Source organism: Exiguobacterium sp. KRL4 (assembly GCF_001870785.1).
Classification (GTDB): domain Bacteria; phylum Bacillota; class Bacilli; order Exiguobacteriales; family Exiguobacteriaceae; genus Exiguobacterium_A.
The window spans coordinates 56,503-287,188 of the sequence record NZ_MOLV01000004.1 but is presented as its reverse complement, the minus strand read 5'-3'; the positions used below and the strand labels follow the sequence as shown (position 1 = coordinate 287,188).

Below are 230,686 nucleotides of genomic sequence, written 5' to 3'. Positions count from 1 at the left end.
CAAACGGCATATCAACGACCATAAACGTGTTCGGTGCCCCCCGACGGACGGCACGGGCATGATGGACCATGTCATCAACGGTCACGGCAATCGTTGAATCATATCCAAGAATCACGTTCCCCAATGAATCGCCGACTAGCAGTAAATCAACTTGCCCAGCTTCCGCTAGTTTCGCCGAAGGATAATCATAGGCTGTCAGCATGACGAGCTTCTCTCCGGCTTGTTGTTTTTTTAATAAAGGTGTCATCGTATGCATGTGTGTTCTCTCCTTCGTAGTTTAGAGAGGACAAAAGGAAACGCCTTTCCTTCCTAAAATAAATCATAGGAAAGAAGGCGTGGATAAGTGCAATATCGTCCTTCTGTCCCTGTCCGAGTAGGATCAAGGCAGTAAAATAAAAAACTATCAATCAAAGCCTTTAACCGGTATGACTCCAAATGGCTATCATCCTTGCCCTCAGTATACATGATTCAAAAAGCAGACTGCAAACGTCCGAACTTACATTTCTGTCCAGTAAATCAATTCAGCAGAATGAAACGTTTTGATTCCTTCTTCCGTTTCGATTTGGAGTGTCCCGTCCGATTGGATGCCGCGTAGATAACCTGTTACCGTCAGCTGCCGCGTACGTAGTGTCACCACTTCATTTAGTCGATCGGCATATGCTTCCCACTCTGACACAAATGGCGCGAAGCCCTCTACTAACCAGTGTTGGTACATCAGTTCAAATTCATTTAAAAACAACGCGACGATTTTTGCGCGGGAAAATGATTTTCCCGTCGCGAGTTTTAATGACGTCGCCCGATTCGTCAACACGTCCGGAAAGTTTTCATGCCGAACGTTTATCCCAATCCCAATGATCACGGAATTGATACGATCTGCTTCCGTCTGCATTTCCGTTAAGATTCCGGCCACTTTTCGATCGGCAATCAATAAATCATTTGGCCATTTGATCGTGACCGGTACATCAAGCGTCCGTAATACTTTTGTTAACGCGATTCCCGCAAGCAATGTCAATTGACCCGCTTGATGCAGTGGTGCCTCCGGACGCAAAATCAAGCTCATCGCAATACCGGCACCGCGCGTCTCATGCCAGACTCGCCCGAGTTGACCACGGCCACTCGTTTGAAAATCGCAGACGATGACCGTTCCTTCGGCCGCTTCTTGTTGTGCTTGTTCATGAGCAATCTTCTGTGTCGTTTCCGTCTCTTCTAAATGAACAATTTGTTGTCCTAACTGTTTTGTTTGGAGATGCTGTTCAATGGCGAGTGCTGTCAGCCGGTCTCCTTGATCAATGAGATGATAACCTGTTTTTTTGTTTGATTCGATTGGATACCCTGCTTCTTTTAAAGAGACAATTTGTTTCCAAATAGCGGTACGTGAAATATTTAGCTGATCAGCCAACTCCTGACCGGATACCCAGTCGGTCTGCATCAAGGTTTGGAGGATCCGGTCCCGTGTTGTTTTTTCCAAGTCATCACTTCCCTTAATAAACTGTCACGTTGATTCTCAAGATGACGGTAGACCACTTGTTTTTCCAAGTGACGAAGCGCCTCTTTAATCTCTTTTTTGTGTAAGCCGAGTTCGATCATGTCGCGTCCATTGACGGTCAAGTCTTTTAACTCGCGAATCGGTAATGTTGTTCGTTTGTCATGATGACGACCCGTCATTTCATTTAAGTGTAACAATTCTTCATCTGACAAACGATAACGTTGCCAGTCCGATAACGTGTCCGCGTTAACGAGGACAGCTAATGTCTTAGCGCGCCCTTCTTGTTTCTTCGACCGTTTCCAGGCCCGCAACGCTTCCGGACGCAGACCTGCCACCAAAACGAGTGTCCAGACGTCATCTGTCGACACACCGTTGAATGGAAGTCTGATCAAATGTTCGATGATCGACCGGTCGAGATGAGGCAAATGGGCGTAGACTCCTGTCCGAAGCATCGCTTCTAGCGCTGCCGTCCGACCCGGTCCTAACAATAATTTTTCAAACTCATTGGCAATTCGCTCGACCGCAACCGCTTGAAGATGTTCTTTTTTGTCCTCGATCGCTTGTTCCGTCTGAGGATCAAGTGAAAACTCCAGCTGACTCATGAATCGAAACGCTCGAATCATGCGGAGCGCATCTTCATCAAACCGTTCTTCTGCTCGTCCGACCGTGCGAACGATTTTTGCTGCCAAGTCGTCTTGACCTCCAAACAAGTCCACAAGCCCTGTTGGTTTGAGTGCCATCGCATTGATTGTAAAATCGCGTCGGGTCAAATCTTCCTCTAAGCTGACCCCGAGTGTCACTTCGTCCGGTCGACGACGGTCACTGTACGTGCTTTCTGAACGAAATGTCGTCACTTCAAAAGGATCATGGTCTAAGACAACCGTGACGGTCCCATGATCGAGCCCTGTCGGAATGACGACAGGAAACAAAGGGATCACTTCGTGGGGGAATAAGGATGTCGCCAAATCATAGTCACCTGGTTGCCGTTTCAGTAACATATCGCGGACGGCTCCACCGACGATATACGCTTCCCCGCCCGCCTGTTCAATCGTCTGAATGATTTGATTCGCACGCTCAAGCATTTTCATATCGTGCACACACCCGTTCATAAAGGAGTTCATACGCCCGAACGACTTGATTGGAGTCAAACCGTCGCCGCGTATCCCGGATCCCTTCCTCTGCCAACTCTTCTCGTAGTAACGGGTCGTCTGCCAAACGACCAATCCGTTCGGCTGCCGCCTTGACATCATAGGTCGGAACAATAAATCCGGTTTTTCCGTCTTGAATCACTTCCGGTAATCCACCGGCACTCGAGACGACGCTTGGAACCCCCACCGCCATCGCCTCCAGAACAACAAGACCAAACGCTTCCTTTTCCGATAACAATAAATGGATGTCGCTGATCGCTAATAATTGGGCGACATGTTCCTGTTTCCCAGCAAAAATAATCTTGTCGTAGATCCCAAGTTCTTTTGCTCGTCGTCTCGTCTGCCCCATCTCTGGACCGTCGCCAACAAGCAGCAGGCGCATCGCCCGATCATTTGAGGCAATCGCAAAAGCGGCTAACGTGTCATCAATCCGCTTGACCGGACGGAAGTTCGAGATATGGATGACAACGGTTTCATCCGGTTCGATGCCATAATGCCGTTTCAAACGCTCATCTCGCATCGGATAATAGACACTTTCATCAATCGAGTTCGGAATCACATCGATTAAATAGTGCCCGTTTAACGTCATATTCGTCTCCAGGGCAAGACTTTCCGAGACAGCTGTGACAGCGTCTGAACTTTCAATCCCATAACGGATGGCTGGCTGCATCTCTAAGTCTTGACCGATGACCGTAATGTCTGTACCGTGTAAAGTCGTTACGACACCAACCCCTTTTTTCTTCGCCATGTTTCGGCCCAGTTCGGCACACACCGCATGGGGGACTGCGTAATGGGCATGAATGATGTCGAGATCAAACAGGTCGATCACTTCCGCCACTTTCGAAGCCAAAGTAATATCGTACGGTGGATACTTAAAGACCGAATATTGATTCACTTCGACGAGATGGACAGTGATGTTCGGTCGATACTCCGTCAGGCGGAAGGGAATGCTTGATGTAATGAAATGAACATCATGTCCCCGATCCGCTAATTTCATTCCGAGTTCCGTCGCGACGACGCCACTGCCGCCGACTGATGGGTAACAAAGAATCCCAATCGCTTTTTTCATATTCACTCACTCACTCTCCACTGATAATGTCCTCTACCCTGCTCATTGTAATCAAATTAGCGACTAAAAACTACATCGACCACTTTTCGAGTGATTTTCGTGAGAAAGACTAGTCTTTTTTGAATTCTGCCGTTACCCTAGAGAAAGAGTCATGTCAGAGAGGAGCAAACAGATGGCACCCCCATTCCAGTTTCCGATTCGAATTCAAAATATCATTTGGATTTTAATCGGATCATTTATTTTTGCCTTTGGTATTTATCATTTTAACGTTCAAAACGAGTTGGCTGAAGGAGGCTTTACCGGAATTACCTTGATTTTAAAAGGGTTGTTCGGATTTTCTCCTTCCATCACCAACCTGGTCTTGAACATTCCGCTTTTCTTCGTCAGCTATAAGCTGCTTGGTCGGACGACGTTCATCTATACGTTGATCGGCACCTTCAGCTTTTCGATTTGGTATGGCTTGATCGCGAAGTATTCACCGCTTGAGATTTTATTGAAGGATGACATGGTACTTGCTGCCTTATTCGCCGGCGTCTTCATCGGTGTTGGTCTCGGTATCATCTTCAACAACGGTGGCACGACCGGTGGCGTCGATATCATCGCCCGCCTGACGAAACGCTATTTTGGTTGGTCGATCGGAAGAACGTTTATGGTCTTCGACTTTTTTGTCATCATTGCCTCTTTAACGTATCTCGACTACAAACAGGCGATGTACACGTTACTCGCCGTTTACGTCGGGGCGCGTGTCATCGATTGGATGCAAGAAGGTACGTATGCCGGAAAAGCGGCGATGATCATCAGCGATCACCGGACAGAGATTGCAGACGGTATTCACGCAACGATGAACCGGGGAACGACCCGCCTAATCGCAAAAGGTGGTTACTCGGGACGGGACTTGGAAGTGCTCTACGTCGTCGTTGCCCGTAATGAAATCACGCGACTAAAAACACTCGTCAAGTCCGTCGATCAACACGCCTTCATCACCTTACATGACGTTTATGAGGTCACGGGAGAAGGATTTACGTTTGACGAAAATCGAATCCCAATCAAAGAAACGTGACACGTTGTTGTGTCCACAACAAAAAAACGAGGAATCCGAAAGGACTCCTCGTTTTTTTCTATTTAGTCATCACTAGACGGTGCAAAGACGAGCAATGCGAGTCGGACGAATTCAGCTACGGCAACGAGTGTCGCTGCAACATACGTCCAAGCAGCTGCGTTCAATACGCGACGTGAACCACGTTCTTCCTCTGCATCAATGATCCCGTGTTCCGTCAACTGGGCCATCGCCCGGTTTGAGGCATCAAACTCGACGGGTAACGTCACGAGTTGGAAGATGACCGCTCCAAGCATCAAGATGACACCGAGCATCGCAAAACCGGTGATACCGGCAAACAAACCAATCAGCAATAACGGAAACGATAGGTTCGATGTGATCGAAGCGACTGGTGCAATCCGGTGACGGACACGCATCATCCCGTAATCCGTTGCATCTTGAATGACATGACCGATTTCGTGTGCAGCAATCGAAACAGCTGACACCGTTGAACCGTAATAGACATCTTCCGAAAGACGAACGACTTTATTCGTCGGATCGTAATGATCGGACATCGTTCCGCCAATCGGCTCGAGCCGGACATCCGTAATTCCATTTTGTTTCATGATGAAATCAGCGACTTGCGCCCCTGTCACCCCACTATGAATCGGCACTTGTTGATATTTTTTGTACGTTTTTCTGACACGCATCTGAGCCCAAATCGGCACGATGATGATGATGGCCAAATAAATCAGATAGTTCGCCATATGGCATCTGCTCCTTCACAAAAAAGATTATATTCTTATTTTATGTTCAAGCGAACTTATTGTCAATCGAATCGCGTGCGACAAACCAATATCCCATCAAAAGACATAATCCAGTCAGCCAAAACGATCCGTACCCGATCCACTGGATGTGTTCAGCAAGTGCCGGATAACGCGGCCATTGTCCTAGTACATAATCGACGACATCGTTATGAAGGACCCAAATAGCGACTAGTACAAGCTCTTTTGTCCGAAACGCCATCACAGGGGCATATAAAACAGCTTGGAATGCCATTGCCCCGTGTGAAACCATCAGCATCAATGCCATTGCCGTTAAATAGGAATCACTCGTTCCCAGTTCGCGTAACATCAACGCGTTCATGATGACCGCCCAGACGCCATACTTGATGAGCGTCACGAAAGCGAGGGCTTCAAATAACCGCGAACGCCGATTGAAAATCCAAAGGAAAACGATGATTGTAAAAAAGAGCGAAGCTGTCGGGCTGTCGGGAATAAACGGATAGTAGTACCATTTCGACAGCGCCAGTTGCGGTTGATACCAATAATAACCATACAGGGTACCCGCGAGATTGATTAACGCGAGTGGCCACAAAACAGCTTTATGCTTCAAAATGTGTAAAAAGGGCATCTGACTTCACCTCGTGATAGACAAAAACCGGAGGAAAATTCCCCCGGCTGTCATTTTATTTATTGTTTTCTCCGCCTTCACCGTAAGAAGCGATGAATTTGGCGAGTTCTTTACGGTCTGCATCTGAACCTTTGTACTGTCCAGCAGGCATCGCTCCGACCCCTTTGTCTGCAATCTCATAAATTTCTTCTTCTGTCTTTTTCGTACCGACGAGGGCAGGAGCAGCTGCTCCACCTTCGAGGTTTTTCCCGTGACAGTTGACACATGATTGGTTCGAATAAATCTCAAACCCTTTTGCTGCTGTATCGATTTTAGGACCTTCGTTCATCGTCAACTCACCTTGTTTATGGATTGTATCCCAGTGCGTTGTTTGAACAGATTCCCAAGTCAAGAAAATAATTGAGACAATTCCAAGTAACATCATGCTGACTGCAACTGGACGTTTCGCTGGGCGACGCTCAATGCCTTGGTCTAACCATGGTGCTACGAGTAAGGCCGTAAAGGCAAGACCCGGAAGAATGACCGTTCCCATCAAGATGTATGGACCGGCAGCAAATTGGTATTTCAAGAGCTGATAGAGGAATAGGAAGTACCAGTCCGGAAGTGGAATGTACGACGTATTCGTCGGGTCAGCAATATTTTGAAGTGGTGCCGCTTCAACGATTGTCAGAGTCATGAAGCCAATCAAGAAGACCGCTCCAACCATCCATTCGCGAAGTAAGAAGTTTGGCCAGAACGCTTCCGTCCGACCTGGATACTCTGAATAGTCTTTTGACTTATTCGGCATCCGGTTGTTGATCGACACCCGTGAATCGGTGACGAATTTCATTCCTTTACCACGATGCATCGTGTTCTCCCCCTTTTAGTTGTCTAAAGTAATTGTCGGTTTAAAGTGGTCCAGAGATCCCTTGTTTGCGGATCATCATGAAGTGGGCCCCGAGCAAGACGAACAATGCTGCAGGAAGGAAGAAGACGTGAATCGCAAAGAATCGAGCAATTGTACTCGCTCCGACGATTTCTCCACCCGCAAGGAGTGTTTTCGCGATACCACCGATGACCGGAATACTCTCAGCAATCTGAATGGTAACTTTCGTCGCGAATAAGGCTTTCATGTCCCATGGCAACAGATATCCTGTCAGGCCAAGCGCTAAGACAACGAAGAACAACAGAACGCCGACGACCCAGTTCAATTCACGTGGTTTTTTGTAAGAACCTGTGAAGAAGACGCGTAATGTATGTAGGAACAACATTACGATAACGACAGATGCGCCCCAGTGGTGCATACCACGAACGATTTGACCATGGGCGACTTCATTTTGAAGATAATAAACAGACGCGTGTGCGTTGATGATATCTGGTACATAATACATCGTCAAAAACATTCCCGAAAGAATCTGAATGACAATCGTAAAGAATGTCAGCCCGCCAAAACAATAAACGAATGCTGAAAAGTTATGAGCCGGGTTAACGTGTTCTGGTACTTCATGATCGGCGATATCTCGCCACAGCGGAGTAATATCTACCCGCTCATCGATCCAATCATAGATTTTTTGCATCATCGCTTACGCACCTCTTTCGACTGGTTTACCTAGGTAGAGGAAACCATCTTTCTCTTGCATTTCATATCCGTCAAGCGGTTTCGTCGGAGGCGTTCCTGGAACGTTAACGCCATCTTTCGTATACCGGCCGAAATGACATGGGCAATAGAATTGTTCGGGGTGCGTTGGATCAGATCCAAAACTTACTTGGCAACCTAAGTGTTTACAAATCGGTGATAATGCTAAAATCTCACCTTTATCGTTTTTAAACACCCAAGCAGACAACGTTTCTTCAAACTCATACCACGCATCCTGTGTTTGTTTCTTAAAGTCGACCCGTTTTGGTTCTGTCGTGATGTCCGACAACTTCATTACTTTTACTTTATCGCCTGCTCCTGATTTTTTCAGGACTGGATCAACTGCGAAGTTGACCATCGGCATAACCATCGTCGCCGCCATAAAGCCGCCGACTCCAGTCAATGTATACGTCAAGAACTGACGACGTGTTACGTTAGACCCGTTTTGAGCCATCTCGATCCCCCCTCGTGATGTACGCTGTGCCCCAAGACCACAGTACTTCACACAAATTTCTCACATGGTAATAGTATCTTAATAAAATCATTGCGTCAACCGCTTCATAGCGCGGTCCAACGGTTTCCTAACTGCTCGAGGACTTGCCCGACAAAATTCCCGACCATCTGACCTTGTTGATCGCGACTCATCGTCTCAAGCGATAAACGCGGGACATAAATGATGTCCTCGACCGATGTCTCTTTCCACCGTAAATCGGCGGTAATGAACGTCACAAATCGAAATTGTTCAGAAGACGCTGCTTGCTCCCAACTGCTGAGCTGTTCAATGGATGGGTCACCGATATAGGTCATCGGTGGTACGAGCATCGCCCGACCGGACAATTGTCGTTCGACTTCCGTCGCCACCGTCATCGTCATATCTGCACATTCTGCAAAAGCATGCATCGCTTCGTCAAATCCGACAGGTATCAATGGGACAATCAACGTATCGATATACGCTTGTTCGTTTCTCGTCCTTTGAACATCGGATGGTTTGAAACGCAAGTCATTTCCCCCCTTTCCTGTTCACTTACAATTCGTCACATTTAATGTATCATATCCGCATTTATAACTGCCCGCCTAATGTGAACGTTTTATGAAATTACCTACGATTTTTCTTCATATTTTGTCCTTACTTTCACTTTCCGAAAAAAGCCCCCCTTCTGTTGAACAGGAGGGGGCACGACCATCATATTTCTACTTCTTGACTTACAACTGGCTGCGAATCAGACGCAACTCGTCCGAAAGAGATTGAAACCGATTTTTATCTCGCGCATCAAGTGCCTCATCAATCAATCGGACAAGACGTTCTTCTTCTTGGCGATTGACGGTCGCAGCAATAAAATTCATCGCCGCGTCTGCCAATTTGGGTTCAACGGCCACTTCTGGTCGGAATGGATTTTCTTCCAACAAGGACAGGTACTCATCATCCATCATCATGCCTTGGAAGTTTAATTCGATATAGACGTCTTCATCCGTCAACCGGATGTCGTGATACGCTTTTTCGGGATCCGTTGTTTTGACTTCACCTTTTTTAAACAGAAAAGGGTCGGCGTCAAATCCATATGTCGTGATGATCATCGCTTTTGGCGCAAACATGGCATTTTGAACGAAATGAACACGATCCAGCTTCGACTCATTGCGAAGCCAATAATCAATGATCCATTTCGATTCCCGACGTTTCAACGTATAATAGGTCAAGATGCGGCGCAAGAAACGCTGCTTTCTCTCTGTCATCTCAATCCTACTCCCTTCTCCAGTGAAGTCATCCATCCATTCGTTCGACATAATCGACTAAATCTGCGTCTTCCGGCGTCAGACTTGCCGCGCGTCGTAATAAGGAGTGCCCTTCTTCACGACGGCCTTCCTCGACTAATGCGTAGCCATATTCCTTTAAGAATAAAGCGTCATCCGCAAAAGCAGACTCGACTTGAGCATATTTTTCCATCGCTTGTGTATACTCTTCTAACGCATACAGGGAACGGGCACGATACCATGTCAGAATTGGTGCTGTGACATGTTCTTCGATCGCCGAAATCGTCTCGAGCGTCGCTTCGTGATCTTCATCCTCGGCCAGTAACGCCAGTAACCGTTCAGCGGCGAGCAAGGATTCTGGATTCAGGGCAAGTGCCTCGCGTAACGCTTTGACACTCCCTTCCCGGTCACCGAGTTTCAGCAGGAATAGTGCTTCCATCGTCCGTAATTCATCATTGTAGTCATCCCGTTCGATGCCTTGTTTGATGACATTCAAGGCTTCTTTCGTCAAACCAAGTTCCGACTGGCTTTCTGCATAGGGAACATACGCCGAGGTGTAATCTGGATCTTGGGCGATCAGCTGTTGGAACGTCTCGACTGCTTTTTGATGTTGACCGACTCGGTGGGCCGTCATCGCCAGACCAAATAACGTATGCAAGTCCGAGCGTTCCGCGACGGCACGTTCATAAAGCGGAATCGCCTCTTCGAATTCTCCAATCATCGCCAATGACTCTGCGTAGAGCGCATCAAGCGGCAATTCTTCACGTAGGACGGGATCTGCCGCAATCTCAGCGAATAAGGGAACGGCCTGATCAAACGCACCGAGTGTCATATATAATTCGGCTAACCCGTAGGCGAGCAATGGTTCGTCCGGCGCAAGCGTCCGGGCTTCCTTCAGTTTAGCAAGTGCCACTTCGTCTAACCCTTGCGATTGGTACAAATCAGCTAACAAGACCAATGTCCGTGGTCCGTTTTCGATGTCACTCGTATCCACTTGCTCTAACACGGTGATGGCTTCTTCCTCACGGTCGAGATCGATGTAACATTCAGCGAGCAACAAGGCAACGCCGGCATTTCCTGAATAGTCGACATACAGGGGCGCGAGTATGTCAACCGCACGATCGGATAGACCAAGCTCGATATAGAGATCGGCTACTGCCAGTCGGTCTTCATCCGTACCTGTTTTCTCGAGTTGTTCGAGCGCTGCTAGCGCTTCTGACGTGTGACCATGTTCTAGGCTTTCGACTATCTGTTTTAATAGGTCTTCGTTCAAGGCAAACACCTCACTTTCTTCTATTTCACTGTGCCTGTCGAACTTACAGGTTCGCCTGCTGTAGTGTCTTTAAATCATCATAGAACGTTGGGTAACTGACTTCAACTACTTCATTCCCGAGCACTTGAATTTCCGGCTGTAATGTCGAAGCAATCGTCAACATCATGGCCAAACGATGATCGCCGGCGCTGTCGACCGTCGCACCGATTAGAGGGGTCGGTCCATCAATGATCATCCCGTCTGCCGTCGCTTCGATTCGGGCTCCGAGTTTTTTTAAGGCCGACACGACGGTCTCGATCCGGTCCGTTTCCTTGACTCGTAATTCCGCGGCATCCCGGATGATCGTTTTCCCATCCGCTTGTGTCGCAAGTAAGGCAAGCAACGGAATTTCGTCGATCAATGACGGAATCTGTTCCCCTTCAATCGAAATGGCTTGTAGGGACGTTGTCCTCAGTGTCACGTCTGCCGTTTCTTCTCCCGTTGACTCTTGACGATTCGTGATCTCAACACTTGCCCCCATCTGGCGTAATACTTGTAAAAAACCGATCCGGGTCGGATTCATTAACACGTGTTCAGTCGTGATCGCACTGTCCTGTCCAAGGACAGCCGCTGTCCACCAGAACGCTGCCGATGACGGATCACCCGGAATGTCAAGCGTCGTCGCCTGCAGACGAATCGGTCCTTGCAAGCGAATCTGCCGACCTCGTTCCTGCTCTTGAATCGTCACCTCAGCACCAAACTTCGGCAACATCCGCTCCGTATGATCACGTGAGAGAACCGGTTCAATGACCGTCGTCTCACCCGTCGCAAACAAACCGGCGAGAAGTACCGCACTTTTCACTTGTGCACTAGCGACCGGTAAAGTGTACGTCGTACCAACCAGACGTCGACCCGCTATCATTAACGGGGCATATGTTCCGTCAATCTTTGCTCCAAGTGTCGTGAGCGGGACGGTGACGCGGTCCATCGGTCGTTTTTTCAGGGAGTCATCCCCCGTCAAGGTATAACTCTCCTGTCCACCAGCTAAGATACCGCTTAACAAACGAATCGTCGTTCCTGAATTTCCGCAATCAATCGTCGCGGCATTTAAATGATTCGTTCCAGTGATGTGAATCCCATCACTCGATCGCTCGACTTGAGCACCAAGCGCTTCGACCGCAGCAAGTGATGCTAGACAATCTGCTCCAAGCAGTGCATTGGAAATCACTGTCGTACCGTCAGCAATTCCTCCCATCAAAAAAGCGCGATGGGTCATCGATTTATCTCCGGGTACTCGTACTGTTCCTCTTAATCCCACTGTAAACACCTCACCGTTTGATCATATGCCTTACACAGACGTTCTTCATCAATCTCTTCTAATTTAAATTCACCTTGTCGTTGTACTACAAAACGAATCGACGCATTATTTTTTTTATCCCGTTTCATCAAATCCAAGTAGACCTGAAAAGCGTGCCGTTCTGGCAATGTCACATCTAGTCGTTTAATCAAGCTAACAATCCGCTTCGCTTGGTCCAGGTTTCCTTCTAAAAAAGAAACGAACACCAAGCCGATTCCGACTGCCTCACCATGTGATAAACCAGGACTGGCATATTCGACGGCGTGTCCAAACGTATGTCCATAATTTAAAAAAGCCCGGACACCACTTTCCTGTTCGTCCTGTTCGACGATCCGTTGTTTAACCGCAATCCCCGCTGCAATCGAGTCAGCTAACGGCAATTGTTTTATACCTGTCAAATCGAGTTCCAATAAATCGTGAGCAAACGTCGGACGTGCGAGTAGACCGTGTTTGAGCAATTCAAAAAAACCGCTTCTCCATTCGCGGTCAGATAAGGTGCGTAAAAAAGTTATATCATATAAAACGGCAGATGGTTGATAAAACGCTCCTACTAGGTTCTTACCCCAACGTAAGTTTAATCCAACCTTTCCGCCGACACTTGAATCATGGGCAAGCAACGTCGTCGGGATTTGAATGAACGGTACACCTCGCAAAAACGTCGCGGCGACAAAACCGGCTAAATCACCAATCATCCCTCCTCCGACAGCAAGCACCACCGTTTTCCGCGTCGCCCCTTGCTCAATGCCGTCTTCTAATACACTTTGATAGACGGCGAGTGACTTACTCGCTTCTCCCGGTTCTACTCGACTGATCAACCGGTTCTTGTTGAAACAGTGATCGAGTTGTGCACATACCGTCGCCAAATGGAACGCGGCGACCGTCTGGTCAGTGATGATCCAAAACTGATCCGCTTGTTGTGCTTCAGGTACTTCCATCAGCCGTTTCACCGCGTCCGGTTCAATGTAGACGGTATAAGGACGACTTGCCTGAATATGGAGTTGCGTCAAAAGAGACGCACCTCCTCCTTGTACGCAGCAACACTATCTTTCAGACGATCCAGTGTCGAGCTCCCGAACATCTCAAGAATCGACGCCGCCACTTCAAAGGCGACGACCGCCTCGATGACTACGGAAGCGGCTGGAACCGCACAGGCATCGCTTCGTTCAATCTGTGCGACGAATGGTTCTTTTGTTTCAATATCAACGGACTGTAACGGACGATACAAGGTCGGGATCGGTTTCATCGCCACTTGAACACGGATCGGCATTCCGGTCGACATGCCTCCTTCGATCCCACCAAGATGATTCGTTTTACGGTAGTAACCGGTCTCATCATGTAAGATTTCGTCTTGTACCGTACTTCCTTTTCGGCGAGCAAGATCAAATCCATCTCCAAACCCAACTGCCTTCATCGCATTGACACTGATGACCGCACGCGCAATCCGGCTATCTAACTTCGTTTCATTTTGTGTAAAGGAACCAATTCCGGGAACAAGACCCGTCACGACGGCTTCGATTTCCCCGCCTAGCGTATCCCCATCTTGTTTCGCTTGATCGATGGCCCGCATCATCTTTTCTGACGCCACTTCATCCGCACAACGCACAAGAGAGGCTTCGATCGTTTCGCGGTGTTCCATCGGATTCACACGAGCGGCATCTACACCACCGATTGAGCGGACGTGTGAGAAGACATCCACGCCGAGTTGAGCGAGCAATTGTTTCGCGATCGCACCCACGGCAACGCGGGCCGCTGTCTCTCGAGCAGACGACCGTTCCAGGACGTCACGCAAGTCCCGATGACCATACTTCAACCCCCCAACTAAATCGGCATGCCCCGGTCGTGGACGGGTCAGTGTACGAGGGCGTTCTAGTTCTTCTTCCAACGGTTCAGCCTGCATGACTTGCGTCCAGTGCGTATGATCCTTGTTTTCGATGAACAGGCTGATCGGTGCGCCTGTCGTATAGCCATGACGAATTCCACCGCGGACATCGACCGCATCTTGTTCGATCTGCATCCGTCGTCCGCGACCGTATCCACCTTGACGCCGTTTCATCTCCCGTTGTATTTGTTCGAAATCGATTGTTAAACCAGAAGGGACACCTTCAATGATGACAGATAAGCCTTTACCATGTGATTCTCCTGCAGTCATATAACGCATATGTTCCATCCCTTCGTCCTATTAAATTTTTTCGTAGAAGAAGCTTTGTTTCATTTTAAGACCAAATCGTTCCGGTTGAAAGATTTGTTCTGTTCCACCAACAAACAAAATCCCACCTGGCTTCAATGCTTGGACAAAGGAACGGTATACATGGGCTTTCGCTTCTTCCGTAAAATAAATCAAGACATTCCGGCAAATGATCAAATCAAAGCCATTGTCATAACGATCACCTAACAAGTTATGTTTACTAAAACGAACAAGTCGTTTGATCTCAGGAACAACTTCGAATTGTTGCTCTTGTTCGATGAAGTAGCGTTTTTTTCTGGCCTCTTCGACTTCGTTTAAGGCAGATGCCCCGTAACGTCCTTGTTTCGCTTTTTCTAGTACAAGATCGTCCAAGTCCGTCGCCTGGATCGTAAACTGTGCCGGATCCATCTTTTCATTTAAAATCATCGCTAGTGAATATGGTTCTTCACCTGTCGAACAGGCGGCACTCCACGTTCGAATCCGGCCGTGTGCGCGTGCTTGCAGGACAGGTAAGATATCTTGTTCTAACTGTTGCCAACGAATCGGATTCCGGAAAAATTCACTGACGTTGATGGTCATCCGATCCAAAAACTCTTCGTACAAGTTCGTATCTTTCTCCATCGCTTGCATGTAAGAAGCAAATGTACTATGTCCTTTTTTATCGCGTAATGCTGTTAATCGTCGTTTCATCTGTGCTTCTTTATATTGTCCTAAATCAATTCCCGATTTTTTTAAGAAACGTTGGATAAAAAGCTCATAGTCCTGCATAATCCACCTCACAAATCCTCTCTCTGTTTAGGACGACTTCACAGTAGACCCAATCTTATTTTCTATTTTAGCATAAAGCCATTTCCTTTCCAAAAAACAAAAAAAACGATTGAGCAACTGCTCAATCGTCTTGCCGGTATCATACGTTTAAAGGTTGTCCTTGAAACCAGAGGCTCAGTTCGCGCTCCGCACTTTCAACGCTATCTGAACCGTGAATGACGTTTTCACTCATCGTGTTTGCGAAATCACCCCGAATGGTTCCAGGTAACGCTTCCGTTGGTTTCGTTTTACCGATCATCATCCGTGAAACTGTCACAACATCCGCTCCTTCGACACGAAGGGCGACGACTGGACCAGATATCAAGAAAGTGACCAACTCTCCGAAAAATGGTTTTTCTGCATGTTCCGCATAATGCGCTTGTGCTAATTCTTCTGTTGCCTGCATCATTTTCATTTCACGAATCACAAATCCTTTACGTTCGATCCGAGCGATGATTTCCCCAATCAATCCCCGTTCGACGCCATCTGGTTTTACCATTAAAAACGTTTGCTCCATTACTAGTTCCCCCTATGAAATACGAATAAAAAAGCGCTTACATAGTAAGTTTACTGCGTAATTGGAATGGCGGCAAGAAATTTTTTACAATTTTCAGCCTTTTCGTTTCCCGACATAACGGGCAACCTCTTCAAGCGACCGTTTGGCTGAAGATTTCGGAAGGTGATTCAAACGTTGAATCGCGCGTCGAATATACAAGTCAACGGTTTGTTGCGTCCGTTCCAGCGCATCTGAATGTTGCAGCCTCTCCAGTAATGGAGCAACTTCTTGATGGGTTGGCATCGATCGGATTTTTTGTAGTTCTTGAAAAAACGCCGGATCTTCTGATGCATAAAAAACGGGTAACGTTTTGTGACCGTGCCGTAAATCTTCTGCAACCGGCTTTCCTAGTTCGGTCCGCTTGGCTGTAAAATCCAGTAAGTCATCTGCAATTTGAAAAGCTAGACCGATGTCTCGCCCGAATTGCCGCAACGCCTTTGTATCTTCCGCAGAACAGTTGGCTACAATCGCTCCAAGATGACAGCTTGCTTCGATCAGAATCGCCGTTTTCCGCTCAATTCGTTTGATGTATCGTTTGATTGATTGTTCCCAATCATACTGATCATAAATCTGTTCGATTTCGCCTTCACAGATTTCACGCATCGCATGGACCATTACTTGAACGAGTTCCGGTTTCCCGACTTCTCCAATCAATTTGACAGCCTCACCAAACAAAAAGTTTCCAGAATAAAGGGCTACTTCTTCATCAAAGTGTTGCATGACGGTTGGTTTGCCACGTCTAAGTTCTGCATCATCGATCACATCATCATGAACGAGCGATGCCATATGAATCAACTCTAGGCTTGCTGCGACTCGAACGAGTTCATCTCGATCCGCCTGCCCGAACTTCGAAGCCAATAAGACGAATGCTGGTCGAATCCGTTTCCCACCGGCTTGAAGTAATTGCTGGCCTGCCGCATCGATCGTCGGATCATCCGACGCAATATGACTGACTAAAAATTGATCGACTAGATTCACTTCTTTTGTTACATCTCGGTAAATTGAGTGCAGTGACATGTCACCACTTCTTTCCGAGGTGCATCGCAGCCGCCCCACCTGCAAATGCTTTGACTTCAACCTGCATGAAACCGGCCTGTTCAAACAATTGTTTTAGTTCAACGCGGTCCAAGAACACTTCTGTTGATTCCTGCAACCAGTTGTATTGATCATACGACTTCGCGAACAAACGACCGACTTGCGGCATGATTTTACCGAAATAAAGCGAATAGGCTTCTTTGAACAACGGTGCCGTTGGCTGACTTGTCTCCAGGCAAACAACGGTTCCACCTGGTTTTAACACCCGGTGCATCTCTTGAATGACTTGAAGATAATCAGGCACGTTCCGTAAACCAAACCCGATTGTCACGTAATCAAAGGAATGATCTCCAAAAGGAAGCTCCATCGCATTCCCATGTAACAATTCGACATTTTTCATACCTAACGCTTCTACTTTTTCGACGCCTACTTTTAACATATTCTCGGAGAAATCAAGTCCTTTGATGACGCCAGTCGGTCCTGCTGCTTTAGCGAGTTGGATTGTCCAATCCGCAGTTCCGCAACATAGATCAAGACACTTCGCACCTGGGAACACATTCATCCGACGCATCGTCTCTTTTCTCCATACTTTATGCAGGCGAAAACTGATGATCGAGTTCATTTGATCATAATTCGTTGAAATCGACTGAAATACTTCGTATACTTTTTTCTCTTTTTCTTGTGTCTGCACGCAGTTCACCCTTTCAAAGATATTACGCTACTGCCATCTGTTCTAAATGTGATAATAGTAGTTGTTGGGCACTAGGATTCAATACCTGTGCCCGCTGGCGAATCAATCGTTGTCCGTGTTCCGTTAACCAGTCTCTCCCGCTGATCGTCGCCAAACCTTGAACCAGTCCAAATTCTGCCGTCAACCAAAGCAAGACGTATTCTTCGGTCGAGACATAGTTTTCCTCATGAAGGGCACATTTCGCTTCATTAACACGCTGAACCGTCCGTCCGAGTGAAACCAGTGCAGTTTGAGGAAGGGATGCTAACTCCTCAAAAAAGTAGCTTGAGAACAGATCACCTGCTAAAACAAGCAATTGCCGTTCTTTGGAGCCTCTTTTTGTTTCCCCTACACGTTCATGTAACAACAAGGCGACTTGCGCATGGTGAACGCCTTTAACAAGCGCTTGCCAGACCAACGTCTCATTCTGGGCGACATCGATCAACCAACTGATCTGTTCACGATCGATGGAAGGGAAATCCACATGTTGAGCCAGTTGTGTTGTTTGTTTTGTAGTGAGTGCAGTGATCATTTCTTCCACGAGCAGCTCTTGATGATTCATGCTTTTACCCCCCGATCTCCAGTGCCATCTCGTTGATGGATGTTCTTCTTTTTTAATATACCATAATCAACCCGTTTTCTCGTCTCTCAATGTCCACAAAAAAAGCCGTTCGGGGAATTCCCCGAACGACTATGTAGCCGAATTACTTCACCGCATCTTTCAATGCTTTACCTGGTTTGAAAGCAGGTACTTTGCTTGCTGGAATTTCGATATCTTCTTTTGTACGTGGGTTGCGACCTTTACGAGCTGCGCGTTCACGGACTTCGAAGTTACCAAAGCCAATCAATTGGACTTTTTCTCCAGACTGAAGTGTCTCAGTAATCGATTCGAATGTTGATTCGACAACTTTCGTCACGTCTTTTTTAGTTAGACCTGATTTTTCGACGACTGCTTGAATGAGTTCAGTTTTGTTCATTACGTTCACCCCCTCCCAATCACTTCTTCGAGGCTAATCATACCTTATAAACGTTGATATTACAACATTTTCATAAGAATCCCCATCAATTTTCTGATTCTTCGATCGATTCTTCAGAAAACACAGGTTCGCCTTTTTCGTTAATGGTATAACTTTGAGAGTATGCAGGAACAAAAGGTTGCTCATCATAGAGTAAATGACGAATATCTTGGCCTACTTCCGGCTTTTTCTTCGCTGTTTCAAGCGCTTTTTCTAATTCAGGCAAATAGTTGATGAACAGTTGACCTTGCCCATCGACGTAAATCGATAGTTGCTCATCAGAATACGGGCTCGGCACTTTCGGTTCTTCTTTAATAAACAATTTTTTATAATCAAGTGTAAACTGATTTTTCCCAATTGATCCTTTAAATGGATATTTTTCGTTTTTCTTGCGGTACGTGTCAATCCGGACCTGCAGTTTTTGAAGTTCTTCGGCAACAAGCAAATCCATCAGTTTGACAGTCGGTTTTGTATCGACATCCACTAATAGATAAATGAACGTTCCGCCTCCTTCAAAACTGTTTGGTGGCGGATCACTCATATAGCGTGGAATGAGTCGACCGAGTTCGATCTGATATCGTTCCATCAAAGGGGTATTTGCCTCTCGTGTTTTGATCGGCAACACACCTGTATCTTTTTGGTACGCTTCCACCGCTTCTTGGACCATCCGGATTTGTTCCGGATACGGGACACGATTGGACGGTTTTTGGCTATCTGGAAACAAACAACCAGACAGTAACATCACCGGGATGAGCATCAAGACAATCGTTATTTTTTTCATGCGCTTGGTCCTGCCATAACGATAAAGACCATGATGATTGATGCGATGATAAAACATAGGACCGCGACCGTCGACATCAGAAACTGCCAAAAACCAGTCAACTTCGTCCGGCTGATCGTAACCAGTAAGACACTGATCGCAAATAGACCGATACCGGCAAATGAAATCCACATTTTTAATAAACCTGGACTCAAGGTTTCCACCCCACTCCGTTAATCTTTCATCGTAAACAGATGTTCAATCTCATTTTTTTGTGGACGACGCATCAATTTCTGTACTTCTTCTGCCGGAGTATGTCCGTCAAACAAGACATGATAAAGTGCCGTCGTAATCGGTAGCTCACACTGTTTCGTTTCTGCTAAGTCATAGGCTGCCTGTGTCGCACGGACACCTTCAACGACCATCCCCATGTTTTCAAGGACGGTTTCGAGTTTCTCCCCACGACCAATCGCATTTCCCGCCCGCCAGTTTCGACTATGGACGGAAGTACACGTGACAATCAAGTCACCCATTCCAGTCAGACCGGTGAACGTCATCGGATTGGCACCAAATAAGGTACCCAGTCGGGCGATTTCCACCATACCACGTGTAATCAACGCGGCTTTTGCATTATCACCGTATCCAAGACCGTCTGCCATTCCTGCTGCTAAGGCAATGATGTTTTTAAAGGCACCACCGAGTTCTGCTCCGATGATATCTGCATTCAAATACACACGGAAATTTTCATTCATGAACAATTCCTGCACACGCCCGGCTTCTTCCATATCTGTTGAAGCAACAGTTACAGTCGTCGGTTTTCGTAATGCCACTTCCTCCGCATGCGAAGGACCGGTCAACACACAGATTGCCGAACGTTTTGATGGATCAATTTCTTGTTCCATCAACTCGGACAACCGTAAATGGGTTTTCGGTTCAATTCCTTTTGAGGCATGGATCAGAACGACGGGATCCGTCAATAATTCGTTTAACTGACGCGATACAGAACGGATTGCAGAAGACGGTGTCACAACTAAAATATGTGAGACACCTGTCACTGCTTCTTGTAAAACCGTTGTGGCCCGAAGTGATTTTGGCAATGTCACACCCGGTAAGAACTGCGTATTTTCATGATTTTGATTAATGGCATCAACATTTTTTTGATCCCGGCCATACAGGACGACCTCATGACCGTTATCTGCTAAAACGAGCGAAAGAGCAGTTCCCCAACTCCCGGCTCCAATGACTGCGATTTTTTTCATCATGATTCACCTTGTCCTTATTGTTTTTGACGTGCCAGAATCCGAATCGGTGTTCCTGTAAAATCAAAGGCTTCGCGAATTCGGTTATCTAGATACCGTTTATACGAGAAGTGTAACAATTCAGGATCATTGACGAACAAGACGAACGTCGGCGGACGTGAAGCTACTTGCGTCACATAATTGATGCGAAGACGGACCCCTTTATCGGTTGGTGCTGGGTTCATCGCGACAGCATCGACGATGACATCGTTTAAGACGCTTGTCTGAATGCGCTGCGCATGACTTTTCGCTGCTTGTTTGATGACGGGAAGTAATGTTTGCAAACGACGTTTTGTTTTCGCTGAAACAAAAACGATCGGTGCATAATCAAGGAAACGAAACTCTTCGCGAATTTCCTCTTCCATTTTTTTCATTGTCTTGTCATCTTTTTCGACAGCATCCCATTTATTAACGACGATAACGATGGCACGACCCGCTTCATGGGCATAACCGGCCACTTTTTTATCCTGCTCGATGATGCCTTCTTCTCCATCTAAGACGACACAAACGACGTCTGCCCGCTCGATGGCTTTTTGCGCACGCATCACGCTAAATCGTTCTGTTGATTCATAGACTTTTCCGCGTTTACGCATACCTGCCGTATCAATGATGACGTATTCTTGCTCATCACGTGAGAACGGTGTATCAATCGCATCACGTGTCGTACCTGCGACACTTGAGACGATGACGCGCTCTTCACCGAGGATGGAATTCGTCATACTCGATTTCCCGACGTTCGGGCGTCCGACTAACGCGAACTTGATCGTATTTTCATCGTATTCGATTTCTTCTTTATCCGGTGCAAGCTCAAGTACACGATCGAGCATATCGCCGAGTCCTAGACCATGTGTTCCAGAAATCGGATATAAATCGCCGAATCCTAATGAGTAGAACTCATACATTAAATCCCGCATCTCAAAGTTATCGACTTTGTTGACCGCGATGACGACTGGTTTATTCGAACGGAATAACATGTTAGCGACTTCTTCATCAGCTGATGTAATCCCTTCGCGTCCATTCACCATAAAAATAATCACATCTGCTTCATCAATGGCGAGTTCCGCCTGATGACGCATCATTTGAAGTAGGGGCTCATCCCCGACTTCGATTCCACCTGTATCAATCAAATGAAAATGACGATTCAGCCATTCTCCAGTGCCGTATATACGGTCGCGGGTAACGCCTGGCTTGTCTTCTACGATCGAAACCCGATCTCCAATCACCCGGTTAAAAATCGTCGACTTTCCGATATTTGGGCGACCTACGATCGCCACTACTGGAATTGCCATCCCAACACCTTCTTTCTCTTCTCTCGCTTCATAGCCGTTCTATTGTATCAAATCAAGCGGTTTTATACCATATCAATCCGTAACATAAAAAAAGTGGACACAATTTGTGTCCACTTCCATTCACTTATTCTTTTGAATCCGACTCTTTGTCCGAAAGATCCGCTACCGAAAATCCTTCATTTTGATCCGTGTACTGCGAATAATCATCTTCTGATGACTCTTCTTGCTCCAAAACACGTGTCGAAAGAGAAATCTTATGTTCTGCTAAGTGCACTTCGAGAACCTTCGCCTCAATTTCTTGACCTTCTTCGAGTACTTCTGACGGCGAGCCGATATGCCGATTCGCGATTTGAGAAATGTGCAATAACCCTTCAACTTGTGGTGCTAATTCGACAAAAGCTCCGAATTGAACGATTCGCCGGACGCGTCCTTTGACGATATCACCAGCTTCGATCTTCCCTTCCATTTGTTGCCACGGACCGGGTTGTGTTTCTTTGATCGATAACTTGACTTTTTCTGTATCTCGATCGACACCTAATACTTTCACGTCGATCTTTTGCCCTTCTGTCACGATATCGGACGGACGTTCGACCCGGTGATGCGCCATTTCCGAAATATGGACCAGTCCATCGACACCGCCGATGTCAACGAAAGCACCAAAATCAGTTAAACGTTGGACTGTCCCTTCTAAGACTTGACCCACTTCGAGCTGTTCAAGTGTTTCTTTTTTCTTCGCATTCAGTTCACCTTCAACTACGGCTTTATGCGAAAGGATCACACGGTTTTTTTCTTGGTCCAACTCGACGACTTTCACCTCAATCGAACGACCGATATAATCAGAGAAATCTTCGACGTAATGCCGTTCAACAAGTGATGCAGGAATGAATCCACGAACGCCGATATCGACGACGAGTCCACCTTTGACGATGTCTTTGACGACAACTTCAAAGATTTCACCCGATTCGTACTTCGCTTCGACTTTCCCCCATGCCTGTAAGGCATCGACTTCACGTTTTGAGACTACGACTTCCTCATCTGTAATTTTCTTCACTTTTACTTGTAGTTCATCACCGACTTTTAAAACCCCTCGAATGTCATCCAAATGGAGACTCGAAACTTCGCTGATCGGCAGGATTGCTTCTGTCTTATATCCGATATCAATGAGTGCTTGCTTGTCTTCAATCTTCACGACCATTCCGGTTACTACCTGGTCCCGATGAATTTCAAAATCAGGCATATCTTTCATTTCTTCGACCATTCCAACACAACCTCCTCACGATGAGTACAAGAAACGTATGAATATACGTTTATCCTTCTTCTAACTTCTTACAATTCTGACTATTTGTCAAGGCATTACGCATGATTGAAGTAGACGGTTTTGATTTCGTCCAAAATCCGCTCCGAAATCGCCTTTGCCGCACCACGCTGATCTCTTAAATCCGAAATATCAACCGGTTTTCCGACAACGACTCGCATCTGCCGAAACGGGCGATAATCTCCGATGATCGCGATCGGTAAAATCTGTGCCGGTGAACGTAAAGCAAAAAAACCAACACCTGGTTGAGCAGACGTAAATTCACCAGGCGCAGAACGTGTTCCTTCCGGGAAGATTCCGACCGTCTCATCCGTATTCAACAATTCAATCGTCCGTTTTAACGCTTGTCGGTCGCCTTGTCCCCGTCCGACTGGATACGTCCCCGCGGAAATCATGATTTGTTTAAGGACGGGCACACGAAATAATTCCTCTTTCGCCATGTAACGAACCGACCGACTTGTCGGAATCGCACTGACTAAAAAAACCGGGTCCCAGTTCGAACTGTGATTGGCACAGACAAGTAACGATCCTTTTGTCGGAATGTTTTCTTTTCCCGTTACTTTTAAACGAAAAACAGTTTTGGCGATGATCAAGACGATAAACCGTGCTAAACGATAAACAAACTCGTTCCGTTTCATTTGAGGACACCTTCTGCGAGTTCCGTCAGACGCGCTACGACTTGATCGATGTTCAATTCTGTCGTATCAAGATATATCGCGTCATCTGCTTGCTTGAGGGGAGAAACCGTCCGTTCACTATCCCGTTTATCGCGTAAGGCGATTTCTGCCTGAAGCGAACTCAAATCGCTGTCGATCCCGCGAGACTTGTTTTCTCGATGTCGTCGACTCGCCCGTTCTTCAACCGATGCTGTCAAAAAGACTTTTAATTCTGCATCTGGCAAGACAACTGTTCCGATGTCACGACCGTCCATGACGATACCACCATGTTCTGCGAGTTTACGTTGCGCAATGACGAGTGCAGAACGCACTTCTGCTTGACGCGCAACAAACGACACATTATTCGTCACTTCGTTTGTTCGAATCGCTTCTGTGACTTCACGGTCGCCGATGAATACACGTTGTCCCTGATCGCCCGGCGTCAGACGGATATCAAGTGATTGCATCAATTCTCCAAGCACCTGTCCATCTTCTAAATTAAGACCTTGCTCTAACGCAGCGAGTGTCACTGCACGATACATCGCCCCTGTATCGATATAGACATAATCAAGATGTGCCGCCAATTGTTTTGCGATCGTACTTTTCCCGGCACCCGCAGGTCCGTCTAAGGCAATTTGAATGTTATTCATGAATGATTCGTTCCTTCCGTGTTCACCATCTCATATGGTGTATAGTATCGACCGTTATCATAGCAAAAATTTGTACTCACGTGAATGGATTCGTTCCCCGTCGAGAATTTTTCATCTGGGTTTGATAACAATGTCGTAAGACAAGTTCACGACTCCGATCATTGATCCGTGTGAATTGAAACGCGAGTTCATAACGCGTTTCTCTAGGGTCGACTCGCACTAACTCGGCTAAGACATCCACCGTATGTGTCGTTCCATCACCCGTCGGTAATAAAAATGTTAGTTCCAGTTCCTCTTTAACCTGAATCGGGATCTGACTCGCGAGTACTAAGATTCCCCCTGCTGATAAGTCGAGTGTCACGGATGTAAACGGTTCGAACCCCGTTTTATGTGGATGAACCGCCACATCCAACAATTGTGGTACGCGGACGAACTGCCGCCGCTGAACACGTTGGACCAGTTCTTCTTTTGGTCGTCTTAAGGCATACCTTTGGCCACGCAGAGGATCATTTTGACGCTCGACGACTTCGGTCTCAAATCCATACAGCTTTCCTTTTTCTTTAAAAAAGTAAAAGCCGACTTGTTCGTGATCTGATAAGATGAACGTTTTTAACGTCGCCACTTCACTTGGTGCTTCGATCCAGATCAGCCGATTCGTCACTGCAGTCACTTTCGTCCGTCCTTGACGATTCTCTTGATTGGTTAACATTACTAAATCCCCAGTTTGTATCATGTCACTCTCTCCCAGTCCGTTCTATTCAATTACTTTTTCTGTTATAACGTTGATTCAAACGATTGGCACTTCGAATTTGATACAGGCCGACAATCCACAAGATGATCATAAACAAAATCGGCACGAAAGAAATACCACCATTTTCCAATATTAACAAATTAAAGGTTGTGTGCGCAATCATCGGGACGATGATCGATAAACCTAACCAGCGATAGGGATGCGTTGAAAATTTAGCCTTCCCCATAAAAAATCCCATGATGACAGCAAATAAAGCGTGCCCAGAGACCGGCAACAACGCACGGAAAATCATATGTTCCACCGTTCCATTGACCATCAAATATAAAATATTTTCGAGTGTCGCAAATCCTAACGAACAGGCTACCGCATAAATGATCCCATCATAATAATCATTAAAGCGTTGATGGATATAAACCGTATAAAAAACAACAAACCATTTCGCGAACTCTTCGGTCACGGCCGAACGAATCAATTGGATAGACTCCGGTCCTCCGAATTCACTTTGAATGATGTAATCGATGAACATTAAAGGAAATACAAGTAGTATCCCGAAAATAAAACTACGTAGGATGTAACCAACGGGTTCTGATTCGTGTTCATGTCGTAAGTAAAAGTATGTCAATAACGCAATTCCTGGGGCAATTCCTGAGAAAACGATTGGTAACACGTCTCCTCCCCCCTTCCTATTCTTTTAGAATAAAGGTTTCTGCAGAAAAAGAAAACCGCACCCGTTGTATCTCTGCAAAAAAAGGATACAATGTTAATGAAAAGGACAGGAAAGAAGGTGAAAGTTGTCTGTTACTCAACGACAACACTGATATGAAAAAACTACTTTTGATTCATACCGGAGGAACCATCGCGATGGCTCAAAATCATTCCGGACATGTTTTACCAAACGATATTAATCCACTTGATGCCTCATTACCACGGGCGACGGATATCGCCGACATCACGACACGCCACTTTGCCAATCTACCGTCTCCGCACATCACACCGGATATCATGTTACGGCTTGCTCACTTCATCAAGGAAGAACTCCAGTCCGGGTATGACGGTGTCGTCATTACACACGGAACGGATACTTTGGAGGAAACGGCGTATTTTCTTCAGCTGACGATTGGTGCACCGATCCCGATTGTTCTGACCGGAGCGATGCGGTCGTCGAACGAAGTCGGCTCAGATGGTGAATTCAACTTGATTACGGCTTTGCGCGTTGCTGTCAGCGATGCCGCCAAGGGCAAAGGTGTACTCGTCGTCTTCAACGGAGAAATCCACTCTGCTTTCAACGTCACGAAAACCCATACGTCTTCTGTCGACACCTTTAAATCCGTCCACTTCGGAAACTTAGGCATGGTCACAAAAGACCACGTTTACTTATTTAATACACCGCTTCTAAAACCAACGCATATGATCAGACGATTAAGCAAACGAGTCGCTGTCTTAAAGGTATATGCGGGAATGGAGCCTGATTTACTGCTCGCTGTTGGTGAACTCGGATACGATGGTCTTGTCTTAGAAGTACTGGGTCAGGGAAATGTCCCACCTGGGTTAGTCGAAGCGATTCGGACACTGACCGAACAAATGCCAATTGTCATTGTCAGCCGTTGCTTTAACGGGATTGTCCAAGATGTCTATGGTTATGTAGGGGGCGGCCAACAACTAAAAGAACTCGGATTGATTTTCTCAAACGGATTAAACTCACAAAAAGCACGTCTCAAGCTCATGATCGAGTTAGAAATCGAAGCCAACCATCAAGATCTCGAACACTCTTTTCAAGTTGAATAAATCTCGTCACCATATCCACATGAAAAAGGAGCAACATCCGGATCGACTGGATGTTGCTCCTTTTTCGTAGTTACGGACGTGCCGTCATCCGTTCAAGGCGACCGACTAAACTAGTCGCGATCAGTTCTCCGTGGAACCGGCCATTTTCGATAAAAATTTTGTTGGCATCGTATCCTGCTGCGACGACTCCCGCAATATAGATACCTGTAACATTCGATTCCATCGTCTCTTCGTCATAGGTCGGAACCCCGGTCTCCGGATCAATGGCGACCCCCGCATCAGCAAACAATCCGATATCTGGTGTATAGCCTGTCATCGCAAATACGAAATCCGCTGGTACAGCTACAGGTTCTCCATCGACCGAATAGACGACATCTGCCGGTGTAATCTCTTCGATCGTCGCATCAAAAATCATCTTTACTTTTTCTGCCCGCACGAGTGATTCGAAGTTCGGAAGCACCCATGGTTTAATCGAAGGACTATAATTTTCGCCTCGATAAAGCATCGTCACACGGGCACCGGCTTTTTCTAGCTCGATCGCTGCATCGACGCTGGAATTTTTCCCACCGATCACAACGACGTCCTGTCCATAAAACGGATGGCCTTCTTTGAAGTAATGGAAGACATGTGACAAGTCTTCCCCTGGGACATCCATCTTATTCGGTAGCCCGTAGTAGCCGGTCGCAAGAACAACTGCCTGTGCCGTCCGCTTCATCGTCTGTACGCCACGTAACGAAATCACTTCGAACCCCTCTTCGATTCGGCGAATCTGTTGAACCGTCTCAAATGGTCGAATGGTAATCCCTTTACGCCGGACGACTTCACGGTAATAGACGAGCGCATCTTGACGTCTTGGCTTTAATTCTTTATTGATAAAAGGAACTCCACCGATTTCTAGTTTTTCACTACTCGAAAAAAAGGTTTGATGGGTCGGGTATTGATAGATGGCCTCCACGATGTTTCCTTTTTCGATCACTTCAACGGATAGACCACGATCTTGCATTTCGATCGCAGCCGATAACCCACAAGGGCCTGCACCGATAATGATACAATCCAACATATGTCTTTCGCCTCTTCCACTTGCTTTTTTACCATCTTAGCAAATCTTTCTAGTCGAAGAAAGAAATAACCCATAAAAAAAGCCCACTCCTAAACGAAGTGAGCTGCGATAACGTTAGACCCAACCACGGAAACGTGACGCTTCCGCCATTTTGCGAACACCTACCATGTAAGCAGCTAGTCGCATATCTACATTGCGGGTCTGGGCGGTTTGATAGACTTGATTAAAGGAATTCACGAGTACTTTTTCTAGCTTTTCATGGACTTCTTCCTCTGTCCAATAGTACCCTTGATTATTTTGTACCCATTCGAAGTATGAAACGGTCACGCCACCACTCGATGCGAGCACGTCTGGGACAATCAAGATGTCCCGTTCCGCTAGAATCTTCGTCGCTTCGTTAGTCGTAGGTCCGTTCGCCGCTTCGACGACGATACTTGCTTTAATGTCATGGGCATTGTCTTCTGTAATTTGATTTTCGATGGCTGCCGGAACAAGAATATCACATTCGAGTTCTAACAGTTCTTTATTCGAAATCGTATTCTTAAAGAGCGTCGTAACCGTCCCAAATGAGTCCCGGCGATCGAGTAGATATGGAATGTCTAAACCATTTGGATCATGTAACGCTCCATACGCATCACTGATGCCGATGACTTTTGCTCCTAGATCATGCATGAACTTCGATAAAAAGCTACCCGCATTCCCGAATCCTTGCACGACGACGCGTGCCCCTTCTAACGTGATTCCTTTTTTCGCGGCTGCTTCTCGGATCATGATTGCGACACCTTTTGCTGTCGCTGTCTCTCGACCATGTGAACCCCCAAGGACAAGTGGTTTCCCTGTTATGAAGCCTGGCGAATTGAATTCATCAATGCGGCTATATTCATCCATCATCCAAGCCATGATTTGTGAGTTCGTAAAGACGTCTGGTGCCGGAATATCTTTTGTTGGACCAACGATTTGACTGATTGCGCGGACGTATCCACGACTCAATCGTTCAATCTCACGGAAACTCATCTCACGTGGATCACAAATGATACCACCCTTACCACCACCATACGGTAAATCGACGATTCCTGCTTTTAAACTCATCCAGACAGACAATGCTTTGACTTCGACTTCCGTTACGTTTGGATGAAAACGGATTCCACCTTTTGTCGGACCGACGGCATCATTGTGTTGCGCCCGGTAACCCGTAAAGATTTTAGTCGATCCATCATCCATCCGAACCGGAATCCGAACCGTCAACATCCGAAGTGGTTCTTTTAACAGTTCGTACATCTCGTCTGGATAACCAAGTTTTTCAAGTGCTTCCTTGACGATTTCCTGTGTTGCCTCGAGTACATTCTTGCGATGATTTGCGTGTTGTTGGTCAGTGATCATTCCAACGTTCCTCCCCATAAGTGGCATCCCCTATGCCGTTTCCTTGTTCGGATAAAGTATACCTTTTTCCGAGCCGTAATGAAAGGGGTTCCCACTATATTTGTAAGCGCTTTCTACCATCTACTTCATTTCTATTATTTTTTGTTCTCAGTCCCGCTCCGGTGTCGAGAAATTGCCAGCTCCATAAACGTCTCCACGAGTTCTGGATAGTCGATCCCAACAGCACGTGCACCATCCGGGAATAGACTTGTTGCCGTCATACCAGGCAACGTATTCGTTTCTAAAATCACAGGTTGTCCTGATTCTGGCACAAGGAAGTCCGTCCGCGAATAGCCTGCACAACCGAGTACTTGATGCGCAAGAACCGCCCAGTCTTGTAACGTCTGCGTCGTCGCTTCGTCAAATTGTGCCGGACAGATATGTTCCGATCCACCGATTGCATATTTCGATTCATAATCATAAAATTCATTTTTCGGAATGATTTCGATGACCGGCAAGGCTTTTTCTTCACCCTTAGTACCGAGCACAGGGACGGTCACTTCACGACCCTTGATGAATTGTTCAATCAAAACTGCTTCATCCGCCGTAAATGCAAGGTCAATTCCTTGACGAAGCATCTGTTCATCCATGGCGATCGTCAAGCCATTTGATGATCCTTCTTGTGCTGGTTTGACGACACACGGGAACTGACCGTTCCACAAAGCGATTTTCTGCTCAATATCGTCCCCACGCTCAATCAATACATCACGTGCGATCCGGATGCCCGCTTTTTCGAAATGAACTTTCGAACGCGCTTTGTCCATCGCTAGTGCTGAAGCCAACACACCAGATCCTGTATACGGAATTCCCGCCATCTCAAGTAACGCTTGAACACGACCGTCCTCACCAAACTTACCATGAAGTGCGATAACAGCCACTTCTACTTTTAGATTCAAGATGTCTTCCGCACGCTCTGGATGAAAATCAACGGCTATGACATCGTGCCCTTTGCTTTCTAGTGCATCAATTACGGACTTCCCGCTATTTAATGAAACTTCACGTTCACCAGAGATCCCGCCAAACAATACTGCCACTTTCATTATGTTCACTCCCTCATCTTACGTTCAATGCTTATCATACCACCACTTTTTATTCGAAAAAACACAAAATGGTCGCAATGGTCATCAAGGCACATAAAAAATCACTTCCCGAATCCATTCGGTGAAGTGACTTTTTATATACACAATGACGGTATCACGATCAAAATCAGTGCCAGACGTCAAGGTGTAAATGTTGTTGTTATAGTCGTGATTGCGTCTTCTGACATAATCACCTTCCCGTATTCTGCCATGACAAGGGGACTTTTCGGACTTGGTGTTCCATATTCCGATAAAATCGTCGTCATGGTTTGCTCGACCTGTTGTTTCATTTGTTCCTGGAAATACAAATAATAACGTCCTTCAAAGAAATAGAGTGCTCCACCCGTTTCTGTTTGCTTGATATGACGAACCAGACCATGGCTAGCCTGGATGACGTCTTCGAACTTGTCGAGTTGATACAAGACATGGTGAACGATATCAACCGTCATCCGAATCTCCACTTGATCAAACTCTTCAAATGTTTCTTCCGGCATGACACCATCACGCCGGACATCCACCAACATTCCATCGTTCGGGAAAAACGTCACAAAAAAGTCAAGTGTCCCGACAGCATGAAAGCCGTAATTAGACTCTGCTTCTTCTAATAAGTTTCGTAGTAAGGCTTGTCCTTTTCCGACAGCTAACGTTTCTGGTCGCACGTCATGCACCGATAATTCTTGTTTTGACACGAAGACCCGCAAATGCCCTTGTTTAAATTGTTCAAACCTCATCTTAGACTCCTCCAGTCACTCGGCAGAGTACAGAAGCTCTCCGTTCGATATGTCACACACTATACACCAGTTGTCGGGGTGAGTCGACTTAACCAACTTTTCCAGGCACGATCATCCGATCCAAGTAACAGATCCCCGTATTTTTCTGGATGCTGATCGACAGCGTAGCCACCTAAACCAATCTCCGTTTGTGGGACGTTGCTTTGAATTTCAGCGATTGCTTCATCCAAATCGTCTAAATGGTCCGAAACCGTACAGGAAAGGACAACTGCCCGAGGCGTCAATTGTTTGGTCACTGTCACAAGATCCGGTACCGGAATTCCTGCGCCAAGAAAAATGACGTCAAATCCGGACTGCCGTAAAAAGAGTGTAAAAAAAAGTAACCCGAGTTCATGTTCCTCCTCCGGTGCACACACACATAAGATTCGTGGCAAAAAAGGATTGATTGGCATTTGAAGAGATAAGGTAGAGAGACGAGCCCGTAAGAAAGCTGTCGCAAAATGTTCATGGGCGATCGTAATCGCCCCTTGTTCCCACTTCGTCCCGATTTCATGTAACAAAGGACCCACGATGTCTTGAATCACTTTATCAAAGCTAAACATGGAAAAGGCTTTGTTCATGATATCATGGGCATGCCGTTCTTCGAAATTCGTCAGCGCCTCAAACAGTTGATCACGCAGTTCGATTCCGTAATCCATTGGGACTTCCGTTCGGTTTACTGGCATTTCATATAATTGAATGGCTTTTGAAACGGATAACCCCTCTTTTTGTTTATCGACGATCCAGCGTAGCTTGGCGACATCATTATCACTATAAATACGATGACCCGATTCACTACGATCTGGATCCAGAACTTGATACCGCCGTTCCCAAGCACGAATGGTCGTCGGATTGAGTCCCACCAATGCAGCAACTGCTTTGATATTGTATTTCCCACGATCCATGCACCGTGCCTCCTTTCTTCTTCCTTTTAGTATACCCGTAAAGGAAAAAAATCTCCGTTCACAATGTGCACTTACATCATGAAACCGATAGAGACAAAGGCGATGATGATCGTAATCATCAAAACCGTCAGTGTGATCGCAAGTGGATTTTTAGCAAATGGTTGTTTGAAGCGTTCGTTACGCACGTGCTCGATTCTTGATGAACGTGGAGGTAAGGTCATCCGTTGTTCTTCTTGCCGATTTTTTCGTTGATCGTGTTTACTCAATTTCATCACCTTTTCTAAAAAATAAGGAATACTATTAGTTTACACTGAATGGTGGGATGAAAAAAAGACTTCTTCTAATCGGCGCCTCCAGTTCAGTTGGTCTTGCTCGACATGACTGATGGGTCCGGCTACCGTAAGCGTACCGCAGTTGTCACAACACCGGTCCTGAATAATGGGGTCTTCACCAAAATGGTTTAAGATGAAGGTTCGGCGACAAAACGTATTTTGAATATAATTTATCATTTGCATAAGTTCACGTAAACGTATTTTTTTTCGATTTTCTTGCCAGTCGATGATCTCGGCACGCGTTTTCCCGTCCATCAGTTGCGTTTTTAGCAAACGATACGCCGGATCATCCGCATTCAAACCAAAACGTCGTTCGATTATTTCAAACGAATCATTCTGGACACGTCCCCGTGCCACTTGATCAATCCATAAAGACGGTGCATACTGTTTTTCTACTAAAAACTGTTGCAGACGCTGGTCACCCGGTGCGTACAACAAGATGGCTGTCGATGGTTGACCATCTCGACCAGCTCGTCCGATTTCTTGCATGTAAGCTTCAATCGTCGCCGGCATCGTATAATGAATGACCGTCCGGACATTCGCTTTATTGACCCCCATTCCGAAGGCACTTGTACAAACGAGGCAGTCAATTTCATCATGTAGAAATTGTTGTTGAATCAATTGGCGATCTTCCGCTTCAAGACCTGCATGATAATAAACTGCATTCGTAACGAGTTTTGCGATGCGTTCTGCCTCTTTACGTGTCGTCGTATAGATGACGCAAGGTCGCTCGACCATTTTTAACTGTTCTTCTAATACAAGATCTTTATCCGCTTGTTCAGTCTGTTTGACAATCAACTGAATTTCCGGGCGATTGACCGAATGACGGATTCGTGTCGGCTGACGTAACGCCAGTCCTTCTATGATGTCTTGTTCCACTTGATCTGTTGCTGTTGCCGTCAAGGCCAAACACGGCGGATTCCCCAGTTGCTGCCGGACATGGCCTAATTTCGCATAGTCCGTCCTGAACTCATGTCCCCACTGCGAGATGCAATGTGCTTCATCGACGACGAATAGATTGATCTTAACTTCCGCCAAACGCCGTTTGATTTGTGGAACCGCTAACTGTTCAGGTGACAAGTATAAATAACGTAACCGGTCGAGATGGTGCAGGATGTGTTCTTTTTGTTCCCGAGTCTCAAGCGACGTCAACTTGGCGACAGCTCGTTCGCCACGACTTTTGATTTGCATGACTTGATCCTCGATCAATGAAAGAAGGGGCGACAAAATCAATGTCAAACCATCCGGCTGCAGATATGACGGCAACTGATAACACACTGACTTCCCCCCGCCAGTCGGCAAAATCGCAACCGTGTCTTGACCTGCAAGAACGGACTCAATGATGGGTTGTTGACCAGCACGAAAATGATCGTATCGAAAAACTTGTTTTAATACTTCTTCCATCATCGATTGACCACCTTCCTTGCTAATGCGACGCGGATTTGAAAATAATCAATTTCCTGTGTCAATTCTTGTTTGATGCGCTTCAAAGAGAATGTTCCCAAATGATCGGATACTATCACTACTTCTTCGTATGCCTCAGCGGATAAAAACTGATCGATCGGGAAAACCGGGGCATACATTGCCATTTCTACTAAATGATCTTCCATCGTACTTTTTTTCAACCGACGTCGTTCCGCAATTTGTTGAACCGAATAGCCTTGTTTGAGCATCTCCCATGTTTTTTTTGCCGACTGGGTCATCCTTGTCTGATCGATATCCGTACCTAAGGATAAAATCAGACCGGCCTCTGGTAATACACGTAAACATTTTCGCCATGCCATCACGAATTCCAGTTGGAGTGAAAGCAGATCCGTCCCTAACCTTTCACTGAGTTGCGGAAACGATAATCCTGTTTTTTGTCCGGACAGACGATAACTGATCAGGGTTGCTTCCCGTTCCGTCAGCTGACTGAAGGCGATTTCTAGTTCCTGATGGATTTCCCTCATCCAGATTGCTCGTTTTGGTAGTTGCTTCACTTGTTTTCGAACCCATTCCTTCACACCACTATCCTGTTGGACGGGAACAAAAAAAGTTTGTTGCTCTAGACAGATGATGGTTTGGATCAACAAACTGACTCGTTTCCATAATAAAATCGGATATCCGCGCAGTTCTCCCCCCAACTCGTCTACTAAAAACGGGCTACTGACTTGACGTTGTCCAGATTCAGTTACGATTAACGTCTGTTCCTGCCTAATCCAGCCAGCCTGTTCTAGTTCTCGTAATACTTGTTCAAACCGCTCTTTTTTTAGAGGGAGCATTCCAAAAACGGACTCTAATCCATAAAAATGAGCATCCTGCAAAGACGTCGCTGATCGTTTCCCTTGAAAAATATGAAATAAACTCCGATCCGTCCGTTCGTTTCGTAACCGAATGATCGCTTCCATCACAACTTGTCGTAACACTGTCCGCTCCATATGAATCCTCCCTTCGTAGAGTCAGCAACAGCTCTCCCGACCTTGTTTCCATTTGATCGAGATGCATTTCGTTCGTTCGCTCTTATTTTACAGTTCTACTTACAAATTCGCCATTTTGAATAAAATGAACAAGAACTGGTCGACACTTTCCCTTAAACAAAACAGTTCTCTACATACTTCTACCTCTTCCTCATTGAAAAGCGTGCATGAGTCCGATACAATGACTTATAGAGGAGAACAGTACTTAGTTTCCAATGTTTTCGAATAGAGAGGAGAATGACCGATGGCTAAATTTACAATTGTTGACAAAGACACATGTATCGCATGTGGTGCTTGCGGCGCAGCTGCCCCTGATATTTATGATTACGACGATGAGGGATTGGCATACGTTATTTTAGATGATAACAAGGGAACTGCTGAAATTCCAGAAGCATTGTTTGACGATATGATTGATGCTTTTGAAGGATGCCCAACGGATTCGATTAAAGTAGCCGATGAATCATTTGAAGGCGATGCCCTCAAATACGAATAAACATCTATTCTGACGATACGACCTTTACAGGTTGTATCGTTTTTTCGTTTAAATAAAAAAAGAGCATCAAACCACAGAAAAACTATGGCTTGATGCTCTTATAAAACTAGCTTTAACGTTTCCCTTTGATGTAGGGTACACCGACAGCTTTTGGTGCATCGGCTCGTCCCACAACACCAGCAAGTGCAAGGATCGTCAGCAAGTACGGTGCAATCAACAAGTAGACTTGTGGAATTTGGTCGAGTAGCGGCAACTGTTGTCCGATAATCGAAATCGCCTGCGCGAAACCGAAGAATAGGGCAGCACCCATCGCTCCAAGTGGATTCCATTTTCCGAAAATCATTGCCGCAATGGCTAAGAATCCTTGTCCGAGAATCGTCGTCACACTAAAGTTCAATGAAATCGACGTCGCATAAACTGCACCGGCGAGTCCGCCGAATCCACCGGAAATCATGACACCGATGAAACGCATTTTCGTAACATTGATTCCCATCGTATCCGCCGCCATCGGATGTTCACCGACTGAACGGAGACGAAGACCAAACGGTGTCTTAAAGATGACATACCAAGCGACGAACGCTAACGCAATCGCAATGTACGATGTGTAATAAACGTTTGCAAAAAACATTTTGAGGACCGGAATATCCGATAAGAATGGCACATTTTCTTTCGAAATCCGATTCGGAATCGAATCCGTTTGTCCTTTACCATAAAAGGCACGGACAAGGAAAATCGCCAGACCTACCGCCAACATGTTGATGGCTACTCCAAGAACTGTCTGATCCGCACGGAAAAGAATCGCTGGAATCGCAAGGAACAAGGAGAAGACTGCTCCGATGACGATGGCAATTAACATCGCAAGCCAAGGACTTGCTGCGCCTAATCCCATTTTTGACAACGTCAAAGCGGAAACGATTCCTGAGAACGCACCCATGACCATCAATCCTTCAAGGGCAATGTTGACGACACCTGAACGTTCACTGAAGATTCCACCAAGTGCTGCAATAATTAATGGAGCCGAATAGGCAAGCGCAATTGGTACGACAATATAAAGTACTTCTAGAAAGCCCATTATTTATCGGCTCCTTTCACTTTTTTGGCTTCTGTTTTTTTGACCGTAAACTTCTCAATTAAGAGACGGATCGCGTAACCAGAAGCGACAAAGATGATGATAAACGCAATGATGATTTTAATTAATTCAGGTGGGATGCCAATCTGTTGCATGGACAGACCACCGATATTGAGACCCGCAAACAGTAAGGCGGCAAGAACAACACCGATTGGATTGTTCGCACCCAGTAAGGCAACGGCAATCCCGTCAAATCCGACGCCCGTGAACGAGGCATTCAACGTCATGTTTTGGAACGTCCCTAACCCTTCCATCGCACCAGCAAGACCTGCGAACACGCCTGAGATGACGAATGAGAGAACAATGTTCTTGTTAACACCCATACCGGCATATTCTGCTGCACTCTTATTGAAACCAACTGCCCGTAGTTCATAACCGAGCGTCGTTTTCCAAAGGATGAACCAAAAGACGAGTGCTGCCAAGACAGCAATGAAAATTCCGTTATGAAGACGTGAGAAATCCGTCAATTCTTGTAGGAATGGTGAAGCAAGTGAAGCTGATTCTTTCACCGACTCCGTCCGTTCGTTTTCAATCCCGATGACATGACGTAAAATATCATTCGTCACATATAGGGCGATATAGTTCATCATGATTGATGTGATAACTTCGTGCACGTGGAATTTTGCTTTTAAGATACCCGGAATCGAGGCCCATAATGCACCCGCAAGACCCGCTCCAATCAGTGCGAGCGGCAAGTGAATCGCTGTCGGGAGATCAAACTCAATCCCGATCCAGACGGCAACCATCCAGCCGACCAACACTTGTCCTTCAACCCCGATGTTAAATAGTCCTGTCCGGAAAGCAAACGCAACGGCAAGTCCGGCAAAGATCAAAGGAGCAGCAGCTCGTAAGGTTTCACCGATGCTGTACGGTTCACCAAAAATCCCGTAAAATAATTGATCGAATCCGTCAATCGGATTGTACCCACCAGCCAGCATGACGATCGCACCTACGACCATCCCTAAAATGATGGAAAGAATCGGAATCAAGATTCCGTAAAAACGTTCGAGTTTCATGAACGACCGACCTCCTCTTTCTTACCGCCAGCCATCAAGAATCCTAGTTCGATCTCGTTTGTCTCTTTTGGATCGAGGAAGGCAACCGTTCGACCTTCATAAAGAACCGCAATTCGATCTGAAACTTGAAGAATTTCTTCTAGTTCAAACGAAATCAACAGAACAGCTCGGCCTTTTTCCCGTTCAAGAACCAACTGTTCATGAATGAATTCAATCGCTCCGACATCCAGTCCACGTGTTGGCTGTGCTGCAATCAGTAAGTCAGGTGAACGGTCAACTTCTCGGGCAATGATTGCCTTTTGCTGATTTCCACCCGATAAGGCACGGGCAAATGTTTCCGGACTTGGAGTTCGGACGTCGAACTTCTCGATTAAGGTTTTTGCTTTTTCCATGACCTGACCGTAGTTCATGATACCTGCTTTCGAATACGGTTGTTTGTAGTACGTTTGTAACACCATGTTATGCCCGATTGAATAATCCAATACAAGACCATGTTTATGTCGATCCTGTGGAATGTGACCCACACCGGATTCTGTTACTTTCCGTGGTTTCAAGTTTTTGATCGATTTGTTATTCAGGAAAATCTCGCCGCTGTCTGCTTTACGAAGACCTGTAATGGCTTCAATCAACTCTGTTTGTCCATTTCCATCAATCCCTGCGATTCCGACGATTTCACCAGCACGAATATCTAGATTCAATCCATCGACTGTCTTGATGCCTCGGCTGTCTTTTACGACCAGATCTTTGATATCCAGCACAAGTTCTTGTGGATTTGCCTTGGAATACTCCGCATTAAAGTTTACTTCACGCCCTACCATCATCTCAGCTAATCTGGATTGGGTCATCGTTTCATCGATGTCCACTGTTCCGATATACTTTCCGCGACGAATCGTCGTACAACGGTCGGCCACTTCCATGATTTCCTTTAACTTATGGGTAATCAATATAATCGATTTCCCTTCCGCAATCAATCGATTCATGATTTGAATCAATTCTTTGATCTCCTGTGGTGTTAAAACAGCAGATGGCTCATCAAAGATCAAGATGTCCGCACCACGATACAACGTCTTTAAAATTTCGACACGTTGTTGCATACCAACGGAAATGTCTTCAATTTTTGCATCCGGATCGACGGCAAGACCGTATTGTTCTGAAATTTGACGGACTTTTTCACGTGCCGCTGCCCGGTCGATTTTCAGACCTGCTTTCGGTTCTGCACCCAAGATGATGTTTTCTGTTACCGTGAAATTTTGAACGAGCATGAAATGTTGGTGTACCATGCCGATTCCAAGATCATTCGCGACGTTTGGACTCGTAATATTCACTTTTTCACCACGTACACGAATCTCTCCAGCCTCAGGCTGATACAAACCAAATAAGACGTTCATCAGCGTCGATTTTCCGGCACCGTTTTCACCAAGTAAAGCGTGAATCTCACCTTTCCGAAGCTGGAGCGTGATGTTATCATTTGCGACGAAAGTGCCAAACTCTTTTCGTATGTTTAGCATCTCAATGACGTATTCCAAGAAAATCCACTCCCATGTTTAGTTTAAAAGGGGAGGCCGCAGTACTAGCGACCCCCGCTTCCAGTTTATTTCAGTGATGCTTCGTATTCTTTAAACTCATCGTCAGTTCCTGGAACTGTGATCTTGCCATCGATGATTTGTTTTTTGTAGTCTTCCACTTTTGTCAAGACGTCTTCTTTGATGTTGTCTTGTGAAGGCGCAATATCGACACCGCCGTCTTTCAGACCAAACTCTACGACTTTACCAGCTGGGAAGTTGCCGTCTTTTGTATCTTTTGAAACTTGCTCAACAGCTGTATCAACACGTTTGACCATCGACGTCAACGTGACGTTTTCCGGCATACCTTCTTCGACTTGGTCACGGTCAACACCGATTACCCAAACATCTTCCCCGTTTTTCTTACGGTTTTTCGCTTCTGTGAAGACACCTTGTCCTGTTCCGCCAGCAGCGTGGTAGATGACGTCAACTTTTTTACCGTACATGCCTGACGCGATCGCTTGTCCTTTTTCAGCAGCGTTGAAATCTTCTGCATATTGAATTTCGATGTCCGCATCCGGGTTAACGGCCTTGACGCCGGCTTTAAATCCGTTTTCGAACTTTTTGATCAAGTCAGAGTTTACGCCACCAACAAATCCGACTTTATCTGATTTCGTTGTCAGACCAGCGACAACACCCACGAGGAACGATCCTTCGTTTTCTTTGAAGACGATTGAAGCGACGTTCGGTTTATCAACGACCATATCGACAAGCGCAAAGTTGTTATCTTTGAACTGATCTGCTACTTTACCGATATCTTCCGCCATCAAGAATCCGATACCGAGGATCAAGTCATATTTCGCACGTGCCAATTGTTGAAGGTTTGGTTGATAATCCGATTGTTTTGCCGACTGGAGGTACTTGTAGCCCGTACCTTCTTTTAAGTCGTTGTCTTTACCGAATTTTTGAATCCCTTCCCACGCTGATTGGTTAAACGATTTATCATCAACACCGCCTGTATCTGTAACCATACCTACTTTGAAGCCCTCTTTTTCGTTACCGCCGCCTGAATCTTTTGAATCGTCGTTACCACCACATGCTGCGAGTACCGAACTCATTGCTAAACCTGTTGCTGCTAATGCGAGAAGTGACTTCTTTTTCATCTGAAATAATCCCCTTTCGAATATGGTCATACAAAGTTCCTGACTACGTCAAGCACCTGAGGCTGGTGATGAGGAGCGTTACGTAGGTAGGTGGAAAGCGCTTTCAGTAAAACTCCTAAAACGAGTGGTTAGACACGTTTACGGATGACATGGAAATCAAACTTGTCCGCACGGAAATAGTTCGCTGAATAAAGAACGGATCGATCGAGTTCATCATAATGCGTTTGCCGCAATACGAGTAGCGGTTGGTCCGTATGTAATTGTTCAGCGATTTTCGGATCAATCCGCGGCTCGATATGCGTAACCGCATGAGTGACACGACGTCCTAGTTCTTTTTCTAATGCGTCAAACAGTGACGTCGAGGACGTGAACTGTTCTTCATTTTTAATATAATGGCTTGGAATCTTATCGACGCAATAGACAACAGGAACATCTCCCGCAAGTCGGATTCGTTCGATTCGATATACCAGTTCATCCGGACCCAGTTGAAAACGTTCCCGGTCCCGTTCGGTTGGTGGCACCATTTCTGATGACAATACTTCGGACGTTGGAATCATACCAGCGCGTGCAATCATCTCCGTGACACTGTAGAGTTCTTCGATTCCGGAAGTAAATGGTGGTCTTGCATTGATAAACGTACCGACACCGTGTTTACGGATGACGATGTTCTCATCTTCAAGAATTCGTAAAGCCTCTCGAAGAGTCGCTCGACTAACGCCAAGTTGCTTTGAAAGTTCAAACTCTGAAGGTAGTTTCTCGCCTTCCTTGTAAACGCCGTCATCGATGTCGGACTTGATTTTTTCAATCACACGTAAATAAAGCAAACGATGATCTAATTTAATCGACATGACGCATCTCCATCCTCTATCTAGTTGTAACCAGTGCTCAGACTTCTGACGTATGAGAACTCCAGCCAAGATAAGTATATGATGCCGGACACAATCCTGCAATCATTTTGTAACAGGTTAGAAGTCTGACTTCTGGCGCTTTTGTAACCCTTTTCATAACGCACTTTTGTTTGGAAGAAAATAGGGCATTCTACCTAAGAATGCCCCACTCTGTTCCATCGCTTATTGTTCAGGGACGACTGTTTTCCCTTCAATGACCGTTTTTTTTGCTTGTTCGACCTTTTCTACTGTTTGTTTCGACAATTTATCTGACTCGACCAAGTCAACCCCTTGCTCTTTTAAACCGTAACGAATCGTTTCGCCGCCTTTTAATTTGCCGTCTTTCGCCGCATTCGCTGTATCTTGAACAGCACGATCGACACGTTTGATGACGGAAGTCAATGTCACGTCTTCCGGCATGCCTTCTTCCTTTTGATCGCGGTCGACTCCGATGACTGAAACATCTTCACCGTTTTTCTTACGGTTCTTCGCTTCTGTAAAGACACCGTTCCCGGTACCCCCTGCTGCCGGGAAAATGATGTCAGCACCTTTTCCAAACATTCCGGCTGCGATCGCCTGTCCTTTTTCAGGTGCTGCAAAGTCTTCTGCATACTGAACATCGACTTTGATTTTCGGATTCACGGATTTTGCACCGGATTCAAACCCGGCACGGAACCGTTCAATAACATCCATCTTCATGCCGCCGACAAATCCGATATGGTCCGTTTTTGTTTCCATCGCTGCAACGATACCTGCCAAATAGGCACCTTCATTTTCTTTAAATGTGATGGAAGTGACATTTTTACCTGGGACGACATTATCGATGATAGCGAACTGGGTGTCTTTGAATTGTTCTGCTACTATTTTGATATCCTCATTAAACGTATTACCGATTCCGAATACAAGATTTTCTCCCCCACGTGCGAGACGTGACAGATTGGGTTGATAATCTTGCTGTGATTTAGACTGGAGATACGAGTATCCGTCATTTTGTGTCAGCTTATTTTCTTTTCCGTACGCTTGAAGACCTTCCCATGCCGATTGGTTAAACGACTTATCATCGATTCCCCCTTTATCCGCAACCATTGCGACGGAAAACTGTTCTTTTTTCGTTGAAGTATTCTCTTCAGAACCTCCACATGCTGCTAAACTGACGGTTGCGACTGTCATCGCGGATACAAAGGCATACTGCTTTTTCATCATAGCCATCTCCTCTTCCTTTTTATGTGAGCGCTTTCATTATCTATTTGTGAAAAAGTCGCTCACGTACCTTCATGGGGTACGCCAACTCATATGACTGAGTATGACAAAGATTTTTCATAAAATCAACAGACGTCTGACAACTATTTTTGTGAAAACGGTTTAAGTTTGAGTTTTTTTCTTTAGACACCATAAAAAACGACAAAGCGAAGCATCGCTTTGTCATTTCTCAACTTAATGTCCAATGACCCGTCGCGGTTTTGAACCTTCCGACGGACCAATCAAACCATTTCCTTCCAGCGCATCAATCAATCGTGCCGCGCGGTTGTAGCCGATTCGATATTTCCGTTGAATCATCGATGTCGAGGCCGTCTCTTGTGTCAAGATGAACTGGACCACTTCGTCATATAACGGATCATCGACTTCCGTCTCACCTTCCGGCACGTCTTTTGGAATCATTGCTTCGACATACTGGGCTTTTTGTTGCGAAATGACATGATTGACGATTGTCTCCACCTCTTCGTCCGACAAGAAAGCGCCTTGGACGCGGACGGGTTTATTCATCCCATTTCCAAGTAACAACATATCTCCCCGTCCAAGTAGTTTATCGGCTCCACTCGTATCAAGGATCGTTCGCGAGTCGGTTCCGCTCGACACGCTAAACGCAATCCTGGAAGGAATGTTGGCTTTGATGACACCTGTGATGATATCAACACTTGGACGTTGTGTCGCGATGACCATATGAATCCCTGCCGCTCGTGCCATTTGGGCGAGGCGCATGATGGCATCTTCCACCTCGTTCGAAGCGACCATCATCAAGTCCGCCAGCTCATCCACGATGACGACGATGTAAGGGAGGCGTTGATGGACTTTTTCTTCTGCATTCATCTTGTCAATCAAGGCGTTGTATCCTTCGATATTCCGCGCCCCGTTTTGACTGAAGATTTCATAGCGACGTTCCATTTCCGAAACGACTTGTTTCAACGCTTGGGCTGCCTTTTTCGGATCGGTCACGACGGGCGCCAACAAGTGGGGAATGCCGTTGTAGACATTTAATTCCACCATCTTCGGATCAATCATCATCAAGCGTACTTCATCGGGGCGGGCCCGCATTAAAATCGAGACGATCATGCCATTGATACAAACGGATTTCCCGGAGCCGGTTGATCCAGCCACTAAGACGTGAGGCATCTTGTTGAGTTTGGCTGTGACCGTTTCCCCTGAAATACTTCGACCTAAGGCGACAAGCAGACGGTCAGGGTCTGCCTGAACACTTTCAGCCCCTAACACTTCACGGAGTGAGACCATGGCGACTTCCCGGTTCGGTACTTCGATTCCGACAGCCGCCTTCCCAGGGATCGGAGCTTCGATCCGGATATCCTTGGCCGCAAGCGCCAACGCCAAATCGTCTGCAAGTCCCGTAATCCGACTGAGCTTGATACCTTGATCCGGTTCAATCTCGTATTTGGTGACACTTGGACCTAAATGGATTTTCAGGACTTTTGCTCCGATTCCAAATGATTTTAATGTCGCAATCAGTTTCGTCGCATTGTCTTTTAAGCGTTTATTCTCACCCGACAAATCTTTTGTGACCGGTTCTGCTAATAAATCCAATGAGGGCAATTGATACCCATCCGGTGTTTCCGTCATCGTCAACGGTCCTTGTGTTTCCTTTGCCTGCGGTTCGACATGATCTGCAAACCCGATGATCGGAACATCTTGGATATTGACTGGTACTTCTTCCGCAGGGGGTTCGATTTCTTTCAACCGCTTCTTTTGATCAAGCGGTCGTGTCATTTTTGGCTCGGGTGTTGTTTCTTCCTGCTTTATTTGCGCACGACGCTCTCGTTGAGTAGGAGTCGCCCGTTCTCGCTGACGGAATTCTTGAATCCGCTCTTGGATGCCAGATGCAAGCTCACTAAAAAAGGAAGGGTGCAGCAAATGTATGCCACTCATGATTAATAATAAACCAATCATAAAGGCCCCGAAACTTGAGATATAGTAAGACGACCCTTGGTAAAGCCAGGCATTGATCGTCCCACGCGGTTGTCCAAGCATAAGATCAATCCAGATCAAACTCCCAAGCATCAAAAACGACCATGCCCACTTTGCGAAACGTGGTTGATTAGACAGCACCAATAAGACTGTCCCACCAATCAATCCATATAGGAGTGAACCGAACTGTCCCACTTGATCCGTTGCGAATTGAGCAAGTACTTCACCGACACGCCCAAATCGTCCAAGCGCCAATACATACGCGAGCAACGAAAAGACCGCAATGATTGCTGCATATGTACGATATTGAACCGGTTGACGTTGTTTTTTTGTCGCTGGTCGCTTTTTCGCTGGCGGTCGTTTTTTAGCCGGCGTATTTCGCGTATTTCGGACAGGTCCCTTTTTGGTTGTTGCCATCTGTCGATTCCCTCCTGATAAAAAAACGACTCAGCTGACCAGTGATCGGCCTTCTTGAGTCGCTCTTTTTGTTAAATTTCCATGATGATCGGTAAGATCATTGGACGACGTTTCGTCTGCTCGTATAGATAAGAACTCAGCTTATCACGAATCAATGACTTCATTTCTGTCCAATCTAGCTCTCCTGTCAATTTCCCTTGCAATTGTTTCGCAACAATCCGGTTTGCTTCATTGATCATATCTTCTGACTCACGCATATAAACAAATCCACGTGAGATGATTTCGGGTCCTGAGACAATCGTTTTGTTCTTACGGCTGATTGTGATGACACAAAGTACGACCCCATCTTGCGATAAGAGACGACGATCACGCAAGACGATATTTCCAACATCGCCGACACCGATTCCGTCAATCAAGACGTTTCCGGCATTTACTTTACGCGACATCCGTGCTTTGCGCTTTTCAAACTCAACGACATCCCCATTTTCGATGATAAAAATGTTATTCGCATTGACACCAACCGTTTGTGCTAAACGGCTATGTGCTTTTTGCATCCGGAATTCACCGTGAATCGGAATGAAGAACTTCGGTTTGATCAAGTTCAGCATCAATTTCAAATCTTCGGCGTGACCATGACCTGAGACGTGAACCTTCCGTTGGTTGTAGATGACGTTCGCTCCCGCACGGAATAACAAATCGATTGTTTTCGAGACCGACTTCTCATTTCCGGGAATCGGCGACGCCGCGACGACAACTGTATCATTTAGACGAATGTTGACTTGTTTATGCGCATTACGTGCCATCCGTGTGAGGGCTGCCATCGGTTCACCTTGCGAACCGGTCGTCAGAATCACGACTTGGTTGTCGTCCAGGCGATTGATTTCTGACAATTCGACTAATGTTTTTTGCTTAAACCGTAAGTAGTTTAACCGTTGGGCAACTTCTACGATGTTGACCATACTTCGGCCGACAACAGCGACTTTACGATTGTTGACTTCAGCCGCAGCAAACACTTGTTGCAAGCGATGGACGTTTGACGCAAACGATGCAACGATGACACGACCTGGTGCTTCGTAAATGACATCATTTAACTCAGAACCGACTGTCGATTCTGATCCGGACATCCCCGGACGCTCGGCATTCGTTGAGTCGGATAAGAGACATAACACCCCACGTTGACCGATGGCTGCGATTTTCCCGAAGTCGGCTTGTTTCCCATCGACAGGTGTGTAATCAAACTTAAAGTCACCTGTATGCACGATTGCGCCTTGTGATGTCTGGATACATACCCCGACTGCATCCGGAATCGAATGGTTCACACGGAAGAAGGTAATGAAATGACCCGCTACGGTTAATTTCGTCTTGGCATCAATTGGACGAAGATCTGCCTTCTTCAATAAACCGGCTTCTTTTAATTTGATTTCAATCAACCCAAGTGTCAAACGTGTCCCGTAGACCGGTACTTTTAAGTCACGTAAGACGTAACTGAGCGCACCGATATGGTCTTCATGACCGTGGGTAATGAAAATCCCTTGAATGCGTTCTTTGTTTTCTTTTAAATAACTGATGTCTGGAATGACTTTGTCGATTCCAAGCATCTCGTCTCCTGGGAACATTAATCCGGCATCGATTACGAAGATGTCCTCGTCGAGTTCGACGACGTACATGTTCTTACCGATTTCACCGGCTCCACCAAGAGCAAAGACGCTTACTTTTTCCGTCTTTTTCTTTGACACGATATGACCTCCTATTTGTATTCACTTTTCGTGAGCCGTCCACTTATCACTATCACTATTCTAGCCGAACTTTGCCATTCTGCCAACAACAGTCACCATTAAAACGAAAAAAAACATCGTGTGACCAATCAACAGGTCCACACGATGTCTGTTTATGGGTTTAAAAGTGTCTCGATTTCTTCCGTCCGATTGGCTTTTTCTTGTCTACTCGGTCGTTCATCGTCTTGAAGTTCGTCAAGAGAGTATCCGAATGTCATTTCAAAATGTGGATAATCGACGAATCGTTTCCAATCGCCACCCCACTCAAAACCAAGCGCTTTCCCGACCGCTGCTACTTCACGCCAGTCACTTTTTCCGGACTGGTTCCCGTCATACTCCAGATCATAAGAGATGTCTCCATCAACCATCTGGACAAAATCAATCGCAAGACCATAATTGTGCATCGATTCTCCACCACGCGCGTTTGTGACAACGTCCCCTGCACGGGATCTTCCTTGTTCATACAGCACATCCTGCTGTTTGTTTGTCCGATATCCTTGGGTAATCCGGATGTCGATGTTGTAACAAGAATGACTTACCCGAATCAAGTCCTCTGCTCCTGCCCGAACGGCTGGATGCAGCCCCTTTAAGTTTTTAGCACTCGCGTTAATGAGGCGATCTTCCCCTGCCCGATCTCGTGGACAACTTTCAATCCCGAGTTCCGGCTGATCGATCAGAATACTTGGCATTCGATTGGTCGAAGCAGCAAGAAATAACCCAATCGCAAACGTAGCGAGCAGGAACAAGATCCAGACGAATAATGTTCCCCGCTTCATTAACGGCGTAACTTCTTCCGAATTTTTTGAAGGATCGGCAATCCTGTTTCAAGTAACACGTATAACGGTTTGTTTAAGACGTAATCAAACTCACCGACCTTTTCAATCATTTCGCTCCCCCACCCTGATTTAAAGGCGTACAACCCTGCATAATGATCATCTGGATCTGTCGAGCCACTCACACCACCAAAGTCGTACGATAGAGCTCCATGTGCTTTCGCATGACGCATCATCGTCCACTGCATCAGATGATTCGGCATGAATTCCCGATATTCGTTTGACGAAGCCCCGTAAAGGTAATATGACCGGCGACCCGCAAGTGTCAATAATCCACCAGACAAAATCACGCCATCAGGATGTTTTGCCGCAATCGTCAATAATTCCGTCTTGGACTTCTCTGCTTTTTCAATCTGAGCCGTCGTCTGTTCTAACCGGTTGTTTAGACTCGTGATTTTTTTCTCAACCGTCTCTTTTTCCAGTTGTCGATGAATCTTTGTTAATTCTTTATCGGCTTGAAGTAATGCCGCTTCCGTATTTTCGAGGGCCCGGACGACGTCCAGTTTCGTCAAAAATAGTGCCGCATCGCCCGTCGGATGCAGATGGTCATATAAGTTTTCAAAATAATCGAGACCACGGATGGAGAAACCATCACGTTCCCCCGTTTCGATCATCAGTTTCGCAAAGGTTTTTAATTCATCGCGCGAAGCTTCATAACAGATGATTCCTTTTCGCTCCGCTAAACGAACGTTATAACGGAACTTCGAATGGAATCGATCAAAAATCTCTTTTTCTGTTCCTTCGAGACTCGTTTCCATCGTAAAGCGGGGTTGCGCATAATCAAACCCGCCTCCAAATCCATTGTGTTTAAAACCAAGTGAATGCATCTCTTGTACTAATGTCGGATCCTCTGTCCGATCGACGTTTGGATCCAGTTTGATCGCAATCGCCTTCCGTTGCTTGGCGACCCGGATCGCAACATCCCGTAATGCCGTGAGCGCTTCCTGATCGCTATAATCGACGACAAAGCCGCGTGGTGCGTAACATAACGTAAACGGCAACTTCGGAACTTTTTTAAATAATAACAGTGCGACGCCCACAAGTTGTCCGTCTGCCGTTCCGACAGCGATCCGCTCATGTGTCCAACCGGTTGCCGCTTTAACGGATCCCCAGGCGGGTAATTGCAACAAATCTCCTTTAGGGTGTGTTTTTACAAAGTCTTCAAACTGCTTCTGTTCGATGTCTAGTTGTTGGTAAGTCACTTCTTTTCCTCCAATTGGCGTATCATCTCTTTGACGAGTTGTTCTTCGTCGAGGGGTGTTTTTTCCTCCCCAATGATTTGATATTTTTCATGCCCTTTTCCTGCCAGGATGACGATGTTGTCCGGTCGAGCGAGACTCGCTGCGTAGCGGACGGCTTCTTCCCGGTCTCCGATTTCAACGAATTGATCGTGGAGCATACCGGATGCGATACCGGATGTAATCGACTCATACGATTCAAAACGAGGATCATCCGTCGTAATGACGACCGTTCCTGCGTAAGTCGAAGCCAGTTGTCCCATCATCGGTCGTTTCGTCACATCTCGATTGCCACCCGTACCAATCAAAAAGATGATGTTTTCTTTCGGAACGTCCACTAACGCCTTGAGGCATTGTTCGATTCCATCAGGGGTATGCGCATAATCGACATAGATGTTGTAACCGTCAATCGGTAACCGTTGCATCCGTCCTTTAGCCGGCTGGATCTGAGTGATCGCATTCGAAATCTCAGGGAGACCGTAGCCGATCGAAAGGAGAATTCCTGTTGCGAGTAATAAGTTATAGACGTTGAATCGACCGATGAATTGCACTGTCAATTCGACGGCTTGTTCCTGATAGACCATCGTGAACGTCGTTTCCTGTAGCGTTTGTGTAATGTTTTTCGCTTGCAAGTCCGCTGGCTGCTCAATCCCATATGTCATGACACGAGCCCCCGTCATCATTTCAAACAAATGACTGATTTCATCATCTGCATTTAAGACGGCTACTTTTTTATCCGATAACCGTTGACCGAGTTGGGCAAACAGTAATCCTTTTGCTCGCGCATAATTTTCAAACGTCTTATGGAAATCCAGATGATCGTGTGTCAGATTCGTGAAACCGGCCACATCGAAGTCCGTTCCCGTCACACGTCCGAGTTCTAACCCGTGTGAGGAAACTTCCATGATGACGTCTTCAACACCCTCTTGCTGCATCTGATGGAAAAAAGCCTGCAATTCTGAACTTTGTGGTGTCGTATTTCGACTCGGGACGACCCGATCGCCGATTTTGACTTCGACGGTACCGATGATACCCGTTTTCCGTCCCAACTGAGCCAAGACATCACGAACGATGGTCGTCGTCGTCGTTTTTCCGTTTGTTCCGGTGATGCCAATCATCCGCATTTTTTCCGAAGGATAATCATAAAATTTACCGGCAAGTTCTGCCATCGCTCGTGTCGTACTTCGGACAAGAATAACAGGAATCGTCACATCGAGCAGACGTTCTGAGACGATTGCGACGGCCCCCTGCGCTTCGGCTTGTTGTGCATAATCGTGTCCATCCACTGTATATCCTTTGATTGCGACAAACAACGTACCTGGCTTCACATCTCGTGAATCGGTTGTTAACGCGGTCACGTCCGCCTCTACCATCCGCTCGGTTTTTTGAGTCTGAATGACTTCGATTAATTCAGCTAAGTTCAAGGGTATTCCTTCTTTCTCAACAACTTGTTTTTCAGTTACATGCTATTTCAGTGTAGGGGAAGCCCCGCTCGGTTTCAAGGTCTCACTCCTCAATTTCCGGTAGGATGTAAGCTTTTGCCGGTGGTTCACTAAAGATATGGGCAATCATTTCCTGCACGTTTTCCGGTGTAATCCGTTCTACTTCTTCTAACACTTCTTCTAAAGTCGGATGTGTTCCTAAATGAAGTTCATTCCGAGCATTACGGTTCATATGACTCGATGTACTCTCATTTCCTAAAATCAATGAGCCTTTTAACTGTTCAATCCCATCCTCAAGTTCTTTTACGGTCAAACCATGTTCGAGCAAGTGATGGATTTCAGACGCGAGGACTGTTTCCACTTCTTCAAGCGTCTCTTTTGATGTTCCGACATAAATCGTAAAGGTCCCATGGTCATCAAACGTCGTATAGTACGAAAAGACAGAATACGCTAATCCACGATCTTCACGAATCGATTGGAACAGGCGGCTCGACATCGTTGCCCCAAACGCATTATTCAACAATGCTAAAGTCGGTAACCGATCGTCGGCGGAATGAATCGCACGGAAATTATAACAAACATGGACCTGTTCCGTATCTTTTTCCTTACGTAAGGACTCACTTTGTAATGCCGGCTCTTGGATTTGTCGTGTCGTCTCACTTGGTTCGATGCGACTAAAACGTGTTTTGACCTGTGCGATCAGTTCGTCCGTTACATGACCGGCGATGGAAATGACGATTTGGTCAGGCGCATAGGCCTCCTTGACATAATCCAAAATCATTTGACGGCTGAGGCTTTTAACACTTTCTTCTGTTCCAAGAATCGGTCGTGCCATGACGTCTTCCCCATAAGCAGCGATCGCTAACAATTCATGCACCAGATCATCCGGGGTATCTTCATACATTTTTATTTCTTCAATCACGACCCGTTTTTCTTTTTCGAGTTCTTCTTCGTCGAATGTCGACTCTAAAAACATGTCTGCTAAGACATCAAAAGCCGTGATTGCATGTTCATCTAACGTTTTCACGTAATAACACGTCTGATCCTTACTCGTGAATGCATTTATATTACCACCCAAGCGATCAAAATAAACGGCAATCTCTTTTGCCGATAGCTGGTTTGTGCCTTTAAACATCATATGTTCGATTAAATGGCTGATACCGTGTTCTTCTTTTGTTTCCGTCCGTGAGCCGGCTTTAATGAAGATACCGGTTGCGACACTCCGTGTATTCGGGATCTGTTCACTGACGATACGAACGCCATTTGCTAATGTAAGTTGTTCGACCATGGTCTATTCCTCCTTCAAATATGAAACAAGGTGGCTCTCGATGCACGTTCCGCACCGTTGAGCCACCTTGTTTTCATTAGTTACGACGTGGTGGACGTTGTCCGTCACGTGGTGGGCGCGATCCAGTATCCCGACGCGGCGGGCGATTGTCACGCTCTGTTTTTTTCTTTTCATCATAGGCAGCACGATCTTCAGCACTCATGCCTTCTACAAGGAGTACTTTATGAGAAGCATTGACACGTCCTTTATCATCTACTTCCGTGACGCGAACTTTTAACTTGTCACCTAATTTGACGACATCCTCTGTTTGACCAACACGTTCAAGGGCAAGTTCAGAGATATGGACGAGTGCATCTTTTCCTTTAAACAATTCGACGAACGCTCCGAATTTTTCGACGCGGCGAACCGTTCCGTCAAATTCTTCACCGATGACGACTTCACGAACGATGTCTTCAATCAACTGACGCGCACGATTGATGCCGTCTTGATCCGTTGATGCGATGAAGACTGTTCCGTCTTGATCGATATCGATCTTAACTCCTGTCTCATCGATGATGCCGTTGATGACTTTACCGCCGGGTCCAATCACATCGCGGATTTTATCCGGATTGATTTTGAGTGTGACGATTTTTGGTGCATATTTAGACAACTCGACACGTGGTTCAGCAATCACTGAATTCATGTGTTCCAAGATGTGTAAACGACCGAGGCGTGCTTGCTCTAGTGCCTCTTCAAGAATTTGACGTGTGATACCACCAATCTTCATATCCATTTGAAGAGCGGTCACACCATCTTTTGTACCGGCCACTTTAAAGTCCATATCACCGAGATGGTCTTCCATTCCTTGGATATCTGTTAAGATGGAGTAGTTTTCGCCTTCTTTGATCAAGCCCATCGCGATACCTGCAACTGGTGCTTTCAGAGGGACACCGGCATCCATCATCGCAAGAATCGATCCACAGATTGATGCCTGTGAAGACGATCCGTTTGATTCCAGAACTTCTGAAACAAGACGAATCGTGTACGGGAAATCTGTTTCAGACGGTAAAACAGGTAACAAGGCGCGCTCTCCAAGAGCTCCGTGTCCGATTTCTCGGCGGCCCGGCGCACGCATCGGACGTGCTTCTCCGACTGAGAACGGTGGGAAGTTGTAGTGATGCATGAATCGTTTTTCAGCTTTCAACCCGAGACCATCGATGATTTGAGCATCGCCTGCGACACCTAGTGTTGCAACAGACAAGACTTGTGTTTGACCACGTGTGAACAGACCTGAACCGTGTGCGCGTGGCAACAATCCGATTTCTGAATCAAGTGGACGAATCTCAGCAAGTCCTCGTCCATCTGGACGGACTTTATCTTCTGTGATCAATCGACGGACTTCTGTTTTGACGAATTTATTCAAGACTCCTGAAACTTCCGCTAATTGTGCTTCCGTGATGGAATCATCTGCTGCATACTGATCGATGTATTTCGAAATGACTTCGTTGATGGCGAGATCACGTGCTTGTTTTTCTTCGACTTGAACCGCTGCCGTCACTTCAGCAAGTGCTTCTGTTTTCAGGCGAGAGACAAGCGTCTCGTCAAATGAAGACACCGTATAGGCGAACTTTTCTTTACCGACTGCTGCTACGATTTCTTCTTGGAACGCAATCAATGTCTTGATGACATCATGTCCGAGGAGGATCGCTTCGAGCATCGCTTCTTCCGACACTTCTTTTGCACCCGCTTCAACCATGTTGACCGCGTGTTTTGTTCCGGCTACTTGAAGGTCGATATCACTTGCAGCCGCTTGACTTAATGTCGGATTGATGATGAATGCACCATCGACACGACCAATCGTGACACCTGCAATCGGACCATCAAATGGAATGTCTGAAATCGACAAGGCAATCGATGCCCCGATCATTGCGGCTACTTCCGGTGAGTTATCTTCGTCTGACGATAAGACCGTCGTCGCAACTTGAATGTCATGACGGAAACCGTCCGGGAACAATGGGCGAATCGGACGGTCAATCAAACGTGACGTTAAAATCGCATTTTCACCTGGACGTCCTTCACGTTTTAAGAAACCACCCGGAATCTTACCTGCTGCATATAATTTTTCTTCATAGTTCACTGTTAATGGGAAGAAATCCAAGTCTTTTGGTTGTTTTGACGCAACGACCGTCGCAAGAACTGCTGTCTCACCGTAACGAATCAAAGCTGCTCCGTTCGCTTGTTTGGCCAGTTGACCGATTTCAATTGTTAAAGGACGTCCACCGAGTTCGGTCGAAAACGTCTGTTTTGTTTGTGACATGCACAAATCCCCTCTCACTTCTATCCGTTTTTTCATTCAAATCTAATTATGGATGTTCTTGCGTCAAATGTCCATGAATCGGCAAAAAAAAGAAGCAGGAGACGATGCTCCTACTTCTTGTTGATCTGTTCAGATTAGCGACGAAGACCAAGACGCTCGATCAATGAACGGTAACGTGAAACATCCTTGTTACGAAGGTATGTGAGCAAGTTACGGCGACGACCAACCATTTTCAAGAGACCACGACGTGAGTGGTGATCCTTTTTGTGTGTACGTAAGTGATCGTTTAAAGTTGTGATCTGTTCAGTTAAAACAGCAACTTGTACTTCCGGCGAACCAGTATCGCCTTGTTTCGTAGCATAAGCTTCGATAATTTCATTTTTACGTTCTTTAGTGAGTGCCATTGTCACTCCACCTCCATCTTTTGAATGACCGTATTGCCGAGCATCGGATGGTGAGACCTGATGCCAAGCCAACCGGCTGTACGTATTCGTACTGACTCATCATAACGAACCACTGCCGGTCTGTCAAACGGTTAATGCCTGTAATGCATTGATTTTATCCTGTGCCAGCTGTGTCTTCAAACTATCGATACCGTCAAATGAACGTTCGTCTCGTAAGTACGCCATCCACTCTAGCTTTAACTCTTGTCCGTATAAATCTTCATCGAACTGTAAGAGGTGGGTTTCGATGCTGACGTCCCCTGTTTCATAAAATGTCGGACGCCGTCCGATATTCGTCATCGCCGGATATTTCCGCCCATCTTCTAAATAGACAAACGTCGCATATACCCCTAATTTCGGGATGACGTATGCGAATTCAGGTCGGATGTTTGCTGTCGGAAAACCAATCTGCCTGCCGCGGGCATCACCATGGATGACAATCCCTTTCGTTTGATACGGTTCACCTAATAACGTAGCTGCCTCCGAGACCGCCCCATTCGCTAACAAGTGCCGAATCCGGGTCGAACTCACCTTTTCCTTGTCCGCTTGATGTTCAGAGACTGTCGTATGCTCAAATCGCCCACGACTATGAAAATCGAGCGTCTCCATCTTTCCTGCACCAAATCGACCGTACGAATAATCAAAACCTGCTACGATATGGCAGGCTCCTGCCGCAATCAAATAATGATCGACAAAATCTTGTGGGGATAATTCAGAAAACGTCACGGTAAATTCGATGACATAGACCCGATCAATTCCAAGCTGCGCCATCTTCTCCAGTTTCCGGTCAAGCGGTGTAATATAGCGAACCTGTTCCGTTCCCTGTCCGAGCACCTGTTTCGGATGAGGATCAAACGTCATGACAGCCACTGGTACGTCCAATTGACGCCCTTTTTCCAGAGCAACTTGTAAAACACGTTGATGTCCTAAATGTACGCCATCAAAAAAACCAAGGGCGATGACGGCTGGATCTTCTACCGGTCGTTCTGGATATGTTAAGTGAATGATGTCCATTCCTGATCTCTCCGATCTTAATCGATTTGTAACATGACTTCAACACGTCCCATATTGATTTCACGATCAAGCCGATAGATCGCTAAAGGGATGCCTTCTTCATTATAGACAGTAAATCGTTCAAATTCGACCGGAATGCTTGCAAGCTTTGCTCCGTTTAATACACGGGCCGCCGTTTCGGCGTCGACAGTCAGACGTGGCCATTTTTGGATTACCTGTTCAATCGGTAGGACATACTGCATCCGCTCTTCGATCGTCTCACATGCTTCTAACGTCGCTAGCGTGACTGCATCTACTTCAGACATCGCGCCTGAGCTCGTTCGGCGCAGATCACTCATATGTGCAGCGTATCCTAAGCGTTCACCGATTTCTACTGCCAACGTTCGAATGTAGGTACCTTTTCCACACGCAATCTCGATCCGAAAACGACAGAGACCGTCCTCAAATGTCACTTCAGACGTCCGCTCCAACGCATCGATTTGGACAATCCGTGTCGGTCGTTCCACTTCAATTCCTTTTCGCGCATATTCGTATAGTTTTTTTCCGTTCACTTTGACGGCAGAATAATAAGGGGGTGTCTGCTGAATCTGCCCTGTCAATTGTTCCAACACTTCATCAATCATTTGAACAGAAATCGAATCCGGTATGACAGGTGTCTCGTGTACTGTCTCCCCGTGTGCATCTTCTGTCGTCGTCGCGTAACCAATCGTCACTTCTGCTGCATATGTTTTTCCTTCATCCGTAATGAAACGCGCAAGCTTCGTCGCTCGGCCTAAACAAATGGGTAAGACTCCCGTCACTTCTGGATCAAGTGTACCCGTATGTCCCACTTTTTTAGTTTGAAAAAGGCGACGCAGTCGAAAGACACAGTCGTGGCTTGTCATGCCTGCCGGTTTATCTAACGGTAATACTCCGATGGGTTCCATTAAAATTCCTCCTCAAAAAGGGCAACCACACCTGTGGCTGCCCTTGTCTTGTTAATCCTTGTTCAAGTTCCGGAGCAACTCGTCAATCCGTGATCCGTACTCGACTGATGTGTCAATCTCAAATAACAGTTCAGGTGTCTTACGTAAACGAATCCGTGATCCGATTTCTTTGCGCATGAACCCTTTTGATTTTTCAAGTCCGACACGTGCTTCTTCCCGCACCGTTTCATCTCCGAGCACTGAATAAAAGATCGTTGCTTGTTGCAAGTCCCCTGTCACCTCGACACCTGTAACAGTGATCGGCTTGACACGTGGATCGTTGACATCTTTAATCAACATTTGCGTAATTTCTTTCCGTACTTGTTCTGCTACACGATTCGAGCGTACACTCATCTGTAATCCCTCCAGTTCGGATTCTGATCCGTTCTGTTACTTCCGTTTTACTTCTTCCATGACGAATGCTTCGATGACGTCATCAACCTTGATATCATCGTAACGTTCAATCTTGATTCCACATTCGTAACCTGTTGCGACTTCTTTCACATCGTCTTTGAAACGGCGTAACGTATCGAGCTTTCCTTCGAAAATAACGATGCTGTCACGAACTACACGAACGCCTGCTGCACGTGTCAACTTACCTTCCGTGACATAACCACCAGCAATCGTTCCGACTTTCGAAACTTTGATGACGTCGCGCACTTCTGCTTGACCGATGATTTTCTCGATGAATTCTGGATCAAGTAATCCTTTCATCGCTTGTTCAATTTCTTCAATGGCATTGTAGATGATCCGGTGAAGACGAATCTCCACTTTTTCTTGATCGGCCATTGATTTTGCATTACCATCCGGACGAACGTTAAAGCCGATGATGATGGCATTTGCTGCTGAAGCCAAGATGACGTCTCCTTCGGTAATCGCACCAACACCGGAGTGAACGATGTTGATTTTAACGCCTTCGACATCGATTTTCTTGAGTGAACCAGCAAGAGCCTCGACTGAACCTTGAACATCCCCTTTGATGATGATGTTGAGGTCCTTGACTTCACCCTCTTTGATGCGATCAAAAAGATCTTCGAGACTGACTTTCGCCGAGTCACGACGTTGCGCCTCGATTTCACGTTGGTAACGTGCTTCACCGATTTGACGCGCTTTTTTCTCATCTTCAAAGGCGATAAATTGATCACCCGCTTTTGGCACATCGTTTAACCCTGTGATTTCGATTGGCGTCGATGGTCCCACTTCTTTGACACGACGACCGATATCGCTCACCATTGCCCGGATCCGACCGAACGTATGACCGACGACAATCGGGTCTCCGACACGAAGTGTTCCGTGTTGCACGAGTAACGTCGCAACCGGTCCACGACCTTTATCGAGTTTAGCCTCGATGACTGTCCCACGACCGTGCATCTCTGGTGTTGACTGATATTCTTGGACTTCTGACACAAGAAGAATCATCTCAAGCAACTCATCGATTCCGTCACCTTTTAAAGCTGAAACCGGTACGAAAATCGTATCGCCGCCCCAGTCCTCTGCGACAAGGCCAAACTCTGTCAACTCTTGTTTGACACGATCAGGATTTGCGCCTTCTTTGTCCATCTTGTTGACGGCAACGATGATTGGAACACCAGCTGCTTTCGCATGACTGATGGCTTCTTCTGTTTGCGGCATGACACCGTCATCTGCTGCGACGACGATGATCGCGATATCCGTGACATCTGCACCACGCGCACGCATTGTCGTAAAGGCGGCGTGACCTGGTGTATCGAGGAATGTGATTTTCTTTCCATCGATTTCAACTTGGTAAGCACCGATATGCTGCGTGATTCCGCCGGCTTCACCTGCAGTGACTTTTGTGTTCCGAATCGAGTCAAGCAATGTTGTTTTACCGTGGTCGACGTGTCCCATGATCGTAACGACCGGTGGACGCTCTGACAACGTATAATCTTCTAAATTCAACTCATATGCATCAAATTCCGTCTCATCGACTTGGACTGTCTTCTCGACTTCAAAACCGAAGTCAGATGCTAACAATTCAACCGTCTCATCATCGAGATCCTGGTTGATTGTCGCCATGACACCCATTCCCATCAATTTCATGATGAGTTCGTTTGGTTTTTTGTCCATTTTTTCAGCCAATTCGCCGACTGTTAAGTTGTCAGCGTATTGAACGACATTTGCCATTGCTTCTTCTTGCGCACGACGTGCCGCTTTTCGTTGACTTGATTTTGAATTCGGGTCTGCTACTTCTAATTTACGTGGTTCTGCCTTTTTCTGTGGACGGCGTTTGCCACCACGGTTGTTGCGGTTGCCGAATTCTGGACGTCCGCCTTTTGTATTACGTGATTGGTTCCCTGCTGGTTTGTTAGTTGTTCCTGGTCTGTTCGGTTTATTGTCTGATTTCACTTGTTTTGGAGCCTCCGTTTTTTGGACCCGATGTTTCTCGGGATTAAATACTTTGTCGAGTTGCTGTACTGTCTGTTCATCTAAGACCGCCATATGGTTCTTGACTGGTTTTTCCAGCTTTTCGAGCTGGGCGATGACCTGCTTACTCGTTACGTTCTGTTCTTTCGCGAATTCGTATACACGTTTACCCAAAAGATCCACCTCCAGTTAATCGTTCGAGAGGAGTTCAGTTAGCTTTTTCGCAAATCCGGCTTCGTTGACTGACACGACGACACGCGCATCTTTTCCAAGTGCATGCCCAAGGATATTTCGGTCCGCAACTTCGATATACGGGACACGATAACTTGTACACTTATCCGTTACTTTCTTACGCGTGGCAGCCCCCGCATCTGCTGCTAAGAGGACAAGTTTAGCTTGTCCTCCTCGTACTTCTTTTAGTACGAGTTCTTCTCCAGTCGTCACTTTCCGCGCTCGGTTCGCGAGACCAAGGAGCGATTCCCATTTACTCATCTGTACCTCCCGCGATCGCAAGCAATTGATCATATAACGCATCTGTCGTCTTGACTTTCAGATGATGATCGAGTGTGCGTTTCTTTTTTGCTGTCGCAATGACAGTGACGTCCTTTGTCAAATAGGCTCCTCGCCCATTCATTTTACCATTAAGATCGACGACAACCTCACTATCAGGTGTTCGAACGACCCGAATTAGTTCTTTTTTAGGACGCATTTCTTGTGTGATGACACATTTACGTAATGGTACCTTTTTTTGCACGAATTATTCCTCGCCTTCGACTTGGACCGTTTCCATGTCAACTGCTTCTGTTACAGGCTCTGCTTTCAAGAAGACATCTTTCAGCCCCATTGACTCTGCTTCGGATTCGCTCTTGATATCAATCTTCCACCCTGTCAATTTCGCTGCGAGACGGGCATTTTGACCACGTTTCCCGATGGCGAGTGACAATTGGAAGTCAGGAACGACAACAATCGTTGCTTTTGCTGGTTCATTGACATAAACCGCTACGACTTGCGCTGGGCTTAAGGCGTTCGCCACATATTCTTTTGGATCATCGGAATAACGGACGATATCAATTTTCTCGCCGTTCAACTCGTTGACGATACGCTGAACACGTGCTCCTTTTTGACCCACACATGCACCAACTGGATCGATCTCATCGGAAGCAACGGCAATCTTCGAACGATCGCCTGCTTCACGTGCAACTGACTTCACTTCGACTTCACCGCTCGCGATTTCGGGTACTTCAATTTCAAAGAGACGTTTCAGCAACCCTGGATGTGTCCGCGAAACAAGGATTGAAGCACCCGATCCTTTGACCATCGGATCGACTTTCGTGACATAGACTTTGATGTATTCACGGATTCCAAATCGTTCATTTGGCATCTGTTCATGTGTTGTCAAGACCGCTTCGATTCCCTCGAGGTTGACGTAGAGATTACGGGCGTCCTGACGTTCGACCATCCCTGTCATGATCTCGTCTTCACGGTCAGCAAAGTGATTATAAATCCGTTCCCGTTCTGCTTCACGCATCTTTTGTGTCACGATTTGTTTTGCCGTCTGAGCCGCAACACGACCAAAATCACCAGGCGTGACCTCGACTTTATGGAAATCCCCGAGTTCATAGGTTGGATCAATTTCGTGTGCTTCCTCGAGTGACAGCTGTTCTTCCGGTTGTGTTAACCGTTCGACCACTTCTTTGAGGGCAAAAACACGAATATCTCCTGTTTTTTGATCAAACTCAACCTTAACTGCCTCCGACTCTTTTCCAAAGTTGCGACGGTAAGCGGAAATCAATGCTTGTTCTAACGCATCGATGATGATATTTTTGTCAATCTCTTTTTCTTTTGCAATTTGTTCGATTGCTTCAAGTAACTGTGGTCCCATCGTTCTCTTCCTTTCCTTAGAACACTACCGCAAGCCGCGCCATCGCGATCTTGTTCACCGGTATTTCAATTTTCAATTTGCGTGTCTTCACACGAACTTCGATTTCAAGTAGCTCATCCGAATACGTCAGTAAAGTCCCTTCGAATTCTGTGGCATCCTTGACCGGGTCATGGGTCTTGATATAGACATGTTTTCCAATCGCCTTTTCGAAATCCTCAGTTTTTTTAAGTGGTCGTTCAGCACCCGGACTGGCAACATCTAAATAGTAGGGTTCATCAATCGGATCGTCTTGGTTCAACGCTTCCGACAATTTTTCATTGATGTTGACACAATCTTCCAGGTCAACGCCACCTTCCTTATCGATGGAGACACGTAGGAACCAATCCGCCCCCTCTTTGACGAATTCGACGTCGACAAGCTCCATCCCCTCTCGTTCTACGATCGGTTTTGCGAGCAGTTCGACCTTCTCAGTTACGTTCGTCATCTTCATCCTCCTTCAAAAAACAAACAAGAAAGGAGCAGGTCCCCCTACTCCTTCCAAGTCGTAGTATAAAAAACATTTCCTCACTCAATATAGCATAATGCACCGTCTTAAGCAAGCATCCGCAAGGCTTTAGAGGTCAAATAACGAGAGTTGGTTCTCATCCGGAAGACCTTCTAGACAACCGAGATTATCCAGCGTTTCAATAATCGTCTTCGATAATTTCGCTCGTTTTTGCAGATCTTCTTTAGATAGGAACTCTCCGCCTTTTCGGGCTTCGACGATTTGTTTCGCCGCATTCGTCCCAAGACCGGTCACGGCGTCGAACGGTGGCAACAACGTATCCCCATCGATTAAGAACTCTGTCGCACTGGATTTGTATAAGTCGACTTTATTGAATGTAAAACCACGTTCAATCATTTCGAGGGCAATCTCAAGCACCGTATAGAGCCCTTTATCCTTCGCCGTTGCTTCAAAGCCTTTATCTTTAATGTCTTGTAATACCTTTCGAATAGCAGCCGATCCTTTATTCATCGCTCCGATATCAAAATCACCCGCACGGACCGTGAAATAAGATGCATAGTAATACATCGGATGATGCACTTTATAATAAGCGATCCGCACTGCCATTAGGACATAGGCCGCGGCGTGCGCTTTCGGGAACATGTATTTGATTTTTTTACATGAGTCGATGTACCACAATGGAACGTTGTTCTCAATCATCGCTTCTTCCATCTCAATCGAAAGACCTTTCCCTTTTCGGACGGACTCCATGATTTTGAAGGCGAGCGACGGTTCGAGACCCGCATAAATCAGGTAGACCATGATATCATCTCGACAACCGATGACGTCCTTCAGCTCACACGTTCCATTATAAATCAATTCACTGGCGTTCCCGAGCCAGACATCGGTCCCGTGCGACAGACCAGAAATCTGAACAAGTTCCGAGAATGTCGTCGGTTTGGTTTCTTCGAGCATCTGTCGGACGAACTTCGTCCCAAACTCCGGAATCCCAAGCGTACCGGTCTTCGAGTCGATCTGTTCCGGCGTCACACCAATCGATTCTGTCGAACTAAAGATTTTCATGACTTCTGCATCATCGACAGGAATCGTTTTGGGATCGCGTCCGGACAAGTCTTGTAACATCCGAATCATCGTCGGATCATCATGACCGAGGATATCGAGTTTTAGTAAGTTGTCATGAATCGAGTGGAAATCAAAGTGGGTCGTTTTCCACTCCGACCCCATATCATCAGCCGGAAATTGAATCGGACTGATATCATAAATGTCCATATAGTCCGGCACGACGATGATCCCCCCCGGGTGTTGTCCTGTCGTCCGTTTGACACCGGTCACACCACTGACGAGTCGATCGACTTCCGCGTTCCGGTAATTCAAGTCATTTTCTGATTGATACCCTTTGACATAACCATAGGCGGTTTTCTCAGCAATCGTCCCGATTGTGCCTGCTCGGTAGACGTAGTCATCCCCGAACAAGACTTTTGTGTACGCGTGAGCTTTCGGTTGGTATTCACCGCTAAAGTTTAAATCAATATCGGGTACTTTATCCCCTTTAAATCCAAGGAACGTCTCAAACGGAATATCATGTCCGTCTTTTGTTAACGGAATGTCACACGTCTTACACGATTTATCCGGTAAATCAAATCCTGAACCGACGGACCCGTCATCAAAGAATTCTGATTCCTTACAGTTCGGACAGACATAATGCGGCGGTAGTGGATTGACTTCCGTAATCTCCGTCATCGTCGCGACAAGACTTGACCCAACCGATCCACGGGACCCGACGAGATACCCATCATCGAGTGATTTTTTAACCAGTTTATGTGAAATCAGGTAGATGACGGCAAACCCGTGACCGATGATCGACTTCAATTCTTTTTCGAGTCGTGCTTCGACGATTTCCGGTAACACTTCTCCATAAATCTGATGTGCCATGTTATAAGAGAGTGTCCGGACTTCCTCATCTGCGCCCTCGATTTTCGGTGTAAATAAATCTTTCGGAATGATATCGATGTTTTCAAACCAGTCCGCGATCTGTTGACTGTTCGTAATGACAAGTCGTTCCGAAAGTTCCGGTCCTAAAAATTTAAAGTCTTGCATCATTTCTTGTGTCGTCCGGAAATGGGCCGGTGGCAATTGTTTACGCATATTTAGCATATTCGCGCCGCCCTGCGTCCGAATCAACACTTCCCGGTACGTCGCATCATGTTGATCGAGGTAATGAACGTTCCCTGTCGCGACCGGTAAGATGTCATTTTTTTCTGCCACGCGAATGACTTTTTTGATCAATTCACGTAATTCCAACTCATTTTGAACGATTTCCCGTTCAATCAGATGTCCGTACATGGATGGAGGCTGTATTTCGATAAAATCATAAAAACGCATCACCTTCGCTAAATCGTCATCTGATTTGTTGAGTGCCGCATCAAATACTTCACCATTGTCACAAGCAGAACCGATGATCAATCCGTCGCGGTGCGCGACAAGTTGTGAACGAGGAGTGCGAACGACCCGGTGGACGTGTTTCGTATGCGCCAGTGAAATCAGACGATAGAGGTTTTTAAGCCCGGTTCGGTTTTTGGCATAGACCGTTGCATGGTACGGACGTGCCCGTGAAATATCCTTCCCCATTTCCCGGTTCAGCGAGAGGTGGGTTTTCATGTTAAACATCTCATCCGCCATCTGAAGCAACTTCAGCATCAAATACCCGGTCGCTTCCGCATCATAAATCGCCCGGTGATGTTGCGTCAATTCAATGTCAAAGCGTTTGGCTAACGTATTTAAACGGTGATTTTTCAGGCTTGGCATCAAGACACGTGCCAATTCGAGCGTATCGATGACAGGTAAGACGGACTCTTCATGACTACCAGCACGTAATGTTGCATTTAAGAAGCCAATATCAAATGAGGCATTGTGGGCAACGAGGATGGAATCCCCCGCCCAGTCCATGAACTCTTTGACGACTTGTTCCGGATCCGATTTCCCCCGGACCATCTCATCCGTGATACCAGTCAAATCGATTGTCGTCGCCGACAACAAATGTTTCGGGTCCGCAAAGGCCTCGAACTTATCAATGATATCCCCGTCGTAAATTTTGACCGCCGCGAGCTCGATGATTTTATTGTACATCGCAGAAAGACCAGTCGTCTCGACGTCAAATACGACGAACGTCGCTTTCTCTAGCTCCTGATCGACCGGATGATAGGCGACTTGCACCCCATCATTGACGACGTTCGCTTCAATTCCGTATAAAATCTTAATATCGTTTTTCTTTCCGGCATAATACGCATCCGGAAAACTCTGCGCACCGGCATGATCCGTGATGGCGACTGCTGGGTGTCCCCACGCAGCCGCACGTTCGACGTATTTCGTGACATTCATGACGGCATCCATTTGACTCATTTGGGAATGGGCATGCAATTCCACACGCTTCTCTCCCGCCCATGGATCAGCAGGCAACTCCATTTTAACTTCGGACAGTTGAGCAATCATCATACACAAATCACGCAAGAACGTATCAAATTCAACACGACCTGCGACTTGAATCCACATGCCTTTTTTAATGGCCGACAAGATCTTGACGTCCGTTTCGTCCCGTGCAAACATTTTGACGACTAATGAATCCGTGTAGTCGGTCAGCTTAAAGGTGAAGATGGTTTTTCCACTTCGGAGTTCACGGCTTTCGGCCGCAAAGACGAGACCACGAATCGCAATCCGTCGTTCCTCATCTTGAATCGTCTTGATCGGAACAACTTCGTCTTGAATCGGTTTTCCGATACGAATATCGACCGGACCCTCGTCATCATCCCGTGACTGTTCACGTTTGAATTGTAATTCAAGCATCCGCTTGGCTTCTTCGATATCTTCTTGCTTCACTTGGTTGCGCAACTGTTCTTGTTGCGTCTGATCCATTTGGACGACGGGCTCACAAAGGAACTTCGGAAACCCGTACGCACCGTACAACAGTTGCATCTCACCACATAAATCATTTTTTAAGAACCCGGCTTCTGGTTCACTCCGAACCGGGATGAATAGTTTATTGTCGCGGTACTCAGGCAACACCCGACTGAGATGGCTCCGCATCGCCGACGAGGCATCGGCCAAATCTTCAACGATATACGGCCAATAATCAATAAATAGTTTGTTGTCAGGCCGCTCTTTTGACTCTAAAAATAACTTCACTTCCGCAAACTGTTGGTAACGACTTTTCAAACGGCTATAAAACATCTGATAGACGTTTTGGGGCAAGACACGTGCAATTCGGATATGGAAGGTCCATGTCGAAGTTGCCTTCTGAACCCGTAATTTTTCAAGAGAGGCCTCGGTAAAAAATTCTTCCACGATGCCGGTTGGTAATTCTAAATCGCTCATCAAGAGCGACATGCGTTGTTGTGTATCCACTCGCATTTGTGCTGTCGTTATAGCTCCACACCATGACAGCCACTCCTCCTCCTCTTGCAGATTGCCCAAGGGGCGAATGGGTGTGAGACAAGAAAACAGTCACTTTACGAAAAGTGACCGTTCCCATTGTTTATTGTAAACCTTCATAAAGCGAACGAACAGCCTCAAGAAGATTTGTTTGCTGAATTTCTTCTGCTTCACCGCCACGACGTGCTTTCAGTTCGACGATACCTTCCGGTGCTTTTTTACCGACGTTGATCCGGACCGGTAAACCAATCAAGTCTGCATCGGCAAACTTCACGCCAGCCCGTTCCTTACGATCGTCGAAGAGAACGGAGAACCCAGCAGCCGTCAACTCTTGATACACGGTTTCCGCAACCTGCATTTGATCCGCATTTTTACCATTGACCGCAATCAAATGAACATCAAACGGTGCGATCGCTTTAGGCCAAACGATTCCCCGCTCGTCATAATGTTGTTCGACGACAGCAGACATCGTCCGGGAAACGCCAATCCCGTAACAACCCATGATCAACGATTGGGCTTTCCCGCCTTCATCGAGGAACGTTGCGTTCATCCCTTCTGAATAACGTGTACCCAACTTAAAGACTTGTCCGACTTCAATTCCTCGAGCAAACTTGACGTGTCCGGCTCCATCTGGCGACACGTCTCCTTCTTCGACAAATCGTAAGTCCGTATACTCTGCCTCGAAATCGCGACTTGGATCCACGTGAATATAGTGTGTTTCTGCTTGATTCGCACCACAGACCACATTCGTCAGAGCACGGATTGCGTAATCCGCAACGATTTTCATCTCGGCGCCAATCGGTCCCAGTGTTCCTGGTGTCGAGTGAAGGGCCTGTTCGATTTCATCATCCGTTGCCATCATGATATCGAGGGCACCAAGATAATTTTTCAGTTTGATATCGTTGACTTCATGGTCGCCGCGAACGAGCGCCATGACGAGACCTTGTTCCGTTTTGAAGACAACGGTTTTGATTGACTCCTGTTCCGGTAATCCAAGCACTGCACTGACGGCTTCAATCGTTTTTGCGTCACCTGTGTGTACTTCTTCGAGCGCTGCCGGTGATTTATCTTGTTTCGCGTACTGATCCACCGATGCTGCCATCTCTAAGTTGGCAGCATAGTCTGATTGATCGGAATACACAATCGTATCTTCCCCGATTGCGGCTAACGCATGGAATTCGTGTGTGCCGCTACCGCCGATTGCGCCAGAGTCTGCGACGACCGGACGGAATTCGAGCCCAACACGTGTGAAGATCTTTTTATAGGCTTCAAACATGTTTTGATATTCTTCTTCTAAACTCTCTTGTGTTGCATGGAAAGAGTACGCATCTTTCATGATGAATTCGCGCCCGCGGAGTAATCCGAAGCGTGGTCGACGCTCATCGCGGTATTTCATTTGAATCTGGAACAGGTTGACTGGTAATTTTTTATACGAGTTCAACTCATCTCGAACGATTGAGGTAATCAATTCCTCGTGTGTGGCACCAAGCGCAAACCGGCGATCATGACGATCTGTCAGACGCATCAGTTCTGGACCATAAATATCCCATCGTCCTGTTTCTTCCCAAAGTTCTGCCGGTTGAATGGCCGGCATCAATAGTTCTTGCGCACCAGCTGCTTCCATCTCTTGACGGACAATCGTCTCAATTTTAGAGAGGACACGTTTAGCAAGCGGTAGATAGGAATAGATTCCAGCCGCATTTTGGCGTATGAAACCTGCACGTAACAGCAGTTGGTGACTGATGGCTTCTGCATCGGATGGTACTTCACGCAAAGTTGGCATAAATAGTTTCGATTGTTTCATTTGAGTCGTGAACCCCTTTGACTAATAATTTAAAAGAATTTCTGGATATCGTTCCATGTGACGACTAACATCAGCAGCATCAACAAGGCAAATCCAACAAAATGAACCAATCCTTCTTTTTGTGGATCAACAGGCTTTCCGCGCAAAGCCTCTAAGAACAGGAACAATAATCGTCCACCATCTAAAGCTGGTAACGGCAACAAGTTGAACACGGCTAAGTTAACAGACAGTAATGCTGTCCATGTCAATAACATCGAAAACCCGCTATCAGCAACTTGATCGGTCATTTTAACGATTCCGACAGGTCCTGACAATTGATCAACACCCACGGCACCCGTCACAAGATCTCCGACCGCTCCGACGATCAATGTCGACATCCGCCATGTTTCAGATACACCGGTTTGCAACGCCGTTCCAAACGATTTTTCCGTTTCATTTGTCACACCGATGATTCCAACTTTTTGATCCCCTTGTTGTTGGATCTTTGGTGTAATCGTCGTTGTTTGTTCCTGTCCATCTCGTTCGTACACAACCGTCGTTTCTTTTCCAGCCTGATCTTGGAATCCTGCCCGTAAATCCGTCCATTTGTCCGTTTCTGTTCCATTGACGGAAACGATCCGGTCTCCTTCGACAAGGCCTGCTTTGTCGGCAGGAGATTCTTTTTGGACCGTTCCGATGACACTTTCGCCTGTCGGTGAACCATTATACAATGCTAAACCGAACAAGATAACAAACGCGAGGACAAAGTTCATCGCTGGACCTGCTGCAATCGCTAAAACCCGTTTAAACACCGATTTTGATCCAAACGTCCGATCGTAAGGTGCAATTTGCGTATTCGTTTGTCCCTCGACGAGAAATGCCGTCTTTGAGACAGGATAACGTGTCGACACTTCATCTTGTAAGGCGACGATTTCTAGCTTGTGCAACAAATCGATTTTTTCCACCGTCACGACTTGATCCGTTTCTGGACGAGCAGGATCGAGATAAATCGTTTCGACGATCCCCTCACGAAGTGCTAAACCAATCGTTTGACCTGGCTTAACTTCGACGAATTCCGGCTCTTCACCCGCCATCTTGACATAACCGCCAATCGGTAATAGGCGAACCGTATACAATGTCTCATTTTTGAAAAAAGAAAAGATTTTTGGTCCAAATCCGATGGCGAATTCCCGACAGAGAATGCCGGCGCGTTTCGCCATTACGAGATGACCCCATTCATGTACGGCAACAAGTACACCGAACATCAATACGATTGATATAAAGGTCGTCATTGCTATCCCATCCTTAGTTAGCGAGTGAGAGTGACGCGACAAACGCACGTGCCCAACGGTCCGCCTCAAGGATTTGTTCTAAGGACGGATCTTCGACTTTTTCGTGTGCTTGAAGAGCCGCCTCGACGCTCGCTTCGATTTCTAAAAAGCTGATTTCCCCTTTTAAAAAGCGGTCCACGGCTTGTTCGTTCGCAGCATTGAGTACTGAAGGCATCGATCCACCAGCACGTCCTGCTTCAAAGGCAAGGCGAAGCAAGGGATACCGATCAAACGAAGCCTCAGCAAAATTCAGGCGTCCGATTTGTTTTAAGTTTAACCGTTCTCCCCCTTGAATTTCAAGGCGAGACGGATATGTAAGGGCATATTGAATCGGTTCACGCATATCCGGCATCCCGAGTTGTGCCATGACCGCACCATCATTAAATTCAACCATTGAATGGATGATCGACTCCCGGTGGATGACAACATCGATTTCCTCATACGATACATCAAATAACCAATGGGCCTCAATCACTTCAAACCCTTTGTTCATCATTGTCGCGGAATCAATCGTAATCTTCGCGCCCATCGACCAGTTTGGGTGATCGAGTGCTTGTTCGACGGTTACGTTTGCCAACTCTTCCCGTGTCTGATCTCGGAAACTTCCGCCAGATGCGGTCAAGATGATTTGACGGACATCTTCACGTCGTTCCCCGTTCAAACACTGGAAAATGGCTGCATGTTCACTGTCAACCGGCAGAATCATGACTCCTTTTTCTCGCGCTTTTTTCATCACTAAGTGCCCTGCTGTGACAAGTGTTTCTTTGTTGGCAAGACCAATCGATTTTCCTGCTTCGATCGCGGCAAGGGTCGGACGGAGACCGACTGCTCCGACAACGGCCGTAATGACGATATCGGCTTCTTCCGCTGTCGCAACGGCAATCAATCCATCTTCTCCGACAACGATTGTTGGTGTATACGTTAACATCGTCTCGAGTTCCATTTTAACTGATTCATCCAACACTGCGACTAACGCCGGGCGCAATCGATTCAACCATGGTGACGCGACTTCGACGTTTTTACCGAATGCAAAACTGACCAATTGAAAACGATCAGGGTTTGCTGCAATGACATCCAATGTTTGTGTCCCAATTGAACCTGTCCCACCAATAATACTGATGTTTTTCATCGTTCTTCCCCCTTAATCGAATATACCAAGTACGATCAATACACTAAACACGATGATCATGCTATCAAATCGATCAAGAATCCCACCATGTCCAGGTAACAATGCACCAGAATCTTTTACCCCATAATGACGTTTGTACGCCGACTGGACTAAATCTCCGAGTTGACCGACGACTGCGACGATCAGTGCCAACAATAAGACTTTTCCGAATCCGACCGTCGGATGGATCCACTCAAAAAGCATCCCTAACATAAGCGCCAAAACGATACCACCAACTGCGCCTTCAACCGTTTTATTCGGACTGATGGCTGGCCATAATTTCGTTTTACCCAGACTCTTCCCGACGAAGTAGGCACCAGAATCGGTGAACCAAATCAGCAGGATGATCAATAACGATACGATCAGTCCATTCTCAAGGAGACGGATATACGTAAACGATGCAAAACCGACTCCGACATAGACCGCCGTCAATAAAAGAAAGGCTACATCATCAAACGTAAATACGTTTTTTGAAAATACTGTCCAAAACAAACTGATTAACACAATCAACATGCCCCATGCTAACGGAGACAATCCAAGCGAAAGCGAATGGTTGTTCGCTTGCTCGTACAGACCGATAAACGGGAGTAATGTTCCTGCGCCAAATAATAAAACAGGGAACGATTTAAACGAAAGCTGTCGCATCTTGATTAGTTCGGTATAACCAATCACTGTCAAAGCTGCCATAAATGTAAGGAATGGGAGTCCTCCTAGATAAAGTAATCCTAAAAAGATGGCACCTGCCCATATTCCCGTAATGATTCGTGTTTTCATAAGCTGTATCCTCGTTTAGTCAGACTCCGCCAAAACGGCGTGTCCGTTGATTATAGTCTTCAATCGCCGCGAGGAACTGGTCACGCCGGAACTCGGGCCACAAGACATCTGTAAAATAAAATTCTGCATAGGCGGCCTGCCACAATAAGAAGTTCGAGAGACGTTGTTCACCGCTCGTTCGAATGACTAGATCGACATCTGTCATCGATCCCGTCATCAATTCTTGTTCAATGACGTCGTTCGTGATCATTTCAGGAAGCAACAAACCAGCCTGTACTTTTTCAGCGATTTTTTGCATGACTTGTACGATTTCATCCCGACCACCGTAATTCAACGCAAAAATCAACCGCAGACCTGTATTATCAACGGTATCTGCTTTAGCTTGTTGCACCGCTTCTCGTGTATAAATCGGAAGCCGTGAAATTTCACCTGCTACTTCGACCTTGACGTTACGTTCCTTGAGGTCTTTTAAATCTGACTCTAAAAATTGTGCCGGTAGCTTCATCAAGAAACTGACTTCTTCTTCAGGACGTGTCCAATTCTCAGTCGAGAAGGCATATAACGTCAAACTTTTAACACCTAATTCATTTGCGGTACGAACGACTTCTCGCACGGACTTCATGCCTTCGCGATGACCCATGATGCGGGGAAGGCCTCGTTTTTTTGCCCAACGCCCGTTTCCATCCATAATAATCGCAATGTGTTCAGGAACTTGTTGTTCAATCACTTCTTTGGTCTGATTTAACCATTGAAACATTTATCTCTTCCTCCCCTCGTTCAGTTTAAGAAGAAAGGGACTCTTCGTGTGACAAAGAGTCCCCAACATGACGACGTATCGCGTCATACTTCCATGATTTCTTGTTCTTTATCCGTCGCTGTTTGATCAAGCAACTTAACGAATTTATCTGTTAACGTCTGAACGTCTTCTGTGTATCCGCGAAGATCATCTTCAGTCAACGCTCCGTCTTTTTCTTGCTTTTTCAATTGTTCGTTTGTATCACGACGAATGTTTCGAAGGGCCACTTTTCCTTCTTCCGTGTACTTTTTGACAAGTTTCACGAGTTCTTTCCGACGATCTTCTGTCAGTGGTGGAATGGCTAACCGAATGACTGTTCCATCCGAAGAAGGAGCTAATCCCAAGTCGGCCCGCTGAATTGCTTTTTCAATTTCAGTAACCATCGATTTGTCCCATGGTGTAATCAAAATCAAGCGTGCTTCTGGCGTGTTGACGTTTGCCACTTGGTTCAATGGTGTCGGTGAGCCGTAATACTCCACTTGGACAGGATCAAGAATCGCTACGTTTGCTCGCCCTGCTCGTAACGTCGCGAGTTCTTTTTTTAGTGACAGATGGGCTTTTTCCATCCGTTCTTCTGCTTGTTTCATGATTGCTTGTGACATATTATTTCCCCCTTACGAGTGTCCCGATTTCATCACCGATGACAACGCGTTTGATGTTTCCTTCTTCCATTAACGAGAAGACGATGAGCGGGATATCATTATCCATGCAAAGCGACGTCGCCGTTGAATCCATGACTTGAAGACCGTCTTTTAAGACGTCCAAGTAGGATAACGTTTCGAACTTCTTCGCTTCCGGATCGATGTTCGGATCAGCCGAGTAGACGCCGTCGACGTTGTTTTTCGCCATCAAGATGACATCTGCCTCAATTTCAGCCGCCCGAAGCGCTGCCGTCGTATCTGTTGAGAAATAGGGATTCCCTGTTCCGGCTGCAAAGATGACAACACGTCCTTTTTCAAGATGACGCATCGCCCGACGACGGATGTACGGTTCAGCAACTTGTCGCATTTCAATCGACGTTTGGACACGTGTTTCAACGCCAACCGACTCCAAACTATCTTGTAAAGCGAGCGAGTTCATGACGGTCGCAAGCATTCCCATATAATCCGCGTTTGCCCGGTCCATTCCAAGCTCTGCTCCTGTTTTGCCGCGCCAGATATTCCCTGCGCCGACGACAACAGCGACTTCGACGTTCAATTCAACCAATTCCTTGATCTGATTGGAAATTGAATTGACAATACCAGGATGGATTCCGAACCCTTGATCTCCTGCGAGCGCTTCTCCGCTCAATTTTAACACAATCCGGTTATATTTCGGTTGCATGACTATGTCCCCCTTGCTAAATTCCGTAAAAAAGGAACACGACCCACTTCCACACGAAAGTGGATTGAAGCATACGTGTTCCTTCTCTTGTCCTCAGGAAATCCTGATTCTTATTTTTTAAGTTGATTCATAACTTCTTCAGCGAAGTTTTCTTCACGTTTCTCCATACCTTCTCCAACTTCGAAGCGTACGAATGAGACGACTTTTCCGCCTTTTGATTCTACATATTTACCGACTTTGAAGTCTGGATCTTTGACGAATGTTTGGTCAACGAGGCAAATTTCTTCGAAGAATTTGTTCATGCGTCCTACAATCATTTTTTCAACGATGTTAGCAGGCTTGCCTTCGTTGAGTGCTTGCTCCGTCAAGACTTTTTCTTCACGCGCTTTTTCTTCTTCTGTGACTGAAGAACGGTCAACGTAAAGTGGACGCGCTGCAGCGATGTGCATAGCGATGTCTTTTGCGACAGCTTCATCCGTTGTGCCTTCGACGATGACGACAGAACCGATTCGTCCACCCATGTGGAGGTAAGAACCAAATGCTGCGTTGTCTTCTTTAGCGAAGAGAGCTACACGACGGAGTGAGATTTTCTCTCCGATTGTCGATGCTTCTTCAGAGATGTATGTGTCGATTGTTTTACCCGCCTCGTATTCAGAAGCAAGTGCCGCTTCAGCCGTTTCAGATCCGTTACGGAGTACTGCGTCCGCAATATTTTGAACGAGTGATTGGAAACGTTCGTTTTTCGCAACGAAGTCTGTTTCTGAGTTGATTTCAACGAGTGCTGCTTTGTTGCCGTTGACTGCGACAGCTGTCAAACCTTCTGCTGCAATCCGGTCGCCTTTAGCTGCTGCTTTCGCGATTCCTTTTTCACGCAAGAAATCGATTGCTGCGTTCATATCCCCGTCTGCTTCGACGAGTGCTTTTTTGCAGTCAAGCATCCCTGCACCAGTTTTTTCACGAAGTTCTTTTACCATAGCTGCTGTAATAGCCATTCGATATTCCTCCTTATAACGTCCTTATTTTCAAAAAAAAGGTGATAAAAGGTCAATTCCCTTTATCACCTGGCATCACGAATTACTCAGCGTCTGCTACTACTTCTTCAGTAGTTTCAGGTGCTACGTTATCTTCGCCTTGTTTAACTTCGAGGATTGCGTCAGCCATTTTACCAGTAAGCAATTTGACTGCACGGATCGCATCGTCGTTTGCTGGGATGACGTAGTCGATTTCGTCTGGATCACAGTTTGTATCAACGATCGCAACGATTGGGATGTTGAGTTTGTGTGCTTCTGCAATCGCGATACGCTCTTTGCGTGGGTCAACGATGAAGAGTGCATCTGGAACGCCTGGCATATCTTTGATACCGCCGAGGAATTTCTCAAGACGTGTCATTTCTTTTTTAAGAATGATGACTTCTTTTTTAGGAAGAACTTCGAACGTACCGTTCTCTTCCATTTTTTCGAGTTGTTTTAAACGGTTAATCCGTTTTTTGATTGTTGAGAAGTTCGTGAGTGTTCCACCCAACCAACGTTCGTTGATGAAGTATTGACCCGCACGGATCGCTTCTTCTTTCACAGTGTCTTGAGCTTGTTTTTTCGTACCAACGAAAAGAACATTTCCGCCTTCAGACGCTACTTCACGGATGAAGTTGTACGCTTCGTCTACTTTTTTAACCGTTTTTTGTAGGTCAATGATGTAGATTCCGTTACGTTCTGTGAAGATGTATTTTGCCATTTTTGGGTTCCAACGGCGTGTTTGGTGACCGAAGTGTACACCAGCTTCTAACAATTGTTTCATCGAGATTACTGCCATGATGAATTCCTCCTTTTGGGTTTTGGATGTCCTCCGCGATGATCGTTGTCCCAGCTAACCTATTAAAGGCACCGCAGCTGGCGATACATGCGTGCGTAATTAACACCGTAGACTAATATAGCATAAAGTTTAACGTCGGGCAACCTTCGTTTTCTTGGAAAGTTTGGCGATCAAGGCGATCTCTCCCGCACCCCGATTTAAAGAACGGGCTAACTGATCTAAGTCCGCACCGTTTTCGAGTTGTTGTTTCACATCGAAAACGGGTTCTTCTTGTACACGAACGACTGGTTCTGGTTGCAATTCTTCTTGCAACGGGAATACCAGGCGTTCGGATGTCTCCAGCGGAACCGTTCGTCCCGTTTGCTCAGGTGTTGAAGAAGCTGACGTATCGTCAGTTCCTGTCAGCTCATTGACCTGTTGCATGAACTGCAACAAGATTTCTTCTGTCTCTTGCTTTTGGCGCTCGAGATTCGTAATCCGGTCTTTAAGTAGCGCCTGTTGCTTAAATAACAGTAGCAAACCATAACAGATGAGTGCAGCAAGTAAAATATAAAAGAGTGTCATCATAAATCCTTTCACATTGCGACACGATCAGAAAGATACGCACTTCCTAACGCTTGTTTCAGTTTTTTGAGTGCTTTTGAATGAATTTGCGAAATGCGTGATGTCGAGAGATTCAGAACTTCGCCGATTTCCGTCAACGTCAGTTCCTCAAAGTAAAACAGCGACACGACATACTGTTCCTTTTCTGATAACTGTTCCACTTCTTCTGCAAGCTTCGAAATCAACTCACGCATCAGTACCGTATCTTCCGGTGTTGCAGCATCCGGATCAAGATAAGAAACGGCCATCGCTTTTCCTTCGTCTTGAAGCGTAACCGCTTCGTCGATTGATAGAATGTTGGCAAAGTAACTTTCTGCTAGCGCCGTCTTTACTTCTTCTGGACTCATTTCGACAATCGATGACACTTCATCAATCGTCGGTGTCCGTTGAAGGCTTTGTTCTAAAATCTCGACCGCCGCTTCGACACGTTTTGATTTTTCCCGTAAAGAACGGGGCAACCAGTCAATTTTTCGAAGTCCGTCAAGAATGGCTCCACGAATCCGGAACGCGGCATACGTGTCGAATTTATTATTATGATTTTGATCAAATTTTTGTAAGGCATCGTAAAGTCCCATCATACCCAGACTTTTTAATTCATCGCGATCGACACTTTTCGGAAGTGTCGCACTGAGACGTTGAACGTGGTATTGAACAAGAGGTTCATAATTCAGCAGTAACCGGTCAGCTACCGCTACATCACGCGTCGATAGCCATTGATCCCAAAGTTGTTGTAATTCCTCACGCATGACCATTCCTCCTCTAGATTTCCAGCGTTCCGACGTTAACTGTCCGAATGACTAATCGGCCAGAATGCGAATGGAATTCGATCGTTCGACCGTTTGTTCCACCGACGTCTTCCGCAACGAGTGGGACGTTCGCTTTTCGTAAAGCTAGTCTTACAGCTGCAATATTTCGTTCACCAATCCGCATTGATTCGTGTTCGTATTTAAACTGGAACATCTGTGCGCCACCCGCAATTTTCGCTCGTAGACGGATGGCGCCTTTATACCGAAGAGAACGTGCCAGTTCCACAACCGCTGTATCCGCAAATTTTCCAATCTCAAGCGCAATGTTTCGGCTGATCGCCGAGTCAGGTAACATGACATGCGCCATGCTGGAAAGTCCACGTTCTTGATCGTAAATGATCACACCGACACAAGACCCTAAACCGGCTGTCCGAAGAATGATCGGTTTTTGGCTAACTGCATATTCTGCAATTCCAATCCGAACGACTTCATCCATCGATATCCACACCCAATCGTTGAAAAACAGAGGTAAAGGCACCTTCTTCAGGTAACAACAATAAATGACCGTTCAAATCGTTTCCTGAACTGGATAACCGTGTATCGATGTATACTGCCATGTTACCAAATTTTGTCGACTCTAGTAAGGCAACTTCCAAAATCGCTCCGACCATATCAAAAGCAGATGCCGGGACCGTCACATGGACGGATAGATCGAGCCAATCGGAAATCGAACGGGCGTAGGCGCCAATCAAGATGTTCCCGATCTCTTCCCAGGCCGACACTCCCATCGCATGTTGATCGGAAAAAAAACGGAATGGCTGTTGTAGTAACTGCGACACTAGCTTTTCAGCATCTTCGAGTGGCATTAAAAATAGAAGACACGCCTTGATGTCACCAGAAAAACGAAGGAGTGCTCCCGCCGTATAGGCTTCAGCGCCACCTACCCGCTCAACGATTGTTGAGAACGACTCTAAGTCTGCTGACGGTACTTCGATTTCAACTGGTTGTCCAAGAAGTGTCGATAATGCCGTCGCCGCATGGGCTGCTCCGATATTCCCGATTTCTCGAAAGACATCTTGTTCCATCCGATTAAGCATGGATGATCTCTTCAAACAATCGATTTGGCTCTAACAAGGAGAACAACTGCTCTTCGCCTTTTGCAATCGCAGTCAAATACGTCGTCTCATCTTGTTTTTGATCCGTTAATGGTTCAATCCGGACATCTGTTGCTTCCACGACTTCATTTGCACGATCGACGATAAAACCAGCATCTCCATGTTCGAGTGTCGCAATGATGATTCGTGTTTCTTCTGTTTCCTCAATCGAATCAAATCCTAAACGTGTCCGTAAATCAATCACGGGTGTCACGACACCTCGTAAATTAATCACACCTTTGACATAAGAGGCGGCATTTGGAATCCGCGTAATCGGGATGACACGTTCGATTGAACGAACAGATTGAACATCAATTCCGTATGCATTTTCTTCTAATTGAAAGACAACCCATTTTTGTTCCATTTTTCATTCCCTCACTTTCGTAACAATGCATTGCTATCGATGATTAATGCCACTTGACCGTCACCTAGAATCGTCGCACCGGAAATCGCACGGATCCCTTCGAGATAGCTGCCTAGTGGTTTCATGACGATTTCTTGTTGACCGATCAATTCAGAAACGATCAATCCGGCGAGCTTCTCGCCACTTCTTACGACGACTACGGAATAGGCATCCGCTTCTACTTGCGGCAAACCATACACCTGATTCAATGAAATCAATGGAACAAGTTGTCCCCGGAAATCAAAGACCTTTTCACGGTGCGCTTGTAAGATCGCTTCTTGTTTGAGTGACGTTGTTTCGATGATCGCCGTCAGTGGGATGGCGTACGTTTCTTGACCAAGTTTGACGAGCATGGCCGAAATAATTGATAGCGTCAGCGGTAAGCTGATTCTAAAGATTGTTCCTTCTCCACGTTTCGTCTCGACGAATACTTCCCCACCAAGTGATTCGATTTTTGATTTAACGACATCGAGTCCGACACCACGTCCCGATAGATCGGTTACCGTCTCCGCTGTTGAGAATCCTGGGGCAAATAACAACATCGCTGCTTCTTCCGGTGTCAGTAAAGCTGCTTCTTCTTCCGTCAGCAAACCTTTCTCAAGCGCAATTTTCGTCACGCGTTCATGGTTGATTCCGGCACCATCATCTTCAATCTCGATGAACACGCGGTTTCCCGAATGATAGGCACGCAGTGACAGATTTCCTTCGATGGGCTTTCCAGCTAGGATCCGGTCTGCCTTACTTTCAATCCCGTGATCCACGGCGTTCCGGATCAAGTGGACGAGCGGGTCACCAATCTCATCGATGACCGTCCGGTCGAGTTCTGTCTCAGCTCCGGTGATGTGTAATTTGATATTTTTTCCGACATCCTTCGAAACCGAACGAACCATTCGCGGAAATCGGTTAAAGACTTGTTCAATCGGCATCATCCGTAATGTCAGGACCAATGACTGTAATTCATTCGTCCCCCGTTTAATCCGTTCCACCGTCTCTGTCAAATCAGAGGAACCGACTTCTGCCGCGATCCGCTCTAGACGACCACGATCGATGATGAATTCTTCGAATAAGTTCATCAGTCGATCAATCCGTTCTAGATTGACACGGATTGTTTTTGCCGCAATCGGGGTTTGGGCTTCTCCTGAAGCATCAACCGTTTCACCCGGCTTTTTATTCAGCGGATTATCGGTTGGTTCAAGCAACGTCGCTGCTGCAGCAACCGGCTCGACGGGTACTTCGAATGGTTGAATCAAAACCTGTGCGACTTCCGACACGGCTTTGATCCCGTCCTGGATTTCTTGTTCCGACTTCATCGTCACGAACAAGACATCAAAACTTGTCTCGAACTGTTCTTGCTCGAGTTCATCAGAAGTTGGGTTTGACAAAATGACATCACCAAGATTTTGTAAACGATCAAAGACCATGTAGACACGTGCGGCCTTTAAAATCACATCGGCTGACAGTTCCACCGTAATGACATACGCTTGATAACCGGAAGCCATCGATTGACGGACAACTGATTCCGAGTAAACGTCGCATTCAAAGTTTTTGATGACCGACACAACAGGATGCGCTGCTACTTTGTCCGTTTCACCATCCTTCTGAATGAACTGTTTTAAGCGGACGACCGTCGTCGCCACATCGAGCTTCCCGGTTCCCCCTTGACTGATATCTTCGACCATCGTTTCGAGTTGTTCAGCGGCCACAAACAAGACGTCAATCAAATCGGGTGTCGCCGGCTGTGTTTTCGAACGTACAAGATCAAGCGCACTTTCCATCTCATGTGTTAAATCGGCAATCGCATCGTATCCCATCGTACCGGACATTCCCTTTAATGTATGGGCGGAACGGAAAATCTGATCGATGACGGCTTCATCATCCAGACGCTGTTCAAAAATCAAAAGACTCGAGTTGATGGCTTGCAGATGTTCGATTGACTCGTCCAGAAACAATCCTAAATATTCATTTAAATCCATGGAACATGTCCTCCTTCATGATTAGCGGACGCGATTACGCCGTTTTGTCAAACGATTCAGTAACCGGTCTAAAAATTTCTGTTCGTGTACCTGAAGTCCCGTCAGTGCTGTCGTAATATGATCGAGTCGCCAACTGACATCACTCGTCCGGTCAAACAGATAAAATGGACGCTGTGCCTTGACCGCCTTCATGACGGTTGGATCGTCTGGCAAGAAACCAACGAAGCGTAACGACTTCTCTAAAAAATTCTGACTGACCTGTTGTAAACGATCGAATGTCTCAAGTGCTTCTTGACCATTCGTCGCCCGATTGACGACAACGGCAATCGGAAGTTCATTTGCATGATGATGGGCGAGCTTTACGAACGCATAGCCATCCATGATCGACGTCGGCTCTGGCGTCACGACTAACCAAGCTTCATCTGCACTGCTGATGAAATCGAATGTTTGATGTGTCGCACCGGCACCTAAATCGAGTAACACGAAATCATAGTCGTAAAAAAATCGGAATTCGCTCATCATGAATTGCACATCATGATCGGTCAGATCCATCAATTCCGTGAATCCGCTCCCACCATGAATGAAATGTAACTCAGGCGTCGCTTCTACGACGGCTTGCGCCAAGGATTCACGCTGTTTGACACAATCCATCAAGGATGTTTTAGAAGACTTCCCTAACAACACTCCGACGTTCGCCATTCCGATATCTAAATCAATGATCAATACTTTTTTAGCTTGTAACGATAGTGCTACTCCTAAATTGACAGCCACGTTCGTTTTTCCAACGCCACCTTTTCCACTGACGATGGCAATCGTTTTAGTCTCTCGAACTGCTACCTTTGAACGTAACGCCCGTGCCTGATCTTCTCGCATCATCGTAACCCTCTTTCTACAATCATTTGGGAAATTTCTGGACTTGTCGGCCAGATGATGTCTTCAGGTACTTCTTGACCTGTCGTCAGACAAAACACAGGGATTCGTGTTTCCCTCGTCAGTCCATAAATCGACCATAATTCAGTTGTCTCATCGGCTTTCGTAAAGATAAAACCGCTCAGTGGTACTTGACCAAATCGTTTCCGGATTTGTTCCAAGTCACGATACTTCGACGTTAAGCTGAGGACGAGGAAGACATCCGTATCGGAAAAATCATGTCGTGCTTTTAATTGTTCAACATATCCGGCATCGAGGAAGTTGCGTCCCGCCGTATCGATCAAAATGATGTCACAGTCAGCGAGTTCGGTTTTAGCTTGTTCGAATTCTTCTAAATCATATGCAACGCGTAATGGAATATCGATGATATCCGCGTAAGTACGTAATTGTTCGATTGCCGAAATCCGGTATGTATCCGTCGTGATCAATCCGACCGTTTGTTGTTTCGTTAACCGGTAATAGGCAGCGAGTTTTGCGATCGTCGTCGTCTTTCCGACGCCGGTTGGTCCTGTCAGCATGACAAAACGGGATGTGGCTGTCGTAATTTGAATTTCCTTTTCCACTGCTTCAACGAGTGCTTGTTCGACCTGCGTCACATCATTCGTTTTATAATACGTCGACAACATCAAGTCATGTAACTCTTCCGCACATCGTTGTAAAGCAGGTTCAGCTAACAAGACGTCATATCGTTCTAGTGCTTCTGGTAAGCGCCGTGACGCAAAGGAAACGACGGTCGGAGTGACCTGTTCCGTCATTCCCGAATTGACTACGCCATGGAGACGAGCAGTTGGCGGGACCGACACGGGTTCAGGATTCGCAAGCGGTTGTTTTTTTGGTCGAGCGACCGGATGTTCTTCTACTGACGCGACAAGTTCCACTTTTTTTTGTGTAAATAAACCAAACACCCCACCGACTTTGATTTGCCGGGTATTTAAGATGATTGCTTCTTCCCCTAAATCTTGTTTCACTAGTTCCATCGCTTCGCTGACAGAATTCGCAATAATTCGTTTTACCATCATGTGTTAGATCACCCCAATACTCTTGACTTCGATTGTCGGAATTAACTCGTTATAGGACAGAACAGGTACATCCGGGAAATAACGTTCCGTCAATTGACGAACGAACATCCGAATACTCGGTGAGGCTAAAATGATTGGTTGAGCACCATAACGCTCGAATTCTGTCGTCAACTCGTTTAAGGACTCAATGAATCGTGTTGCTTTATCGGGATCAAGCGCCAAGTAGTTACCAAACTCGGTTTTTTGGATTGCCGATTGAATATCGAGTTCCATCTCGCTTGATACGGTCACGACATGAAGCACTTCACCTTGTAACACTTGTTCTGTGATTTGTCGTGCCAATGCCTGACGTACGTATTCTGCTAACAGATCGCTGTCTTTCGTGACCGTTGCATAATCGGCCAACGTTTCAAAAATCAACGGCAAGTTTCGGATTGAAATTTTTTCTTTTAACAACTGAACGAACACTTTTTGTAGTTCACCGATCGATAAGAGCTGTGGTGTCACTTCGTCGACTAAAATCGGATGGGTTTCTTTCAGATGATCGACTAACTGCTTGGTTTCTTCTCGTCCCAATAAATCAGCTGCATGTTTCTTGAGCAGTTCCGTCAAGTGTGTCGCGACGACGGATGGGGGATCAACGACCGTATACCCGGACATTTCCGCCCGACTTCTCGTCCGTTCATCAATCCAGAGTGCCGGCATGCCAAAGGCGGGTTCTACCGTCTCAATCCCTTGGATCTCGGGATCATCGACACCAGGGCTCATCGCTAAGTAATGGTCAAGTAACAATTCACCGGTCGCCATCTCACTGCCACGAATTTTAATCCGGTAATGGTTCGGCGGGAGTTGCAGATGATCTCGTATTCGCACGGTTGGCAAGACGAATCCAAGTTCAAGTGCCAACTGCCGGCGGATCATGACGACACGGTCGAGCAAGTCGCCGCCCTGTGCTTCGTCAGCAAGTGGAATCAATCCGTAACCGAATTCAAATTCAATCGTATCGACGTTTAACAACGAAATGACCGACTCGCTCGACCGGAGATTTTCTGTCGGCGCCTCTTCGACTGCCACTTCTTCTTTTGTTGTTTTGGACGTCCGGGTCAACTGCCAGGCGAAAAACGCCGCACCTCCTGCGACTGGAATCGTTACGTAATCTGGAATTGCTGTAAATAAACCAAGTAAGAAAATCGCACCTGCTCCAATCATAACGAGCAATGGTGTCCGGGAAAGCTGACCGATGATGTCTTCTCCTAAGTTACCGTCCGAAGTCGAACGCGTGACGATGATTCCGGTCGCAACTGAAATCAAGAGCGCTGGAATTTGACTGACAAGCCCGTCTCCGACGGTCAATAACGTATACAGTTGGACCGACTCCATCATCGGCAACCCTTGTTGAACGACTCCGATGATCATTCCGAAAATCAAGTTGATGATGACGATGATGATGCCGGCAATGGCGTCTCCTTTGACGAATTTAGAAGCTCCATCCATCGCTCCGTAAAAATCCGCTTCTGATTGGATTTTTTGACGGCGTGTCCGTGCCTGCAACTCGTCGATCATGCCGGAATTCAAATCGGCGTCAATTGCCATCTGTTTCCCCGGCATTGCGTCGAGCGTAAAACGTGCCGACACTTCCGATACCCGCTCCGAACCCTTTGTGATGACGAGGAACTGAATCAAGACGAGAATCAGGAAGACGACGAATCCAACGAGCGCGTTTCCTCCGACAACAAAACTACCGAACGCTTCGATGACTTCCCCCCCGTTCCCGTTCGAAAGAATCGCACGGGTCGTCGAGACGTTCAGTGCCAATCGAAACAAGGTGACGATCAGTAACAGCGTCGGAAATACAGAAAATTCAAGGGCTTCCTTGGCATTCATCGCGACAAGTAAGACCATCAGCGAAATTAAGATATTAATGATGATTAAGAAATCGAGTAAAAATCCTGGCAGTGGAATGACGAGCATGAAGACGATCATAATGACGCCTAGCAGGACGGTTAAATCTCTTGTTGAAATGGTCATGATGCTTCATCCTTTCATTTCGCTTGTTTCATTTGATAGACAAAGGCAAGTGTTTCAGCGAGTGCCTGATAAAATGATTCATCCACTGCCATCCCTATTTCTGATTTTGCGAATAATGCTCGTGCGAGCGGTCTGTTTTCGATAATCGGAATCTCGGCTGCTGTCGCCTTCTCCCGAATCCGGAATGCGACAGCATCCACTCCCTTTGCGACGACAATCGGCGCTGCATGTTTGCCGTCATCATATTGAATCGCCACCGCGTAATGGGTTGGATTCGTAATGACGACATCGGCATTCGGTATTTCTTGCATCATCCGTCGCATCGCCATTTCGCGTTGTTGCTGTTTGATTTTCCCTTTGATTTGCGGATCGCCTTCTGTATTCTTATGCTCATCCTTTAAATCTTGTTTACTCATCCGAATCGATTTTTCGAAGTCAAATTTTTGATAAGCAAAATCAAGGACGGCTAACACAATCAACGTGATGCTGACTGAGATACCTAACAAGAAGGTCAAGTGACCAATGATGGCTAAAGCGTCGCCGATTGGCTCCGACGTCAAGCGTGAAATCTCTACCTTGTTGTTCCATAATACGGTTCCACTTGTCACACCAATAACAAGTAATTTGAACACCGATTTTAAAAATTCGATCAGTGCTTTCATACTAACAATACGTTTTACACCTTGTAAGGGGTTGATCCGATCAAGTTTTGGTTGAATCGATTCTGAACTGAGTAACGCTCCGATTTGCACGAAATTTCCTAAAATTCCGATTACAACAGCTGTCACAAAAAAAGGCGAAACAAGAATGCCCATCTGAATCAACATCTCGATCATAATTTCTTGAACGCGTCCTTCTTCAACAGCGACCAGTACAGTTTGCGCACTTAAGCCATCTTCTAGCACCATGACGAATCGTTTTCCTAAGAACGGACCAAAGAAAAATAACACTAAAAACATTCCGAATAACATGAGACTGCTCGTCAAATCGGCTGACTTTGCGACCTGTCCCTTTTTTCTGGAATCATCTCGTTTTTTAGGAGATGCTTTTTCTGTCTTTTCGCCTGCAAAATACTGGAGGTCGAGGGTTAACTTGTACGTCTTCATCTCAACCTCCTAGTAATTGAATCGCGTCCGACAATACTTCTTGTAATAATGGAACAAATCGAGAAATCCCTGTAATCATCGCACCGGCAAGTAAAAATAAAATGGCGTATCCCATCAATAGCTTGACCGAAAAACCGATTGCAAAAATATTGAACTGCGGAGCCGTTTTCGCTAAAAATCCAAGCGCCAAATCGACTAAAAATAGTGAGACGACTAAGGGCATCGCCATCTGTAATGCAGTCAACATCGCCATTCCGATGACACGGACGACTAAACTCATCCCCGCCTCTCCCGTTACACCAATTGGACTTCCTGGAGGAAAAATCTCAAAACTGGTGTAGATGCCGTCAAGCAAAATCAGATGCATGTCGGAAGCCAGTAAAACAAGTAGCGTCAACATATAATAAAAGCGACCAATGATGGGCGATTGACCACCAAACATCGGATCATACGCTGATGCCATCGCAAGACCCATCTGTAAATCGATGATCGATCCTGCAATCTGTGGTGCATACAGTAAAAAACTAGCGAGTAGACCAAGGGCGAGTCCGATGATGACTTCTGTCCCCATCCGAAAAAAGAAATCAATATCATCGACTTGAACGGTTGTCTTGACGGCATAACTTGCAAAATAGGCAAGACCGGCAGCAATCGCTAATTTGTGTTGCGCCGGTAATTGCTTGGATGAAAACAAGGGAGCTGCAACAAGAAATCCGACAATTCGACCAAACACAAGTAAAAAGACACTGACAAAGGACAGTAACGTCATTTCCGTGAAACCTCTGCAATCTGTTTAAAAATTTCAATCGTAAACGTCTTCAGTTCTTCCATGATCCATGGTCCAAAAAAGACGAGGGCTAAAAATACCGCAACAATCTTCGGAACAAACGATAACGTCTGCTCTTGGATTTGTGTCGTCGCTTGTAAAATGCTGACGAGAAGGCCGACGACGAGTGAGACAAGCAAGAGCGGAGCTGAGACCTTGAGCAAGGTCCAAACAGCCGAACTGGCTAATTGAATAATCATTTCCTGCGTCATGTCGTCCCCCCTATCGCATGCTGACGAGTAGTGACTCGACAATCAAATGCCAACCATCTACCAAAATGAATAGTAATAATTTAAACGGTAACGCAATCATGACCGGTGGTAACATCATCATCCCCATCGACATCAAGACACTCGAGACGACCATATCGATGACGAGAAAAGGAATGAAGATCATGAAGCCAATTTGAAAGGCGGTCTTCAACTCGCTAATCGCGTAGGCTGGTACTAATGCGACGAGTGGAATATCTTCCACCTTTTCTGGTTTTTCATAATTGCCGTATTTCAAAAACAACTCTAAGTCATTTGTTCGTGTGTACTGCGACATGAATCGTTTCATCGTACCGCCGGCCTTATCAAATGCCTCGTCTTGACTGATCTTCTCATCCATATACGGTTGTAATGCTGTCGTATTGAGCTCCGTCAAGATAGGGGCCATGACAAATAACGTGATGAACAAAGCCAGTCCAACAAGCAGTTGGTTCGGCGGTGTCTGCTGTGTACCCAGTGCCGAACGGACAAAGGACAAGACGACGATGACACGGGTGAAACACGTCATTAAAATCAAAAGCGATGGTGCGAGTGATAAAAGTGTCAGTAGTACAAGTAACTTAATCGAGGTCGCCGTCCCAGACGGCGTATCCAGTGAAATCAAATTTTCAATCGTCGTCATGAACGTCCTCGATTCTTCTGGAACTGATCCAGCTGTTGCTTAAACGATTCCAGAAACGGAGACGCCGTTGATGTATGTAACTCGTCTTCCGGTAGATCGGTCGTCGATGCCCATTCGGAATCTTCCTCGATCGTATCGATCAACTCAACGTTCTGACCGACACCGACGACGTAAACCTTACCGTGAACCTTCACGAGCTGAACAGATCGATCTTTGCCAAGCGATACACCACCTAGATGGGAGAGCCTGTTCGACTGACGGACACCTTTCGTCCGTTCATTGATGAAACGGACGGCAACGATAAATCCGCCGATTAAGACTACGAGCGTCACGACGATTTTCACAATCGTGACGACCGTCGATGACCCGTCGACCTGTTGTGTTGTAGGTTCATTCTTCTTAGATGGATTCAGATTCTCTTCCACTGTTTCAGCACCGACGTGATTTATCAGCAATAACAGGAGCAAACAGGTCAAACAGGTCAGTCTTTTCATGATGAAATGGTTTTCGAAACGGCTTCGAGTACACGATCCGCTTGGAATGGTTTGACGATGAAATCCTTCGCCCCTGCTTGAATGGCATCAATAACCATCGATTGTTGTCCCATCGCGGAACACATGATGACTTTAGCAGCCGGATTAAACGCTTTGATTTCTTTTAAAGCCGAAATACCATCCATTTCCGGCATCGTGATATCCAGTGTGACAAGGTCCGGTGATAGCTCTTTATATTTCGAAACGGCTTCACGACCGTTTTCCGCTTCTCCTACAACGTCATATCCATTCTTCGATAAAATTTCCTTAATCATCATTCGCATGAAAGCTGCATCATCTACGATCAAAACTTTTGCACTCATCCTATTTCCTCCTTAGAACATCCGTAGACGTTCTTTTGTATTAACGATCTCTGTAATCCGTACACCGAAGTTTTCTTCAATGACGACGACTTCTCCTGTTGCAATCAACGTATTGTTGACGAATACGTCTACCGGTTCACCGGCTAATTTATCGAGTTCAATGATCGATCCTTGGGTTAGTTCAAGAATATCGCGGACTGAACGACGCGTCCGACCAAGCTCAACGGTTACATTTAATGGAACATCATAAAGCATGCCGATATTTCCAGGTGGACCTTCTGGTTGTACTTCGGAAAACTGACCGAATTGAACAGGGCTGACTCCGACCGGTTCTTTTTTCGGTTCCGGCGGTGCTTCATAACGTGGTTCTGGTTGCTTGCTAGGCACAGGCTGTTCACGCATTGGTTCCGGTTGGCTGACCGGTGGTGCTTGAGTAGTTGTCGTACTAGCATTAAATAATTTCTGAATCAACTGTTTTGAAAATTCAAGGGGTGCCAACTGGACGATTTTTGAATCAATCAGTGTGCCGATTTTTAAATCAAATTCAATAATGACCATGCTTTCCCATAACGAAAAGCTGTCGACGATACTTTTTTCTTGTGAAAAATCAAAAATTTCAACCGCTGGCGGTGAAATATCGATCCGCATCGAGAAGACGGTCGACATCGATGTCGCAGCAGCGCCCATCATCTGGTTCATTGCTTCTTGGACAGCAGATAACGCAATCGGCTCCATCTCTAGACTTTCGTCCACGACACCGTCGCCACCCATCATCAGATTGGCAATGACCGAGGCATCCCGTTGTGTCAAAATCAAGACGTTTTCTCCTTTAAATCCTTCTGTATAACCAACACGAAGGGCAACGTGTGGTATCGGATACCGACTCCGTAACTCTTCCATCGTAATCATCCGGACGTGCGGCGTCGTGATCTCGACTTTTTGATTCAATAAGGCGGACAGGGCCGTCGCGGAGTTTCCAAGCGAGATATTCCCGACTTCTCCTAGCGCGTCAATCTCCATGTCGTCCAATTGACTTAACTCATCGGTTGAACTTGTATCGGTTGGTTCTTCAGCCGATGGGGTCCCGCGTAATAACGCATCGATTTCATCTTGCGAAAGCATATCGCTCATGTTATTCCTCCTCAATTCGTTGTAAGACTTGTAAAGCGAGATGCTTCCCATTCAGACCAGGTCGCGCTTTGAACATTTTCCGATCATCGACAAACAATTCAACCGGATCAGATGTACGTGTCTGCAGGGACAGGCAGTCGCCTACTTCGAGGTGTAACAATTCTCCAAACGAAAGTTCCGTCTGGCCGAGCACTGCTTTCAAATCGACGATTGATCCCATCAACTGTGTTTGCATATGTTCAGACTCTTGATTATCGGCTGACTTTCGTTTTTCTTGTTGCATCCAAAAGTGGCTCGATAGTTTCGGAATAATCGGTTCGAGTGTCACGAACGGTAGACAGACGTTGAGCGTCCCGCTCACTTCACCAACCGTCACATAAATCGAGACGAGAATGACCGTCTCATTTGGTGACACGAGTTGAAGAAACTGTGGGTTGATCTCTAAGTCGTCATACTCCGCCTCAATCTCCGCAATCGATTCCCATGCTGCCCCGTATTGGACAAAGGCCCGCTTGAACAATTGTGTCAAGATGCGGGTTTCGATTTCCGTCAGGTTCTCGATTTTATTCATCCCTTCGCCGGGTCCACCAAGCAGACGGTCGAGCATCGCATAGGCGATGTTCGGGTTGACTTCAAAGATGACACGACCGTCCAGTGGATGAAGATTAACGAGATTGATTAGCGTCATGTTCGGAATCGAATGGATGAATTCATCATAGGGTAACTGTTCAACCGTGTTGACCGTAAACTGGACGTATGTTCTGAGTTGTGCTGAGAAATGAGTCGTCAAGACCCGAGCGAATTGTTCATGAATTCGCGTCAGGTTACGCATCTGATCTTTCGAGAATCGTAACGCCCGTTTAAAGTCATAGACTTTGACCCGTCGCTCTTCTTCTTGGCTACGTATTTCCTCGACTTCCATATCTCCGCTTGAAATGGCTGATAGCAGGGCGTCAATTTCATGTTGTGATAATACTTCGCTCATGCGGCCACCTCACTGGATGATTTTTTTCGTCGTATAGACACGTTGAACATCGCCTTCTTGCAGGAGTTTTTTGAATTGTCCCCGTAATTTTTCCTCAAGTTTCGCCATGTCTTGTTTTGAATCCAAATCTTGTTTTTTCATCGAAGCGAGATCTCCCAAGATGATGTTGTTGATTTGGAATTTACGTAACTCTAGTTCTTCTCGTGTCGCCGCGTCGTCCGTAACGATCGTGAATTGAACGTTTAAGAATCGTTCATCCGCGATATTCGTCGTCAAGTCGTCGGTTTGAAAACTGCGTTCCTCGAGTTCAACGCCGGTCGGCTGTTCGACCTTTGCTTCCGTCGGATCACTCGTCAATAAATATTTCGAAAGCATGTAACCGGCACCGATCATCATGAGTGCGACGACGATCATGATGAGTGGTAATTTTAATTTACTCTTCTTCTTTTCTTCTGCCATCTTCGAGCCTCCTAGCACTGTTCAAGCCCATCAATCCGACTTGTCGGTAAAAGTCGATTGTCGCTGCTTTTACCTCTTCTAACGTTTCTTTTACGACATAGGTCTGTCCCCCGACCAGTTGGATCGTTGTATCGGGTGTTGACCGGACCGCTTCGATTAAGATTGCATTTAAGACAAGCGGTGCTTCACGTAATGTCGTCAGTGTGATCATCGTTTCAAGTTAACGAGTTCTTCTAAAATTTGGTCAGACGTCGTGATGATTCGTGTGTTCGCCTGAAAACCACGTTGTGCAATGATCATTTCTGTGAATTCTTCCGACAAATCAACGTTTGACATTTCGAGTGTACCGGACGTCAGTTGTCCAAGACCATTTGTGCTTGGTGTGCCAGTCGCTGCGATGCCCGAGTTTTGAGAAGCGGCAAACAAGTTTACCCCTGATTTTTCAAGACCACCTGGGTTTGCAAAATTCGCCATCGATACGTAACCTACACGTTGCAGATTACCTGTCCCGTCAACAAACGTGACTAGTCCGTCTTTACCGATCGCTAAGTTTTGTGCTCCCGTCGGAATTTGTAATTTCATATAGCCATTGTTTACTTTGTTTGTGATTTGACCTTGTTCATCATATTCATTTGCTGGTAAATCATCTTGATTTGCAGGTGGCTGTCCTGGATTAGCAGGCGGTGGATCAGACAATCCTACGAGATAGTTTCCATCTCCCGTTACAATGTTTCCTTGAAGATCTGTATAAAAGTTACCGGAACGAGAATAACGTACACCGTCTGCCGTTAAGACTTGATAAAATCCTTCACCTGAAATCCCGACATCAAGCGTTCGCCCAGTATTTTGTAATGCCCCTTGATTATAGACATTATCGACTGTTGACATCGATGCACCAAGTCCTACTTGCTTCGGGTTTGTTCCCCCGACGCCACCGCCTGCGCCTGACGCGGAACCAACTGATTGGTTGACAAGATCCTTAAACGTGACACGGCCTTTTTTATAACCAAACGTATTGACGTTGGCGATGTTATTCCCGACGACATCTAATTTTGTCTGGAAGTTCTTTAACCCACTGATTCCTGAATACATTGAACGTAACATTATTTTTCCTCCTTTGTTTTAATCTCAGTCAATTCGTAGACACTGACACTTTTCCCATTTGATAACTCGGCGACGACGTCTACTCCGTCCCGTTTTACGCTCAGGACGTTTGCCGTTTCTTTAACGGCTGACGATACTTCAGCACCTGTTGCATCTGTTGTCGTGGTTTCACCTTCGTAACTGACCGCTTTTCCGATCAAGTTACTGTAAGTCAACAATGCTCCTGCATGCTGATTGAGCATCATCGTATCCATCCCTTTCCCAATCGCTTGCATCTGTTCGAGCGAAGAAAATTGGGCCATCTGTGAGATGAATTCCTTGTCCTCCATCGGGGCAGTCGGGTCTTGGTTCGATAGCTGGGCGATCAAGATTTTCATGAACATGTCTTTGTCCATCGTATTACTGGATGGTACTTTCGTTTTATCCGGTAATTGGTAAGAAGACGCATCATTTTTGATTGACTCAGTCATCTTCATCCTCCTCTAGTTCTTCCTCGTATGGCACAGGTTCTTCCTGTTGTCGTTCGCGTCGTTCTTGTGGCAATCCTTGTTCAAACTCCTTGACGCTCGATGCGAGCAATCCCGTCTCGACTTTGACGAGTGGTGCTTGTGGTTGAAGCGACGTATGTAACTTTCCAAGTTGTTGGTCCATCAGTTGTTTCGCTTGTTCGGTTGCTGCGAATAGCTTGACCGTAAGCAGTCCTTCTTTTCGATCCAACTGAACGACAACCTCGCCTAACTGTTCCGGATACAACCGAATCGACATCCGCGTCGAACCGTCCGCTCCTTTTAAAAAGGGCGCTTGTTTTAAAGCCGCCTCGATTCGTGTTGCCAATTGTTCATCGACGGTAGGCGTAGTAGGTGACGTCCGTGAAAGGACTGGTGCTGCGACCGTCAAGCGGTCGAGTTTCAATCCATTTAATGATACCGGTTGTTCGTTACCTTTTGGATCAGCGACTACCGGAAGCGACTCGAGTCCTTTTTTAACCGTATTCCATGACTTAGCGGTCACTCCATCTGTTTCAGTTGGAGTAAGAGGTTTGACGATTGGAGTACTGACTACTGGTTTACTCGTATTTGTTAACATGGTTTCAACTGTCGACGGTATTGTTTTCGTAACAAACGATTTTTTTGTATCAGATGGTACATTTGTCACTGTATTAACCGGTACCGCTTGACCGTCCTTTGGCAACCCATTTTCTTTTACTACCCCAAGAACAGAGGATAAGGCAGCTACGATGGTCTGCTGAACAGCCGTCGGGAGCTGTTGAAACAAGTCCATCGCCTGTTCTCCCTGACCTTCTTGCATCGTTTTGATGAACTGGAGCAATTCCGTCGTTTTTTTCGGATCCTGTGTTACGCCTTCTAACTCCGGCTGATCGAGGAGTTGTAATACTTTTTCCGGTTGCGCCGACAACTGAACAATCAAAGCTTTCACTTCGGAATTGTTTGTTGCATCCACCGGTAACACCTGTTGTTCCGGTAATGTGTTTTGAGCTGCCTCAGCCATCGGTTGTACTAAATACTGGAGCAATGAAGCAAAATTCCCTACCCCGTTCACCGGAATGTCTTTCCCGTTTAACTTCGTGACGGGTTTCGCCGTCTGTGCTTGTTGTACATCCATCAAGTTCATCTTATTTACTCACCCCTCATTCGACTGCCAACAGTTGTGTCAACGCGGCTGCTTTTTTAGGATCCATTTTTGCCATGATTGCTGCTTGTTGTTCTGCATCAATCTTTTGGATGATGGGAACGACCTCTGTCGGACTCAATTCGTTTAAAATGTTTGCCGCGTCTTTTGGTGGCATCTCCGCATAGACATCGGTCACATTCGCCGTCTTTTTCTTTGTTGTGGTTTCATCAGCTGCGACAGCCGGAGTAGCCGGTGTTTTTTTCAAACGGTCCCGTTCCGCAATCAATCGAACGACTTCCTGTTCCTTCGCCTGAATGATATCAGCTTGATCGGTCGTTTTAGTCCGTAATTTTTTAATTTCGGCGTTCGCAAGCTTCAACCGTTGCTCGACGTCCGCATTTTTTGTTGAGGTAACCTGTTGATCTGCTACTTCTTCTGAAGAGAACGGTAAGGAAAAGATCGGTCTCCCATTCGCATAATTTAAAACAAGATAAGCTGTAAATAAGAGCAGCAATAAAGGAATAATCAATAACGGTAAAATCCATTGTTTCGATGATTTTTGATCACTCATGTCGTTTGCCTTCTTCCAAACTGTAATAAGGCCAGTTCATCCATTTGATTTTGTTCCGTCAATGCAATCGTACGACGGTTTTCCTCCAATTGATTGGACTGAAGTCGCGTGAATTTCTTTTCTTCAATCAACGCTTCTTTTAAGTCGACTTGGGCTCGTTCGTACTGATTTTTGGCTTGTGTCACATACAGTTGTTGCCGTTCGATTTGTTGTTTAACGACATCACGTGCCCGTTCACGGTATTGGGATGCGAGTAGTTCAACGGCACCAGTTTCGTTTTGTGCTTTTAAAAAGGCTTCATAGCGAATGAGGAGATGGTACAGTTTTTCAACTTCGATTTCATATTGTTTCTTTTTTTCAGCAGTATGTTTTGAAACACGATCCTTTTCCGCCTCCGCTAAAGGGATGATGCGTTCATATATCGTCTTCATACTTGCACCTCCTTAACGGATTGTCGTGATCAAACGACTCATACCTTCTTCAAAGTGACTTTTTTCTTCGACACGTTGTTTTAAAAAACCGATTAACTCTGGGTATTTTTCAACAGCCCGATCAATGTCTGGGTTGGTCCCACTTTTATAAGCCCCGATGTTGATTAAATCTTCCGCATCGAGATATGTGGACAATAACTGTCGAAACGTAATCGCACTGTCCTTATGTTCTGTCGAGGTAATCTGATTCATGACCCGACTGATTGAACGCAGGACGTGGATGGCAGGATATTGCCCTTTATTGGCGAGATTACGGTCGAGTACAAAGTGACCATCTAAAATTCCGCGGACGGCATCGGCAATCGGCTCATTCATATCATCTCCGTCGACTAAGACGGTATAAAAAGCGGTAATCGAACCTTCTGTCGTTTTCCCACTTCGTTCTAGTAACTGCGGAAGTAAGGCAAACACACTAGGCGTATATCCTTTTGATGCTGGTGGCTCACCAGTCGCTAAACCGATTTCTCGTTGCGCCATCGCAAAACGTGTCACGGAATCCATCATCAGTACGACGTTTTTCCCTTGATCTCGGAAGTACTCGGCAATTGCCGTTGCCGTATAGGCTCCTTTTAATCGAACGAGTGGGGGTTGGTCGCTGGTCGCTACGACAATGATCGAACGACTCATGCCTTCTTCCCCGAGTTCTGCCTCGATAAATTCCTTCACTTCGCGTCCCCGCTCGCCAATCAAGGCGATGACATTGATATCAGCAGTCGACCGTTTCGCAATCATTCCGAGGAGCGTCGATTTCCCTACGCCGGAACCTGCGAACAGCCCTACACGTTGACCTTGTCCGACCGTCAGCAAACCATCAATGGCTCGAATCCCCGTCGATAAGACTTGATCGATCCGCGGACGATCCAACGGACTTGGTGGCTTCCGGACAATCGAGGTCGTCCGTAAATGCGTCAATGATTCTCCATTTAACGATCGCCCGAGTCCATCCAAGACTTTGCCAATCAAATCATCTCCGACCGGCACATGGAGCGGCTTACCTGTTGCGATGACGATCGAACCTGGTGCGATTGCCGTCGTTTCACCGTATGGCATCAATAAGACATGCCCTTCTCGAAAACCAACGACTTCCGCCTCGATTTCCTGTCCCCGGTGAATCCGGATTAAACACCGTTCCCCGATTGCGACCGCCGTAGGACCACGTGATTCAATCATCAAACCAATGACCTGAACAACTTTTCCAGAATGCTGAACCAAGTCTTCCGGGCGAATATCACGGATGGCTGCTTGCAGTTGTTTTAGCTTATACATCGTGTAACACCTCGGTAAGTTGTTCCAACAAGGTTTGATACCCTGCGGTCAGCCCACCTGTAATTGCTCCGTTTTCTGAATCGACACGGAAGTCACGTGCTGCGAGTTCCGGGTCAATCCGCAAACTAATGGTCGCGGTACCACCTAAAATCGTATGGAGACGTTCATCTAATACGACCACACGTTCAAAGTCTTCGGCAGAAGTATAGACAATCAGTTTTTCACGATCGCGAAATTGAAGAATCAACTGATGAATCGTTTGGTAAAGGGCTTCCTCGTCCGTGTCGTGCAGCTGTTCTAAAAACTGATGGGTCAGTTGAAGGGCCAGCGCACATAATTCATCTTCCATCATGATTAAACGATCTGAAAACATCTGTTCGAGACGATTCGCAAACTGATTGGTCTCATCAATCCGTTGTTGGTAGTGATCAAGTCCTGCCTGCTGACCAGATTGAAACCCTTCTTCATATCCGCGTTGCCTTGCTTCTTCAAGCGCAGCGATTCGTTCCTGTTCCAAGGCAATACGACGTTTTTGTTCTTGTTGTTCAATCAAGTCCTGTTGTTGTTTCAATCGATTCTGTCCTTCGTTCATCATTTCCTCGTAGGAAACGACCGGTTCTTGATCCACCTCGTGTGTTGACGCCGTCTGATGAAAGATGGTCCGTTGATCACGTTCAAAGACGATTTGGCGTTTAATGACGTTAGACAACGATATCATCTCCTCCACCACGGGCTACGACGATTTCACCCATATCTTCTAGGCGACGAATGATACCGACAATCCGACTTTGAGCTTCTTCAACGTCGCGTAACCGGACAGGTCCCATGAACTCCATGTCTTCTTTAAACGATTCGACCATTCGTTGTGACATGTTGCGGTAAACCATCTCTTTGACGTCGTCCGAGGATACTTTGAGTGATAATAATAAATCTTCATTTGATACTTCACGGATGATCCGCTGAATGGCGCGCGCATCAAGAGTAACGATATCTTCAAAGACAAACATCCGTTTTTTGATTTCTTCTGCCAGTTCCGGATCCTGAATTTCGAGTGTATCGAGAATCGTCCGTTCCGTCGTCCGGTCGACTCCGTTCAAGACTTGAACGACAGCTTCGATTCCACCAGACTGTGCATAATCTTGCATACCTGCCTGTGAAAGATTGCGTTCAAGAATTTGTTCGACTTCACTAATGATCTCCGGATTCATCCGATCCATCGTCGCAATCCGACGTGCAACATCCGATTGTGCTTCTGCTGGTAGTTCCGACAGAATTTGTCCCGACTTAGCAGGGTCCAAGTGAGCTAATACAAGGGCAATTGTTTGTGGGTGTTCGTTTTGAATAAAGTTCAATAACTGTTTTGGATCTGCCTTACGAGCAAATTCAAACGGTCGTACTTGGAGCGTCGATGTTAATCGGTAAATCAGCTCCATCGCTTTCTCTTCGCCGAGCGCTTTTTCAAGGACCGATTTTGCAAATCCGATTCCGCCTTGCGTAATGTAGTTTTGCGCCGTCGCCAATTCATGGAATTCTTCTAACACTTCTAGTTTTTCGTCCGGATCAATCCGTTTCATACTTGAAATTTGTAAGGTCAACCATTCCATTTCTTCTTCCGACAAATGTTTATAGACAGTCGCCGCTACTTCCGGACCCAGTGAGATCATTAAAATCGCAGCCTTTTCCCGACTGCTCATCTCTAACTTCTTCATTTCATCAATCCTCCGCTAACCATGTGCGTAACAACTTCGCAAATTCATCTGGATTGGATGCGGCAAGCTTTTCAAGCTGTTTCCGTTTAACCGCCCCGTCACTCGTATCTTCCGTTGACAGTTCAGGAATATCTGTTTCGATTGGTGTCCATTCTTCCAGTTCTTCGATTTCTGTCGTACGACGTCTGCGCATCATCACGAAGATGGCGCCTACTACGACTAATGCTGCAGCACCTAACGCAAACCAGACCCACATCGGTGTCGTTTCTGTCGTCACCGTTTGTTTTGGTGTTTCCGCGAACGGACGTGACATGACGACGACTTTATTCGCCAGTTCTGCATCCGTCAACGTCGTTTTTGCATCTTCTTTTGTTAATGAAGTCCGAATGATGGAATACATCATCGTCTGAAGATCAGTTTGAAGCTGTGGATCAATCTGATTTTGCCCTTTCGGCGGTTCGACGATGACTTGAATTCCTAAGTCACGGATTTCATAAGGAGCTCCGGTAATTTGTTTGGTGATCCGATTGACTTCATAGTTGATGATGTCATGTGTTTTTTCGCTTGTATCCCCCGTCGTTCCTGTACCTTCCGGGAAGTTGATCGTCTCGTTTTCACCCGTTCCAGCTGTTCCTTCGTTCGCTGCTCCTGTATAGGCTTCCGCGACCTTCTCAGCTGATGTGACAATCCCTTCGATCTTATCCGGGTCGACAGGCTCGACTAACTTTTGTTCTTCTTGACGTTGCGTGACATCGACATCCGCTGTCACGGATACCAATGCTTTTTGTGGTCCAAGAACAACCGATAACATTTGTTGAATTTGTTTACGTAAATCGTTTTCCGTTGTCTTCTTTAATTGCATTGGATCCGTTCCACCAGCAGTCTGTGCACCTTTACCAGGTTCATAGTATGTGAAGTACTGATCCATGATCGTGATGTTTTCTTCTTTTAGATTCGGAATACTTTTAGCGATTAAGTGGTAAAGTCCTTGGACGGTCTGTTGATTGAGATCGCTTCCGGCACTTGACGTCAAGACAACCGAGACGGTAGACGTCTCTTCTTGATCTGACAAGAAGACACTTTTTTCAGGCAGTGTGATCATGACTTTCGCTGCATCGATTCCATTGACTTGTGTAATGAGGTTTTCTAATTCTGTCTGCATCGTGTCTCGTTCTAAAATGTTCATTTCCTTATCCGTCGTTCCAAAACCTGCATTCTCACTGAAAAATGAATAATCGATTTGACCTGATTTTGGAATTCCAGCTGTTGCGAGTTCGACTTTTAAGTTTTCTGCGCTTTCTTCCGGTACAAGAATCGTTACACCGTCTGTTCCACTGACGACTTCCGACTTCACACCGTCTTCGTTTAATTTCTCCGTCACCTGGCCTGCCTCTTGCGGAGACAACTTCGAGTACAACGGTGTCATCGTTGGTTTACTGAACCAGATCGCTGCGACGATGATCGCTGCGATTAAAAATAAGACAAGTCCGATGATTGTTGCCTTTTTAGTGAGCGACCATTCCTGCCATGTCGTTTTTAATGCGCTAAAACGCGTTTTTAGTCCTTCATTCATCAAACATCTCCCACGCTTTCCTCAACAATCACAGTTGCATACGCATCATTTCTTGGTATGCCTCGATGCCCTTGTTCCGGACTTCGATAGCGAGTTGCATAGAAAGCGATGCTTCTTCTGTTTTGATCATGATGTTATGTAAGTCGGTTGTTTTGCCGGTCGCAAGATCCACTCGTGCTTGTGAGGAAGCTTGTTGCGCATCGTTCAAGCCGTTCATGGCTTGGCTTAATACTTCGCTAAAGTCACTGGGTGTCGTTTTCGCCACCGACTGTGAAGGTAATACCATCTGCATACTTTGAATTGGTTGAATCGCCATCGTGTCATCTCCTCATTACTTCCCAATTTCCATCGCTTTCACTAACATTGCTTTTGTTGCGTTTAATGCTGTGATGTTGGCTTCATATGAACGGGTCGCCCCCATCATATCCACCATTTCCTTTAATAGATCGACATTCGGCATTTTGACGTACCCTAAGTCATCGGCATCCGGATGATTTGGGTTGTATTCTAATTTGAAAGGTTCTTGGTCTTTTCGAATCTCACTGACCGTTACACCATTTCCCGTTTCTTTTAAAACCGCTAACTTTCGTGCGTATGGTTGCCATTCACCGTCGACGAGTTCACCACGTGTCGTCTGCGCATTGGCAATATTTGCTGAAACAGTATCTAATCGGAGACGTTGCGCGGTCAATCCCGTTGCCGATGTATGAAAACCAGAGAACATACTCATGATTTATCGCCCTCCTCGGATGACAGATTGAATGCCAGAGAATTTTCGGTTCAATTGTTCTACTAGTGCCTCATATTCAATTTGATTGCGTGATAATTCAGACATCTCAAGGTCAATATCGACACCATTTCCATCGTTACGCATCGCAGATGATTGTTCGACGATGCTACCGGAAGAACCAATCGTAGCATGTCGTTTTAAACTCATCTTCATTTCCGAATCCAGTACATCTCCAAACACAACACGTTTTGATTTATATCCTGGTGTATCGACATTCGCAATATTTGCTGAAATCACTTTTTGAGCTGCGACCGTCCGATCGACGGCCTGTGTCATCGTTGCATAATCTGAACCAAGCCAGTTCATCACTCAACCTCCACTCTGATTTATATAGTAAAACGAAGTATTATACCGTAAGCGATTAGTAACATATCTGAAATAATTGAAACAAATAGGTCAATGTTTGAAAAGAAGTTTTTTGTAAAAGAGGGGAATGAGATGTTAAATTTACACTTTTTAAACCCTTTTTTTATAAAAATGATAAATAATACCTATAAAAATAAGAAGACCCAGTACTTTACTAGGTCTTCTTCATAATTCTAACAATTTCTATTTTAGTTTGATTTAATTCGCTCTAACTCATAGAGGAAATTGTCATTTAAGATTTTGATGTACGTTCCCTTCATACCAAGCGAACGTGATTCGATGACGCCTGCACTTTCCAGTTTACGCAGTGCATTAACGATGACGGAACGCGTGATTCCGACACGATCCGCAATTTTTGAAGCGACAAGCAATCCTTCGTTTCCATCTAATTCTTCGAAGATATGCTCGATGGCTTCGAGTTCCGAATACGATAACGAGTTGATTGCCATTTGAACGACGGCTTTTTTTCGCGCCTTGTCTTCTGCTTCATGAGCTTTCTCACGTAAGATTTCCATCCCGACGACAGTTGCGCCGTATTCTGCGAGAACCAAGTCTTCTTCGTTGAAATCTTCAAGCATTCGTCCAAGAACAAGTGTCCCCAAACGCTCCCCGCCACCAATAATTGGGACAATTGTCGTTTTTGACGTTTCGAACATATCTCGGTTATCGATTGGGAATGCTGTGTGTTCACTATCAATCGCAATGTTTGCTGTTGTTTCTGTGACGTTGAATAATTTTTTTGTGTAGTCTTCCGGGAACTGACGTTCTTCGAGGAATCCACGAATCCGTGCATTCTCGATTTGTTGTTTAATTGCAATCCCTAGTAACTTTCCACGACGGCTGACGATAAAGGTGTTTGACTCCATGACTTCACTTAACCGGTCCGCCATGACCTTAAAGTCTACATGTGTGCTTGCTTCTTGTTGTAACATCGTGTTGAGCTTTCGTGTTTTTGCCAGTAAATTCATGATTTTCTTCCTCCACTTATAAGATGAACTGACTTAAGTCACGATCATCTGCTACTTTTCCGACGCGGTCCATGACATATTGTGGTGTAATGGTCACGTCTGTTTCTGGCATCTCTGCCGCTTCAAACGATAATTCTTCTAAAACCCGTTCCATGATGGTATATAAACGGCGCGCACCAATATTGTCCGTTTCATCATTTACTTGCGCTGCAATCCGCGCAATTTGACGGATTGCGTCTTCGGTAAACGTGACGTGGACTTGCTCTGCGCCAAGTAACGCTTTGTATTGCTTCAGTAACGCCTGATTGGGCTCCGTCAAAATTTTGACGAAGTCGTCTTCCGTCAAGCTGTCGAGTTCAACACGAATCGGAAAACGACCTTGCAGTTCCGGAATCAAATCGGATGGTTTCGCCATATGAAATGCACCGGCTGCAATAAACAACATATGATCCGTTTTGACAGGACCATATTTCGTGACGACCGTCGAACCTTCGACGATTGGTAAGATATCGCGTTGCACCCCTTCACGGGACACACCGGCACTGTCCTGTCCTTTTGTCGCGATTTTATCGATTTCGTCAACAAAGATGATTCCCATCTGTTCGGCGCGACGAACCGCTTCATCATGCACTTCATTTAAATCGAGTAACCGTTCTGCTTCTTCTGCCGTCAAAATCGGACGTGCTTCTTTGACCGTCAACTGACGTTTTTTTGTTTTTTTTGGCATGACTTGCCCGAGCATATCTTGTAGGTTTGAAAGACCTTCCATTCCTTGTTGTCCGGAAAACAAGTCCATTTGGCGTTCTTCGATGTCGACATCAATCATGCGGTCTTCTAGTTGACCTTGGAATAATTGTTGACGAATCACCGACCGATCCGCTGTATCATTTGCCGTTTCTTGTTCCGGTGGCTTTTGATTCCCACCAAACAACATTTCGAACGGATTTCCTCCCCCAAGCCCTGTCGATGACTTCTTCCCGACTAATGCATCAACGATTCGTTCATTGGCAACGGCTTCAGCACGCTCTTTAAGAGCTTCCTTTTTTTCATCCTTTACAAGACGAAGGGACGCTTCCACCAAGTCACGGACCATCGATTCGACATCACGTCCGACATAACCGACTTCCGTAAATTTAGTCGCTTCAATCTTGACGAAAGGGGCTCGAACCAGTTTTGCGAGTCGACGTGCGATTTCGGTTTTCCCTACGCCAGTCGGTCCGATCATCAAGATATTTTTGGGTGTCACTTCATCACGTAAACTTGGTTCTAGTAACTGTCGACGATAACGGTTCCGAAGGGCAATCGCAACGGCTCGTTTCGCATCAGTTTGACCAATGACATGTTCATTTAGTTTCTCCACGATTTGTCTCGGTGTCAATTCATGCATCTGCACTTCCTCCGATCGTCTCTAAAATGATTTGGTCATTCGTGAACACACATAACTCTCCTGCTGTCTCAAGCGCCGCACGAGCGATTTCCTCAGCTGTCATGTGTCCTGCATGCCGTGCTAACGCACGACCCGCAGCAAGGGCATAGTTGCCACCTGAGCCAATGGCTAAGATTCCGTCATCCGGTTCAATCACTTCCCCATTTCCTGAAACGAGCAGTAGATGCGTGCCATCCATGACAAGCAATAACGCTTCGAGTTGACGTAACATTTTATCGCCACGCCATTCTTTAGCCAGTTCAACGGCGGCTCGTTGCAAATTCCCATTATACATTTCGAGTTTGGCTTCAAATTTTTCAAACAGTGTAAACGCATCGGCCACACTTCCGGCAAATCCGGCAATCACTTTCCCACCATAGAGACGTCGTACTTTTTTCGCACTTTTCTTCATGATGACTTGATTTCCGAAGGTCACCTGTCCATCACCGCTCATCGCAGATTGACCGTTATGTTGAATGGCAAAAATCGTCGTTGCATGAAACATTCTGTTTCCTCCCTTAGGCACGCGGGTGCGCTTGCTGATAAACATGACGAAGGCGTTCCGTCGTGACGTGTGTGTACTGTCCTGTTGTGGATAATGAAGCATGACCCAACAATTCCTGTACTGCTCGTAAGTCTGCTCCACGCTCAAGAAGATCTGTCGCGAAGCTATGTCGTAAAGCATGCGGTGTGACATGTTTCGATAGAAGCGGGTCACCCTTTTTTAAAATCTTTCGAATCCCATCCGTCGTCAAGCGGCGACCTGACCGTGAAAGAAATATCGCTTGTTCTTCGACTTCAAATGGTTTCCGCTCCTCTAAATAACGACGTAGCGCTTTTCTCGCAAACGATCCGATGGGTGTAATCCGTTCTTTCCTGCCTTTTCCGTACACGTGAACATACTCTAAATCTGGATCCAAATCCTTTACATTCAGCCCGGCTAATTCACTTACACGCATGCCTGTCGCATACAGCAACTCAATCAAGGCGACATTACGGGTACCAAATGCATCCGTCGTCCGAAATGCTTCCAAAAAACGTTCGTATTCAGAAGGTACTAGAAATGTCGGTAACGTCTGCGCACGTTTTGGCGCCTTTAATCCTTCAAATGGATTGATCTCATCCGTATCACGCGTCACAAATCGTCCGAACTGTTTGAGACAGGAGACTTTTTGAGCAATCGTTGATTTAGATGCTTTTTGATCATAAAGGGCAAACAAATAACGCCGTGCAGTTGCCAATTCAATCGATCTTAACTGATGATCGAGGCAAAAAGCGGCGTATTGTCGAAGTGTTTGATCATAAGAACGGCCCGTATTTGGAGATAATTGACGTTCGATGTGTACATACCGTAAAAAAGATTTTCGCAGTACGTCAAACTCTGAGTCTACTCCCATCTGTGAGCCCCCTTCTAACCATTTCATACTCGAATCGCCCTTAGCATAGCACACCGGAAGTAGTCTGACAATAGACCAAAAATCGGAAAAATAACAAAATTATCACGCTTTTATGACAAATTAAGAAATGGGAGAAAAGAACGCTAAATCGCGCCTTCTCTCCCATCTTGCCTTACATATCGGTAAAGTCTTTGATTGCTTCTAACGCACGTTCTGCAAAAAGCGCATATTTGTCTGGTTTTCTCATCCGTCCGGTCTGTCCGACAAGTGCCGGAACGAGTCCGAAGTTCGCATTCATCGGTTGGAAGTTCTTTCCTTCCGTCGTCGTGATGTAGTGAGCCATCGCTCCCATCATCGTCTCTTTCGGGAAAGCAACCGGTTCGGCTTCATTCACGAGACGAGCCGCGTTGATTCCTGCCGTCAAGCCGGATGCCGCCGACTCAACGTATCCTTCGACGCCTGTCATCTGACCGGCAAAGAACAGATCGTGGCGTGTCCGTGTCTGGTAGGTCGGTTGCAATAAGTTTGGCGAATTGACAAACGTATTTCGATGCATGACACCGTAACGGACGATTTCTGCATTTTCAAGCCCCGGAATCAAACGAATGATTCGTTTTTGTTCGCCCCACTTCAAGTGGGTTTGGAAACCAACTAAGTTGAACAGCGTACCCGCTGAGTTATCTTGACGAAGTTGAACGACCGCATACGGACGCTCTCCGGTCTTAGGATCTTCAAGTCCAACCGGTTTCATCGGACCAAACAATAATGTTTTCGGTCCCCGTGTCGCGAGTACTTCAAAAGGCATACATCCTTCGAAGTAGATTTCTTTTTCAAATTCTTTTAACGGTACGACTTCCGCTTGAATCAACTCATTGTGGAAATGCGTAAACTCTTCTTCCGTCATCGGACAATTCAAGTACGCGGCTTCTCCTTTATCATAACGTGACTTTAAATACACTTTATCGCGGTCAATCGTATCACCGTCAAGAATCGGTGCTGCTGCGTCGAAGAAATAGAGATAATCTTCACCTGTAAACTGTTTTAATGATTCCGATAACGCAACACTCGTCAAAGGTCCTGTCGCGACGATCGTTGGTCCATCTGGAATCGCTTCAAGCTCCTCATGATGAACGGTGACATTCGGATGATTTTTTAATGTATCTGTCACATACCCTGCAAAATCATGTCGGTCGACGGCAAGTGCACCACCTGCCGGCACACTCGCAAGGTCCGCTGCCTTCATGATGAGCGAGTCGAGTTGACGCATCTCTTCTTTTAATACCCCGACTGCATTCGTCAGTTGATTCGCCCGGAGGGAATTCGAACAGACGAGTTCTGCAAATTGGTCCGTATGGTGAGCAGGTGTCTGCTTTACTGGTCGCATTTCATATAAATCTACTTGAACGCCACGCTTCGCAAGTTGCCATGCTGCTTCAGAACCTGCGAGTCCGGCTCCGATCACGGTTACTCGTTTCACCGGTCATTCCTCCTCTTGCTCCTGATCGATGCGTGTTTCATGATGTCCGCAAGACGTACATTCTACTTTCACACCGTTCTTGATTTTCTTTTGTACCATCATACTGCTACAGACCGGACAAGGTTCTTCGACCGGTTTATCCCATGAGACGAACTCACATTCCGGATAATTGGAACACCCGTAGAAGAGGCGTCCTTTTTTACTCCGTCGTTCCACGATTTCACCTGTCCCACATGTCGGACACTTGACACCAATCTCGACTTGAATCGGTTTTGTATTCCGACATTCCGGGAAGTTTGAGCACGCCATGAACTTACCGTAACGCCCCATCTTGATGACCATCGCATGGCCACAGACTTCACAATCTTCTCCTGCTGGCTCATCTTTGATTTCAATCTTCTCGATTTCAGCTTCTGCTCGAGTCAATCGTTTTGCAAACGATTTATAAATCGGATCGACAACTTCTGTCCACTGCATGTCACCTTTTTCAATGGCATCAAGCAATGCTTCCATATCCGCCGTAAACTGGACGGTGATGAACTCTTGGAAATAATCACTGATCATATCAATGACAAGTTCACCAAGTTCTGTCGGCAGGAATTTTTTCTCTTCCAGCGTGACGTACCCGCGTTTTTGAATCGTATCAAGTGTCGGGGCATACGTCGACGGTCGACCGATACCAAGTTCTTCCATCGACCGGACAAGACGCGCCTCCGTGTAACGCGGTGGTGGTTGTGTGAAGTGTTGTTTTGGTTCGATGGTTTCTTGTTGCAACACTTCTCCGTCGTCAAGCGGTGGCAATAATCCGTCTTTGACATCCGTTACTGCTTCGTCATCCGTATCCTCGATGTATACTTTCATGAATCCCGCGAACTTGACCGTCGAACCGTTCGCGCGGAACATCACATCATTTGAGAGAAGATCGACTTTGACGGTATCTAAAATCGCCGGTGCCATTTGGCTTGCGACGAACCGTTCCCAAATCAATTTGTATAATCGGAATTGATCACGCGAGAGATACGATTTGACGAGTTGCGGATCGCGCATCGTCGAAGTCGGACGAACCGCTTCGTGGGCATCCTGCGAATTCGCTGCTTTTTTCTCTTTTCGTTTTTCAACCGCGATGTATTCTTTTCCGTACGCATTTTCAATGAATCCATGTGCTTCGACGTTCGCTGTTTCAGATGTCCGTGTCGAGTCTGTCCGCATATACGTAATCAGACCGACCGTACCTTCTTTTCCAAGCTCGATTCCTTCATATAATTGCTGAGCAATCATCATCGTCTTCTTCGCCCGGAAATTTAACTTACGTGCTGCTTCTTGCTGAAGTGAACTCGTCGTGAACGGCAATGCTGGATTACGGCGACGTTCTTTTTTCGTTACGGAATCAACCGTAAACGATTGCGACAGTTTAGCCAACACTTCGTTGACCTCTTCTTCCGAGTGCAATTCACGTTTTTTTCCATCAACGCCATAAAAGTTTGCTTCTAACTTTTCACCGTTCGCATCTAACTCTAATTTGATCGTCCAATACTCTTCTGGTAAAAAGGCATTGATTTCCTGCTCGCGATCGATGATCATCTTCACGGCAACGGATTGAACGCGTCCTGCAGACAATCCTTTTTTGATTTTTTTCCAAAGTAACGGACTCATGCTATAACCAACTAGACGGTCCAAGATACGCCGTGCCTGTTGTGCATCGACAAGATCATAGTTGATCTTGCGGGGTTTCTTGAACGAATCTTTGATGGCATCTTTTGTGATTTCATTAAAGACGACCCGACATTCCGTCGACTCATCGACGCCGAGGGCTTTCGCTAAGTGCCATGCGATTGCTTCCCCTTCACGGTCGGGGTCGGCCGCGAGATAAATTTTTTGCGCTTTTTTAGCGGCCGTTTTTAATTCTTTTAAAACCGGTCCTTTACCACGAATCGTAATATACTTTGGTTCATAGTCATGTTCTACGTCAACACCCATTTGGCTTTTTGGCAAATCGATGACATGCCCCATCGAAGCTTTCACGGTATAGTTCGAACCGAGATAACGTTTGATGGTTTTTGCCTTTGCAGGTGATTCGACAATTACTAGATATTTTGCCATTACAATCGCTCCCTATTAGAGGCGTACTCGTATTTTAATCTCACTTATCATAGTAGTCTCGATTCCCATTTGTCAACGTTCATCAAGATACTTTTTGAAACTTCTTCTGGATTCAAGAGTGGAATCGCACCTTCAGCAATCAATTGATTTGTTCCTTGAAAGTGTTTTTCCGTCGGACAACCGGGTATACAGTACACGTCCTTACCTTGTTCTAGAGCATGGCCTGCCGTATTCATCGTCCCGCTTTTACGCGCCGCTTCGACAATGATTAATCCTGAAGATAATCCAGAAATGATTCGATTCCGTTCTAGAAATTGATGTTTGTGAACAGTCTTCCCAGCAGGATATTCAGATAATAGAAGTCCCGTTTGTTGAATACGCTGAAATAACGTCGTGTGTTGCTTCGGATAAAAGCAATCAAATCCGTTTGCCAAAACAGCAATCGTCGCTTGATGGTGTTTGAGGGAGAGACGATGGACGAGGGAATCGATTCCGATCGCACCACCAGATACAGTGACAAAAGGTGATTGAAAAAACGGTCGTAAAAAGGACAGGCGTTTTTGGTGGGAGGTGGAGGGATCACGACTACCGATGATACTGATCATCGGTTGCTCGAGTAACGAAGGATTACCTAGAAAGAACAATCCATAGACGGGTTGAGGAATCTGAAGTAGGTGCATTGGAAAATATGGATCTCCTGGGACCAGGAGGTTCGTTGGGACTTGATCCAATTGTAAGGCTTGCTGATATCGGTTTTTGATTGCTCGGGAAACAGGTAAATCCTCTACCGGTAAAAGACCATACCGTTCGATCAAGACAACGATTGAATACGGAACCCGGCAAGTCGCAAAACGTGCATACAGTTCTCTGTTCATCCATTACGCTCCTTTTATATAGAAGAAAGCCGTCCTGAATAAATCAGGACAGCTGACATCTTGTTTAGTTTACAGTCGAGCCTGTGACACACGCATCGTAGATACCAGCTTCTTTGATGACACGAATCAAGGTCTCACCAATGATGGCTGGTGTTTCTGCCACTTCAATTCCATTTGCACGAAGTGTTTTAATCTTTTCAGCAGCTGTTCCTTTGCCACCCGAGATGATCGCGCCGGCATGACCCATCCGTTTTCCTTCAGGTGCCGTTTGTCCGCCGATGAATCCGATGACCGGCTTCGTCATGTTGGCTTTGACCCACTCAGCCGCTTCTTCTTCCGCCGTTCCACCGATTTCACCGAGCATGATGACTGCTTTTGTTTCCGGATCTTCATTAAACGCTTTGAGCGTATCGATGAAGTCCGTTCCGTTGACAGGATCGCCACCGATTCCGACTGCTGTTGATTGACCAATTCCTGCCGTCGTCAATTGGTGAACAGCTTCATACGTCAACGTTCCAGAACGCGATACGATTCCGACATGACCTGGCGTATGAATGTATCCTGGCATGATACCGAGCTTCGCAACGCCTGGCGTGATGACGCCAGGACAGTTTGGTCCGATCAAACGAACCGGTTTGCCGTCTAGGTAACGTTTCACTTTGACCATATCAAGGACTGGAATACCTTCCGTGATACAGATGATCAATGCGATGTTGGCATCGGCTGCCTCCATGATTGCATCGGCTGCGAATGCAGGTGGTACATAGATGATTGATGCATTGGCACCCGTTTTTTCGACAGCTTGTGCGACTGTATCGAATACCGGTACGCCTAATACTTCCGTTCCACCCTTACCAGGTGTCACACCACCTACGAGGTTTGTTCCGTATTCAATCATTTGTTCACCATGGAACATCCCTTGATTTCCTGTGATTCCTTGAATGATGACTTTTGTCGATTCATTTACCCAAATACTCATCCTTAGCTCCCCCTTACTTCACGAGCGCAGCAATTTTTTCTGCGCCGTCTGCCATTGATGTAGCTGCTGTAATCGCTAGACCTGAATCTTTGAGAATTTGTTTCCCTGCGTCGACGTTTGTCCCTTCTAGACGAACGACGAGCGGCAGTTCTAAGCCAACCTCTTTTGTTGCTGCAACGATACCTTCTGCAATGACGTCACACTTCATGATCCCACCGAAGATGTTGACGAAGATTCCTTTGACATTTTCGTCAGATAGAATCAATTTGAATGCTTCTGTTACTTTTTCTTTAGTCGCTCCGCCGCCGACATCAAGGAAGTTTGCTGGATCACCACTAAAGTGTTTAATGATATCCATTGTCGCCATTGCGAGACCGGCACCGTTGACGAGACATCCGATGTTCCCATCAAGTGCGATATAGTTTAAGTCATTTTTAGAGGCTTCGACTTCACGTGGATCTTCTTCTGATTCATCACGAAGTGCGACGACATCCGGATGACGGTAAAGTGCGTTTGAATCAAAGTTGAGTTTTGCATCAAGCGCCAAGACATCACCATCTTTGGTTGTGACAAGTGGATTGATTTCAGCGATTGAACAATCCTTATCGACGAAGAACGTGTACAATTTCGTCACCATACCGACGAACTTGTTGACCAGCTTAACCGGAACACCCATCGCAAAGGCGAGTTTACGCGCTTGGAATGCTTGGAGACCTACTGCCGGATCAACGACTTCTTTGATGATTTTTTCTGGCGTTGCTTCTGCCACTTCTTCAATATCCATTCCGCCTTCACTTGAACCCATGATGACGACACGACCTGTTACACGGTCGAGGACGATCCCGAGATAATACTCTTTGTCAATCGCACAACCTTCTTCAACAAGAAGACGTTGGATGACTTTACCTTCTGGACCTGTTTGATGCGTGACGAGTGTTTTGCCGAGTAACTCTGTCGCGAATTCTTTCACTTCTTCTTGCGATTTAGCCAATTTAACACCACCGGCTTTACCGCGACCCCCTGCGTGAATCTGTGCTTTTACGACTTTGATCGGACCTGACAATTGTTCTGCTGCATCGACTGCCTCTTCGACCGTAAATGCTGCAATTCCGTTCGGAACGGGTACACCGTATGAACGAAGTAACTCTTTTGCCTGATATTCATGTACATTCATGAAAAAATCCCCCTTAACCCCTTTAGTTTCGGCTCTTTCATTGTAGTTAAAATTGGAAGCGCTGTCTATCGTTATCGACCGAAAGCATTTATTTCTTTGAAATTCCTGTTTGATCAAGCTGATATAAAAAGGCGAATAATTCGGCGATGACACCGTACAACTCGTTTGGAATTTGTTCTGATACTTGCACCGCATCAAGTAATGTGACGAGCGTCGCATCTTCACGAATCGGTATCCCGTGTTGTAAAGCCTCTTCGAGTATTCGTTCCGCGACCCGTTCAGATCCTTTAGCGACGACCTTCGGCGCTTGCATCTGTTCTTCATAGGACAAGGCGATGGCTTTTTTCATATCTGATAGTCCACCCTCCCATTTCGATCGGTTGGTTGAAAAGAGATCCGTTCTTTTTCGGCTTCGATTTGTTCAAACCGGATCAATGAATACCCTTGATCGTGCAACCGTTGCTCAATGACCGGTTGGTAGCTCGACATGAACGTCGCAATGCGTTCATCCGGATGAAAAACGGAAATTGCAATTTTCCGGTCCGTGATCAAGAGATCCAATGCGATTTCTCCGATTTGGGGAAGTTTTAAGTAAAACGCAATACGTGCGTGATCTGGGTTAAATTCTTTTTGATCAAAGGGAGCCTCCATCGTTACATCCACTTCTTCAAACGGACCGAATTGCGGTAATTGAAACAAAAAAACACCGCGTCCCGTTTCGTTTGTTGCCTGGATGACTTGTTGACTCAACACATGGTCACTTGTTTTACGATCGAGTTGGCCTTCCGTCGTGCCATCCGCCGCTCGAGCAAGTTGAACCAACTCGATGATGGTCTGCTTGAGTACAGGACCTGAACCATCCATGACTTTTTGACCGAGTTGTTGCAACAATTCCCGTGTCGCTTGCGGGATGGATTCGCTCGAAAAATGAGCCAAGCGGTCAAAGACCGGCAACGTCACAGCTTTACTTGGCACCGTCTCTTGGGACACGATTTTTAAGACAGGTTGTCCCTCTGTACTCGTGACTGTGAACCGATAGGTCGCTCCTTCTTTTAACTCAGCCGTCGTTCCCGCCGTCAAGACACGCTGACCGACCTGTAACTCCATCAATCCGTCCGGAAGTAACTTTAATACTTTCCCGATGACATTTGCCCCTTCGCGTAACGGCTGATTGGTTGGATCAATGATTTTAAAGGGTAATAAGCCACGGTGCTCAATCTGCATGGCAACATCATCTCCTAGCGTTTAGAGTCGGTCTAGGACCGGTTTAAAGGTTTTTCGATGAATCGGTGTCACACCGATCGTGTCGAGCGCCTGAAGGTGTTGTGCCGTTCCATAACCGGCATGTTGTGCAAAACCGTACTCCGGATAGAGTTGCGCGTACTCCGCCATCATCGCATCTCGTGTTTCTTTTGCGATGACGCTAGCTGCCGCTATCGAAATGCTGCGGGCATCTCCCTTGATCAAAGACTCTTGCGGAAGGTCCATGTCAAGTTTCATCGCGTCTACTAACAAAGCGTCCGGCTTCAGCGCAGCGACAGCTTGTTGCATCGCTTGTTTCGATGCTTGATAGATATTGATCCGGTCAATCTCTTCCGGTTCGATGATTCCGATGGCGATTTCTGCGACGTCTTGAATATGTTGGTACGCAACCATTCGTTGTTGTTTCGAGAGCTGTTTCGAATCGGTCAAACCGGGATGATAAAAGCCCTCTGGCAGTATGACGGCCGCCGCGACGACGGGACCCGCTAACGGTCCCCGACCGACTTCATCCACACCGGCGATCCGTTTATACCCCTCTGCTTGATAGCGTGCTTCGAAGATGGAACGTTCCTGGAACTGGATCCGTTGTTGTTCTTCGGTTAACAGGCGTCGTTCCGCCTGGTTCAAGGCGTTGATGACACCTTTTCGTGTATCTTCAGCAAACTCCACTTTTAGTTTTTCGAATTCCGTTCGAGAAATCCCTGCCAATTGTGTTTTGATTTCATTGATGTTCATGACGACACTCCTTTTGAAAAAAGCTTGGAATTCTCATCTTGAGAAGTCCAAGCATGTCTTATTCGGTTACCGTCGCCCACTCTTCGACGGTTTCAAGCGTGACACGACCAATTTTCTCCGTCCGTAGCTCATGGAGCAACATTTCGCTCGTCCGTTCAAAGTCGACGTATCCGCTTGTCACGAAACCACGTTTCTTCCCGACGGCTTCTAGTACATCGACGGCTTCGCCTGTCACTTCATCTAAACGATAACGTGCTTTTAATTGCTCCGGATAACGTGTTTTGAGCTCACGCATCGCAAACAGGGCGATATCATCGATGTTCAAGATATCATCCTTGATGGCACCCGTCGCTGCCAGACGGTATCCAACCATCTGATCGTCGAACTTCGGCCAGAGGATCCCTGGTGTATCGAGCAATTCCATCTCACCCGTTTTCATCTTGATCCATTGTTGACGTTTCGTCACACCGGGACGGTCACCTGTAATCGCAATATTCCGTCCTGCTAGTCGATTGATCAAGGTCGATTTTCCGACGTTCGGAATCCCAATGATCAAGGCACGAATCGCACTTGGATTTCGACCTTTGTCACGCATCCGATCATGTTTGTCTTTCATCAGACGTAATGCTCCTTCATGGATCTGACCAAGTCCTTTGTTGTGTTTTGCATCCACAGCAACGACATCAACGCCGTCTTTCCGTAACGCCTTCATCCACTGTTCCGTCAAACGAGCATCTGCCATGTCCGATTTATTTAAGACGATCAGACGCGGTTTTCCTGCCGTAATCTGTTCGACCATCGGGTTACGACTCGACATCGGTAATCGGGCATCCACCAATTCGATGACGACATCGATTAATTTTAACTTTTCCATGACTTCACGGCGTGCTTTCGCCATGTGTCCTGGGAACCATTGTATTGTCATATCTTCCACCTCAAGTTTTCATATTGCTTGGACTGCTAATAATGAACTTCTTCTATATCGTATATCAATGACGTTTGATATACGTCCTGTTCGAGAGAAACGATCCATTCTCTAGTATACGCAACTTGACGAAAGAAAAGAAGCCTGTCTGAAAACGAACAAAAAACGAAGTCCACCGAAGTGAACTCCGTCAATCTGGTTTTTGATTCGCTGATTCAATCAACAGACCGGACATCGTTAAACGGATAAAAGACAAAGTTCGTTGTCCCGACGATCTGTTCTTCCTCCACAAAACCGATGTCCCGGCTGTCTTTCGAGTTTTGACGGTTATCTCCCATCACAAACACTTTTCCTTTTGGGACGGTCGTCTCTGCTGTTTTTTCTTCCAGCGTAAAGTCCTCCGTTAACGGAACACCATTCATTTGTGCCTTGAATTCATTTAGATAAGGTTCTTCGACTTTTTTATCGTTGACATATAACGTATCATCTTTGTAATACATCGTATCCCCTGGAACCGCGATCACACGTTTGATATAATCCCGTGTTTCCGTCGCATGGAACACGACGATATCTCCACGTTCCGGTTCATTAAAGTAATAGGGAACCTTATTGACGATCATTCGATCCGAATTGTGTAACGTCGGCATCATCGATTCACCATCAACGATGACCGGCACGAATAAAAACGTTCGGATGATGAACGCAATTACAAGCGCCACGACAAGCGCCTTGACCCAGCTAAATAACTCCTTCACGCGTTCCACTCCTTCAACTCAATCTCTTGCCTAAACCCAGTATACGCATAAACGATAAAAAAAAGAAGCTTGTCCGGAGACAAGCCACTTTTTCACATGATTAACGACGAATTTCTTTAATACGAGCCGCTTTACCACGAAGGTTACGGAGGTAGTAAAGTTTCGCACGACGGACTTTACCGTAACGAACGACTTCGATTTGCGCTACACGTGGTGAGTGAAGCGGGAAAGCACGCTCTACGCCAACTCCGTAAGAAATCTTACGAACTGTAAACGTTTCGCTGATGCCGCCACCGTGACGTTTGATGACTACGCCTTCGAAAAGCTGGATCCGCTCACGCGTTCCCTCGACGACTTTAACGTGGACGCGGACTGTATCACCAGGACGGAATGCAGGGACGTCTGACTTGATTTGTTCTTGTGTAATTTCACGGAACAATTGTTGTGTGTTCATGAATGATTTCTCCTTTTTTCACCAATGTTCGTATCTTCATTTGCCCTTGGCATCCAACAGCGGAACATCGTTAATAGGTGGCTTTTGCCACATGTTTTAACTTATCACAGTTTCAGTCGTTTGACAATCCTGAAATTAATTGCAAGTAACGTCGGTCGGTCTCGGACAAATCGGCCTGCTCAAGTAAATCCGGTCGCCGCTCAAGCGTCCGCTTCAATGCCTGTTCGCGGCGCCATGTCTCGATCCGGGCATGGTTACCGGATAATAAGACATCCGGAACCGTTAAACCACGAAAGTCGGCCGGACGCGTGTAATGCGGATATTCGAGTAGTCCGGTCGAAAACGAGTCGTCTTCATGACTGGCGGCTTTTCCGAGAACATCCGGCAACAAACGGACGGTTGCGTCAATCATCGTCATGGCCGCAAGCTCTCCGCCGGTCAGCACAAAATCTCCAAGCGAGACTTCATCTGTTACCAGTTCATCATGAATCCGTTGATCGAATCCTTCATAATGACCACATAAAAAGACAAGCTCCGTTTCTTTTGACCACTCTTCCGCGAGACGTTGGTCAAACCGGCGTCCCGTCGGTGTCAAGGCAATGATTCGCCGGTTCGCTTCAGGTAACGCCGCAATGGCGTCAAAAATCGGTTGGGGTGTCAATAACATTCCGGCCCCTCCCCCATAGGGCGAATCATCGACACGACCATGGCGGTTCGTCGAATAGTCTCGGAAATTGACATAGTTCAGCTCAATCCGTTTTTCGTCCTGGGCACGGGCGACAATCGAGTGATTGAGCGCCGTGAACATCTCCGGAAACAATGTCATGACCGTGATGTTCATCCTTCGATCAAACCTGGTAACGGTGTGATTTGAATCCGTTTTGCTTCGACGTCAATCGAGGCAACGACCTGTTCGATATATGGAATTAAGACATCTTTTTTGCCGGGGCGTTTGATCGTCCAGACGTCATTTGCTCCCGTCTCGAGAATCTCGGACACGACACCAATCTCGTCCTCGCCGTCAAATACCGTACAGCCGATGATTTCATGGTAATAGTATTCATGTTCACCCAGTTCTTGTAACGCTTCCGGCTGGACATACAGTTTCAATCCTTTATATTTCTCGACATCATTGATATGTTGCATCCCTTTGAACGTCACCATGATGAACTGTTTATGTTTCCGGTAACTGCTGATCGTAAACGGCGTGTATGTTCCGTTCGATTCTAAAAATACGTCGTTGCCGACTTTAAAGCGTTGTTCCGGAAAATCTGTGCTTGCCAGGAGTTTCAGTTCGCCTTTCAAGCCGTGCGTGTTGGCGATTTTTGCGACTTCCAACCATTCCATCTGTTTCACTTCCTCATCCACAAGTCTTTTTTCACGTTATTATTTTGCCATACAAAAAGGAGGTAAGCTTTCGCTCACCTCCAATCGTCTTACTTCGCGAGTTTCGCGTTGTGGAATTTCTCCATGATACCAGCTTTTGAGAAGAGGTTACGAACTGTGTCTGAAGGTTTAGCACCTTCAGCGAGCCATTTAAGAGCAAGCTCTTCGTTGAGTTTTACTTCTGCTTCTGGTTTAGCAACCGGGTTGTAGTATCCGATTTGCTCGATGAAACGACCATCACGTGGTGCACGTGAGTCTGCTACTACCACACGGTAGAAAGGTGATTTGTTTGCGCCCATGCGCTTAAGACGAATTTTAACTGCCATTCGTAAGTCCCTCCAAGTAATAAATAATTTTTTCGTTTAGTCAAATTGACAACTTCATTAGTATACAACGTTACAGCAAAAGAGAAAAGACTTTTAGAAGAATGGGAGGCCAAAGCCGCCTTTCTTTTTTCCTTTGCCCATTTGGCCGGAGAATTGTTTCATCATCTTCCGCATGTCTTCAAATTGCTTGATCAATCGGTTCACTTCTTGAATGCTACGACCACTGCCGCGCGCAATCCGCTTCCGACGACTTGCATTGAGGATTTCCGGTTCAGTTCGCTCTCGTTTTGTCATCGATTGAATAATCGCTTCGACATACACAAGTTGCTTTTCATCGATTTGGGCATTTTTCAAACCCTTCATCTTTCCTTTACCGGCACCCGGAATCATTCCTAACAACTCATCCAAAGGACCCATCTGTTTCACTTGCTGCAACTGCTCGATAAAATCGTCAAACGTAAACGATGCATCGCGCATCTTGCCTTCGAGTTCCTTGGCGCGGGTAGCGTCCATTTGAAACTCTGCTTTTTCAATCAGCGTCAGCATATCTCCCATACCGAGAATTCGTGACGCCATCCGCTCGGGGTAAAATGGCTCGATTGCGTCCAGCTTCTCTCCAAGACCGACGAATTTAATCGGTGCTCCGGTGACTGCCTTGATGGAGAGCGCTGCTCCGCCTCGAGTATCTCCGTCGAGTTTCGTCAAGATAACGCCTGTTACGCCCAGCTTTTCATTAAAGCTTTCTGCCACATTGACTGCATCCTGACCCGTCATCGAATCCACAACAAGGAATATTTCATTTGGTTTGGCGATTTCTTTCACATCAACAAGTTCCTGCATGAGGTCCTCATCGATATGTAAGCGTCCCGCCGTATCGATCAACACGATATCGTGGTGATGCTCTTTTGCATAGTCGAGTGCGCCAGTCACAATCTCTTGTGGACTCACCTGGTCTCCCATTGAGAAAACAGGTAGTTCGAGTTGTTTCCCTAACGTCTCAAGCTGTTTAATCGCAGCCGGCCGGTAAATATCCGCTGCAACAAGCAGTGGACTGCGATTTTGTTTCTTCCGTAAATGATTCGCCAGTTTCCCAGTCGTCGTCGTCTTACCTGCCCCTTGTAACCCTGTCATCATGATGACGGTTGGAGGACGGTTCGATAACGTTAAGGGTGAAACTTCGGAGCCCATCAGTTTTGTCAATTCGTCATGGACGATTTTGACAACTTGCTGACCGGGTGTGAGGGACGTCATGACATCTTGTCCGACGGCACGTTCCTTCACATCATTTACGAATTGTTTGACGACCTTGAAGTTGACGTCAGCTTCTAATAACGCAAGGCGAACCTCACGCATCATTTCCTTTACGTCCGCTTCAGAAATCTTACCTTTGCCTCGCATTTTAGCAAGACTGGCTTGAAGCCGTTCCGATAATCCTTCGAATGCCATGAAAATGCCCCCTACTCTAATTGCTCCAGTGCCGTAATGGTCACGAGAGCTTCGCTCGGAAGGTCAAGTTGCTTCAACTGATCGAGGAGTAACTTTCTTTGTTCATATTTTTTGAACAAAGCGAGCCGTTCTTCGTATTGTTCGAGCATCGCTTCCGTACGTTTTATGTTGTCGTAGACTGCTTGTCGGCTGACTTCAAACTCATCGGCGATCTCACCTAACGAAAAGTCATCTAAATAATAAAGTGACATGTAATTTCGTTGTTTCGGCGTCAACAGCTCCTGATAAAAGTCAATCAGATAATTCATCCGGTTCGTTTTATCAAGTGTCATCCGAGCACCTCCACGGTTGTTAAGTGAAATTCCTTTACAGATAGTATAGTACAGCCCTCGCAGTGTGTTGTCAAGTTTTTTTCTTTACAAGGAAATCGAGGTCAGTCCTCTTCTCGGACTTCGTCAACTGTTTCTTTTTCCTCAAAGACGTCCCCGAATAATCCATAGACAAATTGTTCCGCATCGAACGGTTGTAAGTCATCGATTTTTTCACCGAGACCCACGAATTTCACGGGTAGATCCAATTCATTTTTGATGGCCAGCACGATTCCACCTTTAGCAGTCCCATCCAGCTTCGTCAAAACGATTCCACTGACGTCAGTTGCTTGTTTAAATGCCTTCGCCTGAACCATGGCATTTTGTCCTGTCGTCGCGTCTAATGCCAGTAAGACTTCGTGTGGTGCGCCCGGGATTTCACGTTCAATGACCCGTTTGACTTTTTCCAGTTCATTCATCAAGTTGACTTTGTTTTGGAGGCGACCTGCCGTATCACAAATCAAGACATCGATTTTTCGTGCCTTGGCTGCTTGGACAGCATCATAGATGACAGCCGCCGGATCTGAACCCTCACCTTGCCGGATGACCGGAACACCGGAACGTTCGCCCCAGACCTGAAGTTGATCAATTGCTCCCGCACGGAACGTATCCCCTGCTGCGAGCATGACTGTTTTCCCTTCCTGTTTAAGACGGTTCGCCAGTTTGCCGATCGTTGTCGTTTTTCCGACACCGTTGACACCAACAAATAAAATGACATTTAGCTCATGACTGAGATCAAGTTCCGTCTCTTCCTCTTCGATCAACATGTTAGCGACGACTTCAACGAGCACATCACGGACTTCTTTTGAATCTTTGACGTTTCTTCGTTTGACTTCGATCTTTAATTTTTCCACCAGATCCATCGTCGTCGTGACACCAACATCCGCCTGAATCAAGACTTCTTCCAACTCTTCAAAAAAATCTTCATCCACTTCCCGGAAACGGTACACTAAATCGTTGACCGCACTTGCTAATCCGTCCCGTGTTTTCGTCAGACCTTCGGTGAACTTCGATGTCACATCTTGGGTCGACGTCGTCAGACGGTCTTTTAATTTTTTAAAGAAACTCATTATTTTATCCCCTTTGATTCTACTTCTTCACTTAACGTCCGTCTTGCTTCCTCCAGCTTAACGGATAACACTTCTGAAATGCCGTTTTGTTGCATCGTGACGCCATACAGGACGTCGGCTGATTCCATCGTTCCTTTTCGGTGCGTGATGATGATGAATTGTGTGTCTCGGGCTAACTGGTGCACAAACTCTCCGAACCGGGCGACGTTCGCTTCGTCGAGTGCCGCTTCGACCTCATCGAGGACACAGAATGGGACCGGTCTTGTTTTTAAGATCGCAAATAATAAGGCAATCGCCGTCAACGCCCGTTCGCCTCCTGATAACAGAGACAAGTTCTGCAACTTCTTCCCGGGTGGTTTCGCCACGATGTCAATCCCACTCGTCAGTAAATCTGTTGGGTCGACTAAGATCAAATCTGCTTCTCCACCACCAAACAGTTCCCGGAACGTTTCGCGGAAATGTTCGCGTACGCCCGTGTAGGTCTGTTTGAACAGACGAATCACTTCCCGGTCCATCTCGTCGATGACGGCATAGAGATCCGTTTTTGCACTGACAAGATCGTCACGTTGCGTCGACAAGAACGTAAAGCGTTGGTCGACTTCCGCAAACTCTTCAATCGCCCCTAGATTGACGATCCCGATTTCTTCGAGTTGCCGTTTGAGCAAATGTAGTTCTTCCTTTGCTTCTTCAAACGGAATCGTCAACGGTTCCATCAAGTCGACGACTAAGCCCATCTCCTCGAGCAGCTCGTGACGGGTCTCAAGACGCGTACTGAGTCGTCCTTGGGCCAGGCGGGCCTGATCGAGGCGTTGTGTCGTCACCTGTTGATCTTCCTTGAGCTTGGCTTCTTGTATCCGAAGTAATCGTAACGCTTCCGTCGCCTGTTGAATTTGTTTCGTCACGGTCGTCAGTTTTTCTTCGACCGTCACCTGTTCGTGTTGCATCTGTACCTGTTCCGCATGTAAGGCATCGATTTTCGCTTCGTCGAATCCTTCTGAGACATGTTTCAAGTCACGTCGTTTATGACTACGCTCTAATTTGGCATGATTTAACGTCTCTTGCATCCGTTCAACTTCACGGCTCGCTTGTTCTTTCGTCATGCTGACCGTACGTTCCTCTAACAAAGCTTCAGCCTGTTGTTGTTTTAATTCTTCCACCGCCACCGCGCCACGCGATTGGGCTTCTTTTAGTTGATCGATCGTTTGCCGGAGCTCTGCTTGACGTTTCGTCAAACGTTCGATGTCCGATTCGGACACCTTGATGATCTTTTTCGCTTCCGTCGCTTGCTCGACGAGACGATGGAGCTGACCATCGTGCACCGACAATTCTGAATCGGTGACCGCTAAACTCCGTTTAGCATCTGTGAAAGCCTCGCGGACGATGTCTAATTCCGTTTGGACGGCTTGGATCTCACGCACGGTATCAGCAAGCGTCTGGACCGACTCTTTCAGTGTGGATGTCAGATCGTCCCGGCGGCGTTCTTGTTCTTTAATGACGGCCTGTCCCTGTTTTAATCCAGTTTGCAGTTCTTCTAATTCACGTGATTGGCTAAACAACGGAGTCCCTTTTTTCCGACTCCCACCCGTCATCGATCCACCGACGTTTACGACGTCGCCGTCTAATGTCACGATTCGGTAACGATGACCCGTCGCACGCGCAATCCCGTTCGCTTGTTCCAGTGTCTCGACGACTACCGTCGTTCCTAACAAGTTCTGTTTCAAGTGGATAAATTCTTCCCGTGTCGTCACAAGGTCACTTGCGATGCCTAAATACCCTGACATCGAGGATAAATTCGTCTGAACGGATGGACTCAGTTCACGACGTTGAATCGACCCAAGTGGCATGAACGTTGCCCGTCCGGCGTTGAGACGACGTAATTCTTGAATCAATTTCCGTCCCGTTGCATCCGTATCGACCACGACATTTTGCATCGCGCCACCTAATGCCGTCTCAATCGCCGCTTCATATCGTGCTGGTACGGTAATTAGCTCTGCGACGGCCCCGTGAATACCCGGTATTCGATCCCGTTGTTTCAATACCATTTTAACGGCCCCGAAATAGCCGCTGTAATCGGCTTTGACCGACTCTAAAAATTCAATGCGGTCTTCTGTTTTATCTCGGCGTCGATATAAGTCGATGATCGACTGTTCCATTTGACCAATCGTTTCTTGTTGCTGACGGTGTGTCGTCTGCAGGACCTGTTCTTCTTGACGCAGTGTATCTAGACGATGTCGTAATTGTTCGACTTGGTCTGCTAACCGTAACGTTTCAGCTTCATAGGTCGAGCGTGCTGTTTGTTTCGTCCCTACATTCGCCGAAAAACTTGTTTGTTGTTCTTCCGCCTGAAGAAGGTCTTGTTTCGCTCGTTGATACGCATTTGTGGTCGCAGCCAACTGGCTTGCCACTTCAAACGCTTCTGAGCGTAACGACTCAGCTTCTTTTTCGAAATCACGATCAGAGTACAATAAAGCTGCATCTGCTGCTTCTCGTCTTTTGACAGCCGCGAGATACGATTGATCCGTCTCCTGCTGCTGACGAATCGCGACTTGCACTTCCTGTTCAATCCGTTCGACACGTTGGTCAGCTTGTGCCACTTCTTGTTCGAGACGTCGTTTCATCTCGGTCCCGTGTTTTTCTCGTTCCTTCGCAAGATTCAACGCCCCTTGAATTTCGACGAGTTGCGTTGACACGTGGCGTAACCGTTCTTGCATCTCCGTCTCGAGTCGACGAACTGCTTCAAGATTCGTTTCCTGTGTTTCCCGCGTTGCAACGGTCGCCTGGTAGCGTTCCTGCTCTGTCATCAATTGTTGCTGACACGATTCGATTTCTCGTGTCACATCCGTGATTTGTGTCGTATACTGTTCAATCTCGGTTGCGAGAATTCCGCGCTCAAGAACATCAAAACGTTCACGTGCGTTCAAAAACTCTTTTGCTAAGGCGGCTTGTTCCCGTAATGGTTCGATTCGACCACCTAGTTCAAACAAGATATCGTCGACACGCGACAGATTGGTTTCTGTATCCGTCAGTTTCCGTTCCGCTTGTTTTTTTCGATGGCGGTACTTGAGAACACCCGCCGCCTCTTCGATGACCGAACGACGTTCTTCCGGTTTTCCGGAAATCACTTGTTCGACCCGCCCTTGTCCGATGATCGCAAAGGCATCACGCGACAGACCGGTATCCATGAATAAGTCGAGAACATCTTTGAGGCGACACGGTTTTTTATTTAGGAAATAGTCACTATCCCCATTTCGACTGACACGCCGCGTTACATTGATCTCCTGATAAGGCAATGCGACCGTCCCTGACTCGTTGTCGAGAACGAGCGTCACTTCGGCAAATTGTTTCCGATGTTCCGATACACTTCCGGCAAAGATGATATCTTCCATCTTCGCTCCACGTAATGATTTAGCTGATTGCTCACCGAGCACCCAGCGCACTGCATCCGATATATTCGACTTTCCGCTACCATTTGGTCCGACGACAGCCGTGACTCCTGGAAGGAAGTCGAGCTCCGTCCGACTTGCAAATGACTTGAAGCCGTTGATTTCAATTCGTTTTAAGTACATCTTGACCACCCATATGTTTAAATTTCTTTTAATTTTCTTTTAGTTTACCATAGCCGAAAGGTCTACAAAATGGTAGCTTTTATGGTAACGTTAAGTATAAAGAGATGAAGAGGAGATTTTAACGACATGACGATTGAACAAATGATTGAGGCAATTTTGGATAAATTGAATATTATCAACAAAGGGGTCATCAAGGCTGAACAGTTTGACGGTACGAAAAATGACGACTTAAAAGAGATTTATGACTTCGTCATGATGCGGGAATCGTTGTCACTTGCAGAAGTCGATGCGATTGTCGACGAATTAAAATCTTTGAAAACCGTCTGAAGGCGACACAAGAAAAGGCATTCCATGTCAAAATGGATGCCTTTTTTTGTTTACAGACTATTTTTTAACACAAGCAACGCCTGTTTGGCAGCTTGTTGTTCTGCTTCTTTTTTTGAACGACCTGTCCCGATTCCTTCTAACTTGTCGGACACATGGACCCGTGAAATAAATTCGCGACTATGAGCCGGACCACGTTCTTCGATGATTTCATATTCAATCTGTCCAAGGCCGACCCGTTGGATGGCTTCTTGGAGCTGGCTTTTAAAATCAGTTTGTTCTTCAAAAAAACCAGATGCCACTTTCGGAAAAACCGCTTCGGCGAGGAATCGTTCTGCTGCATCGATTCCTTGGTCCAGATACAAGGCACCGATGAAGGCTTCGAACACATCCGCAAGTAATGCCGGACGATTTCTACCACCTGTCAGTTCCTCTCCTTTACCAAGTAGAATCATTTCAGAAAATTGATAATGATTCGCGAACTGGACGAGTGACGGCTCACAGACGATTGCCGCACGCAGCTTTGTTAATTCCCCCTCGGAACGTTCCGGATAGTGTTGAAACAGATATCTCGAGACTGTCAGTTCTAACACCGCATCCCCTAAAAATTCGAGACGCTCATTGTCACCGTCTGATTCTCGTTGCTCATTGACAAACGACGAGTGGGTGAAAGCCTGTTTTAACAGATCGACATTTGAAAAATGAATGTCCAACCGTGTTTGTAAGTCGTCAAACTTTTGCTCGATTTGAGCTAATGCCCGTGAGTCTTTTCGCCGTTTTACATAAGGTCCTTTACGGACACGACGTCCTTTTGGATTCGTCATAATGCCTCCTAAACAGCTAAATCCCACCGCAAATACCACGGTGGGTCTAGCCTGATGATTTAGACTTGTGTTTCGATGTAGCTTACGACATCGCCAACCGTCTTCAAGTTTTCTGCTTGGTCATCTTCGATTGTGATTTCGAACTTGTCTTCGAGATCCATGACGAGTTCCATCACTTCAAGTGAATCGGCACCAAGATCGTCTTTAAACGATTTGTCGAGTGTGATTTCACTTTGTTCTTTCCCTAATTTTTCTGCAATTGCTTCTTGTACGTCTACTAAAATTTGTTCTTTTGTCATTTGAAAATCCCTCCATGAGTTGAGTATATAAGATGATTGCCGATTTGGCAAAGTACTACCACAGTTATAAATTACATCGTCATGCCGCCATCAACCGCCAAGGTTTGGCCAGTGATGTAACGGGCGTTGTCTGAAGCAATGAAGCTGACTAAGGAAGCGATATCTTCCGTCTGCCCAAATCGTTTTAACGGGATTTGAACAAGCGTTTGATTCCGTTGTTCCTCGGTCAATTCGTCCGTCATATCCGTTTCGATGAAACCCGGGCAAATCGCGTTTGCCGTGACCCCTTTACTTGCCAGCTCACGTGCCACTGACTTCGTAAAACCGATCAGTCCCGCTTTGGCCGCGACATAATTGGCTTGACCAGGATTACCCGTGATGCCCACAACCGATGCGATGTTGATGATCCGGCCACTCGATTTTAGAAGTGGACGTGTCGCCGCTTGTGTGACAAGAAACGCACCTTTTAAGTTCGTGTTCAAGACGGCATCAAAGTCCGCTTCTTTCATCCGCATCAATAAACCGTCTCGTGTGATGCCGGCATTATTGACGACACAGTCGAGCTGTCCATACGTATCGAGCGTCGTCTTCAGCAATCCTTTGACTTGCTCTGCATCGGCGACGTCCGCCTGGATCGCGATGGCCTCACCGCCTGAAGTGACGATTGCCGATACGACTTCTTCTGCTTTTTGCGTATTTCCGGCATAGTTGATTACGACTCGGAAACCATCCGCCGCCAGACGTTTTGCAATCGCAGCGCCGATTCCGCGTGATGCACCTGTTACGAGGGCTACCTTATTCAACGAATCGCCTCCGCTTCTAGTTGCTCAAGCGTCGTGATGCTGACAATCTTGACATCTTTTTTGATTCGTTTGACGAGTCCACTAAGTGGTGAAGACGGACCAAATTCGATGAATGTATCCGCACCTTCTGCAATCAGCTTTTCAACGCATGCCTCAAAACGAACTGGCGAATACAATTGTTGGACGAGTAGACGAATGAGTTCCTCCGGCTGATCGTGGAAATCGTTATCGACATTCGAGATAAACTTCGTTTTTGCTGCTTGGAAAGGCGAAGATACCAGGATGTCTTCAAAACGAGATGCGAACGGTGTCATCAATGAAGAATGGAACGCACCGGATACATCAAGTGGCAAGACACGTTTCGCACCGAGTTCTTTTAATTTCGCTGTCGCTGTCTCAACGGCTGCGACTTGTCCTGAAATCACGAATTGTCCCGGACAGTTGTAATTGGCGATTTGTACGATTTCTCCTGTCGCTGCAATTGATTCAATTGCATGATGGGCTGCTTCAACATCATCCAAGCCGATGACAGCTGCCATCGTTCCGCCTTTGACTTGATTCATCAAGTTCCCGCGTTCCCGAACAAGGTAAACCGCTTCACTCGCTGTCAAAACGGACGCCGCAACAAGTGCACTGTACTCTCCGACACTATGTCCGAGTACGAAGTCTGGCCGATGACCAAGTGCCGCATAACGGTTCGCAAGTAATGTGCTATGTGCGACGATCGCAGGTTGTGCGATTTCCGTCGATTTCAAGTCGTCTTTTGTCCCCGTCGTCAGTAAATCCGTCAAATCAAGACCGATACGTGTACCAAGATCCATTAATGCTTGACGTGTCTCGTCCTGTTGAACGAGTGTTTGTCCCATTCCTGGCATTTGTGAGCCTTGACCAGGGAACATCCAAACCGTTTTACCCATCCGTCTCACCCCTTTAGATTTCTTTTGTCGTCTTTGCCTCGATGATTTTTGAGACCACTTGTTGCTCGACCATCTGTTCTGCTTGTGCCAACGCACGACTGAATGCATAGGCGTTACTTGATCCGTGTGCTTTAATCACAGGCGCAGCAATTCCGAACAATCCGGCTCCGCCGTATTCTTCGTAGGCGAGGAGTTGTTTCATCTTCTTTAACTTTGGCTTTAAAATGAACGCGGCAATTTTTGAACTGAGTGAACTCATGAACTGTTCCTTCATCATACCCATGATCATGCTAGCAGCCCCTTCTGTACTTTTCAAAAGGGTGTTTCCAGCAAAACCCTCTGTCACGATGACATCCACATCCCCACTCATCGCGTCTCGTGCTTCGACGTTTCCTACAAAATGAATCGGTGCTGTCTCAAGTAATGGATAGGCCTCTTTCGTCAACGCATTCCCTTTTCCGGCTTCTGAGCCGATATTCAGCAATCCGACTTTCGGTCGATCGATTCCTCTTACTTGTTCTGCGTAGACAGAACCCATGATTGCGTAATCGAGCAAATGTTCTGCTTTCGCATCCGGATTGGCACCGACATCTAAGATGACGACACCTTTTCCGTTTCGTGTCGGGAACGTCGGCGCAAGTGCCGGACGGTCAATCCCTTCGATCCGACCAATCACAAACAATCCGGCTGTCATGAGTGCTCCCGTATTGCCTGCTGAAATCAAGGCATCTGCCTCTTTTGATTTCACCAGGTTTGCAGCCACTACGAGGGAGCTGTCTTTTTTTCGCCGGATGGCACGGACCGGTTCGTCTTCTCCGGTAATGACGGAGGGGGCATGAACAATCGTCACCCGTGGATCTTTAATGTCATATGAACGCAATTTCAACTCATCTCCGACTAACCGGATCTCGAGTTGTTGTTTGGGGCGTTCTGCTAAAAATTGAACGACTCCTTCTACGATGGCGCGGGGAGCATGGTCGCCCCCCATCGCGTCTACTGCTAAAATCATCTGGACTCCTCCTTACTGCTCCGATACACGGTGAATTCACCGATGAACACACACTCATCGCCAACAAAACTTTCGACGCTGATGTCGGACCGCCCATCTTGACGATGAGAACTGACGAAGGCTTTCGCCACGACACGTTCTCCCACGTGAACGGACCGGGTGAACTGGACATTGGCTTTTGTCGTCAATGCCAGTTCATCGTCAATCAACGCGATCGCAAGTGAATTGGCTTGCGCAAATAAAATATGTCCTCGCGCAATGGCATTTCGGCTAAACGCATGTTCCGGTAGAATTTCTAAGATCGAAATCGCCGATGTATCGAGTTTCAGGTCAATCATATCACCAATGACTTCATTTTCAGTTAACGTACGCACATCATCCAGTCGTTCTGTCGCAACATGTTTAATCCGTTCGCGTAATTCTGGAATCTTCATCTCCATCCGATCCAATCGGATCGTTTGGATGCTGACGTTGAAACGTGTTGCTAACGCTTCATCGGTGATGAACGGATTTTGTTCAATTGTATGCTGTAGTTCAGTTTGTCGTTCTTTTTTAGGTACCCGCATGTACGTTCCTCCCACAAGAAGGATGACTACCATTATTACCTGGTACTAATAGTAGTATATATCCCTTGTTGTTCACTTTCAAGTATTATTCCATTCTTTCTCCGTCAAGCAAACCTTGTTGCTCGATGTACCGTCTTAAGACGGCATACTCGGGATGTTGCCAAAAGGCATCCGATCGGAGCAAACGGACGGCATCATTTCGAGCCGTTTCCATGACTTGAATATCAAGTGCTGGATCGGTCAAAATAAACCGTGGCAATCCACTTTGTTCTGTTCCAAAAAAATTACCGGCACCCCGTAACTCTAAATCTTTTTCCGCTAACTTAAAGCCGTCATTCGTTTCCGTCATCGTTTTGATCCGTTCTTTCCCCGTTTCCGAGGAAGGATCCGCAATCAAGATACAAAAAGATTGAGCGTCACCGCGACCGACACGGCCACGCAACTGATGCAGTTGAGCTAAACCAAACCGTTCCGCATCATAAATGACGATGATTGAGGCATTCGGAACATTGACCCCCACTTCGACAACCGTCGTCGAGACGAGAAGTTGAACGTGATTGTCTTTAAACGCCTGCATGACGTCGTCTTTTTCCGACGAACTGAGGCGTCCATGCATCAGACCGACCCGATGCGTCGAAAAACGTTCGGTTAACAGATGATGCAGTTCAATCGCATTTTGTACATCAAGCGACTCAGATTCCTCAATCAATGGCGTGATGATGTAAGCTTGATGACCGAGCAGCAATTCTTTTTCGACAAACCCAAACACACGATCGATTTGTTCCGGTTTAGCCCAATACGTCTCGATTTCTTTTCTTCCTGCTGGCATCTCGTCAATGATTGAAACATCCATATCGCCGAACACGGAAATCGCTAGCGTCCGTGGAATCGGTGTTGCCGTCATGTAAAGAACATCCGCTTGATCGGCTTTCGCCCGAAGTCGCTTCCGTTGTTCGACTCCAAAACGATGTTGTTCATCCGTGATGACAAGATGGAGATCTTGAAAGACGACGGTATCTTGAATCAAGGCATGTGTCCCGACCAGGACATCGATTTCTCCTTGTCGCAAAGCTTCTAGCAACAACAGACGATTTTTCCCTTTGACCGAACTTGTCAACAATCCAACCTTGATTCCGAGCGGTTCCAGTAAGGGCGCTAAAGATGAGGCATGTTGCTCCGCTAGAATTTCTGTCGGTACCATCAAGGCTCCTTGTTTATTCGCACGGACCGTCGCAAATAAGGCGATCGCGGCGACAACCGTCTTCCCACTCCCGACGTCCCCTTGGAGCAGACGATTCATTCGTTCTGACCGGTGCATATCCGCTAGTATTTCCTCCGTGACACGTTGTTGGGCACCGGTTAACGGAAACGGCAGCCGTTTGACGAACTGGTCAATCTCTTGTTGAAAAAGCGGTAAGGCGATGCCTTGTCCTTTTCGTTTCCCTAGGCGAAGTGTCTGTAACTTCAGTTGAAAATAAAGACATTCTTCATAGACATAACTCCGCCGGGCCGTCGTGAGATCCTGACGGGTCACCGGAAAATGCAGTCGTCTCAGCATCGTCATCCGGTCCAGTAACCGGTATGTAGTCCGAATCGGATCCGGAACCCGTTCTTCCAGGGATACACTTTCCGCAAAGACCAATTCGACGACGCGGCGAAACGTCTTCATCCGCATGTCGCCTTTCAACGAATAGACAGGCGTCAATTCGCCTTCAATTGCCCCGAATTGGAGTTCCGTCGCGGAAATCGTCATCCGGTGTAAATCCCATTTCCCGCTGACCGTCACTTCTTCTCCCAGTTTCAATTGTTCCTTGTAAAAGGCACGATTAAACATCGTCACCGTGACGCTGTACCGTTCTTCAACTAGCAACCGGAACGTCAAGCGGTTTTTCCCTTTTCCATAGTAACGAACGAGCGCTTCTGATTGTACTTGTCCGGTAAATTTGACTTTGTCTTCATGAATCGCTTCCGTCAAACTGCCGGTCACAAAATCATCATAACGAAAGGGGACGTGCTCGAGCACGTCCGCAATCGTCAGGATATCCATTTCTTCTAGTTTCCGGGCTAAGTCACGCCCGACCCCTTTTAATTCCGTTACCTTACTTAATGGATTCATTCGATAACTCTCCAAAAATCTTCGATTCGAGCCAACGTCCGGTCGGTGTATTCGCGAGTCCACCTTTTGCCGTCTCACGTAACGCTGACGGCATCATTTGTCCAATCTCATACATCGCTCCGATTACTTCGTCACAAGGAATCCGTGACGTAATTCCGGCTAACGCCATGTCAGCAGCAACAAGGGCGTTTGCGCCTCCCATCGCATTCCGTTTCACACACGGTACTTCAACAAGTCCTGCCACTGGGTCGCAGACGAGTCCGAGCATGTTTTTTAGAGCGATTGCAAAGGCGTGAGCCGATTGATCCGGTGTCCCGCCTGCCATTTCAACGATCGCAGCAGCAGCCATCGCCGTTGCCGAACCGACCTCCGCCTGACATCCTCCGGCAGCACCGGAAATCGAGGCATTGTTGGCAACCACGAATCCAAACGCTCCGGATGTGAATAAAAAGCGTAACATCTGTTCTCGACTTGGATTCAAACGTTCTCTCACCGCAAACAACGTCCCGGGGACAACACCGGCGCTACCGGCTGTTGGGGTCGCACAAATTTTCCCCATCGCCGCGTTGACTTCATTTGTTCCGATCGCTTTACTGACCGCATCCAGCAATAAATCACCGGACAATCCTTTGCCACTCGCCCGATACCGTTGTAGCAACACGGCGTCGCCACCCGTCAGACCGGTAACGGATTCGACACCGTCCCCTGTCAGCGAACGTTCGACTGCCGCTTCCATCACTTCAAGATTCCGTTCCATCATGCCGAGGACTTCATCTCGCTCGAGGTGCCGAACAGTCATTTCCTGTTCAATCATGATTTCTGAAATCGGTACATTTTTTTCAGTCGCCAGTGCGACGAGTTCTTTTACGGATTTAAACATCTCTTCACTCTCCCATCATGACAGAACGCTCGACTTGTGGTAACCGGTTGATTTCTTCGAGTACAGCAGTTGGCATCCGGTCATCGATTTCGATTGCCATTAATGCCTGTTTCCCTTTTTCATGACGCGATACTTCCATGTGTCCGATATTGATTTCATAATCGGCCAAAATGCTAGTCACGGCTGCGATTGCTCCAAAACGGTCATGATGCAACACAATCAAGGCAGGTCCACCACCGGATAGGCGTAACGGTACTCCGTTCAGTTCGGTAATCTCAATCGTTCCCCCGCCGATTGAAATACCAACCAGTTCAAACTCTGCCTGTCCATCCGTCAGATGAACACGTGCCGTATTCGGGTGATCCGTCAACGCTTCACTCGTCTCAAAATGAATCCGGATCCCTTTTTGTTCCGCAATCTTGATCGATTCCGGAATCCGGTCGTCAAACGTATCGTATCCTAATACCCCTCCGATAATCGCGACGTCCGTTCCGTGTCCCCGATACGTATCCGCAAATGATCCATAAAATGTAATCGTAATATCTGTTGGTAACTCCCCAAATAATTTCCCAGCCATCAGGCCAATTCGTGCTGCCCCTGCCGTATGCGAACTGGATGGTCCGACCATGATTGGACCGATGATATCAAATACACTCCGGTACTTCATCTTATTTCCCCCTCTCTTTTAAAAACAAAAATCCCACCTCTATTATCGCAGATGGTGGGATGTGTGAAAAGGTACGTTCACGTTTTATATTATTCGACGCTTAAAATATAAGAATAAAGTGGTTGTTTCCCGTCATGGACTTCTACTTCCGCTTCTGGATTAACCGATTCGATATACGCAACGAGTTCGTCGACTTCCGTTTGCGTTACCCCTTCGCCAAACAACACGGTAATGATCTCATCGTCTTCTGTGACGAGGGTATCAACCAATTTTTTGACGGCTCCAAGGCTCGAATGATCCGTTGCGATGATTTGTTTTTCCGCAATCGCCATATGATCATCTTTTTTAATCTCAATGCCGTCGATGCTCGTGTCGCGAACTGCATACGTCACTTGACCTGACTTGACTGCGGCGATCGCATCCATCATATGACGTTCGTTTTCTTCGACCGTCGCTTCCGGATTGTAGACGATCGTTGCCGCCAATCCTTGAGGAACCGTCTTCGATTTGACGACCGTCACACCACAAGACGCAACCGATGCTGCTTGTTCTGCCGCCATGATGATGTTTGAGTTGTTGGGATAGACATAGACGTGCTCCGCATGTGCATCTTCAATCGCTTTGACGATATCTTCCGTTGACGGATTCATCGTCTGTCCACCTTCGATGACGACACTGACACCAAGTGATTTAAAGAGTTCGCTGATGCCTTCGCCCATCGCTACCGTGACGAGTGCCGACTGGGCTTTTGCTTTCGTAGCGACTGGTGCTGCCACTTGATTGACACCCTCTTCTTCGAGGATCGTCGAATGCTGTTGACGCATGTTTTCGATCTTGACGGCAACCAGTTCACCAAACCGTTGTCCTTTTGTGATGACTTCGCCTGGCGTTTCGACGTGGACATGGACTTTCAACAATTCTTCGTCTGCAACGACCAACAAGGAATCGCCGAATTCTGCTAACTCATTTCGGAACGCTTCTTCGCTGAACGGTGTGTTTGCCAATTTATCGTCTTGGAATCGCACCATGATTTCTGTGCAGTAACCGTAATGGATTTCTTCCGTCGACATGAAGCTTTGAGCCGATTTATGATGCTCTGCTTCGACGAGGGCTTCCATGACCGGTGCATGGGGTTTCTCTAACTCTTTGCCTTCGAGTGTCGCGAGGAACCCTTCATAGATACAGACCAGTCCTTGACCACCTGAATCGACGACGCCGACTTCTTTAAGTACAGGTAATAAATCTGGTGTGCCTTCGAGTGATACTTTTGATGATTCGACGATACCACGCATCAATTCAAGGAGATCCGTTGTCGTCTCGGACTGAGCGATTGCCGCAACAGCTGTCTCACGGGCAACAGTCAAGATTGTTCCTTCGACCGGCTTCATGACCGCTTTATACGCTGTATCGACACCTTTTTGTAACGCGTCTGCAAATTCCTTTGTGTTGATCGCATCTTTTCCTTCGATCGACTTCGAGAAACCACGGAACAATTGACTTAAGATGACACCGGAGTTCCCACGTGCTCCCATTAAAAGACCACGTGCAAAAACCGTGGCGACTTCAGAGACAGAGTCTGTTGTTGTTTTTGATGCTTCTTTTGAACCGGATGTCATCGTCAAGTTCATGTTTGTTCCCGTGTCACCATCTGGGACCGGGAAAACGTTCAGCGAATCGACGAAATCCGCATTTTGATAGAGATTCGCTGCGCCATTCTGGATCATCTTGACCAGTTGCGCTCCTGTTAAACGATCTACGCTCACTAAAGTTTCCTCCTCTATTCCCGCTTTAGACATTCGTCAAGCGGACTCCTTGAACAAAAATATTGACAGATGTTACTTCTAAACCAAGTGCCTGGCTGAGTGAATACTTCACACGGCTTTGGACATTGTTTGCGACTTCTGAAATTTTTGTCCCATAACTCACGATGATATGCATATCGATATGAACTTGCTCAGAAGCTTGTCGTACGATGACGCCACGTGCAAAGTTTTCTCGTTTGAGCAATTCAGCAAGTCCGTCCTTAATTTGAGATTGGGATGCCATACCAACGACACCAAAACATTCCATTGCTGCTCCGCCCGCAAGTTGCGCGACGACATCATTGTCTACATCAATTTTTCCATAGGTCGTTTTCATCTCGATCGCCACCTGTGTAGCCCCCTTTATTAATCTGTTCTTCTAATAATTCTACTATAAGGACCTACTATTGAAAAGTCGCCGTACTGACTATACAATGAATATGTGAAAAATAGTAGCGGTCAAATGAACTTTTACCATCATCCTCATTCATTATTTTAAATTTTGAGGTTGTCTGTCAAGTTTTTTTCTTGTCAGCTACTTTTTTTATGTTGCAACCGTCTTAACAGCATGCTAAGATAGCAAAGTGTCTATTAGGACGAACGCAAAACAACATAAAAGGAGGCGGAACACATGGCACGTAAATGCTACGTTACTGGGAAATCGCCGAAGTCGGGAAACAACCGTTCACACGCATTGAACAAAACGAAACGCACTTGGGGAATCAACGTACAAAAAGTACGTATCCTCGTTGACGGTAAACCTAAAAAGGTTTGGGTTTCAGCTCGAGCGCTCAAATCAGGTAAAGTCGAACGCGTATAAGGCGCAGTAACCGGATGGGAATCTTCCCTTCCGGTTCTTTTTTTGGTCTTTTTTTATTTTTCTCATAAACTAATTGTCGGAACATTTGAAAACGCTTACAATAAATGAGCAGTTATTTTTTTCAAGGGGGAAGGGTCAACATGCAGTTAAAAAGAGAAATGACAAGCCGGCATCTCTTCATGATTTCGCTCGGAGGAATCATCGGAACAGGATTGTTCCTCGGTTCTGGATTGACAATTTCGCAAGCTGGACCGCTCGGGGCGGTTCTCAGTTACATCGTGGGTGGGACCATCATGTATCTGACGATGTTATGTTTAGGGGAAATGGCCGTCCATATGCCGGTCTCGGGCTCGTTCCAGACGTATACGACCCGGTTCATCGGTCCGGGGATTGGTTTTGCCGTCGGTTGGATCTACTGGCTCGGTTGGGCCGTGACGGTGGCGCTTGAAATTACAGCCGCCGGTAGTTTGATGGGACGTTGGTTCCCGGACACACCAATCGTTATCTGGTGCGCCCTTTTCACTATTATCTTATTTGGTCTCAATGCGGTCTCGGCAAAAGCGTTCGGGGAAGCAGAATTTTGGTTCTCGAGCCTGAAAGTCCTCGCCATTCTCTTTTTCATCGCGCTTGGGGGAGCCGCTTGGTTTGGTTGGATCGATATGACCGCAGCACGTCCAGAAACCTTATTTGCGAACTTTACGGCAAACGGTTGGTTCCCGAACGGCGTGCTTGGCGTGTTGACGACGATGATTGCCGTCAATTTTGCCTTTCAAGGGACTGAATTGATTGGTGTCGCTGCCGGTGAATCGAGTGATCCCGAAAAATCGATTCCAAAAGCCATTCGCAATACGGTCTGGCGAACGTTCATCTTTTTTGTCCTCTCGATTACGATCATCGGTGCCTTGATTCCGTATGAAACCGCAAGTGGGATCAGCAGTCCTTTCATCATGGTCTTTGATGCCATCGGAATCCCGTATGCAGCAGATTTGATGAATATCGTCGTCTTGACTGCCTTACTATCCGTCGGAAACTCTGGTCTGTATGCAGCGACCCGGATGTTATGGTCGATGTCACAAGAAGGGATGATTTCGAAAAAACTTGCAATCGTCAATTCACGTGGCGTTCCGATGCGGGCGTTATGTTTTACGATGCTATTTGCCATGTTATCGCTCCTGACCGCCTTTTTCGCCGAAGATACCGTCTTCATCTGGTTACTTTCACTCGCAGGGCTCGGGGCACAGGTCGGTTGGATTTCGATTTCTGCCTCACAAATCGCTTTCCGCCGTCAGTTCATTAAAAACGGACATTCTGTCAGTGAATTGAAATTCAAGACCCCGTTCTTCCCGGTCTTACCGATTATCTCGTTTTCTTTGAACATGCTTGTTTTGATCAGCTTGGCATTCCAAGCCGATCAACGGATTGCGCTTTATATAGGTGTTCCCTTTTTCCTTTTGACATGGGGTTCTTACCATCTATTCGTCAAAGGAAAACACATTGCGGCTCAAACAGAACGTCAAGCAGCCAGTTCGACTTTAGAGCCTTAAAAAAACGTGATCGGCTTCAGGATAATCCTGAGCCGATCACGTTTTTTAGTGGTCCGACAAACTACGTAAAACAATCACTTCACCTGCATGAACCGTCACTTCTGCCGGTCCATGATTTGTCCATTCATTGCTGACGGTCAGCGATCCTCCGACCGGCACGTCATGGTTCATCAACGGATACTTGACCCCCTGAAGTGTCAAACGTGTCGGAACAAGCGGAATAAAGGACAGATAGTGATACTGGTCCGACTGGATGGCGTATTGCCCCTGTTGTAAGAAACGGACCTCTTCCCGCTTCGTCACCAGCCGGGCCGATGGAAATTGTTTTAGCAAATAAACGTTTTGGAGCGTCATGTCGAGCCGGCCCCCGGTTGCACCGAAAATTAGCACTTCTGTGACGTCCTCCTGTTCATAAACATACCGTAATGCCAATTCCAAATCCGTCTCATCTTTTTCAGCAGGATGCAAAATAGCTCCTGTCGGTATATGACCAAGTGAATCAAAATCACCGATGGCAAGATCAAAGTCGATGCCTTGATCCACCAAGGTCGCAATACCCCCGTCGACGCCGATGACACGTGTGTTTTCGAATAAGAACGGTTTTAGTAGCGGCACCTCTTCCGACGGACCGGCTGCGACGATGATGATCCGCATCAGACACCTCGGGCAGAGTAGCGGAGAAGTCGTGGTGCTGTCGTAAACAAGAGACCTGCGACGATGCCACACAAGAGATATGAAGGCACCATGTACGTCGCATTATAAATCAGTGAATACGGCACGACAGGACCTTCTGCGTATTCTGCAAAGAATACGATTCCGCTGATGACGTGACACACATACCGTAAGCCCGCACCAAGCAAGGTCGCAATGAGAACAATCGCCATCAAACGTCCATTTTTCCCAGCCGCCGCTGCTTGTTTGACTTGTCGGGCAAACAAGCCGCTCAATCCGACGACACCAAAGGCAATCGTATAATCGAGTAACGGTTGGACGACCGTCAGGATTTGTGGAGCAAACATCAATTGAATGGTCCCGACAAGAGCTCCCGTCACGACACCACCTACAACACCGTGGCGAAACGCCATCACGAAAATCGGTAACATCGCCAAACTGATGGAACCACCTTGAGGCATTTTAAACGGGATCAATAAATCAAAGACAACCCCTAGACTTGCGAAAATTGCAATTTCCATTAACATTTGTAGCCGTTTCATTCTTTTTCCTCCTAAAAATAAAATCGCAGGACGGCAAAAAGGCAGTACGACGGACGCCGTACTGCCTGCGTGCGCCACATCCCTACGTCCGTCTGAACGGAACAGGTTCGAAGGGTTAAAGTCCAATCACTTCTCTCAGCCGCTTGACGCGACACCCCTTGCGGTCATCATTTAATTTTGATTCTGCTCTTATTATACGTGAGCGGCATTCCGAATACCAGTGATTGCTTCTGCATAATCTGGTGCATTGTAGATGGCGGATCCCGCAACAAGGACGTTTGCACCGTTCTCGATACACAGCTTAGCTGTCTCGGCGTTGACTCCACCATCGATTTCAATCTCAAATGATAGATTGTGTTCTGCTTTTAATGCGGCCAGTTGATTTAATTTTTTCATGACACCCGGAATAAATGCTTGACCACCGAAACCTGGATTGACCGTCATCAATAGGACCATATCAACGTCTTCTAACACATGCTCAATCGCTGAAAGGGGCGTGTGTGGATTGAGTACTACCCCCGCCTTGGCACCGGCTGCTTTGATTTGTTGAAGGACACGATGGACATGATTCGTTGCCTCAACATGGAACGTCACGATATCGGCCCCTGCCGCAACAAATGCTTCGACGAAGTTTTCCGGACGATCGATCATTAAATGGACGTCAAGAACCATATCTGTTTTTTGACGAAGACTACTTAAGACCGGTAGACCAAACGAGATATTCGGAACGAACTGTCCGTCCATGACATCGAAGTGGATATAATCCGCTCCGGCCATTTCAACGGCTTTGACGTCCCGCTCTAAGTTTGCAAAATCTGCTGATAAGATTGATGGTGCAATTTTAATCATCTTAATACCTCCGCGTCCGATTCTTGATTTCCTCTACAAACATACCATAATTCGTATACCGGGAGGGCATGATTTCGCCCGCTTCCATGGCGGCCTTGACCGCACACCCTGGTTCATTCAGATGAAGGCAACCTCGATATTTACAGTCATCTTGTAAAGCAACGAACTCCGGGAAACACCAACGTAATTCTTCAAGTTCCATTTCGTGCGGGAAATCAAGATTCGAAAAACCAGGTGTATCGGCGATCAATCCTTCACCAAGTGGAATCAACGTCACGTGGCGCGTCGTATGCCGACCTCGCCCAAGTGATTTTGAGATATGGCTCGTCTCCAGTGCTAATGCCGGTTCTAAGGCATTCAACAATGAACTTTTACCTACGCCGGACTGTCCGGCCAAGACACTGGTCTTATCCTTGAGTAGTGGACGAACGAGTTCGACACCAAGCAATGTCTCGCTTGAAGTCTCGACCACGTGGTACCCAATTTTTCGATACGCAGCAATCGCTTCGTTTACTTCCTGTTCTGTTTTCCCTTGCAATAAATCCATCTTCGTCAAGATGATGATTGGCTGAATGTCCTTCGCCTCAATCAAAACAAGAAAGCGGTCAAGGAGATGTGCAGAAAAATCGGGTTCTGCTGCTGAGACGACCAAAAGTGCTTGATCGATGTTCGCAACCGGTGGTCGGACTAAGAAATTTTGCCGTTCTTTTACTTCCAGAATGTATCCTGTTTCACTTTCGATGTGTAACACGACTTCATCCCCTACAACCGGACTGATGCCCCGTTTTCTGAAATTACCACGTGCCCGTGATCGAATTTCACCTTGAGGTGTCATGACATCATAAAATCCACCTTGTAAACGAATAATCGTCCCATCCCGATTTTCTTCGATTCGACTTTCTGCCATCCTGTGCCCTCCTGTTGGCAGGATTATTTTCCTGCCCATTATTCTTGTGATTTTGCCTGATTGTACGTAATCGTTTTGGAACGATATACTTCGTCGTCTTTATAAATCGTAATCTTTCCTTCGTCACCTGGATCAATCGTCAACGGAACATCAAATGTTTCATCTTGATCAATCGATTCTTCAATGACTGTCCGTTTACCCTTCGCGTCCTCCGTTTCAATCCGGACGACTTGACGAGGAGCAGGCTCCTCTTCTTCACTGATGCCATCATACACCACTTTTTCAGGGAATGTAGCCGTCACCGTTTTTTCTTCTTCGCCACGTGAGATGAAGACGGTCACCGAATCATTGGGCTCCACTTGCGCACCCGCTTGTGGGTACTGTCGAATCACTTGATCCAGCGCGACGTCACTTGAGAATTCTTGTTCAAACGTTCCGTCTAGTCCCGTCTCGTCAAGATAGGCTTTCGCTTCGGCGCTCGACAAGTCTGTCAGATCCTTTAAAACAAACGTCGACGATCCGTTTGAAACCGTGATCGTGATCATCTGTTCTTTGGCAATGACTTCTGTTCCAGCTGAAATCGACTGTCGGATGACGTTCCCACGTTTGATGTCTTCTGACTCTTCTCGTTCGATATCGACTTTCTCAAATCCACTATCCTTAAGTATGGCAATGGCTTTTTTCTCCGTCTCATCTGTCACATCCGGAACTTCAACCGGATCACTTCCTGTCGAAACAACAAGATTGACGGTCGAACCTTTTTTGACGGTTGCTTTCTCGCGTGGAGATTGACTGATGACGAAACCTTCTTCCACCGTATCACTTGAGCGTTCGGTCGACTCGACGAGAAAACCTAGTTTCTCAAGTGTCGTTTCTGCTTCATCCGCATCTTCCCCTGCCACATCCGGAACAACGACTGTCGGATCAGGCCACATCGCAAACGTAGTCGCCGCTCCCCCTACTAATAAAAGAATCAGTAAGACCCACCACCAGCCGCGTTTTTTCTTCTTTTCTGGTTTCGGAGTGACGGTTGCGACTTTCGGGATTGGTGCTGCCTGTGCAGTATCTTCTGTCGGTAAGGAAACCGGGCTGAGTACCATCGTTTGTTCCATTTGATCGTCTCCGCGAATCCCTTCATTTGCTCGTTCGGCAGACATCGCGGTTATCATGTCTTCCTTGAACGCTGCGACTGACTGTTGTCGATCATGCGGGGCCTTCGCCAAGGCTTGCATGATACAGTTCTCGAGTGCTTGTGGGACGGCAGGATTTAGTGCCGTCGGTCGCCGTGCTGTATCTTGAAGGTGCTTCAAGGCGACAGCGACCGGCGAATCGCCTTCGAACGGAACTTGTCCGGTCACGAGTTCATACAGGACAGCTCCTAGCGAATAAATATCTGATTTTTCATCGGCAAATTTTCCTTTTGCCTGTTCTGGTGAAAAGTAATGAACCGATCCTAAGACGGACATCGTATGCGTCAAGGTCGCATTTGACATGGCGACGGCGATTCCGAAATCCGTAACTTTTACGGTCCCATCCGCACGGACAAGCATGTTCTGTGGTTTAATGTCGCGATGGATGATCCGATGCGCATGCGCGTGGTCAATCGCATCACAAATCTGACGAATGATGTCAATCGCTTTTGACACTGGTAAGGCCTGACCTTCACAATAGGTTTTCAGTGTCATCCCGTCGATGTATTCCATCACGATATAATAAATGGCTTCTTCTTCCCCTACATCATACACCGCAACGATATTTGGATGATTTAAACTTGTCGCAGCATGTGCTTCTCGTTCAAATCGCCGAATGAATTGTTCATCGTGTGAAAACTCAGTACGTAAAATTTTGATTGCGACAGTTCGATTCAAGATTTCATCATATGCCTGATAAACGTTTGCCATTCCGCCATTTCCAACTAACCGTTCTATGCGGTAGCGGTCGTTCAATCGATCTCCGTAACGCATATTCAGATCCTCTCTCTTTCTTTAAAACGGATTGCAGCAATCGTAATGTTGTCTGCGCCCCCCCGCTCATTTGCCTCTGATGCTAAACGTTCGACAATTGTCTCGAGCGACTCATCTGCTTTTAGGAGTCGCTGCATCACGTCGTGGGGGACTTCATCCGATAATCCGTCACTACAGACTAAGACGATGTCATAATCTGGTGCGTCTCGGACTTGGATGTCGACATCAACGGATTCATTCGAACCAACCGATCGTGTGATGACATTACGGCGGGGATGATTCTCAAGTTCCGCTTCCGATAATTCGCCTAGCTGTTTCAACATGTTGACATACGAGTGGTCGTCGGTCAGTTGTTTGAGCTGCCCCTCTTCGAGCGCATACACTCGACTGTCTCCGACATGACCAATGACAAGCAGATTATCTGACCAACAGACACAGGCCATCGTCGTCCCGACAATTGATAAGTTCTCGATTTTAGAAAAACGTAGGATTTGCGTATTCGCTTCTTTCACCAATTGTTCAATCCAAGAAGACAGTTCCATCGGTCGGTTCGGCATCTCGGTATAGGCCTCTGCAAAAATCTGTCGGACGATGGCACTCGCCGTCTCACCAGCTGCGTGCCCGCCCATACCATCTGCAACAACTGCCAATCCTTGTTTCGCATCCCCCACCAACAAGACGGTATCTTCATTTTTTGAACGGACCTTTCCGGTCGTCGTCAAATAAGCTAACTCCATACCCGTCCTCCTCTTCGTTTCTGATCATCCATTCTTCAAATCGTTTTTTTGAAGGCAGCGATATAAAAACCATCCGTTCCGAGCGTCGTCGGCAAAAGTTTCAACTCTGCCCGTTCACCAATCAAAGATTGAACCGCTTCCGGCATCCGTGCTTTGAACCCTTCATCAAATTCAAACCCTTGACTGAGGATATATTCCGTCTGTTGTTCGTTTTCGAGCGGATCCATCGTACATGTCGAGTAGACAAACGTTCCACCGGCCTTGACGAGCGGGAGGACGGCTTCAATGATTTGACGCTGAATGACGGGTAACTGTGTCAGATCTTCTGGACGTTTTGTCCATTTGATATCGGGTTTCCGGCGAATGACACCAAGCCCTGAACATGGTGCGTCGACGAGAATGCGATCAAACGATGCCGGTTCGAAACGGCTTCCCGCTTGTCGTGCATCGAGTACTTCTGTCTGAACCGTCTCTAGCTCCAATCGCTTCGCTTGTTTTTCAAGTAATTTCACTTTATGGGGATGAAGGTCAAGTGCGAACAAAGAACCTGTCGTCAACCCTTCCGCAATATGCATGGCCTTTCCGCCTGGTGCGGCGCAACTATCTAATACCCGATCAGACGCTTGCGCACCAACAGCAGAGGCGACAAGCATCGAACTTTCATCTTGAAGTGACAGATACCCCCGCTCCAGTAAGTCTGTTTGTTGGACACTGCCACTGATGATTTCCAGTCCATCTGGTGCCACATGCGCTAGTTTCGCGATGACACCCTGTTCTTCTAATAATTGAATCATCTCTTGTCTGTCTGTCCGTCTTTGATTGACACGAACCGTTACGGGTGCCGGTTCATTGTTCAGACGGCACATCTGCCATGTTTCGTCTTCTCCGAACAATTCAATCCACCGTTCGACGAGCCATGCAGGATGACTGGTCTCGATACTGATTTGCTGTACGGTAGAGGAAATCGTCGAAAAATCAGGTTTTCCTTTTCGCAAGACATTCCGTAAAACACCGTTGACGACTTTCGCGATATGTGGTTTGCCACGAGTCTTGGCAATCTCCACCGCTTCGTTGATGACGGCGTGATCAGGAATCCGGTCAAGATAAAACAGTTGATAGACACTCATCCGAAGCAGCGGACGCAGGAACGGGTCTAATTTTTTTTGAGAAACTAAAAATGGTTCTAAAATATAGTCGAGTGTCAATTCACGGCTGAGCGTGCCATAGACGAGTTCCGTGTATAAACCGACATCGGCTTTGGCGATGGCTCGTTTCTCGAGCATCTGGTGGACGGAAATCGTGGAAAATGCCCCACCTTGTCCGATTTTCAATAACGTTGTGACTGCTGCATCTCTGACGTTCATGCTTGTTCGCCTACTTTCTGTCCGATCGTGAGTGTCTGTCCGACACCTCGCATGAATGTCGTTCCATCCATCCGTTTTTTGCCTGCTGGTTGTAAGTCCGTCAATTTCAGAGCAATCTCTGAACCTGTCGCGATGACCGGCCCGTCTGCTTCAAGCGCAATGATTTCTCCTGGTGTGCCGGTTCCCGGGACTTTTTCTGCAAAATAGACTTTCAGCCGGTCCGTGCCAAGCGTCGTATAGGCACTCGGGAAGGGATTCATGCCCCGAATCTGATTATAGAGGTCTTCCCCTGAACGTGAGAAGTCAAGTCGTTCTCGCTCCCGACTGATGTTCGGAGAAAACGTCACATCTTCTTCTTGCTGCGCTTCCGGTGTCAACGTCCCCGCAATCAACTGCGGTAACGTCTCAATCAACAGTCGGGCACCAGCGGCACTGAGTTTATCAAACATCGTTCCAACCGTATCCCGTTCTTCGATCGGGACAATGATTTTTGACAACATGTCGCCGGCATCGAGACGGTCGACCATATACATGATCGTGACGCCTGTCTCGGTTTCCCCGTCGATGATGGCCTGGTGGATTGGAGCACCACCTCGATACTTCGGAAGTAAGGAGGCATGGACATTAATCGCACCAAATCGTGGCGCTTCAAGAACCACCGTCGGAACGATTTGTCCATAAGCTGCCGTAATGATCAGATCTGGTTTCAAGTCGAGTAAAGCCTGGTAGTCCTCGCGAATTTTAATCGGTTGCAAAACTGGAATGTCATGAGCCAGCGCAACTTCTTTTACAGGAGTCGGTTTGATTTCACGTTTACGCCCGACCGGTTTATCCGGTTGAGAGACGACCCCCACCACATCGTACCCGGCATCGATGACTTCTCGTAACGTATTCGCAGCAAATTCCGGTGTGCCCATGAAGACGACGCGTGGTTTTTCGACGAGCTTATCGGTAAACAAGATTCCGTCTAAATGATCCATCTCATGTTGAATCGCCCGTGCGAAAAAGCCATTTGCCTTAATTTTCACGTTTCGTCCGAGACGGTCTTGCGATTTGACGACGATTTGCTCGAACCGTTCGACGGGACCGAAAATCCCTGGCATGCTGAGACAGCCTTCGTCATCGATTTCTGAACCACTCGCTTCAATGATTTCCGGATTGATCAACTCAACCGGTCCGGTTTCATCATCCGTATGGACGACCGCAACACGAATCGGCTGATTGATTTGCGGTGCTGCAAGTCCTACACCGTCATATTCGTACATCGTGTCAAACATCCGATCAATCATCTTACCTAACTTTTTATCGAACTTCGTGACGCGTTGACATTGTTGACGCAATACGTCATTTGGTACTTCTACAACTTTATACATACTGCCACCTCACATGAATACAAATGGATTTAAATCCACTGTTACTTGGACTTTTTGTTTGATGCGTAATGCAAGCATCGCGCGGAGTGCCTCCCGCACGTCTTCTTGACCTTTATGTTTTAAAATGACTTGTTGCCGATACATGTTTTTTAATCGTGCAAGCGGTGCTTCAAGCGGACCATTGACAATCAGGTCGTCGGATTCCAAATGTCGCAGTTCCAAAGCAATCGCTTCTGCTTCCGCCTGCGCTTCGAGCGGATGTGCCGCTGAAATCGTGATCAATCCTAAAAACCAGAATGGCGGGTGGCCTCCGAGTTTCCGAAGTTGCATCTCGCGCTTATAAAACGCTTCATAATCGTGCTGTTTAGCGGTTTGAATGACGTAATGTTCTGGATTGTACGTCTGAATGATGGATTGTCCAGCAAGCGCGCCCCGTCCTGCCCGACCGGACACTTGAGTGATCAGTTGAAACGTCCGCTCACTGGCCCGAAAATCAGGAATTCCAAGTGTCGCATCTGCTGCGATGACACCGACTAACGTCACATTCGGGAAATCCAGACCTTTGGCAATCATTTGTGTTCCGAGCAAGATATTTCCTTCACCGCGTTCAAAGGCATTGAGCAATTTTTCATGTGCCCCTTTTCGCGACGTCGTATCCTGATCCATCCGGATGATTTTTGCTTCCGGAATCAAATGCGCTAATTCTTCTTCGATTTTTTGGGTGCCGGTACCAAACTGCCGAATTTTCTTCGACTCGCACGCCGGACAGGTTTTTGGCATTTGAGCCTCAAAACCACAATAATGACACTTCAGACAATCTTGATGTTGGTGATAGGTCAAATTGACGGCACAATGCGGACATTGAAGTGTTTCCCCACAATCCCGGCACAGGACAAACGTCGTATACCCCCGACGATTCAGTAACAAAACGGTCTGTTCACCCCGTTCAATCCGTCGTTTGATTCCTTCGATAAGCGGAAGACTAAACGGCGTTCGATTCCCACGTTCGAGTTCTTTGCGCATATCGATGATATCAACAGGGGGAAGTTCTCCCCCAAACCGTTCCTTGAGGGGTAAATACCGGTAGACACCCTTTTGGGCACGGGCATATGTTTCAAGAATCGGTGTCGCACTCCCGAGAACAACGGGACAACCGTGATAGGCAGCACGCCAGGTGGCGACGTCCCGTGTATGGTATCGCGGATTTTCTTCCTGTTTGTACGTCGTTTCATGTTCCTCATCTAAAATGATGACACCGATGTTCGTCAACGGTGCAAAAATCGCGGATCGTGCCCCAACGACGACGTCGACTTCGCCTTGGGCAATCTTCCGCCATTCATCATACTTCTCACCTAGCGACAGACCACTGTGGAGAACAGCGACCCGTTCCCCGAACCGGCGTTTAAATCGTTTGACCATCATCGGTGTCAGACTGATTTCCGGGACAAGCAACATCGCTTGACGCCCACGTTCAAGCATCGTGTGAATCGACTCCAGATACACTTCCGTTTTTCCACTTCCCGTCACACCATGCAATAAGAAGGTACTTGTCTCATCCGGTCGAGTGATCGCGTCGACGGCCTGTTGTTGATGGTCCGTCAACATCGACGGGACAAAAATATCCTGAATCAGATGTTCATAGGGATTCCGGTTGACATCAATCGTCTCCACCGCAATGACCCCCTTTTTTTCTAGACTGTTGATGATGCCGACCGTCAAATCGAGTTCATGCATCACTTCACTCCAGAGGACTTCCTGTCGTTCCATCAGATAATCACGAAGCACAATCTGTTTCGTTGCTTGTTTTGACAATTCGATCGTTCCATCAAGCAATCGGATGCGTTTGTCCGTTTTGGTCGTCTTTTTTTCTTTAACGATAGGTTGTAATTGAAGTTCACCTTGTTGCGCAGCAAATAAGATTTGTTGTTGGACTTCGCTTGGAAACTGACTGATTTTTTTATGATTCCAGGCGGACAATCGTGGATTCTCCGTCAAAATCAGTTTATCATAACTGACTTTCAAGGCAGCCGGTAACATCGCAAGTAATGCAGTCGCCTGATAACAAAGCGTCGTCTCCGCTAAATAAGATGACAACTGCAGTAACTCTTCCGTATAGGTGGGCGTTTCATCGAGCACACGGACAATCGGTTTCGTCCGGGCGAGTTCGGTCTCCGCTTTGACCGCCACGACGATTCCAAGCAATGCGCGTGGACCAAATGGAACTTCGACTCGCATACCCGGTACAACAAGATTTTGCCATAATGCTGGCACTTCATAGTCGAATGGTCGATCGACCGTCGCTGCTGCCACATCAACGATGACTTCAGCAATCATCGTAATGCCTCAGCAAACTGCTTGATCAAGTTATGGGCTAATATCGTTTTCGACTGTTGCGCATAAGGGGTGATCGTCTCGTCTTTTCCGTACACTGTCACTTGATTTTCATCACTTGAAAAACCAATGTCTGCCCGTGAAACATCGTTCGCCACGATGAAATCTGCCTGTTTTCGAATTAATTTTTGCTGCGCATGATGCTCTAGATTTTCCGTTTCAGCTGCAAAGCCAACAAGAACTTGTGTTGTCTTCCGTTCCCCAAGTGTGCGTAAGATGTCGGTCGTCTCTTCTAACTCAATCCGTAACGGTCCATCGATTTTCTTTTGTTTTCGATCATAGATGACGGTTGGTCGATAATCTGCGACCGCAGCCGCCATGATGACGAGGTCTTGTCGATCGTAATGCGTCAACATCATTTCTAACATCTCGTCACCTGACTCGACGGCAATTGCCGTAATACCAGAAGGCAGTGTTCCCCGAATCGGACCATGGACAAGCGTCACCAGCGCGCCCGCATCACGTGCGGCTTCTGCTAAAGCAATTCCCATCTTGCCGGATGAATCATTCGTCAAATAACGAACCGGATCAATCCGTTCAATCGTCGGACCGGCACTGATCAACACGTGACGATTTTCTAATTTTTTCTCTTGAAACAAACCAGACAAGGTCTCGACCAATTCTTCTGGTTCAGGTAAGCGACCTTTTCCGACCCATCCGCACGCCAAATTCCCGACGCCTGGTGCAATTACTTGGACTCCGTCTGCCATCAGCCGTTCCATATTTCGCACCGTCGCCGGATGTTCTAACATATTGACATTCATGGCCGGTGCAACGACGACCGGACAGGTTGCGGCTAAAATCGTCGTCGTGATGAAGTCGTCTGCAATCCCATTCGCTAGTTTCGCAATCAGATTGGCTGTTGCTGGTGCAACGACGATCAGATCGGCTTCATCTGCTAAATCGATATGCGCAATCTTGGATGCATCATGCTCGATGAAGACATCGTCATAGACCGGTTTCCGTGTCAACGCCGCAAACGTCGTCTTCCCGACGAACTGTTGGGCATTTTTCGTCATCGCGACTTGGACGTTCGCCCCTGCCTGGACTAATTTAGAGGCTAACGCAGCTGCTTTGTACGAGGCAATTCCTCCTCCGACACATAATAGGATGTTACGATTCGTTAGCATGATGAATTCCTCCTTATTGAAAAAAAACAGCCACAATGAGACGTGGCTGCTTCAAAATTAGTCTTGCGGTTGGTTCGTAACCACGACTTCACCAGAAAAGAGTTCTTCGAGCGCTTTTCCGACTGGTTTGTATGATTTCGGGTTTGCTACTTTCACGCGTTTCCCGTCTTGAATTTGACGTGCACGTTTCGCTGCTACCGTGACGATCGTGTATTTCGAAGGTACCTTCTTTTGAAGCTTGTCTACTGATGGATATAACATGTTATTTAACCTCCATGGCTTTTTTATACAAGGACGCGACGCGTTCCCGGCTACAATGTTCTGCGGTGACGATTGCTTGAATTCTGTCACATGCTTTATGGATCTCATCGTTCGTGACGACGTAATCATAGGCATCCATCATCTCAATCTCTTCTTTTGCAACGAGCAGACGTTGCTTGATGACTTCTTCTGATTCCGTTCCGCGACCGACAAGGCGATTACGCAGTTCCTGTAAACTTGGCGGAGCCAAAAACAGGAATACCGCTTCCGGAAAATGTTCCTTGACCTGCATCGCACCTTGGACCTCAATTTCTAGGATGACATCTTTTCCTTCATCTAAGATTTTATTGACCCATTCAACAGGTGTTCCATAATAGTTCCCTACGAATTCAGCATGTTCCAGCAATTGATTATTGGCAATCATACCCTCGAATTCGTCACGTGTCTTGAAGAAGTAATGGACACCGTCCACTTCTCCCTCACGTGGTTTGCGTGTCGTACATGACACCGAATAATGCAAATTATTGTCTTCATCTTCGCGTAATGCACGGCAAACTGTTCCTTTACCAACACCACTCGGACCAGACAATACGAGTAATAAGCCACGCTCTTTAAAAATCACTTCAGAACCCCTCCATCTAACAAACTTCACATTGTTTCATATTAGCAGTAGAGATAGGAAGTTCGCAAGTGGTCTTTTTCAGCTCGACTGCTTAATCATACCATAACAGAGCGCTTTCTGTTACCTTTAGAAAGTGGAAACGAAATCAAGAAAGAAGGTAATTTCATGGCTTTTGATGGACTCATGACGACACGTGTCGTCCGCGAACTCCAACCGCTTGTTGGAGCACGAATCAATAAAATACATCAACCGTATGCACTCGATCTGATTTTCAGTGTCCGGGCAGAACGGAAAAACGTGATGTTACTCGCATCGGCGAATGCCATGTATGCAAGACTTCATCTGACTTCAGAGACAACAACGAATCCAAGTGAACCACCGATGTTTTGTATGATGCTGCGGAAGCATCTCGAAGGTGGTTTTATCGAATCAATCGAACAACTCGGACGGGACCGAATCATTTTGATGCGCGTCCGCTCCCGAAATGAACTCGGTGATGAGGAAGCGAAAAAACTCTACATTGAATTGATGGGACGCCATTCCAATATTTTATTGACGGATGGACAGGATAAGATTTTGGACGCCATCAAACACCTTCCGCTCAGTCAAAATACGTTCCGGACGATCATGCCCGGCTTGCAGTATCAATTGCCGCCGGAGCAGGACAAAGTCGATCCGTTGACCGGTGACATCGAACAAACGTTACACCGGATTGATTGGAATGCCGGTAAACTGGACCGCCAATTGTTAGGTCTGTTCAGTGGATTTTCGCCTCAAATCACGACTGAGATCGTCTCACGTGCTGGACTGGCGAACAGGACGTCTCTTGCCCAAGCGACCCAGTCTATTCTTGACGAATTGACCGGCCCTTATTATTTACAACGCCTGGAAAACGGCAAAGAACGATTTTCTCCTGTTGCCCTTCATCATGGTGAAATAACCGATGAAAAAACATTTACTTCGAGTGGCGATGTCCTCGATGCCTTTTTCCATCAAAAATCCAATCGGGACCGGGTCAAACAGCAAGCTGCCGACTTGGAACGTTTCATCAAAAGTGAGTACGATAAAAATATTCTCAAGCGATCGAAGTTAGAACGTGATCTCGCAGCGACAGAAAAGATGGATGAACTGAAACATAAAGGCGAACTGCTGACGACTTACTTGTATCAGCTACAACGGGGAATGAAAGAGGCAACCGTCGTTGATTATTATGAGGAAGACGGCAAAGAAATTACGATTGCCCTCGATCCTCGTTTCTCTCCGAATGAAAATGCACAGCGGTATTACAAACGCTACAATAAATTGAAAACGGCTAAAATCGAAGTCGCGAAACAACTCGAAAAAAATCAACGTGAGATTGACTACTTCGAAGGTCTGCTCGCCCAACTCGATGTCGCTTCGCCTGAAGACATTCGAGAAATGCGCGAAGAACTCGTCGAAGAAGGATATGTCCGCGAACGCAGTAAAAAGAAAAAGAAACCGCTTGTTCCAAAACTCGAAGCGTATCAATCCTCGACTGGGATTCCATTTTTCGTCGGGAAAAACAATAAACAAAACGATTACGCGACGTTTAAATTCGGGCGTCGTTCTGAGACATGGTTGCATACAAAAGATATTCCAGGGTCACACGTCATCATCCGAAGCGAACAGCCGGATGAAACGACGTTGAAGGAAGCCGCCGTCGTCGCTGCCTACTATTCGAAAGCCCGTGAATCGAGCCAAGTCCCGGTCGATTTCACGGAACTCCGGCATGTGAAAAAACCGAGTGGTGCGAAACCCGGATTTGTCATCTATACGGATCAAACGACGCTGTATGTGACGCCGGACGCGGATCTTGTTCAATCGCTCCGTGTTCATTAATAGAAATACCAACCGCAAAATGCCGCTCCCGTTGTCTCATTTAACAACGGGAGCGGCATTTGTCATTTCATTTTTTCGAGTTGTTCCCGGTAATCAAGCAGATGTCCGTTAATGATATCTTTTGCCTCACTAACTTCTTGATCAAAGGTGAACAGAGGTTGGTTCCGGTCATGTGAAAAAATCACATCATAATGATGACTGAGAAGAAAGTCAATTTCTTGCCCTAATCTTTTTTCCTGTTCGTCCGACATCGGAAGATCACGGTGACTTGCGATGCTTTCAAGTAGCAGGAGCAACTTATCCTCCAAATCGACCAGCTGCTTCAATTGAATGAACGCCTCACTTTGACCACTGGCAACAAGTGGGTACTTCTGATCCTCTTGTAACATGATGATCATCTCTTCATGTTTTAAGACCTGTTTGCGAACAGCCAGTAATTTCGAATCATCTTTGACCAAACTACGCCAATCTTCCATTAATTGTTTCGTCGTTTGTTTAACGAACGTCAACAAACGTTCCTCGTAATGCGGTGGGAACACGATATAATTGACGGCGACAGCCGACAAGACTCCGACAACGGTCAACAGTGAACGTGTCAGCGCATAATGCGCATAATCCGCTGTCGGACTCTCAAACATCAGGACAATCGCAAAGGCGGCAAACGTCGACATATCCGTCCGACCAATCATCGAGTTAAAGACAAGCGAGACGATGACGGCCAGCCCAATCGTCAATGGATTGGCACCAAGCGTCGCGACGACGGCCAGTCCGCAGACTAATCCCAGAATCGTCCCGAAAATCCGGTTAAAGACGATCTTAAACGAACGATGAATCGTCGGTTGCATGGCAACGATTGCCGCTACCGCGCCCATACCGGAGTAAATTCCGAACACATACCAAGAAAAACTGAGGGCAATCGCGACTGCAATTCCGGTTTTTATCGTCCGGAGACCGACACGAAACTGTAGCTTCACTCGAGCGTCACCTGCCCGACTTCACTTTCAACGGTTACTTCTGGTTTTTCTTGTTTCGATAACTCAAATAAAGCGACATCCTCATCTTTTTGTTTCGTATACCGGTCGCTCGCTTTGATGTCTCCGTCGGTCATCACGGCAATCGTCCCTGCGGCTTTCGTTGGTTTTAAGCGGATGGCACCGTCAATCGTCGACACAGACAAATCAAGTTTTGCCCCGTAATCAGATAAGTTGACCGATTCTGCTGTCACATCCGCATGAACGGCATTCATATTTTCTACTTTGACATTTCCTCGGCCTGTCAAGGAAATGTCATCGGCATCCACTTTATTTAAATCCATCGACTTAGCCGTCATTTCAATTGTCTTGGCAAATACACCCATTCCTTTGAGTGTTTCTGCGTCGACATCGACTCGATTCATATAACTCGGTAACCCGACTTGAATGGCGTATGCCCCGGGTTGCTCACTCGGACGATTGCCAAGTCGTGCGGTGAATCCATCCCGACCCGTTACCGTCAACGTATTCCCTGACGTTCCAATTTTCAGCCGTTTTTGGCTCGACGCACTATCGACCAGCTTCAGTTGAACATTTCCATCGGTACTCCGGACAAAATTGACTGTCGCATTTGGCGCATCAATCTGCAACGTTTTATACCGATTCGTTGTTTTAAATGTTTCTCCTCGAGACAGGGAATCCGTCGTCAGAAACAATGTCGCGGTGTATAACACCACAAGTCCTAAAACAACTGAACCGTAGACGATCAGTGGACGACGGATCGGTTTCCGTGCCCCAATCCGATCAAATGACGCGGCTACTTTCCGTCGTTTATCCTTCAATCGAGTAAACGACGATTGTTTTCGTTTACGTTCTGTTCTACTCGTATTCTCATCCATCGGTCTACCTCCATCCAATTCTCTCCCATTATTCCGAATTTATGATTCGTCTGTCAACATTCCTTCTTCATCATACGAAATGTTTCACATATTGCCATCGGGCGGAAGATGGAGCGCATCAAAAAAGAGAGCATTCCCTATCAGGAATCACTCTCTCCGCTTATGTTATAGCTCCAAAGATTGGTCAATCGTTAAAAGATGTCCTGTCTGTCCTTGTGCTTCTAAGCTTTCACAAAAGGCACCGGCATCCTGCTTGATCAAATCGAACGTATCGTAATGGACCGGGACGACGGCTTTCGCTTGCAACATGTCTGCCGCAATCAAGGCATCTTCTGGTCCCATCGTATAGTTATCCCCAATCGGTAAGAAGGCAAGATCAATATCGTTGTGCGCGCCATACAACGCCATATCACCAAATAGTGCCGTATCACCGGCATGATAGATGACTTTGTCTTCGATCGTCAATAAGAAGCCGGCCGGCATTCCCATATATGTGATCGTCTGCTTTTCTTCGTCGATGATGCTCGAAGAGTGGAAGGCTTGTGTCATCTTGACTTTCCCGAACGGAAATTCAAATTGTCCGCCCAGATTCATCGGATGGACGTTCAGTCCTTTAAAACTGAGGTAAGTCGCCAGTTCGTGTGTGGCAACAATCGTTGCGCCTGTGGATTTTGCGATCGCTTCCGCATCCAACATATGGTCAGCATGCGCGTGTGTCAGCAAAATGAAATCCGCTTTGACGTCTTCCGGTTTTGTCATCGCCTGATCGTTGCCGCTGAAAAACGGATCAATGACGATATGTTGTCCGTTCGTTTCGATCGTGACGGTAGACTGTCCGTGATAAGTCAACTTCATGTGAAATAACCTCCTGAGATTAATGATATCAACAGAAAGATTAGTTCCCTTCTCCCCAGGCACATAAACCTTTCATCGCCGGTTGTAACGTATAAGCGGCGTCTGTCAACCGGTACTCGACATGTAAGACAGCTTCGTCAAATTCAATCCGTTCGACCATCCCGAGCCGTTCGAGCTCCTTTAATTGATCGGTCAAGACTTTCCTCGAAATTCCGGGAATCGCGCGTTGCAACTCTAAAAAACGTTTCGGACCGTCCTCTAACGTGCAATATAACTGTGGACGCCATTTTCCGCCGATGATGGCAAGCGCCCGGTTGACTGGAAATTGTTCTGTCGTCATTGCTTCTGTCTCTCCTTCAGGTAGTTACTTCAAAGTGCGTACTATGCAGTCGAGTGTATCGTAAGTTATCGTTGTCGTAAATCAAAAAGCAAAGGAGATCGATGGTATGACCTATCCACGTAATTTTTCGCATATCGGACTGTCTGTCCCGAATCTCGAACAAGCCATTTCGTTTTACTCAGAGGTGATGGGGTGGTACATCATCATGGAACCATCTGATGTCGTGGAGGATGATTCGCCGATCGGCGTCATGTGCACGGATGTCTTCGGAGCAGGCTGGGAGAAATTCCGCATTGCCCACATGGCGACGGGTGACCGGGTCGGGATCGAATTGTTTGAGTTCCCGAACAACGAACAACCGGAAAACAACTTTGAATTCTGGAAGACCGGTATTTTCCATTATTCGATCCAAGATCCCGATATCGAAGGCATGGTCGAAAAAATCATCGCGCACGGCGGCAAACAACGGATGCCGATCCGTGAATATTATCCGGGCGAAAAACCCTACCGGATGGTCTACTGCGAAGATCCGTTCGGCAACCTGGTTGAACTCTACTCCCATTCTTATGAATTGACCTACTCGGAAGGAGCGTATTAATCATGAAAGCATGGCTCAATGAAACAGGAACAACGATCGAAAATTGGGTGTATACGGATGTCAAAACACCGGCTCCCTCAACAGGTGAAGCCTTGATTCGTGTCCAAGCCGTCGCCCTGAATCCGGTCGACTACAAAGCGACGAAGAATCCTGCTTGGACGTATCCGCATATTCCGGGTGTTGATTTGACTGGTATCGTCGAACAGGTAGGTACAGACGTAACGGATATCCAAGTCGGAGAACGTGTGGCGATTCATACGAATCTACAAAAAAACGGGGCTTTTGCGGAATATGCCGTCGTCGACGCCCGTGCTTTGGCCAAAATTCCGGACGCTGTCAGCTTTTCGGAGGCAGCCGCGATTCTTTGTGCCGGGATGACAGCGTATGAAGCAATCGTTCAGAAGATGAACACGACCGGCAAAGAAACTATCCTCATTCACGCCGGTGCGGGTGGTGTCGGCGGGATCGGGATCCAACTCGCCAAACGTCTCGGACTTTCCGTCGCGACGACTGCCTCGACGGAGAATCACGATTGGGTCAAGAACCTCGGTGCGGATCTTGCCATCGACTATAAAAAAGAGAACGTGACGGAAGTCATCCGAGGCTGGACGAACGGTCGTGGTGCTGATTTGATTTTCAACACGGTAGGTCGAGACGAAGCAACAGCTGATCTCGGACGACTCGCTTTTTCCGGTCAACTTGCCTTCATCGCCGGTGGTCCCGATCAATCGGTCGTCAAACCATTCACGCTCTCACCGTCGATCCATGAAGTCGCACTCGCTGCTGCTTATGCGAGCGATGATGACCGCGCCATCCGGAATCTCGGTCATATGGCGCGTGAGCTTCTAAAGCTTGTTGCTGCAAAAGAACTGGATTCGCTCGTCACGGAAGAACTTCCAGCGGCAGACATTGTCAAAGGCTTACAACGTCTGTCAGAACGCCACGTCCGCGGGAAAATCATTGCGACGTTTTAAATTATCTTATTTCTATCAAAAAAACAGCTGCGCTTCCTCCTGATTCAGGAAAGCGCAGCTGTTTTTCATGCCGTCATCCGGTCATTGGTATTTCGGACGTTTCGTAATTTGTACTGAACGTCCGACGAGTTCAAAGCCGACTGCTTGATAAATCTTATTCGACGTCGGATTGGACCAGTCCGTGTACAGCGACACCATCGGATACCGTTGTAACAAATATTCGGACAGACATGCCACTAAGTAAGAGGCAATCCCTTGTTTTCGCCATTTTTGCGGGGTGAAGACATATGAAATCGTCACTCCGGATGAAGTTGGTCGACTGGATGAAGCCATCGCGAGCAACTGGTCACCGTCAAACAAACCAAACAAGGTTTCGGCCTGAATATGTTTTCGAATCGTTTGTTCATTCTTCAGTCGGCTTCGTTCCGTCGCCGGCAGGGCACCGGTCTCCTGGATGAATGACCAGCCAAACGCAACGGCCTGCTTCGCAAATCGTTCCTCGACCAAACGGAATTCGTAGTCGAGCGTCACGGGAGGAATGACCGTCGTCAAAGCATAAATCCCTTGATCCATCTTGATTTGAAACGGGCTGTGCGAAGCAAGCAACGGCTCGATGATCGCCTGCTCACCGACATATCCGGGACAGTTCAAAATCCGCGATAACTTTCGAATTCCTTCGTATGTAAAGACATCACCTGCCAGGATCGCCTGCTCTTCAATCGTTTGCAGGACAACGATTGTCCGGTCTCCCTCTTCCGCAATCGCCATCAAGATCGGCACATCTCCCCGCTCCAGTATGCCGAGCGGCAACTGGTGGACATCGGGTCGTCGTTCGAGTATCGGGACGGCAACCTGTTTGAAGCTCTCATAATCGCGATAATGGGTCAACATCTGAAAACAGCTCCTTTTCTTTGTTTTCAGTGTATCAAAAAAAAGAACACATGACGGACGATTCTCATCTTTTCCGCCATGCTCGGGTGACTTTGCTAACGATGCCGTCATCCATTTTGTTTGCTGACCGCTAGGAACGCTTCACTCCACTTCACCGGATCGACTGACCAGGTCCGTAAAGCGTCCTGTTCTTTTTTTGAAATGTAAGCCGTCTCGACAGCCGTCTCCAGTAATTCCGTAAACGTCAGTAAAGCGTCCGCTTCCACTTCGGCAACCGTTAAGTTTTCCTTCAGTCGTGACATACCGTAAGAGAAGATGGCCTGAATCCGGACGACAGTTGCTCCTGCTGCTTCGACCGCTTGTGTGGCTTCGATCGAAGACATCCCTGTCGACAATAAATCTTCCACGACGACGACGCGTTGTCCGGCTTGCAGACGTCCTTCAATCTGATTTCCTTTCCCGTGTCCCTTCGCACTCCCGCGGATATAAATCATTGGAAGACCCAGTCGTTCTGCGACCAGCGCCGCATGCGGAATGCCCGCTGTCGCCGTCCCGGCGATGACATCGGCGTTCAATGGTCGGATTCGTTCCGCCAGTTGGTCGGCAATCAACGTCCGGACCGCCGGACTGGATAAGGTCAGCCGGTTGTCGCAATAAATCGGGGAGCGCAATCCACTCGCCCATGTATAGGGTGTAGTCGGTGCTAACGTGACCGCTTCGATTTCGAGTAAAGCCTTCGCGAGTTGATTCATTGTTTTATCCCCTTCCATTCTGAGAGCAATGCTTCATAGATGACTTTCGGATCCTCTGCCTGCGTGATGGCACGTCCGATGACGAGATCCGTTGCCCCGTTACGTCGTGCATCCGTTACCGTCGCAATCCGTTTTTGATCGTTCGTATCCGTCCCTTTCGGCCGGATTCCCGGGGTGACCAGTTGGAACCCCGGTCGACATACTGCCTTGATGTGTGCTGTATCAATAGCTGAGCAAACCACTCCGTCGAGACCGGCCTGTTCTGCTTCGTGGGCATAGTGCGCGACGACATTGTCCATCTGTTGGGGAATCATTAAGTCGGTTAACATCGCTTGATCAGTCGATGTCAGTTGGGTGACGGCAATTAACCGTGTGTCCGCTGAAGTCTCTCGTAATCCTGCGAGGGCTGCCTGCATCATTGTTTTCCCACCTGCCGCGTGGACGTTCGTCAATTCAACACCAAGCTGGCCAATAACACGCATCGTCCGCCGGGCGGTCTCCGGAATGTCATGTACCTTTAAGTCCAGAAAGACATCATGTCCTTGACTTGTCAAATGCCGGACAAAGGCAGGTCCTTCCGCATAATACAGCTCCATCCCAATTTTGACAGCCGGACGGTGTGGTGCCAATTTCTTTAAAAAACGTTCGACTTGATCGGCCGACTGAAAATCAAGCGCGATGTAAAGCTGCTCCATATGCTTTCCCCCTGATGTCCAAGATGTGTTCAATCCCTAACTCGTCCATTCGTTTCGGTAAGGCAGCAATCAGTTCCTGACAGATGAATGGATTCACAAAGTTCGCCGTTCCAACCGCTACCGCTGACGCGCCCGCGTAAATCATCTCCAGCACATCATCGACTTCCATGACGCCGCCCATCCCAATGATTGGAATCGTGACAGCTTGGGCGACGTCGTGAATCATCCGGACGGCGACCGGTTTGATGGCAGGTCCGGACAAGCCTCCGATGCGATTGGCGAGAATCGGTTGACCCGTCCGGACGTCGATCCGCATGCCAACTAATGTATTGATCATCGTCAGTCCATCCGCTCCCGCCTGTTCGACCGCTTCGGCCATCTCAACGATCGAAGTGACGTTCGGAGACAATTTCACATAGACCGGTTTTTCGGAAACTGCTTTGACGCGCCGTGTCAGCTCGGCCGCCATCCTCGGATCCGTTCCAAACTGCAATCCGCCGGACTTAACGTTTGGACAAGAGATATTCAGTTCGATCGCTTTGACGACCGGATTCCGGCTGATTCGTCTTGTGACTTCTTCATACTCTTCTGGTGTCGAGCCGGCCACGTTCGCAATGATTTCCGTATCAAACTGACTGAGAAACGGTAACTTATGGGCGATGATGCCGTCGACACCGGGATTTTGTAAGCCAATGGCATTCAGCATCCCCATCCCGCTCTCCGCGACACGCGGCGTCGGATTGCCATACCGTTCTTCTCCGGTCGCTGCTTTGATCATGATGCCGCCAAGCATCGATAAATCATATAGTTTGGCAAACTCTTCCCCGAACCCGAAACATCCGGACGCCGGAATGATTGGATTTTTTAAATTCAGACCGGGTAACGAAACCTTCAGACGATTCATAGGATCACCTCTTCTGCTCGGAAGACCGGACCATCGGAACAGGTTTTGACGTAGTGCCCGTCCGGTGTCGGACAGACACAGGCGAAACACGCTCCGATGCCGCATCCCATCCGGTTTTCAATCGATAAAAACTTGTGTTTGATCGGAACCTGTTGAATGGAGCGTAGCATCGGTTCAGGTCCACAGGCGAACAACGTATCGAACCGGCTGCTATCGAGCGCTGCCGTCACGAATCCTTTGATTCCCGTTGTACCGTCGATGGTCGTCACAGTTGTCGGACCGAGTTTTCGAAACTCGTCTTCATAAAAGACGCTTTCTGCCGTATCGAATCCCAAAATCGCTTCGCAGGCAATTCCCCGTTCGATCAACTGACGCATCGTATAATACAGCGGCGGAACCCCGATACCTCCGCCTACCAAGACAACCTTGGCATCACTTGCGACGTGCTCGACCGGAAACCCGTTTCCGAGTGGACCGAGCGCATCGATTTGATCACCTGCCCGAAGACGAGCCAATTCTTTTGTCCCTTGACCGATTTCCTTGAATAAAAACGTGATTAAATCTCCTTCGACGTTGGCGATCGAGATTGGTCGACGTAACAACGGACCGACCCGTAAATGCATGAAACGACCTGGTTCGATTGCCGTCGCGTCAGGCCGGCGACAGATTAATTCTGTCGCGCCTGAAGCAATTTGTCGTCGTGTCACGACGGTCAAGAGTTGAATCATCGAGTCACCGCCTTTTTCATGTAATCGAACTGCTGAATCGGACTCGCTTCAAAGGACAGACTTTCGATGACCCGTAACAACGCTTCCGCTGTATCAAGTGAGGTCAGACAGACGACATTGTTTTCTGCTGCCGCCCGGCGAATGATGAAGCCGTCTTTCGTGACTTGCGAATCACGACTCATCGTATTGATGACGTATTCGACTTCCGCTTTTTCAATCAGATCAAGCATCGATCCTTTTTCTGAACCGATTTTTCCGACGACTTGGACGCGTAATCCCTGTTCGGATAAGAATCCTGCTGTTCCAGCAGTTGCGAGGAGTGTAAAGCCGAGTGCCGTAAAGCGTTTGGCGAGATCGAGCATTTCCTGTTTATCCTGATCCGCGACAGTCAGTAAGACCCGCCCATGTTCTGGAATCGCCATGCCGGACGCCAGCAACCCTTTGTAGAGTGCTTTTTCGAGTGTCCGGTCCGTTCCAATGACTTCTCCGGTCGATTTCATTTCCGGTCCGAGCGACGGGTCGACTTCCTTCAGCTTCGCAAAGGAGAAGACCGGCACTTTAACAGAGACCAGTTCTTCTTCCGGTAAGACACCGCTCGTCAATCCGTAAGAAGCGAGCGTATCCCCTAAGATGACATTCGTCGCCAACCGTGCAACCGGTAATCCCGTGACTTTTGAGATGAACGGTACTGTCCGGCTTGCCCGCGGATTGACTTCGAGCACATACAGCTCTCCGTCCGCGAAGACGAATTGAATGTTGAGTAATCCTTTAATCCGGAAAGCTTTGGCAATTCGTGTCGTATAGTCGACGATCAAGTCCTTAATCGTTTGTGGTACCCGTTGCGGCGGATAGACACCGATTGAATCCCCGGAGTGGACGCCGGCCCGTTCAATATGTTCCATGATCCCAGGGATAACGACATCTTCTCCGTCACAAATCGCATCCACCTCAAGCTCCATTCCGGTCAAATAACGGTCGACGAGAACCGGACGTTCCGGTGAGGCGATGACGGCATGTTTCATATAATGTTCCAGTTCCTGTTCTCCGTAGACGATTTCCATCGCGCGTCCGCCGAGGACATAAGACGGGCGGACGAGGACCGGGTATCCGAGCTCGTTTGCCGCTTCTGTCGCTTCTGCCACGGTGACGGCAGTTTTCCCAGGAGGTTGCGGAATTTCAAGCTGTGTCAATGCCGCTTCAAACTGTTTCCGGTCTTCTGCCCGGTCCAGATCCTCAAGCGCCGTTCCAAGAATTTTAACCCCTTCCGCTTCAAGCGATTCGGCGAGATTGATTGCCGTCTGTCCGCCGAATTGAACGATGACCCCGATCGGCTGTTCGTTTCGGATGACTTCCAGCACATCCTCCGTCGTCAACGGTTCAAAATACAGGCGGTCGGAAATCGAGAAATCGGTTGAGACCGTCTCCGGATTATTGTTGACGATGATGGCTTCATATCCCGCTTCGCGAATCGCTTGAATGGAATGAACCGTCGCGTAATCAAACTCCACACCTTGTCCGATCCGGATCGGTCCCGAACCGAGGACAAGAATCGACGGCCGTGTCGTTGGTGTCGCCTCATTTTCGACCTCATACGTGCCATAGTAATACGGTGTATCGGACGCAAATTCCGCTGCACAGGTGTCAACCATTTTATAGACCGGATGCAGTTCCGCTTCGTTTCGGACATGCCGGACAGCCGTCTCGGTTTGTTTCGTGATCCGGGCGAGCATCACATCACTGAAGCCATACCGTTTCGCATGCCGCAGCCGCTCTTGCGTCAATCCCTGCTTGACAATATCTTGTTCAATTCGGTAGATATGATGCAGTTTTTCTAAGAACAACCGGTCGATGTTCGTCCATTCGTGCAGCTGTTCGACTGTATAACCGCGTTCGATACCGGCATAGAGGGCAAACAGTCGTTCGTCCGTCGCTTTGACGATATGGTGGAGCAGGTCGGCTTCCTTCATTTCAGCAAAACGTGTCATGTGTAAATCGGATTGACCGATTTCAAGCGAACGGACTGCTTTAAGCAAGGCTTCCTCCATTGTCCGTCCCATTGCCATGACTTCCCCCGTCGCTTTCATTTGGGTGCCGAGAGTCCGGTCGGCCGATTCAAACTTATCAAACGGCCAGCGGGGAATCTTTGCGACGACATAGTCGAGTGCCGGTTCAAACGAGGCAAAACTCGTTTCCGTAATCGGATTTTTCAACTCGGATAAGGCATACCCGACGGCGATTTTAGCAGCCAGTTTGGCAATCGGATAACCCGTCGCTTTCGAAGCCAGTGCTGAAGAACGGGACACCCGTGGATTCACTTCGATGACATAATACGTGAAGCTCGCCGGATCTAACGCGAATTGGATGTTACATCCGCCTTCGATACCAAGCGCGCGAATGATATCAAGCGACACGTTGCGCATCATCTGATAATCGCGGTCGGATAACGTTTGGGTCGGGGCAAAGACGATGGAATCGCCCGTGTGGACGCCGACCGGATCAAAGTTTTCCATCGCACAGACGATGATGGCCTGGTTCGTCGCGTCACGCATGACTTCAAATTCGACTTCTTTCATACCGGCAATTGATCTTTCAAGTAAGACTTGTGTCGCCGGACTGGCTTTGAGTCCACCTTCGACAATCCGGATGAACTCGTCCATCGTTTCAGCGATTCCGCCACCAGTTCCACCGAGCGTATACGCCGGTCGAATGATGATCGGCAGACCGATTTTCGCACAAAATTGTTCGGCTTCTTCGACCGTATGCACGATCTCACTTTCCGGAACACCGTGTCCGAGTCTAAACATCAATTTTCTGAACAAATCACGATCTTCCGCTTCCTCAATCGCCGTCAGTTTTGTCCCAAGTAGCTCGACGCCATATTCGGCAAGAACACCCAGTCGATCCAGTTCAACGGCGAGATTCAGACCTGTTTGTCCGCCGAGTGTCGCGAGTAACGCATCGGGACGTTCTTTCCGGATGATCCGGGATACAAATTCTGCTTGTAACGGTTCGATGTACACGCGGTCCGCTACTGTCGGATCCGTCATGATGGTCGCCGGATTGGAGTTAACGAGAACAACTTCGTACCCTTCCTCTTTTAAGGCTTGGCAGGCTTGTGTTCCGGCATAATCAAATTCTGCCGCTTGTCCGATGACAATTGGACCGGACCCGATAACGAGAATCTTTTGAATATCTTGACGTTTAGGCATGAGAGACCTCCTGTTGATTCGTGATTTCTGTTAAAAATTGATCAAATAAATCATTGGCATCCATCGGTCCTGGCGATGCTTCCGGATGATATTGGACGGAAAAGACGGGGTGGGTCGTATGCCGGATGCCTTCGACAGTCCCATCATTGATTGCTCGGTGCGTCAGCTTGAGATCCACCCCGACCAGCGACTGTTCTTCGACAGCATAACCATGATTTTGTGACGTGATACTGACTTGTCCCGTTTGAAGATCTTCGACCGGATGGTTCGCTCCACGGTGACCAAACGGTAACTTAAACGTATCTGCTCCATGCGCCAAAGCAATCAATTGATGACCGAGACAGATTCCGAAGATGACGACTTGACCGGTCAGTTCTTGAATTAAGGGAATCGCCGTCGGGACATCTTTTGGATTCCCGGGACCGTTCGATAACATGACACCGTCTGGTACGTAACGCAACACTTCCTTTGCCGTCACGTCGTGCGGGACGACGACGACCTCGCATCCGCGTCGGACCAATTCTCGGATGATGCCGAGTTTGGCGCCGAAATCAACAAGTACGATCCGGGGACCGGCACCCGGAATGACATAGGCCCGTTCCGTCGAAGCCCGCTTGACTTGATCGGTCGCAAGCGTCATCTGTTGAATCCGTTTCAGTTGCTCGGACAAATCATACGCTCCATCGACGAGGAGTCCCCGCATGACTCCTTTTGAGCGCAAATGTCGGGTCAACTGACGGGTATCGATTCCTGTCAGCCCGGGAATGTTGAACTCCTCTAATGCCGCTGCAAGAGACGTCTGGGAGCGGAAGTTCGATGGTGTGTGACAGACTTCCCGGACAATCAGCGCTTTCGCAAGTGGTCGGGTCGTTTCATAGTCATCGCGGTTCATGCCGTAGTTGCCAATCAACGGATTGGTTAAAACAATCATTTGATCACAGTAGGAAGGATCGGATAACATCTCTTGATACCCTGTCATCCCCGTCTGGAAGACCACCTCTCCCATCGTCACCTCGCTCGAACCAAACGCTTCTCCTTCAAAAACCATTCCATCCTCTAAAATCAACGTCCGTTTAGACATGTGTCATTTCCCCCTTGAATACAATTTCTCCACCGACGAGCGTCAAGATCGGGTAGCCCGTTAATTGTTCCCCACGAAATGGTGTGTTTTTCCCTTTCGAGAGAAACTGGTCCGGTTGTACCGTTCGAGCCGTCTGAAGGTCGAGCAGGACAAGATCGGCGGGTGCGCCGACTTCAATCCGTCCGTACGGTAAAGCAAACAAATCGGCCGGTCTGCGTGACATCCAGTCCAACAACCGGTCAAGCGGTAAGATACCGGGTTCGACCAGTTTCGTATAAAGCAGGGGAAAGGCCGTCTCAAATCCAGTAATTCCGAACGGTGCGCGCTCGATACCAAGTGCTTTTTCCTCTGCTGCATGCGGGGCATGATCGGTCGCGATACAATCGATTGTCCCGTCCAGTAGACCTTCGAGCAGGGCTTGGCGATCTGCTTCGTTCCGAAGTGGCGGGTTCATCTTGAAGTTTGGATCGCGTCCGACGATGTCGTCCTCCGTCAAGACAAGATGATGCGGCGTGACTTCCGCCGTCACCCGAGTGCCTGCCCGTTTCGCATCCCGGATCACCCGGACGGATTCCTTCGTCGAAACATGACAGACATGATAATGACAACCGGTCGCTTCCGCAATCAAGACATCGCGGGCGATATGAATGCTTTCCGCGAGTGATGGAATCCCTTGTAATCCTTCTCGTCGGCTGTATGCCCCTTCATGGACACAACCTGCCTTGAGCGAATCATCCTCACAATGGGCGATGATACTTTTATTGACGGCAACAGCGCGTGTCATCGCTTCTCGCATGACGGCAGCACTTTGGACACCCACTCCGTCATCCGTGAAGGCGAAGGCATCGGTCAACTGTTCGAACGCGACGAGTTCCTGCCCTAGCTGATTTTTTGAAATCGCCGCATAAGGGAAAACACGGACGGATGCCGTCTCTTCAATCTTTTTAACAAGTGCGTCAAGCGTCTCCCGATCGTCCGGAACCGGTCGTGTGTTGGGCATCGGACAAATCGTCGTAAACCCGCCTGCTGCCGCTGCTGCCGTCCCGGTCGCGATCGTCTCTTTATGCTCGCCGCCCGGTTCGCGTAAATGGACGTGGATATCAACAAAACCAGGTGCAACCAAATAATCTTTTGCATCAATCACCTGATCCGTCTCGATTGGTGTCGTATAGAGATCCGTAAAGACGCCATTTTCGATGCGAATGCTCGACTCTTGCAGTTCCCCATTTTTGTACCACTTTGCATGATCAATTCGGATTGCCATCTTATATCGTCTCCTTTGTCGTTGAGGTCTCAAAAGCCCGTTCTAAAATCGCCATTCGTGCAAATACACCGTTCGTCATCTGATCAAAGATCCGTGATTGTGGATGTTCGACGAGTTCTCCAGCAATTTCAACACCACGATTGATGGGAGCAGGATGTAAGATGATGGCGCTTGGACGAAGCAGTTCCATCCGTTTGTGAGTCAATCCGTAGTGCTGATGATAATCCGTTGCACGAAAGTCTTGATCGGCAAGATGACGTTCGTGCTGGACGCGGAGCAACATGATGATATCGCTACTTGCAAACGCCTCGTCAATCTCTCGGTATTCGATTCCCATCGTCTCATCGAACCATTCACGAGGACCAGACCCAATCACCGTTGCCCCTAATCGTTGTAAGACATGGGCATTGGACCTTGCGACACGGCTATGTCTGAGATCTCCGCAGATGACCACTGTCTTGTCGATCACATTGCCGTACACTTCATACATCGTCATCAAATCCAGCAACGATTGTGATGGATGCTGTCCGCTTCCGTCCCCGGCATTGATGATCGGAATGGACAAATGATATTGTAACTGTTCGTAGTAGCCGGTGTCTCCGTGACGGATGACGAGTGCATCAACTCCGATCGCCTGTAACGTTTTACACGTATCGAGTAACGTCTCACCTTTTTGAACGGAAGAGGTTGCTGTCTCAAACGGCAGAACGTGCAGTCCGAGATGATGTTCCGCCATGTCAAACGAACATTTGGTGCGTGTCGAATGTTCAAAAAATAAGTTGGCGACGGTTTTCGTCGGAAGCGGTTGGACGGGTGCTCCTTTTTTCAGTTGTAGTCCCCGCTCAATCAACCGTTCAATCTCTTTTGTCGATAGTTCGTCAAGACTCGTAAAATGGGCAATCCGTTGTCGTGTCTGCATGTTTTTCTCTCCTTTGGGCCGCAAAAAAGCGCACCTTCTGATGTGAAGGTGCGCTGAAGAAGACAGATGTTGCCACCTGTTTCTGAAGGGCCTCCACTTTATCGTTCTCTCTGGAACGTCTTAAAAGTCGTTAGCTGCTCGTTTCGGTTGTTGTGTTTCTTGTTCCTTTTCTTCCACTTCGGTATTCGTTTTCGGTAAGACCAGATTCAGGAGGATACCTAGAATTGTCGCTAGTGCCATTCCTTCTAACGAGAAGTTGCCAATTTTTAAAGCGGCCCCACCGATTCCAATGACGAGGATGACGGCCGTAATCGTCAAGTTTCGTTTGTCTGCAAGATCGACTTTACTTTCAACCAATGTCCGGAGACCGTTTGACGCGATGACACCGAATAATAAGATACTGATGCCACCCATGACAGGTGTCGGAATCGTTTTGATGAACCCTTCGACATAGCCAAGGAAACCGAAGCTGATGGCAAGAACGGCTGCTCCCCCGAGGACAAAGACGCTGTAGACGCGGGTGATGGCCATGACACCGTTATTTTCACCGTACGTCGTCACCGGTGGACCACCGAGCATCGACGCAATCGTCTTCGCCAAACCGTCTCCGAGAACCGTCCGGTGCATACCCGGATCAAGAAGCGTCTCGCGCCCGATGATCCGTGATGTCACTTTTTGTTCTCCGATGTGTTCTGTCAAGGTGACAAGCGTGACAGGGACGATGAGCGCAAGTGCTGCCCAGTTCAAGGTTGGGGAGTAATCCAGGAACGGTACCGTAAAGTTCGGAATCTGGAAGAAACTTGCTTGTTTCAGTGAAGTGAAATCGACGATTCCCACAGCGACAGCGGCCAGGTATCCCGTCAGAATGCCGAACAGGATCGGCACTGTACTCCACATTCCTTTGAAGTACGTCATGGCAAGCAACGTGACGGCAAGTGTCGTCAAGGCGACAAAGAACAAGGTACCGCTGTAGTTACCGTCCGCATCATTCATCGCCATGTTGACAGCAGTCGGAGCAAGTGATAAGCCGATGACCATGATGACGGGTCCGATGACGACCGGCGGCAAGAGTTTCATCAGCCAACCGACACCGGTATACGTGATGACCAGAGAAACAATTCCGTAGACCAGCCCTGCGACCATTCCGCCGACAAGCGCATCCTCGACTCCCCAGCGTTCACTGACGGCAATGATCGGAACGATATAAGCAAAACTTGAACCTAAGTACGTCGGGACTTTAAAGCGTGTGACGGCGAGGAAAATCAAAGTGCCGACTCCGCTCGCGACGAGGGCAACGGACGTGTTCAGTCCCGTCAATAACGGAACAAGGACCGTCGCGCCAAACATCGCGAAGACATGTTGAAGGCTGAGCATCAGCCACTGGAGGGGGTGTTTTGGCCGTTCTTGTACATCAAGAATCGCTGTGTGGGTTTTCATAAGGATAACTCCCTTTCTGGTCTCTCTGGACCACGTTAAAGGTATTTGTGTTTAACGTTTGATAAATACTTGATCGGCGTCATCGACTTCAGATAAGGCGACGACGACTTGTTCTTCACGTGATGTCGGGACATTCTTGCCGATGAAATCTGGTCGAATCGGAAGTTCCCGGTGTCCCCGGTCGACGAGGACAGCGAGTTGAATCATACTCGGACGACCGTGATCAACGAGTGCATCCATGGCAGCGCGGACGGTGCGTCCGGTGTATAGGACGTCGTCGACCAGGACGATGATCTTTCCTGTCACTGTCTCCGGCATGTCCGTGCCTTTGATTTCCGGCTCCAGACTTTTTTTCGATAAGTCATCCCGGTACATCGAGATGTCGACGACACCGAGTAACACCGGTTTTCCTTCAATCTCCTCAATCCGGCGGGCCAGGCGGCAGGCCAATGTCTCACCGCGTGTCTTGATGCCGACGATCATCAGTTGATCAATTCCTTTGTTACGTTCGATGATTTCATGGGCGATGCGTGTCAACGCACGACTGATTGCCGCTTCATCTAAAATGATGGATGGTTTCATCACTTGCTCCTTTCTACAAAAAAACCTCCTGCGCAAAGTCGCAGGAGGTTGTTGAAGACAATAAGTGTGGGCAGCTTGCGCTACACGTATCTACACAAATGAAGTGTCTCCCTTTCGTAGCCTCTCCGGACTCGTTTAAAGGTGTGCTATGGGTAGGATCGTCAACGCGGACGACCGGTTGTTCGAGGCAGATGTCTCGCATCGCTCTCTAGGTGATACTCTACCGTTTTATTAGAAAAACGTCAAGACTCTAATTCAAGTTTTTTCAACTGACTGATCTCAAACGTCATCTCTTCCGGCAAAGGCGCCTCAAAGTTCAGCATTTCGCCAGTGCGTGGGTGCTTAAATCCAAGAACCGCGGCATGAAGCGCTTGACCGTTCATTTTCATCGTCTTCCGTGGTCCATATTTCGGATCTCCGGCAAGCGGGAAACCGATGTAACGCATGTGGACACGAATTTGGTGCGTCCGTCCTGTCTCGAGCTTACATTCGACGACCGTGAACCCTTCATAGCGCTCGAGAACACGGAAGTGCGTCACGGCAGCTTTTGAATTTTTATCCGTCACCGTCATCCGTTGACGGTCGTTTTTATCACGACCAACCGGTGCTTCGATCGTCCCGAGTTCATGGGGAATTTCTCCATGCACTAATGCGATATAAAGACGTTCCGTCGTTTTGTCTTTTAGTTGTTGCGCAAGTGATTCATGCGCCAAGTCATTTTTAGCAACCATCAAGAGACCGGATGTATCCTTGTCGATCCGGTGGACGATCCCCGGACGTTTTACCCCGTTGATGCCGGATAAATCCTGGCAGTGGTGAAGTAACGCATTGACGAGTGTCCCGGATACATGTCCTGCTGCCGGATGGACGACCATGCCTTTTGGTTTATTGATGACGATGACATCACTGTCTTCATAGACGACGTCAAGCGGGATGTTTTCCGGTAAGACTTCCAGTTCAACCGCTTCCGGTATCCGGACGAGGATTTCTTCCGTTCCGGACATCTTATAGTTCGGTTTGACGATTCGACCATCGACTTCGACATGACCTGCTTTTAACCAGTCCTGTACTTGTGAACGTGACCAGTCTTGTTGTTCTGCTAACCATTTATCGATTCGTCCTGTTGCACCATTGGCTTTTACAGCCCATTCATTTTGTTCATTCATTAATCAATCGTTCCCTTCTTAGTCAAACGCTCTTCAAACATGACGCTGATCAGCATCAAAATCACCCCAAACGTCAAACAGACGTCTGCGACATTGAATATCGGAAAATTATACCCGAACGGATAAAAATGAAAAAAGTCGACGACTTCTCCACGTGCCATCCGATCGATGAAATTTCCGATTGCCCCACCTAATAACAAGGCGACGCTCCAAGCAAATACTTTGTTTTCAGTTCCTTCTTTATACAGAAAATAAATCAATCCGATGACGACAACGACGGTGATCAAAAAGAAAAAACCAAACTTCCCTTCGAGCATTCCCCAGGCTGCGCCACGATTCCGGTATGAATTCAGATAAAAGAAATTCGGAATGATCTCAATCGCCTGACCAATCGTCATCTGTTGGACGACAATCCATTTCGTCAGTTGATCCACTCCTACGAGTACAGCAGCAATCGCTAAGTAAAGCCACATTCTTTTTTCCTCCACATCAAAAAAATAGTGAAGGACCGCTACGAAGTCGCCGTAGCTGCCCCTCACTGATTCATTATAAAGAATTGACGACTTCAGTACAACGTGGGCAAAGTGTCGGATGAGCCGAATCTTGACCAAGTTCAGTCGAATATGTCCAGCATCGTTCACATTTCTCCCCGTCTGCCTTGAGAACCGTGATCGCAGTTGTTCCGTATGTCTTTTCAGCAGATTCTACAAATTCAATCTGTGAGACTTGTAATAACTGTTCCAAGTGTTCGATCGTCGCAAGCAATGCTGTTGTTTCAGCGTTTGGTGCAAGCTTTAATTTCGCTTCCAGTGTTTTCCCGACAAGTTTCTCAGCACGCGCTTCTTCGAGTGCTTTTAAGACATCATCACGGAAAACGAGGAAACTGTTCCATTTCGCAATCAACGCGAGTCCTTCTTCCGTCACTTCCGGTGTTTCCGGAAGATCCGTCAGGAAGATGCTTGCCGTCTCGACGCCCGGGACAAATTCCCATGCTTCGTCTGCTGTATGCGGTAAGACCGGTGCCATCAGTTGTAACAGTGTGACGACCGTATCATACATGACCGTTTGAACGGCACGACGCGCCGGTGCATCTTCTTTTTCGATGTACAAGATATCTTTCGTGTAATCGAGATAGAACGAAGACAAGTCAAGGACACAGAAGTTATGCAACAGTTGATATACTGCCATAAAGTCATAGGCATCATACGCCGCTTTTACTTTGCCGATGAGTTGATCCAGTTTCGTCCGCATGAAGCGATCCGATTCCGGCAAGTCAGCAAATGTGACGCGATGTGTCGTGTGATCAAATTGATCCAGGTTTCCGAGTAAGAAGCGGACCGTGTTCCGGATTTTCCGGTAGGATTCCGAAACTTGTTTGAAGTTATCCATCGATGCCCGAACATCAGACTGATAATCGACTGATGCCACCCACAGACGGAGAATCTCAGCACCAAACTGTTGCATGATTTGGATCGGCGCAATCGTATTTCCGATGGATTTCGACATCTTCCGTCCTTGTCCGTCGAGGACGAATCCGTGACTGACGACCGCTTTATATGGTGCTTTCCCTGTCGTTGCGACTGCTGTCGAAAGGGATGAGTTGAACCACCCACGGTATTGGTCCGATCCTTCAAGATAAAGATCCGCTGGACGCTCAAGCTCCGGACGTGCTTCTAACACACCCGCATGCGAGGAACCGGAGTCAAACCAAACATCCATGATGTCTGTTTCTTTTTTGAAGACACCATTCGGGCTTGCCGGGTGCGTAAATCCTTCCGGTAACAAGTCAACTGCTTCACGCTCATACCAGACGTTTGATCCATATTCTGCGAACAGATTCGCGATATGGTCAATCGTTTCCGGTGTGACGATTTCCGTGCCATCTTCCGCATAGAAGATCGGCAGTGGTACCCCCCACGCCCGTTGACGCGAAATGACCCAGTCTCCCCGGTCTTTAAACATGTTGTGCAGGCGGGTTTCGCCCCATTCCGGTACCCATTGAACGCCTTTGATTTCATCAAGGATTTCCGCCCGGAAGTCTTTGATCGAAGCGAACCACTGGGGTGTCGCCCGGAAGATGACCGGTTTTTTCGTCCGCCAATCGTGTGGATACGAGTGTTTGATGAACGACAATTTCAACAACGCGCCGGCTTCTTCTAACGCAATTCCGATTTCTTTGTTCGCATCTTCATAGAACATGCCTTCAAAACCAGGTGCTTCTGCCGTCATGACACCTTTGTCGTCAACCGGGCAAAGGACATCCAGTCCATACGCCTGACCGATTCTAAAGTCATCTTCCCCGTGTCCAGGTGCTGTATGAACGACACCAGTTGCTTCCGCCGTGACGTGATCGCCGAGCATGACGAGTGATTCGCGATCATAAAGCGGATGTTTCGCTTTGATGTATTCGAAGTCTGCTCCGTTGAAGACACGACCGACCGTCGCTTCTTCCCAGCCCAGTGCTTCGATGACTTCCGGTACAAGTGTCTCGGCAACGATATATCCTTTTCCTTCGTGTTCAATCCGTGCATATGTCAACTCACCGCTGACGGAAATCCCAAGGTTCGCCGGAATCGTCCACGGTGTCGTCGTCCAGATGACGAAATGATCCGTCGGTTCAAGAATGTTTTTCCCGTCCATGACTTGGAAGGCGACGTAGATGGCAGCAGAACGTTTATCTTGATATTCGATTTCTGCCTCTGCGAGAGCTGATTCCGAAGAAGGCGACCAATAGACCGGTTTTTTCCCTTTGTAGATGTAGCCTTTGTTCGCCATATCACCAAACAGACGAATTTGTGCCGCTTCGAATTCCGGTTGTAGTGTGATATAAGGGTTGTCATAATCCCCTAACACACCAAGGCGTTTGAACTGTTCGCGTTGATGATCGACCTGCTCGAGTGCATATTTCGCACATAACTTACGGAATTCAGCAACCGACATCGATTTGCGGTCGACGCCCGCTTTTTGCAGGGCCGTTTCAATCGGCAATCCGTGCGTATCCCAACCTGGTACGTACGGTGAACGGAAACCGTTCATCGATTTGTAACGGACGACGATATCTTTTAAGACTTTATTTAAACCGTGCCCCATGTGGATATCACCATTGGCATAAGGAGGACCATCATGCAAGATGAACGTCGGTTTCCCAACATTTTTTTCCTGGACTGCTTCATATAGATTCATTTCGTTCCAACGTGCCTGCATGTCTGGTTCACGTTTCGGCAAGTTTCCTCGCATTAGAAATTCCGTCTTCATCATCAATAACGTATCTTTGTACTCCATCTGGCAATCCCTCACTTGTCTGTATTTTACGTACAAAAAAAAGCCAAGCTCATCCCCTGATAGGGACGAATTTGGCTTGAACTCGCGGTACCACCCTACTAGCAATCCTAACGAACAGATTACCACTTAAGAGCCCGATAACGGAGGCGAAACGACGAAACTTACTGATCAAGCGTTCAGTTTCGCACTCAAAGGGGATATCTTTTTTCATTTACTGATCGGGCTCACACCAGTCCCCGATTCGCTGACAGTATCCTGATAAAAGACGTGTCCTTCTCATTGATTTAACTTATATGACATCGTCGTCATTATACGCAACTGCCGGAATCTCGTCAAGCGCACCGCGGGTCGAACTATCAAACGCATCCCAGTCATGGCTTGTCAGTAATTCCATCTGCGCATCGATCAATACTTTAAACCGGTTTCGATAGAGCTCGATTTTTTTACGCATCTGCTCGACCTCGAAGTCTGTTCGTTGGGCACGACGTTGCGCAGCATCTTGGAGCTGTTCTGCCTCACGTTCGGCTTGTTTGACGATCAAGCTCGCTTCTTTCGTCGCGTTGGCTTTCACTTCTTCCGCGGCTTCTTGCGCTACGATGATGGATTTGTTTAATGTTCCTTCCATCGAGCTGAAATAATCAACACGGGATTGCATGTTTTGAATGACTTCTTGTTGTTGGCGGTTTTCTCGTAATAACAATTCAAAATCCTTGATGACTTGATCAAGAAATTCATTGACCTCATCTTCGTCATAGCCGCGAAACTTACGTGTAAATTCCTTATTGTGAATATCAAGTGGCGTCAATGGCATGATGAAATCCTCCCTCAGCTTGTTGGTTACCCTTTTAACAGACCGTATTGCAATTTGATTCGATCCCGTTTCGTTGACCCAAGGACGGCAATCAGCTTGACGCGCCCTGTTCCTCGAAGGGACAATAAATCCCCTTCTTCTAACAGAAAACTAGGATCTTCAACGATTTTATAGTTGACTTTACTTTCACCTTGTTTAATCAAACTTTGTGATTTTTGCCGTGAAAAGCCAAGAATTTCACTGACCACGGTATCAAACCGTAAGGAGCTGACAAACCCCAACTCTTCTTGCCATTCCTGCTCCTTAATTTTCAGTTGTTCTTCGAAATCAACGACCGACAAACGGATTTTGGTTTTTCCGGCACGCTCGACGTTGGCTTCGATATAAGAAGCCACTTCTTTTGCGACCGCAAACTGAACGACTTGATCTTGAATCACGACGTCCCCAAATTTCCCTCGCTTCAGCCCGACGTTCAACAATGTCCCTGTGACCTGTCGATGCGATAATTCTACGAATTTGGTAGGATAATGGATACGATAAATGGCAATATCAAAATCGTTTGCATCGAGATCATAGTAATCAGGTGCAATCAAAGCACGTTGTCGTTCTGCGCCTTCAAAACCGCCCTCAAAAAAGAGGGCACATTTTGTTCCGACGAGTTCTCGTGTGATCTGTTGTTCACGCGGATCCAGAAAATCTGTCACTTTAAACGTATAGGTCGCTTCGACATGGTCGATCCAGTTTAAGACGAGATCGACGAACTCCCGCTCATGTCCGCGATAATGATCATAGACACTCATTACAAGAAGATTGCTCGAATACCTGACTGTGCCAGATTAAGCACCAGAAAGGCAACGATTGGTGAAATGTCAAGCATACCTCCGATGGGCGGGATAATCCGTCGGAACGGTGCGAGGAACGGTTCGACTAACATCGCTAATACTTGACCGAATTTAGATTCCCGAGCATTCGGGAACCATGAAAGTAAAATGTAACCGATCATCACGTAACTGTAATATTGAAGTAACGTACTCAATGTACGCCCGATTGCGTACATGACCTGTGAATCCATGCTTACCACCCCTTATGGTTGATATCGTCTTCTCCGAGTAAGTTCGAAATACTTCCAGCTAACTCGACATTGTTCGGAACACAGAGGAGTGTGTTTTGACTAATCGTCGTAATCGTCCCGTCAAGAGCAAACACGACACCCGACAAGAAATTAATCATTTGGCGTGATTGGTCTTTCGACATCCGTTGCATGTTCACGATAACGGCACGATTTTGGCGAAGATGTTCTCCAATTTCCTGCGCTTCGTTAAACACACGCGGTTCACTTAAGATGACTTGTGACTTTGTCTTTTTAGTATGGATTGGCACGATGTTGGATTGTCTCACAGGGTCCTCCTTTTGAGTAATATTCGGGGTAGATTCCTCATAAAACTCCTCATATTCTTGCTGTGAAGCACCTCTACCTTTATTTATTGTAGCATCATTTTCATATTCGAGTTCGTCTAAATCTTCTGTGTTACCGAGAAACAGATTTTGCATTTTCGATTTGAATCCCATATCGATTCTCCTTTCACATTTCTGGACAGTTTTATGGTTGTACCAAAACAGTACCAACCCGGACATACGTCGCCCCTTCTTCGATGGCAATCTCGTAGTCGGAAGACATACCCATCGATAGTTCCGTACACGGTGCGTACGGAAGATGACGGACCGCTACTTCATCGCGTAATTGACGAAGCGATTGAAAGACCGACCGAATCGTATCTGTATCTTCCGTCAATGGTGCCATCGTCATCAATCCGATGACACGAACCATCGGATACTGCCCCACTTCATGTAAAAACGAGTGTAGGTCAGCCGGTTCGATCCCTTGTTTCGATTCTTCACCGGACACATTGACTTGGACAAAACAATCGACAGGTCGTTTTGCTCGCTTGTTGATCTCTTCTGCTAGGTGAAGACGATCTAATGAATGTAAGACATCAATCTGATCGATGACTTGGCGGACTTTACGGGTTTGAAGCGTACCGATAAAATGCCATTCGCACACATCACGGCCGAGAGCTGCTTGTTTATCGGTCAGTCCTTCTGGACGATTTTCACCGAGCGCCGTCACACCTGCTGCAAGCAACTCGGCAGCGACTTCACTTGACACTGATTTCGTCACGCCAATCAATTGTACCTGCTTTTTTTGATCTGTCTTTTTTTCATGTGCCTGTTTCATGTTTTGCTGAACCAATCGTACGTTTTCAGAAATTGACATCGAGAGACTCCTTTACAATCAAACTAGCAAATCGTCCTCCATGATCGCCGTGGCGATAGGAGAAATAGTCGGCGGCCTGGCAGTTCGTACAAATTCCTGTATCGAGTACGTCCCCGACTCCACTCCGCTCCGCTAACATCGCGTTTGTTTTTTGAAGAGATAACATTGCTTTTCCGTTTCCTTTTTTAGTATAAGGAGATTCTTCTAGCTGAAGTCGGTCGATGGCTTCTAATACTGGACCATCGACTTCATAACAGCACTCGCGAATAGACGGACCAATCACCATCTGAATGGAAGAACGGTCTGCTCCTGCCTGCTCCATCTTCATTAACGTTGCTTCGACGATGTTCGCTACCGTTCCCCGCCATCCCGCATGGATGTTCGCAATGATCCCGGTTCGTAGGTCACAAAAAATAAGGGGGACACAGTCCGCGAACAACATCATCAACAAGACGTTAGAATCCGTCGTCACCAAGCCATCCGTGCCTTTGACCGCCGTCTCATAATCCGACGCTCCCCGACCAGAGTCAAGTGTCGTCACCTGCTCGACATGATTGCCATGAACCTGTTCTGCCCAGACTGAATTTTCAAGAGACAACTCCAGTTGACGGACGATGACTTGACGATTTCCGATGACTCCTGCTGCCTCATCATTGACATGGAGTCCAAGATTCCCATTTCCATGCGGTCCTGAAAACTTTGTCGTAAATGCTGCTCGAACGGTTCCTGTTGGGGTATCCCATTTTATCCATTGACCAAACATCTCATCCCATCCTTTTTTAAAAAAAGAGGTGTCGCTTACGCGACACCTCTTTTCTAGCAGTTGTGTCTCTGGAATACCGGATTAACGATTATTCCGACGAAGGAAAGAAGGAATATCCATCGTCTCTTCGACATCTGACCCTCTCGCTGGTTCTTGGTTCGAGCTACTAGGTGTCTCTTCGACTTGTGGTTTTGGTTCTTCTGCCACTGGTGACGGACTCGCTTGCTTTTTCTTGAGCAAGTTTTTCATCATCTCTTGTGCGGAAGGAATTTCGAAATCGAGTGGTTCGTTTTCAAATTCAGTTGCAATGACTGTGACGATGATTTCATCTTCCAAGTTGTCATTGATGACTGAACCGAAGATCAAGTTAACTTCTTCATCCGCAGCACTTTGGACGATTTGGGCCGCTTCCGTTACCTCGTAGAGGCTCAGGTTCGCACTTCCCGTAATGTTCATCAAGACACCTTTTGCACCTTCGATTGATGTTTCAAGCAATGGACTTGAGATTGCTTTTTTCGCGGCTTCTGTCGCACGGTGTTCACCAGTTGCGACACCAACACCCATCAGGGCTGAACCTTTTTCCGTCATGATCGTTTTTACATCCGCGAAGTCCAAGTTGATGAGACCAGGAACGGCGATTAGATCCGTAATCCCTTGAACCCCTTGGCGAAGCACGTTATCCGCCTCTTTGAATGCTTCGAGCATCGGCGTGTTGCGATCGACGATTTCAAGCAATTTATCATTCGGGATGACGATGAGTGTATCGACTTTTTCTTTAAAGTTCTGTACGCCTGAAACAGCATGTTGCATCCGCTTGCGGCCTTCGAACATGAACGGTTTCGTAACGACACCAACTGTCAAAGCACCGATTTCTTTAGAAATTTCTGCGATGACCGGTGCAGCACCTGTTCCGGTACCACCACCCATTCCAGCAGTGACAAAGACCATATCGGCACCAGACAGAATTTCCGTCAACTGCTCACGGCTTTCTTCTGCCGCTTTTTTCCCGATTTCAGGATTCGCTCCGGCACCAAGACCGCGTGTCAATTTTGCACCCAATTGAAGCTTAACATCAGCTTTAGACATATTTAACGCTTGTGCATCCGTGTTGACAGCGATGAATTCTACGCCTTGGACACCATGTTCAATCATTCGGTTGACAGCGTTTGATCCACCGCCACCTACTCCGATGACTTTGATTTTAGCTACTTGGTCCATCATTTCATCAAAATGCAACATAAAAGGGGCCCCCTATTTTTTTTACTGATAATTTTTTATTTAACCGAAAAATTTCTCAAAGAAACTACTGAATGACTTCCGTTCTTTTGGAGGCTGTTCCCGCGGTGTTCGATCTTCGCGTACGGGCGCTTGTGATGCTTTCGTCAACAGTTCTTCTTGTTCACGTTGTTCACGCCCTTGTGCACTAGTTCCCTTTTCATCTGCCCGGTCAAACCCGGACTTCGAAACCGTACTTCTTGAGAGAACATATCGTAACATCCCAGCAGCTACAGCATACTTCGGATGACGAATCCCTAAACTTGCGGGCTGATAGACGTTGACACTTTGTTTGAAGATGCGTTTACCAAGCTGATCAATCCCAGGCAACGATGAACTTCCGCCGCAAAGAATGATGCCACTATTCATTTGTGAATAACCGGCTTGCGTCATTCGCTTCTGAATCATCTCAAAAATTTCTTCAAGACGGGCTTCGAGTACGAAACCAATTTCCGTTTGTGGTTCAAAACGATGTTCTCCATTAATCGTCACATACGAGACTTTTTCTTCAGGGTCACCCAGTGCTTCTAACGCGACGCCGTACTCTTCTTTTGCGAGTTTCGCATCTTGGTATTTACAATTCATTTTATACGTCAAATCGCGTGTCAGATGATCTCCGCCATACGATAGTGTCGTTGAGTACACTAAATCGTTTTTTTCATAGATTGAAAGCGTTGTCGTTTCGTGTCCGATATCGACAATCCCGACACCAAGTTCTAACTCATCAATCGAAGCTGCAATGCGTGAGACGGCTAGACTTTCCAGCACATATCCCGCAAGTTCTAGCCCAGCTCGTTCAATAGAACGTTTGATGCTATGTAGAATCGTCTTCGCGCCGATGATCAGTTTCCCTGTCACCTCCAGGCGATAACCAATCATACCACGAGGATCCGTGATCTCGGTTTGCTGATCGACAGTAAACGTTTTAGGTAACACGTCAACGACACTCAGCTCGTTTGGAATTCGCATGACCATTGCTGAATGAAGGACATCCTTCACATCGTCATCCGTGATTTCATTATCCTCGCCTTTGATCGATGTCATACCTTGGCAGTCCTTGACTTGGATATGTTCACCAGAAATTGCTACATATACTTCACCAATCGGTTCACCAAGTGTACGTTCCACTTCCGCAACCGCTTGTTTAATGGCATTGACTGTTTGATCGATGTCGACGATGACACCTCGCTTGACGCCGGCGGATGGTGCAGATCCTTCTGCCAACACATTCAGCGTTCCACCAAGAAGTTCACCGACAATGAGTTTCACTTCTGATGTCCCAATGTCTAGCGCGGCAATCGTACCTTTCGTTTCCATGGGAGTGACACCTCCACTTTCATAATACTAATCCTACTGTCCCTGTTTATATTTACAGGAATCAAGACAATCTTCTTCTCGTTTAAGTCTACACTATAAAAAACCTCACGAAAAGGAGTTATTGCCTAACTTACCCATCTAATAGATTACGATTTGATGACGATAGCTCCACTTTCTTATTAATGAAAACAAACGTTTGTCAAACCGATGTATTCAAAGATGTGTTTTTCTATTTTTTTCCTTTATATGGTTTGAAATAGATTCCTCCATCAATTGTGATCGTTCCCGTTTTTCCTTTCGGTAGAGCGGAGATCACTTTGACATATTCATTCAACGAGTTAGAAAAAGCCGAAGTACTCAATAAGACGGTGTTCCCGTCTGTCATGAATAACTTCAGTCCACCTTTATCCGTCTGATTGTTTGCGACGATTTCCGAAATCCGACTGCGGACTTTCGGCTCGATCTTAACAAGCTCCTTCGTCAGACGTTGCAAGGACTGATCCGTAAATCCTGTTAGAATCGGTGCATCAAATAACTCTTCCTTTGACTTTCCAGGAAGAATCGTGCCATCCGCTAAGACAATTCGTGCACCAGGTTTATCCTTGGCGTACGCAATCTCTTTTTCTTCCACGACGTCTACTTCATAATGATGCAGAAATGTTTTCGTCATTGTCGCTTCTCGGATTCCCGGCACGTTTTCGATCCGCTCCAACACGGCTTCTTCCGACACATTGAAAGCATGTGTCTCCTTCACCTTAATACGCGATGCTTGGATGATGTCTTCCTTCTTGACGTTAATGGTGCCTGTGACGTCAAACGCCGCGACACGCGAAAAACTAGATTGAAGGTAAAAGACCACACCAATCAATAGACCGATCAGGATGAGGACATAGATTAAACGTCGGTTCGCCTTCTTCCGACGTTGCTCACGGACATATGGAATTTTATCTTCTAGGCTGCGGACAGTCGTATCCATCTTCGGCTGTCTTGCTCGTTGTCGTTCCTTCACGTAAGCCTCTCCTCCGTTATCTTTAAATTCATTACCTTATCGGTCTATTCCTGCAAGGGTTTAATTTTTTTGCTCAATTAACCGTAACAATTCATCCACTAAATCACTTGCTGCATCTGGCATACCAAGCGCAAAGGATGCTTGTGACATCGCTGCTTGCTCGGCAATCGCCTTCGCGCAGGCGGCAAACAACCGGTCTCCGGTCAGTTCGTTTTCTCGAATCAACAGACTCGCACCTGTCTCAACAAGAGATGATGCGTTCACTTCTTGATGATTCTCCGTCACATACGGACTCGGAATCAAGACACTTGGTAATCCCAGTGTCGTCAGCTCCGCTAATGTACTGGCACCGGATCGTGACACGACGAGTTGACTTGCTTTTAAGATCAATGGTAAATCATAGATGAACGGTCGTAACTGGATTCGCTCAGGTAATTCACCGAGTTGATTCTTAATCTGCTCGTAGTGGACCTGACCCGTCACGAATAACAGCGACCAGTCCGTTTCGGTCAGTTTCGGAATCATTTCGACGACAGCCTGATTGATGGCTGGTGCCCCCCGGCTTCCGCCGTACACGACGATCAATGGACGTCCTTCTTCAAAACCATACTTTTTTCGTTCCTCAACGGGATCAATTTCAAGTAAGGCCACTTCCGAAGCCCGTGGATTTCCGATCAAAATCGTTTTTGCTTCATTTTTGCCGAAGTAATGACCCGAACCTTTGAAGGACAAGGCAACACGATCGACATAACGTGCTAAAAACTTATTCGTGATTCCGGGTAGACTGTTTTGTTCATGGACAAGCGTCTTATACCCCATTTTTGCCGCCGTATAGAGCACGGGTCCACAGACGAAACCACCTGTCCCGACCACGATGTCCGGTTTGAATTGACGGAGAAGCTTTCGCACACGGGCGACACTTTTCACAAAACGAACCCCCGTTTTGACGTTCTCAAAAGACAACGATCGGCGTAATCCTGAAATTTCAATCGCCTCAAATGGAATCCCGGCTCGCCGGACGATATCCGCTTCGAGTCCATTTTCCGTTCCGATATACAACACTTCACATGACATCCGGCGTTCGATTTCCCGAATCATGGCTAAAGCTGGATAGATATGTCCACCCGTACCCCCACCTGAAACTACAATCCTCATTTTGCCGCACCTCCTGTTTTTTGGACGGAGCGGATAAAATGTTCGCCACGTTCTTCATACGTTTTATATTGATCCCAACTGGCTGACGCTGGAGACAATAAGATGATGTCACCTGGTTCCGATACGTCAAACGCAACCGAAACGGCTTCTTCCATCTCCCGTGTGACCGTCGCAGCAACATTTTGATCATGTGCCAAGTCAGCAAACCGTTGGCCCGTCTCCCCTAATCCGATGACGTGTTTCACATGCGTCATCGCACTGACTAATGGGGTCAAATCAGCACCACGTTCCAAGCCTCCACACAACCAAATGATGGGTGACTGAAAACCAGACAATGCTGCTTCCGTCGCCACATTATTTGTCGCTTTCGAATCATTATAGACTTTTCGACCGACAAACTCGCCGATGTATTCTGTCCGGTGAGCCACCCCGCCAAATGTCCGCAATACCTCTTGAACGGCTTCTAAAGAAATACTAAATGGTTCAATCAAGGTTAAGGCTGCTAAGACATTTTCTAGATTGTGTCCGCCTCCAAGTGCCAGTTCACTGACCGGAAGGATTGCTGTCTGATCAATGAGAATCATCCCATCCTCAGCGCGCGCATAAGCGTTCTGTTGACGCGAAAAGGTCAATCGTTCCGCCTTTGCTGTTTCACTTAAACGCATGACTTCCTTATCGTCGGCGTTGACGACAAGACGTCCCGATGCGTCCATCTTCGAAAAAATCCGGGCTTTGGCTTCTCCATAGGAAGCAACGTCTCCATGATAGTCCAGATGAGCTGGTGAAAGATTCAAAAATGCTGCGCTGACTGGTTTAAACGTCTCAATTCCCATCAATTGGAAACTAGATAACTCAATGACGATCAGGTCGCCTGCTGTTGCCTGTTGCGCGATTTCGACTGCCGGAAACCCGATGTTTCCTGCTAAGTGAACACGTTTGGATCCACGTTTTAAAAGTTCATGGACAAGTGTCGTCGTCGTCGTTTTTCCGTTTGATCCGGTAATCGCGATCCAATCGGCTTCGGTCGAACGATAGGCCAATTCGACTTCGGTCCAAACCGGAATCCCTCGTTCCATTGCTGCTTCGAGCAACGGAATCTGATAAGGGATCCCCGGGTTTTTCACGATCAGTTCAATTCCTTCTAGTAAAGACAATGGATGACTCCCAAAAACTGTCTCGACGTTTAATGTTTCGAGCGTCTTCACATCGTTTTCCGAAGGCGTTCCACCATCATTCACCGTCACGATGGCTCCTGTCTTGACTAAGTACGTCGCTGCTGCGATACCGCTTTTCGCCGTACCAAGGACCAATACCTTTTTTTTGTCCAGTTCAGAAATCTTCATCTTTAAATCGCTCACTTTCTTGACTACGAATTTCAGTTATACGAACAGATAGGCGATGAACGCCATGATAAAACTGATGGAAGCAAACGTTCCAACAATCCGCCATTCACTCCAACCAACCATTTCAAAATGGTGATGGATTGGACTCATCTTAAAAATCCGTTTCCCTGTCGTCTTAAAGGAGATGACTTGTAAAATGACAGACAATGTTTCGACGACGAAGACGATTCCAATCAATACTAACAAAAGTTCTAGTTTCAGTAAGATCGATAGACCGGCCAGTGCCGCCCCTAATGCAAGTGATCCGGTATCCCCCATGAAGATTTTAGCAGGATAAACATTAAAAACTAAGAAACCAATCAACGCACCGACCGCTGAAAAGGCGAACAGGGCGACACCTGGCTCATCTGCAATGAACCAACCATATAGACCAAAGAATAAGAACGTTGGGATGGCCGTAAAGGAGACGAGTCCGTCCAGTCCATCTGTTAGATTCACCGCATTCGAGAACCCAACAAGCCAGAATAAGGCAACAAACGGATACAGCAGTCCGAAATCAAGTGTCCAAGAAGTAAACGGGATCGATAAGTACGTCGCGTTACTCGTAAATCCGCCACTCAACCAGACAAACAACAATCCAACAACGATTTGCCCGACTAATTTTTGTTTCGAATTCAAACCTAAATTACGTTTTTTAACAACCTTGATATAATCATCGATAAATCCAATCGCTCCATAGGCAAGCGTCAAAAAGAGTAAGGAAAGATGACTTCTGTCCAAGTCGTTCATCAAGAGTAAGACGATCAGGCTTCCGATCATCGCAAGTAAAATCACGATTCCGCCCATCGTCGGTGTACCGGACTTCACTTGGTGCCAATCCGGACCTTCTTCGCGAATCTCTTGGCCGAACTTCAGACTATGCAAAAAAGGAATCGCTTTTGGCATCACAAGTACGACGACCAAAAACGCAATGATTAAACTGATGAATAATGTGATCATTACAAACACCTACTTTTAAGGATTAAGTTTCATTTAGATATGTGAAGATTTGTTCAAGGGCAAGCCCGCGTGAAGCTTTTAACAAAACGACGGTCTGATCCCCGAGCAGTGGATGGAGTAAACGTGCCGCTTCTTCGACCGTGTCCGCATATTGGACTTGAACGGTTGGATCAACGATACCTTCCGCGATATAACGTCCTTTCCCCCCTACAAGAATAGCATGTGACACAGGAAGTGCAATCTTCTTCCCGACAGATGCGTGTAACACACGCTCCTGCTGTCCGAGTTCATACATATCTCCGAGGACGACGACTTTATTCGTAAAGCCATCCAACGTAGCAATCGTCTCGATTGCTGCGTTCATTGACGTCGGACTAGCGTTGTAGGCATCGTTTATGATCGCCGTTTGTCCATACATCAACCGCTCCATCCGCATCGGTGTCAGCTCGACCTCATTCAGCCCTGCTTGAATCACTTCGTCTGATAACCCAAGTGCTTTTGCTGTCGCTATCGCGTAGGCGGCATTGCGTACTTGGTGTTTTCCGAGTACCGGTATGCCGAACGTCGTGCCATCGAATTTAAACGCCGTTCCAATGAACGTCGCTTCTGCCTGTTCAATGACAAATGTATTCGTCTGGTGATACCCAATCCGTTCTGCTGTCGCTTCTGCCAACAAGGGTTCATCGCCATCGATGAACAAATGTCCTCCTGGTTTTAAACCCGATTGGATCTCTAACTTCGCTTGTGCGATTCCCGTTCTTCCCCCGACCTGTTCTGCATGCGACTCTCCGATATTGGTCACGAGCGCGATGTCCGGTTCAGCAAGATTTGACAACAGTTCGATATCACCGAATCCATTCATTCCCATCTCCAAGACGGCGACTTCTGTATCGCGCGGCATCATCAAAATCGTAAGTGGCATTCCGATGTCCGAGTTAAAGTTCCCTGCTGTCTTGTGTGTCCGGTACGCTCGTTTCAACACACTTTCAATCATATCTTTTGTTGACGTTTTTCCGTTTGATCCGGTAATCGCGATGACTTTCGGCGCAACCTGTTTTAAATATTGCTTCGCAATCAACTGTAAAGCTGCTAACGGTTCGTCGACTTCAAGGACAACGATGTCCGTCTGAGGAACAGGTATCCCTTTTTTCCACAACGTTGCGATTGCTCCCTGTTGGACCGCTCCCTCGATGAACCTATGTCCGTCGACGCGTGCCCCTTGAATCGGAATGTACAGTCCATCTGTCAGCGTACTTCTTGAGTCCGTCGCGAAGTTTCGTAACGGTCGTGTATCTGTTTCGTTAAGTCCTAACCACTTTGCAAGTTGTGCAATTGTCACCATGAATGTTTCCTCCACTCGTTTACAGCAAACGAGGACGAACAGAAGTCAACGAATGACTCCGGTCCGTCCTCGTTTCACTGCAGAAATCAGGAGACCGCCGTTTCTTACTCTTTTGGTTCAGCGAGTTCCACCGTCAGCTTTCCATTTTCTTTCACTAGTGTACCAGTTCGTGCCGATTGTTTGGTTACAAAACCTTTACCAATCACATCTAAATTCAAATTATACAAACTGACTAATTTTTTGACATCACGTTGTGACCAGCCTGTCAAATCGGGTATCTTAAACGTATTGGCTGTTTTGAGTAGCACACGTTCCCCACTGACGAACTCTTGGCCACGTGTCGGAATTTGCGACACGACTTGAGCACCGTCACCGAGAAGGACTGGGACCGCCCCTTGTTCTTGCGCTAACGATTCTGCTTGATTCATACTTTTTCCGATATAACTCGGAATGATTTTTGCTTTGACATCGACTGACTCTTTTTGAGTCGCCGGTTTGATGCTCCGATATTGAAGTGCTGTGTTCATGACACTTTTGAAAACCGGGCTCATGATACTTGGACCTGACACCGAAGATTCATTTTTAGATGGTCGATCAACAGCGATGTACATGATCAATTCCGGATCATCCTTTGGTGCCATCCCGATGAAGGAATGAATGAACTGTCCTTGGATGTACTTCCCATTTTCTGAAATCTGTGCCGTCCCGGTTTTTCCGATGACACGGTAATCTTTTAACTTATACATCTGACCTGTCCCGATTTTACTATTGACGACACCATCTAATGCTTCACGTGTCGCTTTTGCTGCTTCCGCAGAAATCGGTTTTCCGACCACTTCCGTTTTTGCTTTATACGGTGCTTTATCGGTATGATCCGCTTTTTGGATGATGTGTGGTTTGACCATCGCGCCATCTCCCGCAATCGCCGTCGCGCCCTGGAGAATCTGCATCGGCGTCACTGCCGTCGATTGCCCCCACGACGTAATGACCGTATTTAACGGTTTGGATAAATCAGATTGACTGTTGACTTCACCCGAAATGTCTATACCCGTCTTTTGATCAAAATGAAACTTCTTGAAATACTCTTTATACCGCTCAATCCCAAGCTTTTCTGCAGTCAAGATGGAGAACATGACGTTTGAAGAATGATAGACTCCTTCAATCATCGGAATCGTTCCCCAACCGACATCGTTATAGTCCTTGATGACCGTCCCCTTGTAATTGTAGTTCCCCGACTTATAAGGTTCATTCGGACGGAACACACCGGCATCGATTGCTGCTGCTAACGTAAAGATTTTCATCGTCGATCCCGGTTCGAAGCGTGAGGACACGGCAAAGTTCGTAAAGTCCGTCATGTCCCGTAGATTAGGATTAAAGGACGGACGATCCGCCATTGCTAAAATCTCACCGGTCTTCGCATCCATGACGATGCCGGTCGCATTTTTCGGTTTGTACTCGTTGTACATTTTTTGCATTTGTTTCTCAAGTGCTTGCTGGATGCGATGATCAATCGTCAAGTATAAGTTTGATCCGTCTTTCGGTTCGTTTGAAATCTTTGAAGCTCCTTGAACCAACTCGCCGCCACTGCGATCCTTTTCAAACACACGGGATCCAAACGTCTCGCGTAAAGCCTCGTCATATTGCTTCTCAATTCCCATCTGACCTTTTAGGACGACCCGTCCGTTATCTTCTGTTATCTTTTGGACGAATCCTAACGTATCGGACAGGAAAATACCATTCGGATAATACCGTTTTGGTTCCTCGATCAAACGAATGCCGGGTAGCTTCAGTTGATCGATTTTCTCTTTTTGATCGAGTGTCAGATCATTCCCTTTTTTTCCGAACTCGATTTGAGAACGTTCCTTGTTCTCGATTAAGTACGTTTCCAGTTCCTTGACCGGCATGCCAAGAATCGGTGCAAGACCTGTCGCTGTTTTCTTAAAATCGACGACCGTCTCGTCCGGATCTTTTTCGCCACCGAGACGATAGACGGCGACCAGATGATAGGAAGGAATATTGATCGCAATCGGCGAACCTAACCGATCAAAGATTTCTCCGCGCTCCGCTGATAACGTCGACTGGGCTTCCCACCGTTTTTTTTCGGCGTAGACGATCATATCTTCACCATGGAATTGTTTCGTCGTCGATAGATATAAAAAGCGGCTAATGAACACCAAAAAGAGAGCAGCAAATATCCATAAGATAAAGCGTACTCTCCGTCGGGATTTAGATAGTGGATTCATTTAGGAATCACCTTGATGTTCCCTTTTCGCATATCAAGACCTTGTTCTTTCGCAATCTTGTAAATTCGTTCTGGAGAGCTTAAGTTTGTCACTTCAAGTTGAAGCCGTTCATTTTCTTTTTTCATTTCTTGCGTCACTTGATTTTCCTTCGCAAGATCGAGGCTTACATTATACGCATCGTTATGTGCACCAATCGTCATGCTACCAAATAGGACGACTCCACCGATCATCGCACTGTACAAAAACTTTTCAAATGGATACAAACGGTATTTCGGACGGACCGCGACACGACGTGCGATATCTTCCGTCTTACGTGGTTGTTGAATCGGTTGCTGTCGAACGGGTTCTACCGATTGAATCGGTTTTCGAAGTGGTTCTGCCATTTGAATGCTCCTCTCAACTTTCTTTCATTTTTTCAACAATCCGTAACTTGGCTGAGCGCGACCGTCGATTATCATCGAGTTCGTCGTCTCCCGCTGTGATCGGTTTTCTTGTCACCAGACGTAATTCCGGTTCAAACTCTTTTGGAATCATCGGTAATCCTTGTGGAAGTTCAGGTAAAGATGATTTTTCCTTGAAGGCCTGCTTGCACATACGATCTTCAAGTGAATGGAACGTGATGACACATAATCGACCACCAACGGCTAATAAATCAATCGCTTGATAGACTGCCCGGTCAAACACATTCAATTCATCGTTCACGGCAATCCGGATGGCTTGGAACGTTCGTTTTGCAGGATGTCCGCCTTTACGTCTAGCGGGGGCTGGAATCGCATCCTTGATCAACTCGACGAGTTCAAACGTCGTTTCGATTGGCCCTACTTCACGTGCTTTTTCAATCTTGCGGGCAATCTGTTTGGAGAACTTTTCTTCTCCATATGTAAACAAAATCCGAACAAGATCATTATACGGCCACTCATTGACGACTTCATACGCAGAAAGTGAAGACGTTTGATCCATCCGCATGTCGAGACGCGCATCAAAGTTATAGCTGAATCCTCGTTCGCCTTCGTCGAGCTGTGGGGAAGACACACCTAGATCAAACAAGATCCCATCGACTTTCGTTACACCACGTGCCTCTAATTCTTCTTGTAAATGTACAAAATTACTTTTTATTAATGTAAAGCGACCTTCATACGCCGCGAGACGTTCTGCTGCATGTTCCAGTGCGATATCATCTTGGTCAAACGCGTACAGATGTCCTGTCGTCAATTGTTTGACGATCTCTTCACTGTGCCCTGCTCCACCTAACGTACAATCGACATAAATCCCGTCAGGTTTGATATTTAGCCCTTTAATGGACTCCCATTTTAATACTGTTTCATGCTCAAACATATGCTGCCTCACCTTTCACTGTCCACACTGGACGTTACTCTTTTTCAATGTATCATATTCTTTCTTAAAAACGTTACGAAAATGAGACAGTTTCCTTGATTTTTTGAACTTTTGTGTATCTTTCGTTAAAAAAACAAAAAAACCTGCTAAATCAGCAGGTTTAGATCAAAATTTTTAATTGTTCCGCTTCTGTTCGCTCATAGTGAACACGAAGGGTTTGGAGCAAGTCCAATCCATACCGATTCAACCAAGGTAAAATCGAATGAATCCGTTCTTGCGGTACACCACCTGGTGACAATTGATACTGCAGTGCCCGATCAGAACGATTCGCCTGTTCGTGAAGACGTCGTTCTTGATCGATGATCGTCTCGAATGTAAGCTGGAGCTGTTTGTTTAACTTCGCCGAGATCGATGTTGTGTTTAAGACGTTTTTTTCGACCTGCGCGACTTCCTCCATCAAGACTTCGCCCAGTAGTGTAGACGCATGTAACTGTTGTTTGATTTCAGAAGCATCAAAAGGCGCGATCGGTATTCCTTCACTCAACGCCTGTTCCAACGTAAGCGTATGCCGTTGCAATCGCTTTTCGTCACGCGACTGGACCATGACGGCCCCCATGCGCGGAATCAGGAGGGGCATCGTCCAATCAAAATGATGGAAGAGCGGACGTAGTCTTGTCCAGTAGGCAATTTCTCCCGGTCCACCGATATAGGCCAAGGTCGGGAATAAGTAGTCCTGCATCAACGGGCGTGTCACGACACTGTTCGAAAATCGTTCCGGACTCGCATAGAGTAATGCCAATAGTTCAAGCTCCGTATACGTTTTCCCTTGTTTCGTCACAAAATCTTGACCTGGATATAACAGATCACGTCCGATGTCTTCGACAAATAGATGGGCCGCTTCTTCGTTTAGGAAGGTATCCGGTAAATCAGCCGTTTGTTGAATCCCTTCCGACAAAGCTTGCCGGATATCCGAATTGTCCTGAATCAATCGTTCGAAAAACGGAATCTCGAGTTGCCGGACGGTTTCAGCATCTGCATCAAAGAAGATGATGTCATGATTTACCAGTTCTCCCAGGAAAGCTGCAAAAAAACCGCCGTACGTCGTGCTGGTCTCGATCAACCGATCGGATAAAGCCAATAAGTCTTTTGTATGTTGCGTTTCTTGTTCTGCACATAACGCCTGACGAACGATTTTCTTGACGGCCGCTTGATCAAACGCCAAACGACTGACGGACCGTGCGATGGCGTCTGGTGCCGAGACGGTCAACTTCCGTGTCCGATAGTCGTGCGTCGGAACGATCAGATGATTGATTTCATCAAAGTCATGATCTTCGGTTGCAAGCCAAAAAATCGGAAGAACCGGACGATGGAGCAACTCTTCCGCTTCGCGTGCAACCTTCAGACAGGTCAATAATTTATAGACGGCATACAAAGGGCCACCAAAAATACCAGTTTGTTGTCCGGTGATGACGACTTGTGCGTCTCCTGTCCGCAATTGTTCGAGTCGTTCCTTCAGTTTGTCATTTAGCTGAGGATTTTGCCGGATCAATTCATCGACAAGTAGACTGAGATGCGGATACTGTCTGTCTTGTATCTGTTGACTCCGTGTATGCATGCCTTCTGTTCCAATATGATCAACGTATTTTGAAAATTCTTGTTGAGATGCCTGATGCATCAATGAATCTTCAGCATACAAAGCGCGAAATGGTTGTACCTTCAAACAAAATCCCTTCTTTCTAACAAGATCAATGAATGAACAGTTGACGAATCCCGATTCCAAACAGTAGCAGTTGGACAGGAAGAGCAATTAAAATCGTGATCCGCCAACTATGTCGAATCATCTGTAAATAATCCACATCTACTTTTTTGATTCGTTGCCATAAGGCATTAAGCGCAAAGATGAGGAGGACGGCAATCAATAACCAGCCTAAGTAATTTTGACTCGTCAGCGCGATCAAGGCGACATGAATGCCATAGAGGACGATGAATGTGCCCAAATCGAGTGCGAGGCGGACCGCTTTTCCGTGTTGACGAAACAAAATCAAAAAAATAATATACAAACTAACCAAACTAAAAATTGGAAAAATGATAAACCATGTCACATCGAATCCCCTCTTTTTTCCTGAGATTTAATCTGTTCAAAATAAAAAGTCAGTAAGGGTGTCGGTTCGGTTGCACGTGCTAGGACATACCCGACAATCGGTTCAATCTCGGTTCTGCGTCCACGGTCCAGATCCTGAAGCATCGATGAACGATTCAGGTGTGTTCGCTGTATCACCTGTTCGATTTCTCCATAGGAAATGTCATGGTGCGGAAAGACCTGTCGTAACTCTTCAAAGAGGCCACGTGCTTTCGTCGCGTAAGGTTCTTCCAACAGCTGGCCATTTGTAATCCGGTAGTAGGCCGTGAGCGGATTGATGACGGCGTTCATGAACAATTTCGTCAACATGATGTGCTCGATGTTCGGCACATGTTCAAAACGTAACATCCCCTCACGCAACACTGGGAGACTCGTCCGTCCATAACGAATTCGACCTATCCCCGTATGTCGCACCTCGTACAAACCAGTTTTCATGGCACCATGCTCAACGAGACCGAATAAGGCATTTGGCAGTTGTTCTGCTTGTTCCAGATGCCCCATTCCATTTTGTAAAAACATGACCGGCATCGTACCAATCACAAGATAGGGCATCACACTTTTTATATCATACGACTTTGTTGTAACGAACACCAAGTCTTGTGACTCGAGTTGATCAAGCGGTCGAACTTCGACTGGCGAACTTGCTTGACCATCCCGGATGATCTTGATGTCGTGCCCCGCCGTCTGCCGTGTATAGAGCGTCACGTTATGTTGTTCTGCTAGGTAGGACGCAATTAACAACCCAATCGATCCTGCACCGATAATTCCCACTTTACTCATCCGTCAACTCTCCTTTTCTCATCAAAAAAAGCGACCTGTCAAACCGATTGCTCGATTCTAGGGTCGCTTTTATACCGATCATTCAGCTTACTTGCTGATGATTTCTTTACCTTTGTACGAGCCACATGCTTTACAAACGCGGTGTGAAAGTTTCATTTCACCACAGTTTGGGCACTCGACCATACCTGGTACACGGAGTTTGAAATGAGTACGGCGAAGACGTTTGCGTGTTTTCGACGTTCTGCGGAATGGTACTGCCATCGTTGTCCACCTCCTTGAAAAAATACACTCGCCTTCACAAAAAAATTAGGAATCCTGATCTTTTTTAAAGAACTGAGCGAGACCCGCAAGTCGCGGATCGATTTTTGGTTCAGCTTCTTCTGGCGTTTCTTCTGAAAGAACCGTCCAGCCTTCCCCTTGAACCAACTGATTTTCTTCATCATCCCCATGCACTTGCACTGGCACATGAAGTAAAATCAATTCTTGCACGAGTGGTCGAAGATCAACCGTATTCCCGATCGGTAAGTTGATGTCATCCGAATCACTCGGAACAACACCCGCTTCCAGCAGGAACGACTCGATGGATTCAATCTCGAACGGGTACACGACGTCATTTAGCGTCCGGGCATCCGGAAGCGTCATTTCACCTGTAATCCGGAGATTGAATATTAATTGATTCGATGTAAACGATGCATTTGCACGAATGTGCACAGGTTGCACCGCCCGGATATCCGGATGGAGGGCGATGAGCTCAGGAAGCTCAACCGTCTCGTTAACCTGAAGTTGACCCAGATTACGCAATTTATACAATTGCATCAGGGACCATTTCATCCGAATCACCTCAATTGCAACAATATGAATTATAGAGAGGACATCTTGTTTTGTCAATGTTTTTTCTTTACACTGAAATCGCTAGAGAACGAATACTTTCGGACGTCTTCATTCATATTACCGCACTTAATTCCGTTTGCAAAGGAGAAAGTTTCATGAGAATGACTGCAATTATTTCTGAGTACAATCCGTTTCACAATGGACACCTGTATCAAGCGAAAATCGCGCGCCAGGAAACCGGTGCCGATTTGATCGTCGCCATCATGAGCGGAACGTTCACGCAGCGTGGCGAACCCGCCTTTACGGACAAGTGGTCCCGAGCACAAGCAGCGGTCGCAAGTGGTGAAATCGACCTTGTTTTGGAACTTCCGTTTTACTACGCCGTCCAGCGCGCCGATCGATTCGCACTTGGCGGGGTCACGATTGCGGAAACGATTGGAGCACACACCTTATCATTCGGAAGTGAATGTGGTGAGGTGACACCATTTATTACCGCGGCTTCTGAAAATCACGAAGCGAATCCACGTTACCAGGAATTACTTCAACAGGGGCTCGCGCAAGGGTTATCATCTGCGACCGCAGCAAGTCAAGCTTTTCAGGCAATGACGACGACACTGGATCTGACGACACCGAATAATACACTAGGTTATTATTACGCCCGTGCTGCCTCAAGCATCGCGTTGCATACGACGAAACGTATCGGGAGTGGTTACCATGATCTTTCCGTTGGTGACGTCATGAGCGCGACCGCCATTCGGGCGTATTATACGAAACATCAATCCTTGATCGGATTACCAGAAGCGACCGCTGAGACGCTACAGGACGCAGTCTTTGCTTCGTTTGACACTTACTATCCATTCATCCGACATCGTCTCCTAACAACAAGTCTCGCTGATTTGACGCAATTTAATGGGATGGATGCTTCATTAGCGCCCCGATTGGTCGATGGTGCTCGCCAGCACGATTCTTTCGAAGGCTTCATGTCTTGCGTCAAAACACGGCGGTATACACGGACGAGTTTGCAGCGGACACTGATTTATCTTTTGACTTCCACCATGAAACGAGAAATCGATGGGTTACCGTTTGATCAGATCGATTACGTTCGCCCGCTAGCGTTCAACGAGATCGGTCGAACCGCTTTACGTCAAATCAAACAACGGGTTCCAATCATCTCGACGTTCGAAAAACATCCTTGGCTCATCAAAGAAAGCCAAGTCACAGCAGCATATGCTGTGCCCTTGGCTCTTTATCAACAATTAGAAGAACATCGTCGCTTCGCTTACTTTTCCGGTAAGGTTTCCAGATAATCCAATGCTTCTTCTACTGTTTTGATCGGGACGAGTTTCATCTTCGTCTCGATTTTTTTGATAGAAGGTTTGGCTTCTTTATAGTTATCACCTGCTGGGACGAACATGATTTCGGCGTCCGCTTCATTCGCAGCGACGACCTTTTGCCAAGCGCCACCAATCGGTCCAACCTTCCCGTCCTCTTCAATCGTTCCGGTTCCCGCGATCTTGTATCCTTTCGCTAAGTCCCCTTCGGTCAATTGATCATAAATCTCGAGCGTAAACATCATCCCAGCCGACGGTCCACCGACATCCTCGACATTAAAATCCACTTCCGGCTTCGTCGTAACGGAAGACATCGGGAGCGGTTCATAAATACCAAGACCAACCCGTTCTGATTCCTTCGTCAAACGATTGACGGCAATATCCGTCTGTCGTTCTTTTTTGTTTCGCAGGAAGGTCACCTCTACTTGTTCACCTGCTTTTTTTGCACCAATCGTTTTCATGAAATCACTCAATGATTTGATCGCTTGACCATCCACAGCCGTAATTTGATCGCCCGCTTTCAGTTTCCCGTCGGCCGGACCGTCCGCTATGACACCGGACACATAAATGCCCTTAAAATCGACGGTCGCCTGCTTGCCGGCTAATTCATACCCTTCGATCGTCGCGTTATGTTGGGCTTCTTCCATATAAAGTTTCTGACGCTTCTCATACTGAGCATCCGACTCGCCATCATACAGATAGTCACTGACACTTGAGCGATCTGCAAACGGTAAAAATAAGCTTTCTACGAGGAAATAAGGAGTCGCTCGTCGCTGAGCAATCGTCAGCATCATCAAGTCACCCGGTTCCTTCGTCGCTCCCTCGACATCAATCAATTGTTCCGTCGATGTGGCGTCTCCAGGATAAGAAATAAAATACGGGAGCGGGACAAAAAACGCGATCATCGCGGCGACTACCGCGGCTAAGGCCGGTTTCCATGCTTTCATTTCAATTCCCCTTTGCTGTACTTGTGACGTAACGCTTCCTCGACGACGGGAGGAACCAGACCGGCAACCGATGCTCCATATTTTGCCGCTTCTTTGACAATCGACGAACTTAAAAAGGAGTATTGATTATTTGTCATCATGAACAACGTCTCAATTTGATCATTCATCTTTTTGTTGATCGAAGCGACTTGCATCTCATATTCAAAGTCCGATACAGCACGTAACCCACGAACAATCACGTTTGCCCCGACTTCAGCTGCGTAATCGACAAGCAATCCATCAAATGAATCCACTTTGATATGTGGCAAGTGTTCCGTCACTTCAGAGATCAATTCCATCCGTTCCCGTACGGAAAATAAAGGTTGTTTCGAAGAATTGTTGAGTACCGCAACAATGATCTCGTCAAAAATAGGTGCAGCCCGTTCGATGATGTCAAGATGTCCGTTCGTAATCGGGTCAAAACTCCCAGGACAGATGGCGATCCGCTTCATACATGTTCCTCCAGTTCTGTAAATTCATATAATGTAATCGAGATGACGTTTGAATAGCGAAGTCGTTTAATGACGGTCAGACGTCCCATTTGATCCGGTAGCTCCGTCTCAGAACCATGTTCGCAGATGATGACGCCGTTATCTGTCAGCATATCGTGCTGTTCTATGTAAGCGACCTGGTCAGCTAATTGTTCCTTCGCATACGGCGGATCAAGAAAAATCAGCTTAAAGGGTTCTTCTGTTGCAAGTTCCGCCAGTGCGACCGTCACATCTTTTCTTAAAACCCGGCTCCGATCCGTTAGCCGGGTCGTTTCTAGATTTTCTTTAATCGTTTGGACGGCCTTGAAAGATTGATCGACAAAAACGGCTTCGTCACACCCACGCGATAAGGCCTCGATTCCTAATCCGCCACTTCCAGCGAATAAATCAAGTGCTTTTCCCCCATTAAAGTATGGTCCGATGACATTAAAAAGTGATTCCTTGACCTTGTCCGTCGTCGGTCGTGTCTGGTCTCCCGGTACGGCTTTGATCCGCATTCCTTTTCGTTCCCCTGATATGACGCGCATGTTCTTCCTTCCTTTCAAAAAAGAGCGACGAGGATGTCCTCATCGCTCTACCAGTTAGACTTCTTCGTGCATCTTGCCTTTTTTGTTGGCATAGGTCTCGATGATGAACGGTCGTTCTGAACGGAGTACCGTCTCAACAAACGGTAATTCCGTAATCCGTTCGATTGCTTGTTCATGTTGTTCCAAATCAACATATAAAAAAACGTATCGTTCACGTTTGGACGTGAAGTAGACATTTCCGAACCGACGTAACTGGCGCGATGCCTTCAACGCATTGACATAGACGATGAGTCCAATCCGATCCTTGATCACACACCGTTCCTCCCTTTTTCAGCTCTTACCCGCTACAGCTGCAACTTCCGCCAGTCGAACAACCACCTGCACATCCTTGGTCGAAAAACGGATTGCCTGTTGGTACCTTGATTTGGGGTGATACTTGCCCGGCAAGGACTAAACTGACTTGTCCGAGTAGCGTTTCGAGTTGTTTTTCGGCTTTCTTGAACTGGGCGACTTCTTCTTGCAGATCAAGTGCCCGCTTGATTTCGTGTACCTTTTTCGTGATCGTTTGGTAATCCGGGTGATACCGACCGAATCGTTGGACCAATTCGTATTCCTCCTTGATCCGGTTGAAGTCACGAATGACGTCCTGTGCCTGTCTTGAGTTGGCTCGTGCCTGTTTTGCTAATCTATATGCTTGACCTGTTTCGCTTTGCGAGAGAGAGTGTGCAAGGTCTTCCGCTGCGTTGATGAGGTCGATTGTTTTATCTGAATAAATCACAACGAATCTCCTCCTTAACTTAACCATCATATCATAACATTTATCTCGCTCCTAGGACGCTGAATTGTGTATAATTTGTTCAGAAGGAAGGAATGAATTGTATGCAATTTTTATCGTTTAACATGTTTCGGACGATCGGGATCAGGACTGAACATGCGAAGTCAGATTATCACTTTGATTCACTAGCTAAAATCGCACAAGCCGATGTGATTTTGTTTCCCGAATATTGGCAAGTGAACTCGATCATTTACGGCATGAAAAAACCGATTTTCCCTTCCGCTGCGACTTTCCATCTCGGTCACGATAAGATTGAAATGACACGGATTTTCAAGACGGTCATTCCGGAACATATACCACGGACGGAGATTTACGGAAAAAATGAGTTCACGATTACCCGTGTCCTTGATGAGTTCGCGTTCCCGTTCGTCGCCAAAACCGTTCGGAGTTCCATGGGACAAGGTGTCCATCTCATTAAAAATGAAAAAGACTGGGAAAAATATGTCACACAACACGAAACGTTTTATGTGCAAGAGTATATCCCAAACGAAAAAGACCTGCGTGTCGTCGTCGTAGGTGATACGATTCTTGCTGCGTACTGGCGGATCGGAGGTGGACAATTTTTAAACAATGTCGCCCAAGGGGGAACGCTCGACTTTGAGAATGTCCCGCAAGAGGCACTTGATTTTGTCCTCACGCTCGCTCAACAACTCGATATCGATCATGCCGGATTTGATTTGATTTTCCGGGATGGTCAGATCTATGTGCTAGAATTCAATGTCTTGTTTGGCGGTGAAGGCCTGAACCATCTCGGGATCCATGCGCCAGATACGATTTTAGAGTATGTCGAACGAAAATACGGAAGTTCATGAATTCTTCAAATCGACTTCACATTTTTTTCTTTATCGATGGATTCATTATGGTATGATAGCTTGGAAAGACTAGTGTACACTAGCAAACTGGGGTATAGGGGGATTCACACATGAAGTTTGAACAGTTCGGAATCGAAGGCAAGGAAATTAAGTTCGGGTTACTTGAAACAATCATGGATCATCATCGTTTTGTTCGTGAAGGACAGTGGGATTATGAACGTGCGATGTACGATATGAAGTATGAAAAGCAATCAACAGGAGAAGTATTCTATCTCCGTGTTCCAGTCTATGCCATTCAAGGTGAACTCGAAGACCGTCAAGCTGTCGTTCGGATGCTGACACCATTGCTCGGAAAACATTATTACCCGCATGGCGTCGAGTACGATGAGGAGTTCCCGCCTGAAATCGTTAAAGACTGCGAGCGCCGTCTCACTGCATTACTTGAAACACTCGAAAAATAAGTTAAACGAACCAAAGCTCACGTCATGTGACTTTGGTTCTTTTTTAATCCTTTTACAAAAAAAGACGTTCCCGATGTCCCGGAAACGTCCTCACTTCTATCATTTTGCAATCAACTGTAAATAATCCAATACCTCTTCACCTAACTGCAGGTTTACCTGTTCACGCAAGTGTTGATACAATGCAGCGAGTTGTTTCTCCTCGACATGGACTTTCATACTAAAAGCAATCGCATCTCCAGATAAACGTTTCATCCGAATGACGGTTGCCCCGAAATCAATGACGGTACATAGTAATAACTCTTCAATCGCTTGGACCGAAACAGTCACTTCGCCCTGTACTTCATAACGTTCGCTCAAGGTATTCACTCCTTCGCAAGTTGTTTGACCGATGTCATAACTTCCTCTAAGTCGACCGGTTCATCCGGCGTCTTTGCCATGGATGAAATGGCACGTACTTTATTGTCCCGATCGAGAATGAACATTTGTGTTCCGTGCGTCACTAAACCACTCTCTGCTTTTGAATAGTAGAAGTTTAATTGACGTGTCAGACGATCAATGACGACATCATCTCCTGTCAAGACTTTCCATCCTTCTTCATTCGCTTCAAAGTTAGACGCATATTTCTTCAAGACTTTTGGTGTATCCACTTTTGGATCCACTGTCACAGCAACGAGTTCGACATCCGTTCCATACAACTCTTCTGCTCGTAACTGTTTTTCTAATTTCCGGTAGTCATTCAGTGTCAGTGGACAAATATCCGGACAGTTGGAATAAAAAAACGTCAAGACCTTCACTTTGCCATCTTCAGAATTAAATTGTTTTCCATCGACGGCATTCGTCAGTTCAAATGGAGTCGGTTCAGCAATGACAGGCAGCTTCTCTTTCATGAAAAAATAATAATACCCGCCCGCCGCAGCAATTAAAATCAAGACGACTGCTGCCACAGTTAAATAACTGTTTTTTTTCAAGTCGTTACCCCCTTAATGATTCCAAATCGCCCGGAACACGTTTGTCGTCTCCCCTGGTTCATATACGACATACAGCAGACAATAGACGATCACACCCGTAATCGCCGTCAAAAACCAAATCACGGACGCTTTTGGACCAATCTTACGGTGTTTCGTAAAGTTTTTCTTGTATGCAAAAAAGAGAGCCATTAATCCAAGTACTCCACCTGATGTCGCGAGGAGGATATGGAAAATTAAAAATCCTGTGTAATACGGTTTAATCGTGTCCGGTCCACCAAAGGCTGTATTGCCTAGAAGGATCGTCCGTAAAGCGTACATGATGAAAAATAATAAGGCTAGCGCAGCAGCAATCGTCATCACGAATTGATGTGCTTTCATGTTCCGGCGTGTCTGAGCAATCAAGAACCACCCAATCGCGACAAAAATCGCACTGATGACAATCAACGAGACACAAATCAACGGCAAATAACTCATGTTTCAACTTCCTCCAATTTAATCCGCTTTTGGCGAGAAGGACATACCTTCATCGACAGCAGTACTTTTAGAACGTCTCACCCATGTAAAGAATGTGAGTCCGAAGAACAGACCATACACCAACTCTTGTCCAAGTTTCATCAAGACACCACCAAATCGTTGATCTTCTAGCAGGTCATTGGTCGTTCCAAACAAGCGTTCCATGTTCAGACCACTCACATCATTATTCGGCATACAGTAGGCAAGGACTTTCGCAAAAGTTGCCGGATCTTGGTAGGCTTCATACTGGAAACTTTGGCTAAAGATCATGAACGCACATGCCGGCGTCAATAACACACCGTTCGCGACGATATACACCATCTTCTTTAAATCCGATAAGCTGTCTTCTTCGTTGACCGGTGCGATAATCGGATACCACATCGTCATGCTGAGGAAAATCAACGTTCCATGGAAAATCCGGTGAACGGTATAATTCGTCAACACATAATCAAAGATGAAAGGCATATGGTAAAACGTAAACAATGAATTAAATAAAATCAGTGCAATCAACGGCAAAATGAAGAAGCGTAGTGTGCGACCGATATAAGGTAACGCAAATAACCGTTTAAAGACCCATCCTGGAATTGCAAGCATCAATAATGGCGGTGCCACCATGTAGACGAATACCATCTGTAACATATGGGCCGAAAAAGTGATGTGCGCCATGACATCAAGCGGACTCCCAAAACCGATATAGTAAACAAACAAGGCAGCGAGCATTGAAAATTTTTGCCCGAGCGTCGTTTCCGCTTCATCCGGCCGGCGGATTTTTTCGGTCACGACCGCATAAAACACATATATTCCAATCAAAAGTAATGCATAATACGGACTCCATAAAACAGTCCACTCAAATTGTGATAAAGATCCCCTTAAGTTGCCTAACATGTTTCTCACCCCGTTCCTTTTTCCTACAGATTAAGATTACCGTTCCCCTATTTCATTGTAAAGGTTTCTCATAAAACGATTCTAAAATAAAAGACCATCCTGCTAAACGTTAGCAGAATGGTCACAATTTATTACCAGATTAAAAGACGGAGTGTCGCGACAATCGTCAAGGCGACGAAGATCCCAAGTGCCATCATGACTTTAATCCATGTGTTCCCTTTATTGTTCATGTGCATGAACATATAAAGTTGGAGGTACACTTGCACGATTGCCATGATGATCAGGAATCCACCGGCTGCCCAGTGAGGCATGAGCTCTGCCATGACCGCACCAAAGGCGATCAGTGTGAGGAAAATCATCAAAGCAAAACTTGTCAGTTGAAGTTGCATCTCGCGGCTGCGATCTGCTTTCATCTCGAGTTCCATCTGATTACGTGTCAGTTGCGGTTCGTGTTTTTCCATCTTATTTCACCATCCCCATGAGGTAGACGACTGAGAAGATAAAGACCCAGACGACGTCAATGAAGTGCCAGTAAAGACTTGAAACATAAAATTTCGGTGCGTTGACAACTGTGATGCCGCGGTTCCAGTTACGGACGAGCAACGTCGTGATCCAAAGGAGACCAAACAGAACGTGCGCTCCGTGGAAACCGACTAATGTGTAGAAGGCCGATCCAAAGGCACTCGACGTAAACGTATGACCGATGTGGTAGTAATGATTAAACTCATAAATCTCACCTGCTAAGAACGCTAATCCAAGAGCAAGTGTGATGATCAACCACATCTTCATCTTTTTCACATCATTACGTTTCATCGCCATCATCGCAAGCACACTTGTCAGTGAACTTGTGAGGAGGAGCATCGTCATGATGAAGACAAGACCCATTTCGAAAATATCGTAACTGCGTAATCCTTCTTTAGCACCCGAGTTATGCAGCCCGATGTACGTTCCGAAGAGAGAAGCGAACAATGTCGTTTCTCCTCCAAGGAAGAACCAGAAGGCTACATATTTATTCTTACCCTCAAGTGTTGCTTTTTCAACATGATCCGGAATACCCGTGATCGGGTTATTTGGAACTGAATGATGTCCCATCTTACTTCGCCTCCTTTTCAGCTTCAAGGCGTAGATCTTCTTCGATGACTGATTTCGGGATATAGTATCCTTCATCATCAATCCATGACCGGAGGAACATCGCAACGAGTGTCGTAGCGAGACCAATCAAGGCAACGACGAGACCGACTGTTCCGTAGTCCAGGCGAAGAATGAATCCAAGACCTGCAAGGAACAGACCGACAGACATGACGAACGGCAGAATCGTATTGTTCGGCATGTGGATATCGCCGACTTCTTCCGAAACGGAAACGGTTTTGTTTCCTGCCATTTTTTCGAGCCAGTACGTATCTAACCCTTTAACGAGTGGTGTTTGAGCAAAGTTATATTCTGGCGTCGGTACCGGAAGCGTCCACTCAAGTGTCCGTCCATCTCCCCATACGTCGCGTTTGACATATTCTTTTGACATCAGTGCTGCTGCAATCGAAACGACTAATACGATCGTCGAGACACCCATGAATCCTGCCCCGATGGAAGATAGTAAGTTCATCGTTTCCCAGCCTTGGTTTGGCAAGTACGTGAAGACACGACGTGGCATACCCGTTAAACCAAGAATGTGTTGCGGGAAGAACGTCAAGTGGAAGCCGATGAAGAACAACCAGAATTGAATTTTACCCCAGAACTCGTTCAGCTGTTTCCCGAACATGAGTGGGAACCAGTAATAGAGACCGGCGAAGAGACCGAAGACAACCCCACCAACGATAACATAGTGGAAATGGGCAACGACGAAGTAACTGTCGTGGTACTGATAATCGGCAGGTGCAACTGAAAGCATGACCCCTGTCATACCACCAACAAGGAACGATGGAATGAAGGCAACCGAATACAGCATCGCAACAGGGAACGTCAATTTCCCGCCCCACAGCGTAAAGAGCCAGTTAAAGATCTTAACCCCGGTCGGGACAGCGATTGCCATTGTCGCAACTGCGAAGATCGCGTTTGCAACAGGACCAAGTCCAACAGTAAACATATGGTGAACCCAAACCATGAATCCTAAGAAACCGATCAACATCGTCGCAAAGACCATCGTCGTGTAACCGAAGAGACGTTTACGAGCAAAGGTAGGAATGATTTCTGAGAAGATACCAAATGCCGGTAAAATCAAGATATATACTTCCGGGTGACCGAAAATCCAGAAAAGGTGTTCCCAGATGACGATATTACCACCCGCTGCCGGATCGAAGAAATGGGCTCCGAACAAGCGTTCAAACGTCAGCAAGAACAGACCGACTGTAAGTGGTGGGAATGCGAAAACGATCAAGGCAGAAGCAACGAATGCTGTCCATGTAAATAGCGGCATCCGCATCAGTTTCATACCTGGTGCGCGCATGTTGAGAATCGTGACGAGGAAGTTAATCCCCCCCATGAGTGTACCGAAACCAGAAATCTGTAACCCAAGTGCATAGAAATCAACACCGAGTGATTCTGGAACCGTTGAAAGTGGTGCATACGCAGTCCATCCCGCGTTTGGTGCTGCGCCGAAGAACCAAGATAGGTTCAGTAATACTCCCCCGAAGAAGAACAACCAAAAACCAAGTGCATTCAAGAACGGGAACGCAACGTCGCGCGCTCCGATTTGAAGCGGTACTGCAGCGTTCATGTATCCGATCAACATCGGCATCGCTGCCAAGAAGATCATTGTCGTACCGTGCATCGTGATCAACTGGTTAAATAATTCACCGCTGACGAAATCGTTCATCGGTTTAATCAGCTGAAAACGAATCATTAAGGCTTCTACGCCACCAACCAGAAGGAAAAACAATCCGGACATGATGTAGAGAATCCCAATTTTTTTATGGTCGACTGTCGTTAGCCAGTCCATGATGCCGCTTTTTTTCTTCGGCATACCCATAGTATGTGTCCCCACTATGATTCCCCCTTAAATATTATTGGAGCTTCTTGTCCAATAGGTAGTCTGCAAGTTCGCTCAAATCTTCATCGCTAATCTGATCTTCAGAGAAACCAGGCATTTTTGTCCCTTGTTTTTCTTTTTGTGGATTGCGAATCCATTTTTCGAGACTTTCTTTGTCATGATCAAGGTATCCTGCGATACGTTGACGATCACCGAAGTTTGTTAAGCTTGGCGCGACTTTCCCGCCACCGTGACAGCTGAGACAGTTTTGTGCGTAGACTTGCTCGCCTGTCGTCCAGTTTTTTTCGTTTTTCGCATCAAGTTGTTTTGTTTCTGCTTCTTTTGCTGACTTCATGTCTTTAAGCCATGCATCGTAGTCATCTTGCTCAAGCGCGATGACTTTAAAGTCCATCAGTGCGTGTGACGGTCCACACAACTCCGCACATTTACCGTAGTAAGTACCGGCTTCTTGTGCTTGTAACCACATTTCATTTTCAAGACCTGGGTTTGTATCTGTTTTACCTGAAAGCGCAGGTACCCAGAATGAGTGAATGACGTCTTTTGATGTTAAATTGACCGCAACACGTTTTCCAACCGGAATGACAAGCTCTTGTCCAGTCGAAACACCTTTGTCTGGATATTCAAACTCCCACCAGTAGAGGTTTGCAGTAACGTTGATGATTTCATTCTTTTTCGCTTCTTTTGCATCTGCTAACTCAACCGTCGTTTTGATCGTCGGTACAGCAAGCACGACTAACAAAAGAATCGGAATGACCGTCCAGATGATTTCAAGTGTATGATTTCCTTCCACCTGTTTCGGAACAGTGTTGTCTCCAGCTTTACGACGGAATTTCATAAGTACGTAAATATAGATGACCGCTACGATCGCAAGGACAAACAACATGACCCATAAGCTGAGCTTAATGATCTCAAGTTGCATTTGTGCACCTTCCCCGCGAGGTTGTAGTGCGGACAATTCCGGAATTCCACAACCTGATAACAATAATGCCATCAAACCGATCGGAAGAAGCCGGAAGAGCATTTTTCCTGATTTTTTCACAACCATCCCCACTTTCTTTTCCCCAATTTTTTCTTACGTAATGGTGTACGTGAATATGTCAAATCGTTTTAGAGAGAAACGAGTACGACCGTCACGATCCAAGCCGTGAAGTAAAAGAGCGAGAAGAAAAACATCTTCGAAGCCCATTTAATCTCAGCTTGTTCTTCTTTAATCTTGAGACCTTGCAGTCCCATATAGAGCCAGTATCCACCGAGCACTGCCATGACGAGCACATAAATGATGCCGTAATGCGCGAGGAGGAGTGATGATGGAAGCAAGACTGCAATCCACCATACAATTTGCCGTTTCGTGATTGCAAAACCATTGACGACAGGTAACATCGGAATGCCGGCAACCCGGTATTCTTCCGTCCGTCTCATGGCAAGCGCAAGGAAATGAGGCGGTTGCCAGACAAACATGATGAGAAATAAAATCCATGCATCGATGTGGAGTGTCGGAGTGACTGCCGCAAATCCAATGATCGGTGGCACTGCTCCTGAAATACCACCTACGACCGTATTGATCGTATGAGTCCGTTTTAACCACATCGTGTAGATGACGACGTAGACAAACGATCCAATCAGTCCGAAGACTGCCGCGACATGGTTAACGATGAGCAAAAGAACGGTACCGGTAGCCAGTATGCCCAGTCCTAATGCTAATATACGCTGCCCATCCATCTTACCGGTCACGCTCGGTCTTCCCATCGTCCGCTCCATCTTGTAATCGATATCGCGATCAATGTAGTTGTTGAGATAACAACTACCGGCAATGACCAATCCACTTCCGAGAAGTGTCCACAATAAGGTCAACTTCGTCTGCCACAGATACAGTAGAACATCATCCGTTAAATAAGATGCTGCTATGACATAACCTGCGAAGACCGTGATGAGATTCGCCCGGACGATCCCCATCTTTGCTAGGGTGACGTAGTCCTTGAATGTCGGCTGATCGGTTTGTTCGATCATGATATCAAGGGTCTCCCCGTTTACTTTCGCCATGTTGTTTCCTCCTTCTAACCGCCTCTGTTCTTTCTGCACGTATGATTCACGTATTTTCTTCACAGAAATAACACAGACACGCCACGAAACGCCCTTTTCTCTATAAAAGATACCACATATTCACAGGCATGACGTATGAAAATACTTTCGACATAATGAACAAAATGTGAAATCTATGTGATTAACCTCACAGTTCACCATATTTACCTAATATTAGAATAGCGTTCTTCTAAAAGATTGCAAGCGTTTCGATATTTTTTATGCGATACTATTGCTAGGTATTTCAAGTATCTTGTATTTTTCCAGAAAGGTGGTGTCTGCGTCTTGAATCGAAAACTTTCGATTTTTTCAGCATTTGTCACATTCACGATGATGATCGTTTTACTCATGGGCGGAACAGTCACGAAAACAGATTCAGGGAATGGATGCGGAACGGACTGGCCGCTTTGTCACGGCGAACTGATTCCGACCAACCCGAGTGTAGAAACGATGATCGAGTATAGTCACCGGGCCGTGACAGGTGTTGTTGGATTACTAATCATTGCATTATGTCTTTGGACACTCGTTGCATTCAAAGAGCGTCTCGATATAAAGATTTTTGCTTTCCTCGCCTTTATTTTCATGTTGATTCAATCCATCGTGGGTGCAGGAGCAGTCGTCTGGCAACAGTCGGATCTTGTCATGGCGTTGCATTTCGGAATTTCTTTGATATCCTTTGCTTCCTTACTTATCTTAACGATACTGATCATGGAGCGTCCGGGTCGAGAATTCAGGGAATCGGTCCCAGCATTCTTGCGTAAACTGCTTTATGGTCTCCTGATTTATACGTTGATCGTCGTCTATACCGGCGCATTCGTGCGCCACGTCGGAGCGACATACGCCTGTGTCGGCTGGCCCATCTGTTCGCAACCCTCGATGACGTTTGAAGCATGGGTGCAGATGATTCACCGTATTTTAGCCGGACTGCTGTTCTTCTATACGTTGTTCGTCCATTACATGGCGATTCGTCTCAAACACCGGACGACCCGCACCGGCATGTTGTTTGCGACGTTCTTCATTTCTTGCCAGGTCGCTACTGGCGCCTGGATCGTCTTAGGTGGGCATGCGACATATGTTCCGTTGTTACACGCCTTCTTGATCACGTGTTACTTCGGGGTCATCTCGTACCTTGCGTATCATGCTTTTCGGACCCGAAAAGCAAATTCCCGGTTACACTGACTGGATATTCAACTCGCTAAAAAGCATTCCGACATCACTTGGAATGCTTTTTTATTTAAAGCGGGCAATCGCTCGTTTTCGTGCCATGTCATGATCCACGATCGGCATCGGGTACGCATAATCTTGCCGTTGTTGGTCCGTCGGTTCATGAATGTACTTGTTTGATAACGCTTTGATTTCCGGTACATATTGACGAATAAACGTTCCATCCTTATCAAACTTTTTCGATTGGGTCGTCGGATTAAAGACCCGAAAATATGGAACGGCATCCGTTCCAACCGATGCTGCCCACTGCCAGCCTCCAATATTCGAGGCTGCCTCATAATCGACTAACTTTTGCTGAAAGTAACGTTCTCCTTTTTGCCAATCAATCAGCAAATCCTTCGTCAAAAATGAGGCGACGATCATACGGAGTCGGTTATGCATCCACCCTGTCGTATTCAGTTGCCGCATTGCAGCATCAACGATTGGATACCCCGTTTTCCCTTCACACCAGTCTTTAAATCCTTTTTCGTCTTCTTCCCACTCGATGTTCGTATACTGTTCATTGACCGGTAAACGTTTGGCTTCTGGGTAATGCAACAGAATCGTATAATAAAATTCCCGCCAAATCAGCTCCGTGACATAGGTTTGTTTTCCCTTCGAATCCTCTTTCTGACTAACCGCCTCAAAAATCGTCCGAATACCAATCTCCCCCGTCCGTAGATAACGTGACATTAAACTCGTGCCATCGATTGATGGAACATCACGTTGCTCTTCATACGATGCCAGACTTGTTTGAAGGAACTGATCAAGCCGTTTCTTCGCCTGCTCTTCGCCCGGTTTGAACGCTACGTCCGATCCAGCTTGTTTGAAATATTCGACCATGAACGTATTATTTTGCCGGCGTGTCTGATAACGTTCTTGCAAACAGGTTAGATTGACCGAATAGGGAACCGGCAACTCTTTTTTAAGGAATGCATTTTTATAGGGGGTGAATACTTTATAATAAGAGCCGTCATTTTTCTTGACGGCATGGGGGTGAAGCAGATGCCGATCAAGTAACCGTTCCGTTTTTTTGCCTCCCCGTTTTTTTATGATGTTGTCATCTCGTGTCTTGAACGGTTCTACGTATTCTGCATTGAACAACAGAAGGTCCGCCATGGCGGTCGCTTCTAGGAAGTCATTTTCGTTTCCTTCGATAAACCGAATCGGCATCCGATGTGATTTACATGTCTTCGCAAACTGTTCGAGTGCTTGAAAAAAATACTGTTGCCGGGCATCATACTCCCCGATATAGTCTGGATTGATCCAAAATACGAACTCGACGTTTGCCTGCGGATCGTCTTCAAGATATTGCGCGGCCTGCGCCAACATATGGTTATCCTCGATTCGGAAATCACTCCGAATCCAACAGATGATATTCACATTAGTCCCTCCTCAACATGATGATGAACGAAAAACAGGCAATCCGCCATGCGTTTCGCCTGTTTCTCGTCATGCTTATTTAATGATGGTCCACTCTACGTGTCAGATGAATTCGATCAATAAATCTTGACTCGCAATCGCTTCGCCTTCTTTGACATGAACGGCCTTGATTTCACCGTCTTCTGGTGCTTGAATCGTCGTTTCCATTTTCATCGCTTCCGTGACAAGTAATTGTTCTCCTTTACGGACACGTGTTCCTGGTTCGACAAGCACTTTCAAGACGCTACCCGGCATCGAAGCACCGATTTGTTTTGGGTTCGCTCGATCCGCTTTTGGACGACTTGACGAACTTTCTTTGACGCTAATATCTTTCACTTCCACTTCGCGTGGGACACCGTTCATCTCGAAATAGATGATGCGGATACCATGATCATTCGGTTGACCGGCTTGAATCAGTTTGAGATAAAGCGTTTTTCCTCGCTCGATCTCTACTTCAATCGTTTCACCTAAACGCATACCATGGAAGAACGTACTTGTATCGAGTACCGAAATATCGCCATACCGTTCGACATACGAACTGTAATCCAGGAAAACTTTTGGATACAGCGCATAGGCAAGTGCATCAAACTCTGTGACTGGACGTTCTAGTTTTTCAAACAGTTCATGTTTGATGGCATCGAAGTTCAGCGGCTCCATCATCTTACCCGGGCGCTCCGTCAATGGTTCGACCCCTTTTAAGATAGCGGCTTGAACGTTTTTCGGGAAACCGTCCGGTGGTGTTCCAAGTTCACCCTTCATCAGTTCGACGACAGAATCAGGGAAATCTAAGTTACTGGCGCGTTCTAGCACGTCCTCTTCCGTCAGGTGATGTTGAACCATGAACAAGGCCATGTCTCCGACCACTTTTGAAGAAGGGGTGACTTTGACAATATCACCAAACAGCATGTTGACACGCGCGTACATCGTTTTCACTTCTGACCAACGATCCGCCAAGCCAACTGCTTTCGCCTGTTGTTGTAAGTTCGAGTACTGGCCACCCGGCATTTCGTGATCGTAGACGGTCGGGTTTGGCGCTAACATGTCGAGTTCAAATGATTGGTACAAATGTCTGACATCCTGCCAGTAGTCAGAAATCTGTTCAAATTTCTGAACGGAGACCAGTGGTTGACGTTTATGACCACTCAAGGCATGGATCAAGCTTCCTCCTGCCGGCTGACTAGTGAGTCCAGCCATACTTGAAGCAGCAACATCGACGATATCAACACCGGCATCAACGGCACGGGCATATGTGTAGATTCCGTTTCCACTCGCATCATGTGTATGGAGGTGAATCGGTAAGTCAACGGCGTCTTTTAATGCGGAGACTAACGCATATGCCGCTTCCGGTTTAAGCAAACCTGCCATATCCTTGATTGCGATGATGTGCGCACCACTTGCTTCTAGTTGTTTCGCCAGTTTGACATAGTAAGGCAAATGATATTTCGGACGGTTGGCATCAAACAAGTCACCTGTATAACAGACGGCTGCTTCCGCAATTTTTCCAGTTGGCAATACCGCATCAATCGCGAGCTGAATCGATTCCGGATTGTTGAGACTATCAAAGATCCGGAAGACATCGACACCAGCTTGTGCCGCTTCTTTAACGAATGCATGAATGACGTTGTCCGGATAATTTTTGTAACCGACCGCGTTGGCACCACGTAACAACATCTGAATCAAGACATTTGGCATCTTCTCGCGTAACTTCATCAAACGAACCCACGGATCTTCCGAGAGGAAACGGTACGCGACATCAAACGTTGCCCCGCCCCATGCCTCGACCGAGAAGAGTTCCGGTAAGAGTTTGGCTTCTGCTTCGGCGATTGCGACCAAGTCTTTTGTCCGCATCCGCGTCGCGAGTAACGATTGATGGGCATCTCGGAACGTCGTGTCCGTCAACAAGACGTGTTCTTGCGTCTTCAACCACTTGATGACACCAGCCGGTCCTTCCGCGTCTAGAATCGCTTTTGCACCAGCTTGATAACCATCCGGCAAATCTTTTGGAATCCGGACATCCCGGGCAATTGGCTTTTCAATCTTCCCGATTCCAGGGAATCCGTTAACGGAGACTTCTCCGATATACGTCAGGAGTTTGGTCCCACGGTCATGGCGTTTCGGGAAGATGAACAATTCCTTCGTATCGTCGATAAAGGACGTGTTGTAGTCCCCGCTGACAAACGCATGGTGCTTCAAGACGTTACTTAAAAATGGAATATTTGTTTTAATGCCGCGAATTCGGAATTCACTTAAGTTACGGCTCATCTTCGCAACGGCTTGATCGTACGTTAAGCCGTGTGTCGAGATCTTAACGAGCAAGGAGTCATAATAAGGTGAAATTTCCGCTCCGACATAGGCATTTCCGCCATCTAGTCGGACACCGAAACCGCCTGGTGAGCGGTAGGCTTTAATTTTACCTGTATCCGGCAAAAATCCGTTTTCCGGATCTTCCGATGTAATCCGGCTTTGAATCGCAAAACCAAGCATTTGGATATCTTCTTGAGCAGGAATGCCAACTAATTCACTATGTAGTGATTCGCCTTCTGCTACCCGAATTTGTGTCTGAACGATATCAATCCCGGTAATCATTTCTGTAATCGTATGCTCGACCTGAACACGCGGGTTGACTTCGATAAAGTAGAACGATTCGTCTTGCGTGACCAAAAATTCGACCGTTCCCGCATTTTCGTATCCGACATGTTTCATCAGCGTGACGGCAGCATCACAAATCTTCTTTCTTCCTGCATCTGATAACGTAACACATGGTGCGACCTCAACGACTTTTTGGTGACGGCGTTGAACCGAACAATCCCGTTCGAACAGGTGGACGATGTTCCCGTGGGCATCTCCGATGATCTGAACTTCGATATGTTTTGGACGTTCAATTAATTTTTCGACATAAATCTCATCTGAGCCAAATGCTTTTAAGGCTTCTGATTTTGCGCGTTCAATCATTTCTGGTAGTTCTTCTTCCGTCCGGACGACACGCATCCCTCGTCCACCACCACCAAGAGACGCTTTGACCATCAATGGATATCCGACTTGTTGCGCAAAGGCATAGGCTTCATCGATGGATGTGATGGGACCGTCCGTACCCGGTATGACAGGTAGACCGGCCTCGATTGCCGTTGTGCGTGCGCGTACCTTGTCTCCAAAACTATAGAGATGCTCTTCCCGAGGACCAATGAAGATGATTCCCTCTTCGCGACAACGTGTTGCGAGTTCAATATTTTCTGATAAAAAACCATATCCCGGATGAATCGCATCACATGCTGCTTCTTTTGCAGTTGCGATGATTCCTTCGATGTCGAGATAGGCTTCAATCGGCTTTTTCCCTTCGCCAATTCGATAGGCCTCATCGGCTTTGTATCGGTGAAGCGATCCCATATCTTCTCGTGAATAAATAGCGACTGTCCGAATCCCAAGTTCGGTTGCCGCACGGAATACCCGAATCGCGATTTCTCCGCGGTTTGCGACAAGAATCTTTTTGATTTTAGTCAACTGATGCTCCCCCTTTAGGTAATGAACTCGTAGCACTCATCGTACGTGCTTCCTGTACTTCTTTATGATACGCTATCCGGTGCTTGTTTTGCATCGAAATATTTGCCACGACACCAAGCATCGTACTCATGACAAGCAGCGACGAACCGCCATAACTAATGAACGGAAGCGTCACACCGGTTCCCGGAAACAGACCGGACATTGCTCCGATGTTGATACAGGTCTGAATGAAAATAATCGATGAAATCCCGAAAGCGACCATGCTGGAATAAATCGATGCTGATTGATAGGCAATCCGTATTCCCTGGAACATTAAAAAGAACAATAAACCAAGCACGACAAACACACCAACAAATCCCATTTCTTCTGAAATGATCGACATGATGTAGTCGGTCTCCGGTTCTGGGAGATAGCCGTACTTTTGAAAGCTGTTCCCTAATCCGACTCCGAAGAAGCCACCGTGGGCAATCGAGATGACCGAATTGATCAGTTGGTATCCTTTCCCCTCGGCATCAAGGAATGGATTAAAAATGGCTTGAATCCGTTCCATCTGATTCGCCGAGAAATTACTCCAAGCATATAAACCAACTAACGGACCACCCACAGCTGCTAACGCCAAGTAACCGATTGGTAAACCAACGGCAAACCAGATCATCGCTGTAATCAGCAACAGGATGAACAATCCTCCGTCGTCCGGTTGCATCCGAATGATGATTGCATACGGTGCCAATAAAACGAGCATCGGAATCAACAGCCAGTCCGCGATACTGAGTAAAAACTTTCGAATCCCTGAAGACGGTGCGATTTGGCTGTGGATGAAATGGTGAACAATCCCGATGACACCGTTCATCTGTCCTTTATATTTTTGGTCAAAATAATTGGCGAGTCCAATGACGAGGACAAACTTACACAGCTCGATCGGTTGGATTAAAAAGATCCCGAAATTCAACCAAGCACGCGCTCCGTTCAACGGTTCAGAAAACAACGTCGCCATCAACATCCCCCATGTAACCACATACAGCATCAGACGGAAAATCGGTCCCCGAAACACTTCATGATTGACGTGGGCTGCAAATAAAAACAGGACGATGGCCATGACATCAAACATCAATTGTTTTTCAAAAAATGAAGTGTTGGCATAGTCGCCACCGTTCCACACGCTGGCACTATAGACCATCACCGTACTGATGGCCATGAGAACCAACATCGTAAAGAACAGGCGATAATCAAAAAACGCACGCTTTTCTTTAAACTTCGATTGCATTATGTACACGTCCTTTTTCTAGTTCTAAAAAAAAAATACCCAAACGCCGCATTTCACGTTTGAGTAGAAAATCAGCACGTCTCCGCATCATGTAAATCAGATAATTGCTGTTCCAATGAGTCGAGTAGTTGTTTCCCTTCACTCGCATCAATCAGTTCGAGACGAACGGCAAAATCAATTTGACGCGACAATCCGAACATTTGTGTATCCAATACTTCCTCATAAAGAGGACATTGTGGCATCGTTAAATTCGCAAGCTGGACCTCGATCAACCGGCGGATTTTATGGGCATCCGCTTCTAGTAGCTCAAGAGCGCGCTGGCGATGAACTGTCCCGATTTCAGTTGACAATCCAATCCCTCCTCATCAAATGACGCGTTCCTGTTATAGATAAACTTTACCTTACTTTCGCCAACAATTCAACGTTTCGGTATAATGGATTTGCACGACTCATACATTTAGGGGGAATAATGATGATTTTTCCGATCACAGGCAAGGTACGTTATTCACTTACCATCGATCCAACCGTTTGGATCTTTGATGAGCGGAAGATTGAAGTCGATCAAATTGGGAAAACTACCGACGATAACGCGCAAGAAGCGTATTATGCCAAGATGGGGGCTGCTTGGGATAAAGGAATTACCGAAGGCAGTCGGACCGATCACAATAAACCGATGACGCGCGAAGAAAAAGACGCCGCCTTACGTGGTACGTTTGCGATGCCGTTAGCTCCATTCATCCAAAATGCTGAAGTACTCGACGGAGCGACGACACTACGTTTTGAAGGAACAGATACAATCGAACTCGCTTTAAGCACTTTATCAGAACTTTATCTACAATTTTCAAAAGACGGGAAAGTGTTGACGGATGGTCCCGTCCATTTGTTGTATCAAAATCAAGTGATTCGTTCCATCGAACGGATTATCGTATTGTAAAATAAAAACCGCCCTGGCTTCTTCTGAAAACGAAGAGGGAACCAGGGCGGTTTTGTTTCTTTCGACTAGAGAAGGTCTGCTGCAAGTCGCGCGAGGCTTGACCGTTCCCCTTTGACGAGCTTAACATGCCCCGTCATTTTTTCATCTTTGAGTCGTTCAACGGCGTAGGAAAGTCCATTGGAGTACTCATCGAGGTACGGATGATCAATCTGTTGAGGATCTCCCACAAGTACGATTTTTGAATTTTCACCGACGCGTGTCAAAATCGTCTTTACTTCGTGTTTCGTCAAATTTTGTGCTTCGTCGATGATGATGAATTGTCCCGGCATGCTCCGACCTCGAATATACGTCAACGCTTCGAGTTGAATCGACTTCATACCGGCAAGGATGTTTCCTAACTCGTCACCTGAACTCGTATTAAACAGATGCTCCAAGTTATCGTAGATCGGTTGCATCCACGGACGAAGTTTTTCTTCCATCTCACCTGGTAGATACCCGATATCATTCCCCATCGGAACGACAGGGCGCGCAACGACTAACTTTTTATAACGATGTTCATCTTCGACTTGTAACAACCCGGCAGCAAGTGCAAGTAACGTTTTTCCGGTTCCTGCCTTCCCGACGAGGGTCACAAGTGGGACGTCATCCCGGAGCAACAACTCAAACGCCATCCGTTGTTGGACGTTTCGTGGAATGACGCCCCACACTTGATCGACGTCGAGCGATAAGGCCCGAATGACCGGCATCTCTTGGTCAACGACGGCGATCGCAGAGGCTTTGGATATGTTACTTTTTAAAATGACGAATTGATTCGGGTGAACTTTTTCCGGGAGGACATCGACCGACAGGCGTTTATCCTGATAAAACGCATCGATGTATTCCTGATCGACGACTAGCTCAACAAAACCGGTGTAAAGCCCCGTCAAGTCCGCAATATGATCGGTGAGATAGTCTTCTGCCACCAACCCATACGCATCCGCTTTGACACGGACTAAGATATCTTTTGAGACCAGGATGACGTCACGTCCACTTTGTTGTTCTTTTTGCTCCCGATGAATGGACCAGGCGAGCTCCAAAATCTTATTATCATTGGATTCATGGGTGAAGGGTGAAGCATCACTGATTGTATCGCCAATATCAACACGAAGAATCCCACCATTTCCAAGTGGAACACCCGCATGCAAATGTCCCGTTTCACGGAGTTGATCAAGAATTCGGGCTGTTTCACGCGCATTTCGTCCCACTTCATCCATATTTCGTTTTTTTCCGTCGAGCTCCTCCAAAACAATCGCCGGTATGACGACGTCGTGTTCTTGGAATTGAAACAGTGACAAGGGATCATGTAACATGACATTGGTATCGAGCACATATATTTTCTTCATTCCATCGTTCGCTCCTTTAGAGTCGAGTTTTGATGAATGTTATCCTTTTAAGATGGTCTGGATTTGTTGGTCAAGCCGCATTGCCGCTTCCTCGTCATACGTCTTATGCACACGCGGGCGATCTGATACCGCTGCCCCGTAAAATAAAATATCGCGCACCTCTTTGATTTGCCCTTCATATAGTGCGACCTTCAATGGTAAAGGTGCTGTCGTTTCCCATGCCGTTACACCCGTACAGGTTAGACTGTAGGTGGATTGATCGGCAAAGAAAATGAGTGTAAAGACGGGATGCTCCGTTAACGTTTTGACAATCAGCGAATCGGCTTCAATCGCAAAGCGAATCGTCGTTTCATCTTTTGCATAGACCCAACTGATGGCATGTGTAATCGGCCAGCTTTTAGACTGATCATGCGTAATTAAAAACACAAGTGGTAAGTCTGTTAATGCTTCCATCTGTTTTTCACTCAGACGATGTTCCACTTTATTTGCCATGGTACCACCCCCTCTTTCCTTATTTCATTACATTCGATATCACGTGTTCACTTTCCTTTTTCCGATTTGAACAATTGTCAAATATGATATACTAAGAAAAAAAGAGGAGGACCTCCAATGCGTGTCAAATGCACAATTTGCGATAAACGAGAAACAATCGACGACTGGTCCTTCACGGCAAAAAGGCTGCGTAACAAACCAGTCCGCATCTACATATGTGATGAGTGCCACGAGCGGGTCACACAACGCACCCTTGCTCGGCAAGAAACAGGTCAATTTAAGCTGTACCCTACATGGCCGACGACGAAAAAAAGATGGTAAGCTACTTTGTCTGTCAAAGTAGCTTTTTTACGGTTTGAGACGAATGAGGACATCGTCCCCGTCTGATGGGTTGCCTCGACCATCTGTATTATTCGTCACATAATAAAGCTGTTTTCCATCTGTCATCACGTCCCGAATTCGCCCTCGATCCGATACGACTTGCTCTACTTGAGCAGTTGACGTCTCGATTGAACGAAGGCTCTGACCAACAAGAGTCCCAAAATACAATTTCCCACCCAACTCAGCCACCCCACTTGGCGCGACCGACTGTTCACCGACTTCATACCACGGTGTCACGAGTCCTTTTTGTTTCTCCGTCCCCTCAATCAACGGCCAACCGTAGTTTTTGGATTCAATTCGGTTGATTTCATCATGTCCACTCTGTCCGTGTTCCGTGGCATATAACGTCTGATTGACAAAGGCCAATCCTTGAGGATTCCGATGACCGTAACTGTAGACATAGTCTTGTAAGTTTTTTGAAGCAGCACTTCCATCCAACTTCATGCGTAAAATCTTGCCAGATAAAGAAGATAACTTCTGTGCATTTTCCGGGACGGCTGCATCCCCGACCGTTACGTACAATAATCCATCTGGTCCGATTTCAATCCGCCCACCATTATGGATGGATGCTCCAGGAATCGCATCGAGTAACACACGTTGTTCTTTCCAAATGCCGTCTTGTTCGACGATCGCAATGATTCTATTCAAAAGTGACCCATTTTTTTCATACGTATGGTAGATGTAAGCCGTCTGGTTGTCTGTAAAGTCCGGGTCAAGTGCCATCCCTAGCAATCCACCTTCCCCTTCGGCAACGACCTGTTCCTTTAAATCAAGGTTCATGCGGACGTAATCATCTTTAGTTCCTTTAACGATTGCACCCTTCCGCTCTGTGATATAGAAAACTTCCTGATTTTTTTCGATATTCCAAGGTGCACGTAAATCCTCGAACACGACATCACTCTTAAACGCTTCTGATGTCTTTGGAACCGATGATGAATCTTGTTCTCCGGACTGTGAGCATCCTGCTAATACGATTGCGAGACCATATGGAATGCCCCAGATTCGGTTTTTCATGTTTATCACCCCTTATTGTTTTTTCCCCAAACCGCTTGCAAACTATTCCTGAATTTGAACATGCATGACCTTTCCCTTCATTTCACACAAAAAAATCCCGTCTCCATGAAGAAGACGGGATTTCAATTATTCGTATTGTCGATCAAGAAGCGGTTCGTTCTCGCTCACGTTTGACCATCCACATCCGGAATCGGTAAATTCCGAGAATGACAACCATCGCAAGCAATACTTCAGGAATTGGCCATGTCCAAAAAACAAGTGTTAAAGCGGCAGAGAACACCGCGAGCAACAAGTAGACAATCAGTGATTTCCACCAGGCTAACTCTTTCGCAAATCCTAATTTAAAAACGATTAACGTCAAGATGACGACCGTAATCATCAGTGCATTGAAGCCGGCACTCAAGTTATTCGGATCACTTCCCACACCAAGCAACTTCGCAACGGCGGGAATATCAAATTTCGAGAAATCAGAAGCAACGGCAGGTTGTGCAGTCATTGCCAGTCCCCCTTACGTGTTAAGAGCTCAGTCTTTACCAAGACGACGACGCTTGTCTTGTTTTTCACGTTCGTTTTTGTTTAAGACTTGTTTACGAAGACGAACTGATTGCGGTGTGATCTCACAGTACTCATCTTCGTTCAAGAATGTTAATGATTCTTCGAGTGAGAAGACACGTGGACGTTTAAGAACGTTTGTTGTATCTTTCGCAGATGCACGCATGTTCGTCAATTGTTTCGCTTTAACGACGTTAACAGCGAGATCGACGTCACGGTTACATTCACCGATGATCATTCCTTCGTACACTTCAAGGCCTGGCTCGATGAAGATCGTTCCGCGGTCTTCAAGTGCAGAAATCGCATATGCAGTCGCTTTACCAGCTTCGATTGAGACCATAACACCACTGCGGCGTCCACCGATATCCGCGTTGATGAACGGACGGTATTCTTCGAATGTGTGGTTCATGATTCCGTATCCGCGTGTTGCAGATAAGAATTCATTCCGGTATCCGATCAATCCACGTGAAGGAACGATGAATTCCATTTTTGTTTGTCCGTTATCCATTGTTTGCATGTTCGTCAGTTCACCTTTACGGAGACCGATCGATTCCATGACGCCACCTGTATATTCTTCAGGTGTATCAATGACAACGCGCTCAAACGGCTCAACTTTTACGCCATCTTCAACTTTGATGATTACCTGCGGTTTAGATACTTGAATTTCGTATCCTTCACGACGCATGTTCTCAATCAAAATCCCGAGGTGAAGCTCACCACGGCCAGATACGATCCAGCGATCCGGTGAATCTGTGTTTTCGATACGGAGTGAAACGTCTGTTTCAAGCTCTTTTTCAAGACGCTCTTCGATTTTACGCGAAGTGACGAGGTCACCTTCACGACCAGCGAATGGCGAGTTGTTGACGATGAACGTCATTTGAAGAGTCGGCTCATCAATACGAAGTAATGGGAGTGGATCGACGTGTGAAGTCGGGCAAACTGTTTCACCAACGTTGATGTCTTCCATACCTGCGATTGCAATCAAATCTCCAGCTTTTGCAGCTTCGATTTCGACACGTTTTAGACCAAAGTATCCGAATAATTTCGTAACACGGAAGTTTTTGATTGATCCGTCAAGTTTAGAAAGCGAAACGCTGTCTCCAACTTTGATTTCTCCACGGAAAACGCGTCCTACTCCGATACGACCAAGATAGTTATCATAGTCAAGCATCGTAACTTGGAATTGTAAAGGATCCATGCTGTTGTCAACAGGAGCCGGAGTGTGTTCAAGAATCAGATCAAGAACGTTTGTAATTGTATCTTCTTGATTTTCAAGTTCAGGGTCAAATGAACTTGAGCCGTTAACTGCCGATGCATAAACGACTGGGAATTCGAGTTGATCTTCATCTGCTCCAAGATCAATCAAGAGGTCGACGACTTCGTCAACAACTTCGAGCGGACGGACCATCGGCTTGTCAATTTTATTGACGACGACGATTGGTTGAAGACCTTGTTCAAGTGCTTTTTTCAATACGAAACGTGTTTGTGGCATACAGCCTTCGCGAGCATCGACAACGAGGATAACGCCGTCAACCATACGCATGATACGTTCTACTTCACCACCGAAATCGGCGTGACCTGGTGTATCAACGATGTTGATGCGTGTATTTTTGTAATCAATTGCTGTGTTTTTTGCAAGGATCGTGATTCCGCGCTCACGCTCGATATCATTTGAGTCCATTGCGCGTTCTTCGACTAGTTCATTCGCACGGAATGTTCCAGATTGTTTTAAAAGCTCATCGACGAGTGTCGTTTTACCATGGTCAACGTGGGCGATGATCGCGACGTTGCGTAAATCGTTTCTTACTACTGTTGTCATAGGTGTGTACCTCTTTCTGTTCATTTAAATAATCCATTAATACTTTCGGTCAACTTTATGAGTATAGCACAGGTTGACCAGTAGTTGGCAATCACTTCGATTTAAGCTGACAGCGAAAGCCTTTTCATTGTCTACGATTCACGCTAAACTAAAGATGTATTCATGTAAATCGAGGGGGAAACGACAGATGCGGATTCTTTTTCTACTATTAGCCATCATAGCAGTTGGTTCGATGGCTGCAATCGGTATTTTTATCGCAGAACAAAATGTAGTCATGATTTTCGTCTCATTACTTTTGACGATTGGTACGATGGGGCTTGGTTTCGTCTTAAAAGCCCGCCTCCGGAAACAAGCTTAAAACGTCCTCCTGGGGGCGTTTTATTTTTGAACGTACGTCAACACGTCGGAAACAAACACGTGACTTCCTGCAAGAACACTTGTCTGTTCAAGAAATGTCATCTCTGCTCCCTCGATCGTCCCGACACGTCCACCTAATTCTTCGATCAGCACTTGACCGCCCGCATAATCCCACGGCATGTTCCGCATCGTAATATAGCCATCTACCCGACCGGCGGCAATCCAAGCCAATTCAAGAGAAGCCGCGCCGACTGCCCGCGTTCCGACTGCATCCCGAACGAGTGGGGTAAGCAATGCCGGATCAATCCGACGATTCGCCGTCACCCATGTCGCATTCATACAGACAATCGCTTCTTTGACCGGCCGCTCGACAAGAGGCGCAAGACGAATGCCATTTTCATAAGCCCCTTGCCCTTTGATGGCATGAAACATCTCATCTGCCATCACATCATAGACAAAGCCATACCGCAACTCGCCCTCCACCATGATGGCGATTGAAATCGCAAATAGACGTTTTTGACGAATGAAGTTCATCGTCCCGTCAATCGGATCAACAAACCAAATCGTTCCGTCCAATGTCTCCGGACGCGCTATTCGACCTTCTTCGCCATAAATGAGATGATCCGGATATTTCTCTAAGATGCCCTTGATCAATAGATCTTCGACATGTTGATCAATTTCCGTGACAAGATCACTTTTATTCGTTTTTTCTTCTATATGATACGCCTGATCCATTTTTTGACGGATATACTTCCCTGCCCGTTTCATCAGATCGATTGCATGTAACTCAATCCCTTGCATCTATCTCACCCCTTCAGTCTGTTCAAGATCGTTCTACTCTGTAATAGTAACAAAAAAAATCAACCAACGAAAAGTTTCGCTGGTTGATTATGGCATTATTTTATTTTTAATAAGGAAGACCTTGTTTATGCTTCAAGACGTACCATCTCTTGACGATATTTCTCAAGGCGTTCCTTACTCGCACCCATCGCTTCCGTATCACTCGCTACGATCGCATCGTGCAACGTCGCAAGTTCATAATCGATTTCGAGGCGCAATACAGGAATGCGTTTTTCTGCATCTTTTCTTTTGTATGCTTCTATTACTTGTTTCACAGTAACCACACTCCTTCGCGGGATAAAAAACTGATTTAGTTATCAGACAATTGCGACTAATTAGTGGATTGAATCCATAATAGTACGATTTAACTTAGATGTAAAGGATCTATTTTTAATTTTTACAGTTGTACGATATCGTCTTGTATGTAGTATATAACCAGTTTTTGTTTTTTCTAAACAAGAAAGCGGCTCTTGTCCCCTGGAAACCCAGGAACAAAATCCGCTCTCAAAAATTAGTTTGAAGTTCTCGCTATTTTTTTAGACCTACATTTCTTATTTTTTTAAACGTAAGAGAGATTGTTCTTGTTTTCTGGCTTGTTGTACGGCCCGATAACTTGAACATCCGGTCTCTTCGAAATAAAACTGGTCCAATTGTTTTTCTTCTGATTTTGAATTGACAATCGTTTTAAAGGCTTGATAAGCATTTAAAAAAACACCGCGGTCGACCCCTTTTTCGTAGACCTCTTCTACGACATTAAAAAAATGGATGACTGTAACGATTTCTTCTGTCGACCAGTCCGGATTAATCGGATAATTGACTGCCATTATGACACTTCCTTTCTTGACGCTTCCTATTTTACAACGAAATCGAAGATAAAACAGTTGCAACCTCATGAAAACTTGTTATAGTTAGCTTGTTTGATTGTATTTTTATTCGGTTTTAAGGGGGGAAATCTGGTGCAAACAAAAAGCTTAACACAGCTCGATACACCTTTATTCGATGCGTTACTTGCGCATGCGAAACGTCAACCAATTCAATTTCATATTCCTGGTCATAAAAATGGTCAAGGGATGGATCCTGCTTTTCGATCATTCATCGGTCAGAACGCGCTCGATATCGATTTAATCAATATCGCTCCGCTCGATGATCTCCATCATCCAAAAGGAATCATCAAAGATGCCCATCGTCTTGCGGCCCAAGCCTTTCATGCAGACGAAACATTTTTCTCCGTTCAGGGAACCTCGACCGCCATCATGGCAATGATCATGAGCGTCGTCGGTCCGGACGATAAAATTTTAGTTCCCCGGAACGTTCATAAATCGGTCATGTCGGCTATCGTTCTTTCTGGAGCGCACCCGATTTTCATTCACCCCGAGTTTGATGAAATGTTTGGCATCGCTCATGGTATTACGCCAAGTGCCGTCGAGCGTGCTCTCAGCCTCCACCCAGATACAAAAGCTGTCCTCGTCATCAACCCGACGTATTTTGGCGTTGCAGGTGACCTAGAAAGTATCGTCTCCCTTGCTCATAGCAAAGGCATACCGGTGCTTGTCGACGAAGCCCACGGCGTTCATATCGCATTCCACGATGATATGCCGCTGTCTGCGATGCAAGCGGGTGCTGATCTTGCTGCGACGAGTGTTCATAAATTAGGTGGGTCTTTGACCGGCAGTTCCGTCTTGAACGTCCGTCGTGGTCTTGTCTCGCCAGACAAAGTCCAAGCCGTCCTCTCGATGCTGACGACGACTTCCACTTCTTATTTATTATTAGCATCACTCGATTGTGCCCGTCGTCACCTCGCAATCAACGGTGAGGCGATGAACCGTCGCGCTCTTGAACTCGCTACCCGGATGCGGATGGGCTTAGCGAAACTTCCTTACCTTGCTGTATTCGGGGAATCCGATTTGCATTCGAGTGCGACGTTCGCCTTTGATCCAACAAAAGTGTTGATTTCCGTCAAAGGACTTGGTATTTCCGGTCATCTTGTCGAAGAATTTTTACGCGACGAACACCGCATCGAAGTTGAACTATCTGATTTGAACAATATTTTACTGATCATCACGTCTGGTGACTCGGAAAAAACGATTGACGCTTTGCTGACAGGAATGACTGAACTTGTGGAGCGCCATCGCGATACAGGATCGAAAACCATTTCTCATTCCATCGTCTTACCAGACATCCCTGCACTTGCGCTCAGTCCACGCGATGCTTTTTATGAGGAAACGGAAACGATTCCGCTCGCAGACGCCGTCGGTCGGATTTCGGCAGAATTCATGATGGTGTACCCACCCGGAATCCCGATTTTTATTCCGGGTGAAATGATTACGACGGATAATCTGGCGTATATCAAAGAAAACATTGAAGCCGGTCTCCCTGTTCAAGGACTGGAAGATCATACGCTTGAGACGATCAAAGTCATCCAACAATCCAATGCCATTCGGTAATCAGAACTACCGTAAAAATCCCGCAGTGCACACGCACTTGCGGGATTTTTTAATCAGCCTGTTCATAACTTGGAACGTAGGGCAAAAGGGTCGCTAAAAAGTCACCGACTGCACTTGTATCGATTGGGTCGACATCGAGTAAGCGATGCAACCCATCGTCATCCAGGACATCTTCGTGATCCAGTAAAGCCGCTCGTCCACTACTCAGGCTGACGACTAACATCTTACCGAAAAACTGACCCGTAAAGACAACACCAAAATCATACCGTGCGTGTTCCGTCGTCACACCGATGAACCTGACTTTATCCGTTTCTGAGACATGATACAGTTCTTCGAGTGGTGATAATTGAGAATCCATCGTGTCTCACCCTTTCTTTTCTTATCCTTTTCCTGTTTTTAAGAAAGGTTAAACGAAACAAAAAAACCTTAAGCGGTCGGCTCCCCGCTTAAGGTTTTCTTGATTATTTAATGATGTGGATCGGGCTTCCGATTGCTACTTCAGCTGTTTCCATTGCGATTTCACCGAGTGAAGGGTGCGCGTGGATTGTGAGTGCGATATCTTCAGCAGTCATTCCAGACTCGATTGCGAGTCCCATCTCAGCGATCATGTCAGATGCACCTGTACCAGCGATTTGAGCACCAATCAAGAGATTGTCAGACTTACGCGTGATCATTTTCAAAAAGCCATCTGGCTCGTTGAGCGCAAGCGCACGACCATTCGCAGCATATGGGAATTTAGAAGCGAGGTAATCAAGACCTTCTTCTTTTGCTTGTGCTTCAGTATAACCGACTGTTGCGAGTTCTGGGTCTGTGAAGACAACCGCAGGAATTGCGCTGTAGTCGAGGTATGCCGGGTGTCCGGCAGCCGCTTCTGCAGCAATTTTAGCTTCGAATGAAGCTTTGTGCGCAAGTGGTGGTCCAGGAACAATGTCACCGATGGCGTAGATGTTTTCGTTCGACGTACGGCACTGATCGTCGATTTCAACAAGTCCACGTTCGCTGACTTTGACTTCTGCCATTTCAAGACCGAGATCAGATGTGTTCGGGCGACGACCAACTGTGACGAGGACGTAGTCCGCTTCGACAGTTTGTGTTTCACCTTTGACTTCAAACGTAACTTTCACGCCTTCTTCTGTCTCTTCAACACTTTGTGCAAGTGCTTCGTTGTGAATCGTGATATTTCCTTTTTGTTTGAGCTTTTTCTTGACGACTTGCGTCATTGCCGGCTCGAATCCAGAAAGGATATCTTTTGTTCCTTCTAAGATGACAACTTCAGTATCAAAGTTAGCATACGCTGTTCCGAGCTCCATTCCGATGTATCCACCACCGATGACGATGAGTTTTTTCGGAAGTTCAGGAAGGTTCAATGCGCCTGTTGAAGAAAGGACACGTTTTGACCATTTGAAAGCTGGAAGTTCGATTGGAGTCGAACCTGTTGCGATGATACATTTTTTGAATTTGTAAGGTGTAGAAGAATCTTCGTTGATGATACGAACTGTATCTTCAGACTGGAAGTACGCTTCTCCAACGACAGTCTCGACGTTGTTACCTTTAAGAAGGCCACCAACGCCACCAGTCAATTTGTTAACAACAGACTGTTTCCAAGATTGAACTTTTGAGAAATCGACTGAAACGTTTTCAGATGTGATTCCCATTGAATCTGAACCTTTTGCATGCTGGAAGTTATGTCCAGCTGTGATCAAGGCTTTTGACGGGATACATCCGACGTTCAAACAAACACCACCGACGTTTTCACGTTCGACGACTGTTACTTTAAGTCCGAGTTGCGCACCGCGGATTGCAGCAACGTAACCACCAGGGCCAGCCCCGATTACGAGTAAATCTGTTTCTTGTGCGAATTCACCTACTACCATTGCTTATCCCTCCATAATGAGAAGTTGTGGGTCGTTCAACAAGCGTTTAACCAAGTTAAGCGCGTTTTGTGCAGTTGCACCATCAATGAGACGGTGGTCAAAGCTAAATGACAATGCGAGTACTGGTGCCGCAACGATTTCACCGTTTTTGACGACTGCTTTTTCAGCAATGCGGCCGATTCCGAGAATCGCAACTTCTGGGTGGTTGATGACCGGTGTGAACCATTGTCCGCCAGCAGAACCGATGTTTGTAATCGTGATCGATCCGCCTTTCATTTCCTCACCAGAAAGTTTACCTTCACGTGCTTTACCAGCAAGATCGTTGATGTTGTCTGCTAATGCGAAGATTGATTTACGGTCTGCATCTTTGACGACAGGAACAACAAGACCGTTGTCTGTGTCTGCTGCGATACCGATGTTGAAGTAGTTTTTGTAAACGACTTCTTCGTTGACATCGTCGATTGATGCGTTGATGGCAGGGTATTTTTTAGCCGCTGCTGTCAATGCTTTCACAACGAATGGGAGATACGTCAATTTCGTACCTTGTGCTGCCGCAACTTCTTTGAAGTTTTTGCGGAGTACCACAAGATTCGTAACATCGACTTCGTCCATCAATGTAACGTGTGGAGCCGTGTGTTTCGAGTTGACCATTGCTTTTGAAATCGCTTTACGGATTCCTTTGATCTTCTCGCGTGTTTCAAGCTCAGGTTGAGCTGCAACATACGGTTTCACTTCAGATTTAGATGCTGAAGCTTGTGCTGCCGGTGCTTTTTCTTCTGTTGCTGGTGCAGTTGAAGATTGTCCACCGTTTGCAAACGCATCGATGTCTTCTTTGACAACACGACCGTTGTCACCAGAACCTTGAACTTCACGGATGTCTACGCCTTTTTCACGCGCATATTTACGTACTGATGGCATCGCGATGACGCGTTCTGATTTATGGATTTGAACTTCTGTTGGCTTGTCTTCGACTTTTTTGTCTGTGTCTTGGACGTCTTTCGCGTTATCCGCTGCTTTAGGCTGTTCTGGCGCTTCTTCTTCAGAAGGAGCAGAACCTTCGCCTTCCACATCAAACGTGATCAACACGTCACCAACGACGGCTACAACACCTTCGTCTACTTTTACTTCTTTGACAGTACCATCAACTGGTGACGGGATTTCAACGACAGCTTTATCGTTTTGAACTTCAAGAAGAATGTCATCTTCTTTGACCGTGTCGCCTGCTTTAACGAACCACTTTACGATTTCACCTTCGTGAATACCCTCACCGATATCCGGTAATTTGAATTCAAATAAACCCATTTGAATTAGCCTCCTTTTATTTCACTCTTCAAAGTCGATTGTTATCTTTAAAACGGAAGCAAGGAGAGAATTACCTCTCTCCTTTTTCCGGTTCTCTCTTAGAAATTGTAAACTGTTTTTACTTTTTCAACGATATCTTTGTGGTCCGGGAGCCATGCATCTTCACCTTGTGCGAATGGGAAGATTGTGTCAGGAGCCGTTACACGAAGAATCGGTGCTTCAAGATCAAGAATAGCACGCTCTTGGATTTCAGCTGCGACCATTGCAGCCACACCTGCTTGTTTCTGAGCTTCTTGAACGACGACAACACGGTTCGTTTTCTTGACTGACGCAACAATTGTGTCGATGTCAATCGGGCTGATTGTCATCAAGTCGATGATTTCAACGCTGATGTTTTCTTTTTCGAGTTCTTCAGCTGCTTTCAATGATGCGTGAACCATCGCACCGTACGTTACGATCGTAACGTCAGTACCTTCACGTTTGATGTCTGCTTTTCCGAGTTCGATCGTGTAATCGCCCTCTGGCACTTCGCCGCGGAATGAACGGTACAGTTTCATGTGCTCAAGGAACACAACTGGATCGTTATCACGGATTGATGCGATCAAAAGACCTTTTGCATCATACGGAGTTGAAGGGATGACGACTTTAAGTCCTGGTGACTGAGCCATTAATCCTTCCAAGTTATCTGCATGAAGCTCAGGTGTTTTAACACCGCCACCGAATGGTGAACGGATTGTGACAGGTGCACTGTACGTGCCGCCTGAACGGTAACGTAAACGTGCGAGTTGTGCCGCTACAGAATCAAATACTTCGAATACGAATCCGAAGAATTGGATTTCCATGATTGGACGGAAACCAGTCAAGCTGAATCCGACTGCAAGACCACCAATACCAGACTCGGCAAGTGGTGTATCGAAGACACGGTCTTCGCCTAATTCGTCTTGAAGACCTTCTGTCGCACGGAATACCCCACCGTTTTTACCGACGTCTTCACCGAACAAGAGAACTTGCTCGTCGCGTTTCATCTCGACGCGCATTGCGTCAGTGATCGCTTGGATCATCGTCATTTGTGCCATGGGTTATTTCGACTCCTTTGCTGTATACTCATCAAGCTGCTCTTGCAGGTTTTGTGGTAACTTTTCAGCCATCACGTTGATGAAGTCTGTTACTTTTTGTTTTGGTTCTTTATCTGCTTGAGCGAGTGCTTCTTTAACATCCGCTTTCGCTTGTTCAATGACTTCGTTTTCTTTGTCTTCGTTCCAAAGACCTTTTGTTTCCATGAAAGCACGGAAACGAACGAGTGGATCTTGTGCTTGATACTCATCGTCCATATCTTTTGTACGGTAACGTGTTGGGTCATCACCAGCAAGTGTATGCGGTCCATAACGATATGTGAGTGTTTCGATCAATGTCGGTACACCGTTCAGTGCTTCGACACGTGCTTGTTTTGTTGCTGCGTAGACGGCAAGAACATCCATTCCGTCAACTTGAATTCCGTTGATACCCGCTGCAACAGCTTTTTGAGCGATTGTTTTCGCCATCGATTGTTTTTCAACCGGTGTCGAAATCGCAAAACGGTTGTTTTGGACAACGAAGATTGCGGGTGCTTTAAATGCTCCGGCAAAGTTCATACCTTCGTAGAAATCACCTTGTGACGATCCGCCATCACCTGTGTATGTGATCGCAACTTGTTCTTTTCCACTTTTCTTAAGACCGAGCGCAACACCGGCAGCCTGAACGATTTGTGCACCGATGATGATTTGCGGCATTAAGACGTTGACACCTTCAGGAATCTTACCGCCTGTAATGTGTCCGCGTGAGAATAAAAATGCTTTGTAAAGCGGGAAACCGTGGAACACCATTTGCGGGATATCACGGTATCCTGGAAGAATCCAGTCATCCTTATCTAAAGCAAATTGTGTTCCGATCATTGACGCTTCTTGTCCTGCGACTGGCGCATAAAAACCAAGACGTCCTTGACGGTTGAGTGAGATTGCACGTTGGTCCCAGATACGTGTGTAAACGAGACGACGCATTAATTCCGTTAACTCTTCATCTGAAAGATCTGGCATCGCGTCTTTGTTGACGACTTCACCTTTTTCATCCAGAATGCGGAATGTTTCAAAGTTTTCTTCCACGTTTTTAAACATGTTTAAGTTCATCTTTTCACCTCATCCTTTCACTGTGCTCAGCGAAATATTCCTCTGACTGACTTGCTCACATACGAATAGTGTTCAAAAAATGAAGTCCCGTATGACCTTTTCTTGAACATATATCTGTGTACCTATCCAGTTGAGTAAACTGTATTAACATGACGAGACATGAATGCATGTCTTGTTCATTACGTTACAAGTATAAAACTGTAACACCTATAAAATCAAAGGAAATGTTTTATTTTTTTTAGCGAACTCTCTTGTGAAGTCAATCACATTATAAGAACGTTGTCACTTCTGTACTATTCAACTATCCACCCCTGTGTTAGTTATTAATATTCCTCCTTTGTTATGCTATAATTTTTTTAGATGAAAGGGGGGCTGTTCATGATTACCATGAATGAGATTGTCCGGGAAGATGTACCTTCACTTCACGAACGATCGGTCGATGTCACCTTCCCACTCAGTGAGGAAGATAAGGAAACGATGCGTCTGATGATGGAGTATTTATCCAACAGTCAAGACGATGAGCTAGCGGAAAAACATGATTTGCGGAGCGGGATCGGATTAGCTGCACCTCAAATCGGGGTCAATAAACGGATGTTCGCGATTCGCCTACAGGATGGAGAGGACTTGCTCGAGTTCGGAATCTACAATCCTAAAATCATCAGCCACTCCGTGGAACAAACGTATTTAGCCGGCGGAGAAGGATGTTTATCCGTTGACCGTGAAGTTGAAGGTCACGTGCCGCGCTATATGCGTATTACCCTGTCTGGCATTGATCATAACGGAAATCCAATAAAATTAAGATTAAAGGGATTAAAAGCTGTAGTCTGCCAACATGAATACGATCACTTGGATGGAATCATGTTTTATGACCGCATCGATGCAAAAGAACCATTTAAGGATTACGGATCACCACTCTAAGCCCAGGCATACAAAAAAGACATTTCCACAATGTGGAAATGTCTTTTTTGATTTATACTTCCATGATGATCGGCATGACCATCGGATGACGTTGCGTTTTTTCTGTCAAGTAAGGTGTCAACGTGTCGTTGATGACTTGCTTGATGTCCGTCCATTTCGTATTACGATTTGCAAGCGACTGTTCAAGTGACCGTTTCAAGAGACGTTCGGCATCCTTGATCAGGTTTCCTGATTCACGCATGTAGACAAATCCGCGTGAGATGATGTCCGGTCCGGAAACGAGACGATTGGTTTTCGAGTCGAGTGTCACGACGACGACGACGAGTCCTTCTTCTGAAAGAATACGGCGGTCACGCAGGACGATATTTCCAATATCTCCAATTCCTTTTCCATCTACATAGACGGCGTTTGCTTGGATTTTACCGGTAATCGCTGCTGCATTGGCATCAAGCGCCAATACTTCACCATTATCCATGACGAAACAGTTTTCTTCCGGAACACCGGCGTCCATCGCAAGCGACATATGTTTCTTAAGCATCCGATACTCACCGTGGATCGGCATGAAGTATTTTGGTTGCAACAGACGAAGCATTAATAGCTGTTCTTGCTGGCTTCCGTGACCTGACGTATGGATATCATTTAACTTGCCGTACATGACATCAGCACCTGCTTTATACAGCTGGTTGATGGTTTTACCAACTGAGACGACGTTCCCTGGAATCGGAGACGACGAGAAGATGACGAGATCATCCGGAATGATTGAAATTTGGCGGTGTGTCCCGTTTGCGATCCGACTAAGGGCCGCCATCGGTTCACCTTGTGACCCGGTACAAAGAATCGTCAACTCGTTTGACTTATACCGTTTCATTTCATTTGGTTCGATGATGGTACCTTTTGGCGCTTTGATGAAATCAAGCTCCTGTCCAATCATCATGACTTTATCCATACTACGTCCGAAGACAACGATTTTCCGACCTGCTTCAACAGACGCATTGACGACTTGTTGCAGACGGTAGATGTTTGAGGCAAAGGTCGCAAAAATAATGCGACCTTCTGCTTTACGGAAGATATTTGAGATCGTATCCCCGACCACACGCTCACTCATCGTAAAGCCTTCAATCTCTGCATTCGTTGAATCAGACAGCAGACAAAGCACACCCTCCTTGCCGAGTTCCGCCATCTTCGTTAAGTCAGCAGGTTCTCCGACAGGGGTGAAATCAAACTTGAAGTCACCGGTATGGACGATATTTCCTTGTGGCGTCTTGACGACGACTCCAAACGAGTTCGGAATCGAGTGTGTCGTCCGGAAAAACGAGATACTCGTTTTACGGAACTTGATGATTGAATCTTCATCGATCTCATGAAGTTCAGTCGTCCGTAACAAGCCATGTTCCTCAAGCTTCACTTTAATGAGACCAAGCGCAATTTTCCCAGCATAGATTGGTAAGTTGACTTGCTTGAGTAAAAATGGCAGTCCCCCGATATGGTCTTCGTGACCGTGGGTGATGAAAACACCTTTTACTTTCTCTTTGTTTTTGATCAAGTACGTATAATCTGGGATGACATAGTCAATCCCAAGCAATTCATCTTCCGGGAACATGACACCAGCATCGATGACGATGATTTCGTCCTGGAATTGAACGACGTATGTGTTTTTCCCGATTTCTCCTAAACCGCCGAGTGCGAATACGGCTGCTTGATGGTTTTTAACGAACTTCATGCGAACGTTTCAACCTTGTAATCCGGGCTTAGTTGTTCATACTCGAGGAATTCTCCACTTACTTCACGGATGAATTCAACATTGATGTCTTTGATGAGATGATCAATCGCTGTTCGCACTTCACGAATGTTCTCTCCTTCAACGTACATTACTTCTGTCCGTTCCCGTACCGGGGCTTCCGAACGAAGCGGTTGATAAAATACTTTAAAAATCATGTTTAGCAACTCCTTATCAGTCCATTGTTTTTTGTCCTTAGATTAGTATACACGATATCCTACTATTTTTTCATCCTATTCCTAATCCAAGGTCGGCGTAAACGTCAACGCTATGCTATAATTCCACATGTATCCGGCTGAACAGCCAATTAAAAAGAGAAGGTGAAACCATGGCAAATCAGAAAGTCGTCTTTTTCGATATCGATGGAACCTTACTTCACAATGGTCATTTCGTTCCCGAGTCGACCAAACTAGCCATCAAACAACTACAAGAAAACGGCGTGTACGTCGCCATCGCGACCGGACGTGGTCCCGCAATGTTGTCAGGTGTACGTGAAATGCTTAACATCGACACGATCATCGGTTATAACGGACAAATCGTTGTTCATCAAAATGAAATCATCTATAAACTGCCCCAGCCGACTGCAGATCTTGAGCACTTGACGGCTCGAGCACATAAAAATGGACATACACTTGTCTATCTAGGGGAAACTCAAGGATTCTCAACAAAACCTTCTGATCAGTTAGTCCAAGAATCATTAGGAGAACTCGATATCCCCTTACCCGCTTTTCATGAACAGGCATTTTTGACGCATGACGTCTTTCAAACGCTCGTCTACTGTACAGCAGAAGAAGAAGCTGAATACGTCCAAAACTATCAAGCATTCGACTTCATTCGTTGGCATCCTCACGCAATGGATGTCATCAATGTCGGTTCGTCAAAAGCAGATGGCATCAAACAATTCTTGAAACTGACGAACATACGACGCGAAGATACGTTTGCGTTTGGCGACGCCTTAAATGATTTAGAGATGTTACGTTACGTTGGAACAGGTATCGCAATGGGCAATGGGCTTGCTGAAACAAAAGCGGCAGCTGATTTTGTCACCAAACACATACTAGAAGATGGTATCGCCCATGGATTAAAAGAGTTTCAATTGATTTGAGTCACGACTAAAAAGGCCGAGGAACAGCTCCTCAGCCTTTTTTGATTTCAATTTTTTACTTTGTGAATGGCGCGTTCTAATCGATCCAAATCATCATTCTCGCCGATGACGACAAGATAATCACCTTTTTCAATCAGTTCGTCTGCCTGAAGCGAGATCATGACGTTTTCACCACGTTTGATCGCCACGACGTTTGCACCGTACTTACTTCGTAGATCCAGATCAATCAACGTTTGGTTCGCCATCCGGTCACTGACTTTGATCTCAACGATAGAGAACTCTTGTGACAAGTCAAGATAATCCAAGATATTTGAACTCATTAATCCGTTTGCAATCCGAACCCCCATATCGCGCTCCGGATGGACGATGAAGTCCGCTCCGATTTTCCGCAGAACCTTTTCATGGTAATCATTCGTCGCCTTGACGGTAATCGATTGTACCCCAAGTTCCTTTAAAATCAACGTCGTCAAAATCGACGCCTGGATGTTTTCACCAATCGCAACGATGACATGATCAAAATTTCGAATCCCAAGACTCTTCAAGACATTCTCATCGGTCGTATCAGCAATGACCGAATGCGTGGCAATTCCCATATATTCGTTGACACGTTCCTCATCTGAATCAATCGCTAACACATCATATCCATTCTTCGATAACTCTCGGACAATCGATCCCCCAAACCGTCCTAAACCGATTACTGCAAACTCTCCATTCATGGTCAACTCTCCTTCACAATTCTGCTTCAGTAGTAGTGTAACTGATTCACTTCTAAAATACTATAAACGCATTGATGATCCGGTTTCCGTTCCTAGGGGCGCGAAATCTACGTCAGGATCGAAAAAAAACGCGTAATCCACTGAAAGGATTACACGTCCGTTTGATGCGATTTGTCGGATACGTCACTTGGCCTTTTTCCCACTGACATAGTCGTTATCAAATAAGAATAGACGAAGGATCAAGTACAAGGCTGGAATCAATAAGAGGAGTCCAAAGATGAAGACGACAACCAGTGCCGTCGCCATCGTTTCGTTTACGACAGCTTTATTGATATCGATATACGGATAGAGGATGTACGGCAGATGCGTATACCCATATCCGAACCAGGCAAC

Annotated in this window: 237 protein-coding genes, 3 pseudogenes, 1 riboswitch and 1 other annotated feature (2 of these 242 running past the window's edge); of the genes and pseudogenes, 19 read left to right on the top strand and 221 right to left on the bottom strand. The window is 46.7% G+C overall.

What is annotated here, in order from left to right; all coding sequences use genetic code 11:
- The 4 genes from panB to bshA form a co-directional block, all read right to left on the bottom strand.
- Positions 1–256: the 5' portion of a 3-methyl-2-oxobutanoate hydroxymethyltransferase gene (panB, locus tag BLD48_RS03815; protein WP_071499007.1), read on the bottom strand. 584 nt of this gene lie to the left of the window's left edge; only the first 256 of its 840 coding nucleotides appear in the window; its start codon is at positions 254–256; its stop codon lies off the left edge, out of view.
- Positions 257–496: 240 nt separating this feature from the next.
- A complete protein-coding gene (locus tag BLD48_RS03810; RefSeq protein WP_071499006.1) occupies positions 497–1,468 on the bottom strand; it encodes a biotin--[acetyl-CoA-carboxylase] ligase in 972 nt (323 codons plus the stop codon).
- A complete protein-coding gene (locus BLD48_RS03805; protein WP_071499005.1) occupies positions 1,429–2,574 on the bottom strand; it encodes a CCA tRNA nucleotidyltransferase in 1,146 nt (381 codons plus the stop codon). Before BLD48_RS03805 ends, BLD48_RS03810 begins: the two co-directional genes overlap by 40 nt.
- On the bottom strand, positions 2,561–3,703 hold the full coding sequence (bshA, locus tag BLD48_RS03800) for an N-acetyl-alpha-D-glucosaminyl L-malate synthase BshA (RefSeq protein ID WP_071499095.1): 1,143 nt from the start codon (positions 3,701–3,703) through the stop codon (positions 2,561–2,563). The genes BLD48_RS03805 and bshA overlap by 14 nt, the downstream gene beginning before the upstream one ends.
- A gap of 172 nt (positions 3,704–3,875) precedes the next feature.
- Here bshA and BLD48_RS03795 point away from each other — a divergent pair, with 172 nt between their 5' ends.
- Complete coding sequence (locus BLD48_RS03795; protein ID WP_071499004.1) at positions 3,876–4,763, top strand: YitT family protein; 888 nt, start codon at positions 3,876–3,878, stop codon at positions 4,761–4,763.
- Positions 4,764–4,825: 62 nt separating this feature from the next.
- On the opposite strand, the gene BLD48_RS03790 is transcribed toward BLD48_RS03795, so the two are convergent.
- From BLD48_RS03790 to prsW, 26 genes are all read right to left on the bottom strand, one after another.
- Positions 4,826–5,506 (bottom strand): zinc metallopeptidase, encoded by a 681-nt coding sequence (locus tag BLD48_RS03790; RefSeq protein WP_071499003.1) that lies wholly within the window; start codon positions 5,504–5,506, stop codon positions 4,826–4,828.
- Positions 5,507–5,552: 46 nt separating this feature from the next.
- The gene (locus BLD48_RS03785; protein WP_071499002.1) at positions 5,553–6,152 is read right to left on the bottom strand and encodes a DUF1405 domain-containing protein; all 600 of its coding nucleotides are present in this window, start codon (positions 6,150–6,152) and stop codon (positions 5,553–5,555) included.
- A 55-nt stretch (positions 6,153–6,207) separates the two neighbouring features.
- The gene (locus BLD48_RS03780; protein WP_071499001.1) at positions 6,208–6,999 is read right to left on the bottom strand and encodes a menaquinol-cytochrome c reductase cytochrome b/c subunit; all 792 of its coding nucleotides are present in this window, start codon (positions 6,997–6,999) and stop codon (positions 6,208–6,210) included.
- Positions 7,000–7,039: 40 nt separating this feature from the next.
- Positions 7,040–7,711 carry a menaquinol-cytochrome c reductase cytochrome b subunit gene (qcrB, locus tag BLD48_RS03775; RefSeq protein WP_012370658.1) on the bottom strand — a complete coding sequence of 224 codons (672 nt, stop codon included), beginning with the start codon at positions 7,709–7,711 and terminating at the stop codon, positions 7,040–7,042.
- 3 nt (positions 7,712–7,714) lie between these two features.
- Positions 7,715–8,221: a ubiquinol-cytochrome c reductase iron-sulfur subunit gene (locus BLD48_RS03770; RefSeq protein ID WP_012370659.1), complete on the bottom strand. Its 507-nt coding sequence runs from the start codon at positions 8,219–8,221 to the stop codon at positions 7,715–7,717.
- Between the two features lie 104 nt (positions 8,222–8,325).
- Positions 8,326–8,766 carry a DUF2487 family protein gene (locus BLD48_RS03765; RefSeq protein ID WP_014970602.1) on the bottom strand — a complete coding sequence of 147 codons (441 nt, stop codon included), beginning with the start codon at positions 8,764–8,766 and terminating at the stop codon, positions 8,326–8,328.
- Positions 8,767–8,970: 204 nt separating this feature from the next.
- Entirely contained in the window at positions 8,971–9,498 is a 528-nt protein-coding gene (locus BLD48_RS03760; protein WP_071499000.1) for a ReoY family proteolytic degradation factor, read from the bottom strand.
- Between the two features lie 28 nt (positions 9,499–9,526).
- Entirely contained in the window at positions 9,527–10,798 is a 1,272-nt protein-coding gene (locus tag BLD48_RS03755; protein ID WP_236629933.1) for a tetratricopeptide repeat protein, read from the bottom strand.
- Positions 10,799–10,832: 34 nt separating this feature from the next.
- Complete coding sequence (aroA, locus tag BLD48_RS03750; RefSeq protein ID WP_071498999.1) at positions 10,833–12,086, bottom strand: 3-phosphoshikimate 1-carboxyvinyltransferase; 1,254 nt, start codon at positions 12,084–12,086, stop codon at positions 10,833–10,835.
- Positions 12,077–13,132: a 3-dehydroquinate synthase gene (gene aroB / locus BLD48_RS03745; protein WP_071498998.1), complete on the bottom strand. Its 1,056-nt coding sequence runs from the start codon at positions 13,130–13,132 to the stop codon at positions 12,077–12,079. Before aroB ends, aroA begins: the two co-directional genes overlap by 10 nt.
- Positions 13,129–14,283: a chorismate synthase gene (aroC, locus tag BLD48_RS03740; protein WP_071498997.1), complete on the bottom strand. Its 1,155-nt coding sequence runs from the start codon at positions 14,281–14,283 to the stop codon at positions 13,129–13,131. Before aroC ends, aroB begins: the two co-directional genes overlap by 4 nt.
- Before the next feature lie 21 nt (positions 14,284–14,304).
- Positions 14,305–15,078: a CheR family methyltransferase gene (locus tag BLD48_RS03735; RefSeq protein ID WP_071498996.1), complete on the bottom strand. Its 774-nt coding sequence runs from the start codon at positions 15,076–15,078 to the stop codon at positions 14,305–14,307.
- 139 nt (positions 15,079–15,217) lie between these two features.
- A complete protein-coding gene (ndk, locus tag BLD48_RS03730; RefSeq protein ID WP_071498995.1) occupies positions 15,218–15,634 on the bottom strand; it encodes a nucleoside-diphosphate kinase in 417 nt (138 codons plus the stop codon).
- 93 nt (positions 15,635–15,727) lie between these two features.
- Positions 15,728–16,690: a polyprenyl synthetase family protein gene (locus tag BLD48_RS03725; RefSeq protein WP_034773934.1), complete on the bottom strand. Its 963-nt coding sequence runs from the start codon at positions 16,688–16,690 to the stop codon at positions 15,728–15,730.
- Between the two features lies 1 nt (position 16,691).
- Positions 16,692–17,399 (bottom strand): demethylmenaquinone methyltransferase, encoded by a 708-nt coding sequence (locus BLD48_RS03720; RefSeq protein WP_014970611.1) that lies wholly within the window; start codon positions 17,397–17,399, stop codon positions 16,692–16,694.
- A gap of 22 nt (positions 17,400–17,421) precedes the next feature.
- On the bottom strand, positions 17,422–18,000 hold the full coding sequence (locus BLD48_RS03715; RefSeq protein ID WP_071498994.1) for a heptaprenyl diphosphate synthase component 1: 579 nt from the start codon (positions 17,998–18,000) through the stop codon (positions 17,422–17,424).
- Between the two features lie 142 nt (positions 18,001–18,142).
- Positions 18,143–18,415: an HU family DNA-binding protein gene (locus tag BLD48_RS03710; protein ID WP_012370671.1), complete on the bottom strand. Its 273-nt coding sequence runs from the start codon at positions 18,413–18,415 to the stop codon at positions 18,143–18,145.
- Between the two features lie 85 nt (positions 18,416–18,500).
- Positions 18,501–19,235, bottom strand: coding sequence for a hypothetical protein (locus tag BLD48_RS03705; protein ID WP_071498993.1), 735 nt, complete (start codon positions 19,233–19,235; stop codon positions 18,501–18,503).
- A complete protein-coding gene (locus BLD48_RS03700) occupies positions 19,232–19,438 on the bottom strand; it encodes a DUF2768 domain-containing protein (RefSeq protein ID WP_236629931.1) in 207 nt (68 codons plus the stop codon). Before BLD48_RS03700 ends, BLD48_RS03705 begins: the two co-directional genes overlap by 4 nt.
- 9 nt (positions 19,439–19,447) lie before the next feature.
- Positions 19,448–20,473: an NAD(P)H-dependent glycerol-3-phosphate dehydrogenase gene (locus BLD48_RS03695; protein ID WP_071498992.1), complete on the bottom strand. Its 1,026-nt coding sequence runs from the start codon at positions 20,471–20,473 to the stop codon at positions 19,448–19,450.
- A gap of 17 nt (positions 20,474–20,490) precedes the next feature.
- On the bottom strand, positions 20,491–21,801 hold the full coding sequence (der, locus tag BLD48_RS03690) for a ribosome biogenesis GTPase Der (protein ID WP_014970616.1): 1,311 nt from the start codon (positions 21,799–21,801) through the stop codon (positions 20,491–20,493).
- 124 nt (positions 21,802–21,925) lie between these two features.
- Complete coding sequence (gene rpsA / locus BLD48_RS03685) at positions 21,926–23,059, bottom strand: 30S ribosomal protein S1 (RefSeq protein WP_071498991.1); 1,134 nt, start codon at positions 23,057–23,059, stop codon at positions 21,926–21,928.
- A gap of 95 nt (positions 23,060–23,154) precedes the next feature.
- Entirely contained in the window at positions 23,155–23,754 is a 600-nt protein-coding gene (locus BLD48_RS03680; protein ID WP_071498990.1) for a lysophospholipid acyltransferase family protein, read from the bottom strand.
- Positions 23,751–24,422, bottom strand: a complete 672-nt coding sequence (cmk, locus tag BLD48_RS03675) for a (d)CMP kinase (protein WP_071498989.1) — start codon at positions 24,420–24,422, stop codon at positions 23,751–23,753. Before cmk ends, BLD48_RS03680 begins: the two co-directional genes overlap by 4 nt.
- 76 nt (positions 24,423–24,498) lie before the next feature.
- Complete coding sequence (locus BLD48_RS03670; RefSeq protein WP_071498988.1) at positions 24,499–25,155, bottom strand: flagellar brake protein; 657 nt, start codon at positions 25,153–25,155, stop codon at positions 24,499–24,501.
- Positions 25,156–25,180: 25 nt separating this feature from the next.
- Positions 25,181–25,840 carry a glutamic-type intramembrane protease PrsW gene (prsW, locus tag BLD48_RS03665; protein WP_071498987.1) on the bottom strand — a complete coding sequence of 220 codons (660 nt, stop codon included), beginning with the start codon at positions 25,838–25,840 and terminating at the stop codon, positions 25,181–25,183.
- Positions 25,841–25,992: 152 nt separating this feature from the next.
- On the opposite strand from prsW, the gene BLD48_RS03660 reads away from it, so the two are divergent.
- On the top strand, positions 25,993–26,958 hold the full coding sequence (locus BLD48_RS03660) for an asparaginase (protein ID WP_071498986.1): 966 nt from the start codon (positions 25,993–25,995) through the stop codon (positions 26,956–26,958).
- Between the two features lie 70 nt (positions 26,959–27,028).
- Here BLD48_RS03660 and BLD48_RS03655 read toward each other — a convergent pair whose 3' ends face one another.
- The 8 genes from BLD48_RS03655 to BLD48_RS03620 all read right to left on the bottom strand — a co-directional run bounded on the left by BLD48_RS03655 (position 27,029) and on the right by BLD48_RS03620 (position 34,940).
- A complete protein-coding gene (locus BLD48_RS03655) occupies positions 27,029–28,018 on the bottom strand; it encodes a YpdA family putative bacillithiol disulfide reductase (protein WP_071498985.1) in 990 nt (329 codons plus the stop codon).
- A 114-nt stretch (positions 28,019–28,132) separates the two neighbouring features.
- Positions 28,133–29,398: a Glu/Leu/Phe/Val family dehydrogenase gene (locus tag BLD48_RS03650; RefSeq protein WP_014970624.1), complete on the bottom strand. Its 1,266-nt coding sequence runs from the start codon at positions 29,396–29,398 to the stop codon at positions 28,133–28,135.
- A gap of 134 nt (positions 29,399–29,532) precedes the next feature.
- On the bottom strand, positions 29,533–30,477 hold the full coding sequence (locus BLD48_RS03645) for a D-alanine--D-alanine ligase (RefSeq protein ID WP_071498984.1): 945 nt from the start codon (positions 30,475–30,477) through the stop codon (positions 29,533–29,535).
- Between the two features lie 179 nt (positions 30,478–30,656).
- Complete coding sequence (locus tag BLD48_RS03640; RefSeq protein WP_071498983.1) at positions 30,657–31,247, bottom strand: adaptor protein MecA; 591 nt, start codon at positions 31,245–31,247, stop codon at positions 30,657–30,659.
- 59 nt (positions 31,248–31,306) lie between these two features.
- Positions 31,307–32,191 (bottom strand): MerR family transcriptional regulator, encoded by an 885-nt coding sequence (locus tag BLD48_RS03635; RefSeq protein WP_071498982.1) that lies wholly within the window; start codon positions 32,189–32,191, stop codon positions 31,307–31,309.
- A 71-nt stretch (positions 32,192–32,262) separates the two neighbouring features.
- Positions 32,263–32,463, bottom strand: a complete 201-nt coding sequence (locus BLD48_RS03630; protein WP_161487690.1) for a hypothetical protein — start codon at positions 32,461–32,463, stop codon at positions 32,263–32,265.
- 33 nt (positions 32,464–32,496) lie between these two features.
- Complete coding sequence (locus BLD48_RS03625; protein ID WP_071498980.1) at positions 32,497–33,930, bottom strand: RecQ family ATP-dependent DNA helicase; 1,434 nt, start codon at positions 33,928–33,930, stop codon at positions 32,497–32,499.
- The gene (locus BLD48_RS03620; protein ID WP_071498979.1) at positions 33,927–34,940 is read right to left on the bottom strand and encodes a YpbB family protein; all 1,014 of its coding nucleotides are present in this window, start codon (positions 34,938–34,940) and stop codon (positions 33,927–33,929) included. Before BLD48_RS03620 ends, BLD48_RS03625 begins: the two co-directional genes overlap by 4 nt.
- A 283-nt stretch (positions 34,941–35,223) precedes the next feature.
- On the opposite strand from BLD48_RS03620, the gene BLD48_RS03615 reads away from it, so the two are divergent.
- Positions 35,224–35,472 (top strand): ferredoxin, encoded by a 249-nt coding sequence (locus tag BLD48_RS03615; protein WP_012370689.1) that lies wholly within the window; start codon positions 35,224–35,226, stop codon positions 35,470–35,472.
- 112 nt (positions 35,473–35,584) lie between these two features.
- On the opposite strand, the gene BLD48_RS03610 is transcribed toward BLD48_RS03615, so the two are convergent.
- The 85 genes and pseudogenes from BLD48_RS03610 to smc form a co-directional block, all read right to left on the bottom strand.
- Entirely contained in the window at positions 35,585–36,544 is a 960-nt protein-coding gene (locus BLD48_RS03610; RefSeq protein WP_014970632.1) for an ABC transporter permease, read from the bottom strand.
- Entirely contained in the window at positions 36,544–37,617 is a 1,074-nt protein-coding gene (locus BLD48_RS03605) for an ABC transporter permease (protein ID WP_071498978.1), read from the bottom strand. Before BLD48_RS03605 ends, BLD48_RS03610 begins: the two co-directional genes overlap by 1 nt.
- Positions 37,614–39,143 carry an ABC transporter ATP-binding protein gene (locus BLD48_RS03600; RefSeq protein WP_071498977.1) on the bottom strand — a complete coding sequence of 510 codons (1,530 nt, stop codon included), beginning with the start codon at positions 39,141–39,143 and terminating at the stop codon, positions 37,614–37,616. The genes BLD48_RS03605 and BLD48_RS03600 overlap by 4 nt, the downstream gene beginning before the upstream one ends.
- Positions 39,144–39,208: 65 nt before the next feature.
- Positions 39,209–40,282 (bottom strand): BMP family lipoprotein, encoded by a 1,074-nt coding sequence (locus BLD48_RS03595; RefSeq protein ID WP_071498976.1) that lies wholly within the window; start codon positions 40,280–40,282, stop codon positions 39,209–39,211.
- 128 nt (positions 40,283–40,410) lie between these two features.
- On the bottom strand, positions 40,411–41,130 hold the full coding sequence (locus tag BLD48_RS03590) for a GntR family transcriptional regulator (RefSeq protein WP_014970636.1): 720 nt from the start codon (positions 41,128–41,130) through the stop codon (positions 40,411–40,413).
- 222 nt (positions 41,131–41,352) lie between these two features.
- Entirely contained in the window at positions 41,353–42,372 is a 1,020-nt protein-coding gene (locus BLD48_RS03585; RefSeq protein ID WP_071498975.1) for a BMP family lipoprotein, read from the bottom strand.
- 231 nt (positions 42,373–42,603) lie between these two features.
- Positions 42,604–43,998: pseudogene (locus tag BLD48_RS16675) on the bottom strand (DNA translocase FtsK); the annotation flags it as partial.
- Positions 43,999–44,852: 854 nt separating this feature from the next.
- Positions 44,853–46,517, bottom strand: coding sequence for a ribonuclease J (locus BLD48_RS03575; protein WP_014970639.1), 1,665 nt, complete (start codon positions 46,515–46,517; stop codon positions 44,853–44,855).
- 152 nt (positions 46,518–46,669) lie between these two features.
- Positions 46,670–47,332 (bottom strand): M15 family metallopeptidase, encoded by a 663-nt coding sequence (locus tag BLD48_RS03570; protein WP_014970640.1) that lies wholly within the window; start codon positions 47,330–47,332, stop codon positions 46,670–46,672.
- Positions 47,332–48,591 (bottom strand): lipid II:glycine glycyltransferase FemX, encoded by a 1,260-nt coding sequence (locus tag BLD48_RS03565; RefSeq protein WP_071498973.1) that lies wholly within the window; start codon positions 48,589–48,591, stop codon positions 47,332–47,334. Before BLD48_RS03565 ends, BLD48_RS03570 begins: the two co-directional genes overlap by 1 nt.
- Positions 48,588–50,051 carry a UDP-N-acetylmuramoyl-L-alanyl-D-glutamate--2,6-diaminopimelate ligase gene (locus BLD48_RS03560; protein ID WP_071498972.1) on the bottom strand — a complete coding sequence of 488 codons (1,464 nt, stop codon included), beginning with the start codon at positions 50,049–50,051 and terminating at the stop codon, positions 48,588–48,590. The genes BLD48_RS03565 and BLD48_RS03560 overlap by 4 nt, the downstream gene beginning before the upstream one ends.
- Positions 50,052–50,133: 82 nt before the next feature.
- On the bottom strand, positions 50,134–51,357 hold the full coding sequence (locus tag BLD48_RS03555; RefSeq protein WP_071498971.1) for a M16 family metallopeptidase: 1,224 nt from the start codon (positions 51,355–51,357) through the stop codon (positions 50,134–50,136).
- A gap of 76 nt (positions 51,358–51,433) precedes the next feature.
- Entirely contained in the window at positions 51,434–53,653 is a 2,220-nt protein-coding gene (gene pnp / locus BLD48_RS03550; protein ID WP_071498970.1) for a polyribonucleotide nucleotidyltransferase, read from the bottom strand.
- A 134-nt stretch (positions 53,654–53,787) separates the two neighbouring features.
- Positions 53,788–54,057 (bottom strand): 30S ribosomal protein S15, encoded by a 270-nt coding sequence (rpsO, locus tag BLD48_RS03545; protein WP_012370703.1) that lies wholly within the window; start codon positions 54,055–54,057, stop codon positions 53,788–53,790.
- A gap of 123 nt (positions 54,058–54,180) precedes the next feature.
- Positions 54,181–55,110 carry a bifunctional riboflavin kinase/FAD synthetase gene (locus BLD48_RS03540; RefSeq protein ID WP_071498969.1) on the bottom strand — a complete coding sequence of 310 codons (930 nt, stop codon included), beginning with the start codon at positions 55,108–55,110 and terminating at the stop codon, positions 54,181–54,183.
- 17 nt (positions 55,111–55,127) lie between these two features.
- Positions 55,128–56,036: a tRNA pseudouridine(55) synthase TruB gene (gene truB, locus BLD48_RS03535; RefSeq protein ID WP_071498968.1), complete on the bottom strand. Its 909-nt coding sequence runs from the start codon at positions 56,034–56,036 to the stop codon at positions 55,128–55,130.
- Between the two features lie 51 nt (positions 56,037–56,087).
- Positions 56,088–56,429 (bottom strand): 30S ribosome-binding factor RbfA, encoded by a 342-nt coding sequence (rbfA, locus tag BLD48_RS03530; protein WP_014970647.1) that lies wholly within the window; start codon positions 56,427–56,429, stop codon positions 56,088–56,090.
- Positions 56,430–56,465: 36 nt separating this feature from the next.
- Positions 56,466–58,634 carry a translation initiation factor IF-2 gene (infB, locus tag BLD48_RS03525; protein ID WP_014970648.1) on the bottom strand — a complete coding sequence of 723 codons (2,169 nt, stop codon included), beginning with the start codon at positions 58,632–58,634 and terminating at the stop codon, positions 56,466–56,468.
- Positions 58,635–58,649: 15 nt separating this feature from the next.
- Complete coding sequence (locus BLD48_RS03520) at positions 58,650–58,952, bottom strand: YlxQ family RNA-binding protein (protein ID WP_014970649.1); 303 nt, start codon at positions 58,950–58,952, stop codon at positions 58,650–58,652.
- Positions 58,945–59,214: an RNase P modulator RnpM gene (gene rnpM / locus BLD48_RS03515; RefSeq protein WP_071498967.1), complete on the bottom strand. Its 270-nt coding sequence runs from the start codon at positions 59,212–59,214 to the stop codon at positions 58,945–58,947. The genes BLD48_RS03520 and rnpM overlap by 8 nt, the downstream gene beginning before the upstream one ends.
- A gap of 3 nt (positions 59,215–59,217) precedes the next feature.
- Positions 59,218–60,342 carry a transcription termination factor NusA gene (gene nusA / locus BLD48_RS03510; protein WP_014970651.1) on the bottom strand — a complete coding sequence of 375 codons (1,125 nt, stop codon included), beginning with the start codon at positions 60,340–60,342 and terminating at the stop codon, positions 59,218–59,220.
- Between the two features lie 16 nt (positions 60,343–60,358).
- The gene (gene rimP, locus BLD48_RS03505; protein WP_014970652.1) at positions 60,359–60,826 is read right to left on the bottom strand and encodes a ribosome maturation factor RimP; all 468 of its coding nucleotides are present in this window, start codon (positions 60,824–60,826) and stop codon (positions 60,359–60,361) included.
- Between the two features lie 129 nt (positions 60,827–60,955).
- The gene (locus BLD48_RS03500; RefSeq protein ID WP_143082909.1) at positions 60,956–65,251 is read right to left on the bottom strand and encodes a PolC-type DNA polymerase III; all 4,296 of its coding nucleotides are present in this window, start codon (positions 65,249–65,251) and stop codon (positions 60,956–60,958) included.
- A 124-nt stretch (positions 65,252–65,375) separates the two neighbouring features.
- Positions 65,376–67,076, bottom strand: coding sequence for a proline--tRNA ligase (locus BLD48_RS03495; protein WP_071498966.1), 1,701 nt, complete (start codon positions 67,074–67,076; stop codon positions 65,376–65,378).
- A 29-nt stretch (positions 67,077–67,105) separates the two neighbouring features.
- Entirely contained in the window at positions 67,106–68,347 is a 1,242-nt protein-coding gene (gene rseP / locus BLD48_RS03490; protein WP_071498965.1) for an RIP metalloprotease RseP, read from the bottom strand.
- Between the two features lie 13 nt (positions 68,348–68,360).
- Positions 68,361–69,515 (bottom strand): 1-deoxy-D-xylulose-5-phosphate reductoisomerase, encoded by a 1,155-nt coding sequence (locus BLD48_RS03485; protein ID WP_071498964.1) that lies wholly within the window; start codon positions 69,513–69,515, stop codon positions 68,361–68,363.
- A 12-nt stretch (positions 69,516–69,527) separates the two neighbouring features.
- On the bottom strand, positions 69,528–70,328 hold the full coding sequence (locus BLD48_RS03480) for a phosphatidate cytidylyltransferase (RefSeq protein ID WP_071498963.1): 801 nt from the start codon (positions 70,326–70,328) through the stop codon (positions 69,528–69,530).
- Between the two features lie 19 nt (positions 70,329–70,347).
- On the bottom strand, positions 70,348–71,085 hold the full coding sequence (locus BLD48_RS03475; RefSeq protein ID WP_071498962.1) for an undecaprenyl pyrophosphate synthase: 738 nt from the start codon (positions 71,083–71,085) through the stop codon (positions 70,348–70,350).
- Between the two features lie 83 nt (positions 71,086–71,168).
- A complete protein-coding gene (frr, locus tag BLD48_RS03470; protein ID WP_014970659.1) occupies positions 71,169–71,726 on the bottom strand; it encodes a ribosome recycling factor in 558 nt (185 codons plus the stop codon).
- A 1-nt stretch (position 71,727) separates the two neighbouring features.
- Positions 71,728–72,447 carry a UMP kinase gene (gene pyrH, locus BLD48_RS03465; protein WP_014970660.1) on the bottom strand — a complete coding sequence of 240 codons (720 nt, stop codon included), beginning with the start codon at positions 72,445–72,447 and terminating at the stop codon, positions 71,728–71,730.
- Between the two features lie 110 nt (positions 72,448–72,557).
- Complete coding sequence (gene tsf / locus BLD48_RS03460; RefSeq protein ID WP_071498961.1) at positions 72,558–73,439, bottom strand: translation elongation factor Ts; 882 nt, start codon at positions 73,437–73,439, stop codon at positions 72,558–72,560.
- 82 nt (positions 73,440–73,521) lie between these two features.
- Positions 73,522–74,256 (bottom strand): 30S ribosomal protein S2, encoded by a 735-nt coding sequence (gene rpsB / locus BLD48_RS03455; RefSeq protein WP_012370721.1) that lies wholly within the window; start codon positions 74,254–74,256, stop codon positions 73,522–73,524.
- Positions 74,257–74,385: 129 nt separating this feature from the next.
- Positions 74,386–74,820: a hypothetical protein gene (locus BLD48_RS03450; protein WP_161487689.1), complete on the bottom strand. Its 435-nt coding sequence runs from the start codon at positions 74,818–74,820 to the stop codon at positions 74,386–74,388.
- An 11-nt stretch (positions 74,821–74,831) separates the two neighbouring features.
- Positions 74,832–75,605 carry a FliA/WhiG family RNA polymerase sigma factor gene (locus tag BLD48_RS03445; RefSeq protein WP_071498959.1) on the bottom strand — a complete coding sequence of 258 codons (774 nt, stop codon included), beginning with the start codon at positions 75,603–75,605 and terminating at the stop codon, positions 74,832–74,834.
- Positions 75,606–75,618: 13 nt separating this feature from the next.
- Positions 75,619–76,101, bottom strand: a complete 483-nt coding sequence (locus BLD48_RS03440; protein WP_071498958.1) for a chemotaxis protein CheD — start codon at positions 76,099–76,101, stop codon at positions 75,619–75,621.
- The gene (locus BLD48_RS03435; protein ID WP_236629930.1) at positions 76,094–76,690 is read right to left on the bottom strand and encodes a chemotaxis protein CheC; all 597 of its coding nucleotides are present in this window, start codon (positions 76,688–76,690) and stop codon (positions 76,094–76,096) included. Before BLD48_RS03435 ends, BLD48_RS03440 begins: the two co-directional genes overlap by 8 nt.
- Before the next feature lie 4 nt (positions 76,691–76,694).
- Positions 76,695–77,123, bottom strand: a complete 429-nt coding sequence (locus BLD48_RS03430; RefSeq protein ID WP_071498956.1) for a chemotaxis protein CheW — start codon at positions 77,121–77,123, stop codon at positions 76,695–76,697.
- A gap of 11 nt (positions 77,124–77,134) precedes the next feature.
- Positions 77,135–79,135 (bottom strand): chemotaxis protein CheA, encoded by a 2,001-nt coding sequence (locus tag BLD48_RS03425; protein WP_071498955.1) that lies wholly within the window; start codon positions 79,133–79,135, stop codon positions 77,135–77,137.
- Positions 79,136–79,156: 21 nt separating this feature from the next.
- Positions 79,157–80,011 (bottom strand): MinD/ParA family protein, encoded by an 855-nt coding sequence (locus BLD48_RS03420; protein ID WP_071498954.1) that lies wholly within the window; start codon positions 80,009–80,011, stop codon positions 79,157–79,159.
- The gene (flhF, locus tag BLD48_RS03415; protein WP_071498953.1) at positions 80,008–81,084 is read right to left on the bottom strand and encodes a flagellar biosynthesis GTPase FlhF; all 1,077 of its coding nucleotides are present in this window, start codon (positions 81,082–81,084) and stop codon (positions 80,008–80,010) included. Before flhF ends, BLD48_RS03420 begins: the two co-directional genes overlap by 4 nt.
- Positions 81,085–81,087: 3 nt before the next feature.
- Positions 81,088–83,112 carry a flagellar biosynthesis protein FlhA gene (flhA, locus tag BLD48_RS03410; protein WP_071498952.1) on the bottom strand — a complete coding sequence of 675 codons (2,025 nt, stop codon included), beginning with the start codon at positions 83,110–83,112 and terminating at the stop codon, positions 81,088–81,090.
- Between the two features lie 14 nt (positions 83,113–83,126).
- The gene (gene flhB / locus BLD48_RS03405) at positions 83,127–84,218 is read right to left on the bottom strand and encodes a flagellar biosynthesis protein FlhB (RefSeq protein WP_071498951.1); all 1,092 of its coding nucleotides are present in this window, start codon (positions 84,216–84,218) and stop codon (positions 83,127–83,129) included.
- Position 84,219: 1 nt separating this feature from the next.
- The gene (gene fliR / locus BLD48_RS03400) at positions 84,220–84,987 is read right to left on the bottom strand and encodes a flagellar biosynthetic protein FliR (protein WP_014970672.1); all 768 of its coding nucleotides are present in this window, start codon (positions 84,985–84,987) and stop codon (positions 84,220–84,222) included.
- The gene (gene fliQ / locus BLD48_RS03395; protein WP_012370733.1) at positions 84,984–85,256 is read right to left on the bottom strand and encodes a flagellar biosynthesis protein FliQ; all 273 of its coding nucleotides are present in this window, start codon (positions 85,254–85,256) and stop codon (positions 84,984–84,986) included. Before fliQ ends, fliR begins: the two co-directional genes overlap by 4 nt.
- 10 nt (positions 85,257–85,266) lie before the next feature.
- Positions 85,267–85,935 carry a flagellar type III secretion system pore protein FliP gene (gene fliP, locus BLD48_RS03390; protein WP_014970673.1) on the bottom strand — a complete coding sequence of 223 codons (669 nt, stop codon included), beginning with the start codon at positions 85,933–85,935 and terminating at the stop codon, positions 85,267–85,269.
- Positions 85,932–86,390, bottom strand: coding sequence for a flagellar biosynthetic protein FliO (locus tag BLD48_RS03385; RefSeq protein ID WP_236629929.1), 459 nt, complete (start codon positions 86,388–86,390; stop codon positions 85,932–85,934). The genes fliP and BLD48_RS03385 overlap by 4 nt, the downstream gene beginning before the upstream one ends.
- A 35-nt stretch (positions 86,391–86,425) precedes the next feature.
- Positions 86,426–86,791 carry a response regulator gene (locus tag BLD48_RS03380; protein ID WP_014970675.1) on the bottom strand — a complete coding sequence of 122 codons (366 nt, stop codon included), beginning with the start codon at positions 86,789–86,791 and terminating at the stop codon, positions 86,426–86,428.
- 12 nt (positions 86,792–86,803) lie between these two features.
- A complete protein-coding gene (gene fliY / locus BLD48_RS03375; RefSeq protein ID WP_071498949.1) occupies positions 86,804–87,922 on the bottom strand; it encodes a flagellar motor switch phosphatase FliY in 1,119 nt (372 codons plus the stop codon).
- A gap of 1 nt (position 87,923) precedes the next feature.
- Positions 87,924–88,907, bottom strand: coding sequence for a flagellar motor switch protein FliM (fliM, locus tag BLD48_RS03370; protein ID WP_012370738.1), 984 nt, complete (start codon positions 88,905–88,907; stop codon positions 87,924–87,926).
- Positions 88,908–88,916: 9 nt separating this feature from the next.
- On the bottom strand, positions 88,917–89,366 hold the full coding sequence (locus tag BLD48_RS03365; RefSeq protein WP_071498948.1) for a flagellar basal body-associated FliL family protein: 450 nt from the start codon (positions 89,364–89,366) through the stop codon (positions 88,917–88,919).
- Entirely contained in the window at positions 89,341–89,577 is a 237-nt protein-coding gene (locus BLD48_RS03360) for a flagellar FlbD family protein (protein WP_071498947.1), read from the bottom strand. Before BLD48_RS03360 ends, BLD48_RS03365 begins: the two co-directional genes overlap by 26 nt.
- The gene (gene flgG / locus BLD48_RS03355) at positions 89,574–90,470 is read right to left on the bottom strand and encodes a flagellar basal body rod protein FlgG (RefSeq protein WP_071498946.1); all 897 of its coding nucleotides are present in this window, start codon (positions 90,468–90,470) and stop codon (positions 89,574–89,576) included. Before flgG ends, BLD48_RS03360 begins: the two co-directional genes overlap by 4 nt.
- Positions 90,470–90,940, bottom strand: coding sequence for a flagellar hook capping FlgD N-terminal domain-containing protein (locus tag BLD48_RS03350; RefSeq protein ID WP_071498945.1), 471 nt, complete (start codon positions 90,938–90,940; stop codon positions 90,470–90,472). The genes flgG and BLD48_RS03350 overlap by 1 nt, the downstream gene beginning before the upstream one ends.
- Positions 90,933–92,102: a flagellar hook-length control protein FliK gene (locus BLD48_RS03345; protein ID WP_071498944.1), complete on the bottom strand. Its 1,170-nt coding sequence runs from the start codon at positions 92,100–92,102 to the stop codon at positions 90,933–90,935. Before BLD48_RS03345 ends, BLD48_RS03350 begins: the two co-directional genes overlap by 8 nt.
- Positions 92,103–92,118: 16 nt before the next feature.
- Complete coding sequence (locus tag BLD48_RS03340; protein ID WP_071498943.1) at positions 92,119–92,673, bottom strand: MotE family protein; 555 nt, start codon at positions 92,671–92,673, stop codon at positions 92,119–92,121.
- Positions 92,670–93,104 carry a flagellar export protein FliJ gene (locus BLD48_RS03335; RefSeq protein WP_071498942.1) on the bottom strand — a complete coding sequence of 145 codons (435 nt, stop codon included), beginning with the start codon at positions 93,102–93,104 and terminating at the stop codon, positions 92,670–92,672. Before BLD48_RS03335 ends, BLD48_RS03340 begins: the two co-directional genes overlap by 4 nt.
- 12 nt (positions 93,105–93,116) lie before the next feature.
- Positions 93,117–94,430, bottom strand: a complete 1,314-nt coding sequence (fliI, locus tag BLD48_RS03330; protein WP_071498941.1) for a flagellar protein export ATPase FliI — start codon at positions 94,428–94,430, stop codon at positions 93,117–93,119.
- On the bottom strand, positions 94,423–95,148 hold the full coding sequence (locus tag BLD48_RS03325; protein WP_071498940.1) for a FliH/SctL family protein: 726 nt from the start codon (positions 95,146–95,148) through the stop codon (positions 94,423–94,425). Before BLD48_RS03325 ends, fliI begins: the two co-directional genes overlap by 8 nt.
- The gene (gene fliG, locus BLD48_RS03320; protein ID WP_071498939.1) at positions 95,132–96,139 is read right to left on the bottom strand and encodes a flagellar motor switch protein FliG; all 1,008 of its coding nucleotides are present in this window, start codon (positions 96,137–96,139) and stop codon (positions 95,132–95,134) included. Before fliG ends, BLD48_RS03325 begins: the two co-directional genes overlap by 17 nt.
- A 4-nt stretch (positions 96,140–96,143) precedes the next feature.
- Positions 96,144–97,712 carry a flagellar basal-body MS-ring/collar protein FliF gene (gene fliF / locus BLD48_RS03315; protein WP_071498938.1) on the bottom strand — a complete coding sequence of 523 codons (1,569 nt, stop codon included), beginning with the start codon at positions 97,710–97,712 and terminating at the stop codon, positions 96,144–96,146.
- 28 nt (positions 97,713–97,740) lie between these two features.
- A complete protein-coding gene (fliE, locus tag BLD48_RS03310; RefSeq protein ID WP_012370750.1) occupies positions 97,741–98,028 on the bottom strand; it encodes a flagellar hook-basal body complex protein FliE in 288 nt (95 codons plus the stop codon).
- A gap of 15 nt (positions 98,029–98,043) precedes the next feature.
- Positions 98,044–98,442, bottom strand: coding sequence for a flagellar basal body rod protein FlgC (gene flgC / locus BLD48_RS03305; protein ID WP_014970688.1), 399 nt, complete (start codon positions 98,440–98,442; stop codon positions 98,044–98,046).
- Positions 98,443–98,445: 3 nt separating this feature from the next.
- The gene (gene flgB / locus BLD48_RS03300; RefSeq protein ID WP_071498937.1) at positions 98,446–98,808 is read right to left on the bottom strand and encodes a flagellar basal body rod protein FlgB; all 363 of its coding nucleotides are present in this window, start codon (positions 98,806–98,808) and stop codon (positions 98,446–98,448) included.
- 248 nt (positions 98,809–99,056) lie between these two features.
- A complete protein-coding gene (gene codY, locus BLD48_RS03295; RefSeq protein ID WP_012370753.1) occupies positions 99,057–99,836 on the bottom strand; it encodes a GTP-sensing pleiotropic transcriptional regulator CodY in 780 nt (259 codons plus the stop codon).
- A gap of 16 nt (positions 99,837–99,852) precedes the next feature.
- A complete protein-coding gene (hslU, locus tag BLD48_RS03290) occupies positions 99,853–101,223 on the bottom strand; it encodes an ATP-dependent protease ATPase subunit HslU (RefSeq protein WP_071498936.1) in 1,371 nt (456 codons plus the stop codon).
- Positions 101,216–101,767, bottom strand: a complete 552-nt coding sequence (gene hslV, locus BLD48_RS03285) for an ATP-dependent protease subunit HslV (protein WP_026828001.1) — start codon at positions 101,765–101,767, stop codon at positions 101,216–101,218. The genes hslU and hslV overlap by 8 nt, the downstream gene beginning before the upstream one ends.
- A 13-nt stretch (positions 101,768–101,780) precedes the next feature.
- A complete protein-coding gene (locus BLD48_RS03280; protein WP_071498935.1) occupies positions 101,781–102,659 on the bottom strand; it encodes a tyrosine recombinase XerC in 879 nt (292 codons plus the stop codon).
- 172 nt (positions 102,660–102,831) lie between these two features.
- Entirely contained in the window at positions 102,832–104,136 is a 1,305-nt protein-coding gene (gene trmFO, locus BLD48_RS03275; protein ID WP_071498934.1) for an FADH(2)-oxidizing methylenetetrahydrofolate--tRNA-(uracil(54)-C(5))-methyltransferase TrmFO, read from the bottom strand.
- A 3-nt stretch (positions 104,137–104,139) separates the two neighbouring features.
- Positions 104,140–106,236 carry a type I DNA topoisomerase gene (gene topA / locus BLD48_RS03270; protein ID WP_071498933.1) on the bottom strand — a complete coding sequence of 699 codons (2,097 nt, stop codon included), beginning with the start codon at positions 106,234–106,236 and terminating at the stop codon, positions 104,140–104,142.
- 47 nt (positions 106,237–106,283) lie between these two features.
- Positions 106,284–107,111 (bottom strand): DNA-processing protein DprA, encoded by an 828-nt coding sequence (gene dprA / locus BLD48_RS03265; RefSeq protein WP_071498932.1) that lies wholly within the window; start codon positions 107,109–107,111, stop codon positions 106,284–106,286.
- A 64-nt stretch (positions 107,112–107,175) separates the two neighbouring features.
- On the bottom strand, positions 107,176–108,090 hold the full coding sequence (gene sucD / locus BLD48_RS03260) for a succinate--CoA ligase subunit alpha (protein ID WP_071498931.1): 915 nt from the start codon (positions 108,088–108,090) through the stop codon (positions 107,176–107,178).
- A gap of 13 nt (positions 108,091–108,103) precedes the next feature.
- The gene (gene sucC, locus BLD48_RS03255; RefSeq protein WP_014970698.1) at positions 108,104–109,264 is read right to left on the bottom strand and encodes an ADP-forming succinate--CoA ligase subunit beta; all 1,161 of its coding nucleotides are present in this window, start codon (positions 109,262–109,264) and stop codon (positions 108,104–108,106) included.
- Between the two features lie 88 nt (positions 109,265–109,352).
- Entirely contained in the window at positions 109,353–109,613 is a 261-nt protein-coding gene (locus tag BLD48_RS03250) for an EscU/YscU/HrcU family type III secretion system export apparatus switch protein (RefSeq protein WP_014970699.1), read from the bottom strand.
- A complete protein-coding gene (locus BLD48_RS03245) occupies positions 109,610–110,488 on the bottom strand; it encodes a hypothetical protein (protein WP_071498930.1) in 879 nt (292 codons plus the stop codon). The genes BLD48_RS03250 and BLD48_RS03245 overlap by 4 nt, the downstream gene beginning before the upstream one ends.
- Positions 110,489–110,509: 21 nt before the next feature.
- Positions 110,510–111,262, bottom strand: coding sequence for a ribonuclease HII (locus tag BLD48_RS03240; RefSeq protein ID WP_071498929.1), 753 nt, complete (start codon positions 111,260–111,262; stop codon positions 110,510–110,512).
- A gap of 58 nt (positions 111,263–111,320) precedes the next feature.
- On the bottom strand, positions 111,321–112,187 hold the full coding sequence (gene ylqF / locus BLD48_RS03235) for a ribosome biogenesis GTPase YlqF (RefSeq protein WP_014970702.1): 867 nt from the start codon (positions 112,185–112,187) through the stop codon (positions 111,321–111,323).
- A 215-nt stretch (positions 112,188–112,402) separates the two neighbouring features.
- Positions 112,403–112,942 (bottom strand): signal peptidase I, encoded by a 540-nt coding sequence (gene lepB / locus BLD48_RS03230; RefSeq protein WP_071498928.1) that lies wholly within the window; start codon positions 112,940–112,942, stop codon positions 112,403–112,405.
- Positions 112,943–113,042: 100 nt separating this feature from the next.
- The gene (gene rplS / locus BLD48_RS03225; protein WP_012370767.1) at positions 113,043–113,396 is read right to left on the bottom strand and encodes a 50S ribosomal protein L19; all 354 of its coding nucleotides are present in this window, start codon (positions 113,394–113,396) and stop codon (positions 113,043–113,045) included.
- 112 nt (positions 113,397–113,508) lie between these two features.
- Positions 113,509–114,237 carry a tRNA (guanosine(37)-N1)-methyltransferase TrmD gene (trmD, locus tag BLD48_RS03220; RefSeq protein ID WP_071498927.1) on the bottom strand — a complete coding sequence of 243 codons (729 nt, stop codon included), beginning with the start codon at positions 114,235–114,237 and terminating at the stop codon, positions 113,509–113,511.
- The gene (gene rimM / locus BLD48_RS03215; RefSeq protein ID WP_071498926.1) at positions 114,234–114,743 is read right to left on the bottom strand and encodes a ribosome maturation factor RimM; all 510 of its coding nucleotides are present in this window, start codon (positions 114,741–114,743) and stop codon (positions 114,234–114,236) included. The genes trmD and rimM overlap by 4 nt, the downstream gene beginning before the upstream one ends.
- A gap of 89 nt (positions 114,744–114,832) precedes the next feature.
- Positions 114,833–115,108, bottom strand: coding sequence for a 30S ribosomal protein S16 (gene rpsP / locus BLD48_RS03210; protein ID WP_012370770.1), 276 nt, complete (start codon positions 115,106–115,108; stop codon positions 114,833–114,835).
- A 93-nt stretch (positions 115,109–115,201) separates the two neighbouring features.
- Positions 115,202–116,554: a signal recognition particle protein gene (gene ffh / locus BLD48_RS03205; protein ID WP_014970706.1), complete on the bottom strand. Its 1,353-nt coding sequence runs from the start codon at positions 116,552–116,554 to the stop codon at positions 115,202–115,204.
- 11 nt (positions 116,555–116,565) lie between these two features.
- Positions 116,566–116,886, bottom strand: a complete 321-nt coding sequence (locus tag BLD48_RS03200) for a putative DNA-binding protein (protein WP_014970707.1) — start codon at positions 116,884–116,886, stop codon at positions 116,566–116,568.
- 101 nt (positions 116,887–116,987) lie between these two features.
- Complete coding sequence (ftsY, locus tag BLD48_RS03195; RefSeq protein ID WP_071498925.1) at positions 116,988–117,992, bottom strand: signal recognition particle-docking protein FtsY; 1,005 nt, start codon at positions 117,990–117,992, stop codon at positions 116,988–116,990.
- Positions 117,992–121,558, bottom strand: coding sequence for a chromosome segregation protein SMC (gene smc, locus BLD48_RS03190; RefSeq protein ID WP_071498924.1), 3,567 nt, complete (start codon positions 121,556–121,558; stop codon positions 117,992–117,994). Before smc ends, ftsY begins: the two co-directional genes overlap by 1 nt.
- Positions 121,559–121,684: 126 nt before the next feature.
- Here smc and BLD48_RS03185 point away from each other — a divergent pair, with 126 nt between their 5' ends.
- The gene (locus tag BLD48_RS03185) at positions 121,685–121,885 is read left to right on the top strand and encodes a DUF1128 family protein (RefSeq protein WP_014970710.1); all 201 of its coding nucleotides are present in this window, start codon (positions 121,685–121,687) and stop codon (positions 121,883–121,885) included.
- Between the two features lie 50 nt (positions 121,886–121,935).
- Here BLD48_RS03185 and rnc read toward each other — a convergent pair whose 3' ends face one another.
- From rnc to BLD48_RS03130, 11 genes are all read right to left on the bottom strand, one after another.
- Positions 121,936–122,706, bottom strand: a complete 771-nt coding sequence (rnc, locus tag BLD48_RS03180) for a ribonuclease III (RefSeq protein WP_034773956.1) — start codon at positions 122,704–122,706, stop codon at positions 121,936–121,938.
- A 59-nt stretch (positions 122,707–122,765) separates the two neighbouring features.
- Entirely contained in the window at positions 122,766–123,005 is a 240-nt protein-coding gene (gene acpP, locus BLD48_RS03175; protein WP_012370777.1) for an acyl carrier protein, read from the bottom strand.
- Between the two features lie 71 nt (positions 123,006–123,076).
- Positions 123,077–123,808 carry a 3-oxoacyl-[acyl-carrier-protein] reductase gene (fabG, locus tag BLD48_RS03170; RefSeq protein ID WP_071498923.1) on the bottom strand — a complete coding sequence of 244 codons (732 nt, stop codon included), beginning with the start codon at positions 123,806–123,808 and terminating at the stop codon, positions 123,077–123,079.
- Positions 123,805–124,725 carry an ACP S-malonyltransferase gene (fabD, locus tag BLD48_RS03165; protein ID WP_071498922.1) on the bottom strand — a complete coding sequence of 307 codons (921 nt, stop codon included), beginning with the start codon at positions 124,723–124,725 and terminating at the stop codon, positions 123,805–123,807. Before fabD ends, fabG begins: the two co-directional genes overlap by 4 nt.
- 13 nt (positions 124,726–124,738) lie before the next feature.
- Positions 124,739–125,734 (bottom strand): phosphate acyltransferase PlsX, encoded by a 996-nt coding sequence (gene plsX / locus BLD48_RS03160; RefSeq protein ID WP_071498921.1) that lies wholly within the window; start codon positions 125,732–125,734, stop codon positions 124,739–124,741.
- Positions 125,731–126,300, bottom strand: coding sequence for a transcription factor FapR (fapR, locus tag BLD48_RS03155; protein ID WP_014970715.1), 570 nt, complete (start codon positions 126,298–126,300; stop codon positions 125,731–125,733). Before fapR ends, plsX begins: the two co-directional genes overlap by 4 nt.
- Positions 126,301–126,385: 85 nt before the next feature.
- Entirely contained in the window at positions 126,386–128,416 is a 2,031-nt protein-coding gene (gene recG, locus BLD48_RS03150; RefSeq protein WP_071498920.1) for an ATP-dependent DNA helicase RecG, read from the bottom strand.
- Positions 128,400–129,296, bottom strand: coding sequence for an L-serine ammonia-lyase, iron-sulfur-dependent, subunit alpha (gene sdaAA, locus BLD48_RS03145; RefSeq protein WP_071498919.1), 897 nt, complete (start codon positions 129,294–129,296; stop codon positions 128,400–128,402). The genes recG and sdaAA overlap by 17 nt, the downstream gene beginning before the upstream one ends.
- Positions 129,297–129,300: 4 nt before the next feature.
- Positions 129,301–129,963, bottom strand: a complete 663-nt coding sequence (sdaAB, locus tag BLD48_RS03140; RefSeq protein ID WP_071498918.1) for an L-serine ammonia-lyase, iron-sulfur-dependent subunit beta — start codon at positions 129,961–129,963, stop codon at positions 129,301–129,303.
- Positions 129,964–130,052: 89 nt separating this feature from the next.
- A complete protein-coding gene (locus tag BLD48_RS03135; RefSeq protein ID WP_369825738.1) occupies positions 130,053–131,726 on the bottom strand; it encodes a DAK2 domain-containing protein in 1,674 nt (557 codons plus the stop codon).
- Positions 131,727–131,751: 25 nt separating this feature from the next.
- Positions 131,752–132,114 carry an Asp23/Gls24 family envelope stress response protein gene (locus tag BLD48_RS03130; protein ID WP_014970720.1) on the bottom strand — a complete coding sequence of 121 codons (363 nt, stop codon included), beginning with the start codon at positions 132,112–132,114 and terminating at the stop codon, positions 131,752–131,754.
- Positions 132,115–132,396: 282 nt separating this feature from the next.
- On the opposite strand from BLD48_RS03130, the gene rpmB reads away from it, so the two are divergent.
- On the top strand, positions 132,397–132,585 hold the full coding sequence (gene rpmB / locus BLD48_RS16030; protein ID WP_012370787.1) for a 50S ribosomal protein L28: 189 nt from the start codon (positions 132,397–132,399) through the stop codon (positions 132,583–132,585).
- A gap of 140 nt (positions 132,586–132,725) precedes the next feature.
- Positions 132,726–134,129: an amino acid permease gene (locus BLD48_RS03125; protein WP_071498916.1), complete on the top strand. Its 1,404-nt coding sequence runs from the start codon at positions 132,726–132,728 to the stop codon at positions 134,127–134,129.
- Between the two features lie 45 nt (positions 134,130–134,174).
- Here BLD48_RS03125 and BLD48_RS03120 read toward each other — a convergent pair whose 3' ends face one another.
- The 12 genes from BLD48_RS03120 to gmk all read right to left on the bottom strand — a co-directional run bounded on the left by BLD48_RS03120 (position 134,175) and on the right by gmk (position 146,938).
- On the bottom strand, positions 134,175–134,783 hold the full coding sequence (locus BLD48_RS03120; RefSeq protein WP_071498915.1) for a thiamine diphosphokinase: 609 nt from the start codon (positions 134,781–134,783) through the stop codon (positions 134,175–134,177).
- Positions 134,783–135,343, bottom strand: coding sequence for an energy-coupled thiamine transporter ThiT (gene thiT, locus BLD48_RS03115; RefSeq protein ID WP_071498914.1), 561 nt, complete (start codon positions 135,341–135,343; stop codon positions 134,783–134,785). The genes BLD48_RS03120 and thiT overlap by 1 nt, the downstream gene beginning before the upstream one ends.
- 62 nt (positions 135,344–135,405) lie before the next feature.
- Positions 135,406–135,512, bottom strand: a riboswitch (TPP riboswitch).
- Between the two features lie 23 nt (positions 135,513–135,535).
- Positions 135,536–136,192 (bottom strand): ribulose-phosphate 3-epimerase, encoded by a 657-nt coding sequence (gene rpe, locus BLD48_RS03110; RefSeq protein ID WP_071498913.1) that lies wholly within the window; start codon positions 136,190–136,192, stop codon positions 135,536–135,538.
- A 1-nt stretch (position 136,193) separates the two neighbouring features.
- Positions 136,194–137,099 (bottom strand): ribosome small subunit-dependent GTPase A, encoded by a 906-nt coding sequence (gene rsgA / locus BLD48_RS03105; RefSeq protein ID WP_071498912.1) that lies wholly within the window; start codon positions 137,097–137,099, stop codon positions 136,194–136,196.
- A 38-nt stretch (positions 137,100–137,137) separates the two neighbouring features.
- Complete coding sequence (gene pknB, locus BLD48_RS03100) at positions 137,138–139,063, bottom strand: Stk1 family PASTA domain-containing Ser/Thr kinase (RefSeq protein ID WP_071498911.1); 1,926 nt, start codon at positions 139,061–139,063, stop codon at positions 137,138–137,140.
- A 2-nt stretch (positions 139,064–139,065) separates the two neighbouring features.
- Complete coding sequence (locus BLD48_RS03095) at positions 139,066–139,800, bottom strand: Stp1/IreP family PP2C-type Ser/Thr phosphatase (protein ID WP_014970727.1); 735 nt, start codon at positions 139,798–139,800, stop codon at positions 139,066–139,068.
- A gap of 35 nt (positions 139,801–139,835) precedes the next feature.
- A complete protein-coding gene (rsmB, locus tag BLD48_RS03090; protein WP_071498910.1) occupies positions 139,836–141,164 on the bottom strand; it encodes a 16S rRNA (cytosine(967)-C(5))-methyltransferase RsmB in 1,329 nt (442 codons plus the stop codon).
- Complete coding sequence (fmt, locus tag BLD48_RS03085) at positions 141,161–142,537, bottom strand: methionyl-tRNA formyltransferase (RefSeq protein WP_083412225.1); 1,377 nt, start codon at positions 142,535–142,537, stop codon at positions 141,161–141,163. The genes rsmB and fmt overlap by 4 nt, the downstream gene beginning before the upstream one ends.
- Positions 142,538–142,546: 9 nt before the next feature.
- Positions 142,547–144,871: a primosomal protein N' gene (priA, locus tag BLD48_RS03080; RefSeq protein ID WP_071498909.1), complete on the bottom strand. Its 2,325-nt coding sequence runs from the start codon at positions 144,869–144,871 to the stop codon at positions 142,547–142,549.
- Positions 144,868–146,058 (bottom strand): bifunctional phosphopantothenoylcysteine decarboxylase/phosphopantothenate--cysteine ligase CoaBC, encoded by a 1,191-nt coding sequence (coaBC, locus tag BLD48_RS03075; protein ID WP_071498908.1) that lies wholly within the window; start codon positions 146,056–146,058, stop codon positions 144,868–144,870. Before coaBC ends, priA begins: the two co-directional genes overlap by 4 nt.
- Before the next feature lie 57 nt (positions 146,059–146,115).
- Entirely contained in the window at positions 146,116–146,319 is a 204-nt protein-coding gene (gene rpoZ, locus BLD48_RS03070; RefSeq protein WP_071498907.1) for a DNA-directed RNA polymerase subunit omega, read from the bottom strand.
- Between the two features lies 1 nt (position 146,320).
- Positions 146,321–146,938: a guanylate kinase gene (gmk, locus tag BLD48_RS03065; protein ID WP_236624370.1), complete on the bottom strand. Its 618-nt coding sequence runs from the start codon at positions 146,936–146,938 to the stop codon at positions 146,321–146,323.
- 168 nt (positions 146,939–147,106) lie between these two features.
- Here gmk and BLD48_RS03060 point away from each other — a divergent pair, with 168 nt between their 5' ends.
- On the top strand, positions 147,107–148,801 hold the full coding sequence (locus BLD48_RS03060) for an Rqc2 family fibronectin-binding protein (RefSeq protein ID WP_071498906.1): 1,695 nt from the start codon (positions 147,107–147,109) through the stop codon (positions 148,799–148,801).
- Between the two features lie 62 nt (positions 148,802–148,863).
- Here BLD48_RS03060 and BLD48_RS03055 read toward each other — a convergent pair whose 3' ends face one another.
- The 4 genes from BLD48_RS03055 to BLD48_RS03040 form a co-directional block, all read right to left on the bottom strand.
- The gene (locus BLD48_RS03055) at positions 148,864–149,775 is read right to left on the bottom strand and encodes an FUSC family protein (protein WP_071498905.1); all 912 of its coding nucleotides are present in this window, start codon (positions 149,773–149,775) and stop codon (positions 148,864–148,866) included.
- Entirely contained in the window at positions 149,772–150,671 is a 900-nt protein-coding gene (locus tag BLD48_RS03050) for a DUF4097 family beta strand repeat-containing protein (RefSeq protein WP_071498904.1), read from the bottom strand. Before BLD48_RS03050 ends, BLD48_RS03055 begins: the two co-directional genes overlap by 4 nt.
- Before the next feature lie 165 nt (positions 150,672–150,836).
- Positions 150,837–151,526: a metal-dependent hydrolase gene (locus BLD48_RS03045; protein ID WP_071498903.1), complete on the bottom strand. Its 690-nt coding sequence runs from the start codon at positions 151,524–151,526 to the stop codon at positions 150,837–150,839.
- A 40-nt stretch (positions 151,527–151,566) separates the two neighbouring features.
- Complete coding sequence (locus BLD48_RS03040) at positions 151,567–151,866, bottom strand: winged helix-turn-helix transcriptional regulator (RefSeq protein ID WP_026832583.1); 300 nt, start codon at positions 151,864–151,866, stop codon at positions 151,567–151,569.
- 106 nt (positions 151,867–151,972) lie between these two features.
- Here BLD48_RS03040 and BLD48_RS03035 point away from each other — a divergent pair, with 106 nt between their 5' ends.
- Positions 151,973–152,464 (top strand): lactoylglutathione lyase family protein, encoded by a 492-nt coding sequence (locus BLD48_RS03035; RefSeq protein WP_071498902.1) that lies wholly within the window; start codon positions 151,973–151,975, stop codon positions 152,462–152,464.
- Between the two features lie 2 nt (positions 152,465–152,466).
- Complete coding sequence (locus tag BLD48_RS03030) at positions 152,467–153,438, top strand: zinc-binding dehydrogenase (protein WP_071498901.1); 972 nt, start codon at positions 152,467–152,469, stop codon at positions 153,436–153,438.
- Between the two features lie 81 nt (positions 153,439–153,519).
- Here the strand turns inward: BLD48_RS03030 and BLD48_RS03025 are convergent, their stop codons facing one another.
- The 35 genes from BLD48_RS03025 to BLD48_RS02860 form a co-directional block, all read right to left on the bottom strand.
- Entirely contained in the window at positions 153,520–154,329 is an 810-nt protein-coding gene (locus BLD48_RS03025) for a GNAT family N-acetyltransferase (RefSeq protein ID WP_071498900.1), read from the bottom strand.
- A 107-nt stretch (positions 154,330–154,436) separates the two neighbouring features.
- Positions 154,437–155,081 (bottom strand): orotate phosphoribosyltransferase, encoded by a 645-nt coding sequence (gene pyrE, locus BLD48_RS03020; protein WP_083412224.1) that lies wholly within the window; start codon positions 155,079–155,081, stop codon positions 154,437–154,439.
- On the bottom strand, positions 155,078–155,776 hold the full coding sequence (pyrF, locus tag BLD48_RS03015) for an orotidine-5'-phosphate decarboxylase (RefSeq protein WP_071499091.1): 699 nt from the start codon (positions 155,774–155,776) through the stop codon (positions 155,078–155,080). The genes pyrE and pyrF overlap by 4 nt, the downstream gene beginning before the upstream one ends.
- A complete protein-coding gene (locus BLD48_RS03010; RefSeq protein ID WP_071498898.1) occupies positions 155,751–156,680 on the bottom strand; it encodes a dihydroorotate dehydrogenase in 930 nt (309 codons plus the stop codon). Before BLD48_RS03010 ends, pyrF begins: the two co-directional genes overlap by 26 nt.
- The gene (locus tag BLD48_RS03005) at positions 156,677–157,408 is read right to left on the bottom strand and encodes a dihydroorotate dehydrogenase electron transfer subunit (RefSeq protein WP_071498897.1); all 732 of its coding nucleotides are present in this window, start codon (positions 157,406–157,408) and stop codon (positions 156,677–156,679) included. The genes BLD48_RS03010 and BLD48_RS03005 overlap by 4 nt, the downstream gene beginning before the upstream one ends.
- Positions 157,405–160,617, bottom strand: a complete 3,213-nt coding sequence (gene carB / locus BLD48_RS03000; protein ID WP_071498896.1) for a carbamoyl-phosphate synthase large subunit — start codon at positions 160,615–160,617, stop codon at positions 157,405–157,407. Before carB ends, BLD48_RS03005 begins: the two co-directional genes overlap by 4 nt.
- Positions 160,610–161,698 carry a carbamoyl phosphate synthase small subunit gene (locus BLD48_RS02995; protein WP_071498895.1) on the bottom strand — a complete coding sequence of 363 codons (1,089 nt, stop codon included), beginning with the start codon at positions 161,696–161,698 and terminating at the stop codon, positions 160,610–160,612. Before BLD48_RS02995 ends, carB begins: the two co-directional genes overlap by 8 nt.
- The gene (locus BLD48_RS02990; protein ID WP_071498894.1) at positions 161,691–162,962 is read right to left on the bottom strand and encodes a dihydroorotase; all 1,272 of its coding nucleotides are present in this window, start codon (positions 162,960–162,962) and stop codon (positions 161,691–161,693) included. The genes BLD48_RS02995 and BLD48_RS02990 overlap by 8 nt, the downstream gene beginning before the upstream one ends.
- A gap of 1 nt (position 162,963) precedes the next feature.
- On the bottom strand, positions 162,964–163,863 hold the full coding sequence (locus BLD48_RS02985; RefSeq protein ID WP_071499090.1) for an aspartate carbamoyltransferase catalytic subunit: 900 nt from the start codon (positions 163,861–163,863) through the stop codon (positions 162,964–162,966).
- Positions 163,864–164,001: 138 nt separating this feature from the next.
- Positions 164,002–165,318 (bottom strand): uracil-xanthine permease family protein, encoded by a 1,317-nt coding sequence (locus BLD48_RS02980; protein ID WP_071498893.1) that lies wholly within the window; start codon positions 165,316–165,318, stop codon positions 164,002–164,004.
- A 51-nt stretch (positions 165,319–165,369) separates the two neighbouring features.
- Complete coding sequence (pyrR, locus tag BLD48_RS02975) at positions 165,370–165,900, bottom strand: bifunctional pyr operon transcriptional regulator/uracil phosphoribosyltransferase PyrR (RefSeq protein WP_071498892.1); 531 nt, start codon at positions 165,898–165,900, stop codon at positions 165,370–165,372.
- 242 nt (positions 165,901–166,142) lie between these two features.
- Positions 166,143–167,066, bottom strand: a complete 924-nt coding sequence (locus BLD48_RS02970; RefSeq protein WP_071498891.1) for an RluA family pseudouridine synthase — start codon at positions 167,064–167,066, stop codon at positions 166,143–166,145.
- A complete protein-coding gene (gene lspA, locus BLD48_RS02965; protein WP_071498890.1) occupies positions 167,066–167,539 on the bottom strand; it encodes a signal peptidase II in 474 nt (157 codons plus the stop codon). The genes BLD48_RS02970 and lspA overlap by 1 nt, the downstream gene beginning before the upstream one ends.
- Positions 167,540–167,612: 73 nt before the next feature.
- Entirely contained in the window at positions 167,613–170,348 is a 2,736-nt protein-coding gene (gene ileS / locus BLD48_RS02960) for an isoleucine--tRNA ligase (RefSeq protein ID WP_071498889.1), read from the bottom strand.
- Between the two features lie 58 nt (positions 170,349–170,406).
- Positions 170,407–170,637: a binding site (T-box leader), on the bottom strand.
- The gene (locus BLD48_RS02955; protein WP_014970756.1) at positions 170,638–171,159 is read right to left on the bottom strand and encodes a DivIVA domain-containing protein; all 522 of its coding nucleotides are present in this window, start codon (positions 171,157–171,159) and stop codon (positions 170,638–170,640) included.
- A gap of 26 nt (positions 171,160–171,185) precedes the next feature.
- On the bottom strand, positions 171,186–171,959 hold the full coding sequence (locus BLD48_RS02950; protein ID WP_071498888.1) for a YlmH family RNA-binding protein: 774 nt from the start codon (positions 171,957–171,959) through the stop codon (positions 171,186–171,188).
- The gene (locus tag BLD48_RS02945; protein ID WP_014970758.1) at positions 171,959–172,231 is read right to left on the bottom strand and encodes a YggT family protein; all 273 of its coding nucleotides are present in this window, start codon (positions 172,229–172,231) and stop codon (positions 171,959–171,961) included. Before BLD48_RS02945 ends, BLD48_RS02950 begins: the two co-directional genes overlap by 1 nt.
- Before the next feature lie 2 nt (positions 172,232–172,233).
- A complete protein-coding gene (locus tag BLD48_RS02940; RefSeq protein ID WP_233494514.1) occupies positions 172,234–172,557 on the bottom strand; it encodes a cell division protein SepF in 324 nt (107 codons plus the stop codon).
- A 202-nt stretch (positions 172,558–172,759) separates the two neighbouring features.
- On the bottom strand, positions 172,760–173,434 hold the full coding sequence (locus BLD48_RS02935; RefSeq protein ID WP_071498886.1) for a YggS family pyridoxal phosphate-dependent enzyme: 675 nt from the start codon (positions 173,432–173,434) through the stop codon (positions 172,760–172,762).
- Positions 173,421–174,197, bottom strand: a complete 777-nt coding sequence (pgeF, locus tag BLD48_RS02930) for a peptidoglycan editing factor PgeF (RefSeq protein ID WP_071498885.1) — start codon at positions 174,195–174,197, stop codon at positions 173,421–173,423. The genes BLD48_RS02935 and pgeF overlap by 14 nt, the downstream gene beginning before the upstream one ends.
- A gap of 81 nt (positions 174,198–174,278) precedes the next feature.
- Positions 174,279–175,436 (bottom strand): cell division protein FtsZ, encoded by a 1,158-nt coding sequence (gene ftsZ / locus BLD48_RS02925; protein ID WP_014970762.1) that lies wholly within the window; start codon positions 175,434–175,436, stop codon positions 174,279–174,281.
- A 39-nt stretch (positions 175,437–175,475) separates the two neighbouring features.
- On the bottom strand, positions 175,476–176,789 hold the full coding sequence (ftsA, locus tag BLD48_RS02920) for a cell division protein FtsA (protein ID WP_014970763.1): 1,314 nt from the start codon (positions 176,787–176,789) through the stop codon (positions 175,476–175,478).
- A 229-nt stretch (positions 176,790–177,018) separates the two neighbouring features.
- A complete protein-coding gene (locus BLD48_RS02915; RefSeq protein ID WP_071498884.1) occupies positions 177,019–177,798 on the bottom strand; it encodes a cell division protein FtsQ/DivIB in 780 nt (259 codons plus the stop codon).
- Between the two features lie 60 nt (positions 177,799–177,858).
- Positions 177,859–178,953, bottom strand: a complete 1,095-nt coding sequence (murG, locus tag BLD48_RS02910; protein ID WP_071498883.1) for an undecaprenyldiphospho-muramoylpentapeptide beta-N-acetylglucosaminyltransferase — start codon at positions 178,951–178,953, stop codon at positions 177,859–177,861.
- Entirely contained in the window at positions 178,950–180,296 is a 1,347-nt protein-coding gene (gene murD, locus BLD48_RS02905; protein WP_071498882.1) for a UDP-N-acetylmuramoyl-L-alanine--D-glutamate ligase, read from the bottom strand. The genes murG and murD overlap by 4 nt, the downstream gene beginning before the upstream one ends.
- A gap of 36 nt (positions 180,297–180,332) precedes the next feature.
- Positions 180,333–181,295, bottom strand: a complete 963-nt coding sequence (mraY, locus tag BLD48_RS02900) for a phospho-N-acetylmuramoyl-pentapeptide-transferase (RefSeq protein ID WP_071498881.1) — start codon at positions 181,293–181,295, stop codon at positions 180,333–180,335.
- Between the two features lie 22 nt (positions 181,296–181,317).
- Positions 181,318–182,637 carry a UDP-N-acetylmuramoyl-tripeptide--D-alanyl-D-alanine ligase gene (locus tag BLD48_RS02895; protein ID WP_071498880.1) on the bottom strand — a complete coding sequence of 440 codons (1,320 nt, stop codon included), beginning with the start codon at positions 182,635–182,637 and terminating at the stop codon, positions 181,318–181,320.
- A 104-nt stretch (positions 182,638–182,741) separates the two neighbouring features.
- Positions 182,742–184,811: a penicillin-binding protein gene (locus BLD48_RS02890; RefSeq protein ID WP_236629928.1), complete on the bottom strand. Its 2,070-nt coding sequence runs from the start codon at positions 184,809–184,811 to the stop codon at positions 182,742–182,744.
- A 65-nt stretch (positions 184,812–184,876) separates the two neighbouring features.
- Complete coding sequence (ftsL, locus tag BLD48_RS02885; protein ID WP_071498878.1) at positions 184,877–185,263, bottom strand: cell division protein FtsL; 387 nt, start codon at positions 185,261–185,263, stop codon at positions 184,877–184,879.
- Positions 185,264–185,276: 13 nt separating this feature from the next.
- Positions 185,277–186,215: a 16S rRNA (cytosine(1402)-N(4))-methyltransferase RsmH gene (gene rsmH / locus BLD48_RS02880; protein ID WP_071498877.1), complete on the bottom strand. Its 939-nt coding sequence runs from the start codon at positions 186,213–186,215 to the stop codon at positions 185,277–185,279.
- Positions 186,216–186,375: 160 nt separating this feature from the next.
- On the bottom strand, positions 186,376–187,890 hold the full coding sequence (bshC, locus tag BLD48_RS02875) for a bacillithiol biosynthesis cysteine-adding enzyme BshC (RefSeq protein WP_236629927.1): 1,515 nt from the start codon (positions 187,888–187,890) through the stop codon (positions 186,376–186,378).
- Between the two features lie 70 nt (positions 187,891–187,960).
- Positions 187,961–188,317 carry a DUF3397 domain-containing protein gene (locus BLD48_RS02870; protein WP_071498875.1) on the bottom strand — a complete coding sequence of 119 codons (357 nt, stop codon included), beginning with the start codon at positions 188,315–188,317 and terminating at the stop codon, positions 187,961–187,963.
- Complete coding sequence (locus tag BLD48_RS02865) at positions 188,314–189,135, bottom strand: ketopantoate reductase family protein (protein ID WP_071498874.1); 822 nt, start codon at positions 189,133–189,135, stop codon at positions 188,314–188,316. The genes BLD48_RS02870 and BLD48_RS02865 overlap by 4 nt, the downstream gene beginning before the upstream one ends.
- Positions 189,136–189,222: 87 nt before the next feature.
- Complete coding sequence (gene rpmF, locus BLD48_RS16025; protein WP_081578962.1) at positions 189,223–189,396, bottom strand: 50S ribosomal protein L32; 174 nt, start codon at positions 189,394–189,396, stop codon at positions 189,223–189,225.
- A gap of 45 nt (positions 189,397–189,441) precedes the next feature.
- Complete coding sequence (locus BLD48_RS02860) at positions 189,442–189,966, bottom strand: YceD family protein (protein ID WP_014970776.1); 525 nt, start codon at positions 189,964–189,966, stop codon at positions 189,442–189,444.
- 155 nt (positions 189,967–190,121) lie between these two features.
- Between BLD48_RS02860 and BLD48_RS02855 the strand changes: the two genes are divergently transcribed.
- Complete coding sequence (locus BLD48_RS02855; protein WP_071498873.1) at positions 190,122–191,273, top strand: tRNA(Met) cytidine acetate ligase; 1,152 nt, start codon at positions 190,122–190,124, stop codon at positions 191,271–191,273.
- On the opposite strand, the gene BLD48_RS02850 is transcribed toward BLD48_RS02855, so the two are convergent.
- From BLD48_RS02850 to BLD48_RS02830, 5 genes are read right to left on the bottom strand one after another with little or no spacing between them, the layout of a single operon-like run.
- Positions 191,246–192,244: a SepM family pheromone-processing serine protease gene (locus BLD48_RS02850; RefSeq protein WP_071498872.1), complete on the bottom strand. Its 999-nt coding sequence runs from the start codon at positions 192,242–192,244 to the stop codon at positions 191,246–191,248. The genes BLD48_RS02855 and BLD48_RS02850 overlap by 28 nt on opposite strands.
- Complete coding sequence (gene coaD / locus BLD48_RS02845; protein ID WP_014970779.1) at positions 192,241–192,735, bottom strand: pantetheine-phosphate adenylyltransferase; 495 nt, start codon at positions 192,733–192,735, stop codon at positions 192,241–192,243. The genes BLD48_RS02850 and coaD overlap by 4 nt, the downstream gene beginning before the upstream one ends.
- Positions 192,732–193,319: a 16S rRNA (guanine(966)-N(2))-methyltransferase RsmD gene (gene rsmD / locus BLD48_RS02840; RefSeq protein WP_255366242.1), complete on the bottom strand. Its 588-nt coding sequence runs from the start codon at positions 193,317–193,319 to the stop codon at positions 192,732–192,734. Before rsmD ends, coaD begins: the two co-directional genes overlap by 4 nt.
- 36 nt (positions 193,320–193,355) lie before the next feature.
- Positions 193,356–193,613 carry a YlbG family protein gene (locus BLD48_RS02835; RefSeq protein WP_014970781.1) on the bottom strand — a complete coding sequence of 86 codons (258 nt, stop codon included), beginning with the start codon at positions 193,611–193,613 and terminating at the stop codon, positions 193,356–193,358.
- Positions 193,614–193,638: 25 nt separating this feature from the next.
- Positions 193,639–194,079: a YlbF/YmcA family competence regulator gene (locus tag BLD48_RS02830; RefSeq protein ID WP_071498870.1), complete on the bottom strand. Its 441-nt coding sequence runs from the start codon at positions 194,077–194,079 to the stop codon at positions 193,639–193,641.
- A 92-nt stretch (positions 194,080–194,171) separates the two neighbouring features.
- On the opposite strand from BLD48_RS02830, the gene BLD48_RS02825 reads away from it, so the two are divergent.
- Positions 194,172–194,948, top strand: coding sequence for an ATP-grasp domain-containing protein (locus BLD48_RS02825; RefSeq protein ID WP_071498869.1), 777 nt, complete (start codon positions 194,172–194,174; stop codon positions 194,946–194,948).
- A 110-nt stretch (positions 194,949–195,058) separates the two neighbouring features.
- Entirely contained in the window at positions 195,059–195,409 is a 351-nt protein-coding gene (locus tag BLD48_RS02820; RefSeq protein ID WP_014970784.1) for a YugN family protein, read from the top strand.
- A gap of 99 nt (positions 195,410–195,508) precedes the next feature.
- On the opposite strand, the gene BLD48_RS02815 is transcribed toward BLD48_RS02820, so the two are convergent.
- The 9 genes from BLD48_RS02815 to cyoE all read right to left on the bottom strand — a co-directional run bounded on the left by BLD48_RS02815 (position 195,509) and on the right by cyoE (position 202,798).
- Complete coding sequence (locus BLD48_RS02815) at positions 195,509–195,775, bottom strand: hypothetical protein (RefSeq protein WP_236629924.1); 267 nt, start codon at positions 195,773–195,775, stop codon at positions 195,509–195,511.
- On the bottom strand, positions 195,772–196,377 hold the full coding sequence (locus BLD48_RS02810; protein WP_014970786.1) for an SCO family protein: 606 nt from the start codon (positions 196,375–196,377) through the stop codon (positions 195,772–195,774). The genes BLD48_RS02815 and BLD48_RS02810 overlap by 4 nt, the downstream gene beginning before the upstream one ends.
- Positions 196,378–196,389: 12 nt before the next feature.
- A complete protein-coding gene (locus BLD48_RS02805; RefSeq protein ID WP_071498867.1) occupies positions 196,390–196,851 on the bottom strand; it encodes a DUF420 domain-containing protein in 462 nt (153 codons plus the stop codon).
- An 18-nt stretch (positions 196,852–196,869) separates the two neighbouring features.
- Positions 196,870–197,700 carry a cytochrome c oxidase assembly protein gene (locus BLD48_RS02800; protein ID WP_236629923.1) on the bottom strand — a complete coding sequence of 277 codons (831 nt, stop codon included), beginning with the start codon at positions 197,698–197,700 and terminating at the stop codon, positions 196,870–196,872.
- 206 nt (positions 197,701–197,906) lie between these two features.
- Complete coding sequence (locus tag BLD48_RS02795; RefSeq protein WP_026832535.1) at positions 197,907–198,236, bottom strand: cytochrome C oxidase subunit IV family protein; 330 nt, start codon at positions 198,234–198,236, stop codon at positions 197,907–197,909.
- Between the two features lies 1 nt (position 198,237).
- Positions 198,238–198,867: a cytochrome (ubi)quinol oxidase subunit III gene (locus BLD48_RS02790; protein ID WP_014970790.1), complete on the bottom strand. Its 630-nt coding sequence runs from the start codon at positions 198,865–198,867 to the stop codon at positions 198,238–198,240.
- A 1-nt stretch (position 198,868) separates the two neighbouring features.
- The gene (ctaD, locus tag BLD48_RS02785) at positions 198,869–200,737 is read right to left on the bottom strand and encodes a cytochrome c oxidase subunit I (protein ID WP_201723132.1); all 1,869 of its coding nucleotides are present in this window, start codon (positions 200,735–200,737) and stop codon (positions 198,869–198,871) included.
- Positions 200,738–200,771: 34 nt separating this feature from the next.
- Complete coding sequence (coxB, locus tag BLD48_RS02780; RefSeq protein ID WP_083412237.1) at positions 200,772–201,803, bottom strand: cytochrome c oxidase subunit II; 1,032 nt, start codon at positions 201,801–201,803, stop codon at positions 200,772–200,774.
- Positions 201,804–201,865: 62 nt separating this feature from the next.
- The gene (gene cyoE / locus BLD48_RS02775) at positions 201,866–202,798 is read right to left on the bottom strand and encodes a heme o synthase (protein ID WP_071498864.1); all 933 of its coding nucleotides are present in this window, start codon (positions 202,796–202,798) and stop codon (positions 201,866–201,868) included.
- 324 nt (positions 202,799–203,122) lie between these two features.
- Here cyoE and BLD48_RS02770 point away from each other — a divergent pair, with 324 nt between their 5' ends.
- The gene (locus BLD48_RS02770) at positions 203,123–204,016 is read left to right on the top strand and encodes a COX15/CtaA family protein (RefSeq protein ID WP_026829909.1); all 894 of its coding nucleotides are present in this window, start codon (positions 203,123–203,125) and stop codon (positions 204,014–204,016) included.
- 51 nt (positions 204,017–204,067) lie between these two features.
- Here the strand turns inward: BLD48_RS02770 and BLD48_RS02765 are convergent, their stop codons facing one another.
- The 4 genes from BLD48_RS02765 to BLD48_RS02750 form a co-directional block, all read right to left on the bottom strand.
- Positions 204,068–205,423, bottom strand: a complete 1,356-nt coding sequence (locus BLD48_RS02765) for a cryptochrome/photolyase family protein (RefSeq protein ID WP_083412223.1) — start codon at positions 205,421–205,423, stop codon at positions 204,068–204,070.
- Positions 205,424–205,525: 102 nt separating this feature from the next.
- Positions 205,526–208,960, bottom strand: a complete 3,435-nt coding sequence (locus BLD48_RS02760; protein WP_071498863.1) for a pyruvate carboxylase — start codon at positions 208,958–208,960, stop codon at positions 205,526–205,528.
- Positions 208,953–210,224 carry an FtsW/RodA/SpoVE family cell cycle protein gene (locus BLD48_RS02755; RefSeq protein WP_071498862.1) on the bottom strand — a complete coding sequence of 424 codons (1,272 nt, stop codon included), beginning with the start codon at positions 210,222–210,224 and terminating at the stop codon, positions 208,953–208,955. The genes BLD48_RS02760 and BLD48_RS02755 overlap by 8 nt, the downstream gene beginning before the upstream one ends.
- A 71-nt stretch (positions 210,225–210,295) precedes the next feature.
- Entirely contained in the window at positions 210,296–210,574 is a 279-nt protein-coding gene (locus BLD48_RS02750) for an Fpa/YlaN family protein (RefSeq protein ID WP_014970798.1), read from the bottom strand.
- 122 nt (positions 210,575–210,696) lie between these two features.
- Here BLD48_RS02750 and BLD48_RS02745 point away from each other — a divergent pair, with 122 nt between their 5' ends.
- Complete coding sequence (locus BLD48_RS02745) at positions 210,697–211,158, top strand: hypothetical protein (protein ID WP_071498861.1); 462 nt, start codon at positions 210,697–210,699, stop codon at positions 211,156–211,158.
- Between the two features lie 65 nt (positions 211,159–211,223).
- Here BLD48_RS02745 and BLD48_RS02740 read toward each other — a convergent pair whose 3' ends face one another.
- Positions 211,224–212,540, bottom strand: coding sequence for a PhoH family protein (locus tag BLD48_RS02740; protein WP_071498860.1), 1,317 nt, complete (start codon positions 212,538–212,540; stop codon positions 211,224–211,226).
- Positions 212,541–212,579: 39 nt separating this feature from the next.
- A complete protein-coding gene (locus BLD48_RS02735) occupies positions 212,580–213,032 on the bottom strand; it encodes a PNPOx family protein (protein WP_071498859.1) in 453 nt (150 codons plus the stop codon).
- A gap of 117 nt (positions 213,033–213,149) precedes the next feature.
- Here BLD48_RS02735 and BLD48_RS02730 point away from each other — a divergent pair, with 117 nt between their 5' ends.
- Positions 213,150–213,353: a YlaI family protein gene (locus BLD48_RS02730; protein WP_026829912.1), complete on the top strand. Its 204-nt coding sequence runs from the start codon at positions 213,150–213,152 to the stop codon at positions 213,351–213,353.
- Positions 213,354–213,380: 27 nt separating this feature from the next.
- On the opposite strand, the gene BLD48_RS02725 is transcribed toward BLD48_RS02730, so the two are convergent.
- The 3 genes from BLD48_RS02725 to typA form a co-directional block, all read right to left on the bottom strand.
- Positions 213,381–214,427, bottom strand: coding sequence for a PQQ-dependent sugar dehydrogenase (locus BLD48_RS02725; RefSeq protein WP_071498858.1), 1,047 nt, complete (start codon positions 214,425–214,427; stop codon positions 213,381–213,383).
- Between the two features lie 142 nt (positions 214,428–214,569).
- On the bottom strand, positions 214,570–214,923 hold the full coding sequence (locus tag BLD48_RS02720; RefSeq protein WP_012370870.1) for a YlaH-like family protein: 354 nt from the start codon (positions 214,921–214,923) through the stop codon (positions 214,570–214,572).
- Between the two features lie 27 nt (positions 214,924–214,950).
- Positions 214,951–216,798 (bottom strand): translational GTPase TypA, encoded by a 1,848-nt coding sequence (gene typA, locus BLD48_RS02715; protein ID WP_014970803.1) that lies wholly within the window; start codon positions 216,796–216,798, stop codon positions 214,951–214,953.
- A 187-nt stretch (positions 216,799–216,985) separates the two neighbouring features.
- Between typA and BLD48_RS16245 the strand changes: the two genes are divergently transcribed.
- Positions 216,986–217,156, top strand: coding sequence for a DUF5325 family protein (locus tag BLD48_RS16245; protein WP_161487688.1), 171 nt, complete (start codon positions 216,986–216,988; stop codon positions 217,154–217,156).
- A gap of 20 nt (positions 217,157–217,176) precedes the next feature.
- Here BLD48_RS16245 and BLD48_RS02710 read toward each other — a convergent pair whose 3' ends face one another.
- The 3 genes from BLD48_RS02710 to BLD48_RS02700 all read right to left on the bottom strand — a co-directional run bounded on the left by BLD48_RS02710 (position 217,177) and on the right by BLD48_RS02700 (position 218,819).
- Positions 217,177–217,956 (bottom strand): inositol monophosphatase family protein, encoded by a 780-nt coding sequence (locus tag BLD48_RS02710; protein WP_071498857.1) that lies wholly within the window; start codon positions 217,954–217,956, stop codon positions 217,177–217,179.
- 125 nt (positions 217,957–218,081) lie between these two features.
- A complete protein-coding gene (locus tag BLD48_RS02705) occupies positions 218,082–218,270 on the bottom strand; it encodes a hypothetical protein (protein ID WP_012370874.1) in 189 nt (62 codons plus the stop codon).
- Positions 218,271–218,546: 276 nt separating this feature from the next.
- Positions 218,547–218,819: a UPF0223 family protein gene (locus BLD48_RS02700; protein ID WP_071498856.1), complete on the bottom strand. Its 273-nt coding sequence runs from the start codon at positions 218,817–218,819 to the stop codon at positions 218,547–218,549.
- 132 nt (positions 218,820–218,951) lie between these two features.
- Between BLD48_RS02700 and BLD48_RS02695 the strand changes: the two genes are divergently transcribed.
- Positions 218,952–220,439 carry an aminotransferase class I/II-fold pyridoxal phosphate-dependent enzyme gene (locus tag BLD48_RS02695; RefSeq protein ID WP_071498855.1) on the top strand — a complete coding sequence of 496 codons (1,488 nt, stop codon included), beginning with the start codon at positions 218,952–218,954 and terminating at the stop codon, positions 220,437–220,439.
- 49 nt (positions 220,440–220,488) lie between these two features.
- Here BLD48_RS02695 and BLD48_RS02690 read toward each other — a convergent pair whose 3' ends face one another.
- The 6 genes and pseudogenes from BLD48_RS02690 to pdhA all read right to left on the bottom strand — a co-directional run bounded on the left by BLD48_RS02690 (position 220,489) and on the right by pdhA (position 225,777).
- Positions 220,489–220,797 carry an SAV0927 family protein gene (locus BLD48_RS02690; RefSeq protein ID WP_071498854.1) on the bottom strand — a complete coding sequence of 103 codons (309 nt, stop codon included), beginning with the start codon at positions 220,795–220,797 and terminating at the stop codon, positions 220,489–220,491.
- A 103-nt stretch (positions 220,798–220,900) separates the two neighbouring features.
- Positions 220,901–222,313, bottom strand: a complete 1,413-nt coding sequence (lpdA, locus tag BLD48_RS02685; RefSeq protein ID WP_071498853.1) for a dihydrolipoyl dehydrogenase — start codon at positions 222,311–222,313, stop codon at positions 220,901–220,903.
- 3 nt (positions 222,314–222,316) lie between these two features.
- Positions 222,317–223,246, bottom strand: a pseudogene (locus tag BLD48_RS02680) (dihydrolipoamide acetyltransferase family protein); the annotation flags it as partial.
- 201 nt (positions 223,247–223,447) lie between these two features.
- A pseudogene (locus BLD48_RS16640) lies at positions 223,448–223,615 on the bottom strand (biotin/lipoyl-containing protein); the annotation flags it as partial.
- A gap of 98 nt (positions 223,616–223,713) precedes the next feature.
- Positions 223,714–224,691: an alpha-ketoacid dehydrogenase subunit beta gene (locus tag BLD48_RS02675; protein WP_071498851.1), complete on the bottom strand. Its 978-nt coding sequence runs from the start codon at positions 224,689–224,691 to the stop codon at positions 223,714–223,716.
- Between the two features lie 3 nt (positions 224,692–224,694).
- Entirely contained in the window at positions 224,695–225,777 is a 1,083-nt protein-coding gene (gene pdhA, locus BLD48_RS02670) for a pyruvate dehydrogenase (acetyl-transferring) E1 component subunit alpha (protein WP_026827895.1), read from the bottom strand.
- Positions 225,778–226,155: 378 nt separating this feature from the next.
- Between pdhA and def the strand changes: the two genes are divergently transcribed.
- The gene (gene def, locus BLD48_RS02665) at positions 226,156–226,695 is read left to right on the top strand and encodes a peptide deformylase (protein WP_071498850.1); all 540 of its coding nucleotides are present in this window, start codon (positions 226,156–226,158) and stop codon (positions 226,693–226,695) included.
- Positions 226,696–226,747: 52 nt separating this feature from the next.
- On the opposite strand, the gene rnjA is transcribed toward def, so the two are convergent.
- Complete coding sequence (rnjA, locus tag BLD48_RS02660; protein ID WP_014970815.1) at positions 226,748–228,415, bottom strand: ribonuclease J1; 1,668 nt, start codon at positions 228,413–228,415, stop codon at positions 226,748–226,750.
- Positions 228,412–228,630 (bottom strand): DNA-dependent RNA polymerase subunit epsilon, encoded by a 219-nt coding sequence (locus BLD48_RS02655; RefSeq protein ID WP_014970816.1) that lies wholly within the window; start codon positions 228,628–228,630, stop codon positions 228,412–228,414. The genes rnjA and BLD48_RS02655 overlap by 4 nt, the downstream gene beginning before the upstream one ends.
- A 170-nt stretch (positions 228,631–228,800) precedes the next feature.
- On the opposite strand from BLD48_RS02655, the gene BLD48_RS02650 reads away from it, so the two are divergent.
- Positions 228,801–229,577, top strand: a complete 777-nt coding sequence (locus BLD48_RS02650) for a Cof-type HAD-IIB family hydrolase (RefSeq protein WP_071498849.1) — start codon at positions 228,801–228,803, stop codon at positions 229,575–229,577.
- Between the two features lie 47 nt (positions 229,578–229,624).
- Here the strand turns inward: BLD48_RS02650 and BLD48_RS02645 are convergent, their stop codons facing one another.
- Both BLD48_RS02645 and BLD48_RS02640 read right to left on the bottom strand, forming a co-directional pair.
- Positions 229,625–230,293 (bottom strand): potassium channel family protein, encoded by a 669-nt coding sequence (locus BLD48_RS02645; protein ID WP_012370886.1) that lies wholly within the window; start codon positions 230,291–230,293, stop codon positions 229,625–229,627.
- Between the two features lie 183 nt (positions 230,294–230,476).
- Positions 230,477–230,686, bottom strand: partial view of a cytochrome d ubiquinol oxidase subunit II gene (locus BLD48_RS02640; RefSeq protein ID WP_014970818.1) — the final stretch only. 813 nt of this gene lie beyond the right edge of the window; 210 of the gene's 1,023 nt are visible here — the last part of the coding sequence; its start codon lies beyond the right edge, outside the window — the gene reads right to left on this strand; its stop codon occupies positions 230,477–230,479.

What these genes read in the sequence shown, in the direction of transcription:
- flhF (WP_071498953.1), bottom strand. Translation starts at nt 81,084, where the DNA reads ATGATGGTAAAACGAATTATTGCGAATTCTGTCAGCGAAGCGATGGAA.
- BLD48_RS03280 (WP_071498935.1), bottom strand. Translation starts at nt 102,659, where the DNA reads ATGGGAGTAGACTCAGAGTTTGACGTACTGCGAAAATCTTTTTTACGG.
- def (WP_071498850.1), top strand. Translation starts at nt 226,156, where the DNA reads ATGATTACCATGAATGAGATTGTCCGGGAAGATGTACCTTCACTTCAC.
- BLD48_RS02650 (WP_071498849.1), top strand. Translation starts at nt 228,801, where the DNA reads ATGGCAAATCAGAAAGTCGTCTTTTTCGATATCGATGGAACCTTACTT.
- mraY (WP_071498881.1), bottom strand. Translation starts at nt 181,295, where the DNA reads ATGATCACATTATTCATCAGTTTAATCATTGCGTTTTTGGTCGTCGTA.
- BLD48_RS03345 (WP_071498944.1), bottom strand. Translation starts at nt 92,102, where the DNA reads ATGAACTTGATGGATGTACAACAAGCACAGACGGCGAAACCCGTCACG.
- fliM (WP_012370738.1), bottom strand. Translation starts at nt 88,907, where the DNA reads ATGAGCGAAGTATTATCACAACATGAAATTGACGCCCTGCTATCAGCC.
- pyrF (WP_071499091.1), bottom strand. Translation starts at nt 155,776, where the DNA reads ATGGAGCAGCTTTACATCGCGCTTGATTTTCAGTCGGCCGATCAAGTC.
- lspA (WP_071498890.1), bottom strand. Translation starts at nt 167,539, where the DNA reads ATGTGGCTTTACTTAGCGATTGCTGCTGTACTCGTAGGAGTGGATCAA.
- BLD48_RS03555 (WP_071498971.1), bottom strand. Translation starts at nt 51,357, where the DNA reads ATGGTCGAACAACTTACATTAGCAAATGGCGTTCGTATCGTCAGTGAA.
- BLD48_RS02860 (WP_014970776.1), bottom strand. Translation starts at nt 189,966, where the DNA reads ATGAAATGGTCCCTGATGCAATTGTATAAATTGCGTAATCTGGGTCAA.
- flhB (WP_071498951.1), bottom strand. Translation starts at nt 84,218, where the DNA reads ATGAAGACGTACAAGTTAACCCTCGACCTCCAGTATTTTGCAGGCGAA.
- BLD48_RS02955 (WP_014970756.1), bottom strand. Translation starts at nt 171,159, where the DNA reads ATGCCATTGACGCCACTTGATATTCACAATAAGGAATTTACACGTAAG.
- ctaD (WP_201723132.1), bottom strand. Translation starts at nt 200,737, where the DNA reads ATGGGTATGCCGAAGAAAAAAAGCGGCATCATGGACTGGCTAACGACA.
- BLD48_RS02720 (WP_012370870.1), bottom strand. Translation starts at nt 214,923, where the DNA reads ATGACTGCACAACCTGCCGTTGCTTCTGATTTCTCGAAATTTGATATT.
- BLD48_RS03705 (WP_071498993.1), bottom strand. Translation starts at nt 19,235, where the DNA reads ATGAAAAAAATAACGATTGTCTTGATGCTCATCCCGGTGATGTTACTG.
- BLD48_RS02730 (WP_026829912.1), top strand. Translation starts at nt 213,150, where the DNA reads ATGCGTGTCAAATGCACAATTTGCGATAAACGAGAAACAATCGACGAC.
- rpe (WP_071498913.1), bottom strand. Translation starts at nt 136,192, where the DNA reads ATGATTAAAATTGCACCATCAATCTTATCAGCAGATTTTGCAAACTTA.
- fliI (WP_071498941.1), bottom strand. Translation starts at nt 94,430, where the DNA reads ATGTATAAGCTAAAACAACTGCAAGCAGCCATCCGTGATATTCGCCCG.
- sdaAA (WP_071498919.1), bottom strand. Translation starts at nt 129,296, where the DNA reads ATGTTTAAATCCGTAAAAGAACTCGTCGCACTGGCGACTGAAAAAAAT.
- ileS (WP_071498889.1), bottom strand. Translation starts at nt 170,348, where the DNA reads ATGGAGTACAAAGATACGTTATTGATGATGAAGACGGAATTTCTAATG.
- frr (WP_014970659.1), bottom strand. Translation starts at nt 71,726, where the DNA reads ATGTCACAAGCAATCATGAAACAAGCAGAAGAACGGATGGAAAAAGCC.
- BLD48_RS03520 (WP_014970649.1), bottom strand. Translation starts at nt 58,952, where the DNA reads ATGAGTAAATGGGAATCGCTCCTTGGTCTCGCGAACCGAGCGCGGAAA.
- BLD48_RS03030 (WP_071498901.1), top strand. Translation starts at nt 152,467, where the DNA reads ATGAAAGCATGGCTCAATGAAACAGGAACAACGATCGAAAATTGGGTG.
- BLD48_RS03445 (WP_071498959.1), bottom strand. Translation starts at nt 75,605, where the DNA reads ATGCGTGAGGAATTACAACAACTTTGGGATCAATGGCTATCGACGCGT.
- BLD48_RS02690 (WP_071498854.1), bottom strand. Translation starts at nt 220,797, where the DNA reads ATGGATTCTCAATTATCACCACTCGAAGAACTGTATCATGTCTCAGAA.
- BLD48_RS03625 (WP_071498980.1), bottom strand. Translation starts at nt 33,930, where the DNA reads ATGATGGAAGAAGTATTAAAACAAGTTTTTCGATACGATCATTTTCGT.
- BLD48_RS03365 (WP_071498948.1), bottom strand. Translation starts at nt 89,366, where the DNA reads ATGGCAGAAGAAAAGAAGAAGAGTAAATTAAAATTACCACTCATCATG.
- BLD48_RS02725 (WP_071498858.1), bottom strand. Translation starts at nt 214,427, where the DNA reads ATGAAAAACCGAATCTGGGGCATTCCATATGGTCTCGCAATCGTATTA.
- BLD48_RS02645 (WP_012370886.1), bottom strand. Translation starts at nt 230,293, where the DNA reads ATGAATGGAGAGTTTGCAGTAATCGGTTTAGGACGGTTTGGGGGATCG.
- topA (WP_071498933.1), bottom strand. Translation starts at nt 106,236, where the DNA reads ATGGCAAAATATCTAGTAATTGTCGAATCACCTGCAAAGGCAAAAACC.
- typA (WP_014970803.1), bottom strand. Translation starts at nt 216,798, where the DNA reads ATGACAACAGTAGTAAGAAACGATTTACGCAACGTCGCGATCATCGCC.
- BLD48_RS03770 (WP_012370659.1), bottom strand. Translation starts at nt 8,221, where the DNA reads ATGGCTCAAAACGGGTCTAACGTAACACGTCGTCAGTTCTTGACGTAT.
- ftsZ (WP_014970762.1), bottom strand. Translation starts at nt 175,436, where the DNA reads ATGTTGCATTTTGATGAAATGATGGACCAAGTAGCTAAAATCAAAGTC.
- trmD (WP_071498927.1), bottom strand. Translation starts at nt 114,237, where the DNA reads ATGAACATCACGGTCATGACATTGTTTCCGGAGATGTTCACGGCGCTC.
- BLD48_RS02825 (WP_071498869.1), top strand. Translation starts at nt 194,172, where the DNA reads ATGAATTGTATGCAATTTTTATCGTTTAACATGTTTCGGACGATCGGG.
- BLD48_RS02935 (WP_071498886.1), bottom strand. Translation starts at nt 173,434, where the DNA reads ATGTCAATTTCTGAAAACGTACGATTGGTTCAGCAAAACATGAAACAG.
- rsgA (WP_071498912.1), bottom strand. Translation starts at nt 137,099, where the DNA reads ATGGCAGAAAGTCGAATCGAAGAAAATCGGGATGGGACGATTATTCGT.
- BLD48_RS16245 (WP_161487688.1), top strand. Translation starts at nt 216,986, where the DNA reads ATGCGGATTCTTTTTCTACTATTAGCCATCATAGCAGTTGGTTCGATG.
- BLD48_RS03425 (WP_071498955.1), bottom strand. Translation starts at nt 79,135, where the DNA reads ATGGATTTAAATGAATATTTAGGATTGTTTCTGGACGAGTCAATCGAA.
- BLD48_RS03655 (WP_071498985.1), bottom strand. Translation starts at nt 28,018, where the DNA reads ATGTTGGATTGTATCATTATCGGTGCAGGCCCTTGTGGGTTATCGGCT.
- coxB (WP_083412237.1), bottom strand. Translation starts at nt 201,803, where the DNA reads ATGGTTGTGAAAAAATCAGGAAAAATGCTCTTCCGGCTTCTTCCGATC.
- BLD48_RS03245 (WP_071498930.1), bottom strand. Translation starts at nt 110,488, where the DNA reads ATGCAGATTGAGCACCGTGGCTTATTACCCTTTAAAATCATTGATCCA.
- BLD48_RS03010 (WP_071498898.1), bottom strand. Translation starts at nt 156,680, where the DNA reads ATGAATCGTCTGAAGGTTTCGTTACCCGGTCTGAATTTAAAAAATCCA.
- flgG (WP_071498946.1), bottom strand. Translation starts at nt 90,470, where the DNA reads ATGTTACGTTCAATGTATTCAGGAATCAGTGGGTTAAAGAACTTCCAG.
- murD (WP_071498882.1), bottom strand. Translation starts at nt 180,296, where the DNA reads ATGAAGATTTCTGAACTGGACAAAAAAAAGGTATTGGTCCTTGGTACG.
- qcrB (WP_012370658.1), bottom strand. Translation starts at nt 7,711, where the DNA reads ATGATGCAAAAAATCTATGATTGGATCGATGAGCGGGTAGATATTACT.
- fmt (WP_083412225.1), bottom strand. Translation starts at nt 142,537, where the DNA reads ATGTATAAAGTTGTAGAAGTACCAAATGACGTATTGCGTCAACAATGT.
- rplS (WP_012370767.1), bottom strand. Translation starts at nt 113,396, where the DNA reads ATGAACACACAACAATTGTTCCGTGAAATTACACAAGAACAAATCAAG.
- der (WP_014970616.1), bottom strand. Translation starts at nt 21,801, where the DNA reads ATGGCAATTCCAGTAGTGGCGATCGTAGGTCGCCCAAATATCGGAAAG.
- ftsL (WP_071498878.1), bottom strand. Translation starts at nt 185,263, where the DNA reads ATGGCAGAACCACTTCGAAAACCGATTCAATCGGTAGAACCCGTTCGA.
- rsmB (WP_071498910.1), bottom strand. Translation starts at nt 141,164, where the DNA reads ATGAACGTCAGAGATGCAGCAGTCACAACGTTATTGAAAATCGGACAA.
- aroC (WP_071498997.1), bottom strand. Translation starts at nt 14,283, where the DNA reads ATGCGTTATATGACTGCAGGAGAATCACATGGTAAAGGCTTATCTGTC.
- BLD48_RS02790 (WP_014970790.1), bottom strand. Translation starts at nt 198,867, where the DNA reads ATGGGACATCATTCAGTTCCAAATAACCCGATCACGGGTATTCCGGAT.
- rnc (WP_034773956.1), bottom strand. Translation starts at nt 122,706, where the DNA reads ATGACGAATCCAAAAGGACGTCGTGTCCGTAAAGGACCTTATGTAAAA.
- BLD48_RS03660 (WP_071498986.1), top strand. Translation starts at nt 25,993, where the DNA reads ATGAAAAAACTACTTTTGATTCATACCGGAGGAACCATCGCGATGGCT.
- fliY (WP_071498949.1), bottom strand. Translation starts at nt 87,922, where the DNA reads ATGAGCGATATGCTTTCGCAAGATGAAATCGATGCGTTATTACGCGGG.
- BLD48_RS03120 (WP_071498915.1), bottom strand. Translation starts at nt 134,783, where the DNA reads ATGCGGATCATCATCGTCGCAGCCGGTCCGTCGGAAGAGGTGCCGCTA.
- nusA (WP_014970651.1), bottom strand. Translation starts at nt 60,342, where the DNA reads ATGGGACCACAGTTACTTGAAGCAATCGAACAAATTGCAAAAGAAAAA.
- BLD48_RS03240 (WP_071498929.1), bottom strand. Translation starts at nt 111,262, where the DNA reads ATGAACATCAATGAAATCAAAACACAATTGGCAGGGATTTCTCGAACG.
- BLD48_RS03570 (WP_014970640.1), bottom strand. Translation starts at nt 47,332, where the DNA reads ATGAAGCGGGGAACATTATTCGTCTGGATCTTGTTCCTGCTCGCTACG.
- BLD48_RS02700 (WP_071498856.1), bottom strand. Translation starts at nt 218,819, where the DNA reads ATGGCAGTCAATTATCCGATTAATCCGGACTGGTCGACAGAAGAAATC.
- rpsB (WP_012370721.1), bottom strand. Translation starts at nt 74,256, where the DNA reads ATGGCAGTAATCTCGATGAAACAATTGTTAGAAGCTGGTGTACACTTC.
- BLD48_RS03325 (WP_071498940.1), bottom strand. Translation starts at nt 95,148, where the DNA reads ATGATATCGTTGTCTAACGTCATTAAACGCCAAATCGTCTTTGAACGT.
- hslU (WP_071498936.1), bottom strand. Translation starts at nt 101,223, where the DNA reads ATGCATGAATTGACACCGAGACAAATCGTGGAGAAACTAAATGAACAT.
- rimM (WP_071498926.1), bottom strand. Translation starts at nt 114,743, where the DNA reads ATGGAATGGTTGGAAGTCGCAAAAATCGCCAACACGCACGGCTTGAAA.
- pnp (WP_071498970.1), bottom strand. Translation starts at nt 53,653, where the DNA reads ATGTCACAAACAAAACAGACGTTTTCGACCGAACTCGGTGGACGTCCT.
- BLD48_RS03185 (WP_014970710.1), top strand. Translation starts at nt 121,685, where the DNA reads ATGACGATTGAACAAATGATTGAGGCAATTTTGGATAAATTGAATATT.
- BLD48_RS03200 (WP_014970707.1), bottom strand. Translation starts at nt 116,886, where the DNA reads ATGACACTTGATAAAACGAACCGGATGAATTATCTGATTGACTTTTAT.
- rpsO (WP_012370703.1), bottom strand. Translation starts at nt 54,057, where the DNA reads ATGGCACTCACTAAAGAACGTAAAAATGAAATTATCGAAGCTTATGCT.
- BLD48_RS03495 (WP_071498966.1), bottom strand. Translation starts at nt 67,076, where the DNA reads ATGAAACAATCGAAACTATTTATGCCAACTTTGCGTGAAGTACCATCC.
- coaD (WP_014970779.1), bottom strand. Translation starts at nt 192,735, where the DNA reads ATGAAGCGGATCGCCATCTGTCCTGGGAGTTTTGACCCGATTACGAAC.
- BLD48_RS03620 (WP_071498979.1), bottom strand. Translation starts at nt 34,940, where the DNA reads ATGGAGCGGACAGTGTTACGACAAGTTGTGATGGAAGCGATCATTCGG.
- BLD48_RS03025 (WP_071498900.1), bottom strand. Translation starts at nt 154,329, where the DNA reads ATGTTGACCCATTATCGCGATTATGAGAGCTTCAAACAGGTTGCCGTC.
- sucD (WP_071498931.1), bottom strand. Translation starts at nt 108,090, where the DNA reads ATGAGTATTTGGGTAAATGAATCGACAAAAGTCATCATTCAAGGAATC.
- BLD48_RS03440 (WP_071498958.1), bottom strand. Translation starts at nt 76,101, where the DNA reads ATGGATGAAGTCGTTCGGATTGGAATTGCAGAATATGCAGTTAGCCAA.
- BLD48_RS03035 (WP_071498902.1), top strand. Translation starts at nt 151,973, where the DNA reads ATGACCTATCCACGTAATTTTTCGCATATCGGACTGTCTGTCCCGAAT.
- BLD48_RS02945 (WP_014970758.1), bottom strand. Translation starts at nt 172,231, where the DNA reads ATGGATTCACAGGTCATGTACGCAATCGGGCGTACATTGAGTACGTTA.
- fabD (WP_071498922.1), bottom strand. Translation starts at nt 124,725, where the DNA reads ATGGGTAAAACGGTTTGGATGTTCCCTGGTCAAGGCTCACAAATGCCA.
- BLD48_RS03605 (WP_071498978.1), bottom strand. Translation starts at nt 37,617, where the DNA reads ATGAAACTCGAACGTTTTTACGGAATCTTGATTCCGATTCTTTCCATC.
- rpsP (WP_012370770.1), bottom strand. Translation starts at nt 115,108, where the DNA reads ATGGCAGTTAAAATTCGTCTTAAGCGCATGGGCGCAAACAAATCACCT.
- BLD48_RS03710 (WP_012370671.1), bottom strand. Translation starts at nt 18,415, where the DNA reads ATGAACAAAACTGAACTCATTCAAGCAGTCGTCGAAAAATCAGGTCTA.
- BLD48_RS03670 (WP_071498988.1), bottom strand. Translation starts at nt 25,155, where the DNA reads ATGATACAAACTGGGGATTTAGTAATGTTAACCAATCAAGAGAATCGT.
- BLD48_RS03585 (WP_071498975.1), bottom strand. Translation starts at nt 42,372, where the DNA reads ATGATGAAAAAGCAGTATGCCTTTGTATCCGCGATGACAGTCGCAACC.
- BLD48_RS03360 (WP_071498947.1), bottom strand. Translation starts at nt 89,577, where the DNA reads ATGATCACACTGACGACATTACGTGAAGCACCGCTTGTCTTAAATGCA.
- BLD48_RS03760 (WP_071499000.1), bottom strand. Translation starts at nt 9,498, where the DNA reads ATGACAGAGAGAAAGCAGCGTTTCTTGCGCCGCATCTTGACCTATTAT.
- rseP (WP_071498965.1), bottom strand. Translation starts at nt 68,347, where the DNA reads ATGACGACCTTTATATCAATCGTATTGATGTTCGGTGTACTTGTTGCC.
- cmk (WP_071498989.1), bottom strand. Translation starts at nt 24,422, where the DNA reads ATGAATAACATTCAAATTGCCTTAGACGGACCTGCGGGTGCCGGGAAA.
- flgB (WP_071498937.1), bottom strand. Translation starts at nt 98,808, where the DNA reads ATGAACTGGCTTGGTTCAGATTATGCAACGATGACACAGGCCGTCGAT.
- fliR (WP_014970672.1), bottom strand. Translation starts at nt 84,987, where the DNA reads ATGACGTTACTGTCCTTTGTCAGTGTCTTTTTACTTGTGTTTGGTCGA.
- rpoZ (WP_071498907.1), bottom strand. Translation starts at nt 146,319, where the DNA reads ATGTTATATCCATCAGTAGACAAGCTTCAAAAGAAGGTACCTTCGAAA.
- BLD48_RS02990 (WP_071498894.1), bottom strand. Translation starts at nt 162,962, where the DNA reads ATGGCAATCCGAATTGATCATGCAAAGTGGTACAAAAATGGGGAACTG.
- BLD48_RS03790 (WP_071499003.1), bottom strand. Translation starts at nt 5,506, where the DNA reads ATGGCGAACTATCTGATTTATTTGGCCATCATCATCATCGTGCCGATT.
- fapR (WP_014970715.1), bottom strand. Translation starts at nt 126,300, where the DNA reads ATGCGGGTACCTAAAAAAGAACGACAAACTGAACTACAGCATACAATT.
- BLD48_RS03640 (WP_071498983.1), bottom strand. Translation starts at nt 31,247, where the DNA reads ATGAGGTTTGAACAATTTAAACAAGGGCATTTGCGGGTCTTCGTGTCA.
- bshC (WP_236629927.1), bottom strand. Translation starts at nt 187,890, where the DNA reads ATGCATCAGGCATCTCAACAAGAATTTTCAAAATACGTTGATCATATT.
- BLD48_RS03590 (WP_014970636.1), bottom strand. Translation starts at nt 41,130, where the DNA reads ATGTCGATTAAATTAGATCATCGTTTGCTTTATTTACGTGTGATTGAA.
- BLD48_RS03615 (WP_012370689.1), top strand. Translation starts at nt 35,224, where the DNA reads ATGGCTAAATTTACAATTGTTGACAAAGACACATGTATCGCATGTGGT.
- BLD48_RS03725 (WP_034773934.1), bottom strand. Translation starts at nt 16,690, where the DNA reads ATGTCACTGCACTCAATTTACCGAGATGTAACAAAAGAAGTGAATCTA.
- pyrE (WP_083412224.1), bottom strand. Translation starts at nt 155,081, where the DNA reads ATGAATCAACTCGCGAAGGCTTTACTCGAAATCGAAGCGGTCACGTTA.
- BLD48_RS02805 (WP_071498867.1), bottom strand. Translation starts at nt 196,851, where the DNA reads ATGAGTTATTTGCCGTTGATTTGTGTCTCGTTGATTGTCATCAGTGCG.
- murG (WP_071498883.1), bottom strand. Translation starts at nt 178,953, where the DNA reads ATGAGGATTGTAGTTTCAGGTGGGGGTACGGGTGGACATATCTATCCA.
- plsX (WP_071498921.1), bottom strand. Translation starts at nt 125,734, where the DNA reads ATGATTTTAGCAGTAGACGCGATGGGGGGCGACCATGCTCCCCGCGCC.
- fliE (WP_012370750.1), bottom strand. Translation starts at nt 98,028, where the DNA reads ATGGCGATTCAACCAATTCAAAGTATGCAGATGGTATTACCTTCACAG.
- BLD48_RS03795 (WP_071499004.1), top strand. Translation starts at nt 3,876, where the DNA reads ATGGCACCCCCATTCCAGTTTCCGATTCGAATTCAAAATATCATTTGG.
- BLD48_RS03045 (WP_071498903.1), bottom strand. Translation starts at nt 151,526, where the DNA reads ATGAAGTTGACTTATCACGGACAGTCTACCGTCACGATCGAAACGAAC.
- rimP (WP_014970652.1), bottom strand. Translation starts at nt 60,826, where the DNA reads ATGACGAACGTAACTGAGAAGGTCGAACTGCTCGCAAAACCGATCGTA.
- ffh (WP_014970706.1), bottom strand. Translation starts at nt 116,554, where the DNA reads ATGGCATTCGAAGGATTATCGGAACGGCTTCAAGCCAGTCTTGCTAAA.
- bshA (WP_071499095.1), bottom strand. Translation starts at nt 3,703, where the DNA reads ATGAAAAAAGCGATTGGGATTCTTTGTTACCCATCAGTCGGCGGCAGT.
- BLD48_RS03610 (WP_014970632.1), bottom strand. Translation starts at nt 36,544, where the DNA reads ATGGGCTTTCTAGAAGTACTTTATATTGTCGTACCAATTGCGCTTGCC.
- rbfA (WP_014970647.1), bottom strand. Translation starts at nt 56,429, where the DNA reads ATGAGTGTACGCTCGAATCGTGTAGCAGAACAAGTACGGAAAGAAATT.
- BLD48_RS02820 (WP_014970784.1), top strand. Translation starts at nt 195,059, where the DNA reads ATGAAGTTTGAACAGTTCGGAATCGAAGGCAAGGAAATTAAGTTCGGG.
- rpmB (WP_012370787.1), top strand. Translation starts at nt 132,397, where the DNA reads ATGGCACGTAAATGCTACGTTACTGGGAAATCGCCGAAGTCGGGAAAC.
- dprA (WP_071498932.1), bottom strand. Translation starts at nt 107,111, where the DNA reads ATGAACAGAGAACTGTATGCACGTTTTGCGACTTGCCGGGTTCCGTAT.
- BLD48_RS02850 (WP_071498872.1), bottom strand. Translation starts at nt 192,244, where the DNA reads ATGAAAGCATGGAAACCGGCCTTAGCCGCGGTAGTCGCCGCGATGATC.
- pdhA (WP_026827895.1), bottom strand. Translation starts at nt 225,777, where the DNA reads ATGAACTTAAACATGTTTAAAAACGTGGAAGAAAACTTTGAAACATTC.
- BLD48_RS03060 (WP_071498906.1), top strand. Translation starts at nt 147,107, where the DNA reads ATGGCTTTTGATGGACTCATGACGACACGTGTCGTCCGCGAACTCCAA.
- BLD48_RS03095 (WP_014970727.1), bottom strand. Translation starts at nt 139,800, where the DNA reads ATGGAGTTAGCTTATTTGACGACGACCGGAAAGGTCCGTTCAAAAAAT.
- hslV (WP_026828001.1), bottom strand. Translation starts at nt 101,767, where the DNA reads ATGTTTCATGCAACGACGATTTTTGCCATTCAACATAACGGTCAATCT.
- BLD48_RS03635 (WP_071498982.1), bottom strand. Translation starts at nt 32,191, where the DNA reads ATGGATCGTGGGAAATACAATATCAAAGCAGTTGCTGCATTGGTGGGA.
- priA (WP_071498909.1), bottom strand. Translation starts at nt 144,871, where the DNA reads ATGATTGCTGAAGTCATCGTTGATGTGGCAGCAGCGACGGTCGATCGA.
- BLD48_RS03475 (WP_071498962.1), bottom strand. Translation starts at nt 71,085, where the DNA reads ATGTTTCAATGGTTAAATCAGACCAAAGAAGTGATTGAACAACAAGTT.
- BLD48_RS02970 (WP_071498891.1), bottom strand. Translation starts at nt 167,066, where the DNA reads ATGAATGAACAAAATGAATGGGCTGTAAAAGCCAATGGTGCAACAGGA.
- BLD48_RS03005 (WP_071498897.1), bottom strand. Translation starts at nt 157,408, where the DNA reads ATGATTCAACTCTTGACCGTCGTGACACGACGACAAATTGCTTCAGGC.
- cyoE (WP_071498864.1), bottom strand. Translation starts at nt 202,798, where the DNA reads ATGGCGAAAGTAAACGGGGAGACCCTTGATATCATGATCGAACAAACC.
- BLD48_RS02895 (WP_071498880.1), bottom strand. Translation starts at nt 182,637, where the DNA reads ATGGTGACAATTGCACAACTTGCAAAGTGGTTAGGACTTAACGAAACA.
- BLD48_RS03650 (WP_014970624.1), bottom strand. Translation starts at nt 29,398, where the DNA reads ATGATCACTGACCAACAACACGCAAATCATCGCAAGAATGTACTCGAG.
- ftsY (WP_071498925.1), bottom strand. Translation starts at nt 117,992, where the DNA reads ATGAGTTTCTTTAAAAAATTAAAAGACCGTCTGACGACGTCGACCCAA.
- BLD48_RS02865 (WP_071498874.1), bottom strand. Translation starts at nt 189,135, where the DNA reads ATGAGTAAAGTGGGAATTATCGGTGCAGGATCGATTGGGTTGTTAATT.
- pyrR (WP_071498892.1), bottom strand. Translation starts at nt 165,900, where the DNA reads ATGAAACCATCCATCATTTTAGATGAAGCGGCAATCAGTCGTGCGTTG.
- BLD48_RS02735 (WP_071498859.1), bottom strand. Translation starts at nt 213,032, where the DNA reads ATGGCAAATAAAGTGGAACATCGTCTGAGTGAAAAACAGATGGAAGCA.
- BLD48_RS02755 (WP_071498862.1), bottom strand. Translation starts at nt 210,224, where the DNA reads ATGCAATCGAAGTTTAAAGAAAAGCGTGCGTTTTTTGATTATCGCCTG.
- BLD48_RS03680 (WP_071498990.1), bottom strand. Translation starts at nt 23,754, where the DNA reads ATGAAACGGAACGAGTTTGTTTATCGTTTAGCACGGTTTATCGTCTTG.
- recG (WP_071498920.1), bottom strand. Translation starts at nt 128,416, where the DNA reads ATGAATCCATTAAGTAAGGTAACGGAATTAAAAGGGGTCGGGCGTGAC.
- BLD48_RS03500 (WP_143082909.1), bottom strand. Translation starts at nt 65,251, where the DNA reads ATGCGAGTGGATACACAACAACGCATGTCGCTCTTGATGAGCGATTTA.
- BLD48_RS03050 (WP_071498904.1), bottom strand. Translation starts at nt 150,671, where the DNA reads ATGGATGAGAATACGAGTAGAACAGAACGTAAACGAAAACAATCGTCG.
- fliG (WP_071498939.1), bottom strand. Translation starts at nt 96,139, where the DNA reads ATGAAGAAGTTAGAGATGAGCAGTCGGGAAAAGGCTGCGATTTTAATG.
- thiT (WP_071498914.1), bottom strand. Translation starts at nt 135,343, where the DNA reads ATGAAACGGCTACAAATGTTAATGGAAATTGCAATTTTCGCAAGTCTA.
- BLD48_RS02740 (WP_071498860.1), bottom strand. Translation starts at nt 212,540, where the DNA reads ATGAAGAAAATATATGTGCTCGATACCAATGTCATGTTACATGATCCC.
- BLD48_RS02710 (WP_071498857.1), bottom strand. Translation starts at nt 217,956, where the DNA reads ATGCAAGGGATTGAGTTACATGCAATCGATCTGATGAAACGGGCAGGG.
- BLD48_RS03450 (WP_161487689.1), bottom strand. Translation starts at nt 74,820, where the DNA reads ATGACACTCTTTTATATTTTACTTGCTGCACTCATCTGTTATGGTTTG.
- flgC (WP_014970688.1), bottom strand. Translation starts at nt 98,442, where the DNA reads ATGAGTATGTTCTCTGGTTTTCATACATCGGCAACGGGATTGACCGCG.
- BLD48_RS03250 (WP_014970699.1), bottom strand. Translation starts at nt 109,613, where the DNA reads ATGAAAAAAGCCATCGCCTTGTCCTATGAAGAACAGATGCAAGCGCCG.
- BLD48_RS03340 (WP_071498943.1), bottom strand. Translation starts at nt 92,673, where the DNA reads ATGAGTGATCAAAAATCATCGAAACAATGGATTTTACCGTTATTGATT.
- truB (WP_071498968.1), bottom strand. Translation starts at nt 56,036, where the DNA reads ATGGAACCCATCGGAGTATTACCGTTAGATAAACCGGCAGGCATGACA.
- ftsA (WP_014970763.1), bottom strand. Translation starts at nt 176,789, where the DNA reads ATGGAAACGAAAGGTACGATTGCCGCGCTAGACATTGGGACATCAGAA.
- BLD48_RS02655 (WP_014970816.1), bottom strand. Translation starts at nt 228,630, where the DNA reads ATGATTTTTAAAGTATTTTATCAACCGCTTCGTTCGGAAGCCCCGGTA.
- codY (WP_012370753.1), bottom strand. Translation starts at nt 99,836, where the DNA reads ATGAATTTACTGGCAAAAACACGAAAGCTCAACACGATGTTACAACAA.
- acpP (WP_012370777.1), bottom strand. Translation starts at nt 123,005, where the DNA reads ATGACAAAAGAACAAATTTTAGTAGACGTACAAGAAGCAATTGCAGAA.
- BLD48_RS03335 (WP_071498942.1), bottom strand. Translation starts at nt 93,104, where the DNA reads ATGAAGACGATATATGAACGCATCATCCCTTTAGCGGAGGCGGAAAAG.
- sucC (WP_014970698.1), bottom strand. Translation starts at nt 109,264, where the DNA reads ATGAATGTACATGAATATCAGGCAAAAGAGTTACTTCGTTCATACGGT.
- rpsA (WP_071498991.1), bottom strand. Translation starts at nt 23,059, where the DNA reads ATGGTCGAAGAAATGAAAGATATGCCTGATTTTGAAATTCATCGGGAC.
- BLD48_RS02980 (WP_071498893.1), bottom strand. Translation starts at nt 165,318, where the DNA reads ATGAAAACCCACACAGCGATTCTTGATGTACAAGAACGGCCAAAACAC.
- BLD48_RS03695 (WP_071498992.1), bottom strand. Translation starts at nt 20,473, where the DNA reads ATGAAAAAAATCGCAGTCATTGGAGCCGGGAGTTGGGGAACTGCTCTT.
- BLD48_RS03480 (WP_071498963.1), bottom strand. Translation starts at nt 70,328, where the DNA reads ATGAAAACACGAATCATTACGGGAATATGGGCAGGTGCCATCTTTTTA.
- BLD48_RS03125 (WP_071498916.1), top strand. Translation starts at nt 132,726, where the DNA reads ATGCAGTTAAAAAGAGAAATGACAAGCCGGCATCTCTTCATGATTTCG.
- BLD48_RS03645 (WP_071498984.1), bottom strand. Translation starts at nt 30,477, where the DNA reads ATGAAAGTGGCAGTATTGTTTGGCGGGATCTCTGGTGAACGTGAAGTT.
- BLD48_RS03780 (WP_071499001.1), bottom strand. Translation starts at nt 6,999, where the DNA reads ATGCATCGTGGTAAAGGAATGAAATTCGTCACCGATTCACGGGTGTCG.
- rpmF (WP_081578962.1), bottom strand. Translation starts at nt 189,396, where the DNA reads ATGGCAGTACCATTCCGCAGAACGTCGAAAACACGCAAACGTCTTCGC.
- fliP (WP_014970673.1), bottom strand. Translation starts at nt 85,935, where the DNA reads ATGACGACGATTGAAAATTTGATTTCACTGGATACGCCGTCTGGGACG.
- BLD48_RS03350 (WP_071498945.1), bottom strand. Translation starts at nt 90,940, where the DNA reads ATGACTGAGTCAATCAAAAATGATGCGTCTTCTTACCAATTACCGGAT.
- rsmH (WP_071498877.1), bottom strand. Translation starts at nt 186,215, where the DNA reads ATGTTTGAGCATGAAACAGTATTAAAATGGGAGTCCATTAAAGGGCTA.
- BLD48_RS03485 (WP_071498964.1), bottom strand. Translation starts at nt 69,515, where the DNA reads ATGAAAAACATCAGTATTATTGGTGGGACAGGTTCAATTGGGACACAA.
- BLD48_RS03735 (WP_071498996.1), bottom strand. Translation starts at nt 15,078, where the DNA reads ATGCAGGACTATGAGCTTTTTATCCAACGTTTCTTAAAAAAATCGGGA.
- flhA (WP_071498952.1), bottom strand. Translation starts at nt 83,112, where the DNA reads ATGACCATTTCAACAAGAGATTTAACCGTCCTGCTAGGCGTCATTATG.
- lpdA (WP_071498853.1), bottom strand. Translation starts at nt 222,313, where the DNA reads ATGGTAGTAGGTGAATTCGCACAAGAAACAGATTTACTCGTAATCGGG.
- sdaAB (WP_071498918.1), bottom strand. Translation starts at nt 129,963, where the DNA reads ATGAAGTACCGGAGTGTATTTGATATCATCGGTCCAATCATGGTCGGA.
- BLD48_RS03435 (WP_236629930.1), bottom strand. Translation starts at nt 76,690, where the DNA reads ATGGAACAAGATGTCTTTCGAGAAATCGGGAATATCGGAGCAGCCCAT.
- pgeF (WP_071498885.1), bottom strand. Translation starts at nt 174,197, where the DNA reads ATGTTTGGTCAATGGATAAAATGGGATACCCCAACAGGAACCGTTCGA.
- BLD48_RS02995 (WP_071498895.1), bottom strand. Translation starts at nt 161,698, where the DNA reads ATGTCTAAACGGACGTTGATTTTAGAGGATGGAATGGTTTTTGAAGGA.
- pknB (WP_071498911.1), bottom strand. Translation starts at nt 139,063, where the DNA reads ATGCGTTACGGAGATCGATTGAACGACCGCTACCGCATAGAACGGTTA.
- smc (WP_071498924.1), bottom strand. Translation starts at nt 121,558, where the DNA reads ATGTACTTAAAACGAATTGAAATCAACGGCTTCAAGTCATTTGCAAGT.
- BLD48_RS02795 (WP_026832535.1), bottom strand. Translation starts at nt 198,236, where the DNA reads ATGGAAAAACACGAACCGCAACTGACACGTAATCAGATGGAACTCGAG.
- BLD48_RS03595 (WP_071498976.1), bottom strand. Translation starts at nt 40,282, where the DNA reads ATGAAAAAGAAGTCACTTCTCGCATTAGCAGCAACAGGTTTAGCAATG.
- BLD48_RS02745 (WP_071498861.1), top strand. Translation starts at nt 210,697, where the DNA reads ATGATTTTTCCGATCACAGGCAAGGTACGTTATTCACTTACCATCGAT.
- coaBC (WP_071498908.1), bottom strand. Translation starts at nt 146,058, where the DNA reads ATGCTAACGAATCGTAACATCCTATTATGTGTCGGAGGAGGAATTGCC.
- BLD48_RS03380 (WP_014970675.1), bottom strand. Translation starts at nt 86,791, where the DNA reads ATGAGTGCAAAAGTTTTGATCGTAGATGATGCAGCTTTCATGCGAATG.
- BLD48_RS03805 (WP_071499005.1), bottom strand. Translation starts at nt 2,574, where the DNA reads ATGAAAATGCTTGAGCGTGCGAATCAAATCATTCAGACGATTGAACAG.
- BLD48_RS03540 (WP_071498969.1), bottom strand. Translation starts at nt 55,110, where the DNA reads ATGGACATCATTCACTTAACATATCCAGAACGACCGGTAGAAGATCCA.
- BLD48_RS03430 (WP_071498956.1), bottom strand. Translation starts at nt 77,123, where the DNA reads ATGGAACAAAAATGGGTTGTCTTTCAATTAGAAGAAAATGCATACGGA.
- BLD48_RS03785 (WP_071499002.1), bottom strand. Translation starts at nt 6,152, where the DNA reads ATGCCCTTTTTACACATTTTGAAGCATAAAGCTGTTTTGTGGCCACTC.
- pyrH (WP_014970660.1), bottom strand. Translation starts at nt 72,447, where the DNA reads ATGCAACCGAAATATAACCGGATTGTGTTAAAATTGAGCGGAGAAGCG.
- ndk (WP_071498995.1), bottom strand. Translation starts at nt 15,634, where the DNA reads ATGGAGCAAACGTTTTTAATGGTAAAACCAGATGGCGTCGAACGGGGA.
- BLD48_RS03630 (WP_161487690.1), bottom strand. Translation starts at nt 32,463, where the DNA reads ATGAAATTGAGTAAACACGATCAACGAAAAAATCGGCAAGAAGAACAA.
- rnjA (WP_014970815.1), bottom strand. Translation starts at nt 228,415, where the DNA reads ATGAAGTTCGTTAAAAACCATCAAGCAGCCGTATTCGCACTCGGCGGT.
- BLD48_RS03040 (WP_026832583.1), bottom strand. Translation starts at nt 151,866, where the DNA reads ATGACGACAGAACAATTTCCAGTCAACCGGGCGCTTGCCATCATCGGC.
- BLD48_RS03420 (WP_071498954.1), bottom strand. Translation starts at nt 80,011, where the DNA reads ATGATGCGAGAAGATCAGGCACGGGCGTTACGTTCAAAGGTAGCAGTT.
- carB (WP_071498896.1), bottom strand. Translation starts at nt 160,617, where the DNA reads ATGCCTAAACGTCAAGATATTCAAAAGATTCTCGTTATCGGGTCCGGT.
- ylqF (WP_014970702.1), bottom strand. Translation starts at nt 112,187, where the DNA reads ATGACAATACAATGGTTCCCAGGACACATGGCGAAAGCACGCCGTGAA.
- BLD48_RS02950 (WP_071498888.1), bottom strand. Translation starts at nt 171,959, where the DNA reads ATGAGTGTCTATGATCATTATCGCGGACATGAGCGGGAGTTCGTCGAT.
- BLD48_RS02855 (WP_071498873.1), top strand. Translation starts at nt 190,122, where the DNA reads ATGAGAATGACTGCAATTATTTCTGAGTACAATCCGTTTCACAATGGA.
- fliF (WP_071498938.1), bottom strand. Translation starts at nt 97,712, where the DNA reads ATGAATGAAGGACTAAAAACGCGTTTTAGCGCATTAAAAACGACATGG.
- BLD48_RS02675 (WP_071498851.1), bottom strand. Translation starts at nt 224,691, where the DNA reads ATGGCACAAATGACGATGATCCAAGCGATCACTGACGCAATGCGCGTC.
- BLD48_RS03715 (WP_071498994.1), bottom strand. Translation starts at nt 18,000, where the DNA reads ATGAATCATCAAGAGCTGCTCGTGGAAGAAATGATCACTGCACTCACT.
- tsf (WP_071498961.1), bottom strand. Translation starts at nt 73,439, where the DNA reads ATGGCTATTACAGCAGCTATGGTAAAAGAACTTCGTGAAAAAACTGGT.
- fliQ (WP_012370733.1), bottom strand. Translation starts at nt 85,256, where the DNA reads ATGACGCAGGAAATGATTATTCAATTAGCCAGTTCGGCTGTTTGGACC.